Annotated in this window: 200 protein-coding genes, 4 tRNA genes, 1 rRNA gene, 1 other RNA gene and 2 pseudogenes (1 of these 208 cut by a window edge); 136 read left to right on the forward strand and 72 right to left on the reverse strand. The window is 71.6% G+C overall.

The window, feature by feature from the left end; all coding sequences use genetic code 11:
• The 10 genes from rrf to DEJ12_RS03895 all read left to right on the forward strand — a co-directional run.
• Positions 1-103, forward strand: a 5S ribosomal RNA gene (rrf, locus tag DEJ12_RS03850); the annotation flags it as partial.
• A 116-nt stretch (positions 104-219) separates the two neighbouring features.
• A complete protein-coding gene (gene gltX / locus DEJ12_RS03855; RefSeq protein WP_111029114.1) occupies positions 220-1,707 on the forward strand; it encodes a glutamate--tRNA ligase in 1,488 nt (495 codons plus the stop codon).
• A gap of 6 nt (positions 1,708-1,713) precedes the next feature.
• Positions 1,714-2,745, forward strand: coding sequence for an NAD(P)/FAD-dependent oxidoreductase (locus DEJ12_RS03860; RefSeq protein ID WP_111029115.1), 1,032 nt, complete (start codon positions 1,714-1,716; stop codon positions 2,743-2,745).
• 45 nt (positions 2,746-2,790) lie between these two features.
• Positions 2,791-2,862: transfer RNA gene (locus tag DEJ12_RS03865), tRNA-Gln, on the forward strand.
• Between the two features lie 363 nt (positions 2,863-3,225).
• Entirely contained in the window at positions 3,226-5,991 is a 2,766-nt protein-coding gene (locus DEJ12_RS03870; protein WP_181433021.1) for an alpha/beta fold hydrolase, read from the forward strand.
• A 427-nt stretch (positions 5,992-6,418) separates the two neighbouring features.
• A complete protein-coding gene (locus tag DEJ12_RS03875; protein WP_111029117.1) occupies positions 6,419-7,378 on the forward strand; it encodes a glycosyltransferase family 2 protein in 960 nt (319 codons plus the stop codon).
• Positions 7,375-8,337 (forward strand): glycosyltransferase family 2 protein, encoded by a 963-nt coding sequence (locus tag DEJ12_RS03880; RefSeq protein WP_111029118.1) that lies wholly within the window; start codon positions 7,375-7,377, stop codon positions 8,335-8,337. Before DEJ12_RS03875 ends, DEJ12_RS03880 begins: the two co-directional genes overlap by 4 nt.
• Positions 8,334-11,885: a glycosyltransferase gene (locus DEJ12_RS03885; RefSeq protein WP_111029119.1), complete on the forward strand. Its 3,552-nt coding sequence runs from the start codon at positions 8,334-8,336 to the stop codon at positions 11,883-11,885. Before DEJ12_RS03880 ends, DEJ12_RS03885 begins: the two co-directional genes overlap by 4 nt.
• On the forward strand, positions 11,872-13,866 hold the full coding sequence (locus tag DEJ12_RS03890; RefSeq protein ID WP_111029120.1) for a PIG-L family deacetylase: 1,995 nt from the start codon (positions 11,872-11,874) through the stop codon (positions 13,864-13,866). Before DEJ12_RS03885 ends, DEJ12_RS03890 begins: the two co-directional genes overlap by 14 nt.
• Positions 13,863-14,870 (forward strand): glycoside hydrolase family 16 protein, encoded by a 1,008-nt coding sequence (locus tag DEJ12_RS03895; protein ID WP_146245050.1) that lies wholly within the window; start codon positions 13,863-13,865, stop codon positions 14,868-14,870. The genes DEJ12_RS03890 and DEJ12_RS03895 overlap by 4 nt, the downstream gene beginning before the upstream one ends.
• A 45-nt stretch (positions 14,871-14,915) precedes the next feature.
• Here the strand turns inward: DEJ12_RS03895 and DEJ12_RS03900 are convergent, their stop codons facing one another.
• From DEJ12_RS03900 to DEJ12_RS03915, 4 genes are all read right to left on the reverse strand, one after another.
• On the reverse strand, positions 14,916-16,097 hold the full coding sequence (locus DEJ12_RS03900; protein WP_111029122.1) for a glycosyltransferase family 4 protein: 1,182 nt from the start codon (positions 16,095-16,097) through the stop codon (positions 14,916-14,918).
• A complete protein-coding gene (locus tag DEJ12_RS03905; RefSeq protein WP_111029123.1) occupies positions 16,094-17,638 on the reverse strand; it encodes a lipopolysaccharide biosynthesis protein in 1,545 nt (514 codons plus the stop codon). The genes DEJ12_RS03900 and DEJ12_RS03905 overlap by 4 nt, the downstream gene beginning before the upstream one ends.
• A complete protein-coding gene (locus tag DEJ12_RS03910; protein ID WP_111029124.1) occupies positions 17,635-18,549 on the reverse strand; it encodes a beta-1,6-N-acetylglucosaminyltransferase in 915 nt (304 codons plus the stop codon). Before DEJ12_RS03910 ends, DEJ12_RS03905 begins: the two co-directional genes overlap by 4 nt.
• Before the next feature lie 129 nt (positions 18,550-18,678).
• Positions 18,679-18,903, reverse strand: a complete 225-nt coding sequence (locus DEJ12_RS03915) for a hypothetical protein (protein WP_111029125.1) — start codon at positions 18,901-18,903, stop codon at positions 18,679-18,681.
• Between the two features lie 182 nt (positions 18,904-19,085).
• Between DEJ12_RS03915 and DEJ12_RS03920 the strand changes: the two genes are divergently transcribed.
• Positions 19,086-20,378, forward strand: coding sequence for a glycosyltransferase family 2 protein (locus DEJ12_RS03920; protein WP_111029126.1), 1,293 nt, complete (start codon positions 19,086-19,088; stop codon positions 20,376-20,378).
• A 146-nt stretch (positions 20,379-20,524) separates the two neighbouring features.
• Here DEJ12_RS03920 and DEJ12_RS03925 read toward each other — a convergent pair whose 3' ends face one another.
• Entirely contained in the window at positions 20,525-21,841 is a 1,317-nt protein-coding gene (locus tag DEJ12_RS03925; protein WP_111029127.1) for a glycosyltransferase family 2 protein, read from the reverse strand.
• Positions 21,842-22,135: 294 nt separating this feature from the next.
• On the opposite strand from DEJ12_RS03925, the gene DEJ12_RS03930 reads away from it, so the two are divergent.
• From DEJ12_RS03930 to DEJ12_RS03955, 6 genes are all read left to right on the forward strand, one after another.
• The gene (locus tag DEJ12_RS03930) at positions 22,136-23,419 is read left to right on the forward strand and encodes an ABC transporter substrate-binding protein (RefSeq protein ID WP_111029128.1); all 1,284 of its coding nucleotides are present in this window, start codon (positions 22,136-22,138) and stop codon (positions 23,417-23,419) included.
• A 152-nt stretch (positions 23,420-23,571) separates the two neighbouring features.
• On the forward strand, positions 23,572-24,549 hold the full coding sequence (locus DEJ12_RS03935; RefSeq protein WP_027465915.1) for a carbohydrate ABC transporter permease: 978 nt from the start codon (positions 23,572-23,574) through the stop codon (positions 24,547-24,549).
• A 65-nt stretch (positions 24,550-24,614) separates the two neighbouring features.
• Positions 24,615-25,457 (forward strand): carbohydrate ABC transporter permease, encoded by an 843-nt coding sequence (locus tag DEJ12_RS03940; RefSeq protein WP_241660376.1) that lies wholly within the window; start codon positions 24,615-24,617, stop codon positions 25,455-25,457.
• Positions 25,458-25,462: 5 nt separating this feature from the next.
• On the forward strand, positions 25,463-25,960 hold the full coding sequence (locus DEJ12_RS03945; protein ID WP_111029130.1) for a hypothetical protein: 498 nt from the start codon (positions 25,463-25,465) through the stop codon (positions 25,958-25,960).
• A gap of 21 nt (positions 25,961-25,981) precedes the next feature.
• Positions 25,982-26,998, forward strand: a complete 1,017-nt coding sequence (locus DEJ12_RS03950) for a LacI family DNA-binding transcriptional regulator (RefSeq protein WP_111029131.1) — start codon at positions 25,982-25,984, stop codon at positions 26,996-26,998.
• 10 nt (positions 26,999-27,008) lie between these two features.
• Positions 27,009-27,644 carry an MBL fold metallo-hydrolase gene (locus tag DEJ12_RS03955; protein WP_111029132.1) on the forward strand — a complete coding sequence of 212 codons (636 nt, stop codon included), beginning with the start codon at positions 27,009-27,011 and terminating at the stop codon, positions 27,642-27,644.
• A gap of 130 nt (positions 27,645-27,774) precedes the next feature.
• Here DEJ12_RS03955 and DEJ12_RS03960 read toward each other — a convergent pair whose 3' ends face one another.
• On the reverse strand, positions 27,775-28,680 hold the full coding sequence (locus DEJ12_RS03960) for a DUF72 domain-containing protein (protein ID WP_111029133.1): 906 nt from the start codon (positions 28,678-28,680) through the stop codon (positions 27,775-27,777).
• Between the two features lie 103 nt (positions 28,681-28,783).
• Here DEJ12_RS03960 and DEJ12_RS03965 point away from each other — a divergent pair.
• The 5 genes from DEJ12_RS03965 to DEJ12_RS03985 all read left to right on the forward strand — a co-directional run bounded on the left by DEJ12_RS03965 (position 28,784) and on the right by DEJ12_RS03985 (position 30,509).
• A tRNA-Glu gene (locus tag DEJ12_RS03965) sits at positions 28,784-28,859 on the forward strand.
• 33 nt (positions 28,860-28,892) lie between these two features.
• Positions 28,893-28,968: transfer RNA gene (locus DEJ12_RS03970), tRNA-Glu, on the forward strand.
• Positions 28,969-29,074: 106 nt separating this feature from the next.
• Positions 29,075-29,521, forward strand: coding sequence for a CrcB family protein (locus tag DEJ12_RS03975; RefSeq protein ID WP_111029134.1), 447 nt, complete (start codon positions 29,075-29,077; stop codon positions 29,519-29,521).
• Positions 29,518-29,907, forward strand: a complete 390-nt coding sequence (crcB, locus tag DEJ12_RS03980; protein WP_111029135.1) for a fluoride efflux transporter CrcB — start codon at positions 29,518-29,520, stop codon at positions 29,905-29,907. The genes DEJ12_RS03975 and crcB overlap by 4 nt, the downstream gene beginning before the upstream one ends.
• Positions 29,904-30,509, forward strand: a complete 606-nt coding sequence (locus DEJ12_RS03985) for a histidine phosphatase family protein (protein ID WP_027465908.1) — start codon at positions 29,904-29,906, stop codon at positions 30,507-30,509. The genes crcB and DEJ12_RS03985 overlap by 4 nt, the downstream gene beginning before the upstream one ends.
• Before the next feature lie 344 nt (positions 30,510-30,853).
• On the opposite strand, the gene DEJ12_RS03990 is transcribed toward DEJ12_RS03985, so the two are convergent.
• On the reverse strand, positions 30,854-31,921 hold the full coding sequence (locus tag DEJ12_RS03990; protein WP_111029136.1) for an FUSC family protein: 1,068 nt from the start codon (positions 31,919-31,921) through the stop codon (positions 30,854-30,856).
• Between the two features lie 202 nt (positions 31,922-32,123).
• Here DEJ12_RS03990 and leuC point away from each other — a divergent pair, with 202 nt between their 5' ends.
• The 6 genes from leuC to DEJ12_RS04020 all read left to right on the forward strand — a co-directional run bounded on the left by leuC (position 32,124) and on the right by DEJ12_RS04020 (position 38,609).
• Complete coding sequence (leuC, locus tag DEJ12_RS03995) at positions 32,124-33,581, forward strand: 3-isopropylmalate dehydratase large subunit (RefSeq protein ID WP_111029137.1); 1,458 nt, start codon at positions 32,124-32,126, stop codon at positions 33,579-33,581.
• The gene (gene leuD, locus DEJ12_RS04000) at positions 33,581-34,177 is read left to right on the forward strand and encodes a 3-isopropylmalate dehydratase small subunit (RefSeq protein ID WP_111029138.1); all 597 of its coding nucleotides are present in this window, start codon (positions 33,581-33,583) and stop codon (positions 34,175-34,177) included. Before leuC ends, leuD begins: the two co-directional genes overlap by 1 nt.
• Positions 34,177-35,544, forward strand: a complete 1,368-nt coding sequence (murA, locus tag DEJ12_RS04005; RefSeq protein ID WP_111023958.1) for a UDP-N-acetylglucosamine 1-carboxyvinyltransferase — start codon at positions 34,177-34,179, stop codon at positions 35,542-35,544. Before leuD ends, murA begins: the two co-directional genes overlap by 1 nt.
• Positions 35,545-35,549: 5 nt before the next feature.
• Positions 35,550-36,374, forward strand: coding sequence for a 1-acyl-sn-glycerol-3-phosphate acyltransferase (locus DEJ12_RS04010; RefSeq protein WP_084741194.1), 825 nt, complete (start codon positions 35,550-35,552; stop codon positions 36,372-36,374).
• A 79-nt stretch (positions 36,375-36,453) separates the two neighbouring features.
• Positions 36,454-37,467: an NAD(P)H-dependent glycerol-3-phosphate dehydrogenase gene (locus DEJ12_RS04015; RefSeq protein ID WP_111029289.1), complete on the forward strand. Its 1,014-nt coding sequence runs from the start codon at positions 36,454-36,456 to the stop codon at positions 37,465-37,467.
• Positions 37,468-37,526: 59 nt separating this feature from the next.
• Positions 37,527-38,609, forward strand: coding sequence for a D-alanine--D-alanine ligase family protein (locus tag DEJ12_RS04020; protein WP_111029139.1), 1,083 nt, complete (start codon positions 37,527-37,529; stop codon positions 38,607-38,609).
• Positions 38,610-38,618: 9 nt separating this feature from the next.
• Here the strand turns inward: DEJ12_RS04020 and DEJ12_RS04025 are convergent, their stop codons facing one another.
• Positions 38,619-39,104: a DUF3515 family protein gene (locus DEJ12_RS04025; protein WP_111029140.1), complete on the reverse strand. Its 486-nt coding sequence runs from the start codon at positions 39,102-39,104 to the stop codon at positions 38,619-38,621.
• Positions 39,105-39,128: 24 nt separating this feature from the next.
• On the opposite strand from DEJ12_RS04025, the gene thiL reads away from it, so the two are divergent.
• Complete coding sequence (thiL, locus tag DEJ12_RS04030) at positions 39,129-40,124, forward strand: thiamine-phosphate kinase (protein WP_111029141.1); 996 nt, start codon at positions 39,129-39,131, stop codon at positions 40,122-40,124.
• Between the two features lie 93 nt (positions 40,125-40,217).
• On the opposite strand, the gene DEJ12_RS04035 is transcribed toward thiL, so the two are convergent.
• Complete coding sequence (locus DEJ12_RS04035) at positions 40,218-40,778, reverse strand: RsmD family RNA methyltransferase (protein WP_027465899.1); 561 nt, start codon at positions 40,776-40,778, stop codon at positions 40,218-40,220.
• A gap of 97 nt (positions 40,779-40,875) precedes the next feature.
• On the opposite strand from DEJ12_RS04035, the gene DEJ12_RS04040 reads away from it, so the two are divergent.
• The 7 genes from DEJ12_RS04040 to DEJ12_RS04070 all read left to right on the forward strand — a co-directional run bounded on the left by DEJ12_RS04040 (position 40,876) and on the right by DEJ12_RS04070 (position 50,036).
• Positions 40,876-43,104, forward strand: coding sequence for an ATP-dependent DNA helicase RecG (locus DEJ12_RS04040; protein ID WP_258370484.1), 2,229 nt, complete (start codon positions 40,876-40,878; stop codon positions 43,102-43,104).
• Between the two features lie 37 nt (positions 43,105-43,141).
• Positions 43,142-43,627, forward strand: coding sequence for a pantetheine-phosphate adenylyltransferase (gene coaD, locus DEJ12_RS04045; RefSeq protein ID WP_111029143.1), 486 nt, complete (start codon positions 43,142-43,144; stop codon positions 43,625-43,627).
• A 93-nt stretch (positions 43,628-43,720) separates the two neighbouring features.
• Entirely contained in the window at positions 43,721-44,293 is a 573-nt protein-coding gene (locus DEJ12_RS04050; RefSeq protein WP_071405664.1) for a DUF177 domain-containing protein, read from the forward strand.
• 55 nt (positions 44,294-44,348) lie between these two features.
• Positions 44,349-44,552 carry a 50S ribosomal protein L32 gene (gene rpmF / locus DEJ12_RS04055; RefSeq protein WP_017888273.1) on the forward strand — a complete coding sequence of 68 codons (204 nt, stop codon included), beginning with the start codon at positions 44,349-44,351 and terminating at the stop codon, positions 44,550-44,552.
• A gap of 13 nt (positions 44,553-44,565) precedes the next feature.
• Positions 44,566-45,291 carry a ribonuclease III gene (gene rnc, locus DEJ12_RS04060; RefSeq protein WP_173034235.1) on the forward strand — a complete coding sequence of 242 codons (726 nt, stop codon included), beginning with the start codon at positions 44,566-44,568 and terminating at the stop codon, positions 45,289-45,291.
• A gap of 4 nt (positions 45,292-45,295) precedes the next feature.
• On the forward strand, positions 45,296-46,267 hold the full coding sequence (gene mutM, locus DEJ12_RS04065; protein WP_111029144.1) for a bifunctional DNA-formamidopyrimidine glycosylase/DNA-(apurinic or apyrimidinic site) lyase: 972 nt from the start codon (positions 45,296-45,298) through the stop codon (positions 46,265-46,267).
• A gap of 31 nt (positions 46,268-46,298) precedes the next feature.
• Positions 46,299-50,036 carry an AAA family ATPase gene (locus tag DEJ12_RS04070; protein ID WP_111029145.1) on the forward strand — a complete coding sequence of 1,246 codons (3,738 nt, stop codon included), beginning with the start codon at positions 46,299-46,301 and terminating at the stop codon, positions 50,034-50,036.
• A gap of 214 nt (positions 50,037-50,250) precedes the next feature.
• On the opposite strand, the gene DEJ12_RS17940 is transcribed toward DEJ12_RS04070, so the two are convergent.
• On the reverse strand, positions 50,251-50,409 hold the full coding sequence (locus tag DEJ12_RS17940) for a hypothetical protein (RefSeq protein ID WP_171907827.1): 159 nt from the start codon (positions 50,407-50,409) through the stop codon (positions 50,251-50,253).
• Positions 50,410-50,515: 106 nt separating this feature from the next.
• Positions 50,516-51,385, reverse strand: a complete 870-nt coding sequence (gene ftsY, locus DEJ12_RS04075; protein WP_017888268.1) for a signal recognition particle-docking protein FtsY — start codon at positions 51,383-51,385, stop codon at positions 50,516-50,518.
• A gap of 217 nt (positions 51,386-51,602) precedes the next feature.
• On the opposite strand from ftsY, the gene DEJ12_RS04080 reads away from it, so the two are divergent.
• Positions 51,603-52,628, forward strand: a complete 1,026-nt coding sequence (locus tag DEJ12_RS04080) for a TerC family protein (RefSeq protein ID WP_110859106.1) — start codon at positions 51,603-51,605, stop codon at positions 52,626-52,628.
• 78 nt (positions 52,629-52,706) lie between these two features.
• Here DEJ12_RS04080 and lipA read toward each other — a convergent pair whose 3' ends face one another.
• Positions 52,707-53,690, reverse strand: a complete 984-nt coding sequence (lipA, locus tag DEJ12_RS04085) for a lipoyl synthase (protein ID WP_111029146.1) — start codon at positions 53,688-53,690, stop codon at positions 52,707-52,709.
• Complete coding sequence (gene lipB / locus DEJ12_RS04090) at positions 53,687-54,406, reverse strand: lipoyl(octanoyl) transferase LipB (protein WP_111029290.1); 720 nt, start codon at positions 54,404-54,406, stop codon at positions 53,687-53,689. The genes lipA and lipB overlap by 4 nt, the downstream gene beginning before the upstream one ends.
• 84 nt (positions 54,407-54,490) lie before the next feature.
• On the opposite strand from lipB, the gene DEJ12_RS04095 reads away from it, so the two are divergent.
• Together DEJ12_RS04095 and ffh are read left to right on the forward strand one after the other, a co-directional pair.
• Complete coding sequence (locus DEJ12_RS04095; RefSeq protein ID WP_111029147.1) at positions 54,491-55,180, forward strand: VOC family protein; 690 nt, start codon at positions 54,491-54,493, stop codon at positions 55,178-55,180.
• Between the two features lie 44 nt (positions 55,181-55,224).
• Positions 55,225-56,778, forward strand: coding sequence for a signal recognition particle protein (gene ffh / locus DEJ12_RS04100; protein WP_111029148.1), 1,554 nt, complete (start codon positions 55,225-55,227; stop codon positions 56,776-56,778).
• Positions 56,779-56,853: 75 nt separating this feature from the next.
• On the opposite strand, the gene DEJ12_RS04105 is transcribed toward ffh, so the two are convergent.
• The 3 genes from DEJ12_RS04105 to DEJ12_RS04115 all read right to left on the reverse strand — a co-directional run bounded on the left by DEJ12_RS04105 (position 56,854) and on the right by DEJ12_RS04115 (position 60,645).
• Positions 56,854-58,101 carry a 26S protease regulatory subunit gene (locus DEJ12_RS04105; RefSeq protein ID WP_111029149.1) on the reverse strand — a complete coding sequence of 416 codons (1,248 nt, stop codon included), beginning with the start codon at positions 58,099-58,101 and terminating at the stop codon, positions 56,854-56,856.
• A gap of 86 nt (positions 58,102-58,187) precedes the next feature.
• On the reverse strand, positions 58,188-59,291 hold the full coding sequence (locus DEJ12_RS04110) for a tetratricopeptide repeat protein (RefSeq protein ID WP_146245537.1): 1,104 nt from the start codon (positions 59,289-59,291) through the stop codon (positions 58,188-58,190).
• Between the two features lie 214 nt (positions 59,292-59,505).
• Positions 59,506-60,645 (reverse strand): glutamate--cysteine ligase, encoded by a 1,140-nt coding sequence (locus DEJ12_RS04115; RefSeq protein ID WP_181433023.1) that lies wholly within the window; start codon positions 60,643-60,645, stop codon positions 59,506-59,508.
• A 119-nt stretch (positions 60,646-60,764) separates the two neighbouring features.
• Here DEJ12_RS04115 and aroA (DEJ12_RS04120) point away from each other — a divergent pair, with 119 nt between their 5' ends.
• From aroA (DEJ12_RS04120) to trmD, 8 genes are all read left to right on the forward strand, one after another.
• Positions 60,765-64,037, forward strand: a complete 3,273-nt coding sequence (gene aroA, locus DEJ12_RS04120) for a 3-phosphoshikimate 1-carboxyvinyltransferase (protein ID WP_111029151.1) — start codon at positions 60,765-60,767, stop codon at positions 64,035-64,037.
• Positions 64,034-65,212, forward strand: a complete 1,179-nt coding sequence (locus DEJ12_RS04125; protein WP_111029152.1) for an acyl-CoA dehydrogenase family protein — start codon at positions 64,034-64,036, stop codon at positions 65,210-65,212. The genes aroA (DEJ12_RS04120) and DEJ12_RS04125 overlap by 4 nt, the downstream gene beginning before the upstream one ends.
• Positions 65,213-65,296: 84 nt before the next feature.
• Positions 65,297-66,160, forward strand: coding sequence for an SDR family oxidoreductase (locus tag DEJ12_RS04130; protein ID WP_111029153.1), 864 nt, complete (start codon positions 65,297-65,299; stop codon positions 66,158-66,160).
• Between the two features lie 4 nt (positions 66,161-66,164).
• Entirely contained in the window at positions 66,165-68,300 is a 2,136-nt protein-coding gene (locus DEJ12_RS04135) for an FAD-dependent oxidoreductase (RefSeq protein ID WP_111029154.1), read from the forward strand.
• 164 nt (positions 68,301-68,464) lie between these two features.
• A complete protein-coding gene (gene rpsP, locus DEJ12_RS04140) occupies positions 68,465-68,878 on the forward strand; it encodes a 30S ribosomal protein S16 (RefSeq protein WP_027465884.1) in 414 nt (137 codons plus the stop codon).
• A 3-nt stretch (positions 68,879-68,881) separates the two neighbouring features.
• Positions 68,882-69,118, forward strand: a complete 237-nt coding sequence (locus tag DEJ12_RS04145; protein WP_017888258.1) for an RNA-binding protein — start codon at positions 68,882-68,884, stop codon at positions 69,116-69,118.
• Positions 69,119-69,137: 19 nt separating this feature from the next.
• Positions 69,138-69,683, forward strand: coding sequence for a ribosome maturation factor RimM (gene rimM / locus DEJ12_RS04150; RefSeq protein WP_171907871.1), 546 nt, complete (start codon positions 69,138-69,140; stop codon positions 69,681-69,683).
• Positions 69,684-69,688: 5 nt separating this feature from the next.
• Positions 69,689-70,381, forward strand: a complete 693-nt coding sequence (trmD, locus tag DEJ12_RS04155) for a tRNA (guanosine(37)-N1)-methyltransferase TrmD (RefSeq protein WP_111029155.1) — start codon at positions 69,689-69,691, stop codon at positions 70,379-70,381.
• 170 nt (positions 70,382-70,551) lie between these two features.
• Here trmD and map (DEJ12_RS04160) read toward each other — a convergent pair whose 3' ends face one another.
• Complete coding sequence (gene map, locus DEJ12_RS04160) at positions 70,552-71,334, reverse strand: type I methionyl aminopeptidase (protein ID WP_111029156.1); 783 nt, start codon at positions 71,332-71,334, stop codon at positions 70,552-70,554.
• A 168-nt stretch (positions 71,335-71,502) separates the two neighbouring features.
• On the opposite strand from map (DEJ12_RS04160), the gene rplS reads away from it, so the two are divergent.
• The 9 genes from rplS (at position 71,503) to DEJ12_RS04205 (ending at position 78,521) form a co-directional block, all read left to right on the forward strand.
• Positions 71,503-71,859, forward strand: a complete 357-nt coding sequence (gene rplS, locus DEJ12_RS04165) for a 50S ribosomal protein L19 (RefSeq protein ID WP_017888254.1) — start codon at positions 71,503-71,505, stop codon at positions 71,857-71,859.
• Positions 71,860-71,982: 123 nt separating this feature from the next.
• A complete protein-coding gene (lepB, locus tag DEJ12_RS04170; protein ID WP_027465880.1) occupies positions 71,983-72,726 on the forward strand; it encodes a signal peptidase I in 744 nt (247 codons plus the stop codon).
• A complete protein-coding gene (locus tag DEJ12_RS04175) occupies positions 72,723-73,430 on the forward strand; it encodes a ribonuclease HII (RefSeq protein ID WP_111029157.1) in 708 nt (235 codons plus the stop codon). The genes lepB and DEJ12_RS04175 overlap by 4 nt, the downstream gene beginning before the upstream one ends.
• A 45-nt stretch (positions 73,431-73,475) precedes the next feature.
• Entirely contained in the window at positions 73,476-73,799 is a 324-nt protein-coding gene (locus DEJ12_RS04180; protein ID WP_017888251.1) for a DUF2469 family protein, read from the forward strand.
• A 117-nt stretch (positions 73,800-73,916) separates the two neighbouring features.
• Positions 73,917-74,267 carry an Lsr2 family protein gene (locus DEJ12_RS04185; RefSeq protein ID WP_017888250.1) on the forward strand — a complete coding sequence of 117 codons (351 nt, stop codon included), beginning with the start codon at positions 73,917-73,919 and terminating at the stop codon, positions 74,265-74,267.
• Positions 74,268-74,418: 151 nt separating this feature from the next.
• Positions 74,419-74,808 carry a YraN family protein gene (locus DEJ12_RS04190; RefSeq protein ID WP_111029158.1) on the forward strand — a complete coding sequence of 130 codons (390 nt, stop codon included), beginning with the start codon at positions 74,419-74,421 and terminating at the stop codon, positions 74,806-74,808.
• Positions 74,805-76,328 (forward strand): YifB family Mg chelatase-like AAA ATPase, encoded by a 1,524-nt coding sequence (locus DEJ12_RS04195; RefSeq protein WP_111029159.1) that lies wholly within the window; start codon positions 74,805-74,807, stop codon positions 76,326-76,328. Before DEJ12_RS04190 ends, DEJ12_RS04195 begins: the two co-directional genes overlap by 4 nt.
• Positions 76,328-77,563, forward strand: a complete 1,236-nt coding sequence (dprA, locus tag DEJ12_RS04200; RefSeq protein WP_111029160.1) for a DNA-processing protein DprA — start codon at positions 76,328-76,330, stop codon at positions 77,561-77,563. The genes DEJ12_RS04195 and dprA overlap by 1 nt, the downstream gene beginning before the upstream one ends.
• Positions 77,564-77,588: 25 nt before the next feature.
• Entirely contained in the window at positions 77,589-78,521 is a 933-nt protein-coding gene (locus tag DEJ12_RS04205) for a tyrosine recombinase XerC (protein ID WP_111029161.1), read from the forward strand.
• A gap of 77 nt (positions 78,522-78,598) precedes the next feature.
• On the opposite strand, the gene DEJ12_RS04210 is transcribed toward DEJ12_RS04205, so the two are convergent.
• Positions 78,599-79,174 (reverse strand): murein hydrolase activator EnvC, encoded by a 576-nt coding sequence (locus DEJ12_RS04210; protein WP_111029162.1) that lies wholly within the window; start codon positions 79,172-79,174, stop codon positions 78,599-78,601.
• Between the two features lie 332 nt (positions 79,175-79,506).
• Between DEJ12_RS04210 and DEJ12_RS04215 the strand changes: the two genes are divergently transcribed.
• From DEJ12_RS04215 to DEJ12_RS04260, 10 genes are all read left to right on the forward strand, one after another.
• Positions 79,507-80,949 carry a sugar porter family MFS transporter gene (locus DEJ12_RS04215; protein ID WP_258370481.1) on the forward strand — a complete coding sequence of 481 codons (1,443 nt, stop codon included), beginning with the start codon at positions 79,507-79,509 and terminating at the stop codon, positions 80,947-80,949.
• Between the two features lie 322 nt (positions 80,950-81,271).
• Positions 81,272-82,189: a 30S ribosomal protein S2 gene (gene rpsB, locus DEJ12_RS04220; protein WP_027465874.1), complete on the forward strand. Its 918-nt coding sequence runs from the start codon at positions 81,272-81,274 to the stop codon at positions 82,187-82,189.
• A gap of 88 nt (positions 82,190-82,277) precedes the next feature.
• Entirely contained in the window at positions 82,278-83,105 is an 828-nt protein-coding gene (gene tsf / locus DEJ12_RS04225; protein ID WP_027465873.1) for a translation elongation factor Ts, read from the forward strand.
• Positions 83,106-83,232: 127 nt separating this feature from the next.
• Complete coding sequence (gene pyrH / locus DEJ12_RS04230; protein ID WP_071406376.1) at positions 83,233-83,952, forward strand: UMP kinase; 720 nt, start codon at positions 83,233-83,235, stop codon at positions 83,950-83,952.
• A gap of 47 nt (positions 83,953-83,999) precedes the next feature.
• On the forward strand, positions 84,000-84,554 hold the full coding sequence (frr, locus tag DEJ12_RS04235; protein ID WP_027465871.1) for a ribosome recycling factor: 555 nt from the start codon (positions 84,000-84,002) through the stop codon (positions 84,552-84,554).
• 65 nt (positions 84,555-84,619) lie between these two features.
• Positions 84,620-85,564 carry a phosphatidate cytidylyltransferase gene (locus DEJ12_RS04240; RefSeq protein WP_111029291.1) on the forward strand — a complete coding sequence of 315 codons (945 nt, stop codon included), beginning with the start codon at positions 84,620-84,622 and terminating at the stop codon, positions 85,562-85,564.
• Positions 85,565-85,648: 84 nt separating this feature from the next.
• Positions 85,649-86,197: a DivIVA domain-containing protein gene (locus DEJ12_RS04245; protein WP_071406375.1), complete on the forward strand. Its 549-nt coding sequence runs from the start codon at positions 85,649-85,651 to the stop codon at positions 86,195-86,197.
• 147 nt (positions 86,198-86,344) lie between these two features.
• The gene (locus DEJ12_RS18205; protein WP_258370479.1) at positions 86,345-87,259 is read left to right on the forward strand and encodes a lytic transglycosylase domain-containing protein; all 915 of its coding nucleotides are present in this window, start codon (positions 86,345-86,347) and stop codon (positions 87,257-87,259) included.
• A gap of 12 nt (positions 87,260-87,271) precedes the next feature.
• Positions 87,272-87,574 carry a hypothetical protein gene (locus tag DEJ12_RS04255; protein WP_110863985.1) on the forward strand — a complete coding sequence of 101 codons (303 nt, stop codon included), beginning with the start codon at positions 87,272-87,274 and terminating at the stop codon, positions 87,572-87,574.
• Positions 87,571-88,320 carry an alpha/beta hydrolase gene (locus DEJ12_RS04260; protein WP_111029164.1) on the forward strand — a complete coding sequence of 250 codons (750 nt, stop codon included), beginning with the start codon at positions 87,571-87,573 and terminating at the stop codon, positions 88,318-88,320. The genes DEJ12_RS04255 and DEJ12_RS04260 overlap by 4 nt, the downstream gene beginning before the upstream one ends.
• Positions 88,321-88,407: 87 nt before the next feature.
• Here DEJ12_RS04260 and DEJ12_RS04265 read toward each other — a convergent pair whose 3' ends face one another.
• Positions 88,408-90,249 carry a hypothetical protein gene (locus tag DEJ12_RS04265; protein WP_111029165.1) on the reverse strand — a complete coding sequence of 614 codons (1,842 nt, stop codon included), beginning with the start codon at positions 90,247-90,249 and terminating at the stop codon, positions 88,408-88,410.
• Between the two features lie 184 nt (positions 90,250-90,433).
• Between DEJ12_RS04265 and DEJ12_RS04270 the strand changes: the two genes are divergently transcribed.
• Together DEJ12_RS04270 and DEJ12_RS04275 are read left to right on the forward strand one after the other, a co-directional pair.
• Positions 90,434-92,176, forward strand: coding sequence for a hypothetical protein (locus DEJ12_RS04270; RefSeq protein ID WP_111029166.1), 1,743 nt, complete (start codon positions 90,434-90,436; stop codon positions 92,174-92,176).
• The gene (locus DEJ12_RS04275; RefSeq protein WP_111029167.1) at positions 92,173-93,183 is read left to right on the forward strand and encodes a tetratricopeptide repeat protein; all 1,011 of its coding nucleotides are present in this window, start codon (positions 92,173-92,175) and stop codon (positions 93,181-93,183) included. The genes DEJ12_RS04270 and DEJ12_RS04275 overlap by 4 nt, the downstream gene beginning before the upstream one ends.
• A 211-nt stretch (positions 93,184-93,394) precedes the next feature.
• Here DEJ12_RS04275 and glgB read toward each other — a convergent pair whose 3' ends face one another.
• The 3 genes from glgB to DEJ12_RS04290 form a co-directional block, all read right to left on the reverse strand.
• Positions 93,395-95,947, reverse strand: a complete 2,553-nt coding sequence (gene glgB / locus DEJ12_RS04280) for a 1,4-alpha-glucan branching protein GlgB (protein WP_111029168.1) — start codon at positions 95,945-95,947, stop codon at positions 93,395-93,397.
• Entirely contained in the window at positions 95,944-97,944 is a 2,001-nt protein-coding gene (locus tag DEJ12_RS04285; protein ID WP_181433020.1) for an alpha-1,4-glucan--maltose-1-phosphate maltosyltransferase, read from the reverse strand. The genes glgB and DEJ12_RS04285 overlap by 4 nt, the downstream gene beginning before the upstream one ends.
• Positions 97,945-98,118: 174 nt before the next feature.
• Positions 98,119-100,227 (reverse strand): glycogen-debranching protein, encoded by a 2,109-nt coding sequence (locus DEJ12_RS04290; RefSeq protein ID WP_111029169.1) that lies wholly within the window; start codon positions 100,225-100,227, stop codon positions 98,119-98,121.
• Between the two features lie 59 nt (positions 100,228-100,286).
• On the opposite strand from DEJ12_RS04290, the gene DEJ12_RS04295 reads away from it, so the two are divergent.
• The 3 genes from DEJ12_RS04295 to DEJ12_RS04300 all read left to right on the forward strand — a co-directional run bounded on the left by DEJ12_RS04295 (position 100,287) and on the right by DEJ12_RS04300 (position 102,235).
• Positions 100,287-101,468, forward strand: a complete 1,182-nt coding sequence (locus DEJ12_RS04295; RefSeq protein WP_111029170.1) for a cysteine desulfurase family protein — start codon at positions 100,287-100,289, stop codon at positions 101,466-101,468.
• Between the two features lie 69 nt (positions 101,469-101,537).
• Complete coding sequence (locus DEJ12_RS17790; RefSeq protein ID WP_128780060.1) at positions 101,538-101,735, forward strand: hypothetical protein; 198 nt, start codon at positions 101,538-101,540, stop codon at positions 101,733-101,735.
• A gap of 119 nt (positions 101,736-101,854) precedes the next feature.
• Complete coding sequence (locus DEJ12_RS04300) at positions 101,855-102,235, forward strand: hypothetical protein (RefSeq protein ID WP_146245048.1); 381 nt, start codon at positions 101,855-101,857, stop codon at positions 102,233-102,235.
• Here the strand turns inward: DEJ12_RS04300 and DEJ12_RS04305 are convergent.
• The gene (locus DEJ12_RS04305) at positions 102,228-102,863 is read right to left on the reverse strand and encodes a hypothetical protein (RefSeq protein ID WP_111029172.1); all 636 of its coding nucleotides are present in this window, start codon (positions 102,861-102,863) and stop codon (positions 102,228-102,230) included. The genes DEJ12_RS04300 and DEJ12_RS04305 overlap by 8 nt on opposite strands.
• A 151-nt stretch (positions 102,864-103,014) precedes the next feature.
• Between DEJ12_RS04305 and DEJ12_RS04310 the strand changes: the two genes are divergently transcribed.
• Positions 103,015-103,509 carry a GNAT family N-acetyltransferase gene (locus DEJ12_RS04310; RefSeq protein ID WP_220034773.1) on the forward strand — a complete coding sequence of 165 codons (495 nt, stop codon included), beginning with the start codon at positions 103,015-103,017 and terminating at the stop codon, positions 103,507-103,509.
• Between the two features lie 143 nt (positions 103,510-103,652).
• Here the strand turns inward: DEJ12_RS04310 and DEJ12_RS04315 are convergent, their stop codons facing one another.
• Entirely contained in the window at positions 103,653-104,675 is a 1,023-nt protein-coding gene (locus tag DEJ12_RS04315) for a LacI family DNA-binding transcriptional regulator (protein WP_111029174.1), read from the reverse strand.
• Between the two features lie 68 nt (positions 104,676-104,743).
• Between DEJ12_RS04315 and DEJ12_RS04320 the strand changes: the two genes are divergently transcribed.
• From DEJ12_RS04320 to DEJ12_RS04355, 8 genes are all read left to right on the forward strand, one after another.
• Entirely contained in the window at positions 104,744-105,631 is an 888-nt protein-coding gene (locus DEJ12_RS04320) for a sugar phosphate isomerase/epimerase (RefSeq protein WP_071406362.1), read from the forward strand.
• A gap of 2 nt (positions 105,632-105,633) precedes the next feature.
• Positions 105,634-106,629, forward strand: coding sequence for a Gfo/Idh/MocA family oxidoreductase (locus tag DEJ12_RS04325; RefSeq protein WP_111029175.1), 996 nt, complete (start codon positions 105,634-105,636; stop codon positions 106,627-106,629).
• Between the two features lie 45 nt (positions 106,630-106,674).
• Complete coding sequence (prfB, locus tag DEJ12_RS04330) at positions 106,675-107,784, forward strand: peptide chain release factor 2 (protein WP_111029293.1); 1,110 nt, start codon at positions 106,675-106,677, stop codon at positions 107,782-107,784.
• 61 nt (positions 107,785-107,845) lie between these two features.
• On the forward strand, positions 107,846-108,601 hold the full coding sequence (gene ftsE, locus DEJ12_RS04335; protein WP_017888215.1) for a cell division ATP-binding protein FtsE: 756 nt from the start codon (positions 107,846-107,848) through the stop codon (positions 108,599-108,601).
• Positions 108,598-109,512 (forward strand): permease-like cell division protein FtsX, encoded by a 915-nt coding sequence (gene ftsX / locus DEJ12_RS04340; RefSeq protein ID WP_027465852.1) that lies wholly within the window; start codon positions 108,598-108,600, stop codon positions 109,510-109,512. Before ftsE ends, ftsX begins: the two co-directional genes overlap by 4 nt.
• 131 nt (positions 109,513-109,643) lie before the next feature.
• A complete protein-coding gene (gene smpB, locus DEJ12_RS04345; protein WP_027465851.1) occupies positions 109,644-110,120 on the forward strand; it encodes an SsrA-binding protein SmpB in 477 nt (158 codons plus the stop codon).
• Positions 110,121-110,216: 96 nt separating this feature from the next.
• Positions 110,217-110,593, forward strand: a transfer-messenger RNA (tmRNA) gene (gene ssrA / locus DEJ12_RS04350).
• Between the two features lie 162 nt (positions 110,594-110,755).
• Positions 110,756-111,661: a hypothetical protein gene (locus tag DEJ12_RS04355; protein ID WP_111029176.1), complete on the forward strand. Its 906-nt coding sequence runs from the start codon at positions 110,756-110,758 to the stop codon at positions 111,659-111,661.
• 16 nt (positions 111,662-111,677) lie between these two features.
• On the opposite strand, the gene DEJ12_RS04360 is transcribed toward DEJ12_RS04355, so the two are convergent.
• From DEJ12_RS04360 to DEJ12_RS04380, 5 genes are all read right to left on the reverse strand, one after another.
• Complete coding sequence (locus tag DEJ12_RS04360; protein ID WP_111029177.1) at positions 111,678-112,994, reverse strand: LLM class flavin-dependent oxidoreductase; 1,317 nt, start codon at positions 112,992-112,994, stop codon at positions 111,678-111,680.
• Complete coding sequence (locus DEJ12_RS04365; protein WP_111029178.1) at positions 112,995-114,380, reverse strand: O-acetylhomoserine aminocarboxypropyltransferase/cysteine synthase family protein; 1,386 nt, start codon at positions 114,378-114,380, stop codon at positions 112,995-112,997. It abuts the gene before it with no gap.
• An 88-nt stretch (positions 114,381-114,468) separates the two neighbouring features.
• The gene (locus tag DEJ12_RS04370) at positions 114,469-115,182 is read right to left on the reverse strand and encodes a M50 family metallopeptidase (protein WP_181433019.1); all 714 of its coding nucleotides are present in this window, start codon (positions 115,180-115,182) and stop codon (positions 114,469-114,471) included.
• Positions 115,183-115,345: 163 nt separating this feature from the next.
• Positions 115,346-117,160, reverse strand: a complete 1,815-nt coding sequence (glmS, locus tag DEJ12_RS04375) for a glutamine--fructose-6-phosphate transaminase (isomerizing) (protein ID WP_111029180.1) — start codon at positions 117,158-117,160, stop codon at positions 115,346-115,348.
• Positions 117,161-117,581: 421 nt separating this feature from the next.
• Positions 117,582-120,281 carry a LuxR family transcriptional regulator gene (locus DEJ12_RS04380; RefSeq protein ID WP_111029181.1) on the reverse strand — a complete coding sequence of 900 codons (2,700 nt, stop codon included), beginning with the start codon at positions 120,279-120,281 and terminating at the stop codon, positions 117,582-117,584.
• A 525-nt stretch (positions 120,282-120,806) separates the two neighbouring features.
• Here DEJ12_RS04380 and DEJ12_RS04385 point away from each other — a divergent pair.
• Positions 120,807-122,366, forward strand: coding sequence for an MFS transporter (locus DEJ12_RS04385; RefSeq protein ID WP_258370477.1), 1,560 nt, complete (start codon positions 120,807-120,809; stop codon positions 122,364-122,366).
• Between the two features lie 18 nt (positions 122,367-122,384).
• On the opposite strand, the gene DEJ12_RS04390 is transcribed toward DEJ12_RS04385, so the two are convergent.
• The 4 genes from DEJ12_RS04390 to aroA (DEJ12_RS04405) all read right to left on the reverse strand — a co-directional run bounded on the left by DEJ12_RS04390 (position 122,385) and on the right by aroA (DEJ12_RS04405) (position 127,167).
• A complete protein-coding gene (locus DEJ12_RS04390) occupies positions 122,385-123,173 on the reverse strand; it encodes an inositol monophosphatase family protein (RefSeq protein WP_111029182.1) in 789 nt (262 codons plus the stop codon).
• A gap of 19 nt (positions 123,174-123,192) precedes the next feature.
• Positions 123,193-124,365: a hypothetical protein gene (locus DEJ12_RS04395; RefSeq protein ID WP_146243490.1), complete on the reverse strand. Its 1,173-nt coding sequence runs from the start codon at positions 124,363-124,365 to the stop codon at positions 123,193-123,195.
• A 366-nt stretch (positions 124,366-124,731) separates the two neighbouring features.
• Positions 124,732-125,778, reverse strand: a complete 1,047-nt coding sequence (gene rsgA / locus DEJ12_RS04400; RefSeq protein WP_111029184.1) for a ribosome small subunit-dependent GTPase A — start codon at positions 125,776-125,778, stop codon at positions 124,732-124,734.
• A 3-nt stretch (positions 125,779-125,781) separates the two neighbouring features.
• A complete protein-coding gene (aroA, locus tag DEJ12_RS04405; RefSeq protein ID WP_111029185.1) occupies positions 125,782-127,167 on the reverse strand; it encodes a 3-phosphoshikimate 1-carboxyvinyltransferase in 1,386 nt (461 codons plus the stop codon).
• An 81-nt stretch (positions 127,168-127,248) separates the two neighbouring features.
• Here aroA (DEJ12_RS04405) and DEJ12_RS04410 point away from each other — a divergent pair, with 81 nt between their 5' ends.
• Both DEJ12_RS04410 and DEJ12_RS04415 read left to right on the forward strand, forming a co-directional pair.
• Positions 127,249-128,100 carry a sigma-70 family RNA polymerase sigma factor gene (locus DEJ12_RS04410; protein WP_111024012.1) on the forward strand — a complete coding sequence of 284 codons (852 nt, stop codon included), beginning with the start codon at positions 127,249-127,251 and terminating at the stop codon, positions 128,098-128,100.
• Positions 128,097-128,339 carry a zf-HC2 domain-containing protein gene (locus tag DEJ12_RS04415; protein ID WP_027465838.1) on the forward strand — a complete coding sequence of 81 codons (243 nt, stop codon included), beginning with the start codon at positions 128,097-128,099 and terminating at the stop codon, positions 128,337-128,339. The genes DEJ12_RS04410 and DEJ12_RS04415 overlap by 4 nt, the downstream gene beginning before the upstream one ends.
• Before the next feature lie 65 nt (positions 128,340-128,404).
• On the opposite strand, the gene DEJ12_RS04420 is transcribed toward DEJ12_RS04415, so the two are convergent.
• Together DEJ12_RS04420 and DEJ12_RS04425 are read right to left on the reverse strand one after the other, a co-directional pair.
• Positions 128,405-129,853: a LamG-like jellyroll fold domain-containing protein gene (locus DEJ12_RS04420; RefSeq protein WP_111029186.1), complete on the reverse strand. Its 1,449-nt coding sequence runs from the start codon at positions 129,851-129,853 to the stop codon at positions 128,405-128,407.
• A gap of 68 nt (positions 129,854-129,921) precedes the next feature.
• Positions 129,922-130,500: a hypothetical protein gene (locus DEJ12_RS04425; RefSeq protein WP_111029187.1), complete on the reverse strand. Its 579-nt coding sequence runs from the start codon at positions 130,498-130,500 to the stop codon at positions 129,922-129,924.
• A 114-nt stretch (positions 130,501-130,614) separates the two neighbouring features.
• Between DEJ12_RS04425 and DEJ12_RS04430 the strand changes: the two genes are divergently transcribed.
• Positions 130,615-131,055: a GNAT family N-acetyltransferase gene (locus tag DEJ12_RS04430; RefSeq protein WP_027465835.1), complete on the forward strand. Its 441-nt coding sequence runs from the start codon at positions 130,615-130,617 to the stop codon at positions 131,053-131,055.
• A 75-nt stretch (positions 131,056-131,130) separates the two neighbouring features.
• Here the strand turns inward: DEJ12_RS04430 and DEJ12_RS04435 are convergent, their stop codons facing one another.
• A complete protein-coding gene (locus DEJ12_RS04435; RefSeq protein ID WP_181433018.1) occupies positions 131,131-134,916 on the reverse strand; it encodes a multifunctional oxoglutarate decarboxylase/oxoglutarate dehydrogenase thiamine pyrophosphate-binding subunit/dihydrolipoyllysine-residue succinyltransferase subunit in 3,786 nt (1,261 codons plus the stop codon).
• Positions 134,917-135,094: 178 nt separating this feature from the next.
• Between DEJ12_RS04435 and DEJ12_RS04440 the strand changes: the two genes are divergently transcribed.
• On the forward strand, positions 135,095-136,534 hold the full coding sequence (locus DEJ12_RS04440; RefSeq protein WP_111029188.1) for a GuaB1 family IMP dehydrogenase-related protein: 1,440 nt from the start codon (positions 135,095-135,097) through the stop codon (positions 136,532-136,534).
• A gap of 97 nt (positions 136,535-136,631) precedes the next feature.
• On the opposite strand, the gene DEJ12_RS04445 is transcribed toward DEJ12_RS04440, so the two are convergent.
• The 4 genes from DEJ12_RS04445 to DEJ12_RS04460 all read right to left on the reverse strand — a co-directional run bounded on the left by DEJ12_RS04445 (position 136,632) and on the right by DEJ12_RS04460 (position 140,948).
• Positions 136,632-137,669 (reverse strand): hemolysin family protein, encoded by a 1,038-nt coding sequence (locus DEJ12_RS04445; RefSeq protein ID WP_027465832.1) that lies wholly within the window; start codon positions 137,667-137,669, stop codon positions 136,632-136,634.
• The gene (locus tag DEJ12_RS04450; protein ID WP_071404734.1) at positions 137,666-139,066 is read right to left on the reverse strand and encodes a hemolysin family protein; all 1,401 of its coding nucleotides are present in this window, start codon (positions 139,064-139,066) and stop codon (positions 137,666-137,668) included. The genes DEJ12_RS04445 and DEJ12_RS04450 overlap by 4 nt, the downstream gene beginning before the upstream one ends.
• A 157-nt stretch (positions 139,067-139,223) precedes the next feature.
• Entirely contained in the window at positions 139,224-140,306 is a 1,083-nt protein-coding gene (locus tag DEJ12_RS04455) for an NADH:flavin oxidoreductase/NADH oxidase (protein WP_027465830.1), read from the reverse strand.
• 9 nt (positions 140,307-140,315) lie between these two features.
• Positions 140,316-140,948 (reverse strand): HAD family phosphatase, encoded by a 633-nt coding sequence (locus tag DEJ12_RS04460; protein WP_111089869.1) that lies wholly within the window; start codon positions 140,946-140,948, stop codon positions 140,316-140,318.
• Between the two features lie 24 nt (positions 140,949-140,972).
• Here DEJ12_RS04460 and DEJ12_RS04465 point away from each other — a divergent pair, with 24 nt between their 5' ends.
• Positions 140,973-141,833 carry an ADP/ATP-dependent (S)-NAD(P)H-hydrate dehydratase gene (locus DEJ12_RS04465; protein WP_111029190.1) on the forward strand — a complete coding sequence of 287 codons (861 nt, stop codon included), beginning with the start codon at positions 140,973-140,975 and terminating at the stop codon, positions 141,831-141,833.
• A gap of 264 nt (positions 141,834-142,097) precedes the next feature.
• Here the strand turns inward: DEJ12_RS04465 and DEJ12_RS04470 are convergent, their stop codons facing one another.
• Positions 142,098-142,808 (reverse strand): YceI family protein, encoded by a 711-nt coding sequence (locus tag DEJ12_RS04470; RefSeq protein ID WP_111029191.1) that lies wholly within the window; start codon positions 142,806-142,808, stop codon positions 142,098-142,100.
• A gap of 83 nt (positions 142,809-142,891) precedes the next feature.
• Here DEJ12_RS04470 and DEJ12_RS04475 point away from each other — a divergent pair, with 83 nt between their 5' ends.
• Positions 142,892-144,205 carry a glycosyltransferase 87 family protein gene (locus tag DEJ12_RS04475; protein ID WP_111029192.1) on the forward strand — a complete coding sequence of 438 codons (1,314 nt, stop codon included), beginning with the start codon at positions 142,892-142,894 and terminating at the stop codon, positions 144,203-144,205.
• Positions 144,202-144,510 (forward strand): thiamine-binding protein, encoded by a 309-nt coding sequence (locus DEJ12_RS04480; protein WP_111029193.1) that lies wholly within the window; start codon positions 144,202-144,204, stop codon positions 144,508-144,510. Before DEJ12_RS04475 ends, DEJ12_RS04480 begins: the two co-directional genes overlap by 4 nt.
• Positions 144,511-144,513: 3 nt before the next feature.
• Here DEJ12_RS04480 and DEJ12_RS04485 read toward each other — a convergent pair whose 3' ends face one another.
• Positions 144,514-144,702: a hypothetical protein gene (locus DEJ12_RS04485; RefSeq protein WP_146245116.1), complete on the reverse strand. Its 189-nt coding sequence runs from the start codon at positions 144,700-144,702 to the stop codon at positions 144,514-144,516.
• 127 nt (positions 144,703-144,829) lie between these two features.
• On the opposite strand from DEJ12_RS04485, the gene DEJ12_RS04490 reads away from it, so the two are divergent.
• Positions 144,830-145,009 (forward strand): hypothetical protein, encoded by a 180-nt coding sequence (locus DEJ12_RS04490; RefSeq protein WP_071404570.1) that lies wholly within the window; start codon positions 144,830-144,832, stop codon positions 145,007-145,009.
• 124 nt (positions 145,010-145,133) lie between these two features.
• Positions 145,134-146,399 (forward strand): MFS transporter, encoded by a 1,266-nt coding sequence (locus tag DEJ12_RS04495; RefSeq protein WP_111029195.1) that lies wholly within the window; start codon positions 145,134-145,136, stop codon positions 146,397-146,399.
• Positions 146,400-146,568: 169 nt separating this feature from the next.
• Here the strand turns inward: DEJ12_RS04495 and DEJ12_RS04500 are convergent, their stop codons facing one another.
• The 6 genes from DEJ12_RS04500 to DEJ12_RS04525 all read right to left on the reverse strand — a co-directional run bounded on the left by DEJ12_RS04500 (position 146,569) and on the right by DEJ12_RS04525 (position 154,254).
• Positions 146,569-147,240, reverse strand: coding sequence for a response regulator transcription factor (locus DEJ12_RS04500; RefSeq protein WP_017888182.1), 672 nt, complete (start codon positions 147,238-147,240; stop codon positions 146,569-146,571).
• Positions 147,241-147,327: 87 nt separating this feature from the next.
• Positions 147,328-148,650: a hypothetical protein gene (locus tag DEJ12_RS04505; RefSeq protein ID WP_111029196.1), complete on the reverse strand. Its 1,323-nt coding sequence runs from the start codon at positions 148,648-148,650 to the stop codon at positions 147,328-147,330.
• Positions 148,647-149,804, reverse strand: a complete 1,158-nt coding sequence (locus DEJ12_RS04510) for an ATP-binding protein (protein ID WP_111029197.1) — start codon at positions 149,802-149,804, stop codon at positions 148,647-148,649. Before DEJ12_RS04510 ends, DEJ12_RS04505 begins: the two co-directional genes overlap by 4 nt.
• A 133-nt stretch (positions 149,805-149,937) precedes the next feature.
• Entirely contained in the window at positions 149,938-151,140 is a 1,203-nt protein-coding gene (locus tag DEJ12_RS04515) for a homoserine O-acetyltransferase (RefSeq protein ID WP_111029198.1), read from the reverse strand.
• 286 nt (positions 151,141-151,426) lie between these two features.
• Positions 151,427-152,758 carry a bifunctional o-acetylhomoserine/o-acetylserine sulfhydrylase gene (locus DEJ12_RS04520; RefSeq protein WP_111029199.1) on the reverse strand — a complete coding sequence of 444 codons (1,332 nt, stop codon included), beginning with the start codon at positions 152,756-152,758 and terminating at the stop codon, positions 151,427-151,429.
• A 404-nt stretch (positions 152,759-153,162) separates the two neighbouring features.
• Positions 153,163-154,254, reverse strand: a complete 1,092-nt coding sequence (locus DEJ12_RS04525) for an acyltransferase family protein (RefSeq protein WP_111029200.1) — start codon at positions 154,252-154,254, stop codon at positions 153,163-153,165.
• A gap of 122 nt (positions 154,255-154,376) precedes the next feature.
• On the opposite strand from DEJ12_RS04525, the gene DEJ12_RS04530 reads away from it, so the two are divergent.
• The 5 genes from DEJ12_RS04530 to DEJ12_RS04550 all read left to right on the forward strand — a co-directional run bounded on the left by DEJ12_RS04530 (position 154,377) and on the right by DEJ12_RS04550 (position 157,780).
• Positions 154,377-155,150, forward strand: coding sequence for an SDR family oxidoreductase (locus tag DEJ12_RS04530; protein ID WP_111024829.1), 774 nt, complete (start codon positions 154,377-154,379; stop codon positions 155,148-155,150).
• 82 nt (positions 155,151-155,232) lie between these two features.
• The gene (locus tag DEJ12_RS04535; protein ID WP_051596753.1) at positions 155,233-155,760 is read left to right on the forward strand and encodes a phosphoribosyltransferase; all 528 of its coding nucleotides are present in this window, start codon (positions 155,233-155,235) and stop codon (positions 155,758-155,760) included.
• Positions 155,757-156,476, forward strand: a complete 720-nt coding sequence (locus DEJ12_RS04540; protein WP_111024830.1) for a Type 1 glutamine amidotransferase-like domain-containing protein — start codon at positions 155,757-155,759, stop codon at positions 156,474-156,476. The genes DEJ12_RS04535 and DEJ12_RS04540 overlap by 4 nt, the downstream gene beginning before the upstream one ends.
• A 5-nt stretch (positions 156,477-156,481) precedes the next feature.
• Entirely contained in the window at positions 156,482-157,165 is a 684-nt protein-coding gene (locus DEJ12_RS04545) for a uracil-DNA glycosylase (protein ID WP_111029201.1), read from the forward strand.
• 9 nt (positions 157,166-157,174) lie between these two features.
• On the forward strand, positions 157,175-157,780 hold the full coding sequence (locus DEJ12_RS04550) for a GNAT family N-acetyltransferase (protein ID WP_027465815.1): 606 nt from the start codon (positions 157,175-157,177) through the stop codon (positions 157,778-157,780).
• Between the two features lie 106 nt (positions 157,781-157,886).
• On the opposite strand, the gene DEJ12_RS04555 is transcribed toward DEJ12_RS04550, so the two are convergent.
• On the reverse strand, positions 157,887-158,585 hold the full coding sequence (locus DEJ12_RS04555; protein WP_181433017.1) for a FadR/GntR family transcriptional regulator: 699 nt from the start codon (positions 158,583-158,585) through the stop codon (positions 157,887-157,889).
• Positions 158,586-158,792: 207 nt separating this feature from the next.
• Between DEJ12_RS04555 and DEJ12_RS04560 the strand changes: the two genes are divergently transcribed.
• Both DEJ12_RS04560 and DEJ12_RS04565 read left to right on the forward strand, forming a co-directional pair.
• Positions 158,793-160,349 carry a GntP family permease gene (locus tag DEJ12_RS04560; protein ID WP_220034772.1) on the forward strand — a complete coding sequence of 519 codons (1,557 nt, stop codon included), beginning with the start codon at positions 158,793-158,795 and terminating at the stop codon, positions 160,347-160,349.
• Entirely contained in the window at positions 160,346-160,915 is a 570-nt protein-coding gene (locus tag DEJ12_RS04565; RefSeq protein ID WP_111029203.1) for a gluconokinase, read from the forward strand. Before DEJ12_RS04560 ends, DEJ12_RS04565 begins: the two co-directional genes overlap by 4 nt.
• A 166-nt stretch (positions 160,916-161,081) precedes the next feature.
• On the opposite strand, the gene DEJ12_RS04570 is transcribed toward DEJ12_RS04565, so the two are convergent.
• A complete protein-coding gene (locus DEJ12_RS04570) occupies positions 161,082-162,008 on the reverse strand; it encodes a zinc-binding dehydrogenase (protein ID WP_258370476.1) in 927 nt (308 codons plus the stop codon).
• 61 nt (positions 162,009-162,069) lie between these two features.
• The gene (locus DEJ12_RS04575; RefSeq protein WP_220034771.1) at positions 162,070-162,618 is read right to left on the reverse strand and encodes a TetR/AcrR family transcriptional regulator; all 549 of its coding nucleotides are present in this window, start codon (positions 162,616-162,618) and stop codon (positions 162,070-162,072) included.
• A 197-nt stretch (positions 162,619-162,815) separates the two neighbouring features.
• Between DEJ12_RS04575 and DEJ12_RS04580 the strand changes: the two genes are divergently transcribed.
• The 3 genes from DEJ12_RS04580 to DEJ12_RS04590 are packed head-to-tail and all read left to right on the forward strand — an operon-like array spanning position 162,816 to position 165,948.
• Positions 162,816-163,175 carry an MmcQ/YjbR family DNA-binding protein gene (locus DEJ12_RS04580; RefSeq protein ID WP_111029206.1) on the forward strand — a complete coding sequence of 120 codons (360 nt, stop codon included), beginning with the start codon at positions 162,816-162,818 and terminating at the stop codon, positions 163,173-163,175.
• Positions 163,172-164,518, forward strand: coding sequence for a replication-associated recombination protein A (locus tag DEJ12_RS04585; RefSeq protein WP_111029207.1), 1,347 nt, complete (start codon positions 163,172-163,174; stop codon positions 164,516-164,518). Before DEJ12_RS04580 ends, DEJ12_RS04585 begins: the two co-directional genes overlap by 4 nt.
• Positions 164,515-165,948 (forward strand): carboxylesterase family protein, encoded by a 1,434-nt coding sequence (locus DEJ12_RS04590; protein ID WP_111029208.1) that lies wholly within the window; start codon positions 164,515-164,517, stop codon positions 165,946-165,948. Before DEJ12_RS04585 ends, DEJ12_RS04590 begins: the two co-directional genes overlap by 4 nt.
• Positions 165,949-166,011: 63 nt before the next feature.
• On the opposite strand, the gene DEJ12_RS04595 is transcribed toward DEJ12_RS04590, so the two are convergent.
• Both DEJ12_RS04595 and DEJ12_RS04600 read right to left on the reverse strand, forming a co-directional pair.
• Positions 166,012-166,929 (reverse strand): L,D-transpeptidase, encoded by a 918-nt coding sequence (locus DEJ12_RS04595; RefSeq protein ID WP_111029209.1) that lies wholly within the window; start codon positions 166,927-166,929, stop codon positions 166,012-166,014.
• A gap of 24 nt (positions 166,930-166,953) precedes the next feature.
• Positions 166,954-168,627 carry an ABC-F family ATP-binding cassette domain-containing protein gene (locus tag DEJ12_RS04600; RefSeq protein ID WP_071404584.1) on the reverse strand — a complete coding sequence of 558 codons (1,674 nt, stop codon included), beginning with the start codon at positions 168,625-168,627 and terminating at the stop codon, positions 166,954-166,956.
• Between the two features lie 52 nt (positions 168,628-168,679).
• Here DEJ12_RS04600 and DEJ12_RS04605 point away from each other — a divergent pair, with 52 nt between their 5' ends.
• Positions 168,680-169,096: an HIT family protein gene (locus DEJ12_RS04605; RefSeq protein WP_111029210.1), complete on the forward strand. Its 417-nt coding sequence runs from the start codon at positions 168,680-168,682 to the stop codon at positions 169,094-169,096.
• Between the two features lie 36 nt (positions 169,097-169,132).
• On the opposite strand, the gene DEJ12_RS04610 is transcribed toward DEJ12_RS04605, so the two are convergent.
• Positions 169,133-169,432, reverse strand: a complete 300-nt coding sequence (locus tag DEJ12_RS04610; protein WP_111029211.1) for a hypothetical protein — start codon at positions 169,430-169,432, stop codon at positions 169,133-169,135.
• A gap of 40 nt (positions 169,433-169,472) precedes the next feature.
• Here DEJ12_RS04610 and DEJ12_RS04615 point away from each other — a divergent pair, with 40 nt between their 5' ends.
• Positions 169,473-170,918, forward strand: a complete 1,446-nt coding sequence (locus DEJ12_RS04615) for an amidase (protein WP_111029212.1) — start codon at positions 169,473-169,475, stop codon at positions 170,916-170,918.
• Between the two features lie 349 nt (positions 170,919-171,267).
• Here the strand turns inward: DEJ12_RS04615 and DEJ12_RS04620 are convergent, their stop codons facing one another.
• From DEJ12_RS04620 to DEJ12_RS04645, 6 genes are read right to left on the reverse strand one after another with little or no spacing between them, the layout of a single operon-like run.
• Entirely contained in the window at positions 171,268-172,053 is a 786-nt protein-coding gene (locus DEJ12_RS04620) for an ABC transporter ATP-binding protein (RefSeq protein ID WP_111029213.1), read from the reverse strand.
• Complete coding sequence (locus DEJ12_RS04625) at positions 172,050-172,862, reverse strand: ABC transporter ATP-binding protein (RefSeq protein ID WP_111029214.1); 813 nt, start codon at positions 172,860-172,862, stop codon at positions 172,050-172,052. Before DEJ12_RS04625 ends, DEJ12_RS04620 begins: the two co-directional genes overlap by 4 nt.
• Positions 172,859-173,728, reverse strand: a complete 870-nt coding sequence (locus tag DEJ12_RS04630; protein WP_111029215.1) for an ABC transporter permease — start codon at positions 173,726-173,728, stop codon at positions 172,859-172,861. Before DEJ12_RS04630 ends, DEJ12_RS04625 begins: the two co-directional genes overlap by 4 nt.
• On the reverse strand, positions 173,725-174,678 hold the full coding sequence (locus DEJ12_RS04635) for an ABC transporter permease (protein ID WP_111029216.1): 954 nt from the start codon (positions 174,676-174,678) through the stop codon (positions 173,725-173,727). Before DEJ12_RS04635 ends, DEJ12_RS04630 begins: the two co-directional genes overlap by 4 nt.
• Before the next feature lie 46 nt (positions 174,679-174,724).
• A complete protein-coding gene (locus DEJ12_RS04640) occupies positions 174,725-176,269 on the reverse strand; it encodes an ABC transporter substrate-binding protein (RefSeq protein ID WP_111029217.1) in 1,545 nt (514 codons plus the stop codon).
• Positions 176,266-177,276, reverse strand: a complete 1,011-nt coding sequence (locus tag DEJ12_RS04645; protein ID WP_181433016.1) for an alpha/beta fold hydrolase — start codon at positions 177,274-177,276, stop codon at positions 176,266-176,268. The genes DEJ12_RS04640 and DEJ12_RS04645 overlap by 4 nt, the downstream gene beginning before the upstream one ends.
• 66 nt (positions 177,277-177,342) lie before the next feature.
• Between DEJ12_RS04645 and DEJ12_RS04650 the strand changes: the two genes are divergently transcribed.
• Entirely contained in the window at positions 177,343-178,245 is a 903-nt protein-coding gene (locus DEJ12_RS04650) for a siderophore-interacting protein (protein ID WP_258370475.1), read from the forward strand.
• On the forward strand, positions 178,245-179,063 hold the full coding sequence (locus DEJ12_RS04655; RefSeq protein WP_111029220.1) for an ABC transporter ATP-binding protein: 819 nt from the start codon (positions 178,245-178,247) through the stop codon (positions 179,061-179,063). The genes DEJ12_RS04650 and DEJ12_RS04655 overlap by 1 nt, the downstream gene beginning before the upstream one ends.
• Positions 179,064-179,681: 618 nt before the next feature.
• Here the strand turns inward: DEJ12_RS04655 and DEJ12_RS04660 are convergent.
• The 5 genes and pseudogenes from DEJ12_RS04660 to DEJ12_RS04680 form a co-directional block, all read right to left on the reverse strand.
• Positions 179,682-180,038 carry a Fe-S oxidoreductase gene (locus DEJ12_RS04660; protein ID WP_175330772.1) on the reverse strand — a complete coding sequence of 119 codons (357 nt, stop codon included), beginning with the start codon at positions 180,036-180,038 and terminating at the stop codon, positions 179,682-179,684.
• A 2-nt stretch (positions 180,039-180,040) separates the two neighbouring features.
• A pseudogene (locus DEJ12_RS04665) lies at positions 180,041-181,443 on the reverse strand (dihydrolipoyl dehydrogenase family protein).
• A gap of 55 nt (positions 181,444-181,498) precedes the next feature.
• Positions 181,499-182,320: an arginase family protein gene (locus DEJ12_RS04670; protein ID WP_027465799.1), complete on the reverse strand. Its 822-nt coding sequence runs from the start codon at positions 182,318-182,320 to the stop codon at positions 181,499-181,501.
• A gap of 44 nt (positions 182,321-182,364) precedes the next feature.
• On the reverse strand, positions 182,365-183,090 hold the full coding sequence (locus DEJ12_RS04675; protein WP_017885772.1) for a PspA/IM30 family protein: 726 nt from the start codon (positions 183,088-183,090) through the stop codon (positions 182,365-182,367).
• Positions 183,091-183,170: 80 nt separating this feature from the next.
• On the reverse strand, positions 183,171-185,027 hold the full coding sequence (locus DEJ12_RS04680) for a TPM domain-containing protein (RefSeq protein WP_181441393.1): 1,857 nt from the start codon (positions 185,025-185,027) through the stop codon (positions 183,171-183,173).
• A gap of 284 nt (positions 185,028-185,311) precedes the next feature.
• Here DEJ12_RS04680 and DEJ12_RS04685 point away from each other — a divergent pair, with 284 nt between their 5' ends.
• Both DEJ12_RS04685 and DEJ12_RS04690 read left to right on the forward strand, forming a co-directional pair.
• Positions 185,312-185,515, forward strand: coding sequence for a hypothetical protein (locus tag DEJ12_RS04685; RefSeq protein ID WP_017885770.1), 204 nt, complete (start codon positions 185,312-185,314; stop codon positions 185,513-185,515).
• A gap of 72 nt (positions 185,516-185,587) precedes the next feature.
• Positions 185,588-186,142: a 4'-phosphopantetheinyl transferase superfamily protein gene (locus DEJ12_RS04690; protein ID WP_181433014.1), complete on the forward strand. Its 555-nt coding sequence runs from the start codon at positions 185,588-185,590 to the stop codon at positions 186,140-186,142.
• Here DEJ12_RS04690 and map (DEJ12_RS04695) read toward each other — a convergent pair.
• On the reverse strand, positions 186,126-186,893 hold the full coding sequence (map, locus tag DEJ12_RS04695; protein ID WP_111029296.1) for a type I methionyl aminopeptidase: 768 nt from the start codon (positions 186,891-186,893) through the stop codon (positions 186,126-186,128). The two genes, DEJ12_RS04690 and map (DEJ12_RS04695), sit on opposite strands and share 17 nt — an antisense overlap.
• 32 nt (positions 186,894-186,925) lie before the next feature.
• Between map (DEJ12_RS04695) and DEJ12_RS04700 the strand changes: the two genes are divergently transcribed.
• Positions 186,926-187,195 carry a helix-turn-helix domain-containing protein gene (locus DEJ12_RS04700; protein WP_027465796.1) on the forward strand — a complete coding sequence of 90 codons (270 nt, stop codon included), beginning with the start codon at positions 186,926-186,928 and terminating at the stop codon, positions 187,193-187,195.
• A 71-nt stretch (positions 187,196-187,266) separates the two neighbouring features.
• Here the strand turns inward: DEJ12_RS04700 and DEJ12_RS04705 are convergent, their stop codons facing one another.
• Genes DEJ12_RS04705 through DEJ12_RS04715 form a run of 3 tightly spaced genes read right to left on the reverse strand, consistent with a single transcriptional unit; the run spans position 187,267 to position 193,624 of the window.
• Positions 187,267-188,586 (reverse strand): M1 family metallopeptidase, encoded by a 1,320-nt coding sequence (locus DEJ12_RS04705; protein ID WP_258370474.1) that lies wholly within the window; start codon positions 188,584-188,586, stop codon positions 187,267-187,269.
• Between the two features lie 14 nt (positions 188,587-188,600).
• Positions 188,601-192,497 (reverse strand): Pls/PosA family non-ribosomal peptide synthetase, encoded by a 3,897-nt coding sequence (locus DEJ12_RS04710; RefSeq protein WP_111029224.1) that lies wholly within the window; start codon positions 192,495-192,497, stop codon positions 188,601-188,603.
• A gap of 44 nt (positions 192,498-192,541) precedes the next feature.
• The gene (locus DEJ12_RS04715) at positions 192,542-193,624 is read right to left on the reverse strand and encodes a Gfo/Idh/MocA family protein (protein WP_258370473.1); all 1,083 of its coding nucleotides are present in this window, start codon (positions 193,622-193,624) and stop codon (positions 192,542-192,544) included.
• A gap of 168 nt (positions 193,625-193,792) precedes the next feature.
• On the opposite strand from DEJ12_RS04715, the gene DEJ12_RS04720 reads away from it, so the two are divergent.
• Complete coding sequence (locus DEJ12_RS04720) at positions 193,793-194,617, forward strand: alpha/beta hydrolase (protein ID WP_181433013.1); 825 nt, start codon at positions 193,793-193,795, stop codon at positions 194,615-194,617.
• A gap of 26 nt (positions 194,618-194,643) precedes the next feature.
• A pseudogene (locus tag DEJ12_RS18320) lies at positions 194,644-194,988 on the forward strand (VOC family protein); the annotation flags it as partial.
• 26 nt (positions 194,989-195,014) lie between these two features.
• Here DEJ12_RS18320 and DEJ12_RS04725 read toward each other — a convergent pair.
• Together DEJ12_RS04725 and DEJ12_RS04730 are read right to left on the reverse strand one after the other, a co-directional pair.
• A tRNA-Arg gene (locus DEJ12_RS04725) sits at positions 195,015-195,086 on the reverse strand.
• Between the two features lie 829 nt (positions 195,087-195,915).
• Entirely contained in the window at positions 195,916-196,497 is a 582-nt protein-coding gene (locus tag DEJ12_RS04730) for a hypothetical protein (RefSeq protein WP_111029226.1), read from the reverse strand.
• Between the two features lie 59 nt (positions 196,498-196,556).
• Here DEJ12_RS04730 and argS point away from each other — a divergent pair, with 59 nt between their 5' ends.
• From argS to prmC, 9 genes are all read left to right on the forward strand, one after another.
• A complete protein-coding gene (gene argS / locus DEJ12_RS04735) occupies positions 196,557-198,227 on the forward strand; it encodes an arginine--tRNA ligase (protein ID WP_056068838.1) in 1,671 nt (556 codons plus the stop codon).
• A gap of 159 nt (positions 198,228-198,386) precedes the next feature.
• Positions 198,387-199,142 (forward strand): LmeA family phospholipid-binding protein, encoded by a 756-nt coding sequence (locus DEJ12_RS04740; RefSeq protein WP_071404604.1) that lies wholly within the window; start codon positions 198,387-198,389, stop codon positions 199,140-199,142.
• A 58-nt stretch (positions 199,143-199,200) separates the two neighbouring features.
• A complete protein-coding gene (lysA, locus tag DEJ12_RS04745) occupies positions 199,201-200,622 on the forward strand; it encodes a diaminopimelate decarboxylase (protein WP_111029227.1) in 1,422 nt (473 codons plus the stop codon).
• Positions 200,623-200,687: 65 nt separating this feature from the next.
• Entirely contained in the window at positions 200,688-201,995 is a 1,308-nt protein-coding gene (locus tag DEJ12_RS04750; RefSeq protein ID WP_027465790.1) for a homoserine dehydrogenase, read from the forward strand.
• Between the two features lie 87 nt (positions 201,996-202,082).
• Positions 202,083-203,162, forward strand: a complete 1,080-nt coding sequence (thrC, locus tag DEJ12_RS04755) for a threonine synthase (RefSeq protein WP_071404606.1) — start codon at positions 202,083-202,085, stop codon at positions 203,160-203,162.
• Positions 203,163-203,194: 32 nt separating this feature from the next.
• Positions 203,195-204,178 (forward strand): homoserine kinase, encoded by a 984-nt coding sequence (gene thrB / locus DEJ12_RS04760; protein WP_111029298.1) that lies wholly within the window; start codon positions 203,195-203,197, stop codon positions 204,176-204,178.
• 180 nt (positions 204,179-204,358) lie between these two features.
• The gene (gene rho, locus DEJ12_RS04765) at positions 204,359-206,713 is read left to right on the forward strand and encodes a transcription termination factor Rho (RefSeq protein WP_111029228.1); all 2,355 of its coding nucleotides are present in this window, start codon (positions 204,359-204,361) and stop codon (positions 206,711-206,713) included.
• Between the two features lie 3 nt (positions 206,714-206,716).
• A complete protein-coding gene (gene prfA, locus DEJ12_RS04770; protein WP_017885756.1) occupies positions 206,717-207,799 on the forward strand; it encodes a peptide chain release factor 1 in 1,083 nt (360 codons plus the stop codon).
• 83 nt (positions 207,800-207,882) lie between these two features.
• Positions 207,883-208,758 carry a peptide chain release factor N(5)-glutamine methyltransferase gene (gene prmC, locus DEJ12_RS04775; RefSeq protein ID WP_110864066.1) on the forward strand — a complete coding sequence of 292 codons (876 nt, stop codon included), beginning with the start codon at positions 207,883-207,885 and terminating at the stop codon, positions 208,756-208,758.
• Positions 208,759-209,078: 320 nt separating this feature from the next.
• On the opposite strand, the gene DEJ12_RS04780 is transcribed toward prmC, so the two are convergent.
• Positions 209,079-209,732, reverse strand: a complete 654-nt coding sequence (locus DEJ12_RS04780) for an HAD family phosphatase (RefSeq protein ID WP_139196861.1) — start codon at positions 209,730-209,732, stop codon at positions 209,079-209,081.
• 37 nt (positions 209,733-209,769) lie between these two features.
• On the opposite strand from DEJ12_RS04780, the gene DEJ12_RS04785 reads away from it, so the two are divergent.
• The 18 genes from DEJ12_RS04785 to DEJ12_RS04870 all read left to right on the forward strand — a co-directional run.
• On the forward strand, positions 209,770-210,444 hold the full coding sequence (locus DEJ12_RS04785) for an L-threonylcarbamoyladenylate synthase (RefSeq protein ID WP_027465784.1): 675 nt from the start codon (positions 209,770-209,772) through the stop codon (positions 210,442-210,444).
• The gene (locus DEJ12_RS04790; protein ID WP_027465783.1) at positions 210,441-211,667 is read left to right on the forward strand and encodes an MraY family glycosyltransferase; all 1,227 of its coding nucleotides are present in this window, start codon (positions 210,441-210,443) and stop codon (positions 211,665-211,667) included. The genes DEJ12_RS04785 and DEJ12_RS04790 overlap by 4 nt, the downstream gene beginning before the upstream one ends.
• The gene (locus DEJ12_RS04795) at positions 211,664-212,155 is read left to right on the forward strand and encodes a hypothetical protein (protein ID WP_217499674.1); all 492 of its coding nucleotides are present in this window, start codon (positions 211,664-211,666) and stop codon (positions 212,153-212,155) included. Before DEJ12_RS04790 ends, DEJ12_RS04795 begins: the two co-directional genes overlap by 4 nt.
• A gap of 107 nt (positions 212,156-212,262) precedes the next feature.
• Positions 212,263-213,123 carry a F0F1 ATP synthase subunit A gene (atpB, locus tag DEJ12_RS04800; protein ID WP_241660362.1) on the forward strand — a complete coding sequence of 287 codons (861 nt, stop codon included), beginning with the start codon at positions 212,263-212,265 and terminating at the stop codon, positions 213,121-213,123.
• 61 nt (positions 213,124-213,184) lie between these two features.
• Positions 213,185-213,427 carry an ATP synthase F0 subunit C gene (atpE, locus tag DEJ12_RS04805; RefSeq protein WP_017885749.1) on the forward strand — a complete coding sequence of 81 codons (243 nt, stop codon included), beginning with the start codon at positions 213,185-213,187 and terminating at the stop codon, positions 213,425-213,427.
• 9 nt (positions 213,428-213,436) lie between these two features.
• Positions 213,437-213,991, forward strand: coding sequence for a F0F1 ATP synthase subunit B (locus DEJ12_RS04810; RefSeq protein WP_071404610.1), 555 nt, complete (start codon positions 213,437-213,439; stop codon positions 213,989-213,991).
• Between the two features lie 2 nt (positions 213,992-213,993).
• Positions 213,994-214,788 carry a F0F1 ATP synthase subunit delta gene (locus tag DEJ12_RS04815; RefSeq protein WP_111029229.1) on the forward strand — a complete coding sequence of 265 codons (795 nt, stop codon included), beginning with the start codon at positions 213,994-213,996 and terminating at the stop codon, positions 214,786-214,788.
• Positions 214,789-214,896: 108 nt separating this feature from the next.
• The gene (gene atpA / locus DEJ12_RS04820) at positions 214,897-216,525 is read left to right on the forward strand and encodes a F0F1 ATP synthase subunit alpha (RefSeq protein WP_027465778.1); all 1,629 of its coding nucleotides are present in this window, start codon (positions 214,897-214,899) and stop codon (positions 216,523-216,525) included.
• Positions 216,526-217,428 (forward strand): F0F1 ATP synthase subunit gamma, encoded by a 903-nt coding sequence (locus tag DEJ12_RS04825; protein WP_027465777.1) that lies wholly within the window; start codon positions 216,526-216,528, stop codon positions 217,426-217,428. It abuts the gene before it with no gap.
• 47 nt (positions 217,429-217,475) lie between these two features.
• Positions 217,476-218,930 (forward strand): F0F1 ATP synthase subunit beta, encoded by a 1,455-nt coding sequence (gene atpD / locus DEJ12_RS04830; RefSeq protein ID WP_017885744.1) that lies wholly within the window; start codon positions 217,476-217,478, stop codon positions 218,928-218,930.
• A 1-nt stretch (position 218,931) separates the two neighbouring features.
• Positions 218,932-219,195, forward strand: a complete 264-nt coding sequence (locus DEJ12_RS04835; RefSeq protein ID WP_027465776.1) for a F0F1 ATP synthase subunit epsilon — start codon at positions 218,932-218,934, stop codon at positions 219,193-219,195.
• A 14-nt stretch (positions 219,196-219,209) separates the two neighbouring features.
• Entirely contained in the window at positions 219,210-219,962 is a 753-nt protein-coding gene (locus DEJ12_RS04840; protein WP_258375598.1) for a YaaA family protein, read from the forward strand.
• 109 nt (positions 219,963-220,071) lie between these two features.
• Entirely contained in the window at positions 220,072-220,629 is a 558-nt protein-coding gene (locus tag DEJ12_RS04845) for a hypothetical protein (RefSeq protein WP_111029231.1), read from the forward strand.
• Positions 220,630-220,654: 25 nt separating this feature from the next.
• A complete protein-coding gene (locus tag DEJ12_RS04850; RefSeq protein ID WP_146245536.1) occupies positions 220,655-221,467 on the forward strand; it encodes an FHA domain-containing protein in 813 nt (270 codons plus the stop codon).
• A gap of 3 nt (positions 221,468-221,470) precedes the next feature.
• Complete coding sequence (locus DEJ12_RS04855; protein ID WP_111029233.1) at positions 221,471-222,292, forward strand: PP2C family serine/threonine-protein phosphatase; 822 nt, start codon at positions 221,471-221,473, stop codon at positions 222,290-222,292.
• Between the two features lie 130 nt (positions 222,293-222,422).
• Entirely contained in the window at positions 222,423-223,835 is a 1,413-nt protein-coding gene (locus tag DEJ12_RS04860; RefSeq protein WP_111029234.1) for a serine/threonine-protein kinase, read from the forward strand.
• Positions 223,832-229,705 (forward strand): Ig-like domain-containing protein, encoded by a 5,874-nt coding sequence (locus DEJ12_RS04865; RefSeq protein ID WP_111029235.1) that lies wholly within the window; start codon positions 223,832-223,834, stop codon positions 229,703-229,705. Before DEJ12_RS04860 ends, DEJ12_RS04865 begins: the two co-directional genes overlap by 4 nt.
• A 69-nt stretch (positions 229,706-229,774) precedes the next feature.
• Positions 229,775-230,686 carry the 5' portion of a MoxR family ATPase gene (locus DEJ12_RS04870; protein WP_027465773.1) on the forward strand. It continues 60 nt past the right edge of the window, so 912 of the gene's 972 nt are visible here — the first part of the coding sequence; it begins with the start codon at positions 229,775-229,777; its stop codon lies beyond the right edge, outside the window.

Genomic DNA, 230,686 nt, shown 5'->3' on the forward strand with positions numbered 1-230,686 from the left:
CGAGAGGGAAACGCCCGGTCACATTCCGAACCCGGAAGCTAAGCCTCTCAGCGCCGATGGTACTGCAAGGGGGACCTTGTGGGAGAGTAGGACGCCGCCGGACTTAACGTAGTAAGAACCAGGGAACCCCTGACCATTCGTGGTCAGGGGTTTTCTGCGTTCACGGCCCCTCCACAGGGCAGGTGGGAGGGACTGACGCCGCGGTAGGGTTGTCGGGTCATGACTGCGCCATTCACCACTGCCTCCGGCTCCGACATCCGCGTCCGCTTCTGCCCGAGCCCGACGGGGACCCCGCACGTGGGGCTCATCCGCACCGCGCTCTTCAACTGGGCCTACGCTCGCCACACCGGCGGCAAGCTCGTGTTCCGCATCGAGGACACCGATGCCGCCCGCGACAGCGAGGAGTCGTACGGGCAGATCCTCGACGCGCTCCGCTGGCTGCGGCTCGACTGGGACGAGGGCGTGGACGCCGGCGGCGAGCACGGACCGTACCGGCAGTCCGAGCGCACCGCGATCTACGACGACGTGATCGCGAAGCTCAAGGAGTCGGGTCACATCTACGAGTCCTTCGTCACGCCGGACGAGATGGAAGCCCGGAACAAGGCGGCCGGTCGTGACCCCAAGCAGGGCTACGACAACCACGAGCGCGACCTGACCGATGCCGAGCGCCAGGCGTTCCGCGACGAGGGCCGCGAGCCGGCGCTCCGCCTGCGGGTCCCCGACCGTGACCTGAGCTTCGACGACCTGGTGCGCGGGGAGATCACCTTCAAGCAGGGCACGTTCCCCGACTTCGTGGTGGTCCGCCCGAACGGCAAGCCGCTGTACACGTTCACGAACCCGGTCGACGACGCCCTGATGGGCATCACGCACGTGCTCCGGGGCGAGGACCTGCTGTCGTCGACCCCGCGCCAGATCGCTCTGTACGAGGCGCTGTACGAGATCGGCCTCGCGCCCTCCATCCCCGTGTTCGGACACCTGCCGTACGTGATGGGGGAGGGCAACAAGAAGCTCTCGAAGCGTGACCCCGAGTCGAACCTGTTCCACCACCGCGCCGCCGGCATGATCCCCGAGGGGCTCGTCAACTACCTGGCGCTGCTCGGCTGGTCGATCGGGCCCGACCGCGACGTGTTCTCGATCGACGAGATGGTCGCGGCGTTCGACGTCACCGACGTGAACCCGAACCCGGCCCGCTTCGACCACAAGAAGGCCGAGGCGATCAACGGGGACCACATCCGTCTGCTGGCGCCCGAGGACTTCCGGTCGCGTCTGCTGCCGTACCTGTCGGAGTTCATCAGTGACCCGGCGACCCCGGAGCAGCTCGAGGTCCTGACCAAGGCGGCTCCGCTCGTGCAGGAGCGCATGCAGCTGCTCGGCGAGGCGCCGGCGATGCTCGGCTTCCTGTTCACCTCCGACGCCGACCTGGTGGTCGAGGACGACGCACTGGCCTCGCTCAAGGGCGACACGGCGACGGTCCTGACCGCGAGCACCGCCGCGCTCGAGGTCGTCCAGGACTGGACCACCGAGGCCATCGAGGGTGCGCTCCGTGCGGCCCTCATCGACGAGCTCGGCCTGAAGCCCCGCGTCGCCTTCGGCCCGCTGCGCGTGGCGGTGTCCGGACGCCGGATCAGCCCGCCGCTGTTCGAGTCGATGGAGATCCTGGGCAAGGAGTCCACCCGGACCCGGCTCCGCGCCCTCGCGGCGCGCTGACCGACCGTGAGCAGTACGGAGCACGCCGACCAGGTCCTGTACGACGTCGCGGTCATCGGCGCCGGGCCGGCCGGGCTGAGCGCTGCGCTCAACCTGGTCCGGGCGAAGCGCACCGTGCTGCTCGTCGACGCCAACCGCCCCCGGAACGCCGCGACGCTGCGGTCGCACGGGTTCCTGACGCGGGACGGCATCTCGCCGCTCGAACTCCGCAAGCTCGGGCGGACCGAGGTCGAGGGGTACCCGGAAGCGACGGTCGTCCAGTCCGTCGTCGACCTGGTGGCCCCGGACCCCGACACGGACACCTGGCAGGTGCACGGCTCGTGGCGCGGCACCGAGCTCGAGGCCCGCGCCCGGACGGTCGTCGTGGCGACGGGGTTGCGTGAGGAGTTCCCGGCGCTGCCGATGCTCCGCGCGTTCTACGGCACCGCGGTGCACAGCTGTGTCGAGTGTGATGCGTACGACAAGGCCGGGCAGCCGCTCGCCTTCATCTGCGAGACCGACGACGTGGTCGACCGGGCGCTGCTCATCGCCGCATGGACCGACGACCTGATCGTCTACACGAACGGGGTGGCACCGCTCGACGACGCCGGCCGCGCTCGACTGTCGGCCGCGGGGGTCGTCGTGGACGAGCGGGTCGTCGAGGACCTCGAGGGCGATCGCACCGGGATGACCGGCGTCCGGCTCGCCGACGGCCACGTCGAGCCTCGGACCGGTGGGTTCGTCCGACCGGTGTGGCACGCCGACCTCGACTGGCTGCGCACCAGCGCCACCACGAGTCCGAGCGCAACGAGCGGGAACACGGCCGCGAACGGCGACACGCCCGGAGCGCTCGAGGGGCTCCAGCGCGACACGCAGGGACTCCTCGTGGTCGACCGGGTGGGCCGGACGTCCGTCCCGGGGCTCTACGCCGTGGGAGACGTCACGCCTCCCGGGCCGGAGCAGCTCATCGTCGCCGCCGGACACGGAGCCGCGACCGCCGCCGCCGTGCACCGAGACCTGGTGGGTGGTCTTGCGGACCTCCGGGATGCTGTACAGTAGTTGATCGTGCCCCGGGTGACCGGGCCAGAAGGCCGACAGGCCTTTTGGGGTATGGTGTAATTGGCAACACAGCGGTTTCTGGTACCGTCGTTCTTGGTTCGAGTCCAGGTACCCCAGCACTCGATGAACAGCCCCCGGGACTTCCCGGGGGCTGTTCTCGTTTCCGGGACCTTCTCGTTCCGAGCGTCCTCATCGGCGATGCACGGCGCATCCACGGTCGCGCCACGGCTGATCCGGAGGTTGCGCGGAACCGCACGATCCCCGAGCCGGGCGAGCCGCCGTGCGGACGGCGCCCACGGCAGTGGACCGGTCGTTCCGGAGTCGTACCGTCCGTGGCGGGCGCAGGCCGCGCCTCCAGGCCGGTTGCGGTTCCCCGCACCGGGCCGGAGCCTGCTCGCGGGCCGGGGGAACGCGGACCTACGGTCGGAGGACCGTCGCGGGAGTCGTGGCGGTCCGCTGCTGAGCACCCGAGGTGTCATCGTGACCTCCGTCGACCCGCTGACGACCGTCGATCCCTGGAACCACCCCGCAGCCGTGCCCGCGGCGGCCGACCACTCCGTGCTGGACCGCTGGGACCGCGTGGTGGCACTCCGGGGCGACGCCGCCGCGCTCGCGGGGGACGGCCGTCCGTACACCTACGGCGAAGCGGACCGGGCCTCGCGCGCGCTGGCCGCAGCCCTGGCCGTGACGCTCCGACCCGACGACCACAGCGGCGCCGGCGTCGGCGACACCCCGGGCGGGGCATCGAAGCCGGTCGGGCTGATGGCGGGGCAGTCGACCGAGGCCGTGATCGGCATCCTCGCGCTGGTGCGTGCCGGACGGACCGTGGTGGTGCTCGACGACCACCTGCCCGCAGCACGGCTGGCACACGTGGCCCGGCTCGCCGGCGTCGACGAGATCGTCGCCGACACCGAGCGTGCAGCGCTGGCCGCCGACGTGGTCGCGGAACGGGACGGCCGGGTGCACGCACTCGGCGAACTGCTGGACGCGGGCGAACCGGGCGCGGCCCCGTCGGCGGACACCGTCGGCGTGCGCCCCGGCGGGCGGGACCCCTTCGCCATCGTCTTCACCTCCGGCTCGACCGGCATGCCGAAGGGCGTCGTCCTGACGCACCGGCAGCAGATCGCCGACGCCGAGCAGGACGCGGTCGCGCTCGGCCTCGGCCCGGGCGACCGGCTCGGTGTCGTCCTGCCGCTGTCGTTCGCGGCCGGGCTCCTGTTCTCGTTCGACACGTTGCTCTGCGGCGGCACCATCGTGCTGCTCGAGCCGCGTGAGCTCGGTGTCGAGCGGCTGCTCGGGCGGTTCCGGGAGGACGACGTGAACGTGCTCGTCTGCACCCCGCACCTGCTGCGCTCGATCATCGGGTCGCAGAACGCCCCCGGGTCGCACGGGACCGCAGCCGGGGCCGCACCGGTGCTCGGCGGGCTGCGCTTCCTGATGACCACGGGCGAGTCCGTCACCGGGGCCGACCTCGCCGCGGCCCGACCCCACCTGGACCCGGACACGCTGCTCCTGAACGCCTTCGGCTCGAGCGAGACCGCGTGCGTCGCGTACTGCCCGGTGGCGCCGGGGGAGCCGGTGCCCGAGGGCGTCGTGCCCGCCGGGTGGCCGTTGCCCGGCAAGACGGTCCTCGTGCTCCGTGAGGACGGCAGCCCTGCCGACCCGGGGGAGACCGGCGAGCTCGTCGTGGTCTCCGACGCCCTGACCGCGGGCTACTGGGGTGCGCCGGAGAAGACCGCCGAACGGGCCGGACGCACCGGCGAGGCCGAGGCCGCCGCCGGCATCCCCGTCGGGACCCCGAGCTGGCGGCAGGGCGACCTGGCACGCGTCGACCCCGACGGCCGGCTCGTGCTGCTCGGCCGGTCCGACGACGCCGTGAAGGTCCGCGGCTACCTGGTCGAACCGAGTGAGGTCGAGGCGGCGCTCCGCGCGGTCCCCGAGGTGCACGATGCGGTCGTGACGGCACAGGTCGACCCCGGTTCCGTCACCCGGCTCGTCGCCTACGTGGTCGGTCGCCCGGGGCACCGCACCCCGGCACCGGGTGCCCTCCGACGGGCGCTCCGTGAGCGGCTGCCCGAGTACATGGTGCCGGCGTCGATCGTGCCGATGACCGAACTGCCGCGGAACGAGCGCGGCAAGGTCGACCGGGCCGAACTCCCCGGGGCACCGAGCGTCGAGACCGAGATGGTCGAGGGTGAGTACGACCAGTGGGAGCTCGTCGTCGGGCAGATCTGGGCCGAGGTGCTCGGCCTGCGGGGCGTGCACCTGGACGAGGACTTCTCGGCCCTCGGCGGCGACTCGTTGTCGGCGGAGGAGATGCTCGCGCTCGTGCAGACCCGTCTCGGCATCGACCTGCGCTCGTCGGACGTCCTGCAGCACCCCACGCTCCGGGCGTTCGCCCGTCGGGTGCGGAGCGGCACGACGGCGCTGCCGAGCCACCCCGACGTCGTCAAGGTGTCCGGCGCGCGCGAGTCCGGCCGTCCGCCGGTGTTCTGCTTCGCCGGCGGTGGTGCGCTCGCCCTGACGTTCCTGCCGTTGTCCCGCTACCTGCCCGAGCACGACGTGTACGCGTTCCAGCAGCACGGCCTCGAGCGTCGGGGCATGCCGGACTGGAGCATCCAGGCCAGCGCCCGCCGGTACGTCGCCCTGATGCGCATCGTGCAGCCGCGCGGACCGTACCTGCTGGTCGGCCACTCGCTCGGCGGGCTGATCGCGCTCGAGATCGCCCGGCTGCTCACCGAGAGCGGCGAGCAGGTCGAGCACATCGCGCTGCTGGACACCTACCTGCCGCGGACCGGGGCCGAGGGGGTCCGGCAGCACTTCGGACGGCTCGAGCCCCGCGAACACCGCAATCCCGCAGTCCGGGCCGTCAACCAGCGCCTCGCCGGGGTCGTCCGGCGGGTCATGCCGTCCGGCATGTCGTGGGGCGAGCACGTCGCGAAGCGCGCGCGGGCCTACAGCGCTGGTGTGCTGCGGCACGGCGGGCAGAAGGACTTCGATGCCTTCTTCGACCAGGCCGAGCTCGTCACCCGGCGGCACCACCCGACGCCGTTCCACGGACGGGCGACGTACGTGCTCGCCGATGCGAACCCGGACGCGACCGGCTGGTCCGCGCTGCTGCGCGGGCGGACCGAGACCGTGCGGATCGCGGCCGAGCACAGCTCGCTGCTGCGGGAACCGCACGTGTCCGACCTCGCGACGGCGTTGCGTGCGGCGTTCGCGACGGAGGGCGCGGGCCGGAACTGAGCTGCTGCGCACATCGAGTGAGCAGAAGACGTCGCCTCCGCAGTCCGGAGGCGACGTCTTCTGTTCACCGGGTGCGGTGGTCGCGACCAGGAAGCGGACGGGAGGCGCGGGGCGGGCTGGCACCGCGCCTCCAGTCCGCCTGTCGGTGCGTCCACGGCACGTGGCCGGCACGCGGTGTTGCGGGTTTCCGTATCCGCACCCGGGTGTCCGCAAGGGACCGCACCGCGCATTGACCGCCTGCCAGCCCGCGACGATGGTTGGACACGCGGGGGAGAGTACCCACTCACCTGCGAAGCCGGCGGCGTCGTACCCGCGTCCCGCTGCTCGACCGACGACGGTCACCGTCGTCGATGCGTCATCCGAGGACGCTCCGCTCGTCACACGAGCCACAACCCGACAGCAACCCTGACCCGACAGGACCGCGCCCATGCCCGCACGTACCGTTCGCCCCGCAGACCCGAGGGTCTCCGTCGTCATCCCGGCGCGGAACGAGGCCCGAAACCTCGAGATCATCCTGCCGAAGCTCCCGCCGGTGTACGAGGTGATCCTGGTCGACGGCAACTCCGTCGACGACACCATCGCCACCGCGCAGCGCGTGATGCCCGACATCCGCGTCGTGCACCAGACCCGCAAGGGCAAGGGCAACGCCCTCGCCTGCGGGTTCGAGGCCGTCACCGGCGACGTCGTCGTCATGTTCGACGCCGACTGCTCCGCCGACCCGGACGAGATCCCGCGCTTCGTGCAGGCACTCGTCGAGGGCGCCGACGTCGCGAAGGGCACCCGCTACTCGCTCGGCGGCGGCAGCGACGACATCACGATCGTCCGCAACCTGGGCAACCGTGGCCTGAACATGCTCTGCAACATCATCCTCGGCACCCGCTACAGCGACCTCTGCTACGGCTACAACGCCTTCTGGGCGGACGTCCTGCCGGAGATCGGCCTGCTGTCCTCCGAGCTGCCGAAGCCGTCCGACGGCTCGATGCTCTGGGGCGACGGGTTCGAGATCGAGACTGTGCTCACCTGCCGCTGGTCGGCCGCCGAGCTCGCGATCACCGAGGTCCCCAGCCACGAGAAGCTCCGCGTGCACGGCTCGAGCAACCTGAACGCCGTGACCGACGGCATCCGGGTGCTGAAGTCGATCATGCACGAGCGTCGTCGCGCCGCGATCGGTCGCTCCGAGGTCCGTCGTGCCGCGATGAGCGTCGTGCCGCCGGCCGAGCAGCTGGCCGCGCCGGCTGCTGCGCCGGTTGCCGCTGCGCCCGTCGCTGCGACGCCGGTCGCTGCGTCCGTCGCGACCCCCGTCGCTGCGTCCGCCGTCGCCGGGGCGTCCGTCGCCGGGGCAGCCGTCGTCGCGTCCGTCGTCGCCCTCGAGGAGGAAGTCGCGTGACGACCGTCGCGGTCGTCATCTGCGCCTACACCCAGCAGCGCTGGGGCGACCTGCAGGACAGCGTCGAGTCCGCCAAGCGCCAGCCAGAGGCCCCCGAGGTCGTCGTCGTGATCGACCACGAACCCGAGCTCCTCGCCCGCGCCGCGGCGCGCTGGCCCGAGCTCCGCGTCGTCCCGAACACCGAGGACCGCGGCCTGTCCGGCGCCCGCAACACGGGCGTCGCCCTCACCGACGCCGACGTCGTCGCGTTCCTGGACGACGACGCAACGGCCGACCCGGACTGGCTCGGCCACATGCTCACCGCCCTCGAGGACCCGGACGTCGTCGGCGTCGGCGGCCGGGCCACACCGTCCTGGCCCACCGCCACCGGTGCCGGCCCGTACGCCGACGAACTCCTCTGGATCGTCGGCTGCTCCTACCGCGGGCTACCCGAGACCCCCGGCGACGTGCGCAACGTCATTGGATCGAGCATGGCGTTCCGCCGCGACGCGATCCTGCTCGCCGGCGGGTTCCGCTCCGGCATCGGCCGCGTCGGCAACCAGCCGCTCGGCTGCGAGGAGACCGAACTCTGCATCCGCATCGCCCAGGCCCGTCCCGGTGCGCGGATCCGGCACGAACCGGGCTCGAACGTCTCGCACCGGGTCTCCCCGGACCGCGTGACGATGCGCTACCTGCGCCGTCGCAGCTACTACGAGGGCATCTCGAAGGCCGTCCTGAGCCGTCGCGTCGGCACGGGTGACTCGCTCGCCAGCGAGTCGACGTACCTGACGAAGGTCATCCCCGGAGCGGTGCTGCGCGAACTGCGCCACATCGGTCGTGGCGGTGCCCTGCGTGCCTTCGCGATCGTGCTCTCCGTCGCGTCGACCGTCACCGGCTACGCCGTCGGGCGTGTCCTCGGTGGCGTCGTCGTCCGCACCCCGGCGGCCGCCCCCGCCCCCCAGCCGGTGGGGACGCGGTGACCCGCGCGACCCTGGCGATGGTCCTCTCGCCGGTCGTGACCGGGCCGCTCGTCCCCACCTGGGACGGCGCGCTCTGGGTCGGCGAGGTCGACCGTGCCGACGTGCACGCGTCCAGCCACCGTGACGTGGTCGCACTCGAGGGCGCCGCGGGCTACCGGCGCGCTCGACTGCTCGTCCGCGACCACGGCGAGCCCCTCGGCTTCGTCGAGGCCGAGATCACCGAACGCCGCCGCATCGGCGGCACCATCGACGTCCGTGCGCTGCAGCGCGCGATCCGGCCCATGCCGGCACCCGAGCGTCGGCCGGCAGCAGGTCTGGTGCTGCCGTCCGTCACCGTGGTGCTCTGCACGGACGGCGCCGCCGGCACGACCATGCGGTCGGTGCTCGCGAACGGGCACCCCGACTTCGACGTCGTGGTCGTCTCGCACGGCGCCGACGACGGCGGTGTGGCGACCGTCGACATCAGCGGACGCCGCGTCACCACCATCCCGGCACCCGAGGGTGGCCTCGCCGCCGCGCGGAACGCCGGTCTGCTCGTCGCGACCGGCGACGTCGTCGCCTTCGTGGACGAGGGCGCCGTCGTGGACGGTGACTGGATCGCCGCGATCGCCCGCGCCTTCGCGGCCGACCCCGACGTGGCCTGCGTCACCGGGCTCGTGCCGAGTGCCGAGCTCCGGACGCCGGCGCAGCGCTGGCACGACGACCGCACCCCCGGTGGTCGGACCGTCCGCCGGCGGGTCTTCCGGCTCGACGAACCGGTCGACGGCCTCCCGCTGCACCCCTTCGCCGCCTCGGCCTACGGCACCGGCGCGAACCTCGCCGTGCACCGCGCGACCGCGCTCCGGATCGGCGGGTTCGACACCGCCTTCGGTCCCGGCACCCGCGTCGGCGGCGGCGACGACCTCGACCTCTTCACACGACTGCTGTTCGCCGGATCCGCGATCGCCGTCGAACCGGCCGCGATCGCGTGGCAGCGATCGGCGGACGACGTCGCGTCGCTCCGCGCCGCCGCTGCCGCGCACGGCCACGGACTCGGAGCCTGGATGACCAAGAACGCCATCGACCGCGACACGCTGACCGCATCGGTGGACGCAGCGCCCGAGGCGCTCAGCGCCTTCGCACGACTCGGCCTCGAACAGGGCGACCGTGCGACGGACATCGCCGGCGACCAGCCCGGTGACGCGGACCGCGTACCCGACGCGGTCGACGCCGAGTTCGCCGCCACCCAGCGGCGGCTGCGCGGGGTCGAGCAGCGCTCGGTCCTGACGGCGCCGTTCCTGGCGCTCGTCGAACGCCTGCGTGGCGGCGGCACGATCGACCGCAACGCCGGTGGTCGCCACGAGCTCCGGCACGGTCTGGCCTCGGCCGGTCCCGCCCGCCCGCTCGCGGTGGACGCGATGAGCCCGATCGCACGACTCACCGCAGCGGCGATCGTCGTCCTGACGCTCCTCGTCGCCGGGGTCGCCGCGATCGCCGGACTCCCGGTGCTGCGGGGGAGCGCGATCGGCGTGTACCTGTTCGCGCTGCTCGGCGTCGCACCCCTCCTGCTCGTCCGCCCGATGCCGCTGGCACGCTTCAGCGTCTTCGCGGTCACGGCGTCGCTCGTCGGCACGATCGGCATCGGCTACACGATGGCGACGTTCCAGCTCTGGAACCCGACGGTGCCGTTCGTCGGGGTCGTCGTACTCACCGCCGTCGCCCTCGCGATCGCGGTGCCGCGTGACGTCGCCGAACTGCAGCGCGCCCGCCTCGAGCCGGCCGCCGAGGGCGCCACGGCCCGTCGCTGGATCACCACCGACACCGTCACCGCCGGCTCGGTCGTCGGCCTGCTCGTCATCGTCGTCGCCGCGCTCACGCACATCGGCGACCCGGTGCCGGACGGACTGTTCGGCTCGCTCGGCCCGGGCCTGGTCATCGGACTGGCGATCGTCGTCGCCGCTGCCGTCGTCGCCCTGGTGCGCGGTCGCGGACTCGCGATCCCGGTCGTCGTGCTCGGCGGGTCGATCCAGCTCGCACAGGCCATCACGTACGGCATGCCCACCGTGATGGCGGCCGCCCGCCACATCGGTGTGCTCGAGTACATCCGCCGCTGGGGCTCGACCAACCCGGCCGCCGACATCTTCCAGACGTGGTCCGGCCTGTTCGCCGGTGGCGCCTGGGTCGCGGACGTCGGCGGGATCGGCAACGCGATGACCATCGCCGCGTGGGTCCCCGTCCTGCTGGCCTTCAGCACGACGATCGCCGTCGGTGTCCTGGCCGCCAACTGGCTGCCGGGGAACCGTCGCCCCTGGATCGCCGCGTTCCTGACCGCGATGACCGGCTCGCTCAACACGACGTACTTCTCGCCGCAGTCGGTGGGTATCCTGATGTCCCTGGTGATCCTCGTGCTGGCCGTCGGCCCGCTGCGACGCACCGCGGTGACCGCCGCCGACGGCGTCCGCTCGACGATCCTGCGCGCCCGCCGCGTCGGCCTGTCCCGGATCATCGCCATCACGCTGATCGCCATCGTGCTGGTCGTCACCCACCAGATCTCGCCGTACCTGACGGTCGCCGCACTCGTGACGCTCATCGTGTTCCGACTGCTCCGCCCCTGGTGGCTACCCGTCGTGGTGCTCGTCCCCGCCGTCGGCTTCGCCCTGCTGAACGACGACATCCTCGGCAAGTTCCTGTCCCTGGGAGCCGTCGGCAAGGTGCTCGACAACGTGCAGCCGCCGTCGCACGACATGACGGTCCTGCCGAAGCCGCTCGTCACACGGCTCGCGTTCGACATCCCCGCGGCGGCCCTCGTGGTCCTCGGTCTCGTCGCCGTGATCACCGTGCTGATGCGCCGCGACCGCGTGCACTGGGGACTGCTGGCCACGGCGGCGAGCCCGATCTCGCTGCTCGTCGCGACGAACTACGGCCAGGAGGGCATCTTCCGCGTCGTGCTGTTCGCGACACCGTGGATCGCGATCCTGGCGGCGGGGCTCCCGATGCCCAGCGGCCGGCTGGCTCCCGTCGGTCGACTCGTCACCCGTACGGTGCGGCCCACGGCGGTCAAGGTCGTCGTCGCTGCGGCCGCGGTCGCCGCGATGGTCGGGATCGGCGCGTTCGGTCAGACCGCCCTCGACTGGAACCGCGTCCCGACGCGCAGCCAGTCGGCGGCGACGCAGTTCTACGACGCGACCGCGCCGAAGGGCTCCCTGATGCTGCTGACCGGTTCGGCGAACGCCGTCCCGAGCAACACCGGCGCACGCTACTTCGACGTCGGAGCGCTGTCCCGCGAGGTCCTCGGGGCGTACCCGGAGCCGGAGGGCTACGACGCCGAGGCCGACGTGTCCACGATGACCCGCCAGCTCGTCCTGGACTGGCCGGCGACGAAGTACTACGCACTGGTCGCCGAACCCTTCGGCGCCTACGACGAGCGGTACGGGTACCAGACCGACGCCGACTACCAGGAGCTCGCGGCCGCGATGGCCGACTCGCCCTACTGGAAGCGCGTCTTCGGTTCCGGCACCACCGCCGTCTACGAACTGACCCAGGCAGGACTCGCACATGCCACGAACTGAACACCGCACGACCCGGGCCGCCCGGCGGACGTGGCGCACGCGCGCCACGTCCGCCGCGGCGGTCCTGGGGGTCCTGGCGGTCGTCGCCGTCATCGCCGGACCCGGCGGTGCGATGTCCGCCGACGCACGAGGTCGGAAGACACCGCCGCCGAGCACGCCGACCAGCACGCAGACGCCCACGCCGACGCCCAGCAGCACCCCGACGGGTGGCACGGCCGCCGCGAACGCCGACTGCAGCGCCGGTCGGGTCCTCACGATGGTGGCGCACGCCGACGACGACCTGCTGTTCTCAGGCACCGAGCTCCGTGCGGACATCGACGCCGGCAAGTGTGTCCGTTCGGTCATCGTGACCGCGGGTGACGCCGGCAAGCCCGCCTGGTACTGGCAGTCCCGCGAGAACGGGTTGATGGCGTCGTACGCGTCGATCGCCGGCGTCTCGTCGAACTGGACCGCCGGACAGCTCTCGGTCGCCAGCCACACGCTCCGTACGGCGACCCTGACGACGGCCCCGCGGCTCAGCCTGGTGTTCCTCGAGCTGCCGGACGGCAACATCGACGGCTCCGGCTTCGCGGCCACGGGCAGCGAGAGCCTGGAGAAGCTCTCCGAGGGCCAGATCTCCACGATCCACACCGTCGCCGGGGCTGCCCAACCGACGTCCTTCTCGCTGACCGACCTGCGCGCGACGTTCTCCGGGCTCGTCACGGGGTACGCGCCGACCGAGATCCACACGCTCGACCACGGCGGCACGTACGGCGACGGCGACCACAGCGACCACCACACCGTCGCGTACCTCGCCGACCAGGCGCAGTCCGCGTACACGGCGGCGCACACGTTCACGGGCTACCTCGGGTACCCGATCGCGGACCGCCCGTCGAACCTGAGCTCCGCGCAGACGGCCGCGAAGGCCGCCGCCTTCTTCGCGTACGCCGCGTACGACGGTGAGACCTGCGGGTCCACCTCCGCCTGCGCATCGCGCCCGGAGGGCTCCTGGTTGAGCCGCCAGTACGCCGTCGGCTCGTCGGCCCAGCCCCCGACGGACCCGCCGACCTCGCAGGGCACCGACGTCACCGCCGGCGCGACCGTCACCGCGAGCGCCGAGAACCCGGCCGACGGTCAGACCGCCGTGAAGGCCGTCGACGGCGTCGTGAGCGGCTACCCGGACGCCCCGACGGCCGAGTGGGCGGCGCCCGGTGGCCGGGCGGGCACGTGGATCCAGCTGAACTGGTCCGCCGGCACGACCCTGCACGAGATCGACCTGGCGGACCGACCGAACAGCGACGACCAGGTGACCGGTGGCACGCTGACGTTCTCCGACGGCACCAGCGTCGCCGTCCCGTCGCTCGACAACGGGGGCGCCGTGCAGCGTGTCGCGTTCAGCGCCCGCCAGGTCACCTGGGTGCGGTTCACGGTCGGTTCCGTGAGCAGCACGACCCGGAACGTCGGCCTCGCCGAGATCCGGGCGTTCCGGCCGGCGGACACGACGACGCCGACGCCCACCCCGACCCCGACCCCGACGCCCACGCCGACGCCGACCCCGACGCCCACGCCGACGCCGACGCCGGCGGACGTCACCGGTTCGGCCACCCCGACCGCCGCGTGGGACGACCAGTCCACCGGGCAGACCGTCGCGAAGGCCGTCGACGGCGTCGTGTCGGGCTACCCCGACAACCTGACGGCCGAGTGGGTCGCCCCGTGGGGCCGGACCGGGGTGTGGATCCAGCTGGACTGGGCCGCCTCGCAGCGCCTCGGTCGGATCGTCCTGCACGACCGTCCGAACAGCTCGGACCAGGTCACCAGCGGCACCCTGACGTTCTCGGACGGCAGCCAGGTCGCGGTCGGCACCCTGCCGAACGGCGGCGACGCCCTGACGGTCGACTTCACCCCGCGTGACGTCACCTGGGTGCGGTTCACGGTGACGGGCGTCTCGAACAGCACGGGCAACGTCGGACTCTCCGAGATCCGCGCGTGGACGACCGGGTGACCGACGACCAGGGTGACGGCCGGGAGGCCCGCCCCACCTGGTCGGAGCACGTCGCCGACGACGCAGCGTCGGCCCACGGCGCCCCACCGGCACACGGTCGCGGCCTGTCCCGGCACCGGCCCCCGCGGCGCCCCGGCACCCGCCGGACCGCGCTCGCGGCCGGCGCCCTGCTCGTGGCTGCCGGCATCGTCGCCGGCACCACGACCGCGACCACCACGGCGAACGGTGACGACGTGACCCTCGACGACCCGAGCGGCGTCTCGATGCCGAGTTCCGAGCCCGAGGGGTGGACTCGGGTGTTCGGCGAGGACTTCGCCGACGCCGCCACGAACCGGACCTTCGAGTCCCGGTACTCAGACCGGTTCGTCGCCTACCACGGGTTCGCCGACACCGCGGGGACGGGGCGCTACCAGGCGTCGACCCTGTCGACGCACGACGGCGTGCTCGACGTGCGCCTGCGGACCACGCGCGCCGGGGTGCCGCTGGCGGGCGGTGTCGTGCCGCTCGTCGACGGCGAGTGGGGCGGGCAGACCGCCGGCCGGTACAGCATCCGGATGCGCAGCGACGAGGTCGACGGCTACGGCGTCGCCGTGCTGCTGTGGAGCGACGAGAACCTGTGGTCGGACGGTGAGATCGACTTCCCCGAGGGAGCGCTCGGCGCGCCCGCCTGGCTGAACGTGCACTGCCTGGCCGACCCCGCCGAGAAGTGCGTCCACCAGCAGACCGAGGCGTCGCTCAAGGACTGGCACACCTACACGATCCAGTGGACCGCCGACCGGATGTCGTTCCTGGTCGACGACGAGGTCGTCGGCACCACGACGGAGAACATCCCGACCGCTCGGATGCACCTGGTGGTGCAGGCCGGGTCGAACGACGGGAACCCACCGGCGGACGCCGCCGGGTCGGTCCTCATCGACTGGATGACGATCGACGTGCCGGCGGACGGTGCCGTGCCGAGCGCGTCGCTGCCGGACGACACCGCGACGACGGTCCCGAACGACTGAACGGTGCCGACGTCGTCGTCGGCACCGTTCAGTCGTCGTAGGTCGTCAGTGCTTCGCGTGTGCCTCGAGCGCCCGGAGCAGCGCCGCGACGTGCCGCTCCCGGCCGTAGCGGTCCCGCACCCAGGCGCGGCACCGGTCCGCCAGACCGGGTTCGGTGCCGGCCGCGTGCAGCGCCTCGAGGACCTTGTCGGCCAGCGCGGCGGTCTCGGTGGGGTCGACGGTGAACCGCGTCCACTCGCCACTGAGGATCTCGGCGGTGCCGCCCGACGCCGCCGCGACGACGGGGCGTCCGGTGGACATCGCCTCGACGACCACACGGCCGAAGCCCTCGGGCTCGATGGAGGGTGCCACCACGACGTCGGCGGCGTGCAGCAGGGGGACGACGTCGTCGCGCTCGGGCACCACGACCACGGAGCCCTCGGGCAACGCGGCGATCGCGCGGTGCACGGCGGGGGCGTCCTGCGGGTACAGCGCACCGGCCAGGACGAGCACCGGAGCCGGGGCGGGCGGTGTGCCGGGCCCGACGAGGATGCGGGCCGACGCGTGGACGCGCCCCCACGCCTCCAGGAGGGCCAGCACGCCCTTCGAGCGCGTGAGCCGACCGTAGTAGAGCACCACGGGGCGGTCCTGGTCGAGGCCGAGCGCGGCACGCGCGCGACGGGTGCTCGCCCCGGTGGCGGCGGGGAACGCCGCGGTGTCGACGCCGTTCGGGACCACGTCGACCCGGTCCGGCGGGGCGCCGACGGCGGTCCAGGCACGAGCCATCGCCGCCGAGACCGCGAGGTACCGGGTCCGGCCCCCCGCGAACGGGCCGAGACGGCGGTAGTTCGGGGCGTGGTGCAGGTGCACGGCCAGGGGGACGCCGGACACGAAGGACACGACGCGGCCCCACGGCAGGAACTCCGGACGGTTCAGCCACAGGACGTCCGGGCGCGACCGGCGGAGGCGCAGGCCCTCACGGACGAAGCGGAACATGTCCGTCGGGGCGGTCCGGATGCCGAAGCGGTAGTCGCGGGCGTGCCGCAGTCGGACACCGGTCCGGTCGAACACCGCGCGGCCCTCATCCGGGTCGCCGTCCGGACCGGCGCGGTGCCACACCTCGACGTCGTGGCCGGCCGCGACGAGCTCGCCGACGTCCTCGACGACGCAGCGTTCGACACCGCCGGTGATGGCGAGTCCGTTGGTGGCGACGACGACACGCAGCGGACGGGGGGTGGGACGGGTCATGCGGATCCTCCGCGAGCGAGTTTCAGGCGGCGGAAGAACCAGGGCAGGCACGCGGCCACGCCGACGACGCGCACGATGTTCCAGGCGAGGTCCTGCGGCGGGAGGAGCGAGGCGGCAGCGACGAGGATCGCGATCGCGATGGCGAGCAGCACTCGGCGTCGGGGGCCGCGCCACTCACGGCGATCCGGCAGGGAGGCCTGCTGCAGTGCGGCGAGGACGGCGTAGGCGATGACCGTGGCGATGCCCGCGCCGACGATGCCGGTCAGGGGCACCAGCACCAGGTTCGCCGTGATGTTGACGACGCCGGCGACGGCGCCGATGACGCCCACCGTCACCCCGCGGCGCTCGACCAGCAGGAGCCGGCCGGTCGCACCGCTCGCGACGACCGGGAACGCGGTCAGGGCGACCACGAAGACGACGATGGTGAGGGACTCGACCCGGTACGACGCCGGGGCCAGGATCGGCAGCGCCACCGGCGACACGAGCGTCACGGCGACGAGCACGGGGGCGAGCAGCATGTAGAGCTCGTCGCGGGCGTGCATGGCGAGCCGGCGGCGGGCCACGGCGTCGCGGAGGGCGGCGAAGTGCGGCGCCCAGGCCTGGTTCGTGAAGGTCAGCAGCAGGATGACCGCGGAGCCGACGACGTAGGCGATCTGGTAGCGGGCGACCTCGTCGGCACCGAGCAGGCGCTGCACGACGAGCCGGTCACCGGCGTTCAGGACGAAGTACGACAGGCTGCCGAGTGCGATCGGGACACCGAGCTTGAACGCCCGGTTCGTGGTGCGGTGGTCGAACAGACCGCGGACGCGCGGCTTCGTGGCGATGATGCCGATGACCATCGCGGCACCCTGCGCCACGACCCCGCCCCACGCGTACGTGGTCGCGTCGGCGTGCACGGCGGCGAGGAGCCCGAGGCCGATGATCGACCCGCCGACGGACGACAGCAGGCTCGTCACGGCGAACACGCGGATGCGGTCCTGGGCGACGAGCAGCGCGAGGGACAGCTGCACGATCGCGGCGGGCCCGGTCCAGAGGACGGCGACCAGCAGCAGGGGGTGCTGGTCGACGAAGCCCGCGGCGTCGCCCCAGAGCGGGATCGAGACCAGGGCGAACACGGTGACGGTGACCGCGGTGACCATGCCGACGAACATCAAGCCGCGGGCACGCCGGTCGTCGCCGTCCTCGGCGCGTTGCAGCACCGATGCCTGGTCGATGCCGCAGACGGCCACGACCACCAGGGCCTGGTACAGCGCGATCGCCGAGGCCAGCACGCCGAACTCGGCCGGTGGCATCAGGTGCGCGAGCACGGGGGAGATCAGCGAGCTCACGACGAGCTGCATCGACCAGACGACCACGTAGAGCAGACCGCGGCCGAACAGGACTGACGAGCCGCGTGCGACGGCGATCGAGTCCGTGTCGGTGGACAGCGCGCCGGGGGCTGCGGGCTGCACGGACGCCTCGAGCTCGTCGTCGTCGGGCTGTGCCGCCACCGCAGCCGCCTCGGCCGCACGCGCCTCGCGTCGCGTCTGGGGGACGGTCACTGCGCCACCACCACCGGCTGGTCATCGGCGGACGTGCGGAGCCCGAAGGTCGCGTCGACCACGTCGAGCAGGTCAGCGCTCCGCGACGTCGAGAACTTCCGGGCGAACACGTACGGGGTCGACTGGTCAGCCGCCGTGCGACGCTCCAGCACCCGGCCGGCGTCCTCGATCCCGAGCCACGGCGGGCTCTTCTGCTTCGTGCCGTCCCACCCGATCCACCAGAGCGGCTGCGCCGCGTGGGCGTCCGCGAAGTCCGGGGTGAACGCCGGGGTCAGCAGGACCGACGGCACGAAGGTCTCGTCGCCGATCCACACCCGCTCCCAGAACGCCACCAGGTCGGGGCGCCCGTCGAACACGTCGACGACCCCCTGCGCGTGGTGCCGGGCCAAGACCTTGAGCTGCGAGCCGCCGCCGAACACGACGTCGCGCGGGACCCGACGGGGGACCGGCAGGCGCAGCATGTGCTTCCGCCACGCCCAGTGCCGGAACCGCACGCGCGACCGACCGCCGTCGCGACCCCACGCGGGGTGCGGGAGCGGCTTCGCCTCGACGAACGATCGCCCGGGGTTCGCCGTCAGGAGCGCCGAGATCTCGTCGGCGTCGGCCAACGGGTAGTCGCTGCCGGTCAGCAACGCCACGTGGGTGGCGTCGGTCTGCGCCAGGGCAGCACGGTAGCCGGCGACCTCGGCCGCGACGTTCTCCCACTTCGCCCATCCGGTGCGCATCCGCGGCAGCACGTGCACCCGTTCGGGCAGGCCGGCGGTCATCGCCTCGAAGACGTCGTCGTCGGTGCTCGCGTCGCAGTGCAGGAACACCGGGAACGGGTCGAGCGCCGCCACGAGCCGACGGACGTGCGTCGGGTCCTCGTGGGCGAGGACGATGCACGCGAGTGGCGTGGGAGTGATGGCCATGTCCGCGACGCTAAGCGGGCCCGGCAGCACCGACAAGGGAGGTCGGGACCACCTGCGGGGGAACGGCGGTTTCCCGCAGGTGCCCCCCGATCGAGGGGTGCGCGAGGGGGATCGCGCGAGGGGATCGCGTCAGCGGGCGCGGCGGAACTTCGGGCAGTCGCAGAGCGCGCAGTCCGTGCCCGGACGGTAGTGCTCGTGTGCCGCCTGGGCGTGCCCGCACGTGCCGCACGCGGCGTCGTCGGCATCGAGGTGCACCACGACGAGATCGGACGCGTGGGGGTCCGGAACCAGGTGCAACGTCGGGCGCGGACGCCTGGTCAGGCCGAGCCGGTCCATCGTTCGGGCCAGCGGCATGCGTCCTCCTCGTGTCCGGCGGGGACCGGGGTCGCACCGGCGGGTCGACCGGCGTCTCCCGCGAGTCTAGTGGCGGCAAACCGCAGCCTCCCCGCATCCTCCGAGCATCGCGGTTGACCCCCTGTCGAAGCACGCTGAGCATTGCCACGTCCACCCGACCAGACCGGCCCGACGGGACGACCATGACCGACCACACCACCACCGCGGAACGAGCCCTCACGCTCGACCCCGCGATGCCCTCGCCCGACGCCCCCACCTGGGTCGGAGCTGCCTGGGTCGGCGCCGTCGACCGGTCCGCGGCGCTCGCCGCCGACACCGTGCACCTCGCCGGCGCCGGTGGCTTCCGCCGCGCCCGCCTCATGGTGCGCGACGGCCGCGACGTCGCCGGGTTCGTCGACGTGCGCGTCGACGACCGCGGGGCGGTGGACCCGGCCGAGCTGGGACCGGCCCTGCGTCGGCTGCCGGCCCCGGGCCTCCCGGTCGACGCCCCTGCGGACGGCGCACGCGTCTCCGTCGTCATCGGCACCCGCGAGCGCCCCGTGGCGCTCGCGCGCGCCATGCGCTCCGTCCTCGACTCCGCCTACGACGACTTCGAGCTGTTCGTCGTCGACAACGCCCCCGTCACCAGCGGCACCCGCGACGTCGTGGCCGCCGTCGACGACCCGCGCGTGCACTACGTCCTCGAGGCACGTGCCGGCGTCTCCCGGGCCCGCAACGCCGGACTGGCCCGCGCCACCGGCGGGATCGTCGCGTTCATCGACGACGACGTCGTGGTCGACCGCCACTGGATGGCGGCCATCGCCGCCGCCTACGAGCGCGACGCCGACGTCTGGTGCGTCACCGGACTCGTCCCCAGCGGCGAGCTCCGCACCCCCACGCAGCGCTTCTTCGACGAGCGGGTGACCTGGGCGCGGAACCTCGAGCGCCGGGTGTACCGCACGTCCGCCCCGCCCGTCGACGAGCCCCTGTTCCCCTTCACCGTCGGCGCGTTCGGCACCGGCGCGAACATGTCCGTGCGCCGCGACGCCGTCCGGCAGCTCGGGGGCTTCGACGTCGCTCTCGGCCCCGGCACCCGCGCCCGAGCGGGTGAGGACCCCGACCTGTTCACCCGCGTCCTGCTCGCCGGTGGCGCGCTCGCCGTGGAACCCTCGGCCGTCGTCTGGCACGAGCACCGCAAGGACCGTGCCGCGTTGCGCTCGCAGGCGATCGGCTACGGCACCGGGCTCGGCGCCTGGGTGACGAAACTCGTGCTGCGGCCCTCGACGGCGTTCGCGGTGCTGCGGCGTGCGGCCGGCGCGCTCCGGCGGCTCGGTGCCCTCGGGCAGAATGCCGACGAGCGCCCCGTCGACGCGAGCGGCGGCTGGCCCGTCGACGCCGAGTTCACCGAGGCGACGCGTGGGCTCAAGCGCGCCGAGCTGACGGCCGCGCTGGGCGGGCCGTGGCGGTACGTGGCCGGGCGGCTGACCGCGCGCTGAGGGGCGGCACCGGCACGCCGGCACCGGCTTTGCGACAGAGCACGCGCCGATCGACGCGTGCTCTTTCGCGTTCCACGTGCGCGGCAGAACGGACGGGAGGCCCGTGGCGACACTGCCACGGGCCTCCCGTCCGTCATGCCGCGCGACTACGGCCGGAAGCGGCCGGCCTCGACGTCGCGCCAGCGGCGTCGGCTGCGGAACCAGGCGGCCGGGCCGGCGGGGAACCCGCGCAGCTCGTGGTACGCCAGGGTCTTCGGGATGCGCGTGGTCGAGGCGTCGTTGGTGACCTCGGTCGCGGCGTCCCGGCGTCCGGCCAGGCGGGAGAGCATCTGCTTCGACTTGACCTTCGCGGCGAGCGGCATCAGGCGGGCGAGGACGGCGACGTGCCGCTTGTCCTTCGCGGCGAGCGCGAACATCAGGGCGGTGAAGCCGACGCCGTTGCCGTGCAGCTGCTTGTGCAGGTCCTCGATGGTCTGGCGGTGCCGGTGGTGCACGACCGCGCGGGGCTCGAAGCCGATCTTCCCACCGCGCCACAGCGTCTCGATGAACATCGCCAGGTCCTCGCCACCACGGGCGGGGGAGCCGGCGCCGAGGGTGTGGTCGAAGCCGCCGACGGCCTCGATCAGGGTGCGACGGTAGGCCATGTTCGCGCCGGCGCCGTACGCGCCGATGCCGTAGACGGCGAAGTGCTTGAGGACCTCCCCGGACGGGGCGACCGCCGAGACTCGGGCGTGCCGCATGGTGCCCTGCACGTCGTCCGGGACGATCGTCACGGGCGAGAAGGTGCGCTCGGCGCTGAACCCGCCGTAGTACGCCTCGTACCAGATCTGGGCGGGGGTGGTGAGCTCGCTCGGCAGGATCACGCCGGTGACGGCGTCCAGGCCGGGCTCGCTGACGAACCGGGACCCGATGGCGCGGAGCCACTGCGGGTCGACGCGGACGTCGTCGTCGGTGAAGGCGATGACGTCGCCGGTCGCGGCGGCGACACCGGCGTTCCGTCCGGCGGACAGACCGGGGCGGCGTTCCTCGACGAGGCGGACGTTCCGCCCGGCGAGCATCGCGGGCAGCGCGTCGCCGGCGGGGACGCGGACGCGGTTGTCGACGAGGATGACCTCGTGCCGCGGATAGTCGAGGTGCTCGAGGACGTCGAGCAGCTTGCCGAGGTCCTCGACGCGGTCGACGACCGTGGACACGACGACCGAGATGGTCGGCAGGTCGTCGTCGGACACCGCGGGGACGTCGGCCAGGACGGTCTCCTGCAGCGCCTCGAGGGCGCGGGCCGCGTCGGCAGGGTCGTCGGTGAGCAGCACGTCGAGGGTGCCGGTGGGGTGGCCGCCGCGGTAGCCGATCACCATGGCGGACTCGCCGGTCTCGTCGGCGACGAGGCGCGGCAGCGGAGCGTCGAGGTCGACGCTGACGACCCGACGGGGGCCGGGCACGGTGACGGAGGAGTGCAGGGTCATGCTCGGGACGCTACGACCGCCCGCGGCGTCCGGACAACGGACCGGACCAGCAGTGGCGGGGTTCGTGCGGGGTTCCGCAGCGCGGTGCGTGTGCCCCCGACGGGGGTGAGCGCTCACCCAGGAAGCCACGGGAACCTCATGGGTCACGCTCAGGTCACGGAACCGATGCAACCGGTTGCGCTCCCGCTGGACCGGGCGTAGCTTCCTCCACCAGCAGGCAGCGGCGCCTGCTCCAGGGCAGTGTCGTCGAACCCGGTCGATGCCCCCTGGTGATCTCAATGAGGAGACAACGCTGTGAAGACAACACGCTCCAGGGTGCGGTTCGCATCCGTTGCCGGGGTCGCCGTCATCGGCCTCGTGCTCACCGGCTGCTCGAGCGGGAGTTCCGGCACCGGCTCGGACGACGCCAAGAGCGGCCAGGACAGCCGCGGCCCCATCACCTACGTGCAGGGCAAGGACAACTCGAACGTCGTCCGCCCGCTCATCGCGAAGTGGAACAAGGCCCACCCGGACGAGAAGGTCACCTTCAAGGAACAGTCCGACCAGGCCGACCAGCAGCACGACGACCTCGTGCAGCACTTCCAGGCGAAGGACGAGAACTACGACGTCGTCGACGTGGACGTCGTCTGGACCGCCGAGTTCGCCGCGAAGAGCTGGCTGACGCCGCTGACCGGCGACATGGAGATCGACACCTCGAAGCTCCTGCCGTCGACGGTGAAGACCGCCACGTACAACGACACCCTCTACGCCGCCCCGCAGACCTCGGACGGCGCGCTGCTCTACTACCGCAAGGACCTCGTCAAGACGCCCCCGACGACGTGGGACGAGATGATGGACGACTGCAAGATCGCGAAGGACGCCGGCATCGGTTGCTACGCGGGGCAGTTCGCGAAGTACGAGGGCCTGACGGTGAACGCCTCCGAGGCGATCAACGGCTCCGGCGGTTCGGTGCTCGGCAGCGACGGTGCGCCCGACGTCGACACCGACAAGGCGAAGGCCGGCCTGCAGAACCTGGTGGACGCGTTCGAGGACGGGAACATCCCGGCCGAGGCGATCACCTACCAGGAGGAGCAGGGCCGCACCGCGTTCGAAGCCGGCAAGCTCCTGTTCCTGCGCAACTGGCCGTACGTCTACAGCCTCGCCAAGACCGACGGCTCGTCGAAGGTCAAGGACACCTTCGGCATCGCGCCGATCCCCGGTGCCGACGGCGTCGGTGCCTCCACGCTCGGCGGACACAACGCCGCGATCAGCGTGTACTCGAAGCACAAGGCCACGGCGCACGACTTCCTCGAGTTCCTGACCTCGGACGAGACGCAGAAGTTCTTCGCGACCCAGGGCTCGCTCGCCCCGGTCGTCGGTGACCTGTACACCGACCCCGAGCTGACGAAGCAGCTGCCCTACCTGCCGACGCTGCTCAAGTCGATCGAGTCGGCGGAGCCGCGCCCGGTCACGCCGTTCTACCCGGCCGTCACGAAGGCGATCCAGGACAACACCTACGCGGCGCTCAAGGGATCGAAGTCGGTCGACGAAGCCATGAAGGACATGCAGGACGCCCTCAAGTCGGCGACCAGCAGCTAGCGGCGCACGCCGCTTGATGGACGGGAGGCCCGTGGCGGGTCCGCCACGGGCCTCCCGTCCGCCCCCTACTTGCGTTCCGACACCCCCGGCAAGGAGGCCGACACGTGTCAGCAGCAACCGAGATCCCCGCAGCCATCCCCAACCCGACGGGCATGGAACCGAAGCGCCGACGGCGCAAGGGCGGACTCAACGCCGAGCACGGCCGCTGGGCCGTGTACCTCATCGGCCCGACGATCCTGCTCCTCGCGATCGTCATCGGCTACCCGGTCGTCAGTGCGATCATCCAGTCGTTCCAGCTCGACCAGGGCCTCGACAAGGCCACCGGCCTGTTCGTGCAGGGCGGGTTCGCCGGCATCACGAACTACGCGCACTGGCTCGGCCAGCAGTGCGGCAACGTCACGTGCCCGCCCGGCAGCCTCGGTTCCCAGTTCTGGGTGTCGATGGGCAACACGTTCTTCTTCACCGTCGTCACCGTGCTCGCCGAGACGGTGATCGGCGTGTGGATGGCCATCATCATGAACCGCAACTTCAAGGGCCGCGCCCTCGTCCGTGCCGCGATCCTGGTGCCGTGGGCGATCCCGACGGCCGTCACCGCGAAGCTCTGGTACTTCATCTTCGACGCGAACGGCGTGCTGAACCACGTCCTCGGGCAGCAGATCCTGTGGACGAGCGGCGAGTGGGCGTCCCGGTGGGCGGTCATCATCGCCGACACCTGGAAGACCACGCCGTTCATGGCGCTCCTCATCCTGGCGGGCCTGCAGCTCATCCCGGAGGAGGTCTACGAGGCCGGCAAGATGGACGGCGCCTCGACCTTCCAGCGCTTCGTGCTCATCACCCTGCCGCTGATCAAGCCCGCGCTGATGGTCGCGATCCTGTTCCGCGTGCTCGACGCGCTGCGCATGTACGACCTGCCCGCGATCCTCACCGGCGGTGGCGGTGGTTCCGGCAACGCCACCACGACCCTGTCGATCCTGGTCGTGGAACAGATCCGGCAGGGCTTCAACTCCGCGTCGGCCCTGTCGACCATCACCTTCCTGGTGATCTTCATCGTGGCGTTCGTCTTCGTCCGGTTCCTCGGCGCCAACGTCGTGCAGACGCAGGCCGCCCAGCAGAAGGGTGAACTCAAGTGACCCTCGCAGCAGACCGCCCCCGGTCCTCGGCCGCAGCACGCGACCGCGCCGTCGACCGCACCGAGGTGCGCGTGCGCCGCGACACCGGGCCGCGCATCCGCACGGCCGTGCAGGCGATCGTCATCGCCGTGTGGTGCCTCCTGCCGTTCTACTGGATGGTGGTGACGAGCTTCCGCGACGTCGGGTTCACGTTCGACGCCACCCCGTGGCCGACGCACGTCACGCTCGACAACTACGCGACGGCGTTCTCCACGTCGCTCGGCAACCACCTCGGTCGGGCGCTCGCGAACAGCCTGCTCATCGGTGGGGTCGTGACGATCATCGCCCTGCTCGTCGGCACCACGGCGGCGTACGCCCTCGCCCGGCTCGAGTTCCGCGGCAAGTCGCTCATCGCCGGCGCGATCCTGGCCGCGTCGATGTTCCCCGGCGTCGCCCTCATCTCGCCGCTGTTCCAGCTGTTCACCGACATCGGGTGGATGGGGTCGTACCAGGCGCTCATCCTGCCGAGCATCTCGTTCGTGCTGCCGCTGACCGTGTACACGCTCGCGTCGTTCTTCCGCGAGATGCCGTGGGACCTCGAAGAGGCAGCCCGCATCGACGGGTGCACCCGGGTGCAGGCGTTCCGGCGGATCATCCTGCCGCTCGCGGCGCCCGCGGTGTTCACCACGGCGATCCTGGCGTTCATCTCGAGCTGGAACGAGTACCTCATCTCGTCGCAGCTGTCGAGCGACGCGACCCAGCCGGTGACCGTGGCGATCGCCTCGTTCGCCGGGTCGCAGCCGCACCAGGAGCCCTACACGGCGGTGATGGCCGCCGGCACGATCGTCACGATCCCGTTGGTCATCCTCGTGCTGATCTTCCAGCGGCGCATCGTGGCGGGGCTCACCGCCGGCGGCGTGAAGGGCTGACGACCATGGCCCAGCGCGGACCCACCCGTCCCACCGCCCACATCGAGGAGTCGATCGGCTTCGTCGGGATGTTCGGCGTCCTGTTCCTCGGCGTCACGGTGTTCTGCGAGCTCACCGGGCGACCGGCGCTCGGCTGGGCGCTCACCCTGCTCGTGTGCGTGCTCGGCGTCGTCGCCCTGGACCGGTGGCGGGTCGCCGTCCTCCGCCGGACCGCACCGCAGGACGGCACGGGTGCGTCCGTGCCCCGGGGCGTCGGTGCTGCTCCCGCGGTCGCCCCGGTGCACACGTCGGTCACCGACCCCACCGGTCGCCGACCCCGACCCGGCGCGGACGGACGGGTGCACCAGCACGCGGGCTGGGACGAGGTCGCACCGGCTGCACGACGGCCGGCGCGCCCCGCACGGGTGCCGCAACGCCGGGCGGACCGCGTCGTACCCGCGGTGGCGGCCCGACGGGGTGGACTCGACGCACCGGCGGACGTGACGCACGGCACGGACGGCTGACGGGCCTCCCGGGTCGCACCGATGGGGATCCAGGAGATCGCGACCGTCACGGGGCTGTCGAAGTCCACCGTCTCGCGGGCGCTCCGCGGCATGTCGAACGTGGCCGACACCACGATCGAGCAGGTGCAGCGGGTCGCCGACGAACTCGGGTACGTCCCGAGCTCGGCGGCGGCCGGCCTCGCCACCGGGCGTCAGCGCGCCGTCGGGGTGGTCGTGCCCGTCATCGACCGCTGGTTCTACGTCAAGGCGCTCGGCGGTGTCGACGCGGAGCTCCGCCAGGCCGGGTACGACCTGGTCCTCTACAACCTCGGCGGCCCGGGCGGCGACCGTGACCGGGCGTTCCGGCGCTCGATGCTGCGCCACCGCGTCGACGGCCTCGTCCTGCTCTCCCTGGTGCTCGACGCCACCGAACGGGCCGAGCTCGAACTCAGCCGGCACCCCATGGTCGTCATCGGCGGCCCGGCACCGGGCCTGCGGAACGTGGGCGTCGACGACCGCGAGGTCACCCGGATCGCGGTCGAGCATCTGCACGGCCTCGGCCACCGGCGCATCGCCTACGTCGGCGGGCAGGACGAGGCCGGCATGAACGTCGCCGTGCCGCACCTGCGACGGGACGGGTTCCTCGACGCCGTGCGGTCGTCGGGAGAGGCCGTGCCGGAACGGTGGTCCCTCGACGGCCGGTTCTCGTTCGCCGGCGGGACCGCCGCCGGGGCCGTGCTGTTCGCTGAGCCGGCGTCGGAGCGACCGACGGCGGTGCTCTGCGCCTCGGACGAGATGGCCCTCGGTGTCCTGCTCGCCGCACGCCGAGCCGGACTCGCGGTCCCGGAGGACGTGTCCGTGATGGGGATCGACGGCCACGAGTACGGCTCGACCGTCGGACTCACCACCGTCGCGCAGGACCCGGTGGCCCAGGGACGCACCGCTGCACGGGCGGTGCTCGCCGAGGTCGACGGCGGTGTCGCCGGCCCGATCGCGGCGGCACCAGCGCACCTGGTCGTCCGCGCGACCACGGGACCCCGCCCGCACCGTCCCGCGTAGGGTCGCCCGCATGGAGGTCACCAAACTCGAACACGCCTGCCAGGTCATCACCGAGGGGGACGCCCGCCTGGTCCTCGACCCGGGGAACTTCACCCGACCGGTCGACGCGTCCGGGGTCGTCGCCGTCGTCGTCACGCACGAGCACCCGGACCACGTCACCCCCGAGCAGGTCCGGCGCATCCTCGACGCCAACCCCCGTGCGGTCGTCATCGGACCGGAGGGGGTCCGCGCGGCGCTCGCCGAGGCGGGCGTCACGGTGGACGTCGTCACGGACGGCGACCACCGGACGGTCGGCCCGTTCACGCTCACCTTCCACGGCACGCGGCACCAGCTGATCCACGCCTCGGTGCCGATCGTCGACAACACCGGCGTGCTCGTGAACGGCCGGCTGTTCCACCCGGGCGACTCCTACACGGACCCGGGCGTCCCGGTCGAGGTCCTCGCGGCACCCGTCGGGGCGCCGTGGCTCAAGGTCGCCGAGATGATGGACTACGTTGCCGCGATCGCGCCGTCCCGGGCGTACCCGATCCACGAGGCCACCCTGTCCGAGGTCGGCCTCGGCATGCACACGGGGCGGCTCCGCGAGGCCGTCGAGCCCGCCGGGTCGCTCGTCGTGCTGCGTCCGGGGGAGTCGCTCACGCTCTAGGGCTGCGCTGCGCTGCGCTGCGCTGCGCTGCGCGGCCTGGAGGCCCGTGGCGGCGCCGCCACGCGCCTCCTGTCCGTCACCGAGTGAGCAGAACGCGACGGGTCGCGTCCACGCACCCGGCTTCTGCTGCTCACCGGTCGGGCGCCCGCCGACGCAGTCGCGCCGCGACCAGGCGGTCGAGCGCCAGGGCGTCCCACGGAGCGTGCCGCTCGGCGTCGTTGTCGAAGTACACGTAGACGTCCCGGCCGGCCTCGGCGTGCTCGAGGACCGTCGTCACCCACCCGCCGAGCGCCTGGGGCGAGTACCCGTCGTGGTAGGTCCGGGGCGCGCCGTGCAACCGGAGGTACGCGAGTGGTGCCCCGGTGTCCGCCCGGAAGCGGGGGAAGTCGCCGGCGTGCGAGTCGACCAGGGCGACGCGGTGCCGGCGGAGCACGTCGAGGTGCTCGTCGTCGAAGCCGGCGGCCCGGAACTCGAGCGCGTGGTCGATCGACCACGCCGGTTCCTCGGGCACCACGAGACCGTCCGGTTCGCCGGGGACCTTGTCGTCGTGGTGGCGTGCGAGCTCAGCGGCGGCACCGTGCGTCCGGGGGAGCAGCCCGAGGAACGCGTCGAGCACCTCCGGCGTCGGCAGCAGGCGCTCGGGCAGCTGCCAGAGCACCGGCCCGAGGGTGTCCCCGAGCTCCAGCGGACCCGAGGCGAAGAAGTTCGCCAGGGCGGTGTCGACGTTCCGCAGCCGCAGCATGTGCGTGACGTACCGGCCGCCCTTGACCGCGAACCGGAACGGCTGCCCGCCCGAGGCCGCACGCCACGCCCGGTAGCGCGCCGGACGCTGCAGCGAGTAGAAGGATCCGTTCAGCTCCACCGTCGGGAACCGCGACGCCACGTGCTCGAGCCACCGCCGCTTCGCGAGGCCGTCGGGGTAGAAGTCCCCACGCCAGCCGTCGTACTGCCACCCGGACAGGCCGATCCGGACCGTGGCCGACGGGCAGCCGCTCACGTGTCTGGCCCGGGCGATCGCGTCGTGGTCGGCCGTCATCGATCCACCGTATGCCTGCTCCGACATGGCGGCACACCCGGGCGACACGCCCCGTTTTGGTGCGGATGCGAGCCTTGTGCAATACTTGTCGAGTTGTCGGAACGGCCCCATCGTATAGCGGCCTAGTACGCTGCCCTCTCACGGCGGTAACGCGGGTTCGAATCCCGCTGGGGTCACCACAGGTGACATGCTCCGAGTCCGACAACAGCCGCGGCCCCATCGTATAGCGGCCTAGTACGCTGCCCTCTCACGGCGGTAACGCGGGTTCGAATCCCGCTGGGGTCACCAGCACGCAAACCCCCGTCCAGCTCCGGCTCGGCGGGGGTTTCGTCGTCTCGGCTAGCCTGGATCGTCCCCGTCACCCGGGGAACGATCGCCTCGCGACGGGAGCACGATGCACGCCGAACGCCCACCGCACCTGCGCTGGAGGCTCGTCGCCCTGGTCGCTCTCGGCGGCGCGATCGGGACGGCCGTCCGAGCACTCCTCGCCGCGGCGTTCCCCGCGCACGACGGGATCAGCTGGACCATCCTCGGGATCAACGTCGTCGGGGCGTTCTGCCTCGGGTTCCTGCTCGACGCGCTCGCACGCCGCGGCCCCGACATCGGTCGTCGTCGCGCGGTCCGGCTGTTCGTCGGCACCGGCGTCCTCGGCGGATTCACGACCTACAGCACGCTGGCGGACGACACCGCGCAGTTGCTCGACCTCGGCCGCTGGACGGCGGGCAGCGGGTACGCCCTGCTGTCGGTCGTGCTCGGACTCGTCGCGGTCGTCCTCGGTCTGTGGGTCGCCGCGGCCACCCGGCCCCGCACGCGCCCCGAACCCCGAGAGGACGCCCGATGAGCCCGGTCGAACTGGTCCTGGTCGCCGTCGGCGGGGGAGCCGGCGCCGCGCTCCGCTTCGTGCTCGACGGGCTCGTCAAGGGCCGCGTCGCCGGTTCCTGGTTCGCCGGGTTCCCGGTCGGGACCCTGCTCATCAACGTGTCCGGATCGCTCGTGCTCGGGGTCCTGACGGGCCTCGGGCAGGCCGGCACCATCCCCGCCTCGACGGTCGCTGTGCTCGGGACGGGCATGATGGGTGGGTACACGACGTTCTCGACGGCGAGCGTCGAGACCGTACAGCTCCTCCGATCCGGCAAGACCCGGCTCGCCGTCCTGAACGGCCTCGGGATGCTCGTCGTCTCGGTCGGCGCAGCTGCGCTCGGCCTCTGGATCGGAAGGAACTCATGACCTCGGAACGCCCCGGCGAACTCGTCCTCGTCCGTCACGGAGAGACGGAGTGGTCGAAGAGCGGGCAGCACACCGGCCGCACCGACATCCCGCTCACCGACAACGGTGTCGAGCAGGCGAAGCGCGCAGGCCGGTACCTCGGGGACCGGTCGTTCGCGCTGGCGCTGTCGAGCCCGCTGCAGCGCGCCCGCGACACCGCGCACCTGATCGGCGTCGAGCCGGAGCTCGACGAGGACCTGTACGAGTGGGACTACGGCGCGTACGAGGGCCTCACCACCCCGCAGATCAAGGTGCTGCGCCACGGTCCGTGGGACCTCTGGACAGACGGCGTCCCCGCCGGCGACACCCCCGGGGAGAACGCCGCCGAGGTCCGGGTCCGCGTCGAGCGCATCCTGAACCGTGCCCGTCCGGTGCTCGCCGAGGGCCACGACGCGGTGTTCATCGCCCACGGCCACGTGCTGCGCGCGCTCGGTGCCGCGTGGATCCGGCTCGCGCCGCAGGACGGCGCCGTGCTGAAGCTCGGCACCGCCTCGGTCAGCATCCTCGGCTACGAACACGGCCGCCCCGTCATCGACGCCTGGAACATCCAGCCGCGCGACTGACGCGGCGGTGGGGCCGACGGGCTCGCGAAAGCGACAGACCCGCGGCACGCGGTGCCGTCCCGTCCGCGAAAGCGACAGATCCCCGCGGTTGTTCCGCAGCGATCTGTCGCTTTCGCAGGACGCAGTGGTCGCGACCATCGGCGGACGGGAGGCCCGTGGCGGCGCCGCCACGGGCCTCCCGTCCGCCGTCCGCGCACGTTCCTTCCCCTGTCACGCGCGATGGCAGGCGGAATCGGGCACACCTGGTCGAAAGGAACGACCAGGTACGCCCGGTTCGACCAGGTGCGCCCGGTTCGACCAGGTACGCCCGGTTCGACCAGGTACGCCCGGTTCGACCAGGCGCGTCAGACGGTCCGGATCGCGCTCGTCGCACCCAGGGCACGGCCGCGCCGACGCTCGATCGCACGCCCGACGAGCAGCAGCCCCACGCTGACCACGGCACCGAGCACGGTCTGCGCGATACGGTCGAGCGCCAGCAGCTGGGGTGCCTCGGGCAGGCTCAGCCACGACACCGCCAGGGCGAGCGGGGTGAGGAAGAGCAGGCACACGGCGTAGTTCCGGGCGACGAAGATCTCGGCGAAGAACTGCCCGACGACGGCCAGCACGACGATCCACCACGCCGACGGCTCGAGCAGCAGGATGCCGACCGCGATGACGGTGCCGCCGATCGTGCCGACCACACGCTGCCCGGCGCGGACGACGGTGTGCCGCTGCCGGATCGCCGGCAGGGTCGAGACCACCGCGATGACCGCCCAGTAGGGGTGCCCGAGTCCGGGGATCGACTCCGCGACCGCACCGGCGACGAGCGACCCGACGACGTTGAGCGCGACGGTCTCCCACAGCGCCGGTGTCCGCAGGACCGCGAGCGAGCGGTGCTTGCGGTCGGCCAGCGGGCGGAACCGGTGCGGGGCGTGCGGGTGGAACACCCGGCGGAGCACCGCACCGGACATCGCGACGAGCCAGGCCCAGACCACCGAGCAGACGATGATCGTCGTGACGAGTGGGACGTCCGCCGGGCGCATCGGCACGAGTGCGGACACGACGAACGCGAACACCGGGAAGATCGGCTGCGCGGGGATCGCCCGGAGCGTGGAGAGGGTGCAGACCGCGACCACCAGGACGACGACGAGACCCACGGCCTGCAGCCAGAGCGGCGACCCGACGAGCCCGACCCCGATGCCGGCGAACATGCAGAGCGCCTGCAGCGCACCCGCGACGCCGGTGGTGACGGCACGCTGCCGGTAGGGCTCGGTCGCGCCGAAGATGGCGGTGAACCCGGCGAACATGGCGAAGGCGGCGTACCCCGGCATGCCGAGGGCGATGAGCAGCGCGAGCGGTGCGCCACCGGCGATCGCGGCACGTGCCGCGCCCTCGAGGTTGATGGTCCGGGTCGAGTGCGCAGGTGTCGTCATGTCGTCACCATCTTCCCACCGCGACGGGTGTCCGGGAGTCGCCACGGGCCTCCAGGCCGTGCCGCCACGGGGTGACGGGCGTGCGACGGCGGGGTGACGCACCCGCGGCGGCCGGGGTGCCGCGCGTTGGTATACCAATGGTAGAGTCGCCTGATCGCGCCGCGGTCGCGGCGCAACGACGAGGACGAGGAGGGCTGAGCTCATGGGAAAGACGCTCGCCGAGAAGGTGTGGGACGACCACGTCGTGGTCAAGGGCGAGGACGGCAACCCCGACCTCCTCTACATCGACCTCCACCTCGTGCACGAGGTGACGAGTCCGCAGGCGTTCGACGGCCTGCGGCAGGCCGGGCGACCGGTGCGTCGCCTCGACCTGACGATCGCGACCGAGGACCACAACACCCCGACGCTCGCCATCGACCGCCCGATCGCGGACCCGACGAGCCGGATCCAGATCGAGACCCTCCGTCGCAACTGCGAGGAGTTCGGCGTCCGCCTGCACTCCCTGGGCGACAAGGAGCAGGGCATCGTCCACGTGGTCGGTCCGCAGCTCGGCCTGACCATGCCCGGCATCACCGTGGTCTGCGGCGACTCGCACACCAGCACCCACGGGGCCTTCGGCGCGATGGCGTTCGGCATCGGCACGTCCGAGGTCGAGCACGTCCTCGCCACGCAGACCCTGCCGCTCAAGCCGTTCAAGACGATGGCGATCACGGTCGAGGGCACGCTGCGTCCGGGGGTGACGGCGAAGGACATCATCCTGGCCGTCATCGCGAAGATCGGCACCGGCGGCGGCCAGGGCTACGTGCTCGAGTACCGCGGCTCCGCGATCCGCGCCCTCTCGATGGAGGGCCGCATGACGATCTGCAACATGTCGATCGAGGCCGGCGCCCGCGCCGGCATGGTCGCCCCCGACCAGACCACCTACGACTACGTGCAGGGCCGCGACCACGCGCCCACCGGCCAGGACTGGGACGACGCCGTCGCGTACTGGGAGACCCTCGCCACCGACGACGACGCCGTGTTCGACGCCGAGGTGTTCATCGACGCGGACGAGCTCGAGCCCTTCGTCACCTGGGGCACGAACCCCGGCCAGGGCGTCTCGCTGTCCGAGAGCGTGCCGGACCCGGCCGCCTACAGCGACCCCAACGACCAGGCCGCCGCCCGCCGTGCCCTGGAGTACATGGACATCACCGCCGGCACCCCGATGAAGGACATCGCCGTCGACGCGGTGTTCATGGGGTCCTGCACGAACTCGCGCATCGAGGACCTGCGGGCCTTCGCGTCGATCATCAAGGGCCGGCAGAAGGCGCCGGGTGTTCGGGTCATGGTGGTTCCGGGCTCCGCGCGCGTCCGGCTCGAGGCTGAGGCTGAGGGGCTCGACGTCGTCATGAAGGAGTTCGGCGCCGAGTGGCGGTTCGCCGGCTGCTCGATGTGCCTCGGCATGAACCCGGACCAGCTGGCTCCGGGGGAGCGCTGCGCGAGCACCTCGAACCGCAACTTCGAGGGCCGCCAAGGCAAGGGCGGCCGCACACACCTGGTGTCGCCGCTCGTCGCCGCGGCCACCGCGGTGCGCGGCACGCTGTCCAGCCCGTGGGACCTGGAGACCGACGACGAGATCGCGGCGGCGACGTCCGCCACCGCCACCGAGGGGACCTTCTGATGGACAAGATCACCACCGTCACCGGCATCGCCGCGCCGCTCAAGCGGTCCAACGTCGACACCGACCAGATCATCCCCGCGGTCTACCTGAAGCGCGTGACGAAGACCGGCTTCGAGGACGCCCTGTTCTCCGGATGGCGTCAGGACCCCGACTTCGTCCTGAACCAGGAGCGCTACCAGGGCGCCCGCGTCCTGATCGCCGGCCTCGACTTCGGCACCGGGTCGTCCCGCGAGCACGCCGTCTGGGCGCTCCGTGACTTCGGCTTCTCGGTCGTGATCTCGCCCCGGTTCGCGGACATCTTCCGGGGCAACGCCGGCAAGCAGGGCCTGGTCACCGCGATCGTGACCGAACCGGAGGTCGAGCGGCTGTGGGCCGCCATCGAGGCGAACCCGGGCATCGAAGCGACGGTCGACCTCGAGACGCAGCGCGTGTCGCTGGGGGATGTGGACGTCCCCTTCGAGATCGACGCTTACACTCGTTGGCGGTTGATGGAAGGGCTCGACGACATCGGGCTCACCCTCCGTGACGAGACCTCGATCACGGAGTTCGAATCCCGCCGCTCCAGTTGGCGGCCGAAGACATTGCCGGTGAAGTAGTGAACTCTCTCGTACAGGACGCAGCGGCCGCAGGGGCGCGCGTGGGCCTCAAGTCGGACGAGATCGTCATCCGCGGGGGCAAGCCGCTCGTGGGGCGCATCGAGGTCCGTGGGGCGAAGAACCTCGCGACCAAGGCCATGGTGGCGTCGCTGCTCGGTGACACCCCGTCGATCCTCCGTGACGTGCCGGACATCTCCGACGTCAAGGTGGTCCGCGGGCTGCTCGAGGTGCACGGGGTGCGCATCACCGATCCTGCACGAGGCGAACTCATCCTCGACCCGTCGCGGGTCGAGTCGGCGCACTTCGCCGAGATCGACGCGCACGCCGGGTCGAGCCGCATCCCGATCCTGTTCTGCGGTCCGCTGCTGCACAAGCTCGGCGAGGCGTTCATCCCCGACCTCGGCGGCTGCCGCATCGGCGACCGCCCGATCGACTTCCACCTCGACGCCCTCCGCGCCATGGGTGCGGTCGTCGACAAGCAGGTCAACGGCATCCACCTGACTGCCCCGGACGGCTTGAAGGGCGCCTCGATCGAGCTGCCGTACCCGAGCGTCGGCGCCACCGAGCAGGTCCTGCTCTCGGCGACCCTCGCCAAGGGCGTCACGGAGCTGCGGAACGCCGCGATCGAGCCCGAGATCATGGACCTCATCGCGATCCTGCAGAAGATGGGCGCCATCGTCTCGGTCGAGCCGAACCGCGTCATCTTCATCGAGGGCGTCGAGTCGCTCCGCGGCTACACGCACCGCGCGATCAACGACCGCAACGAGGCCGCGAGCTGGGCCTCCGCCGCGCTCGCCACCAACGGCGACATCTTCGTCGAGGGCGCGAACCAGCAGGAGCTCATGACGTTCCTCAACGTCTTCCGCAAGGTCGGCGGCGGGTTCGACATCCAGGAGGACGGCATCCGGTTCTACCGCGAGCTGGACACCCTGAAGCCCGTCGTCATCGAGACCGACGTGCACCCCGGCTTCATGACGGACTGGCAGCAGCCGCTCATCGTCGCGCTGACCCAGGCCGACGGCCAGAGCATCGTGCACGAGACCGTCTACGAGAACCGCTTCGGCTTCACCGACGCACTGAACGAGATGGGTGCCGACATCGTCGTGCACAAGGAGGGGCTGCCCGGCCACGACCGCCGTGTCGCCCGCCGCCCGTTCGAGCAGGCCGCCGTCATCACCGGTCCGACGAAGCTGCACGCCGCCAACGTCCGCGTCCCCGACCTGCGCGGCGGGTTCAGCCACCTCATCGCGGCGCTGACCGCCGACGGCGAGTCGCACATCACCAACGTCGGCATCATCAGCCGCGGCTACGAGCACTTCATCCCGAAGCTGCGCAAGCTCGGCGCCGACTTCGACTTCGCTGGGTAGGCACAGTGCCGGCAGAAGGAAAAGGCGACGGTCTGGAGGCCCGTGGCGGCTCCGACGCGCAGGTCGCGACCGGCCTCCCCGTGCGTGGGCGCCGGTGGCGCCGCGGCGAGCTGAACACCGCGTTCCGCATCGTCGCCTCGATCGTCATCCCGACGTTCCGGTTCTCGGCGCGCTACCACTGGCACGGCCCGAACCGCCTGCCGGCCGAGGGCGCGTTCGTGCTCGCACCGAACCACTTCACGAACATCGACCCCCTGGTCGTGGGCACCGCCGTGTACATCTCGAAGCGGGCGCCGCGGTTCCTCGCGAAGGCGTCGCTGTTCAAGGTCCCCGTGGTCGGCAAGCTCATGTCCGGCATGGGGCAGATCCCGGTCGAACGCTCCGGCCGGACGCGCCTGAGCGACCCGCTCGGTGGCGGCCGGTCCCTGGTCGAGCAGGGCGGGGCGATCATCGTCTACCCCGAGGGCACGCTCACCCGCGACCCCGACCTGTGGCCGATGCGCGGCAAGACGGGTGCGGTGCGGATCGCGCTCGAGAACGACGTGCCGCTCATCCCGATGGCCCACTGGGGCACGCAGAACATCATGGCCAGGTACGGCAAGAAGCTCCGGCTGTTCCCGCCGTCCCGCGTCGACGTCATCATCGGTGACCCGGTCGACCTGTCGGCGTACCGCGGTCGGCAGATCGACCAGCAGATGCTCGGCGAGGCCACCGAACTCGTCATGCGCGAGATCACCGCGCTGCTCGAGGTGCTCCGTGGCGAACGGGCACCCGCGACCCGCTGGGACCCGGCGGCGAACAACCAGAAGGAGACCGGCCGGTTTGAGTGACCTCCGACCCCACGACGACCGACCCGACCCTGCCGCCGCGGCTCCGGGGGCCTTCGACACCGCCGCGATCCGGGTGGTCATGCAGTCGACCGACAAGCCCCGAGTGGCCGTGATCGGTGCCGGCAGCTGGGGCACCACGTTCGCGAAGGTGCTGGCCGAGGGCGGTGCCTCCACCGTGGTGTGGGCCCGACGCCCCGAGGTCGCCCGCGAGATCACCGAGACCAAGCGCAACTCGGACTACCTGCCCGGCATCAACCTGCCCCGCACCCTGACCGCGTCGACGTCCCTCGGGCGCGTGCTCGACGGCGCCTCGCAGGTGTACGTCTCGGTGCCCTCGCAGACCCTGCGCTCGAACCTCGCCGCGATCCGCGAGCTGCTGCCCGCGGACGTGCCGGTCGTCAGTCTGATGAAGGGCGTCGAGAAGAGCACGGGCCTGCGGATGAGCGAGGTCCTGCTGCAGGGTCTCGGCATCGACCAGGACCGCATCGCGGTGGCCAGCGGCCCGAACCTGGCGCTCGAGATCGCCCGTCGGCAGCCGACCGCCGCCGTGGTGTCGTCGTCGTCGCTGGAGACCGCCACCGACGTCGCCGCCGTCGCGACGAATCCGTACTTCCGGTCGTTCATCAACACCGACGTCATCGGCACCGAGTTCGGCGGCGTGCTGAAGAACCTCATCGCCGTCGCGATCGGCATCGTCGACGGGGTCGGCTACGGCGAGAACACCAAGGCGTCGATCATCACGCGCGGCCTCGCCGAGATGACCGACTTCGCGGTGTCGCTCGGCGCGCAGTCGTCCACGCTGTCCGGGCTCGCGGGCCTCGGCGACCTCATCGCCACGTGCCAGTCGCCGCTGTCGCGGAACAACACCGCCGGGCGGTTGCTCGGCCAGGGCTACCGGTTCGACGAGGTCGTCCGCCAGATGAACCAGACGGCGGAGGGGCTGGCCTCGGTCGCCCCGATCCTCGAGCTGGCCGCGGCGAACGGCGTCGACATGCCCATCGTCAGCCAGGTCGGCGAGGTCCTCGCCGGTAGGCTCGATCCGCGCAACATCGCGCCGCACCTCACCGAGACCGACGAGCCGCAGGGCGAGTGACCGGTCCCGCACCGAGTCACGAAGGGACTCCCGTGCCCACGATCCCCGAGGGAACCCCCATGCCCAGGACCACCGTCGCCGTGCTCTTCGGCGGTCGCTCGAGCGAGCACGAGATCAGCTGCGTGACCGCCGGCGGCATCATGGACGTCGTCGACCGGGCCGAGTACGACCTCGTGCCGATCGGGATCACCCAGGACGGTGCCTTCACGCTGCAGTCGGACGACCCGGCGCAGTGGACCATCCGCGACGGCGCGCTGCCGACCGTTCCCGACAACGGCACGCGGATCGCGTTCCCGACCTCGCCGGCCACCAACGAACTCGTCGTGTCCCACCCCGACGGCACCGTCACCGCGATCCCGGTCGATGTGGTGTTCCCGATCCTGCACGGTCCCTTCGGCGAGGACGGCACGATCCAGGGCCTGCTCGAGATCGCCGGGCTGCCGTACGTCGGCGACGGCGTGCTTGCGAGCGCCCTGGCGATGGACAAGCACGTCGCGAAGGCCGTGCTCGAGCACGCCGGGCTGCGGGTCGCGCCGTGGACCACCGTGCTCCGCCGGCAGTGGGCGGCCGACCCGGTGGACGTCGCCGAGACGATCGCCGCGCACGGCTGGCCGCTGTTCGTCAAGCCGGCCCGCGCCGGGTCGAGCATGGGCGTCTCGCGCGTCGACGAGCCCTCGCAGCTGGGTGCCGCGATGGACCTGGCGTTCGAGCACGACTCCAAGGTGATCGTCGAGCCCCGTGTGATCGGCCGCGAGGTCGAGGTCGCCGTGCTCGAGGGTCGTGACGGTGTGCCGCGCACGAGCCTGCCGGGCGAGATCGTCGTGGCCGAGGACGGCTTCTACGACTTCGCCTCGAAGTACCTGGGCGGCGACGAGTCGCTGCTCTGCCCGGCACCGCTGACCGACGACCAGACCGACGAGATCCGCTCCATCGGTGCCCGCGCGTTCGAAGCCATCGGTGGTTCGGGGCTCGCCCGTGTCGACTGCTTCCTGACCGACGACGGCTTCGTCGTGAACGAGGTCAACACGATGCCGGGCTTCACGCCGCTGTCGATGTACCCGCGCTGCTGGGCGGCGTCGGGCGTGTCCTACGGCGAGCTGATCACGGAGCTCATCGAGCTGGGTCGAGCCGCCGTCCGCTGACCAGTTCGGTCAGCCCTGCACGTCGGCGGGGTCGAGGCACTTGTGCCCGTCCTTCGGCAGTGACGACACGGCGTCGGACAGCTCCTGCACGACCGATGACGTGGTCTTCGTCGAGTCGACCACGACCTGGGCTGCCGGTGACCGACCGAACGTCGTGTAGACGACCTGGTCGCCGCGGTCGTCGCGGATCCAGTCGACGCCGCCCTGCGAGAAGCACGGCAGGTCGGACACGGTGGGGACGGCGACACCGCAGTGGTAGATCGCCACCTCGGGGTCGCCCCAGGCAGCGGTCGCCTGCGCGTTCGTGTTCCGCAGGTCGAACTTCGAGTCCACGGTCGCGGGCAGTCGGACCTGCACGGCCGCGCACGCCGCTGCGTTCGCCGACGGGGCGGCGGACATCGACACGGCGTTCGTGCACCCGGTCAGCCCGGCGGCGAGGGTGATCACGGCCCCCACGATCGCGAGGGTTCGAGGGGTGCGGCGCGCGGTGTCCATCGCCGTCCAGGCTACCGTTCTCGTGTGGATGCGACGGACGACGCCTGGGCCGGACCGACGGTGGGGGAGCTCGGCGAACTCGTCGTCCTCGACCGGATCACGAGCCGTCTGCCCGCGGGCACGCCGATCCTCGGCCCCGGTGACGACTGCGCCGTCGTCGCCGCTCCGGACGGCCGCTTCGTCGTCACGACGGACATGATGGTCCACGGTCCGGACTTCCGGTGGGCGTGGTCGTCACCGACGGACATCGGCTGGAAGGCGGCCGCCACGAACCTCTCCGACGTCGCCGCGATGGGTGCCGTACCGAGCGGCCTCGTGATCGCCCTCGCCGCACCGCAGGACACCCCCGTGGCCGTCCTCGAGGGCATCGCCGACGGCTTCCGGCTCGCCGTCGATGCACTCGCGCCGGGGTGCGGGGTCGTCGGGGGAGACCTGTCCACCTCGGCGACGTTCACGGTGGCCGTCACCGCCTTCGGTGACCTGCTGGGCCGCGCGCCCGTGCTCCGGTCGGGCGCGAGCGTCGGTGACGTGCTCGCGGTGTCCGGCGAGCTCGGACGTGCCGCCCGTGGGCTGTCCCGGCTGTTCCGCGACGGCGTCGACGACCGGGGCGAGCCGGACCGCGCCGCGACGGTCGCGAGCGACGCGGACGTCGACCCCGACGTCGGACGCCAGCGCCGCCCGGTGCCCCCGATCGCCGACGGGCCGCTCGCGGCCGGGGCCGGAGCCACCGCGATGCTCGACCTGTCCGACGGCCTGGCGATCGACGCCGGTCGGCTCGCCCGTGCCAGCCGGGTGACGCTCGAACTCGATGCCGCCGCCGACCTCGACGAGGTTGCGCTGCACGGTGGCGAGGACCACGGACTGCTCGCCACGTTCCCGGCAGGCACGGCTCTGCCCGGGGGCTTCCGGCGCATCGGTGTCGTGCGGGAGCGCGGTGACGCGGACGTGCTGCGCGCCGGTGCCGCGGTGCCGACGACCGGCTGGGACCCCTACGCGGACTGGGACGGCGCCGCCGGCTGACTGGGCCCGGTCGGTGCTCCACCGTGTGGCGACAGAACACGCGTCGTTCGACAGGTGCACCGTCGCAGAGCGCGTGCACACGCGCAGAGCGCCTCAGCCGGCGGCGACGGCCTCCCAGGCGACGGTCTCGCCGTAGCTGCGCTTGCTGAACGGCGCGAGCCCCGCCGGCCAGGTGGGCTCGGGGGAGCGCTTGCTCCGCTCGACCACGACCACGGCATCCGGCGTCAGCTTCGGTGCCAGGGCCTCGAGCACCTCGGCGAGCTCGTGCTCGGTGACGTCGTAGGGCGGGTCGATGAACACCAGGTCGAAGGTGCGGACGGTCCCGCGCAGGTACCCGAGCACCGGTTGCGGCTGCACGTCGATCCGGACGCCCGGCACCCGCTGCTGCACGGCCTTCGCGTTCGCCCGGCAGGCCTGCGCGGCGGCGGACGCCCGGTCGACCAGGACGACCTCGGCCGCACCGCGGGACGCCGCCTCGAGCCCGAGCGCGCCCGTCCCCGCGTACAGGTCGGCCACCGACGTGGCCTCGACGAGCCCCCGTGCCTCGAGCGACGAGAACAGCGCCTCGCGCACGCGGTCGCTCGTCGGGCGGGTGCCGGACTTCGGCACCCGGAGCGTCAGGGAGCCGGCGGCGCCGGCGATGATGCGGGTCATGCAGCCACCGTATCGGCCCGACGGGTCCGGTCCGGTGTTCTCCACAGGCCGCTCGGGAGGCGCGGGTGGGGTCGGTCGTGCCCGGTACCGTGGGAGCGTGGTCACCTCCGGAACCCCCGCTGCGCCGGCCGCGCCCGACCTCGGTCCGGCGCCGCTCGACGCGCGGCTCGCGAACGTGCTCGGCGGTCGGACGGCGACGGCGATCGAGAAGGCCTTCGGCTACCGCACGGTGGGTGAGTTCCTCGAGCACGCGCCCCGCCGCTACGCCGAGCGTGGTGCACTGACGGCCCTCGACTCGCTCGCGATCGGCGAACCCGTCACCATCGTGGCCGAGGTGGTCGACGTCCGTGAACGCACCATGCGCGCGCGCCGCGGCTCGATCCTCGAAGCGAAGATCGGCGACGGCAAGGGCCTGCTCACCCTCACGTTCTTCAACCAGGGGTGGCGCACGAAGGACCTCGTCCCCGGTGCCCGGGGCATCTTCTCCGGCAAGGTCAGCGACTACCGGGGTGCCCGGCAGCTCGCCCACCCGGACTACGAGCTGTTCGACCCCGACGACCCCCGCGCCACGGCGGAGCCCGGCTCCGACGAAGCGATCCGGTGGTCGCGCCAGCCGATCCCGATCTACCCGGCGACGGCGTCGCTCACCTCGTGGCAGATCGCGAAGTCCATCGGGATCGTCCTCGACACCCTGCCGGACCTGCCCGACCCGGTGCCGGCGTCCGCGCGGTCCCGGCTCGACCTCGTGCCGTTCCGCCGTGCCCTCGAGCTGCTGCACCGCCCCGAGAAGGTCGCGGACTTCAAGCGCGCGCAGGACGCCCTGCGCTACCGCGAGGCGTTCGTGCTGCAGACCGCCCTGGTGCAGCGCCGGATCGCGGCCCGTCGCACCGCGGCGACCCCGCGCGTGGCCACCCCCGGTGGCATCCTCGAGCGCTTCGACGCCACCCTGCCCTTCACGTTGACGGACGACCAGCGGGCCGTCGGTGCCGACATCGACCAGGACCTCGCCCGCACCTGGCCAATGCACCGGCTGATCCAGGGCGAGGTCGGTTCGGGCAAGACCCTCGTGGCGATCCGGGCGATGCTCACGGTGGCCGAGTCCGGCGGCCAGTCCGCGCTCATCGCCCCGACCGAGGTGCTGGCGGCCCAGCACCTGCGCTCCATCGTGAAGTTCCTCGGGCCGGACCTGGCCGCCGAGCTCCGACCGGTGATCCTGACCGGGTCGCAGTCCACCGACGAACGTCGCCGGGCCCTGCTCGCCGCCGCGTCGGGCAGCTCACGGCTGGTCGTCGGCACCCACGCGCTCCTGGGCGACCGGGTGGACTTCGCCGAGCTGGGGCTCGTGGTGGTCGACGAGCAGCACCGCTTCGGCGTCGAGCAGCGCGAGGCACTCCGCACCAAGGGCACGACCCCGCCGCACGTGCTCGTGCTCACGGCCACGCCGATCCCGCGCACCGTCGCGATGACGGTGTTCGGCGACCTCGACGTCTCGACCATCACGGGCATGCCGTCCGGGCGCGCCGGCGTCGAGACCTTCACGGTCCCGCTGGCGGAGCACCCCGGATGGGAACCCCGGATCTGGTCCCGCATGGCCGAGGAACTCGCCAAGGGCCGCCAGGCGTTCGTCGTCTGCCCGGCCATCGACGACGCCCACACCGAGGACGACGGCGAGCCGGAGCCGGCCGAGGGCGAGGACGACGCCCCGAAGCGTGCGCCGGCGACCGTGCTCGCCACCGCCGAGCGGATGCGCACCATGCCCGTGCTCGAAGGGCGCTCGATCGCGGTCCTGCACGGCCGGATGACCGCCGACGAGAAGGACCGCGTGATGACGTCCTTCGCCGCCGGCGACCTCGACGTGGTCGTGGCGACCACCGTGATCGAGGTCGGCGTCGACGTCCCGAACGCGGCGATGATGGCCGTCCTCGACGCCGACCGGTTCGGTGTCTCGCAGCTCCACCAGCTCCGCGGCCGCATCGGCCGTGGGCAGTGGGCCGGTGTCTGCCTGCTGGTCACCTCCGCCGAGCTCGAGACGACCTCGCGCGAGCGCGTCGACGCCGTGGCCGCCTCGGACGACGGGTTCGAGCTCGCCCGGGTCGACCTCGAGCTCCGGCGTGAAGGCGACGTCCTGGGCGAACGGCAGTCCGGTGGACGGTCCTCCCTCAACCTGCTCCGGGTGGTCGAGCACGCCGACCTCATCGTCGACGCGCGCGGAGAAGCGGAGCGCGTGCTCGAACCCGATCCCGAGCTCGAGGGGTCCCCGGCTCTCCGTGACGCCCTCGCCCGGCGCCTCGACGAGTCCGACGCGGCGTTCCTCGGAAAGAACTGACCCGGAGCCCGACGGCCCGCGCGGTATCGTCGCTGCCATGGCGCAGATCGCGGTGGTCCCCGGTTCCTTCGACCCCGTCACCCTCGGGCACCTCGACGTCATCGGCCGCGCGGCCGGGCTCTTCGACGAGGTGCACGTCCTCGTGGTGCACAACCCCGACAAGAAGCCGGCCATGTTCGAGGCGGTCGACCGGGTTCGGCTCATCAAGGACTCGCTGGTCGAGGTCGGCGCGCCGGCGACGGTCACGGTCGGCGAGTGGACGTCCGGGCTGCTGGTCGACTACTGCCGGCAGGTCGGGGCGAAGGTCCTGGTGAAGGGCGTGCGGTCCGGCGAGGACGTCGCGTACGAGACCCCGATGGCCATCATGAACCGCCACCTGGCCGACGTCGAGACGGTGTTCCTGCTGCCCGAGGCGTCGCGGGCGCACGTGTCGAGCTCGCTGATCCGCCAGGTGTCGTCCCTCGGCGGTGACGTCACGCCCTACGTGCCGAAGACGGTCGCCGACGCGCTCGCGGCTCGCTGAGCGTCCCCGGGGCGGCACCGCGTCCGGACACGCCTGTCGCCACCTCGACTCTCGGCCCCGATCGCGCTAGGCTTGTCGATCGTGTCTTCCCCCGTGAACAGCCCCTACGCCCTGCGCGTGCGCGACCTCGCGCACCGGCCGGGTGAGATGCGCGAGCACTCGCTCGACATCGAGGTGCCCGACGCGATGGGGGCCGGTCTGATCGGCGTCCGACAGGGTGCAGAACTGCACATCGACGTCAAACTCGAAGGCCTGCACGAGGGCGTCCTCGTGTCCGGACACGCTTCGGCCGACGCCACGGGGGAGTGCTCGCGCTGCCTCATCGACATCAGCGAACCGATCGAGGTCGATTTCGCCGAGCTATTCGCGTATGATGCCTCGGAGGATTTCGACTTCTTCGTTCGCGATGACCACGTGGACACCGAACAGGTCGTTCGAGATGCGGTGGTGCTGTCGCTGCCGTTCCAGCCGGTCTGCCGACCGGACTGCCCAGGACTCGACCCGGTGACGGGCGAGCGTCTGGCCGACCTCGGCGAGCAGCCCGCTCGTCAGGTGCTGGATCCCCGCTGGGCAGCGCTCAGCGCGATCGAGCTCGACGACAGCACCGACGGTGACACCACCGCACCGAAGACCACCGAGGGCGAGGAGCGGGCCGAGACCGAGTAGGTCCCGACACCGCCAGCCCCCGTACCGACCACCGACCAACCGAAAGAGATTCACCATGGCCGTTCCCAAGCGCAAGCAGTCCCGTGCGAACACGCACGCCCGTCGTTCGCAGTGGAAGGCCACGCCGATCCAGCTCGTGAAGACGATCGAGAACGGTCAGGTCACCTACAGCCTCCCGCACCGCGCGAAGGTCGTCGAGGACTCGGCCGGCACGCCCCTGTACATGGAGTACAAGGGCCGCAAGGTCGCCGACGTCTGATCGGACCGAACGCATGACGACAACGTCCGGCGCTGCGGGGTCTCGCCCCGCGGGGCCGGACGTCGTTCGTCTGCAGGGCATCCTCGGGGCCGACATCGACCTCGAGCTGCTCCAGCTCGCCCTGACGCACCGCTCCTACGCCTACGAGCACGGGGGCATCAAGCACAACGAGCGCCTCGAGTTCCTCGGGGACTCGATCCTCGGCCAGGCCGTGACCGTGAAGCTCTACCGGTCGTTCCCCGACCTCGACGAGGGTGACCTCGCCAAGCGTCGAGCGAGCCTGGTGTCGACCGTGGCGCTGGCCGAGATCGCCCGGATGATCGGGCTCGGCCGCTACCTGCGCCTCGGCAAGGGCGAGGAACAGACCGGCGGGCGCGACAAGTCGTCGATCCTGGCCGACACCGTCGAAGCCGTCATCGGCGCGACGTACCTGTCGGCCGGTCCCGACCCGGCCACCGAGCTCGTGCTCCGCCTGGTCGAACCGCTCATGATCGACCCGGACCGCTTCGGCGCCGCGATGGACCCGAAGACCAGCCTGCAGGAGCTCGCCTCGAGCCGCTCGCTCGGCAACCCGGCGTACCGCGTCACCGAGACCGGCCCGGACCACGACAAGACCTTCATGGCGACGGTCGTCCTGCAGGGCGAGGACATCGCCACCGGCACCGGGTCGAGCAAGAAGGCCGCCGAGATGGCCGCTGCGCTCGACGCCTGGACCCGGTTGTCCGGCCGAGCGGCCTGACCGCGTGCCCGAACTCCCCGAGGTCGAGGTCGTCCGCGCCGGCCTCGAACCCGCCGTCAGCGGCGCGCGGGTCCTGCACGTCGACGTGGTCGACGACCGTGCCCTCACCCGGCACGACGGCCCCGCCGAGGACTTCGCCGACCGACTGACCGGTCGCACGATCGCCGCTGCCGTCCGCCGGGGCAAGTTCCTCTGGATGCCGCTGCAGCCCGAGCGCGACGGGGACCGCCCCGAGGCACTCGTCGCCCACCTCGGCATGAGCGGGCAGATCCTGCTCGGCCGTGGTCGACCGGCGGCCAAGCACCGGCGCATCCTCATCGACGTGCAGCCCGCGGGCACCGACCGCTCGGGTGCGGCGGAGCCCCCGGTGGAACTCGAGTTCGTCGACCAGCGCACGTTCGGCTCGATGGCGATCGACGCGATGGTGCCGACGATCGACGGTGCTCCCGCCGGGTTCGGCGGGCAGGTCGACGCGATCGACCCCGATGCCGTGTGGCGTCGGTGGGTGCCCGGGCAGGTGTCGCACATCGCCCGTGACCCGCTCGACCCCGCCTTCGACGACGACCGGTTCGCCGCGATGGCCCGGAAGCGTTCGAGCGGCATCAAGCGGGTGCTGCTCGACCAGGGCGTCGTGAGCGGCATCGGCAACATCTACGCCGACGAGTCGCTCTGGGCCGCGAAGCTGCACTACGACCGCGCCGCCGACCGCCTCACCCGTGCCGACCTGCGTCGGCTGCTCGACGAGGTCCGCGCGATCCTGCGCCGGGCGCTCGAAGACGGCGGCACGAGCTTCGACGCCCAGTACGTCAACGTCAACGGGCAGTCCGGGTACTTCTCGCAGCGCCTGAACGTCTACGGGCAGCAGGGGAAGCCGTGCCCACGCTGCGGCACGACGATCGTGCGCGAGGCCTTCATGAACCGGTCGAGCCACATCTGCCCCGTGTGCCAACCCCGTCCCCGCGCCCGCACGCGTTAGCCTGACGCCAACCTGAGCATCCGGAGACCGCATGTACTTGAAGAGCCTGACCATCAAGGGGTTCAAGTCCTTCGCGCAGCCGACGACGTTCGCGTTCGAGCCGGGCGTGACGTGCATCGTCGGCCCGAACGGCTCCGGCAAGTCGAACGTGGTGGACGCCCTGGCCTGGGTGATGGGGGAGCAGGGTGCGAAGACCCTGCGCGGCGGCAAGATGGAGGACGTCATCTTCGCCGGCACCTCGACCCGCGGTCCGCTCGGTCGCGCCCAGGTGCTGCTGACCATCGACAACAGCGACGGTCTGCTGCCGATCGAGTACTCCGAGGTGACGATCGCGCGCACGCTGTTCCGCAACGGTGGCAGCGAGTACGCCATCAACGGCGAGAACTGCCGGCTGCTCGACGTGCAGGAACTGCTGAGCGACACCGGCCTCGGCCGTGAGATGCACGTCATCGTCGGGCAGGGGCAGCTCGACAAGGTGCTGCACGCCACCCCCGAGGACCGCCGCGGCTTCATCGAGGAGGCCGCGGGGATCCTGAAGCACCGTCGCCGCAAGGAGAAAACGCTCCGCAAGCTCGACGCGATGCAGACGAACCTGACCCGCCTGTCCGACCTGGCCGGTGAGATCCGGCGGCAGCTGAAGCCCCTCGGGCGGCAGGCCGAAGTCGCGCGCAAGGCCCAGTCGGTCGCCGCGGTCTTCCGCGACGCGAAGGCCCGCATCCTGGCCGACGACGTGGTGCGCCTGCGCCGCGAGCTGCACGACCACCAGGAGGTCGAGGCGGGCCGAAAGTCCGAGCGCATCGTCCTGACCGAGCGGCTCGACCAGACCCGGGTGCGCCAGCAGCACGTCGAGCAGAGCATGGTCGGCGACGACGTCGACCGTGCCCGCACCGTCGTGCACCGGCTCGAGAGCGTGCAGGAGCGCCTCCGCGGCCTGTCGAGCCTGGCGAACCAGCGCCTGATGTTCCTCGCGCAGCAGGCGGACGCCCCGCAGCAGGGCCCGACCGTCACCCAGGAGCAGGTCGCCGGGGTCCGTGCCGAGGCCGACCGCCTCGCCGGCCGCGCCGACGAGATGCAGGGCGGTTCGGCGACGACCGCCCGCGCGGTGCAGGACGCCCGCGCCGCGCTGGACGCCCTCGACGAACGCATCGCCGCCCAGGCAGCCCGGGTCTCGCAGCACGACCTCGAGGCACAGCGGCTCGCCAGCGCCGTCGACGTCGCCCGGTCGAAGCGCGGTTCCGCCGTCGCCGACCGCGAGCGGCGGGAGCGGGCACTGGCCGAGGCCGGGGAACGTGCCGAGCGTGCCGCGGCGGCCCTCGCCGAACTCGGTGTCGACCCGTCCGAGGGTGTCGACGAGACCGCGCTCGCGCAGACACTGGAGCAGGCGCGCGTCGAGCTCGAACGGGCCCAGACCACGCGCGACGAGCAGCGCGACCGCCTCCACGCCCTCGAACGCGAGCGGGACGCCCTCGACGCCCGGGTCACCGCGCTCGGCATGTCGATCGAGGTCCGCGACGGTTCGCAGGCCCTGATCGACGCCGGTCGCGCGGGCATCGTCGGTCGCCTGGCCGACAGCCTGACGGTCTCGCCCGGGTTCGAGGCCGCGATCGCCACCGCGCTCGAGGGACTCGCCGACGCCGTCCTCGCGGACGACCGCGGTGCAGCGCTCGACGCCGTCGACCACGCCCGCGCTGCTGACCTCGGCCGGATCGACGTCGTCGTCGCGGACGCCGCAGCCGTCACCACCGCCCTGCCCGAGACCCTGCCGGCCGGCGTCCGCCGTGCCACGGACCTGGTGCAGGGACCGCCGGCGTTCGCGTCGATCCTGCGGGACACGCTGGTCGCGGAAACCGACGACCTCGACCTGGAGGCGGTGCTCACGGCCGCCCCGCACGCCACCTTGGTCATGCGGTCCGGCGACCTCGTCCGTGCGGTCCGCGTGACCGGCGGCGGGGAGCGCGTGACCTCGCGCATCGAGCTCGTCGCGGAGCGCGACGACGCCGTGACGCGCCGCGACGCGATCGCGACCGACGCCGAGGACGCGGCCACGGGCCTCCAGGCCGCACGCAGTGCCGTCGAGGACGCACGCCGCCGTGCGGACGAGGCCGACGCAGCATCCCGCGCGTACACGCGGGCGAAGGCCGAGTACGACCGCACGAGTGCGTCGACGCGGGCGAAGGCGGAGAACGCCGCGGCCGAGGTCGAACGGCTGCGTGCCGCGCTGGCCGAGACCGACGGCGCCGTCGAGACCGCCGAGGCGGTGCTGGCCGAGGCCGAGTCGGCGCACCGGGCCTTCACCGAGCAGGAGCGTCCCGTGGTCGACGCGTCTGAGCGTCCCGCGCTGCAGGACGCGCTCGAAGCCGCACGTGCGGCCGAGGTCGAGCAGCGGATCCAAGTCGAGACCGTGCGCGAGCGGGTGCGCGCCGAACGGAACCGCGCCGACCAGCTCGAACGCCAGCTCGAGGCCGAGCGCGCCGCCGCCGAGGAGGCCGCCCGGCTCGCCGTCATCCGACGCGGCCAGATCCGGACCGCGGAAGCCGTGCTCGCCGACCTGCCCGGGGTGCTCGGTGCGGTCGACCGTTCGCTGGCCGAGGCCCGGGTGCAGCTGGCGACGGAGGAAGCCGAGCGGTCGAAGCGCAACACCGAGCTGCAGACGATCCGCAACGAGGAGCGCGAGCTCCGCGACCGCCTGCAGACCATCACCGACGGCGTGCACTCGCTCGAGATGGAGATCTACGAGAAGAAACTGCACGTGTCCGGTGTCCTCGACCGGGCGCAGAGCGAGCTCGGGCTGACCGAGGCCGTGCTGGTGGCCGAGTACGGGCCGCACGTACCGGTGCCCGTCGACGTGCTCGTGGACCCGCGGGTGCGCGCGCGGAAGCACCGCGAGGCGGAGCGCGCAGCGGCGGCCGCCGCGGCCGAAGCCGCGGGTGTGACCGAGCCGGAGGTACCGGAAGAAGCAACTGCAGAAGCGGGTCCCGACGCCGACGACCTGGCCCTCGTCGACGCCGAGTCCACGCTGCCCGGCGGCCCGGCCCTGCCCGAGTTCGACACGTCCGACGAGGTCGACCCGGCCGACGTCGAGACCGTGCCCTACGTCCGTGCCGAGCAGGAGAGCCGGCTCAAGGCCGCCGAGCGCGACCTCGGACAGCTCGGCAAGGTGAACCCGCTCGCGCTCGAGGAGTTCCAGGCGCTCGAGCAGCGGCACGCGTTCCTCGCCGAGCAGCTCGAGGACCTGCAGAAGACCCGGACGGACCTGCTGACGATCATCGACGAGCTCGACACGAAGATGCAGACGATCTTCGAGTCCGCGTTCAACGACACGAAGGAAGCGTTCGACGTCATCTTCCCGATCCTGTTCCCGGGCGGCTCGGGGTCCATCAACCTGACCGACCCGACCGACCTGCTCGGCACCGGGATCGACGTGCAGGTGAAGCCCGCCGGCAAGAAGATCGACCGCCTGACCCTGCTGTCCGGCGGCGAGCGGTCCCTGGCCGCGGTGGCGCTCCTGGTCGCGATCTTCACCGCGCGGCCGTCGCCGTTCTACATCATGGACGAGGTCGAGGCGGCACTCGACGACGCCAACCTCGGCCGCCTGCTGACCGTGTTCGAGCGGCTCCGCGAGTCGTCCCAGCTCATCGTCATCACGCACCAGAAGCGCACGATGGAGATCGCCGACGCCCTGTACGGGGTGTCGATGCGGCAGGACGGCGTCTCGGCCGTCGTCGGGCAGCGGGTGCAGAAGCGCGAGCCGGCGGACGCGGTCGCCTAGGCGCCCGAGCTTCGCACCCCGTTCCGCGAAAGCGACAGATCTCCGCCGACAGTTCGCGGCGATCTGTCGCTTTCGCGGGGATCACCTTGGGCCGGTACCGAGATCTGTCGCTTTCGGAGAGCCGTGCACGTCACCACGACAGACGGGAGGCGCGGTGCCAGCTGGCACCGCGCCTCCCGTTCTGTCAGGTGCGTCCGGACAGGACGCCGGGTCGCTACGCGCGACCGCGGATCGTCCGGAGCAGCCAGCCGATGACCGCCAGCAGGATGAGCACGATGCCCACCCAGAGCAGGAACTTCAGCGCACCGACGAAGATGCCGCTGAAGAGCAGGACGAGGCCGACGATGATCGCGATGATCAGCAGTGCGGGCATGAGGGTCTCCTATCCCTGGAACGAGACCGAGCAGATGCCCGGACCGTCAGGGACGCTACTCCTCGGCGTGCCGACGCGTTCGCTCAGCCGACGGGGCCGCCTTCGCTCAGCCGACGAGGTTCTGCACGAACACGTGCGGCGTGAAGCCCGTCAGGTCGTTGATGCCCTCGCCCTGCCCGATGAGCTTGATCGGGATGCCGGTCTTCTCCTGCACACTCAGCACGAACCCGGCCTTGGCCGAGCCGTCGAGCTTCGTGATGACGAGGCCGGTCACACCGGCGCCCTCGATGAAGGCCTGGGCCTGGGCGAGTCCGTTCTGGCCGGTCGTCGCGTCGAGGACGAGCAGGACCTCGCTGATCTCGGTCTGCTTCTCGACCACGCGCTTGATCTTCGTGAGCTCGTCCATCAGGCCGGCCTTGGTGTGCAGACGCCCGGCGGTGTCGATGACGACGATCTCGGTCTGGTCGCGGATCGCCTTCTCGACGGTCTGGTACGCCACCGACGCCGGGTCCTGCCCGGGCTGCGACGGACGGACGACGTCGACCCCGGCGCGCTGGGCCCAGGTGGCGACCTGCTCGACCGCCGCGGCGCGGAACGTGTCCGCCGCGCCGACGAGGACCGTGCGGTCGTAGGTCTTCAGGAACTTGGCGAACTTGCCGATCGTCGTGGTCTTGCCGACGCCGTTCACCCCGACGACGAGCACCACGGCGGGCCGCGCGCTGAGCTTCAGGGTGGTGTCGAGCTTCGAGAGCCGTTCCTCCAGGACCTCGCGGAGCATGCGCTGCAGGTCGGCGGGGTCGGTCGTGCCGTACCGGTCGACGCGGGCGTGCAGGTCCTCGATGATCTCCTCGGAGATGTCGGGCCCGAAGTCGGCGCCGATGAGGGCGGTCTCGAGGTCCTCCCACGTGGTCTCGTCGATCGTCTTGCGCTGGAAGAGGCCGCGCAGCCGTGTGGACAGTGACCAAGAACTCGCCATGCTCCCAGCTTAGAGCGCGGCACATGTCCGCTGTGCCCGGTATGCTCGGGATCACGAAGGGGAGTATTCCCTCTCGGTGACCCCGTCAGTACGGTCCGGAACGATCCGGCCCCGGGGCGCCGGTCGTGCGGCACCGGTTCCGGTGCGGGACGACGGAAGAGACCTTCAGGCCTCGGCGTACCCACACATCAGCGGCGCGCCCTACCTGAAGGAAACCGTGGACGTCCCACTCTTCGTCTGGCTCATCACGATCGCCGGCATCCTCGCGCTGCTGGTGTTCGACTTCTACTCGCACGTCCGCACGCCGCACGTGCCCCACATCCGCGAATCCGCGTTCTGGTCGGCCTTCTACATCGGGCTGGCGATCCTGTTCGGCATCGGCATCCTGGTGTTCGGCGGCGGGCAGGCCGGTGGCGAGTACTTCGCCGGCTGGCTGACCGAGAAGGCGTTGTCGGTCGACAACCTCTTCGTCTTCCTCATCATCATGTCGAGCTTCGCCGTGCCGAAGGAGTTCCAGCAGAAGGTCCTGCTGGTCGGCGTCGCGATCGCGCTCGTCGCCCGCGGTGTGTTCATCGCCCTCGGCGTCACGATCATCGAGAACTTCTCGTGGGTCTTCTACCTGTTCGGTGCGCTGCTGTTCTGGCTCGCCTGGTCGCAGGCCCGCAGCGGCAACGACCACGGCAGCGAGGGTGAATCCCGGCTCATCCGGATCCTCAAGCGCATCATCCCGACCTCGGACCACTACGACGGCGACCGTCTGACCACCCGCGTCGACGGCAAGCGGCTGTTCACCCCGATGCTGCTCGTCATGGTCGCCATCGGCCTGACCGACGTGCTCTTCGCGCTCGACTCGATCCCCGCGATCTTCGGGCTGACGCAGGACGCCTTCATCGTGTTCACGGCGAACGCGTTCTCGCTGCTCGGCCTCCGGCAGCTGTACTTCCTGATCGCCGGGCTGCTCGAGCGCCTCATCTACCTGGGTCAGGGCCTGGCCGTCATCCTGGCGTTCATCGGTGTGAAGCTCGTCTTCCACGCCATGCACGTCAACGAGCTCCCCTTCATCAACGGGGGCGAGCACATCGAGTGGGCGCCGGAGATCCCGATCTGGTTCTCGCTGGGCTTCATCGCGCTGACGATCGCCGTCGCCACGACCGCGTCGCTGGTGGTCTCGAAGCGCCGCCAGGAGCGCGGGCTCACCCCGACCGGCCAGCCGAAGGAGTCGGTCGAGGCCGACGCGAAGTAGTCGTCACCACCTGACGGACAGGAGGCGCGGTGCCAGCTGGCACCGCGCCTCCCGTCTGTCCGGGTGTCGTCCGGAGCGTCAGACGGCCTGGCGACCAGGGGTCGCGTCGAGCAGGTGGGCCAGGTGCTCGGGAACCGAGCCGCCGCGGGCCACCGTCGCCCGTGCCCAGAGCCGGCCCGCCCGGTACGACGACCGGACCAGCGGTCCGGCCAGCACTCCGGCGAAGCCCATCTGCTCGGCGACCTGGCGGAGCTCGACGAACTCCTCGGGCTTGACCCAGCGCGCGACCGGCAGGTGCCGGGGCGACGGGCGGAGGTACTGCGTCAGCGTGATGATGTCCGTGCCCGCGTCGAACAGGCGCTGCAGGGCGTCCTCGATCTCGATGCGCTCCTCGCCCATGCCGAGGATCAGGTTCGACTTCGTGACCAGTCCGGCGTCGCGGCCCTGGGTGATGACGTCGAGGGACCGTTCGAACGTGAAGGCCGGCCGGATCCGCTTGAAGATCCGCGGGACGGTCTCGACGTTGTGGGCGAAGACCTCGGGGCGGGCGTCGAACACCGGGCCCAGCTGGTCCGGACGCCCGTTGAAGTCCGGCACCAGGATCTCGACGCCGGTGCCGGGGGAGTGCTCGTGGATCGCCCGGATGGTCTCGGCGTAGAGCCAGGAGCCGCCGTCGGGCAGGTCGTCGCGGGCGACGCCGGTCACGGTCGCGTACCGCAGCCCCATCTCCGCCACGGAGTCCGCGACCCGCCGGGGCTCGTCGCGGTCGAGCGGTTCCGGCTTGCCGGTGTCGATCTGGCAGAAGTCGCAGCGACGGGTGCACTGCGAGCCGCCGATCAGGAAGGTGGCCTCGCGGTCTTCCCAGCACTCGAAGATGTTCGGGCAGCCAGCCTCCTGGCAGACGGTGTGCAGCTGCTTGTCGCGCACCAGGCTCGACAGCTCGCGGAACTCCGGGCCCTGCGTGGCACGGGTCTTGATCCACGCGGGCTTCGTCTCGATCGGGGTCTCGGCGTTCCGGGCCTCGACCCGGAGCATGCGGCGGCCTTCGGGGGCGAGGGTCATACGAGGGTCTCCTGTCGGGCGGGCGCGGTGCTGGTGCTGGGGGTCGTCGTGCTGATCCGGTGGCCGCTGTGCATGCCGTCGACGGCCTGTTGGACGCCGTGCGCTACCAGGGGTGCGAGGTCGTCGACGGTCACGGGAGCGAGCCCCACGTGCGCCGCGGCGGCGCTCAGCGTCGTGACCCCGGCGTCCGCGATGCCGCACGGGACGATCGCGGCGTAGGCGTCGAGGGCGTTGTCGCAGTTGATCGCGATGCCGTGGCTCGTCACGCCCTCGGCGACGTGCAGGCCGATCGCGCCGACCTTGGCGGCGGGGGAGCCGTCCGTGCCTGGCACCCAGGCGCCGCTGCGACCCGCGACCCGTTCGGCGTGCACCCCGACTGCGGCCGCGGCGTCGATGACGACCTGCTCCAGGTCGCGCACCCAGGCGACGACGTCGAGGGGTTCGGCGAGCCGGACGATCGGGTAGGCGACCAGTTGCCCCGGCCCGTGCCAGGTGATGCGTCCGCCACGGTCGGTGTCGATGACCGGGGCGCCGTTCGTCGGCAGGTCGGACGGTTCGGTGCGGCGTCCGGCGGTGTACACGGACGGGTGCTCGCAGAGGACGAGGGCCCCGGGGGAGCGGCCGGCGACGACGTCGGCGTGCAGGTCCCGCTGCAGGGCGAGGCCGTCCGCGTAGTCGAGCAGGCCGTGGTGGCGGACGATCTCGAGTTCCGGCATGCGGCGAGCGTACGACAGTTTCTGGACGGCGTCCAACAACCGGGTGCTTGACCTCAACAATGGTTGAGATGGTCCGATGAGGACATGGACATCCGACAGGTACAGCTCGCCACCCGATCGCTCGCCGACACCGCCCGGTTCTACGAACGACTGGGGTGTCCGGTCGAGATCGTCGACGCCACGGTGCGCATCATGGTGGGGTCGACGCTCCTCGTGTTCCGCGAACTGCCCGAGATGGCCGGAGCCCTGCACCTGGCGATCACGATCCCCACGGGGGCCTTCGACGGGGCCAAGGCCTGGATCGCCGGGCTGACGACGGTGCTCGGTACGGACGACCAGGACGAGTTCGAGGGGCCGCCGAACTGGAACTCGCGGTCGGTCTACTTCGAGGGGCCCGACCAGCAGCTCCTCGAGCTCATCGAGCGGCGGGGCCTGGAGTCGGGCGCCCGGCGCGCCGGCGACGGTTCCGGCACCGGCACCGGCACAGGCACCGGCGCCGTCGTCCCGCTCGTCTCCGTCAGCGAGGTCGGCGTCCCCGTCCCCGACGTCCTCGGCGCCGTCGAGGCCCTGCGACGCGCCGGTCTCGAGCCGTACGCCAACCCGCCGGGGGAGTCGTTCGCGGCGGTGGGCGACGTGGACGGTCTCGTGATCCTGGTGTCGCCCGACCGACGCTGGTTCCCGACCGGTGACCGGAGCCCGTCGAGCGCGCCGGTGGTCATCGACGTGGGGCTCGGGGTGCCGCTCGAACTGACCGAGGGTGTCCTCCTGCGGTGAACGGGCCGGTGTCGTCGGCGGGAGCCTTGTAGAATCGACGGATCATGGCGCAATTCGGTTCACTCTCCGATCGGCTGACCGAGACCTTCCGCAATCTGCGGAGCAAGGGTCGGCTGACTCCGTCCGACGTCGACGGCACCGTCCGCGAGATCCGGCGGGCGCTCCTCGACGCCGACGTCGCGCTCGAGGTCGTCAAGGCGTTCACCGCATCGGTGCGCGAGCGTGCCCTCTCCGACGAGGTCAACCGCGCGCTCAACCCGGCGCAGCAGGTCGTCCAGATCGTCAACGAGGAACTCGTCGGCATCCTGGGCGGGCAGCAGCGACGGCTCGAGTTCGCGAAGAAGCCGCCGACGGTCATCATGCTCGCGGGTCTGCAGGGTGCCGGTAAGACCACACTCGCGGGCAAGCTCGGCAAGTGGCTCAAGAAGGACGGCCACACCCCGATGCTCGTCGCGGCGGACCTCCAGCGTCCGAACGCCGTGCAGCAGCTGCAGGTCGTCGGCGAGCAGGCCGGCGTGCACGTGTTCGCGCCCGAGCCCGGCAACGGTGTCGGCGACCCGGTCAAGGTCGCCAAGAACGCCATCAAGGCCGCGATCGACCAGCAGTACGACACCGTCATCGTCGACACCGCCGGTCGACTCGGTGTCGACGCCGAGCTGATGAAGCAGGCCGCGAACATCCGCAAGGCCGTCGACCCGGACGAGGTCCTGTTCGTCATCGACGCGATGATCGGTCAGGACGCCGTCAACACGGCCCGTGCCTTCCAGGAAGGCGTCGACTTCACCGGTGTCGTGCTCTCCAAGCTCGACGGTGACGCACGCGGTGGTGCCGCCCTGTCGGTGGCCAGTGTGACCGGCCGCCCGATCATGTTCGCGTCGACGGGCGAGTCGCTCGACGACTTCGAGCCGTTCCACCCGGACCGCATGGCGAGCCGCATCCTCGACCTCGGCGACATCCTGTCCCTCATCGAGCAGGCGCAGGGCGCCTTCGACGAGGAAGAGGCGCGCAAGGTCGCGGACAAGATCGCAACCGACAACTTCACGCTGAACGACTTCCTGCAGCAGATGCAGCAGCTCCGCAAGGCCGGCTCCATCAAGGGCATGCTCGGCATGCTCCCGGGAGCCAAGGGCATGCGCGAGGCGCTCGACAACTTCGACGAGCGCGAGATCGTCCGCACCGAGGCGATCATCCAGTCGATGACGCCCCAGGAGCGCGAGCTCCCGAAGCTCCTGAACGGTTCGCGCCGTCTGCGCATCGCGCGCGGTGCCGGATCGACGGTCACCGAGGTCAACGCGCTGGTCAACCGCTTCGAGCAGGCCGCCAAGATGATGAAGACCGTCGCCCGCGGTGGCGTGCCGCAGATGCCGGGCATGGGTCCGATCCCGGGCATGCACGGCGGCAAGAAGCAGCAGCAGCAGGGCGGCAAGAAGAAGTCGAAGGTGGGCAACCCCGCCAAGCGCGCGGCCTTGGCTGCCGGCGCGGCGGCCGCGCCGCAGCAGGCTCAGCAGGGGTCCGGCCTCGGCCTCGGCGGCGCCAAGGGCGGCAAGGCACCGACCGAGGAAGAGCTCGCGTCGCTGCAGAAGTTCCTGGGTCGCTAGTCGCGACTCGCGATCCCGACCACCTAACGGACAGGAGGCCCGGTGCCAGCTGGCACCGGGCCTCCCGTCCGTCACTCAGCGCTTGGACTTCTTGAGGTACGCCCGCAGGTCGGCGTACGTCCCGTCGTCCTCGCCGAACAGGACGACGCTCCGCGCCGTCTCGAGCCAGGCGCTCGTGGAGGGCCGGACCTCACCCAGGGCGGCGAGCAGATCCGGCATCCCGATGAGCCGTGCAGTGCCCGTCGTGATGCTGTCCATGAGCGCGTGCTCGGCGGCGACCTCGCACACGTAGGCGATGTCCGCACCGGAGAAGCCCTCGGTCCGCTTGGCGAGCGCTGCGGCGTCGATGCCCTCGACCGGTCGGTCGCGGAGGTGCCCGCGGAAGATCGCTTCGCGTGCCGGGACGTCCGGCGGCAGGACGAGCACCGTCCGGTCCAGCCGACCCGGACGACGGAGCGCGGGGTCGACGTCCCACGGCTGGTTCGTCGCAGCCAGCACGAACACGCCCTCGTTCCCGCCGTCGACGCCGTCGAGTTCGGTGAGCAGCTGGTTCACCATCCCGCGCACGTGCGAGCTGCGGGTCTGGCTCCGTCGCTGGCCGAGCGCGTCGACCTCGTCGAAGAACACCACGCATGGAGCCGCGGCGCGTGCGGCCTCGAAGACCGCCCTGATGTTCTGCTCGCTCGCGCCGAGGTAGGGGTCGAGGACGTCGGTGATGGAGACGCTCATGAAGCGTGCGCCGAGCTCGCCGGCGACAGCCCGGGCGATGAACGTCTTCCCGCACCCCGGAGGGCCGTACAACAGCAGACCGCCGCGGAGGCTCTTGCCGTACAACGCCCGGAGCTCGGGGTTCGCGAGCGGGGCGAGGAACGCGACGGTGAGCCGCTGCTTGACGGCCTCCATCCCGCCCACGTCCGCAAACCGGACCTCCGACGGCTCGACCGAGAACGCCGACGGCAGGTCCGGGTCGGGAGCCGAGTCCTCGACGAAGGACGGTTCGACGATGTGTTCGACCTGCTGTTCCGCGGCGTGCCAGTCGAAGTCGGACGGCGCACCAGCGGCGGGAGCGTCGGTCGGCGCGTCCGCGGGGAGTGCCGTGGCGGCACCCGGGCGCAGCACCGCCAGCATGAGCGCGCCCGCCGCGGCGTCGGTCGGCGCGATGGCGAGTGCGGCTGCCGCTTCGGCGGTCGCCTCAGCCGGACGTCCGGCTTCGAGGAGCAGACGACCGAGGTGGACACGCAGTGCGACGTCGTGGGGTGCGCTGTCGACCGCGCGTCGGAGCGCGCCGATCACCGGGTCGTCGTGGACCGGGTCGTCGTTCATCGGGAGTCCTCTCGGAGCGGTCGGTTCGGTGGTGTCGCGCGACGCGGCGTCAGGCCAGGCGCAGTTCGGTCGCGAGGGCGAGCTCGTCACCCGTCGTCATCGTCGTCCTCGTGCACCGCTGGGCGGGTCCTCGGGAAGGCGCGCAGGATGCGCTTCATCAGGACGGACGCGATGACGACCCCGACGAACACGAGACCCTGCGCGACGAGCGCGGCGACCGGTGGGAGGAACAGCCCGGTCGCCGAGATCGCGGTTGCTCCACCGAGGACCAGCGTCACGAGTCCCCAACTCGGTACCGCTCGTCGAGCGACCGAGACGAGGAAGGCGAGGCGAGGCCGTGCCTCGGAGGCGAACCGGAGGGCGATGAAGGCGATCACGGCGAGGGCGGTCACCGGCGGGAAGGTGGTCGCCCAGCGCTCCATCCCCGGATCCCCGCTGTCGATCGTCGCCAGGAAGCCGAGGGCGGTGATCACTGCCGCGCCGCCGAGGGCCACCCTGATGCGGGCGAGTGGGTTGACGACGCCGATCATGAGGTTCCGCAGTGCTGTGGCGTCCGTCGGGTTCGTCGACAGGATGCCCGCGAAGGCCAGCGCGGACTCGCTCTCGTGGCCGTGCCGCAGCCGTGCCACCGCCAGGTTGTGCCGTGCCCCTCGGTCCTCCGGAGCGAGCGCGAGCCCCCGGCGGTACGCGTCCTGCGCTTCCCGTTGCCGTCCGACGGCGAGCAGGAGGTCGCCGTGCTGGCGGTGCACGAACGGTTCGGTGGGAGCCAGGCGCACGGCTTCGAAGCTCGCCCGCATCGCCTCCAAGCGGTTCTGCTCGCCGAGCCAGAGGGCATCGACTCGCGCAGCGTGCGCCTGCCACGATCCCGGGTCCGCGGCGACCGAACGACGGGCGGCCTCGACGGCTCCGATCCGGTCCCCAGAGCGGAGCAGGGCGGTCGACAGCACGCGGAGGGAGGTACTGTCACCCGGCGCGAGAGCGACCGCTCGTCGAGCAGCTTCGCACGCCGCGTCCGGCTGGTCGAGCGCGAGCAGCGCCAGGGCACGCACGCGCTGTCCGGCGATCGATTCGCCTTCGTCGTGCTCGACCGCCCTGACCTCGGCGAGTGCCTGTTCCGGTCGACCGGCGTCGACGAGCGCGCCGGCACGGATCACCGTCGCCGGTCCGCGCTGTGCTGCCTCCCCCGCCACAGGGGAACTGTAGCGTTCGCCGTGGACTGCCGATGCCCCCAGGACGGGAGGCCCGGTGCCAGCTGGCACCGGGCCTCCCGTCCGTTCGTGGTCGCGCCGCGACGTTCCTTCCCATCGCACGCGCGATGGAAAGTGGAATCGGGCGTACCTGGTCGAAAGGAACGACCAGGTAGGCCCGATTCGACCAGGTACGCCCGATCCGGGCCGGTCGCGGCTAGAGCGCTTCGCGGAACTCCGTCACGAGGTGGCGGACGACCTCGCGCAGGTCGCCGCCGTTCTCCTGCGCGACCTGCAGCTGCCGCTGGTACGAGGCGCCGCGCTCGATCATCGTGTCGAGGTGGTGCAGTTCGTCCTGGCAGCCGAGCCGCTCGGCGATCGGGTCGAGCCGCTGCACCAGGTCGTGCACCTCGTCGGTCACGAGCCGCTCGTCGCCGGCGACGTTCGTGATGATCTCGGCCTCCATGCCGTAGCGGGCCGCACGCCACTTGTTCTCGCGGATGAACCACGGCTGCATGGTGGGCAGGGTCTCGCCGGCGTCGAGCCGGTCCGAGCAGGCGGTGACCAGGCACTGCACGAGCGCGGTGACGGCGCCGACCTCGTGCAGGGTCGAGATGCCGTCGGAGACCCGGTTCTCCAGGGTGCCCCAGCCCGGCGACGGTCGGATGTCCCAGCGCAGGTCCTTCACGCCGTCGATGACGCCGGTGTGCGTGAGGTCGCCGACGACCTCTTCGAAGTTCGCCCAGGCGCCGAGCTGCGGCGGGAGCCCGCCGGTCGGGAGCTGCTGGAACATGAGGGCGCGGTTCGAGGCGTACCCGGTGTCGGTGCCGCCCCAGAACGGGCTCGACGCGGTGAACGCCTGCAGGTGCGGGACGTAGGCGAGCATCGCGTTCATGATCGGGACGGCCTTGTCGCGGTCGTCGATGCCGACGTGCACGTGCACGCCCCAGATGAGCATCTGGCGTCCCCACCAGCGAGTGCGGTCGATGAGGGTCGTGTAGTGCTCGCTGTCCGGGGTGATCTCCTGCTGGTCCCACACCGCGAACGGGTGCGTGCCCGAGCACATCACCTGGGCGTCGAGCGGCTCGGCGGCGTCGATGACCTCGCCGATGATGCCGGACAGCTCGCTCGTCGCAGCCCCCACGCGGTCGTGGACGCTCGAGACGACCTCGACCGTGTTGGTCAGCAGCTCCTCGGTGACGCGGTCGTGGTCACCGAGCCGCTCGTGCACGGCGGCGATGACGGCGGGGGCGCGGGGAGCGAGGTCGCCGGTCGACCGGTCGACCAGGGGGAGTTCCCACTCGACGCCGATGGTCGACGGGCGGGACTCGGTGAAGCGGATGTCCATGCCGTCCATCCTGCCCGGGTCCTTGTCGGACACGCACAACGAAGCGTTGTCCCGATCGTGCGGATCGTCCTGCAACTAGTTCCACTGTGGGCGTACCGTTGAAATGTTCCTACAGGGAAGAGGTACGCATGCAGTTGGTGGTGCGCGGGACGAACGCCCCGCTCGTCGGAGAACTCGACATCCCGGTCTCGAAGTACCACGCGCACCGCGCGCTGGTGCTCGCGTCGCTCGCGAAGGGGACGAGTGTCGTCTCCGGGGTGAGCGCGACGCGACAGGTGGAGTGGACCGTTGGCACGCTCCGCGCGCTCGGCGTCGACGTCAAGCGTCGTGGGAACGCGTACCACGTGACCGGACTGGGCGGCCGGTACCAGGCCACCGACGTCGTGGACCACGGCTCGCGCGGTGCCGACGGACTGCTCAACATGGGGTCCTCGGGCACCACGCTCTACTTCATGACCGGGCTCGCCTCGCTGGCCGACCGCCCGATGACCCTGTCGGGCATGAAGTACTTCCAGCGCCGCCCGATCAAGGCGCTCCTCACCTCGCTGACGCAGATGGGGGTGGAGCTCGAGGCGACGAACGACTGCCCGCCCGTCACCGTGCAGCCGAAGCGTCCGCGCGGCGGTGACGTGACGATCGCCGGCACCCTGTCGCAGTGGGTGTCCGGGCTGCTGCTGGTGGCACCGTTCGCCGAGCACGAGACGCGGATCCACATCACCGGCGGGCGGCTCAACGAGCAGCCCTACGTCGAGCTCACCGTGCGGATGATGCGGCAGTTCGGCCTGACGGTCGAGGTCTCCGAGGACTGGCTCGAGTACCGGATCCCGGCGGGCCAGCAGGCCACCCCGCACGACTACGTCATCCCGCCCGACATCGGCTCCGCAGCGTTCGGCATCGCGGCGGCCGGCACCCGTGAGTCGAACGTGCTGCTGCGCGGCATGACGGCCACGACGACGGCCGAGACCGACCACCCGGAGAGCGAGTTCCTGGACCTCGCGACCGCGATGGGTGTCCCGATGCGGATCGACGAGGAGACCGGCTTCGTCCGGATCGAGCACGACGGGTCGCCGCTCCGGCCGCTCGACGTCGACTGCCGTCCGATCCCGGACCTGCTGCCGGTGCTGTCGACGATGGCGACCTTCGCCGAGGGCACGAGCCGACTGTGGAACGTGGCGCACATCCGGCTGAAGGAGTCCGACCGGGTCGCGGCGATGCTCCAGCTGAACCGGATGGGCGGCCGTGCCGAGCAGGGTGCGGACGAGCTGCGGGTCACCGGTGTCGGTGCGGCCGGGTTGCACGGTGCGCCGATGTCCTCGTTCAACGACCACCGCGTGCTGATGTCCCTCGCGGTCGCGGCGTCGAGTGCCGACGGGGTGTCCGGCCTGACCTACCCGCGTGCCTACCGGATCTCCTACCCGACGTTCCTCGAGGCGATGAACTCCGTCGGGCTCGACATGTCCGTCGGTGACCGGCTCGCAGCCCAGGCGGCGCGGGACGACCGGATCGACGCCGCCGAGGCCGACGGGGTCCGCACGCACCTGGGCACGCCCCTCGAGACGTCTGCGGCGCCCGAGCCAACAGAGCAGCCGCTCGCACAGCCCACCGCGCAGCCCACCGCCCCGCAGCCCGCCGGCCCGCAGCCCGCCGGCCCGCAGCCCACCGCCCCGCAGCCCGCCGTCGCCGTGCCCGAGCTCGCCGGCGTCGACGCCGACCCCCTCGTCCTGAGCGAGCGGGTCCGTGCCCTGGCCCAGACCGACCCCGACGGCCTCGCCGTGATCGAGGTCGGCGGTGCGACGCCCGTGAACACCACGTGGAAGGAGCTGCAGGACGAGGCCGACCGGGTCTCCGCCCTGCTGCTCGAACTCGGCGTGCGCACGGGTGAATCCGTCGCGATGCAGCTGCCGAACTGGCGCGAGTTCGTGTCGATCACCCTCGGTGCGATCCAGATCGGCGCCGTCGCGACCCCGATCATGCCGGTGTTCGGTCCCCGCGAGACCACGATGACGCTGGCGCGTTCGAAGGCCCGCGTGGTCTTCCTGCCGAACGTGTTCCGGAAGCGCCGTCCCGCGCTCGAACTCCTCGACGTCATCGACGAGGCCGCCGCGCAGGACCGCCGCCTGTCGCTCGAGCACGTCATCGTGCTCCGCGCCGAGGCCCGCGGGCAGGGGGACACCCCGACGAACCAGCCGCCGCTGCCCGCCGACGCCCTGGAACGGGTCGTGGCGAGCGACTGGCACTGGCGCTACTTTGAGAACGCCCTCGCCGCCGTGCACGTCGACGTCGACGAGATCGCGTCGCACGCTCCCGGGCCGGACGACGTCTGCCAGCTGCTCTTCACCTCCGGCACCACGGGGGAGCCGAAGGGCGTGCAGCACCCGCACCGCACGCTCGGGCTCGCGACCGCCATGCACGTGGCGCAGTCCGGGCTGACCAGCGCCGACCGCATCTACATCCCGTCGCCGCTCGCCCACCAGACCGGGTTCCTGTACGGCATGCTGCTGGCGTTCCGCCTCGGTGCCCCGCAGGTCATCCAGCCGGTGTGGGACGGCCGCGTCGCACTCGAGCAGGCGTTCGGCGTCGCACGGGCGTCCTTCGTGCAGTGCGCGACGCCGTTCCTGACCGACCTCGTCGACCTGGTCGAGGCCGGTGCTCCGCAGCCCGAGTCGCTCCGGATCTTCGTGCCGACGGGCGCCGCGGTGCCCCGCGCACTGGCCCAGCGAGCGAGCACGGTGCTCGGCAGCGCCATCCTCGGCGCCTTCGGGACGAGCGAGACGTGTCTCGGAGCCCTGTCCAGCCCGAGCGACGACCCCGCCGACGCGTACGGTCACGACGGCCGGGCACTGCCGGGCATCGCGATCCGCATCGTCGACGACGCGGGGATCGAGCTGCCCGCCGGGACCGAGGGCAACTTCGAGCTGCACTCGCCGACGATGTTCGCGGGCTACCTCGACCGTCCGGACCTGACCGACGACGTGTTCACCGCGGACGGCTGGTACCGGACCGGCGACCTGGCGAAGGTCGACGAGAAGGGCTTCCTGTCGATCACCGGACGGGTGAAGGACGTCATCAACCGCGGCGGCGAGAAGATCCCCGTCGTCGAGATCGAGAACCTGCTGTACCAGCACCCGCTGGTCACGGACGTCGCGATCGTGGCGATGCCGGACGAGCGGCTCGGTGAGCGTGCCTGCGCGTGGGTCGTGAACGCCCGCGCGGACGAGCCGCTCGACTTCGCCGGGATGCAGCAGTACCTCGACACGGCCGGCGTGAGCAAGTACTACTGGCCGGAACGACTCGAGTACATCACCGAGCTGCCGCGCAACGCGGTCGGCAAGGTCCAGAAGAACATCCTGCGCGAGCAGGCGGCCGCGCTCGTCGCGACGAAGGAGAACGAGACACGATGACGATCGTCGAGCAGACGAGCACGGGCTTCGACGAAGCCGCCTTCCAGCAGCTCAAGGCCGAGGTCACCGAGTGGGTCCGCGGCCCCGGCGAGGAGTGGGCGGACGAGATCGAGCGCACCGGCCGGGTCGCCCCGGAGCTGTTCCAGGAACTCAAGGAGAACGGGTGGCTCAGCCTCGCCGCCCCGACGGAGCTCGGCGGACGGGCGATCCCGTTCTCGCGCTACCTCGAGATCATGGAGGTCGTCTCCCGCTCGCACGCCTCCATCCGCATGCTGGTGCACGTCATCAACGGCACCTGGCGCGCGATGGCTCCCTACGCGACGCCGGAGCAGATCGAGCAGGTCGTCAAGCCGTCCGTCGCGGGGGACACGCTCGTCGCGTTCACCCTGACCGAGGCCACCGCGGGCACCGGAGCGGACATCCGCACGACCGTCCGGCGCGAGGGCGACACCTACGTGATGAACGGCGAGAAGCACCTCATCACCTTCGGCGTCAAGGCCGACTACTGGCTCATCGCCGCCCGCCTCGAGGGGACGAGCGGCCAGGACGGCACGGTCGCGTTCCTCATGCCGAACAACGGGCTGCCGGGTGCCGAGGTGATCGACGACTCCGACACCATGGGCATCCGTGGCACCGACCACGCGATCCTGCGCTTCACCAACGTGCCCGTGCCGGCGAGTGCACTGCTCGGCGCCGAGGGCCAGGGTCTCGAGGTCGCGCTCGGCGGCTTCCTGCTGCCGAGCCGGGTGTCCGTCGCGATGAGCGCCGTCGGGCTCGCGGAGCGGGCGAACGAGCTCGCCGTCGAGTATGCGAACAAGCGCGAGACCTTCGGCAAGCGGCTCTCCAGCCGGCAGGCGATCCAGTTCTACCTGGCCGAGAACTACGCCGACATCGCCGCAGCACGCGCCCTGGTGCTCGAGGCCGCTCGCGCCTACGAGGACGACCGCCCCGACGCCGGCACCCTGTCCAGTGCCTCGAAGATGGTCGCCGTCGACATGCTCGCGCGCGTCACCGACAAGGCCCTGCAGGTGCACGGCGGGCAGGGCTACTGGAAGCGCAACGCCATCGAGCGCGTCTACCGCGACGCACGCGCGCAGCGCTTCGAAGAGGGCACCAACGAGATCCAGAAGCTGGTCGTCGGCCGCGCCGTCGTGACCGGCAAGGCCGGGTTCTAGACCGCACCCAACCACCGGACAGGAGGCCCGTGGCGGGCCCGCCCCGTGCCTCCCGTCCGTCTCCCACTCACCTGAAGGACCGCAGTGACCGACAGCACCAACGCACCCATCGCACTCAGCTCGCCCATCGCACTGATCACCGGCGCTTCGCGCGGCATCGGCCGCCTGCTCGCGCAGAAGCTCGGCCAGCGCGGCGTCACCGTCGTGGTGACGTACAAGGGCAACGCCGACCTGGCCGAGGAGTCCCTCGCCGACGTCAGGGCGGCCGGCGGCGACGGCATCACGGCGCAGGTCGACATCGAGCAGCCGGAGTCGATCGACGCCCTGTTCGACCTGGTGCGCGACACCTACGGACGCCTCGACATGTTCGTGGCGAACGCCGCCGCCAGCGCGTTCAAGCCCGTCGCCGACCTCAAGCTGCACCACCTCGACCGCAGCTACGCCACGAACGCCCGCTCGTTCGTGCTCGGCGCCCAGCGCGCCGCGGAACTCATGGACCGGGGCGGCCGCATCGTCGTCGTGACCTCGTACGGATCACTCCGGGCATTCCCGACCTACGCCGCACTCGGTGCCGCCAAGGCCATGAGCGAGGCGTACATGAAGTACATGGCGGTGGAGTTCGGTCCGCGTCAGATCACGGTCAACGCGGTGAACGGCGGCCTCATCGACACCGACTCGCTCGAGTACTTCTACACGAAGGTCCCCGGCCAGGCGCCGATGGACACCGTGCTCGAGAAGCTCCCGCTGCAGCGCCCCGGGACGGCCGATGACATGGCCGACGCCGTCGACTTCCTGCTGTCGGACAAGGCCGGGTACATCACCGGGCAGGTGCTCTCGGTCGACGGCGGGCTGACGGTCATCGCACCGCCGTACTGGTCGGACACGACGTCGCCCCTCCGCGACGCGGTGCTGCCGGCCGACGCTCCGGCCGCGGACACCGCAGAATAGGCGCATGAGCAGCGTCGCTTCCGCCCCCGTCGTGCCGGAGTCCCTCCGGACCGTCGCGACACCCTGGACCCTCGGCCCCCTGCACCTGGCGAACCGGGTGGTGATGGGGTCGATGCACACCGGGCTCGAGGTACACGACGACGGTGGAGCCGGCATGGCCGCCTTCTACCGCGAACGGGCGGCCGGCGGGGCGGCGTGCATCATCACCGGCGGGATCGCGGTGAACGACGAGGCCCGCGGCGGTCCGGACTTCGCGGTGTTCGGCGTCGGGGGAGCCGACGAGCGGTTCCGGGTGGCGGTCGACGCCGTGCACGACGAGGGCGGGACGATCCTCGCGCAGCTGTTCCACGCCGGGCGGTACGCGCTCGCGTCGGGCATGGTCGACCGGCACGGCGACCCGCAGCGCGTCGTGGCGCCCTCGGCCCTGCCGTGGGGGGCCGCCCGCGGTGTGGTGCCGACCGAGCTGACGTCGGCCGAGGTCGAGCGGACCATCGAGGACTTCGCCGCCGCGGCCCGCACCGCCCGCGCGATCGGGTTCGACGGCGTCGAGATCATGGCGTCCGAGGGGTACCTGATCAACCAGTTCCAGTCACCGCTGACGAACCTGCGCGACGACGAGTGGGGCGGTGACGCGGAACGGCGTCGGCGCTTCGCGATCGAGGTCGTCCGGGCCGTGCGCGCCGCGGTGCCCGAGCTCGCCGTGACGATCCGGCTGTCCGGCGCCGACCTGATGCCCGGCTCGTCGACCGAGGACGAGGTCGACGCGCTCGTGCACGATCTGCTGCCGCTCGGACTCGACGGCATCTCGGTGGGCATCGGCTGGCACGAGTCCCGCACCCCGACCGTGCAGGCCTCGGTGCCGCACGGGGCCTGGCTGGCGTACGCGACACGGATCGCCGCGGTGGTGCGCGCGTCCCCGTACCCGGACGTCCGCGTGATCGCGTCGAACCGGATGACGGACCTGCGCGACGGCGAGGCCGTGCTCAGCGACGGACTGATCGACGCCGTCGCCCTCGCCCGGCCGTTCCTCGCCGACCCCGCCATCGTGTCGCGCTCGCTCGCGGGCGGGTTCGCCCTGGTGAACACCTGCATCGGCTGCAACCAGGCGTGCCTCGACCGTTCGATCATCGGCGCACCGGTGTCCTGCCTGGTGAACCCCCGTGCCGCCCGCGAGGTCGCGTTCCCCGCTCGCCCGACCACCGACCCGAAGCGCGTCGACGTCGTCGGTGGCGGACCGGCCGGGCTCGCCGCCGCGGTGGACGCCGCACGTCGGGGCCACGACGTCACCGTCTGGGAGGCGTCCGACCGCCTCGGCGGCCAGTTCGGCCTCGCCGCACTCGTCCCGGGGAAGGAGGACTACGCCGCCACGGTGCGGTCCGCCCGCGCCGAGCTCGCGGAGCGGGGCGCCATGATCCACCTCGGACGCCCGGCGACGGCTCGGGACCTCGTCGACAGCGACGCCGTCGTGCTCGCGGCCGGGGTCGTCCCGCGGAGCATCGACGTCCCCGGCAGCGACCTGCCGCACGTGCTGTCCTACGAGCAGGCCCTGCGGAACGGCGTACCCGAGGGCACCGTCGCGATCATCGGCGGCGGCGGCATCGGCGTGGACACCGCGGCGTTCCTGACCGAGTCACCCGACGAGGTCGTCCGGGCCGCCGAGTTCGCGGCCCGCTGGGACCTCGACGTGTCCGAGGAGCTCGTCGGCGACGTGCCGCAGCGCCTCCCCGCGGCACGGCGCACCACCCGACCGGGGTCGCAGGTGACGGTGCTCCGGCGTTCGGGCAAGTTCGGCCAGGGGATCGGCATCACCTCGCGCTGGGTCGCGATCGGTCGGCTGCGGGACGCCGGGGTGCGGATGGTCGGCGGCGTGCAGGAGTACCTGCGCATCGAACCCGGGGTGCTCTGGATCCGCGACGAGCACGGGGACGAGGTCGGCGTCCCGGCGGACACCGTCGTGGTCTGCGCCGGGCAGGAGCGCGCGACCGACGCCGAGGGCGACGCGCCTGACGGACTCGTGACGGGCCTCCAGGCCGCCGGCGTGCCGTACGCCGTCGTCGGCGGCGCGCGTGACGCACGGAGCGTGGACGCGGTCCGGGCGACGTCCGAGGCCCTCGAAGCGGTGCGGCGGCTCGCGCCGTAGCGAGTCGGCTCGCATCACGGCCGGGAATCTGCAAGAATGAACGGTCGAATCGCCGCAGCTCGACCCTCTATCCAGCTGTGAGCGATCTCTCTCGAGCTTTCGCCGTGTGTGCCCCCACGCCCGCGGTTCCAGTTCAACCACAACGAAAGCAAACAGGAGCAATTGTGGCTGTCAAGATCCGTCTGAAGCGTCTCGGTAAGATCCGTGCGCCCTACTACCGCATCGTCGTCGCCGACTCGCGCACCAAGCGCGATGGTCGTGTCCTCGAGGAGATCGGTCAGTACCACCCGACCGAGGAGCCCTCGGTCATCAAGATCGAGTCCGAGCGTGCGCTCTACTGGCTCGGCGTCGGCGCGCAGCCGACCGAGCAGGTCGCGGCCCTCCTCAAGCTGACCGGCGACTGGGCCAAGTTCAAGGGCGAGAAGGACACCGAGTCCAAGGTCAAGGTCGCCGAGCCGAAGCCGGCCTTCCAGGTCGACTCCTCGAAGAAGGCCGTGCTCAAGCCGAAGTCGGAGAAGACGGCACCCGCCGCCAAGGCCGACGACGCCGAGACCGCCGACGAGACGACCGAGGCGTAGTCCTTGCTCGAATCCGCGCTGACGCACCTCGTCAAGGGGATCGTCGATCACCCTGACGACGTGCGCGTCGCCAGCTCCACCTCCCCACGCGGCGAGGTCCTCGAGGTGCGCGTGCACCCCGAGGACCTCGGCCGCGTGATCGGTCGCGCCGGGCGCACCGCCAAGGCGCTCCGCACGCTCGTCACGGCCCTGGCCGACGGCAAGCGCGTGCGGGTCGACGTGGTGGACACCGATTCCTAGGGAGACGACCCAGCTCCGGGTGGGTCGAATCACGAAGGCGCACGGGCTCAAGGGCGGCATCAAGCTCGAGCTCTACACCGACGACCCGGATCGTCGGTTCACCCCGGGCGCCACCTTCACGCTCCAGGTCCCCGACGACTCACCGTGGTCGGGCAAGACCCTCGAGCTGGACGAACTCCGCTGGTACAACGGTCACCCCGTCGCGTTCTTCGCCGGGATCGACGACCGCACCGCGGCCGAGTCCCTGGCGCGCATCATCCTCTGGGTCGAGCAGGACGCCGATGCCGAGACCGGTGAGGACGACGCCTGGTACGACCACCAGCTCGTCGGGCTGAAGGTCCTGCGTGACGGCGTCGAGGTCGGCACGGTCGCCCGTGTGGACCACATGCCCGCACAGGACCTGCTCGCGATCGACACGCCGTCCCGCGGCGAGGTCCTCGTGCCGTTCGTCTCGGCCATCGTGCCGGCGGTCGACATCGCGGCCGGCACCGTCACGGTCACGCCCCCGCAGGGTCTGTTCGAGGACCCCGAGGACACCTCGCGCCCCGAGACGGTCACGGACTAGTCCCCGTGCGGATCGACATCGTCACGATCTTCCCGGAGTTCTTCTCCGTGCTCGACGTGTCCCTGCTGGGCAAGGCCCGCTCCGGCGGTCTCCTCGACCTGCACGTGCACGACCTGCGATCGTGGACCAACGACCGGCACCGCACCGTCGACGACACCCCGTACGGCGGTGGCGCCGGCATGGTGATGAAGCCGGAGCCGTGGGCACAGGCGCTCGAAGCGCTCTTCCGGCCCGACGGCTCGTCGACCCTGGTGGTGCCGACGCCGGCCGGCACGCCCTTCACGCAGTCCATCGCGCGGTCCCTCGCGTCGACGTCGGAGCACCTCGTGTTCGCCTGCGGGCGGTACGAGGGCATCGACGCACGCGTCTTCGAGTGGGCGTCGTCACGCGCCACCGTCGTCGAGCTCTCGCTCGGCGACTACGTGCTGAACGGCGGCGAGGTCGCTGCGATGGCGATGATCGAGGCCGTCGGACGACTCGTCCCCGGCGTCGTCGGCAACCCCGAGTCGCTGGTCGAGGAGTCCCACGAGGACGGCCTGCTCGAGTACCCCTCGTACACCAAGCCCGCGTCGTGGCGCGGCCTCGACGTCCCTGACGTCCTGCTCAGCGGGCACCACGCCCGCGTCGGTGCCTGGCGGCACGAGCAGCAGCTGGAGCGGACGCGGCGCGTCCGTCCGGACCTGCTGCCCGACGCGTAGCGTCACCCGTCTCGCGAAAGCGACAGATCTCCGCGGAACATCCGCGGAGATCTGTCGCTTTCGCTGTTGTGACGGTCCGCGGGCCGCGAGATCTGTCGCTTCCGTGGGGTGGGGACGACGCGTGACGGACTGGAGGCGCGGTGCCAGCTGGTGCCGCGCCTCCAGGCTCGCTACTGGTCGCGCTGGGCGCGACGCAGGGTCAGGACCTCGGGGCCGGCCTCGGTGACCGCCACCGTGTGCTCGACGTGCGCGGCACGCGAGCCGTCGACGCTGCGCAGCGTCCAGCCGTCGTCGTCCTGGTAGAGCTCGTCGGTCGTCTGCATGAGCCACGGCTCGATCGCGACGACCAGACCCGGTCGGAGCTTCAGGCCGCGACCCGGACGGCCGTCGTTCGGCACGTGCGGGTCCCCGTGCATCGTGCGACCGACGCCGTGCCCACCGAACTGCAGGTTCACGTCGTGACCGGCCTGGTGCGCCACGTGACCGATGGCGTGCGAGACGTCGCCGAGCTTGTTGCCGGGAGCCGCCTGGGCGATGCCGGCGGCCAGTGCCCGTTCGACCGTGGCGATCAGTGCCTGGTCCTCGTCGCGCGGTGTGCCGACCTGGACGCTGACGGCGGAGTCCGCGACCCAGCCGTCCACGCTCGCGGCGAAGTCCAGGCTCACCAGGTCGCCGTCCTGCAGGGTGTGGTCGTGCGGCAGGCCGTGCAGGGCGGCGTCGTTCACCGAGGTGCAGAGGTTCTTGCCGAACGGCGACATGCCGAACGACGGGTGGTAGTCGACGTAGCAGCTCTCCGCCCCGCGTTCGGCGATCATCCGGGCTGCGACGCGGTCGAGGTCGAGCAGGTTGACGCCGACGTCGACGGTCTCGAGCAGCTCGTCGAGGACGTCGGCCACGAACCGGCCGGCGACGCGCAGTCCGTCCAGCTCGGCGGGGGTGCGGAGTTCGATCATGGGTCCATCCTCGTCGTTTTGTCTCCCGCGCTCTCTGTGGCAGTATTGAACGCTGTGCCCTGGCTGGACTCTGCCACGGGGGAGTCGCCGACACCGGGCACGCACCACCACTTTCCGAACCTTCGATCCGCGGCGACCCGTGCGCGTCCGCAGAGAGTGAAACCCACCATGAGCCAGCTCCTCGACAACGTCGACGCAGCATCGCTGCGTACCGACGTCCCGGACTTCCGTCCCGGCGACACCATCAAGGTGCACGTCAACATCATCGAAGGCACGCGCTCGCGTATCCAGGTCTTCCAGGGAGTCGTCATCGGCCGTCAGGGCCACGGCATCGGCGAGACCTTCAAGGTCCGCAAGGTGAGCTTCCAGGTCGGCGTCGAGCGCTGGTTCCCGGTGCACTCGCCGATCATCGACCACATCGAGATCGTCACCAAGGGTGACGTCCGTCGTGCGAAGCTCTACTACCTGCGCGAGCTCCGCGGCAAGGCGGCCCGCCGCAAGATCAAGGAGAAGCGCGACGCCTGATCGCCTTCACAGTGAACGTCCGCGAGCCGGACGCCGCTGCGAGCCCCTCGTCCATGTACGGTTGTGCATCGACGGGGGGCTCTTCCCATTTGCGGGGAGTCAGTGGTTCGAACGAGAGCGGAAATGACGGACACGACAGAGGATTCCGGGCGCAGGCCACGTGCCGAGAAGCAACGGAACGGTGTCCTCACATTCCTCCGCGACCTCGTCATCATCTTCATCGCGGCACTGCTCGTGTCGTTCCTGGTGAAGACGTTCCTGATCCGGTCGTTCTACATCCCGTCGGCGTCGATGGAGAACACGCTCCAGATCAACGACCGCGTCATCGTGAACGAGCTCGTCCCCGGCGCCGTGGCACTGAAGCGGGGAGACGTCGTCGTCTTCAAGGACCCGGGCGGTTGGCTCACCGGGTCCGAGGTGCCGAGCGTCACGCCGGACACCCAGCCCGCGAAGGCCATCGACTGGGCACTGACCCAGGTCGGTCTCGGCACCGGTGACAGCGACGACCACCTGATCAAGCGCGTCATCGGTCTGCCCGGTGACAAGGTGTCCTGCTGCAACGACCTCGGGCAGATGTCGGTGAACGGTGTGCCGATCAAGGAGCCGTACCTGAAGCTCCCCGCCGGCGCCCCGGCCTCGGCGACCGACTTCTCGGTCACCGTGCCGAAGGGCACCATCTGGGTGATGGGCGACAACCGGAACGACTCGAAGGACTCCCGGTACAACGGCGACACCCCGTCGAAGGGCTTCGTCCCGATGTCCGACGTCACGGGTCGCGCGTTCGTCATCTCGTGGCCGGCGAGCCGCTGGACGTGGCTCGACGACCACCCCGAGGTGTTCGCCGGCGTGGAGGAGCGCGACGAGTGACCGCCGTCCGTCCGTCGCTCCGGCTCGAGAAACGTCTGCTCGCCGAGGGCCGCGTGACGGTCATCGGCATGGACGAGGTCGGCCGTGGCGCCATCGCCGGTCCGGTCGGCGTCGGTGTGGCCGCGGTGACGCTCGACATCGGTCGTGTGCCCCAGGGGCTCGCGGACTCGAAGCTGCTGTCGGAGGCGCGCCGGACCGACCTCGTGCCCGTCGTGCAGCGCTGGGCGCGCACGACGGTCGGCATGGCCTCGGCGGACTTCGTCGACCAGCAGGGCATCGTGCCCGCTCTCGGTGCAGCCGGTGCGCAGGCGCTCGGTTCCCTGGTCGCCGACGGGGTGTCCCTCGACGGCGCGGTGGTGGTGCTCGACGGCTCGTTCGACTGGTTGAGCCGTGCGCTGCCCGCGTCGCTCCGTCCGGCCGCCGACCCGCTCGAGGTCGTCGTCCGGGTCAAGGCCGACCGCGACTGCGCCTCGGTGGCCGCGGCGTCCGTGGTGGCCAAGGTCGCTCGTGACGCGCTCATGATCTCCGCGCACGACGAGGCTCCGCACTACGGGTGGGTGTCGAACAAGGGCTACGGGTCGACGGCGCACTACGACGCGATCCGGGCGATCGGGGCGCACGCGCTGCACCGGAAGTCGTGGTTGCACCAGGCCTCGAGCGTCGCACTGGACGGGTTCGACGAACTCGACGCCCTCGCCGGTTGAGCCCGTCGTCCGCACGGGCCTCCGTCGCCGTAGACTGTGGGCGCAATGGATGAGGACGAATTCGACGACTACGACCGCGAGGTCGAGCTGGCCCTGTACCGCGAGTACCGCGACGTGGTGTCGCAGTTCCGTTACGTGGTCGAGACGGAGCGCCGTTTCTACCTGGCGAACGAGGTCGAACTCGTGCGCCGTGACACGGAGCACGACTTCTACTTCGAACTGACGATGAACGACGTCTGGGTCTGGGACGTCTACCGTTCCGACCGGTTCGTGAAGGGTGTCCGGGTACTCACGTTCAAGGACGTGAATGTCGAGGAACTCACGACGCGCGAACTCGAACTGCCGAAGGAACTCGCACTCGACGAGTGATCGTCAATTTCCTTTCTCCTGCTTCTTTCTCGGTGAATCGCCGCTGATCCGGACCGCCGGGGAATTGTGCGCGCTATTCTGATGGGGAAATAACCGCCCCACGAACAGGAGCACCCCATGGCACAGAAGGTCACCGTCCAGCTCGTCGACGACCTCGACGATTCCCCCATCACCACCGGTGAAGGCCGGACGGTCGAATTCGCGTTCGACGGCTCGTCGTACGAGATCGACCTGTCGAACGACAACGTCGACAAGTTCCGCGAGGCGATCTCCGACTACATCGCCGCAGCGCGCAAGGTCTCCGGTCGTCGCACCGGCGGCGGTTCCGCGCCGAAGTCCGCTCCGAAGCGCGGCAACTCCGAAGAACTCGGCAAGATCCGCGAGTGGGCCAAGGAGAACGGGTACGAAGTCTCCTCCCGCGGGCGCATCTCGACGCAGGTGCAGGAAGCCTACGCAGCAGCGCACTGACGCTCGTCGCAGCAGGACCCGGGTGATCTCGATCGCCCGGGTCCTTCTTCTTTCCTCCACAGGGGCAATTCGCCCGCACTGATTCCACAGACTCTCCGACTCCGCCGATCGGTGTGTGCGTTCCGGAGATCGTTGTCGTGGAGGCAACGACATGGAACAAGACGTGCAACGAGCACCGGGGCGGTCGCTCCGGAACGGCCGACTCGGACGATTCGGTGAAGAACGAGCGGTGGCATGGCTCGAAGCCCGGGGATTCCGCGTGCTCGAGCGGAACTGGCGATGTGCCCGCGGTGAGATCGACATCGTCGCGTGGGATTCCTGCACGCTCGCCTTCATCGAGGTGAAGACCCGTTCCGGTGCCGCCACCGGTCACCCGTTCGAGGCGATCACGGCGGCGAAGCTCACCCGGATGCGACGACTCGTGCCCGAGTGGTTCGACGCGCATCCCGAGGTCTCGGCGCGCGCAGTCCGGGTGGACGCCGTCGCGGTCCACGTCGACGGTCCCCGCACCGTCGTCGAGCACCTGGCTGGTGTCCTGTGACGGGCATCGGTCGCGCTGCCGCGGTCGCGCTGCTCGGGGTCACCGGTCGGCGGATCGAGGTCGAAGCGCACCTGACCAGTCAGCTGCCGGCGTTCAGCATCATCGGTCTGCCCGACACCTCGTTGGGTGAGGCACGGGAACGTGTGCGATCCGCGGCGGCGAACGCGGGGTGCCCGCTGCCTGCCCGCCGGATCACCGTGAACCTGACCCCGGCGGCGATCCCGAAACGCGGTTCGGGGTTCGACCTCGCCATCGCGATGGCCGTGCTCGCCGGTGCCGGTCTCGCGCCGGACGTCTCGGATCGCATCGTCTACATCGGCGAGCTCGGCCTCGACGGGCGGGTGCGTCCGGTCCCCGGCGTGATCCCGATGTTGCTCGCCGCGCGCGACGCCGGTGTGGACCGCGTCGTGCTGCCCGTCGGCAACCTGACCGAGGCCCGTGTGGTCGGCGGGGTCCGGATCCGGGGCGTGGACTCGTTGCGGGCGGCGGCGATCGACGCCGGGGCGCTCCTACCGACGGTCGAGGTCGACCCGGTGCTGCCGGTCCCGGTCACGGCCGTGCCGCGTCCCGTAGCCGAGCTGTCGGACGTCGTGGGGAACCCGGTCGGCGTCCGAGCACTCATCGCCGCGGCGGCCGGTGGACACCATGCCCTGCTGCTCGGGCCGCCGGGCGCCGGCAAGACCATGCTCGCCGAACGGCTGCCCGGGTTGCTGCCCGACCTCGACGACGAGACCGCGCTCGAGGTCGCCGCCGTCCGGTCCGTCGCCGGGCTGGGCCCCGCGTCGTGGAGCACGAAGCCACCGTGGGAAGCCCCGCACCACTCCGCGTCGGCGGTCTCGCTCATCGGCGGCGGATCCGGGGTCCTGCGCCCCGGAGCCGTGTCGCGCGCCACCGGGGGCATCCTGTTCCTCGACGAGGCGCCGGAGTTCCCGCGGGCCGTGCTCGACGCGCTCCGGCAACCGCTCGAGTCCGGGCGGATCACGATCCACCGTGCGGCGGGAGCGGCCGAGTTCCCCGCACGATGCCAGGTCGTCCTGGCGGCGAACCCCTGTCCGTGCGGCAACGCCGGTGGCGCGCACGGGCAGCCGTGCGAGTGTTCGCCGAGTACCGTCCGCCGGTACCTCGGCCGCATGTCCGGGCCGCTGCTCGACCGGATGGACATCCGGGTGCTGGTGCCCCGGGTGACGACGGGTCGGATGCGGGACGCGGACGGCAGCACCCCGACGACGGCGGTCGCGCGTGCGGCGGTCGCAGCAGCACGAGCCCGGATGGCGGAGCGACTGCACGGCACAGGGTGGACGCGCAATGCCGAGGTCACCGGGACGTGGCTCCGAGCCGAGGGGCGCATCGAACCCGGGTCGACGGCTGACCTCGACCGAGCACTCGACCTCGGGACCCTGACGATGCGCGGGTGGGACCGTGTGATGCGACTGGCGTGGACGCTCGCCGACCTCGACGCGGTGGAGCGGCCCACGGGTGCCCACGTCCGCGGCGCCTTGGCCCTGCGGAGCGCGCTGTGATGCCGGCGGGCACGGAGCTCCTCGACACGGTGGCGCGCCTGCTCGGGCCGAGCGGTGCCGCGGTGGACCCGGTGCAGGCCGCGGCGCGGGTCGCGTGGTCGGCCATCGTCGAACCGGGGGACTCAGTCGCCGGAGAGCTCCTCAACGGCCTCGGCCCCGAGCGCGCGCTCGGTGCGGTGCTGCTCGCCGCCGACGGAGACTTCGATTCGTTGCTGGGATGCTGCGTCGACGCCGAGGTGCCGGGTGCCGAGGACCCAGCGGTGCTGCTCGGCGTGCTGCAGACCGCGGTGGAACGGTGGCGGCCCCGATTGGCCGCTGTCGAGGTGGGCGACGTGCTCGCGGCGGCTGGCGCGGTCGGTGCCGGACTGCTGGTCCCCGAGAGCGACGGGTGGCCGCCCGCGATGGACGACCTCGGGCCACACGCCCCGGTGGTCCTCTGGACGCGCAGCACGGGTGCACGCCTCGGCGACGGGATGCCGGCGCTCGGGGTCGTGGGGTCCCGGGCGAACACGGTGGCCGGTGCCGAGGCCGCGGCGGAGATCACCTCGACGGCGGCGGACGCGGGATTCCTCATCGTGAGCGGGGGCGCCTACGGGATCGACGCGGTGGCGCACCGTGTCGCCGTCGCCGCCGGGACGCCCACGGTCGCCGTCCTGGCCGGTGGCATCGACCAGCTCTACCCGGTGGGGAATGCGCAGCTGCTCCACAACGTGGCGCGGCAGGGAGCGTTGCTCGCCGAGTCGGCTCCGGGGACGCGACCGACGCGGTGGCGTTTCCTCGCGCGGAACCGGCTGATCGCCGCGCTGGCCGACGTCACGGTCGTGGTCGAAGCGGGCGCCCGGTCCGGGGCGCTCAACACCGCCCACCACGCAGCGCAGCTCGGCCGGCCGGTGTTCGCGGTCCCGGGAGCGTTCGCGTCCTCGGCATCGGTCGGGTGCCACCGGCTCATCGCACAGGGACGGGCGCAGATCGTCGTGCACCCCGGGGATCCGGTCGCGGCGGCGAGACCGGCGACCGGGACGAGCGGGGGAGCGGTGCCGAACGAACCGCTCCTGTCCGGTCGGCAGGACCCCGAGGTGCTCCGGGTGCTCGACGCGCTCGGTCGTCGCGCTCTGCCCGAGGCCGAGATCGCCCGTCGGGCGGGCATGTCGACTGCCGACGTCGCCGACGCGCTCGCCCTGGCGCAGCTGCAGGGACTCGTCGTCGCGAGCGGCGGCGGGTGGGGCCGGGCATGACGGTCGTCAGCCGTACGCTGACGTCGTGGTTGCGCGGACGGACGGTCGACTGGTGGTGGCGGTGGACGCCTTCCTCGGGCACGCCCGGCACGCGCGGGGCCTCAGCGAGCAGACCCTGCGCGCGTACGCCAACGACCTCGAGCAGCTCGTGGCCTTCGCGGAGGGTCGCGGCGTTGACCGCATCGCCGACGTCGAGCTCGAGCTCCTGCGTGACTGGCTGTGGGACGCCGACCACCGGGGGCTCGCCCGGTCGACGATCGCTCGGCGGTCTTCGTCCGTGCGGGCGTTCACGCGCTGGGCGAGCGAGACCGGGGTGACCACGACCGACGCCGCAGTCCGGCTCCGTGCACCGAAGGGCGGGGCGCACCTTCCCCGCGTCGTGTCAGCCGACCAGGTGCGCGTCCTGCTCGACGGGCTCGGTGCACGAGCGGCGACGGACGACCCGACGGCGCTGCGGGACCTGGCCCTGGTCGAGCTCCTGTACGCGGCGGCGATCCGGGTCAGCGAACTCGTCGGGATCGACGTGACCGACATCGATCGCGGACGCCTGACCGTGCGGGTGCTCGGCAAGGGCGGCAAGGAACGCGTGGTGCCGTTCGGGGTTCCGGCGCGGGACGCACTCGAGGCGTGGCTCGAGCGCGGACGGCCCGCCCTCGCAGCACGGGCGGAGGGACCGGTAGGCGCGGCGCTGTTCCTCGGCGACCGTGGCGCCCGACTCGGCGTCCGCAGTGCCTACCGCGTGGTGGCGCGCTTGCTCGGTGATCTGCCGGGCGAGGGCCCGAGCGGGCCGCACACCTTCCGGCACACCGCGGCGACGCACCTGCTCGACGGGGGAGCGGACCTGCGCGCGGTGCAGGAGCTCCTCGGTCACGCCAGCCTCGGCACGACGCAGATCTACACGCACGTGTCGTCGGCCCGGCTGCGCGAGGTCTACCGGACGGCGCACCCGCGCGCCTGACGGCTGGCCGACGTGCGTCCCGGTCGGTGCCCGGTCAGTTTCCGGTCAGTTTCGGTCGGCCTCCAGGGGGGCTTCGCTCATCCGGGCCAGGCCGACTCGGGCAGGAGGACCGGCCACTCGGCTGGTGGCAGGTACGCCATCGGGTCGACGTAGCGACCGTCGACGCGAGCACCGAGGTGCAGGCACGGTGCCGACGCCGGACAGTGCCCGACCGAGACGCGCCCGACCGGCGCGCCCTGAACGACCTCGTCCCCGGCGGCGACCAGGGGTGTCACCGAGTCGAGCGTGCTGACCAGCCCGTCGCCGTGGTCGATCGTCACGACGGTGCGGCCGCCGACCGGGCCGGCGAACAGCACGGTGCCGTCGTCCACCGCCGAGGCAGTGCTGCCGAGGGCTGCCGAGACGTCGAGGCCCCGGTGGCCGGCGGTGTAGTCCGAGGACGGTGCTTCCCAGGCGCGCTCGACCACCCGCGATCTGGTGGGCCAGACCCAGCGAGCCTCGACCCGGCCCGAATCGGTCACAGTGCCCACCGACGCCCCGGCGCCCACCGACACCCCGGCTCCCGTCGACGGCGCGGCACCGAACACCGCCGTCCCGCCCAGCACCGCCGCGCACACCACGGACAGCAGGACGGGACGCGCACTCGATCGCATGTCCCCAGCCTGGGCAGTGGAACCCGGCCCCGGTGCGGACGGGGGCGATCCGTGGAGGGGAAGCCGCGCCTCCAGGCCTGGGGAGGAACGTGCCGAGGACGGAAACGACAGAACCGACGTCGTACGACGGCGACAGTGTCGTTCCGCGTCGGCACCCAAGCGAGCCCGCCCGACCCCGCGCCGTCCCGATCACGCCCCGGTTATGACCAGATCCCGAGCGAGGAGTACAGTCGGGGCCGCTCCGGAACACGCAACGCCGCTCGGACGGCGAACCAGCCGACCGCCGGGGCACCGTGCTGCACAACTGCACGGCGGCAGAACCCAGGAGCATCGTGTCCACCACGACCACCGGGCACGGCGAAGACCGTGCGTTCAAGGGGAAGGTCACCCTGTTCGCCATCGCGGCGGCGGTCGGTGGCTTCCTGTTCGGCTTCGACTCGTCCGTCATCAACGGCGCCGTCGACGCGATCAAGGGTGAGTTCAACCTCTCCGACGCGGCCAGCGGTTTCGCGGTCGCATCGGCCCTGATCGGCTGCGCGTTCGGCGCCTACTTCGCCGGCCGCCTCGCCGACCGCTACGGCCGCACCCGGATCATGTTCTGGGCCGCCGTGCTGTTCTTCGTCTCGTCGATCGGTTCGGCGTTCGCGTTCGCGACGTGGGACCTCGTGATCTGGCGTCTCGTCGGCGGTCTCGGCATCGGTACCGCTTCGGTCATCGCACCGGCGTACATCTCCGAGGTCTCCCCGAAGGCGATCCGCGGGCGGCTGGCCTCGTTCCAGCAGCTGGCGATCACGCTCGGTATCTTCGCCGCGCTCCTGTCCGACCAGCTCTTCGCCGTCACCGCGGGCAGCGCCTCGGCCGAGGTCTGGGGTCTCGCGGCCTGGCGCTGGATGTTCCTGGTCGGGGTGATCCCCTCGGTCGTCTACGGCGTCCTGGCGATCACGCTGCCGGAGTCCCCGCGCTACCTGCTCACCAAGGGCCGTGCTGACGATGCGCGCGTCGTGATGGGCAAGATCGTCCCGCGCGACACCGTGAACACGAGCCTGGAGGAGATCCAGGACGGCATCAAGAAGGAAGCCAACGAGAAGAAGGGCTCCATCCGGGGCAACCGCTTCGGGCTCCAGCCGATCGTCTGGGTGGGCATCATCCTGGCCGTGCTGCAGCAGTTCGTCGGCATCAACGTGATCTTCTACTACTCGACGACGCTCTGGCAGGCCGTCGGCTTCAAGGAGGAGGACTCGTTCCTCATCTCCACGATCACCTCGGTGGTCAACGTCGCCGTCACCTTCGTGGCGATCTTCCTGGTCGACAAGGTCGGCCGCAAGCCGCTGCTCGTCGCCGGTTCCGCGGGCATGTTCGTCTCGCTCACCATGGTCGCCATCGCGTTCTCGCAGGCGACGATCGTCGACGGCAGCCCGAGCCTCCCCGGCTCGTGGGGCGTCATCGCGCTGATCTTCGCGAACCTCTTCGTGGTGTCCTTCGGCGCAACGTGGGGTCCGCTCATGTGGGTCCTGCTCGGCGAGATGTTCCCGAACCGCATCCGCGCCACGGCGCTGGGCATCGGCTCGGCCGCTAACTGGATCGCGAACTTCATCGTGACGATCTCGTTCCCGGTGCTCTCGGGCTTCAACCTGACGGTCACCTACGGCATCTACGCGCTGTTCGCGCTGCTGTCGCTGTTCTTCGTCATCGCCAAGATCCCGGAGACCAAGGGCCGCTCGCTCGAGGAGATGGGCATCTCCGCCGACGGCGACATGGTGGACGCCAAGGCCTGATCGGCCGGTCACGCACCGCGTCCGTTCCGCACGGATCGCCGGACAGGAGGCCCGGATCACGTCAGCCGCGAGGCGCGCGTGATCCGGGCCTCCCTTCTGTTAGCATCTATCCAGCAGCGTGCTGATGCGCGCTGACTTCGCGTGTCCACCAGGCCCTCACGGGCTCGGTACCCGACCACCGGTCCCGCTCTCACGAGCGGGCGGTCGCGTGCCAGGACACCAGGGACCACGACCGACGGTCGTGATCGACACAACCGCAACAGGTCCGCAGCGACGTGCGAGAGCACGGCTGCGCGCCGAGAACACAGAAGGAGGACGGCACATGGCCGTCGTCACCATCCGCCAGCTGCTCGACAGCGGCGTCCACTTCGGACACCAGACCCGTCGGTGGAACCCGAAGGTGAAGCGCTTCATCCTCGCCGAGCGCTCGGGCATCCACATCATCGACCTGCAGCAGTCGCTGGCCTTCATCGACCGCGCGTACGACTTCGTCAAGGAGACGGTCGCGCACGGTGGCACGATCCTCTTCGTGGGCACCAAGAAGCAGGCGCAGGGCTCCATCGCCGAGCAGGCGACCCGCGTCGGCCAGCCGTACGTCAACCAGCGTTGGCTCGGCGGTCTGCTCACGAACTTCCAGACGGTCTCCAAGCGCCTCGCGCGCATGAAGGAGCTCGAGGAGATCGACTTCGACGACACGACGAAGGGCTTCACCAAGAAGGAGCTCCTCATCAAGAAGCGCGAGCTGGACAAGCTCCACAAGACCCTCGGTGGTATCCGCAACCTCACGCGGACCCCGAGCGCGCTCTGGATCGTCGACACCAAGAAGGAGCACCTCGCCGTCGACGAGGCGCAGAAGCTCGGTATCCCGATCATCGGCATCCTCGACACCAACTGCGACCCCGACGAGATCACGTACCCGATCCCGGGCAACGACGACGCGATCCGCTCCGTCGGTCTGCTGACCCGCATCGTCGCCGACGCCGCGGCCGAGGGCCTGAAGACCCGCCACAACGGTGGCGACGAGGACGAGGCCAGCGAGCCCCTCGCCGAGTGGGAGCAGGAGCTCCTCGGTGGCGAGACCGCCGCCACGACCGAGGCGCCCGCCGCCCCCGTCGAGGAGAACGACGCTGACGCGCAGGTCGCCGCGAAGGAGATCGGCGAGCCGATCGCCGACGAGGCGAAGAACGCGGAGCCGACGGCCGAGGCCGAGGCAGCCGCGGAGACCACCCCCGCCGAGTGAGTCGCCGGGGCGCCGGACCCCACCGGGTCCGGCGCCCCGACTGCACTCCACTCTCCACACACGTACAGTCCAGAAAGGACTCCAGTCAATGGCAAACTTCACCGCTGCTGACGTGAAGAAGCTCCGCGAGGACCTCGGCGCCGGCATGATGGACGCGAAGAACGCGCTCGTCGAGGCCGACGGCGACTACGACAAGGCCGTCGAGCTGCTCCGCATCAAGGGTGCCAAGGCCGTCGCCAAGCGCGACGACCGTGCCACCTCCGAGGGTGTCGTCGTCGCGACCTCCGAGAACGGCGCCGCCACGGTCGTCGAGCTCGCGAGCGAGACCGACTTCGTCGCGAAGAACGAGAAGTTCACGACCCTCGCCGACAAGGTGCTGGGCGCGGTCGCCGCTGCCGGTGCCGCCGACGTCGCTGCCGCCAACGCCGCACCGCTGGACGGCAAGACCGTCCTCGAGGTCGTCAACGAGTCGGCCGCCGCGCTGGGCGAGAAGCTCGAGGTCCGCACGGTCCGCCGTGTCGAGGGCTCGGCCTTCGAGATCTACCTGCACAAGACCAGCCAGGACCTGCCGCCGCAGATCGCCGTCGTCATCGCGTACGAGGGTGACAACGCCGCCGAGGCACGTTCGATCGCCCAGCACGTCGCGTTCGCGAACCCGACGTACCTGACCCGCGACGAGGTCCCGGCCGAGGCCATCGAGAAGGAGCGTGCGACCGTCGAGGCGATCACGCGCGAAGAGGGCAAGCCCGAGGCTGCGCTCCCGAAGATCGTCGAGGGCCGGGTGAACGCCTACATCAAGCAGGTGTCGCTCCTCGACCAGGACTACGCGAAGGACAACAAGATCTCCGTCGCGAAGGCCGCCGAGAACGCCGGCATCACGATCCAGGGCTTCGCCCGCGTCAAGGTCGGCGCGTAACGAACCCGTGACGGGGTCAGGAACCAACCAGGTTCCTGGCCCCGTTTTTCGCGCGCGCCGGCACGACACGCGCGCGACACATCCGCGAGTACATTTCCACGAGACCACGACGAAGGGTGCGGACCAGATGACCGACGAGAAGACCGGACGACGCCGCGTTCTGCTGAAGCTGTCGGGAGAGGCGTTCGGCGCTGGCTCCCTCGGGGTGAACCCCGACGTGATCGGCACCATCGCCAAGGAGATCGCCGTCGCCGCGCGCGAGGTCGAGATCGCGATCGTCGTCGGCGGGGGCAACTTCTTCCGCGGAGCCGAGCTCTCGCAGCGCGGCATGGACCGCGGGCGCGCCGACTACATGGGCATGCTCGGCACGGTGATGAACGCACTCGCGCTGCAGGACTTCCTCGAGCAGGCGGGGGCTGCGACCCGCGTGCAGTCCGCCATCGCGATGACCCAGGTCGCCGAGCCGTACATCCCGCGGCGCGCCGAGCGGCACCTCGAGAAGGGCCGGGTCGTCATCTTCGGCGCCGGTGCCGGACTGCCGTACTTCTCCACCGACACGGTGGCGGCGCAGCGTGCGCTCGAGATCAAGGCGGACGAGGTCCTCGTCGCCAAGAACGGCGTCGACGGCGTTTACACCGCCGACCCGAAGAAGGACGCCACCGCCGAGAAGCTGCACCACGTGACCTACCAGGACGCGCTGCTCAAGGGCCTCAAGGTCGTCGACGCCACCGCGTTCTCGCTCTGCATGGACAACGGCATGCCGATGCACGTCTTCGGCATGGAGGGCGACGGCAACGTCCAGGCCGCGATCCGTGGCGAGCGGATCGGCACCGTCGTCAGCAACTGACCCCCGGCGCTGACTAGACTCGACGCCAGTACCGAAGGAGTAACACCGTGATCAGTGATGTCCTGACCGAAGCCACCGAGAAGATGGCGAAGGCTGTCGAGGTCGCCAAGGACGACTTCTCGACCGTCCGCACCGGCCGCATCAACGCGGCACTCTTCCAGAAGATCCCGGTCGAGTACTACGGCACGCCGACGCCGCTCGCGCAGCTCGCGTCGCTGCAGACGCCCGAGGCCCGCACGCTCATCGTGACGCCGTACGACAAGACGGCGCTCAAGGAGATCGAGCGCGCGATCGCGACCTTCCCGAACCTCGGTGCCAGCCCGACGAACGACGGCGACATCGTGCGCGTGACGATCCCGGAGCTCACCAAGGACCGCCGCAAGGAGTTCGTCAAGCTCGTGCGGACGAAGGGCGAAGACCACAAGGTCGTTGTCCGGAACATCCGCCGCAAGGCCAAGGACGACCTCGACGCACTCAAGGGTGAGATCTCCGACGACGAGATCTCGCGCGGCGACAAGGACCTCGAGGCCCTGACGAAGAAGCACGTCGACCAGATCGACGAGTCGCTGAAGAAGAAGGAAGCCGAACTCCTCGAGGTCTGATGCGTCGCTCCGACCAGGGCGATGACCGCCCCACAGCAGAGCACGGGCCCGCGTCGAGCGGGCCCGTGAAGAAGGGGCTCCGTCAGGACTTCGATGCGCGCGCACGAGCGGCGCGCACCGACTTCGAGGCGCAGCTCCGCCAGCGCAAGGCCGACTTCGGCGCGCGCAACGAAGCGCTGACCGCGCGGACCGGGCGCAACCTGCCGGCGGCGATCGGCATCGCGCTCGCGTTCGCGGTCGTGATGCTCGGCACGCTGCTCCTCTGGCCGCCGTCCTTCATGGTCGTCGCGGCGTTCCTGCTGGGCGTCGGCGTCTACGAACTCACGAGCGCGATGCGGTTCGCCGGCCGCGACGTCCCGCGGATCCCGAGCGTCGCCGTCGCGATCGCGATCGTGCCGGCGGCGTTCCTGCTCGGCCAGGTCGCGGCGCTGTTCACCCTGCTCGGCGGCATCGTCCTGATCATCGTCTGGCGACTGCTCGAGGTCGCCGTCGCGCGGCAGAAGCCCCCGGCCGGCAACGTCGCCCGAGACCTCACGAACGGGCTGTTCGTGCAGGCCTACATCTCGTTGCTCGGCGCGTGCGTCGTGCTGCTCTCCGCCCAGCCGGACGGCAACCTCTGGGTGATCGGGTTCATCCTCGTCGTCGTCGCGGTCGACACCGGCGCGTACGCCACCGGGCTGAACCTCGGCAAGCACCCGATGGCTCCCCGCATCAGCCCCAAGAAGACGTGGGAGGGCTTCGCCGGGTCCGTGGCAGCGAGCATCATCGTCGGCATCCTGGTGGCCGTGTTCATGCTCGGGCTGCCCTGGTGGACCGGTGTCCTGCTCGGTGTGCTCATCTCCGGTTCGGCCACGCTCGGCGACCTGACCGAGTCGATGATCAAGCGCGACCTCGGCATCAAGGACATCTCGTCGTTCCTGCCCGGACACGGCGGCCTGCTCGACCGCATCGACAGCATCCTGCCGTCCGCCGCCGTCGCCTACGTGCTGTACCTCGTCGTCAACCACTGACCACTGACCGCTGTCGGGCCGGGCTGAACGCCGCACTCAGCGCGTCCAGGTTGTGCCACGGTCGGGGACTGGCAGAATGACGCCGTGGCCACCACCTTCCCGACCGCAGCCCGTTCCGCCCTCGGTTACGACGTCGACGAAGTCGAGCGTTTCCTCGAGGACGCCCGGCGCGCGTACTCCGCCGACGACAGCGCCCCCGGCATCGAGGCCGCGAAGATCCGCGCCACGGCGTTCTCGATGCGCAAGGGCGGCTACTCCACGTCGCACGTCGACGCCGCACTCGAGCGACTCGAGGACGCCTTCGCGGCCCGCGAGCGTGAGCGGGAGATGAGCGAGGTCGGCAAGAAGGCCTGGTACGCCGAGGCACGGACGAAGGCCTCCGACGTCGTGGCGCGGCTCGAGCGGCCCGACGGACAGCGGTTCAGCCGGGTCAGCGTGCTCGGCACCGGCTACCACCCGAAGGACGTCGACGCGTTCGCCGCCCGGCTCGCCGGGTACTTCCGCGAAGGCAAGCCGCTCAGCCTCACCGAGGTCCGCTCGATCGTCTTCCGCCCGAAGCACGGCGGGTACCGCGAGGCGCAGGTCGACGCGCTGCTCGACGCCGTCGTCGAAGTGATGCTCGCTGTCCGGTGACGACGCGCTGTCCCCAGGTGCTTCGCTTTCCGTGATCGTTCCGTTACCCTGGTCCTACTCATGGGCAGGCACACGGCAGACTCAAGCTCCGACCGCGATACCCGCGAGCACCTCAGCCTCCAGGCTTCCGGTGAGCGCCGCGCGGCAATGCAGCGAACCCGCACGACGGAGACGTCGGCGTTCGGGGTGACCCCGCAGGCAGCGCCCGCGACGACGGGTCCGGTCGCCACGCCGAAGTCGGTGGCGGCGAACCGCGTCTCCGACGAGCGTGTGGCGTCCTTCGCCCACGATGCCCTGGTCGAGGCCGACCAGCGTCCCGCGAAGCAGCGCACCGCGACGGTGCAGCGCCGTGCGACGCCGAAGCTCGTGAAGCCCACTGCGTCGTCGGTGAACGCCGTCGCCCGCAAGCGCGCGATCGCCCCGATGATGTCCTTCGTCGGCGTGTTCCTGTTCGTCGGTGGCTCGCTGTTCAACCCGCTGCAGGCCGACGTGGCACAGGCCGCCGTCGACACTCCGGTGCTCGTGAAGACGCCGCCGGCGCCGCAGCAGTACACCGCGCACGGCACCTACGCCGTGGCCGCCGCCGACCGTGACGGCTACGACGTCACCGTCCCGGCCCCGAAGGTCGTCAAGCCCGTCGTCGAAGAGGACGAAGCCGACGCCGACGCCGAGACCACCGACGACAGCGTGGACGCCGCGGCCACCGAGAACCAGCCGGTCTCGGCCGCCAACACGCTCGCCGCGACCGCTGCGACGCCCGACCCGGGCAGTGCGCAGGCGATCGCCCTGCAGCAGGTCACAGCTCGCGGCTGGGGCACCGACCAGTACAACTGCCTGGTCTCGCTGTGGAACAAGGAGTCCGGCTGGCGGGTGAACGCCTACAACCCCAGCGGTGCGTACGGCATCCCGCAGGCCCTCCCCGGCAGCAAGATGGCCACGGCCGGCGCCGACTGGCAGACCAACCCGGCGACGCAGATCACCTGGGGTCTCAACTACATCGCCGGCGTCTACGGCACCCCCTGCGGTGCCTGGGGACACAGCCAGGCCAACAACTGGTACTGATCGGCTGCTCGGGTGCCGCGCAGCAACCGACCGCGGCGTCCCCGTGGTCGCGACGTCGAGCCTGACGAGGAGACCACCCTCGACCGGCTGATGAGCTCGTGGAAGCGCACCGAGGTCCGCCACGGTCGCGAGTACCAGGTGCAGCCGATCTCGGCCGCGTCGGCGCAGAAGGAGTACATCTGCCCAGGGTGCGGCGGAAGCGTCCTGCCCGGCACCGCCCACGTGGTGGTCTGGCGTGCGGACGGCGTGCTCGGGGACGCCGCCGACCTGGCGTCGCGCCGGCACTGGCACAACCACTGCTGGAGCATCGCATGACCGAGCACGACGTGCCGCACGACACCGAGATCCGGTCCGCCACCGTGCTGCCGGCCCGTCGTACCGAGATCGAGCTCGTCACGGACGACCACCTGACGCTCGTCGGTGAGCTCGCCGAGCCGGCCGACGCCCCGGCCCGCGGGACCATCGTCACGCTCCACCCCCTGCCGACCGCGCACGGGTTCATGGACTCGCACGTCCTCAAGAAGGCCGCGGCACGGTTGCCCGCCCTCGCCGACATCGCGGTGCTGCGGTTCAACTTCCGGTCCGTCACGTCGCCGCGCGGCACGTCCGAGGGCGTCTTCGGCGAGGGTGTGTCCGAGGGCTTCGACCTGCGCGCCGCCGTTGCCGAGGTCGTCGACCGCGGCCTGCCGACCCCGTGGCTGGTGGGGTGGTCCTTCGGCACCGAGGTGATCCTCAAGCACGCGCTCGAACACGTCGAGGCCGGCACGGTCGCCGGTGTCGTCCTGCTGTCACCGCCGCTGCACCGCACCTCGGACGAGGAACTCGCCCGTTGGGCTGCCGTCGGGGTCCCGGTCGTGGCGCTCGTCCCCGAGCACGACGACTTCCTGCAGCCCGAGGCCGCGGCGGCACGGTTCGCGCTCGCCCCGAACGTCCGGGTCGTGCCCGTCGACGGTGCGAAGCACCTGTGGGTGGGGGAGCGGTACGTGCGGTTCGTCCTCGACGCGATCGCCGACCTCGTCGTGCCGGGCAGCGCCCCGCTGCCGACCCACTGGCCCGTCTGAGCACGTCCGTACGACGCCCTGCGGACCGCCACCTGCACCAGGTGGGACGGCCTGGAGGCGCGGGTCGCGCCTCCAGGCCGTGGACCGTCAGCGGCCGGTCGCGTCCGCGTCGTCGGCAGCGTCCGCAGCGGACGCTGCAGCGGGTGCCGTGCCGAGCAGGCCCGTGGCGTTCGTGAGGACCCCGCGGAGGTTCTCGAGGTAGCCCGCGACGGCTTCGCGTTCGGTGCGGATCGCCGCCAGGCGGTCCTCGGCCTCGGCGATGACGCCGGCGGTGCGCTCCTCGGCGTCGGCGACCATCCGGTGCACCCGGTCCTGCGCGTCGGCGACGATGGTGCGGGCGTGCTCCTGGGCCTCGGCCGTGCTGGTGCGCTCGAGGTCGTCGGCCTCCTGCTGCAGGCGTTCGGCGCGTTCGCGGGCCTCGGTCGCGCGGCGCGTGGCCTCGGCGAGCTGCAGGTTGGCCTCGTCCAGGTACTTCTGCGTCTCGGTCACCGTCTCGTGGTGCTTCCGCAGGTAGTCCTGCTCGGCGTCGTCGCGGCGGGAGGCGAGTTCCGACTCGAGCGTCGTGCGGGCCTCGTCGCGCTCCCGGGCGATCTCGGCACGGACCTCGTCGCGCTCCTTGACCAGGGCGGCGCGTGCGGTGTCGATCTCCTGCCGCAGGGCGGTGCGCTCGGCCTCGAGCACCCCGAGCTCGGCGGTGCGACGGTCGGCGATCTCGGTGTCGACCTCGGCGTGCTCGCGCTCGCGTCGGGCGGCGATGGCGTTCTCGTGCTCCCGGACGGCGCGCTCGGCTGCCGCGTCGGCCTCGGCGCGCTCCTGCGCGATCCGGGCGTCGTGCTCCTCGAGCTCCCGGGCGATCCGGTCGGCGGTCTCCTGCACCAGGCGCGCGTTCTCGACGCGAGTCTGCTCCTCGTCGACGCGGAGCTGCGCCTGGGCCGCCTCGATCTCCTGCTCCAGCGCGGTGCGGGCTGCGGCGAGTTCGCGGTCCCACTGGGCGCGGGCGGCGGCGAGTTCCTCGTCGAGCTCGCGGCGGCGGTCGGCGACCTCGGTGTCGAGCTCGGCGCGGCGGCGGGTGACCTCGGACTCGAGTTCGGCGCGACCGGTCTCGAGTGCCAGCGCGTGTGCCTGCTGCTCCTCGTCACGCTCACGGTGCCAGGCGGCACGGCCCTCGGTGACCTCGCGCTCCAGGGCCTCTCGCCGGGTCGTCTCCTCGCGGTCGAGGTCCTCGGTGCGGCGGGCGTGGTCGGCCTCGAAGACCGAACGGCGGTGCTCGGTCTCGCGGTCGAGCTCGGCGGCAGCGGTGCGGGCGTCGGCGGACTCGCGCTGGGCGATCTCGCGCAGCTCGGCGACCTCGTGCTCGACCTGGGCGCGCAGTGCGTTCGTCTCGCGGATGGCGACGGAACGGACCTCGGCGGCCTCGGTCACTGCTGCCCCGCGGATCGCGGCGGCTTCGTTGCGGGCGTCCTGCGTGAGCAGACCGGCCTCGGCGCGGGCACGTTCGACGGTGTCGGCTGCCTCGGCGCGGGCGCGGGTCAGTTCGTTGGTGGCGCGGGTGCGGGCGTCCTCGAGGGTGTCGCGCGCTTCCTCCTGGGCCTCGCGGACGGTGCGCTCGGCTTCGGAACGGCTCGAGGCCCGGAGGCGCTGGGCGTCGATGTCCGCCTGGCTGATGAGACGGGTCGACTGCTCCTCGGCCACGCGCAGGGTGGACTCGAGGCGGGTGCCCAGTCCGCTGTACGTGGGGGTGCCGGCTTCGTCGAGCTCGCCCTGCAGTTCGGAGACCCGGGCCTGCAGGAGACGGATCTCCTTCGCGGCGTCGGCGCGGTCGTTGTTCGACTTGATGAGCTCGCGGCGCAGGTCGTTCAGTGAACGCTCCACCTCGTCGCGGCGGTACCCCCGCAGCTCGGTCCCGAACTCGGCCTCGTCGTTCGCCACGTGTCGCTCCTGGGTGCTCGGCGGAGGGCCTGGATCGGCCCGCGGTCGATTGTAGTGGCGGCCGGAGCGGGTCGTCTGAGTCCGGCGACAGCGCGGATTGATGCGCTGTCCAGCGTTGCTCGCTATCCTGAGTCGCTGATTCGCGCGCCGACATCCCCACCCCGGCGCGGTAGGGAGAGAGTTCGTGCGATTCGTCCTGGCGATCGTCAGTTTCGTCATCGGTCTGCTGCTCGTGGCGCTGGCGGTGGGACAGCGGACCGTGTTCGCGCCGCCGTCCTCGCTCGTGGCCGAGAGCTCGACGACCAGTTCCGCCCCGGTGACCGTGATCCCGGGGACGACGCTCAACGCCAACCCCGGCTACCAGCGCATCAACGTGTCCGGCTCCGGCAAGGTCTTCGCGGCCTACGGCAAGACCGCCGACGTCGACGCCTGGATCGGCGACGCCGAGCACACCACGCTCCGCTTCGACGCCGAGAAGGGCTCGCTGGTCGGGTCGACCTCGGGCAGCGAGACCAGCGTCCCCTCGCCGAAGGGCAGTGACCTCTGGTACCAGGAGTACGACGGTGCCGGACAGTTCACCGTCCGCCTGCCGCAGGACGTCTCGGTCCTCGTCGTGAGCGACGGCAAGGCCGCAGCGCCGAGCGACGTGTCCGTCACCTGGCCGCAGGACACCGCGACGCCGGCGGTCGGTCCGCTGCTCGTGGCCGGCGGCGTGTTCGTCCTCGGAGGCCTCGTGTTGCTCGTCCTCGCCTTCCTGCACCAGCGCCGTGGCCGCGGTCCCCGCCGTCGCAGTGGTGGCAGCCGCCCGCCGCGGGTGCGTGCGTCCCGTCGAGCCGCCGCCGCCGGAGCCCAGGTGCCGCGTCGCGGTCGTCGCGGCGCGCGCGCGCTCATCGGCGTCCCGGTGCTGCTCGTCGGCGCCCTGACCCTGGCCGGTTGTTCCTCGGACTACTGGCCGCAGGGCGGCGACCCGTCGCTCGCCACACCGACCCCGACGGCCACCGCCACGGGGGCTGCTGAGACCACCGAGCCGACGGCTGCGACCAAGCAGCAGATCACCCGCATCGTGCAGCGGACCGCCGCCGTCGCCAAGCAGGCCGACGGGGCGCGCGACCGTGACCTGGTCCGGACCCGGTTCTCCGGCGCGGCGCTCGACCTCCGTCTGGCGAACTACTCGATCCGCGGCAAGGACTCGGACGTCAAGGCACCGCCGGCGATCTCGGCCGCGCAGGTGTGCGTCGCGCTGCCGCAGCAGACCGACACCTGGCCCCGAACGGTCTTCACGATCGTCGCCGAGGACTGTGACGCCAAGTCGGCACCGCAGGCCCTGACCCTGGTGCAGGACACCGCCCGCGATCCCTACAAGGTGGCGTACGACGTCTCGCTCGAGGCCGACGCGAAGATCCCGAGCCTCGCCCCGACGACGATCGGTGCCGCACTGCTCGCGCCGGAGTCGAAGCTCCTGACGATCCAGCCCGACCAGGTCGCGACCGCCTACGGCGACATCCTGTCGAAGGACACCGCCAGCGAGTACGCCGACCTGTTCGCGACCGAGGGCGATGCGCTCCGCACCACCATCGGCAAGGCGTACAAGGACAAGAAGGCCAAGGCCCTGCCGGACACGGCGAAGATCGAGTACTCGTCCGAGGTGCCCGCCGACTCCGCCGTCGCGATCGCGACCGACGACGCCGGCGCCCTGGTCTCCGCGGACCTGGACGAGATCGAGAAGGTGACCCCGACCGCGTCGGGCGCCGAGGTGAACACCGAGGGTGCCGTCAAGGCACTGTCCGGCGTGGACACGAGCAAGAAGGGCATCAGCGCGACCTACAGCGTCCAGCTGCTCTTCTACGTGCCGCCGGTCGCCTCGGATGGCAAAGTGGTCCTGCTCGGGTTCACACAGGGCCTGACCGCAGCGAGTGAGGTGCAATGAGCAACATCCCCCCGACCCCGTCCGGGCTCCGCGGAGCCGTGGACCTGTCGTCCCTCGTCGACCGTGCACAGCGGCCGTCCCAGCCGTCCGGTGCTCCGGCACCGGCGGGTTCCGCCGGCGGAGCCGTTCCCGGCACCGAGGCTGGCACCGCGAACGGTGCCGACCTGACCGTCCCGTCGCTCGTGATCGACGTCACCGACGCGACCTTCCAGGACGTCCTGGAGCTGTCGAACGTCGTCCCGGTCATCGTGGACATCTGGGCCGAGTGGTGCGGGCCGTGCAAGCAGCTCTCGCCGATCCTCGAGCAGCTCACCGCGGAGTACGACGGCCGCGTGGTGCTCGCCAAGGTGGACGCCGACACGAACCCCCAGCTCGTGCAGGCGTTCCAGGCGCAGTCGATCCCGACCGTCGCAGCCGTCATCGGTGGACGCCCGCTCGGGCTCTTCGTCGGGGCACTGCCCGAGGCGCAGGTCCGCGACGTCTACGAGCAGGTGCTCCAGGCCGCCGAGCAGAACGGCGTGGCCGGTCGCGTGAGCGTCGACGGCGCTGCGACCGAGGTCGACGCTGAGCAGGGCGAGCCGGAGCCGGAGCCACTCCCGCCGCACCACCAGGCCGCGTACGACGCGATCGAGCAGGGCGACTACGCCACCGCGATCGAGGAGTACAAGACCGCCATCCTGCAGGACCCGCACGACCAGATGGCCGTGGCCGGGCTCGCACAGGTGTCGCTGCTCGACCGGCTGAACGGCCGGACGGCCGACGAGATCCGTGCGGCCGCTGCCGCCGGCCCGCAGGACGTCCAGGCACAGCTCGCGGTCGCCGACCTCGACATCTCGGGCGGGCACGTCGACGACGCGTTCGGCCGTCTCCTCGACCTGGTGCCGACGGTGTTCGGCGACGACCGTGAGGCCCTGCGCGTCCGGCTCGTCGAGTACTTCGAGCTCATCGGCAGCGAGGACCCGCGCGTCGTCGCGGCGCGTCGCCGCCTGGCGAACGCCCTCTACTAGGCCTGCGGGGTCCGTACGGCGAAGAAGACGCCGTCGTCACACCGAGACGCCGCCGAATCCGGCGGCGTCTCGGCGTCTCGGGGGCGTCTCAAGGACACGACGGCGTCCCGAGCACAACCGCTCGCCCGGGACGAGACAGACGGGAGGCCCGGTGCCAGCTGGCACCGGGCCTCCCGTCTGTCCGTCGGCCGCGTCGCGGACGCTGGCCGGGCTACTGGGCCAGCTTCAGCCAGACGGCACCGAGCGGCGGCACCACGAGGTGCGCCGAGGCGGGGCGGCCCGCCCACGGGGTGTCCTCGGCGGTGACGACGCCGAGGTTGCCGACTCCGGAGCCGCCGTACTCGGCAGCATCGGTGTTGAGGACCTCGTGCCACTCGCCGGCGGTCGGCAGCCCGAAGCGGCGCTCCACCGGCACGCCGGAGAAGTTCACGAACACCGCGACCCGGTCGTCGCCGTCCTTCCGCAGGAACCCGAGGGTCGAGTGCGGTGCGTCGCCGCCCTCGAGCCACTCGAAGCCGTCGGCCGTCGAGTCGTGCGTCCAGAGCGCAGGGGAGTCCTTGTACACGCGGTTGAGCTCCGCGACGAGGTCCTGCACACCGCGGTGGCCGGGCTGGTCGAGGAGCCACCAGTCGAGGCCCTTCGCCTCGGACCACTCGGCGGGCTGCGCGAACTCCTGGCCCATGAAGAGCAGCTGCTTGCCGGGGTGCGCCCACATGAACGCCAGGTACGCACGCACGTTGGCGAGCTTCTGCCACTCGTCGCCGGGCATCTTGCCGTACAGGGAGCCCTTGCCGTGCACGACCTCGTCGTGGCTGATCGGCAGGGTGAACTGCTCGCTGAACGCGTAGACGAACGAGAAGGTGATCTCGTCGTGGTGGTAGCTGCGGTACGCGGGGTCGCGCTGCACGTACTCGAGCGAGTCGTGCATCCAGCCCATGTTCCACTTCTGCCCGAAGCCGAGTCCGCCGGCGCTCGTCGGCTGGGTTACACCCGGCCACGAGGTGCTCTCCTCGGCGATCATCACGATGCCGGGGTAGCGCTTGTACGCCGTCGCGTTCGTCTCCTGCAGGAACGAGATCGCGTCGAGGTTCTCGCGGCCGCCGTGGATGTTCGGCAGCCAGTCGGTGCGGGAGTAGTCGAGGTACAGCATCGAGGCCACCGCGTCGACCCGCAGGCCGTCGATGTGGAACTCCTCGAACCAGTACAGCGCGTTCGCGACCAGGAAGTTGCGCACCTGCGGCTGCCCGAAGTCGAACACGTAGGTGCCCCAGTCGAGCTGCTCGCCGCGGCGCGGGTCCGGGTGCTCGAACAGCGCGTAGCCGTCGAAGCGACCGAGGGCCCATTCGTCCTTCGGGAAGTGCCCGGGGACCCAGTCCATGATCACGCCGATGCCGGCGGAGTGCAGGCGGTCGATCAGGTAGCGCAGGTCGTCCGGCGAACCGAAGCGTGCGGTCGGTGCGTAGTACCCGGTGACCTGGTAGCCCCACGAGCCGCCGAACGGGTGCTCGGCGAGCGGCAGGAACTCCACGTGGGTGAAGCCGGTGTACTCCATGTGCCCGATGAGCTGGTCGGCGACCTCGCGGTACGACAGGCCGGGGCGCCACGAGCCGAGGTGCACCTCGTAGACGCTCATCGGGGCGTCGTGCGTGGTGGTCTGTGCGCGGCGCTCCATCCATGCGGCGTCGCCCTCGGACCACGTGTACGTGGACTCGGTGACGACGGAGGCCGTGGCGGGCGCGATCTCGGCCTCGCGGGCGAACGGGTCGGCCCGCTCCACCCAGCCGGAGTCGGTGAGGATCTGGAACTTGTAGCGCTGCCCGACGACGGCGCCGGGCCAGAACAGCTCCCAGACGCCGAGGTCGCTCAGACGGCGCATCGCGGTGGTGCGGCCTTCCCAGCCCTCGAAGTCACCGATCACCCGGACGGCGGTGGCCCGGGGTGCCCAGACGGCGAACGCGACACCGTCGACACCGTCGACCGTGCGGGCGTGTGCGCCGAGGTGGTGCCAGAGCTGCTCGTCACGGCCCTCGCCGAACAGGTGCAGGTCGAGCTCGCCGAGCGTCGGGGCGAACCGGTACGCGTCGTCGGTGGTCCAGGTGGCGTCGTCCTCGTCCGTGGACTCGTCGTAGTCGTACTCCGACTCGACGCGGTAGCGACCGAGGGTCTCGGCAGTGGCGCCGGCCCAGAGCCCGTCGCCCTCGTGCGTGAGTTCGATGTCGTCGCCGTCGGGGCGCACGAGGCGCACCGCGCGGGCCAGGTGCCGGACGACGCGGACGCTGGTGCCACCGTCGACCGGGTGCGGGCCGAGCACGTCGTGCGGCTGGGACCAGCGGCCCTCGGCCACCTGCAGACGCAGCCAGTCCTCGATCGGAGCCGGACGCGGATCCGCGGCCGTACCGGTGGCGGCCGGAGCCGAGGCAGCAGCCGACGCCGGAGCAGCGGCGCTGGGGGCGACCGGCGCGTCGACGGAGGCCGGGCGGACCACGGGTGCAGCGCCGCCGGTCGGGGCCGTCGGGGAGTCGGAAGTCGAGGCGGCTGCGACGGGCGGCTGCCGCGGGTGCGTCGGGTCGGCGGGGTGCCCGGCGAGCGTGGCGGACTCCGCCACGCCGCGGTCGGGCGCCTCGCGCTGCGCCGGCGGAGCGCCGGGCAGGTCCTCGTCGGGCGCGGACACCTTCGGCTCGTACCGCGGCACGGCCGGCGGCGGAGGCGGCACCGGCGGGACGGCCGGTCCGCGCTTCGTGGGGTCGGTCGGTTCGGGGGTCATCGGTGGGGTCCTTCCACGACGAGCAGGTGCACGGGCTCCTGGAACGCGTCCAGGCGGACGTAGTTCGACGCGCCCCAGGTCCAGCGCTGACCGGTCACGACGTCACGGACGTCGAACAGGCCCTCGGTCGGCAGACCGAGTGCGGCGAGGTCCAGGTGCACGGTGGTCTCACGGGCGGAGTGCGGGTCGACGTTGGCGACCACGATCACGGTGTCGGGGCGTCCTGACCGGATGTACTCGCCCGACAGGTGCTTCGAGTAGACGACGATCGCCGGGTCGTCGGCGGCGTGCACGTGCAGGTTCCGCAGCTGTCGCAGCGCGGGGTGCGCCGCACGGAGGCGGTTGAGCATCGTCACGTACGGCGCCAGGGACGCGCCCTCGGCCTCAGCCAGGGCGAAGTCGCGCGGCTTGTACTCGTACTTCTCGTTGTCGATGTTCTCTTCCGAGCCCGGTCGGGCGACGTCCTCGAACAGCTCGTACCCGGCGTACATGCCCCAGGTCGGCGCGCCGGTGGCGGCGAGTGCCGCGCGCACCTTGTAGCCGGCACGGCCGCCGAACTGCAGGTACTCGGTGAGGATGTCGGGCGTGTTCACGAAGAGGTTCGGGCGCAGGTAGTCGCTCGTCTCGTGCGAGAGCTCCGTGAAGTAGTCCTCGATCTCGTCCTTCGTGTTGCGCCAGGTGAAGTACGAGTACGACTGCTGGAACCCGGCCTCGGCGAGCGCGCGCATCATCGCCGGGCGGGTGAACGCCTCGGCGAGGAACACGGTGTCGGGGTGCTCGTCGCGGATCTCACGGATGACCCGTTCCCAGAACCAGAGCGGCTTGGTGTGCGGGTTGTCGACGCGGAAGATGCGGATGCCGAAGGCGATCCAGTGGCGCAGGACACGCTCGACCTCGGTGACCAGGCCCTCGGGGTCGGTGTCGAACTGGATCGGGTAGATGTCCTGGTAGCGCTTCGGCGGGTTCTCGGCGGTCGCGATGGACCCGTCGGCGCGCTGCGTGAACCACTCCGGGTGCTGCGTGACCCAGGGGTGGTCGGGGGAGCACTGCAGCGCGAAGTCGAGCGCGACCTCCATGCCGGTGTTCTTCGCCGTCTCGACGAAGTCGCGGAAGTCGTCCTCGGTGCCGAGGTCGGGGTGGATCGCGTCGTGCCCGCCCTCGGGGGAGCCGATCGCCCAGGGGCTGCCGGGGTCGTTCGGCCCGGGCGTGAGCGTGTTGTTCGGCCCCTTGCGGGCGGTGGTGCCGATGGGGTGGATCGGCGGCAGGTAGATGACGTCGAAGCCCATCCGGGCGACGGCGGGCAGCCGTCGGGCCGCGGTGCGGAAGTCGCCGCTCTTCCAGGAGCCGTCGGGGTTCTTCTTCGCGCCTTCGGAGCGGGGGAAGAACTCGTACCAGGCACCGACGCCGGCGCGGGTGCGTTCGACGTCGAGCAGCTGGGTGGCGGAGTGGGTCCGGAGCGAGGTGAGCGGGGCTTCCTCGACCTCGGCGACGATCCGCGGGTCGTCGACGGCGGCCAGGCGCTCGGCCGGGTCGAGGTCGGTGTCGCGGACGCGTGCGGCGGTCCGGGTGGCGGCGGGGGAGTCGGTCTCCTCGGCCAGCCGGTCGAGCAGCACGGCACCGTCGAGCAGGGTCGCCTCGGTGTCGACGCCGGCCGCGATCTTCAGGCGTGCGCCGTGCAGCCAGCTCGCCCAGTCGTCGGAGTACGACTCGACGTGCCACGTCCAGACGCCGACGTGGTCGACCTGCACCGTGGCTTCGTAGCGGTCGGTGCCGGGGGCACCGAGGGTCATGGGGACGGTGCGGGTTCCACCGTCTGGGCGTTCGAGGACGAGGTCGGCGCCGATGATGCCGTGTCCTTCTCGGAAGACGGTCGCACCGAACGTGATCACCTCGCCGTCGAATGCCTTGCCGGGGAAGCCGTTCGGCGTCCTCGGGGCGAGCTCGGTGATCGGGATGCGCCCGATCTTCGGGCGGCGGGGTCGGTCTGCGGTGGCCACGGAAGCGACGCTACCCGGCGAGCGGCTCCGCGTTCCCCGGAATCGGCCCGCTGTGGAGGGCCGGGCGCGCCGTGGAGCCTGTTGAGGACCGGACGGGAGGCCCGTGGCGGGGCCGCCACGGGCCTCCCGTCCGCCACCCGGTCACGACGCCGGGCCGCACCCGCCTGCTCGGCGCTACGCCACCTCGAACAGGTGGATGCCGGGGCCGTAGGCGGTGAAGACCTGCCCGGCGGGACGCAGGCGCTCGTGGTCGCGGTGCTTCTCGCTCGACCAGGCCAGGCGGTACCCGAGGACGTCCTCGCGCACCGGCAGGGTCAGGTCGCGGGTGCGGCCGCTGCCGTGCACGACCACCAGGACGCGGTCGAAGGGCTCGTGCTCCGGCGTCGACTCGACGAAGTACTGCAGGGCGCGATGCACCGGCTGGTCCCAGCCCTCGATCGTCATCGGGTGCCCGTCCGGCCCGTACCAGGACATCCGCGAGGCCCCGGGGGTCTCCTGCCCCTCGACGCCGAAGCGTGTGGGGCGGAGCGACGGGTGCGCCTGCCGGAACCGGGCCAGCGCGGCGACGGCCTCGGTCATCGTCTCGGCGTCCTCGTCGTCGGACCAGTCCACCGGGGTCAGGTCGTCGGACACAACGTAGGCGTTGTTGTTGCCGTGCTGCGTGCGGCTCCGCTCGTCGCCGGCGGTGAGCATCGGCACCCCGGCGGAGAGCATCAGGGTCGCCACCAGGTTGCGCATCGACCGGCCGCGCGCGGCGCGGACCCCTCGGTCGGCGGTGTCACCCTCGATGCCGTGGTTGAACGAGCGGTTGTCGTTCGAGCCGTCGCGGTTGTCCTCGCCGTTGGCCTCGTTGTGCTTGCCGTCGTACGACACCAGGTCGAGCAGGGTGAAGCCGTCGTGCGCGGTGACGAAGTTGACGCTCGCCAGCGGGCCGCGGTCGGCGCCGAAGACGTGACGCGACCCGGTCAGGGCTCCGGCGAGCGCACCGATCCCGGTCTGCGGCAGGCCGGTGCGGCGCTCCTCAGCGATGTCGGTGAGCCAGAACTGGCGGACCGTGTTGCGGAACCCGTCGTTCCACTCGCTCGTGCGGTGCCCGGCCGCGCCGAACTCCCCGGTCTTCCAGCCGTCCGGGCCGACGTCCCACGGCTCGGCGATCACCAGGGTGTCCTGCAGGTCCGGGTGGTTCCGGATGCGCTCGAGCAGCGGGTGCGACGGGTCGAACCGGTGCTCGCCGTCGCGGGCCAGGGCGGCCATCAGGTCGAAGCGGAACCCGTCGACCTGCACCTCGCGCGCCCAGTACGCCAGGCTGTCGAGGATGAAGTCCGCCGTCGCCTCGACCGAGGTGTCGAGCGTGTTCCCGCACCCGGTGGTGTCGTAGTAGGTGTCCCGACGCGGTGGGTCGGTCTGCGCCCAGCGGTAGCGGTTCGCACCGTCGATGCCACGCAGGCTCGTCGTCGGACCACCCAGGCCCTCTTCCGCGGTGTGGTTGTAGACGACGTCGAGGACGACCTGGATGCCGGCCTCGTGCAGCAGCCGGACCATGCCCTTGAACTCGCGCAGGACGGCGTCGGCGCCCTCCTGCTGCGCCGGTGCCGAGGCGTGCGCGGCGTGCGGGGCGAAGAACCCGAGCGTGTTGTAGCCCCAGGCGTTCTGCCGGCCGGCCTCGCGGAGCCACCGCTCGGTGTCGAACGCCTGCACGGGCAGCAGCTCGAGCGTCGTGACGCCGATGCGGTGCAGGTGCGCGATCGTGCTCTCGTGGGCGACCCCGGCGTACGTGCCGCGCAGGTGCTCCGGCAGGTGCGGGTTCGCGGCCGTCAGGGTGCGGACGTTCGCCTCGTAGACGACGGCACGGTCGAGCGGGACCTGCGGCTTCACGACGCCGCCCCAGTCGAACGCGTCGTCGACGACCACGCTGGTCCAGCGGGGGCCGGACGCTTCGTCGTCGCCGGTCGGCAGGATGCCCCGCGCGTACGGGTCGAGCAACGGACGCGTCGGGTCGAACTCGTGCCGCGGCCCCACCGGCCCGTCCACGAGCAGGTGGTAGCGGTCGCCGGGCACGACCCCGGGGACCTCGCCGGTCCACACGTCGGTGTCCGGCACCCGCTCGAGCGCGTACCGTGTCGGCCGCACGTCGGAGGGGTCGGCTCCGTCGGCGCTCCCCGCGCTCCCCGCGCTCGCCACGACCAGGACGACGTCCGTCGCCGTCGCGGACCGCAGGGTGAACCGGGGGACGGTCCCGCCCAGGGAGAACCCCGGCGTCAGGTCGATCGCTGTCTCGTGCACGCGACAAGGGTACGAGGACCGGCGCGTATCCTGGACACTGCTCGATCCAGGGGGTGCATTTGTCGGTCTACCTCGACCACGCCGCGACGACGCCGATCCTGCCGGAGGCGCTCGCCGCCTTCACCGATGCCCTGGGCACCGTCGGCAACCCGTCGTCCATCCACAGCGCCGGTCAGCGCGCCAAGATGCTGCTCGAGGACGGCCGCGCCGCCGTCGCCCGCTCGCTCGACGCCGACCCCGTGGAGGTCGTGTTCACCTCCGGCGGCACCGAGAGCATCAACCTCGCCGTGAAGGGCCTGTTCTGGGCTCGCCAGCGCGACCGCCAGCGGCCCCGCATCGTCGTCCCGGGCGGCGAGCACCACGCCACCGTCGACACCCTGACCTGGCTGGAGACGCACGAGGGCGCCGTCATCGACGTGGTCCCGTTGGACGCGCAGGGTCGCGTCGACCTCGCCGGACTGGAGGCGCGGCTCGCCGACGCCTCGGACGTCGCCCTGGTCACGTTCCTGTGGGCGAACAACGAGGTGGGCACCATCCAGCCCGTGTCACGGATCGTCGAGCTCGCGCACGCCGCAGGCGTGCCCGTGCACAGCGACGCGGTCGCCGCCTACGGGCAGGTGCCGGTGTCGTTCGCCGGGTCCGGCCTCGACGCCCTCAGCGTCTCCGCGCACAAGATCGGCGGGCCCGTCGGCATCGGTGCACTCGTGCTCGGGCGGAAGGCCACCGTCGAACCCCTCATCCACGGCGGTGGGCAGCAGCGGCAGGTGCGGAGCGGCACACAGGACGCTCCGGCGGCTGCGGCCTTCGGTGTCGCGGCCAGCGCGGTCGTCGCCGAGCCGATGCCGCACCCGTCGCTCGTCGCCCTGCGGGACCGCCTGGTCGCCGGGGTCCGTGCGGCCGTGCCGTCCGCGGTGCTGATGGGGGACCCGGTCGACCGGCTGCCGGGCAACGCGCACTTCACGTTCCCCGGGTGCGAGGGCGATTCGCTCCTGTTCCTGCTCGACGCCGCCGGGGTCGCGGTGTCGACCGGGTCGGCGTGCCAGGCCGGGGTGCCCGAGGCGTCGCACGTGCTGCTCGCGATGGGACTGTCGGAGCAGGATGCCCGTGGTGCGCTCCGGATCACGCTCGGCCACACGACGACCGATGCCGACGTCGACGCGTTCCTGACGGCGCTGCCCGATGCGGTCGCTCGGGCCGGTGCCGCTGGGATGGCGTCGCGGGAGCCGCTGCTCGGGCGGTAGTGGGAGCCCTCCGGGCATGCGTTGTTCGCCCGGCCGCGATCCCGACTTTCAGGCCGGTAGCCTGAGCCCGTGACCACTCCGAAACCACAGGGCAGTGCCGACCTGGTGGGTCTGCTCGTCGGTGCTCCGCTCGCGCTCATCGGGATCGTGCTGCTCGTGTCCGCAGGAAGTACGCCGACGGCCGTCCTCGGGGCCGCGGTGCTGGTCTCCGGCACCATGCTGGTGTGCACCGCCCTGCTCATCCGAGGGCTGCGCCGGGAGCGCTGACCGTGGTCACGAGTGGCGGCGAGCACCACCCGCGGAACGGCACTCGGCGGGACAGCCGCTGGGCCGTCCCGATCCGTCGGGTCTTCCCCTGGTGGTACCTCGGCGGTGCGGTTGCGACGATGGCGATCCTGATCCTGGTCGATCCCGACGGCAGCCAGGCCACGGTGGCCTTCTGGGGGCCGACGATCGGGATCGCGATACAGGACCGCGAGCGAGCCGCGCGTGCTCGACTGGACCGCGGCCTCCCGGTCGACCGACGGTCGCTCCTGTCGCCTCCGTGGCTCGAACCGACCTGCGCGGTGTTGCTCACCGGCGTGGCCGTCGGACTCGGCATGCTCATCAACGCGCTCTTCGGGCACGGCACGTCAGTCACGACGTGGGTCGGAGCGGGGGTGTTCCTCGGGAGCGCCGCGTCCTTGGTCGGTCTCCTGCTGGTCCTGAGGAGCCGACGCCGCCGACGGTCGAGCGGTGCGGACGGCCAGCCCGACGACGTCAGCTGACGGGGCGCTCCGAGAGGAACCGCCCGGCTCGTCGGTACTGCACGGCCAGTTGCACGAGCCCGAGCACCACCGCGAACGACGCGACGAGCTCGATCAGCTTGATGGGCAGACTGTCCGTGCTCACCGCCGTCGAGGCGGCGAACAGCATCACGGCGCCGAAGATCGGCAGGATCCCGAGCGTGGCTCGACGGTTCTGCACGGCCACCGCGACGACGATGTCCGCGTGCTCGTCGTCGATCGGCTCCTTGCCGGCGATCTGACGCCGCACCGACCGCTGCTCCGCGCGGGAGAGCGGGCTGCTCACCGATCGCCAGCGAGTGACGTAGTGACCGGAGCGGAAGGCCCACACGAAACCGACGATGCCGACGACCAGCCCGAGCAGCAACAGCAGGAGCTGGACGAGCAGCTGCACGCCATCGCGGCCACTCGCGTGGCTGCTCCCGGTGGCCGGCACCAGCACCAGTGCCAGGACCACCCCGACCGCCCACGACACCAGGACGAGTGCCCCCGCCCACACGAACACGCGCGTCCGGCGACGGCGGAGCCCGTCGTCACTCTGGCCGTCGGCGAGCCGGGCGGCGGCTGCCCACCGCTCGGCTCCGGCTGGGTCGGTTGCGGGGCTGGTCATCGTTCGGGTCCTGACGTCGAGAGTCTCTCGACTCTACGGGTCACGGTCGGTGCGGGTCGCGCGTGCGACCCCGGAAGCGACTGCGGTCGAATCCGCACGAGGGGATCGCCACCGACCCGCTTCGTTGTGATACTTGGACATGCTCGAGTTGGTGAGGCCGCAGACGGCGTTGTACGAGGCGTGGGCCGAAGCGCATGCCGAGTGGGGGCCGGGTGTGCACGAGGACGGATTCGGGATCACCGCCCAGGACGACGTCGGCGACGAGGACGGGTTCCGCACCTGGGTCGGCCGACTGCACGCCAGACCCGGGGCCCTCTGGTGGATCGTCGAGGACGGCCGCGTCCTGGGCGGGATCGCACTCCGGGCGCCGGGAGACGCCGCCGGCGTGCAGCGGTTCGGCCACGTCGGGTACGGGATCCGTCCCTCGGCGAGGGGCCGAGGCGTGGCGACCTGGGCGCTGGGCCAGGTGCTCGCGCACGCATCGCGCGTCGGGATCGACCCGGTGATCGCCGTCTGCTGTGATGACAACGACGGCTCCATCGGGGTGCTGGAGCACTACGACGCCGTCCTGCTGTCGACCGAGCGCCGCGGTGGCGTGCGGCTGCGACGGTACGCGATCGCCAGGTCGCACCGGAGACCCGGATGACGGGGCCGCGGCGGGTGTGCGAGGCGTGCGGAGGAAGACCGCGACAAGCGGGACGGACCTGCGCCGGGCCTCCCGGTCGGCCTTCCGGGTGCGCGCCGGACAGGCGGGCGCGCTGGGACCCCGGACCGTCGGCGACGTCGTCGTCAGCGGTCGCCGTCCGTCGGTCTCGGACCGCTCGTGGTGCGCCGCACCACGAGTGACACCGGTACTCGGTGCACGCGCGGCTCCGGATCTCGCCCCTGCACGCGTTCACCGAGCCACCGTGCCGCCTGGGCCCCGATGGCGAACGTCCCGTTGTCGACCGTGGTGAGCGAGATGTGCCGGATGCTGCCGAGGTAGGTGTCGTCGTACCCGACGAGGGACACGTCGTCCGGGACGACGAGGCCGAGGTCGTCGGCCGCGGACAACGCGCCGATGGCGACGAGGTCGTTGTAGGCCACGAGCGCGGTCGGACGGTCGGCCGTGCCCAGGACTCGTCGGGCCGCCGCGTACCCGCTCTCCTCGCTCATGCCGGCCGGCACCACGACGGCGTCGGCACCGTGGCGGGTCATGGTCGCGCGGAAACCCTGCTCGCGGAGCTCTCCGACGCGCCCCGGGCCGACGAGGTGACCGATCCGGGTGTGTCCGAGCGCGAGGAGGTGCTCTGTCGCGATCGACGCGCCGGCATGGTCGTCGTTCACGACCACGTCGGCGTGCAGGTCGTCAGGCTCGTACGTCCCGGCGAGGACCACCGGGACCTCCTGGACCGCCCGACGGAGCGCGGCGTCGTCCTCTGTGGTGCCGACCACGACGATGCCGTCCACCTGTTGTCGCAGGAGCATGTCCACGGGCGAACCGCCCACGCGCCGTGTGGTCGCCGAGTCGACCAGGATGGGTGCCAGTCCGACGGTGTCGAGCGTCGCGGTGAGTCCGGCGAGCAGGTCGACGAACCAGGGGTTCCGCAGGTCGTTCAGGAGCACTCCGACCGTGCCCGTCCGCTGCTCGCCGAGGCTCCTCGCTGCGCGGTTCGGTCGGTAGCCGAGTTCGTCGACTGCTCGTTCGACGGCCGCCCGACGGGCGTCGCTGACTCCTGGGTCGCCGCGGAGCGCGAGTGAGACCAGCGACTTCGAGACCCCGGCGCGCTCGGCGACGTCCCGGATGGTCGGAGCGTGGTGCGGTCTCGACATGAGAGCAGGCTAGTCCTATTCTGGACCGGTCCAGTTTGTTCCAGTGCTGTCCAACGAAGCGAGCGCAGATGCCCCCGAAGATCTCCATGAACGTCACGACGACGTTCCACGGCAACGTCGTCCAGGACGTCCGCCTCGCGAAGGAAGCCGGCTACGGCGGCATCGAGCTGCAGAGCCCGAAGCTCTACCGGTACCTCGATGCCGGCTACGACGTGCAGACACTGCCGCCACTGCTCGAGGGCCTCGAAGTGACGGGGCTCGGTGCCGTGCTCGACATCGAGCGTCAAGGTGCCGGTCGCGACGACTTCGTCGCAGAGGTCGAGCGCATGTGCGGTGTGGCGACCGCCGTCGGTGCGCCCATCGTGCAGCTGTGCACCGGGCCGGTCGATTCCGCCGTCGTCCGTGACCACCGCGCTGGCCGGCTGGCCGACGACGACACCCGGTACCGGGCGACGCTCGGACTCGACGAGGACGCAGCGGTCCGCATCACCGGTGCGAACGTCCGTCTGGCGGCGGACATCGCCGCGGACCACGGGCTCGAGGTCTACCTGGAGCCCCTCGCCTGGGCGCACCTCAACCGATGCCGGCACGCGCTGGACATCATCGAGGAGGCCGGGCGCGACAACGTGGGGATCGCACTCGACACCTGGCACTTCTGGACGACCGGGGACACGCTGGCCGAGGTCCGAGCGCTGCCCGCGTCCATCATCAAGGCCGTCCACCTGTCGGACGGGTTCGACCTGGACCGCGACCGGACGGTTCCCGACCAAGCCGTCCACCGGAACGTCGTCATCGGTGGCGGTGCGATCCCGCTGCAGCAGTGGGTCGACGCGATCAAGGCCACCGGGTACGACGGATGGTGGGTCACCGAGATGTTCTCCGACCGGGCGAACGAACAGGATCCCGCCGTCGTCGCACGCACCATGCACGACCTGACCGCGATCCTGGTGGGCTGATCATGACGCAACGCTTCGCACTCGTCGGTGCCGGCTTCATCGGCGCCGTGCACGCCGCGTCCCTCGCAGCGCACCCCGACGTCGAGTTCGTGGGGATCCACGACGTCGACCGTGACCGCGCTGCATCGCTGGCGGCACGGCACGGCACGCGGGCGCTCACCCAGGACGAGGCGTTCGACGCGGCGCAGGTCGACGCGGTCTTCGTCGCTTCCTCCACCGACACCCACGCGCAGCACCTGCACGCTGCCGCCGACGCCGGGATCGCCGTGCTCTGCGAGAAACCCATCGCTGCCGGGTACGCCGACGCGGTCGCGGTGGTGGAGCACGTGCGTGCCAGCGGCGTGCCGGCGATGCTCGACTTCAACCGGCGATGGGACCGTGACCACGCCGAGTTGCAACGCATCGTCGCCGCGGGGGAGATCGGTGCGGTCGAACTCCTCCAGCTCAGCTCCCGTGGCCCGTCCCTGCCGCCGCTCGACTACCTGCGGGTCTCCGGCGGCCAGCTCCGCGACCAGACCGTGCACTTCTTCGACCTCGTGCGGTGGATCACCGGCGAGGATCCGGTGACGGTCGCGGTGGCGGGTTCGGCGCTCGTCGACCCGGCCATCCGCGAGTTCGGCGACGTGGACACATCGGTCACGACCCTCACGATGCCCTCCGGCGCGCTCGTGCAGATCGACAGCGTGCGGCGCACCGGCTACGGCTACGACGAGCGCATCGAGGTCATGGGATCGTCCGGACTCGTCGAGTCGCGGCGGAACCACCGCGGGAACGTCGCTCGTTACACCGATGGGCAGATCGTCGCGGACGGACTCCACGACGGCTGGTTCGAGCGTGTGCAGCCCACCTACGCCGCGACGCTCGCCGCCTTCGTCGCGTCGCTCGAGTCCGGATCCGAGCCGCCGGTCTCCCTGGAGGACGGGCTCAGGGCCCAGGCCATCGCCGAGGCGGCCACTCGTGCCCTGTCGTCGGGGCGGACGGAGCACATCGACTACTGACCCCCGGTCGGCCGAGTCGGACTCGCGCCGGTAGGATCGATGACCATGGTCGAACTGGACTTCACCGAGCAGCTCTCCGCCCTTCGCGAGACCTTCGGCAACATCCGCTCGGTGGTCGACGTCGACCGCCTGCAGCGTGAGATCGCCGACCTCAGCGAGCAGGCCGGGGCCCAGGACCTCTGGGACGACGTCGACCACGCGCAGCAGGTGACGAGCGCGCTCTCGCACCGCCAGTCGGAGCTGAAGAAGATCACCGACACCGAGCAGCGCATCGACGACCTCGAGGTGCTGGTCGAGATGGCGAACGAGGGCGACGACCAGGAGTCCGCCGACGAAGCGCTCGCCGAGCTCAAGGCGATCCAGAAGATGATCGGCGACTTCGAGGTGCAGACGCTCCTCGACGGCGAGTACGACGACCGTCCGGCGGTCATCACGATCCGCGCCGGTGCAGGTGGCGTCGACGCGGCGGACTTCGCCGAGATGCTCCTCCGCATGTACCTCCGGTACGCCGAGCAGCACAGCTACAAGACCACCGTGATGGACACCTCGTACGCCGAAGAGGCGGGCATCAAGTCCGCGACGTTCGAGATCGACGCCCCGCACGCGTTCGGCACGCTGTCGGTCGAGGCCGGCACCCACCGCCTGGTCCGGATGTCGCCGTTCGGTGCCGCCGGCAAGCGCCAGACGTCCTTCGCCGCGGTCGAGGTCATCCCGCTCATGCCGGAGACCGCCGTCATCGACATCCCCGAGAACGACATCCGCGTCGACGTGTTCCGCTCGTCGGGCCCCGGCGGCCAGTCCGTCAACACGACCGACTCCGCGGTGCGCCTGACGCACATCCCGACCGGCACCGTCGTCTCGATGCAGAACGAGAAGTCGCAGATCCAGAACCGTGCGGCCGCCATGCGCGTGCTGCAGTCGCGCCTGCTCCTCCTGAAGAAGGAAGAGGAGAACGCGAAGAAGAAGGAACTCGCCGGCAACATCACGGCGAGCTGGGGCGACCAGATCCGCTCCTACGTCCTTGCGCCGTACCAGATGGTCAAGGACCTCCGGACGGAGCACGAGGTGAACAACCCCTCAGCCGTGTTCGACGGCGATCTGGACGGCTTCATCAACGCGGGCATCCGCTGGCGCAAGCAATCCGCCGCCGAGTAGGGGTTCGTGAGCCGCGCGCCTCGCTTGCTTTCCAAGCGCGGCGACCTACCCTGATCCGGTCATGATCAAATTCGACCAGGTCACCAAGGTCTACTCGGGCAACCCGAGTCCGGCGCTCGACAACCTCACCCTCGAGATCCTCAAGGGCGAGTTCGTGTTCCTCGTGGGCGCGTCCGGTTCCGGCAAGTCCAGCTTCCTGCGCCTCGTGCTCAAGGAGGAGAAGCCCACCAGCGGGCAGATCCACGTGCTCGGGCAGCGCCTCGGGTCCCTGGCATCGCGGAAGGTCCCGTACTTCCGCCGCAACCTCGGCGTGGTCTTCCAGGACTTCCGTCTGCTGCCGAACAAGAACGTGTTCGACAACGTGGCGTTCTCGCTGCAGGTCATCGGCAAGAGCAAGGGCTTCATCAGTGAGGCCGTGACCGACGTGCTGAAGCTCGTCGGGCTCGCCGGCAAGGCCACCCGCATGCCGCACGAACTCTCCGGTGGTGAGCAGCAGCGCGTGGCCATCGCCCGCGCCGTCGTGAACAAGCCGGCGATCCTGCTGGCCGACGAGCCCACCGGAAACCTGGACCCCACCACGTCCGCCGGCATCATGGCGCTCCTCGAACGCATCAACCAGGGAGGCACCACCGTGCTGATGGCGACGCACGACGCCAGCATCGTCAACCAGATGCAGCGGCGGGTCATCGAGCTCTCGAACGGCACCGTCCTGCGCGACGAGCAGTCCGGCGGCTACCAGACCCAGGCCGTCCCGATCCAGCGAGGCACCGTGTCCAACACCACCGGCATCCAGACGATCCCGGGGCTCATCCGATGAGGCTCGGGCTCGTCATGTCCGAGGTCGGCTCGGGCCTGCGGCGCAATGCGTCGATGGTCGTCTCCGTCGTCCTCGTGACCTTCATCTCCCTGACCTTCGTCGGCACGGCGATCCTGCTCCAGATGCAGATCAACCAGATGAAGGGGTACTGGTACGACCGGGCGCAGGTCGCCGTCTACCTGTGCACCGACACCGACACCACGGGCAACTGCACCGGCGCGAAGGCCACCGCGGACCAGCGCGAGCAGGTCCAGGCGCAGCTCGACTCGTCAACGCTCAAGCCGTACATCGAGAAGACCTACTACGAGAACCAGGACCAGGCCTTCACCCGGTTCAAGGAGCAGTTCAAGGACTCGGCCGCGACGGAGTTCGTCAAGCCGGAGTACCTGAACGAGACCTTCTGGGTGAACCTGAAGAACCCGTCGCAGGCAGACGTCCTGGTCGAGAGCCTGTCGAAGGTCGCCGGCGTGCAGAGCGTCGTCGATCAACGCGGGTACCTGCAGCCGATCTTCAACCTGCTCAACGCCTCGTCGTACACGGCGATCGGCATCGCGGCCCTCATGCTCGTGGCGGCGGTCCTGCTCATCGCGACGACGATCCGCCTGTCGGCGTTCAGTCGACGGCGAGAGCTCGGCATCATGCGGCTCGTCGGTGCGTCGAACCGGTTCATCCAGACACCGTTCGTGCTCGAGGGGGTGATCGCCGCCGCCATCGGAGCCGTCCTGGCCGGTGGCGCGATCACCGCCGTGGTCTGGTTCTTCGTCCGGAACTTCCTGGCGGAGCGCTTCACCGGCACGGCGTTCATCGGCATGGGCGACGCGGCCATCGTGGTCCCCGCGGTGATCGTGATCGGGGTGCTCCTCGCCGCGGCGTCGGCGTCGATCGCCATCCGCCGGTACCTGAAGGTCTGACGCAGCACAGCATCCGCGAGCGGGCGGCGCGCCGGGAAGGTGCGCCGCCCGCTTCGTGTTGAGTAGTCTGTAGGGCTGCGCGGAACCACCCACGCAGCGCACTGCACCGGTCACCATCGAGAGGAGTCGTCATGGCGAAGGAACGCGGGGAGAAGATCGTCGCGACGAACCGTCGCGCACGGCACGACTACCTCATCGAGGACACGTACGAAGCGGGCATGGTCCTGTCCGGCACCGAGGTGAAGTCCCTGCGGATGGGGCGCGCGTCCCTGGTCGACGGGTACGCCTACATCGACGGTGGCGAAGCGTGGATCGACGCCGTGCACATCCCGGAGTACACCGAGGGCACCTGGAACAACCACTCGCCGCGGCGGAAGCGCAAGCTGCTCCTGCACAAGCAGCAGATCGTGAAGATCTCGCACAAGACGGCCCAGGGCGGCTACACCCTCGTGCCGCTGCAGATCTACTTCCACGACGGTCGGGCCAAGATCGAGATCGCCGTCGCGAAGGGCAAGCGCGAGTTCGACAAGCGCCAGGCCCTGCGCGAGAAGACCGACAAGCGTGAGGCCGAGCGGGCCATGCGCACCCGGAACCGCGTCGGAGAGTAGCGCCGACGCACCTCCTCGGCTAGACTGAGGGACTGCTCCGACAGTGGGCATTGGCAACTCAACAGCGTGACAGCGGCTCGCACGTCCGGCCCGCATGGGGATGATCGGTTTCGACATTGCCTGTGTGCCGACGGGAAGCGGGCCGAGGACCCACGGTTATCTCGTAAACGATCCGTGGAAAACAACAAGTGCCAATTCCAAGCGCACTGACTTCGCTCTCGCTGCGTAAGCAGCCCAGCACATGAAGTCCGTCGGCCAGGTGACCGTCTTCTAACCTGATCCCGACGTCATCCAGAGGACTTGCTGCACGGTTGCGCCTCAGGGCCGTGCGGGACTTGCACTGAGACTGGGCCCGTCGTCCTAGAAGCCGGTAGCAAAGGACGGGGCCGAGCAGAACGAACTATCCGGATACGCCCGTAGAAGACGTCGAATTGCAGCGATGGACGGGGGTTCGATTCCCCCCATCTCCACCATTCGCCGAACGACGAACCGCTGTCACGCTGCGCCACCTGAACGCCCCGGCACCGTCCCCTGGACAGTGCCGGGGCGTTCGCTGTTCCGCCACGTCCGAGGACTACGCTCCGGAGCAGGCGCGCAGAACACGCTCGCGTCGAACCCGAAGGAGAGGTCAGCACGTGGTGCAGGAGATCGCGATCCGTGTCCGTCTGCGGGAGCAGGAACGAGTGGTGCTCAGCGAGTACGAGCGGATCGTGGGCTCCGTCGCCACGGTCGCCGCTCTCGCCGCATGGCTGCCGAACCCCGACACCCGTCTGGTCGTTCGCGGCCGCGGCGCGGAGCCGGTTCGCCTCGAGACCGTCACCTACGGCTCGGTGGTCGAGATGCTCGTCGTGCTCGACCAGCGCTCCGCCGGGGTCGAACGTGCCGCCGCAGCCATCGCCGCGCTCATCGAGTCGGTCCGCCACGAGCACGTCGCCGACGACGTCTCCGGGGTCGCCGGGGAACTCGATCGGCTCGATCGCGCTGCCCCGCGCGGACGCTCCGCCGCGGAACGCGCGCTGCGCACGTTCCTCGAGGGGGCACGGTCGGACGTCCTCGCGCGCAGGACGACCACCCGGGTGCGGACCGCGCAGGCCCTGCTCCGGCTCGCCGAGGCGGACGCGGTGCTGACGGTCGAGCGGGTTGCCGACGCCCTGGCACCGGTGCTCGAGGAGCACGCGGTCGACGTCGAGCTGGACACCGGGTCGGCCGTGGTCGTCGAGCCGATCGACGGGGTGGAGTCGCCGGAGACGGAGACGGAGACGGAGACGGAGACGGAGACCGAGGCCGCGTCCGACGACGCCGACGCCGACGTCTCGCAGGCGGGTCCGGAGGCCGTGTCGACCGTCCTGCCGCTGCCGACGGGTGCGAGCAAGGCCAAGTCGAAGAAGGACGACGACAAGAAGAAGTCCAAGAAGGACGACGGGAAGAAGAAGTCGAAGAAGGACGACGACGGCAAGAAGAAGTCCAAGAAGGACGACGGGAAGAAGAAGTCGAAGAAGGACGACGACGACGCGAAGAAGAAGTCCAAGAAGAAGAAGTAGCTCGCAGCCGCTCCCGCTAGAAGTCGAACAGGTTCGCCCGGATCCCTCCGGCGCCGTACTCCCGTCGCAGGAGCCCACGGCGCCGGAGCACCGGCACCAGATCGCCGAACATCCGGTGGATCTGCGCCGGGTGCAGGTCGCCCGAGAAGATGATCCCGTCGTTGTCGGCGTCGCTGCCGAGCTCCTCGATGAAGTCCGCGAACTCGTCCGCCGTCCCGACGAACCCGGACCGCGATCCGGACCCCGGCGCGATCCGCCCCTGCCGCGCCTTGCGGGTGAGCAGCTCCCGCAGCGGCGCGTCCGGGGTGTCTCCGAGCAGCCCGCGGATCGTGCCGGCCGAGACGTGCTCCCCGAAGGTCCCGGCGGGCACCGGGGCGTCCAGGTCGAGCGCGAGCAGGTCGGTCTCGGAGTCGCTCGACCACGCGATCGCCGCCGCACGCAGCGCGTCGTCGGTGGGATGTTCGGACGCCGCGACGATGCGGTCGGCCTCTTCCGGTGAGGACACGATCACGGGCTTGAGCACGAACAGGATCCGCAGGTCCGCGGTGGACCGCCCTGCGGCCTCGGCTGCCGCGATCACTCGGGCGCGGTAGTCCGTCACCGCGGCGGCGGACAGCGGCGCGAGCGCGAGCTGCACGTCCGAGTGGGTGCCGGCGAACGCGAGCCCTCGGCCCGAGCCACCGGGGGAGACGACCACGGGGTCCGACGCCAGCGGCAAGGCGTTGAGCGGACCGTCGGCGGTGAAGTGGGCGCCCTCGTGGTGGAACGCGTCGAGCGCGTCGCCGTCCGCGAAGTGCCACGAGTCCGGTGCGCCGACGTACGCGTCGCCCCACGAGTGCCAGAGCCGGCGGAGCAGCGTGATCCACTCCTCAGCGCGGTCGTACGCCTGGTCGTGCGGCAGCGGCGGCAGGCCGGCGTGGCGTGCGCTGCCGACGTCGGTGACGACGTTGATGCCCAGCCGGTCCGAGGACAGGTGCGCCAGGGTCGCGAACTGCCGTGCCGCCAGGTACGGCGGGGTGATGCCGGCGTTGACGGTCGGCGCGATGCCGATGTGCGAGGTGGCGGCGAACAGGTACGGGGCGAGCAGCAGCGGGTCGTGCTTCGGGCCGCCGTACGCCTGCCGGATGCGCAGGTCGAGGGTCGCGGGGGAGCCGAGCGAGACGGCGTCCTCGGCGATGACCAGGTCCATGCCGGCCTGCTCGAGCGTCCGGACGGACTGCTGGTACAGGTCCGGCTTCGTCCAGTCGTGGCCCCAGTCCCAGTCGGACCGGCCCCAGGCCTGCGGGCCGAAGCCGCGCGAGAAGAAGTACCCGAAGTGCTGCAGCTCGGCCATTCAGCGCCCCTGCCGGTCGAGGGCCGGCCCACCGACTGCCGTGCGCTGCGCGTCGGACGCTCCACGTGCCTCCAGGCCGGCGGCGGCGTCTGCGGACCGCACCGCGACGAGCCCGCGTTCCAGGTCGCGGAGCAGGTCCGCGACGTCCTCGATGCCGACCGACAGCCGGATCAGGCCGTCGTCGATGCCCTGCTCGGCTCGCTCTTCCGGCGTGCGGCCGGCATGCGTGGTGGTGGCCGGGTGCAGGATCAGCGAGCGGACGTCGCCCAGGTGGGTCATCCGGCTGAACAGCTGCACGGCGTCGATGAACGCCCGCGCGGCGGCTTCGCCACCGGCGAGCGTGAAGGCGAAGACGGACCCGGCCCCGCGGGGCAGGTAGCGCTGGGCGAGGTCGTGGAACGGACTGGAGGCCAGGCCCGCGTGGTCGACGCTCGTCACCTCCGGCTGCTGGTCCAGCCAGGACGCGACGGCCAGCGCGTTCGCGCAGTGGCGTTCCACCCGCAGTGACAGCGTCTCGATGCCCTGGCGGAGCAGGAACGCGTTGAACGGCGACGGCGCCGGGCCGATGCGTGCGGCGACGACGTCGCGGGCGAACACGGCGAAGGCCCGGTTGCTGTACCGCTCGACGTAGCTCTCGCCGCCGAGGGAGCGTTCGGGGCTGGTCAGGTGGGTCCAGCGCTCGGGGGCGGCGGACCAGTCGAAGCGGCCGCCGTCGACGACCACGCCGCCGAGTCCGGCGCCGTGCCCGGAGAGGAACTTCGACGCCGAGTGCACGACGATGTCCGCACCGTGCTCGACCGGGCGCACCAGGTACGGCGTTGCGAGGGTGTTGTCGACGATCAGCGGGACGCCGGCGCGGTGTGCGGTCTCGGCGACGCCGGTGATGTCGAGGACGTCGTTCTTCGGGTTCGGGATCGTCTCGGCGAAGAACGCCTTCGTGTTCGGTCGGACCGCGGCGGCCCAGGCGTCGAGGTCGCGGGCATCGGTGACGAAGTCGACCTCGATGCCGAGCCGGCCGAGGTTCTGCAGCAGCAGCCCGCGCGTGCCCTCGTAGATGCTCCGGGCGCTGACGACGTGGTCGCCGGCCTGCAGCAGGCCGAGGAACGCCACGGTCGCCGCCGCCTGACCGCTGCCGACCAGGATCGCCTGGACACCGCGTTCGAGCAGCGCCACGCGACGCTCGACGTCGGCGTTCGTGGGGTTGCCGAGACGCGTGTAGGTGTAGCCGTCGTCGGTGTCGGCGAAGCGGTCGCGGGCCTGGTCGAAGTCGTCGAACAGGAACCCGGAGGACATGTGGATCGCGGGGACCCGGGCGCCGTGCCCGGTGTCGGGCACGAAGCCGCCGTGTACCTGCTCGGTCGCGAAGCCGTGGTCGTCGGTCGCCATGGGACACCTCCGGGGGTCGTCTGGCGGTAGCCTCGCAGCCGCTCGGCGCGGACAGGCGATTGCGGCCCCCGGTTACGCGCGCGCAGCCTCAGACGAGCGCGCGGACCCCGGTGACGACGGTGTCCCAGACCTGGAGCAGCGGCTCGCGCGCCAGCCACACCGCGACGGCGTTCACGGCGACGAACAGCACGAACCACAGGGACGCCGGCACCCGCATCTCGGCCGCGGCGATGTGGAAGTCGGTCTGCACCCGGGCGCCGGTGACCAGCCAGCGGCCGACCTGCACCACCGAGCGCAGGCCGTCGACGACGAAGAACGCCCCGACGGCGGCGACCACCAGGACGGTGGCCTCGGACGGGCGGACAGCCACCCACAGGGCGAGCGCGTCGAAGCCGAGCACGACGAGCAGGCCGAACCAGTTCCGGACGAACGCCAGCGCGACGAGCCCGATGACCGCGAGCACCACCACGGGCAGCCAGCGGGAGCCGTGCAGCACCCCCGTCACCAGGAGCACGCCCGCCCACAGGGGTGCGCTGTACCCGGCGTACAGGTTCAGGATCCGGACGAGCCACCGGATGCCGCCGGGCACCCGGCCGAGCTGGACCCAGGCCTCGCCGGACCCGTCCGGGTGCAGCTCGATCCGCTGGATCCGCCCGCCGAACGGCACGACGACGATCGCGTGCCCGACCTCGTGCGCGATGGTCGCGGCGATGCGGGCCACGCGGCCGACGAACGGCCCGAACGGCAGGACGGCGCCGACGAGGAGCGCGACGAAGACGAGGGGCGGGGCTGCGGTGGTCAAGTGACCAGCATCGCAGCCCCGCCCAGGAAGACCCTGCGGGATCGGCGTCAGGAGAGCCCGGGCGTCGTCAGCACCACCGTGACCAGGACCACGGTGCCGGCGATCGCCAGGGCGGTGAGGACGGCGAGGAAGACCGTCAGGCGGTTCACGCGTCGGCGCCCGGCTATTCGACCGTCACCGACTTCGCGAGGTTCCGGGGTTTGTCGACGTCGCACCCGAGCTGCAGGGCCAGTTCCCGCGCGAGCATCTGCAGTGGCACGACGGCCTCGAGCGGACCCCACGGCGCGGTCATCGCACCCCAGGCCAGGTCGCCGGTGCCACGGCGGCCGAGCGCGGGGATGTCCGCCGACTCGCCGCCGATCGTGATGACGAAGCCACCGCGTGCCCGGACCTCGGCGATCGCCGACTGGATCTTCGGCTCACCGTGGTCGATGACGACCACCGGGGTGCCGTCGTCCACCAGCGCGAGCGGCCCGTGCTTGAGTTCGCCGGCGGGGTAGGCCTCGGCCCAGCGGTAGCTGAGCTCCTTGAGCTTCAGGGCGCCCTCGGCGGCGTACGGCAGTCCGGCACCGCGGCCGAGGAACAGGAAGCCGGTCGCCTCCTTGACGCTCGACACCAGCAGCGGCATCCGCTCGGCGGACACCCGCGCGGCGTGCTCGATCCGGGCCGGCAGGTCGAGCAGCTCGTCGACGAGCACCTGCGCGCGCGACGGTTCGATGCGGCCGGAGGCGACCATCGCGGAGATCATCGCCGCGACCCCGACGACGACCTGCGCCGTGAACGTCTTCGTGGCGGCGACCCCGATCTCCGGGCCAGCGTGGCAGTCGAGCACGGCGTCGGCCCGTCGAGCGAGCGAGGAGTGCATGTTGTTCGTCAGCGCGAGCACCGGGTGGCGGTCCTCGAACCGGTCCAGGGCGCGGAGCACGTCCGCGGTCTCACCGGACTGGCTGATCGCGACGACCAGGGTTCCCGGACCGAGCACGGCCTGGTCGGCCTCGCTCGCGACGACGATGTCGGTCGGCACCCCACCGATCCCGCGCAGTGCGGTCGCGATCACCTGGCCCGCGTTCAGCGACGTGCCGCAGGCGACGATCGCCAGCCGGTGGAAGCCGGCCAGGCCGAGGCCCACCCACATGCTGCCGTCGGCGGTGCGGCGGGTCACCCGGTCCAGGATCGTCGCGACGACGTCGGCCTGCTCGTCGATCTCCTTCGCCATGTGGTCGGTGTGGTCGCCGAGGTCGAGTGCTGCGGCGGCGAACGGGGACGGCGTGGGGAACGGCACGGGCACCGTGATGCCGTCGGACGACCACGTCCATGCCTCACCGAGCTCGACGACGTCGCCGTCGCGCAGCGCCACGAACGTCTCGCACCACTCGGCGATCGCGCCGATGTCGCTTGCCACGAAGTCACCACGGCCGGAGCGTGCGACGACGAGGGGCGAACGGTCCGCCGCCACGACCATGCGGCCGTCCCGGGCGTCCAGGACCACGATCGCCCACGAGCCCTCGAGCTGCGCCGTCGCGATCTGCACCGCGAGCATCAGGTCCGGGTCGACCGCCAGCGCCCGCTCGACCAGGTGCGTGATGACCTCGGAGTCGACGTCGGACCGGAAGCGGTGGCCCTGCGCCTCGAGCGTCTGGCGCAGCCGGTCCGCGTTCTCGACGATGCCGTTGTGCACGATCGAGATCCGGCCGGTGCAGTCGGCGTGCGGGTGCGCGTTCGCCTCGCGCACGGCACCGTGCGTCGCCCAGCGGGTGTGGCCGATGCCGACGCCGGTGAGCGCGTCACCGGAGCGTGCCGCGACGAGGGTGCGCAGGTCGCCGACGCGGGAGACTGAGCGGATCGTCTCGGTGCGTCCGACGGCCGTCCGGACGGCGATGCCGGCGGAGTCGTACCCGCGGTACTCGAGTCGTTCGAGTCCGTCGAGCAGGTAGGGGGTCGCGTCGTCAGACACGCGGGCCGCGATGATGCCGCACATCGGCTGTCCCTTCGGGGGAACGAGGGTGGGTGGAACGGGGAGGTGGAAGTGGTGCGGCACCGACCGCCGTCGGGTCTGCCGCGCGTCCGGGGCCTCCCGGCCCGGGAACCGACGCCCGTCCTCGGATCAGGCGAGGACGGACGTCGGTGTCGTTGGGCCGAGGGGTTCGGGTACCGGACGGGGTACCGCGGGCTGGCCCCCGGGGGAGGGGCACGGCGGTCGGTGCAGGAGAAGCCTCACCCGCCGCCGACCACACGGCAACACCCGTCGGACGCTCTTGCGGTTCCCCGCGTGCGGGGGCACACCGCGCTGCGGTCGCGTGCGGACTCCCGCAATCGCCGTCGCACCAAGCGAGGGACGACGGACGGGAGGCCCGGTACCAGCTGGTACCGGGCCTCCCCTCCGTCCTGTGGTGCGTCTCCTACGTGAGGAGCGCGACCAGGTGCGATCGCGACCGCGCGCCGACCTTGCGGTAGATCTGCGTGAGCCGCAGCTCCACCGTGCGCTGCGACATGAACAGCGATGACGCGATCTCGCGGTTGCGGTAGCCCTCGGTGACCTTCTGCACCACCGCGCGCTCCTCGGCGGTCAGCGACGTGAGCACCGCCGATGCGTCGGGGGCGCTGCGCGGCGTCCCGGGGAACGCCGGCGAGAGCACCGGTGCGGACCGGATCGACGACGAGCCCGTGCCGAACTGCGGCATCGCCGCAGCCGGCGCCGGCGTCACGAGCGGTCGACGCAGGCCGGCCGCCTCGTACGCCGCCGCGGCCGCCGCGCCGAGACGCGGCCGTTCCGCCGGGTTGCCGACGGCGGCCAGCGCCGCGAACGTGCGAGCCCGCTCGTACTGCGAGTCGTGCGGCTGGAACAGCTCCAGCGCACGGCGACGGGCCGGCTCGCGGGTGGTGTCGTCGGCGACGAGCGCGAGGCTCCGCGCCAGCACCAGGGCGCCCCAGCGCCCGGGCCGGGCGTGGTGGTCCGCCGCCAGGCGGGCCGTGATCGTCCGGGCATCGTCAATCCGTCCGAGCCGCACGTACGCCTCGACCAGGTCGCCGAGGTGCCGGAGCACCGCGGGGTTCCGGAGCGACCGACCGATGGCGTCGGCGGCCTCGAGCGCGGTGGCGGCCTCGTCGAGGCGGCCGTCGAGCAGCAGGACCTTGCCGCGGAGTGCGTGCAGCTTCGCCGTCGCACCCCAGAGCCGACTCGTCGAACGGTGCTCGAGGCACCGGTCCACGACGTCGAGCGCCTCGGCGGAACGGCCCTCGGCGAAGTGCCGCCACGCGACGGCGATCGCCCGGGAGGGCTCACGCAACCGCTCGGCGACGGACGAACCGGACTCCCACACGTCGATCGCGCGGAGCGCCTGCCGGAAGTTGCCGGAGCGCACCTCGTTCTCGGACGTCAGGTAGCGCGCCGCCTCGGTCCACACCGCCGCGGTCTCCGGCCCCCGGGCGAGCACGAGTGCGAACACCCGTCGCGCGCTCCGGTAGCGCTCGCTGATGCTGAGCGCGTGGGCGAGGAGCAGCAGGGCCGGGTCGGACATCGCCACGAGCTCCGACGTCGCGAGCCCGTCGTGCAGCTCGGTGTCGGGCGGCAGCACGCCGTCCACGGCGGCGATGAGCTCCCGCGCGGTCGTCGTGATCTCGAGGGTGTGCGCGGACGCCGACCCCTCGAGCGGTTCGATCCGGTGCAGCAGGTCCTTCGCCTGGTCGAGCTCCCACGCCTCGGCACGGAAGCACGCCACCATGGCCATCAGCCCGGCGACGGCGTCCACCTCGGCCGGGTCGGTCGCGTCGACGGGGACGAGCAGCTCGTCCGCGTGCACGGCGTCACCGCTGAGGTACTCGGCCGAGTACTGCAGGCGGAGCCGGCGGACCTCGTTCGGCGTCGTCCGGAACGGACGGAGCGCCGCGAGGTACCGCGCGGCGAAGCCGAGCAGGCGCTTGCCGAGCATGGCCTCCGCGACCCCGAGGAGCGCGACGTGCTCGTCCTCGGTCCCGCCACCGATGTGCAGGGCACGCTCGGTCAGCGCGATCGCGGCGTGCACGTTGCCGTCCACGACGTACGACCGTGCGGCCTGGAGCAGCGCGACCACGTCGGGGACGTCGTCGACGAAGCTCCGGTGCCACGCGGCCGACCGCGGGTCGCTCTCCGCGCTCGCCGTGGCCAGCTCGGCGTGTGCCGCACGACGGTCACGGGCGGGCACCCGCCAGTAGAGCGCGGAACGCACGAGCGGGTGCCGGACGGTGACGCTCTGCCCACGGACGGTCGCGAGGCCGGCCCCGACCAGGTCGTCCAGCTCGTCCCGGTCCCACGCCGTGGTCTTCGCGACGGGCACCAGGGCGAGCTTCGCGAGGACGTCCAGATCGCGTCCCGCGGCGGGCCCGAGTGCGAGTGCCGCGATGGCCTCGGTCGTCGGAGTGGGTCGGAGCGGGAGCACGATCGGCTCCGCGCCGGTGAGCTGCTCCCGGGTGAGCACCGCGAGCTGTTCGCGGAGCGCGCCGGGGTTGCCACCGGTCTCCTCGGCGAGGACGGCGAGGACGCCGTCGTTCGCCTCGGCCGGTGCCATGGCCCGGGCGAGGACCAGGGCCTCGTCCGAGGGCAGTGGTTCGATGCGCAGGGTCGGCAGGGCCGCGAGCGGCCCGTCCGACGGCACCGAGCGGACCGTCGCCACGACACGCAGGGCGGTGCCCGCGAGTCGTCCGGCGAGGAACGCGATGAGTTCCTGGCTCTCCGAGTCCATCCGGTCGAGGTCGTCGATGAGGACGAGCGTCGGCGGAAGGGTCAGGGCGTGCACGGCGTCGAGGAAGTCGTGCGCCGCCGCCAGCCCGGCCGTCACGGCGGCCGCGGTCCCGCCGGCCTGCAGCAGGTGGGCGATGTGTGCGGTCGCTCGAGGGTCGTCGAGCGCGGTGAACAGGGAGGTCACCCCGGCCAGTGGCCAGCGGGATTCACTCCCGTTGACACCGACCCGGACGACGGGGAGGGAAACGCGGTTCGAGACCGCGTCGAGGACGCTGCTGCGTCCGGAACCAGGGTCGCCGACCACGACCATCGCGGACTCCCGTGGGAGCACTGCGAGGGTCGCGATCCGGTCGACCTCGAGACGTCGACCGGTGAGTGCCATGACTCACCGGCCTCCGGGTCCGGAGGCGGATGCTGCGAGGAGGGCGTCGGCGAACACAGGGGTCGCTGCGACGGGGCGCACGGAGGCGGACCGAACTGCTGCACGGCGGGTGACCGTGGCGGAGTGCGGACGAGCGGCGGCGACTGAGCGCGCGCCGGAACTGTCGTGGATTGGATGCGGTCGACGAGTGTGGGTGCACTCGGTTCCGCTCGGGAACGATGATGTCATCGTCTGTATCACCCCTCGGGTTAGGGTCTTCGGACGAACACGACCGGTCTGTTCCGCCGTCCGGATCTAGGGAATCCGAGAGCGTCACGTGACCTGCCGTCTGGAGCACGATAACTCAGGTACCGGCCCGCCGAGCGGACTCCGGCTCGCAGATGTCCAGAACGGTGCCCCCAGTACGGGGGGCCACGAGGGGGGTGTGGCACCCGCCCTCTGCACCCCGGTCCGGGTCCGCCTGACGGAACCGGGGTACAGCTCTGTCCGGACCTCGTTCGTCCTCGCAGGTGTAGCCAGGACGGGATGTCCAACGCTGAACCGACCGACGCCCGCCTCGATGACCGCACCCGGTGGCGCGCCTTCGCCGTGTGCGTGGCGGTCGCAGCCCTGACGATCCTCGACCTGTCCAAGGTGAACGTCGGGCTGCCCTCGATCGAGCAGTCCCTCGGGGCCACCAGCTCGTCGCTCCAGCTCATCGTGGCGGGGTACGCGCTGGCGTTCGGCCTCGCCCTGGTGCCCGCGGGTCGGCTCGGGGACCTGAAGAGCCGGCGCGTCATGTTCATCGTGGGGCTCAGTGCGTTCACCGGATCGAGCCTGCTGTGCGCCGTGGCACCGAACATCGAGGTCCTGATCGTCACCCGGATCCTGCAGGGATTCGCCGCCGGGATCCAGATGCCCCAGGTCATCGGACTGGTGCAGCAGCTGTTCCGCGGACCGGAGCGGGGCCGCGCGTTCGGGCTGTTCGGGGCGATGATCGGCATCTCCACCGCCCTCGGGCCGACCATCGGCGGTGGCCTCATCGCGATCGGCGGCGAGGAGTCCGGCTGGCGGCTGCTGTTCTGGATGAACGTGCCCCTCGGGACCGCCGCACTGCTCTTCGCCGTCCGCCTGCTGCCGAAGGGTGCCCAGGGGAAGGCGCAGGACCGTGAACTGGACGTCGTCGGCATCCTGCTGCTCGGCGCGGCGATCATCACCCTGATGCTGCCGTTCGTGCTCACCAGCGGAGGGGGTGGTTCCGCGACCCGCTGGTTCTGGCTGGTCGGCTTCGCGGTGTTCCTCGTGCTGTTCGTGCTCTGGGAGCAGCGGTTCAAGCGGCAGGGCAAGTCGCCCGTGGTGCACTTCGAACTGTTCCGGCTGTCGTCGTACCGCAACGGGCTGTCGATCGTGGCCGTCTACTTCGCGGCGCTGCCGGCGTCGTTCCTCATGGTCACGCTGTACCTGCAGGAGGGCCTCGGGCTCTCGCCCCTGTTCGCCGGCATGGTGAGCATCCCCTTCGCCGCGACGAGTGCCGTCGGCTCGTACATCGGCGGACGGATCGTCGACCGGGTCGGGCGGGCGCTGGTCGTCGCCGGGCTCGGGATGGTCGTCGTCGGCTTCCTGCTGCTCATGGTCGCCGCCGTCGCCACCCCGCCGGAGGTCACCCCGTGGGCGATGGCGGGCGCGTTCCTGGTGGGCGGACTCGGTGGCGGGTTCGTGGTGTCGCCGAACCAGACCCTGACCCTGGCCGAGATCCCCGTCGAGCAGTCCGGGGTGGCGGGGTCGATGCAGCAGCTCGGGCAGCGTGTCGGCACCGCGATCGGCACCGCCGTCGCCACGAGCATCTTCTACGGGATCGTGCGGAGCGAGGCGGCGGGCTCGGGTTCCGGTGGCTCCGGCGCTCGTCTCGACGCGTACCACGACGCGTTCCGCAGCGGCACGACGTTCACGGTGTCGCTGATGGCGCTCGCACTGGTGCTGGCCGGCGCGGACCTGGTGGCGCGTCGGCGGGCGGCGCGGCGGTCGGACGGTGACGCCGAGCACCCTGGCACGGCTGCGGGGTCCGCGGAGCGCACCGAGGCGTCCGGATCCGCCGAGCGGGGCTGACCTGCCCGCCGACCGTGCCTAGGAGTCGCGGCGGATGACCTCGACGACGGCGTCGTGCACCAGGCCGTTCGATGCGAGCGCGCTGCCGTGCCACGGCCCGGGATCGCCGTCGAGCGAGGTGAAGCGGCCACCGGCCTCTTCGACGATGGGGACGAGGGCTGCGATGTCCCACGGCTTCAGGTCCGGTTCGCCGGCGACGTCGAGGACGCCCTCGGCCACCATCATGTACGACCACATGTCGCCGTAGGCCCGGGTGCGCCAGACCCGGCGCGACAGGTCGACGAGCGACTCGAGGCGGTCGTCGTCGTCCCACTGCTGGATGCTGTTGTAGCTCAGGCTCACGTCGGCGAGCTCGGACACCCCGGAGACCCGGAGCGGCCCGTCCAGCGAGAACGCGCCGGAACCCTCGGCCGCCCACCAGCGCTTGCCGAGGGCGGGAGCGCTGACGACGCCGAGCACCGGACGGCCGTCGACCGCGAGCGCGATGAGGGTCGCCCACACCGGCACGCCGCGCAGGTAGTTGGCGGTGCCGTCGATCGGGTCGACCACCCACTGGCGGTGTCCTTCGCTGACGGCCTCGGCCCCGGTGTCCGCCGTCGTCTCCTCGCCGAGGAACGCGTCGTCCGGTCGCTCGGCGGCGAGCCGCTCGCGCAGGGCCCGTTCGACGGCCTGGTCGGCGTCGGTGACGTGCGTGCTGTCGGCCTTCTTCGTCACGTGCAGGTCGGCGGCACGGAAGCGCTCGAGGCTGATCGCGTCGGCGGTGTCGGCGAGGGAGCGGGCGAAGTCCAGGTCGGCGCTGAGGTCCACGTCGCCCAACCTACCGTCGCTACGCGGCGACGACCTCTTCTTCCTCGAGCCGGGTGACCTCGCGCTCCCGGGCGATGCGGGTCCGGCGGGCGACGAGCCCGTGCACGACGACGCAGAGCAGGAGCGCGGCGGCCAGCCAGAGGGCGAGCACGAGCGACGACCGGCCGAGCGACGCGTCCGGGAAGTACTGCAGGTCCTGAGCGGCCTGCAGCCACGCGGCACCGCTCCAGAAGGTGTGCAAGGCGGCGAAGAACCCGGGCTGGAACGCCGGCTGGAAGATCCCGCCGGACGACGTGAAGTTCAGCATCACGAAGAGCATCGTGAGGATCGGGGTGGTCCACCGTCCGAGCACGGGGTGCAGCCCGACGCCGAGTGCGACGATGATCGAGTCGTAGAGCCAGGCGAACAGGAACACCTGCCAGTGGTGGGTGGTGATGACGCCGTAGATCGGTCCGGCGACGATCACGCCGATGCCGGCGACGACCCCCGCTGTGGCGAGCCCGATGACCGCGGTCCACACCGCACGGAGCTTCGTCGCAACCGAGGCCACGGCGATCGCGGACGCGTACCCGCCGACGCTCAGGGCCACGAGCAGGAAGAACAGCCCTTGGCCAGTGGTGTCCTGGTCGCCCGTGGGCACGACGTCGACGACCCGGAACGGCACGTGCTGGTCGTAGGCGATCGGCAGGAACACCTTCTGTGCGGCGCTCGCGGTGGTCTCCGACGCGGCGGTCGAGACGTAGAGCGTGGCACCCGTCGCCGTCGGCGCGTACACCGCGGCGAGGTCGCGATCGCGCACCTGCTGCTCGGCAGCCTTCGTCGAGGCGACGACGTGGGCGACGAGGGCGCCGTCGGACTGGTCGGTCACGGTCTGAGCGAACACCTGGGTGGCCGCGCCCTGGCCGACGATGCCGACCGGCAGTTCCTGCGGGGCCGGGGCGTGGAAGGCACCGAGGTAGGCCAGGCCCATGCCGGCGGCCAGGAACAGCGGCACGAGGATGTGCGAGGCGAACGTCCGCAGCACACGACCGAGGCCGGCGGGTCGCAAGACGCTGTCGGACCGCTGCGGCTTCGGGGCTCGTGGGGACTTGTGGGTGGGGGAGTGGTGCGCGTGCGACGTCGTCGTCGTGCTCGGGGACGGGGCGTCGACAGCGGGGGTCGGCGCAAAGTTGTACTTTGCAACTTCAGACACGACCGCAACTGTACAACCCCGCTGCGTGCTTGTCGACGCCGGCCCGGTGCCGAGGCACTGTCCGGTGCGAGGTTGCCCACTCCGTGCGAGGCGCGCGAGCCCGCACGGAGTGCACGACCTCGCACCGTTCAGGCGCCCCTCGCACGGTGCGAGGTCTGCACCGTGCGAGGGGCGCGGGAACCGGAGTGGTCACGACTCACCGCGCGCCGGCGCTCGAGCGGTCACGAACTGTCGGGTGCCGCCGCTCCAGCCGACAGTTCGTGGCCACTCGACGCACACACCGCGGGGTGTCGTGACCAGCCGCCGACCAGCCGCCGACAACCGCCGACGAGCGCCGACAACCACCCGGCCAGCACCGCCGGCGCGCTACTCGGAACCGGGGTCGGACGCGCCCATGCCGGTCAGCAGCGCCCGGAACGAGTCGAGCCGCTCGACGCCGGTCGGCCCGAGCTCCCCGTCCTGCACCCGGTCGACGATCTCCCAGTCGTGCGCCTGCGCCAACGGGATGCCGTCCCGCGCGGGCCGCACCGGCACGGCGTGCGACGCGAACGCCCGGAAGACGTTCGCGGGGTCGACGTGCCCCAGGCCGAACGACCGCACACCAGGCGTGTCGATGATCCACCCGCCGTCACGGACCTGCAGCGCGATCGACGACGACGACGTGTGCCGCCCCCGCCCGGTCACGGAGTTCACGACCCCGATCGCCCGCGTCGAGCCGGTCAGGGCGTTCACCAGCGTCGACTTGCCCACGCCGGAGTGCCCGACGGTCACGGTCACCTTGTCGTCCAGGAGCTCGTGCAGCGCCTCGAACGGGACGTCGTCCGATCGGCTCGTCACGATCCGCAGATCCAGGCACGCGAAGTGCGCCAGGAACGCAGCCGGGTCGGCGAGGTCGGTCTTCGTGATGCAGAGGATCGGGTCGAGGCCGGCGTCGAACGCGGCCACCAGGTACCGGTCGATCAGGCGGGTGCGCGGCTCGGGGTCGGCGGCGGCCACCACGATGAGCATCTGGTCGGCGTTCGCCACGATGACGCGCTCGACCTCGTCGGAGTCGTCGGCACTCCGTCGCAGCAGTGTGGTGCGCTCGGCGACCTTCACGATGCGCGCGAGCGAGCCCGGGTCGCCCGAGACGTCCCCGACGAGCGACACGTGGTCGCCCGTGACGACGGACTTCTTGCCGAGCTCGCGGGCCTTCGTCGCGGTGATGACGTGGTCGTCGATCAGCACGCCGAACCGCCCGCGGTCGACGTTCGTCACCCACCCGACCGGGGCGTCGTCGTACGTCGGACGGGTCTTCGTGCGCGGTCGGTTGCCCTTCGGGTTCGGACGCACCCGCACGCTCGACTCGTCGTACTGCCCGTACGGCTCGTCGGCGTCGGCGTCGTCACCGTCGACGTCGTCCCACCAGCTCATGCGTCAGTCCCCACTCACCGGTGCAGCGGTCACCGAGGACGCCACGAGCGCGGCCCACAGCTCCGGGAACTGCGGCAGCGTCTTCGCGGTCGACCCGATGTCGTCGACGGCGACGCCGTCGACGACGAGGCCCACGATCGCCCCCGCGGTCGCCATCCGGTGGTCGTCGTACGCGCCCCAGGCGCTGCCGTGGAGCGGCGCCGGCTCTATGCGCAGGCCGTCGTCGAGTTCGTGCACCGCGCCTCCAGACCGGTTGAGGTCCGCCGCCAGCGCGGCCAGGCGGTCCGTCTCGTGCCCCCGCAGGTGACCGATCCCGGTGATCTCGCTCGGGCCGTCCGCCAGCGCGGCCAGCGCGACGAGCGCCGGGGCGAGTTCGCCGCCGCGGCTCAGGTCGAGTTCGAGACCCGGCAAGGAGGCCCCACCCCGGATCCCGACGCCGCCGTCGACGACCAGGTCGTCACCGTCACGGGCCACGCTCGCCCCCCACAGGGGCAGGAGCGTCTCGAGGTCGGCGCCGACCTGCGTCGTCTCGGTCGGCCAGGTGCGGATGCGGACCGTGCCGCCGGCGACGAGCGCGGCGACCGCGAACGGCGCCGCATTGGACAGGTCGGGCTCGATCGTGACGTCACGCGCGCCGATCGGGCCGGGGTGCACGACCCACTCGCCGACCGACGGCTCGTCGACGCGGACGCCGCGGGCACGGAGCGCCGCGACGGTCATCTCGATGTGCGGCATGCTCGGCAGGCGCTCGCCGACGTGGGTGAGGTGCAGGCCCTCGTCGAAGCGGGGGGCCGACAGCAGCAGGCCGGAGACGAACTGCGAGGACGCCGAGGCGTCGATGGTCAGGGCGCCACCGCGGACCGAGCCGGTGCCGGTGAACGAGAACGGCATCGAACCGCCGCCGTCGTCCGTGACGTCGACACCGAGGTCCACGAGTCCCTGCACGATGGCGTGCATCGGCCGCTTGCGGGCGTAGGGGTCGCCGTCGACCGTGACGGGACCGACGGCCAGGGCGGCGAGCGGCGGCAGGAAGCGCATCACGGTGCCGGCCAGCCCACAGTCCAGGCGGACGTCGCCGTGCATCGGGGCGGGCGTGATCCGGAGGTCCGGGCCGTAGGGGTTCGGGGCGGTGCCGGCCGCCGGCTCGAGCTCCTCGATGCCGACGCCGAGCGCACGGAGGCCCGCGATCATCAGCGCCGAGTCACGGGAGTGCAGCGGGAGCCGGATCGTCGAGGGGCCGTCCGCGAGGGCCGCGAGCACGAGCTCCCGGTTCGTCAGCGACTTCGACCCGGGCAGCGCGACGTCACCGCGCAGCGGACCCCCTGCGACCGGGGCGATCCAGGGGTCGGCGGGCTGGGCCCCGCTGTGGGAATGCGTCGTGTCTGCCATCGGTTCACCAGGGTACTGAACGCACCGGGAGGATCAGTGGCGACAGCAACACTCGCACGAGAGCGGACCGGCACGGCGACCGTGCTGACCGCGGTGCCGACGACGCTCGGCACGCTCGGCCTAGACTTGGCGGCGATGACGACCGACGAACCGCAGGCAGCTCCGCACCACCTGGTCGACGAGACCGAGGTGCAGCTCGACGCCGTCGAAGAGGAGCACGAAGCCCTCGACGACGCCGCAGACGAGCCGGTGGACGCGAAGACCGTCTCCGAGGCGGAGCTGCGGTCCCTGTTCGAGGACCAGGCGCTGCCCTTCATGGACCAGCTCTACGGTGCGGCCATGCGGATGACCCGCAACCCGGCCGACGCGTCGGACCTGGTGCAGGAGACGTTCGTCAAGGCCTTCGCCGCGTTCCGCCAGTTCAAGCAGGGCACGAACCTGAAGGCCTGGCTGTACCGGATCCTCACGAACACGTTCATCAACACGTACCGCAAGAACCAGCGGAACCCGTACCAGGGCACCATCGACGAGCTCGAGGACTGGCAGCTCGGCGGCGCGGAGAGCGTCACCCAGTCGATCTCCGCCCGGTCCGCCGAGGCCGACGCGATCGACCACCTGCCGTCCTCCGCCGTGAAGGACGCCCTGCAGGCCATCCCGGAGGACTTCCGGATGGCCGTGTACTTCGCCGATGTCGAAGGCTTCTCGTACCAGGAGATCGCCGACATCATGAAGACCCCCGTGGGGACGGTCATGAGCCGCCTCCACCGTGGCCGCCGGCTCCTCCGTGGGCTCCTGGCGGACCACGCCCGTGAGACCGGCATCGTCCCGGACGCAGCGTCGACGGCGACGATGCGTGGACGGGGACGAGGCGCGGCACAGACGACGAAGGCAACCGCGGCCACGGGTCGCACCGGACGGAAGGACGCACGATGAGCGGCTGCGACTGCTCGAAGGCGAAGGCCGAGCTCGAGGAGTTCCTGCACGACGAGCTCCGCCACGAGGACGCCGCGGACATCCGCGAGCACATGGACGGCTGCGAGGACTGCCAGACCGAGCACCGCGTCGGCGTCGTGCTCATGGAGACCGTCCGTCGCGCCTGCAAGGAGACCGCTCCCGACCAGCTGCGCAGCGAGATCCTCGCGCGCATCCGGGTGGAGCAGGCGACGCACTGACGCCGCGCCGGGCTGGGCTTCGCTGGGCTGGGCTTCGCTGGGCTGCGACCTGGCACGGTCTGGTGTCAGCGCCCGGCCTGGAACGCCTGCGCGACCTCAGCTGCGTCGAGGACGCTGTCGTGCACCCGGACGGTGTCCACGTCACCGGTGAAGGCGTAACCCGCTGCACCGGGCCAACCGGACAGCGTCTGCCGCCCGGCCCGCCAGTGTCCGGGGTACTGCCGCAGCGTGACGGCGTCGGATCGACTGCCCTGCAGTGAACCGTCGACCCAGAGCGTCATCGACCGTGCCTCGAAGGTGGCCACCACGTGGTGCCAGGCGCCGTCGTTCACGGGCGCGGCGGACCCGATGGTGAACTTGAACTGCGAACCGGAGCCCTCGACCCCGAAGCGCAGGACTCCGTCGGCGCCGATGTACAGGTGCCGGTCGCGGTAGGTCGATGCCGCTGATCGGTCCGAGCCGAAGCCGAAGACCCGACCACCGTCGGTGTCGTCGGTCCGGAACCAGGTCTCGATCGTGAAGGTGTTCGGCGCGTCGACCGCGGTGTCCGTGACCGCCCACCCTTCGGCGCCGTCCTCGGTCCAGAACGTCGCGTAGGGGTTCGTCGCGCAGTCCGCGTCGACCCGGGCGGCAGCGGCGGGCGTGAAGGCGCCGTCGGCCCCGGACCCGCTCGAGTCGACGACCTGCGGACCGTTCTTCTCGGCGAAGTCCCACGCCAGTGACGTGCCGGGTGCCGGCTGGTGGAAGCACCCGAAGCCGCCGGTGCCGAGGGCCGAGGCGGTCCCGGTCGAGCCGCTGAACCCGGCGCCCGCGCCCGCGCCAGCGCCGGCTCCAGCGAGCAGGGTGAGGGTGATGGCCGCTGCCGTGAACACCGCGACCGGCGCGGTGGTCGACGTCGGGGTGGTGACGGTCGCGGTCCGGGGCTCCGCGACCACGGGCGAGTGGAGATCGCGTCGAGGCGTGCCGCAGGTGCGGCAGGGGCGACCGGCGACGACGTCCCGATCAGCACGCCCGGCGACGACGAGCACGGCCGTGACGACGCCGGCCAGCAGCAGGGCGGTCCAGTCGCCCCCGCGGATCCAGACGCCCGGCAGCCCGATCCACGGGAACCGCAGCACCCCGACTCCGAGGACCGCCGCGGGTTCGACGGCCGTGCGGTCGGCCGTCGGGTTCGCGTCCCCGCGCAGACGCAGGCCCCCGTCCGGTTCGATGCGCTCGAGCCGGTGCAGACGGAGTCGATCCCGGTGGTCGGGGTCCTCGACGAGCAGCACCCGTCCGGCCTCGAGGTCGTCCGGGTCGACGGGCATCGCGGCGACGACGTCCCCGGTGCGGATCCCGGGGGCCATCGAGTCGGAGACGACCGTCGTGACGTGCCACCCGAACGCCGCGGGGAGCGACGCCCACAGTGCGAGCAGCAGCACCGACCAGAGGACCGTCCGTGCCGAGACCGCGAGGAGCAGCCGGGGCAGGTCGCCGACGCAGCGGACGTGACGGCGGGTGGCGACGTTCGGCATCGGCTGCTCCTCGGGTCGGGCGGGACGGGCGGGTCGGACGGTTCTGGTGGGACGGATCGGGACGGGGATCAGTCGGTCTGCGCTTCCCACACGAACGTGGTGCCGGCCTCGGACGACTGCACGGTGTTCGGCGCGCCCTCGCTCAGGTCGTAGCTGAACCGGTAGGTCGTGCTCGCCGTGCCCGTCGTGGGCTTCCATGCGTCGACGCCGGTGCCGAAGGACTCGGACGCCATGAGGTCGGCGAGCGTCCCGTCGTGCACGGTCGTCCCCGTGAAGGTGCTGCAGTCGCCCGCGGTGCCGAGGCTGCCGCGCTCGACCGTCAGCCCGAGGTGCTCGGCGAGGGAGTCGGCGTCGGTCGCGTCTGCGGCGTAGAGCTTCACGGTCGAGGCGTTGGTGGTGTTCGCCGTCACCGTGATGCAGTTCGAGCCGGCGGACCCCGGAACCAGGTCGTCGACGTCGAACATCGCGACGCCCTGGTCGTCGTCGGTGAGGGAGACGGCACCGGTGCGCCAGCTGTTCGCGGCGTTGTCGGTGCTGCTCGAGAAGGCGGCGTACGAGGCGGTTGCGATGAGGGCACCGCTCGCGACGACGGCGAGCGGGAAGGCGATCCAGGCGGCCGTGCGGCCGTGGCGGGAGGTGATGTGCATGGCTGTCCTGTCGGTCGGTTCACCCGGCGGGTGATATGACAGCAGAGTATATGAATATCAGTTGTTATGGAACCCCGTCGCAACACGACCGACGGCCCGGGTAGGTTGGCCGACATGACCCTCTCCGTCGAGTCGACCACCACCTGGTCCGACACGGACGTCGCCGACGTCGCCGCCCTCGTCCGCCTGCTCGGTCACGACGTCGACGATGCGTCGATGCGCGCCCGCCTCGACCGGCTCACCCCCGAAGCCGGGCACCGCACGTGGGTGGTCCGCGGTGACGACGGCCGGGTCGTCGCCGTCGCCGGCGCCCAGGTCACGTGGGCGTACGCCAGCGACGAGCCGACGGCGCAGCTGCTGCTGCTGGTCGTCGACGACACGGCCAGGAGGCTCGGCACCGGTTCGGCGCTCATCGGCACGTTCGAAGCATGGGCGGTCGAGCAGGGCGCCCGTCGCCTCAGCGCCGTCAGTGCGGCCGCGACGGACAGCGCGCACCGGTTCTACCAGAAGCGCGGCTACCACGACGCCGGGGTGCGGTACACGAAGATCGCGTAGCGCCACCTTCCTGGCGAACGTCGAAGCGCCCCGTGCAGGAGTCCCTCGGACTCCCGCACGGGGCGCTTCCCGTGACTAGGCCGACGCGCTCAGCGCCGTGTCGATGACGTCGGCGGCCTCCTGCGCGGAGCGCTTCGAGGACCCCGTGGCCGGTGCGGCACTCGCCGAGCGGGCCGCGACGGACAACGGGCGACCGCCCAGGTGCGGCGACAGGTTCATGCAGACGAACGGCCAGGCGCCCTGGTTCTCCGGCTCCTCCTGTGCCCACACGACGTCGGCGTCCGGGTAGCCCGCCAGGACCTCGAGGATGCGGTCGAGGGGGAGCGGGGCGAGCTGCTCGAGGCGGACGAGTGCGACGTCGGTGACGCCGCGCTTGTCGACCTCGGCACGCAGGTCGTGGTGCACCTTGCCGGAGTGCAGCACCACGCGACGCACGGCGCTCTTGTCGGTGATCCGCGCGTCGTCCAGCACGGGCTCGAACGTTCCGGTCGTGAAGTCCTCGACCGCGCTCGTCGCCTGGCGGAGCCGGAGCATCGCCTTCGGGGAGAACACGACGAGCGGCTTCTGCGGACGGGCCCAGGCCTGCCGGCGGAGCAGATGGAAGTACGACGCCGGGGTCGACGGGCGCGCGACGATCATGTTGTCCTCGGCGCACAGCTGCAGGTAGCGCTCGATGCGTGCCGACGAGTGGTCCGGCCCCTGACCCTCGTACCCGTGCGGCAGCAGCAGGACGAGGCCGGAGCGCTGCCCCCACTTCTGCTCAGCGGACGAGATGAACTCGTCGATGACGATCTGGGCGCCGTTCGCGAAGTCGCCGAACTGCGCCTCCCAGAGCACGAGGGACTCGGGACGCTCCACCGAGTAGCCGTACTCGAAGGCCATCGCCGCGTACTCGCTCAGCAACGAGTCGTACACGTAGAACCGGGCCTGGTCCTCGGTGAGGTTCGACAGCGGCAGCCATTCCTGGCCGTTCACCCGGTCGTGGAACACCGACTGGCGCTGGACGAACGTGCCGCGTCGGGCGTCCTGTCCGGCGAGGCGGACGGGCTTGCCCTCGACCAGGATCGAGCCGATCGCCATGAGCTCGGCCATCGCCCAGTCGATGCCGCCGTTGCGCGTCATCTCGGTGCGCTTGGTCAGCAGCTGCTGCAGCTTCGGGTGGATGGAGAACCCGGCGGGCGGGTTGCTGTGCGCGTCGCCGATCGCCCGGACGAGTTCTTCGGAGACGGCGGTCTCGTGCACCTCGACCTCGGAGTCGTCGCGCTGTGCGGCCGGGCGTTCGAGCCCCTGCACCGCACCGTCGTCGTCGACCTCGATGACCGGGATGGTGCCGGTCTGTGCCTCGTGCGTCTCGGCGAAGGCGCGTTCCAGGCGGTCCTGGAAGTCGCGGTGCGCCTCGTCGTACTCCTCTTGCGTGATGTCACCACGGCCGACGAGGGCCTCGGTGTACAGCGTGCGGACGGAGCGCTTCGCCTCGATGAGGTTGTACATCAGCGGCTGCGTCATCGAGGGGTCGTCGCCCTCGTTGTGCCCACGGCGGCGGTAGCAGATCAGGTCGATCACGACGTCGCGGTGGAACTCCTCGCGGTACGCGAAGGCGAGTTCGGCGACGCGGGCGACGGCCTCGGGGTCGTCGCCGTTCACGTGGAAGATCGGTGCCTGGATCGTCTTCGCGACGTCGGTGGAGTACACGGAGCTGCGGGCCGACTCGGGAGGGGTGGTGAACCCGACCTGGTTGTTGATGACGAGGTGGACCGTGCCGCCGGTGCGGTACCCGCGGAGCTGCGACATCTGCAGCGTCTCGACGACCACGCCCTGGCCGGCCATCGCCGCGTCGCCGTGCACGAGCACGGGGAGCACGCCGAAGCTACCGGGTGCCTCGCGGTCCTGCTTGGCGCGGACGATGCCCTCGAGCACGCCGTCGACGGCTTCGAGGTGGGACGGGTTCGCGGCGATCGTCACCGGGATGCTCGAGCCGTCGGACGTGCGGAACACGCCCTCGGTGCCGACGTGGTACTTCACGTCGCCGGAGCCCTGACCGGACACCGTGCCCGGCAGCGAGGACCCCTCGAACTCACGGAAGATCTGCCCGTAGGTCTTGCCGGCGATGTTCGTCAGCACGTTCAGGCGGCCACGGTGGGCCATGCCGATCGCGACCTCGGCCAGTCCGGCTCCGGCGGCGTGCTGGATCAGGGTGTCGAGGAAGGCGATGGTGGACTCGCCGCCCTCGAGCGAGAAGCGCTTCTGGCCGACGTACTTGGTCTGCAGGAAGGTCTCGAACGCCTCGGCTTCGTTGAGCTTGCCGAGGACGCGGAGCTGCTCGTCCTTCGAGGGCTTCGAGTACGGCACCTCGATGCGCTCCTGCACCCAGCGACGCTGTTCCGGGTCCTGGATGTGCATGTACTCGATGCCGACCGTGCGGCAGTAGGCGTCGCGCAGGATCCCGAGGACGTCGCGGAGCGGAGCCGAGGTGGTGCCGGCGAGCCCACCGGTGACGAACTCGCGGTCGAGGTCCCAGAAGGTCAGCCCGTGGCTCTCGATCTCGAGGTCGGGGTGCGTGCGCTGGCGGTACTCGAGCGGGTCGATGTCGGCCATCAGGTGCCCACGGACGCGGAAGCTGTTGATGAGCTCCTGCACGCGCGCGGTCTTGTTCACCCGGTGCGCCAGGTCGACGTTGATGTCGTTCGCCCACTGGATCGGCTTGTAGGGGATCCGGAGCGCGGCGAAGATGCCGTCGTAGAAGCCGTGCTCGCCGATCAGGCGCTCGTGCACGTGCTTGAGGTACTCACCCGAACCGGCGCCCTGGATGACTCGGTGGTCGTAGGTGCTCGTCAGGGTGATGGTCTTGCCGATGCCGAGCTCGACCAGGGTCTTCGACGCCGAGCCCTGGAACTGCGCCGGGTACTCGAGGGCGCCGGCGCCGATGATCGAGCCCTGCCCCTTCGTCAGACGCGGGACCGAGTGCACGGTGCCGATGCCGCCCGGGTTGGTGAGCGAGATCGTCGTGCCCTGGAAGTCCGCCGGGGTGAGCTTGTTGTCACGGGCACGCTTGACGAGGTCTTCGTAAGCGGAGAGGAACTGCCCGAACGTCAGGGTCTCCGCGCGCTTGATGCTCGGCACCAGGAGCGAGCGGGTGCCGTCCTTCTTCGGGACGTCGATCGCGATGCCGAGGTTCACGTGCGCCGGGGCGACGACGAACGGCTTGCCGTCGCGCTCCTCGTAGTAGACGTTCTGGCTCGGGAAGTCCTTGAGCGCCTGCACCATCGCCCACCCGATCAGGTGCGTGAAGGAGATCTTGCCGCCGCGGGCGCGTCGCAGGTGGTTGTTGATGACGATCCGGTTGTCGATCATCAGCTTCGCCGGGATCGTCCGGACGCTCGTGGCGGTCGGGACGGCCAGCGAGGCGTCCATGTTCGACGCCAGCGTCTTCGCCATGCCCCGGAGCGGGGTCGCCACGTCCTCGTGGGTCTCCTCGTGGTCATCGGCGGCGTCGTTCGCCTCGGCCGGGATCGGCTGCGGCGCCGGCTGACGCGAGGTGGTCTTCGCCTGGATCGGGCCCGACTTCGCCTCGCCCGGGGTGTCCCCGGTGGCCGGCTGCTGCGGCGACGACTGCTGCTGCTGCGTCGGCGCCTGCTGCGCAGTCGCTGCCTGCTGCCCAGCCGCCGTCTGCTGCGCGGGGGACCCCGTCGGAGCCGGAGCGTCACCGACCTGCGTGCGGTGGTAGCTCTCGAGGACCGGCCACCAGGACTTGTCGACCGACTCCTTGTCCGCGACGAACTGCTCGTAGAGCTCGTCGACGAGCCACTCGTTCGCCCCGAATTCGCCCGCGGTCTCGTCCGTTCCGGTCAGATGGCTCGACACAGCCGATCGCCCACTCTCCGTCGATAGATGCTCGTGTGTGTCGTGCGGAGCAACCCTGCGCCGCACAGGTGCCAAGCCTAGCCGCTCCGACATGTCCGTTCCGTGTCAGCCGCGGCGCGAGTCGGCAGCCCCCGGAGCACCCGGTCGGGGCCGTGACGGGAGCCGTACAGTGGAGCGCATGAGGTTCTACGAGACGCGGCCGACGCACGACCTGACCTACTCCGACGTCTTCCTCGTCCCGAGCCGTTCCGGCATGACGAGCCGCTTCGACGTCGACCTCGCGGCGAACGACGGCAGCGGTGCCACGATCCCGATCGTCAGCGCCAACATGAACTCCGTCACCGGCCCCCGGCTCGCCGCCACCCTGGCCCGCCGCGGTGGTCTGGGCGTGCTGCCGCAGGACATGCACCTGCAGGACCTCGACGCCGCGATCCGCTGGGTGAAGGACCAGCCGGTCGACTTCGACACCGCCTACGACATGGGTGCGCAGACCACCGTCGCCGAGGCCCTCGAGCAGCTCCTGCCGGTGGCCGGCCGTGGTGTGGTCGTCCGCGACGCCGACGGCGAGTACCTCGGCTGCGTGCCCGCGACCCGCCTCGGCACCGCCGGCCCCGACGCCGTCCTCGGTGACCTGCTGCACGGCGCCTCGACCGCGATCGACGCCGAGGACGCCGGCACACCCCGCCACGTGTACGACGTGCTCTCGGCCGCCGAGGTCGACTTCGCGCCGGTCATGCGGCACGGCCGGGTCGTCGGGACCACGAGCCAGACGAGCGCGATCCGCTCCGACATCTACACGCCCGCCGTCGACGCTTCCGGCCGGCTCCGGGTCGCTGCCGCGCTCGGCATCAACGGCGACGTCGCGGCCAAGGCGAAGGCGCTGGCCGCCGCGGGCGTGGACGTCCTGGTCCTCGACACCGCGCACGGTCACCAGGACAGCATGCTCCGCGCACTCCGCACGGTCGCGTCGCTGCAGCTCGGCATCCCGCTCGTCGCCGGCAACGTCGTCACCGCCGACGCCGTCACGCACCTGGTCGGGGCCGGAGCGGACATCATCAAGGTCGGCGTCGGACCGGGCGCCATGTGCACCACCCGCATGATGACGGCCGTCGGTCGCCCGCAGTTCTCCGCCGTGCTCGAGACCGCCGCGGCTGCCCGCTCGCTCGGTGCGCACGTCTGGGCGGACGGCGGGGTGCGCTACCCGCGCGACGTCGCCCTCGCGCTGGCAGCCGGGGCGTCCGCCGTCATGATCGGCTCGTGGTTCGCCGGCACGCTCGAGGCCCCCGGTGTCCTGCGCCGCGACGCCGCCGGCAAGGCGTACAAGGAGAGCTGGGGCATGGCCTCGGCGAAGGCCGTCCGCGAGCGCTTCGAGCGGCTCGACCCGTACGAGCGGGCCCGCAAGGCGCTCTTCGCCGAGGGGATCTCGTCGTCGACGATCTACCTCGACCCGGAGCGCCCGAGCGTCGAGGACCTGCTCGACATGATCACCACCGGCGTCCGCAGCTCCGCCACCTACGCGGGCGCGTCGTCCCTCGCCGAGTTCTCCGAGCGCGCGCTGGTCGGCATCCAGTCCGCCGCCGGGTACGAGGAGGGCAAGCCCCTGCCCGTCAGCTGGTAGCGCGGACGGGGCGTGCGTCGCCCTGGTCGCGACCACGGACGGACGGGAGGCGCGGTGCCAGCTGGCACCGCGCCTCCCGTCCGTCCTTCCGCTGCGTCTACCGGCGTCGGGTCGCGTCCTCGACCTCGCCCACCAGCTCCTCGAGGATGTCCTCGAGGAACAGCACGCCGATCGTGCGGCCGTCCGCGTCGAAGGCGCGGGCCACGTGGCGCCCGGCGGCCCGCATGGTCGCGAGCGCGTCCTCGAGGTCCATCTCGGTGTAGAGCGAGATGAGCTGACGGATGCGCTTCGGCGGCACCGGGTCGTCGAACTCGTCCGGACGCAGGTCGATGACGTCCTTCACGTGCACGTAGCCCGTGGGCGAGCCGTCCTCGCCGACGAGCACGTAGCGGGAGAACCCGCGCTGTGCCACGGCGTGCTCGACGTCGGCCGGGGTGGCGTCGTCGGGCAGGGTGACGAGTTCGGCCATCGGCACGGCGACGTCACGGACCTTCTTCTCGGTGAACTCGAACGCCAGGGCGAGCTTGCCGTCGTCGGTCAGGGTGCCCTCGCGGCGTGACTGCTCCACGATGGTCTGCACCTCCTCCACCGTGAAGGCGCTCACCGCTTCGTCCTTGGGCTCGACGCGGAACAGCCGCAGCACGGCGTTCGCGACCTCGTTCAGGCCGACGATGACCCAGTGCAGGCCGTGACCGATGTACCAGAGCGTCGGGACGAGCAGCAGTGCGGCGCGGTCCGGCATCGAGAACGAGATGTTCTTCGGCACCATCTCGCCGAACACCACGTGCAGGAACGACACGAGCAGCAGCGTGAACACGAAGGCCACGGTGCCGATCACCTCGGCGCTCCAGCCGGTCAGGTGCAGCGGGACCTCGAGCAGGTGGTGGATCGCCGGCTCGGACACGTTCAGGATGAGCAGCGAGCAGACCGTGATGCCGAGCTGGGTCGTCGCGAGCATGCGGGTGGCGTGCTCCATCGCCCACAGCGTCATCTGCGCGGCCTTCGAGCCCTCTTCGGCGCGGGGCTCGATCTGCGAACGGCGTGCGGAGATGACCGCGAACTCCGCTGCGACGAAGTACGCGTTGCCCATCAACAGGACGACGAGCCAGAAGATGCCCCACCAGTCAGAGCTCATCGGGTGCTGCCCTTCGTCGTGGTGGCCGAGGCCTTCGTGGTGGTCGGGGTGCTCTTGGTGGACGGGATGATGATCGCGGTCGCCGCCGTGTCGGTCGACGGGCGCGTCGGGGTCCAGCGGATGCGGTCGATCCGACGGCCGTCCAGCCGCTCGACGCGGAACACACCGCCGTCCAGTGGCACCTCGTCGCCGACGACGGGCAGGCGGCCCAGCGTCGACATGACGAACCCGCCGACGGTCTCGTACGGGCCCTCCTCGGGCACCTTCACGCCGGCGCGGTCCTCGAGCTCGTCGGGACGCAGCAGACCGGGGAAGGTCAGCCAGTCGCGGGAGCGGACCACGTCGATGCGGGCGCGGTCGTGCTCGTCGGAGACCTCGCCGACGATCTCCTCGATCAGGTCCTCGAGCGTGACGACCCCGGCGGTGCCGCCGTACTCGTCGACGACGATGACCATCTGGTAGCCGCGGCCGCGGACCTCGGCGAGCAGGGTGTCGCCGGGCATGGTCTCCGGCACGCGTTCGGCGTCGGTCATGAGCGCCCCGACGGGGACCTCCGGACGCTTCTCGCGCGGCACGGCGACGGCCTGCTTGACGTGCACGATGCCGACGACGTCGTCCGCGTCCTCCTCGATGACGGGGAAGCGGCTGAAGCCGGTCTTGCGGGCGAGGGCGATGACGTCCTCGGCAGACTCCGACACGCGGATGGTGGAGAGCCGCGGGCGCGGGGTCATCACGTCGCTGGCGCTCAGCTCGGAGAACGAGATGGTGCGCTCGAGGAGCGTCGCGGTGTCCTGTTCGAGCGAGCCCTCGGAGGCCGAGCGACGCAGCAGCGAGGTGAGTTCCTCGGCGCTGCGGGCACCGGAGAGTTCCTCCTGCGGCTCGATGCCCAGCGACCGGAGCACGGCGTTCGCGGTGCCGTTCAGCAGCGCGACGGCGGGCTTGAAGACCGTCGTGAACGCGATCTGCAGCGGGACCACGAGCCTGGCGGTCTGCAGGGGCAGCGCGAGCGCGAAGTTCTTCGGCACGAGCTCGCCGAGGATCATCGACAGCAGGGTCGCGATGACGAGCGCCACGATCGAGCCGACGGTCTCGACGATGCCCTCCGGCAGGTTCATCGCCAGGAACGGTGCCTCGAGCAGCTTCGCGATCGAGGGTTCGAGCAGGTAGCCGGTCAGCAGCGTGGTCAGCGTGATGCCGAGCTGTGCGCTGGACAGGTGCGTCGAGGTGACCTTCAGCGCGCCGATGACCGGCGCGAGGCCGGCTTCACCGCGGTCGCGCCGCGCTTCGACGTCGGCGCGGTCGAGGTTGACCAGCGCGAACTCGGACGCGACGAAGACACCCGTGCCGAGGGTCAGCAGGATGCCGCCGATCAGCATGACGATGTCGATCGGACTCATGATTCACCCCCGTTCGCGCACAGGGATGACGTGCAGCTCACCGAGTGAGCGGCGGATGAGTGAGGCGAAGAACTATTCGGGGGATCGTCCACAGTGCTGCCAATCGTACTGCCTGCGCGGTCGCCGGACCGTGAATCCGTACAGAACGGACCCGCGCCTAGGCCGTGATCCGCGCGCGGTGGTACTGCTGCGGCTCGTAGTCGACCGGCACGCGGAGTTCGACGGCGGCACGGAGCGCGAACGACGGGTCGCGGAGCATCTCGCGACCGATCATCACGACGTCGGCCAGGCCGGTCGCGACGATCTGCTCGGCCTGGAACGCCTCGGAGATCATGCCCACGGCGATCGTCGGGATGCCGGCGTCGCGCTTGATCGCCGCGGCGTGCGGCACCTGGTAGCCGGGGCCGACCGGGATCGGCGCGCTCGCGACGTTGCCGCCGGTCGACACGTCGGCCAGGTCGGCACCGTGCTCCGCGGCCCAGCGGGCGACGACGGTGGTCTCGTCGAGCGTGAGCCCGCCGTCGACCCAGTCGGTGGCCGAGAAGCGGACGACGATCGGGAAGCCCTCGCCGACCTCGGCGCGCACGGCGTCGACGACCTCGAGCAGCGCGCGGGCACGGTTCTCGAGCGAGCCGCCGTACTGGTCGGTGCGCTGGTTGCTGAGCGGCGAGAGAAACTGGTGCAGCAGGTAGCCGTGAGCCGCGTGGATCTCGACCAGGTCGAACCCGGCCTCGACCGCGCGGCGGGCGGACTGCGCGAAGGCGAGGGCGACGACGCGGATGTCCTCCACCGCGAGCTCGCGCGGGACGTCGTAGCCGTCGAAGGCCACGGCCGACGGCGCGACCGTGGTCCAGCCGCCCTGGTCGGCGGGGACGGTGCCGTGCGTGGTGTCCCAGGGGCGGTAGGTCGACGCCTTGCGCCCGGCGTGCGCGAGCTGGATGCCCGCCGCGGCCCCCTGCTCGTGCAGGAAGTCGACGATCGGCTTGAACGCGTCGCGCTGCTGGTCGTTCCACAGCCCGAGGTCCTGCGGGGTGATCCGTCCCTCGGGCACGACGCCCGTCGCCTCGACGACGACCGCGCCGGCGCCGCCCTTGGCGAACCCGCCCAGGTGCACGAGGTGCCACGGCGTCGGGACGCCGTCCTGCTGGTCCACCGAGTACTGGCACATCGGGGAGACCCAGATGCGGTTGCGGACGGTCAGGTCACGGACGGTGATCGGGTCGAACAGGGCGTGCGTCACGCGGGCTCCTCAGAGGACGGGTGCCGGCGCCTCGGCCAGTTCCGTCAGGAACGACCGCAGCGACGCCGGCGACGTGTAGTGGTGGCCGACCGCCCCGATCGCTTCCGCACCGGTGGCGTTCTCGGCCCTGTTGTCCACGAACACCATCTGACCCGGGTCGATTCCCAAGCGTGCACAGGTGTCGCGGTAGATGGATGCCGCGGGCTTCAGGACGTGCTCCTCGGCGCTCACCACGACGGTCTCGAACAGCGAGCCCATCGGGGAGCGGCGGTACGGGTCGCCGAAGTCGAAGCCCGCGTTCGAGAGCAGGGCGACACGGGTGCCGGCGTCGTGCAGCTCCTCGACGATCTCGAGGGTCTCCGGCTCGACCTCGAACCACCCGGTGAAGTCGATCGCCCAGAACCGGTGGATCTCGGAGATGCTCCAGCTCCGTCCGGTCCGTTCCGCGATGGCACGCCAGTACGCCACGACGGACAGGTCGCCGCGGTCCAGGTCGTGCCGGAGCTCCTGGTACACCGGGAACAGCTCGTCCGCCGGGACCCCGGTGGCGGCCACGAGTGCGTCCCGCGAGGCGTGCGGCGTCCGGCTGATCACCTCGCCGTAGTCGAAGACCACCACGCGACCAGGCAGGAACAGGCTCATGTGCTCCACCGTAACGTGGGGCCGGTGAACGACTTCGTGCCCGTCCGACCGTCCGATGCCGCCGTGTGGGTCACCGCGCCGACGGGGGAGTCCACCAAGTACCGCCGCGGGGTGCTCGGCGTCGCGACCGGGTCCGACCAGTACCCCGGCGCCGCGGTGCTCGGGGTCGACGCCGCCGTGCACACCGGCGTCGGCATGGTCCGGTACGTCGGACCGTCACGCGCCACCGACCACGTGCTCACCCGCCGCCCCGAGGTCGTGTCCGGCGTCGGACGCGTGCAGGCCTGGCTCGTCGGCTCCGGGATCTCGGCGCCGACGCTCGGTGAGCTGGACGCGACGACGGCGGCGGGCTTCTCGCACGCCTCCGACGACGGCGTCCCGGTCGTCGTCGACGCCGGGGCGATCCCGCTCGTCGACCTCGGGCCGCTCGCCGTGCTCACCCCGCACGCCGGTGAGCTCGCTTCGTTCCTCGGGGTCGATCGTGCCGAGATCGAGCAGGACCCGGCCGCCGCAGCGCTCCGGGCGGCGGAGCAGACCGGCAGCGTCGTGCTGCTCAAGGGCGAGCGGACCCACGTGGTCACCCCGGACGGGTCGGTGCGGCTCGTGGCGTCCTCGGCGACGCCGTGGCTCGCGGCGGCCGGTGCCGGGGACGTGCTGGGCGGGGTGCTCGGGGCGCTCGTCGCCGCGCGGCAGGGCTCCGTCGAGGCGACCGGTTCGTCGCTCACCCCGTCGGACCTCGCGCACCTGGCCGCGTCGGCCGCGGTGGTGCACGGGCTCGCGGCGCGGCGGGCCTCCGGCGGCGGGCCGTTCCCGATGACGACGCTCATCGCCGAGCTGCCGGGGGTCGTGCGGGACCTGGTCGTCGACGGGGACGCGCGCGGCTAGCGGTCGGTGCGCGTGCACCTTCCGACGATCCACGAGGGGATCGACGCGTGTTCTGTCGAAGGATGCGCACGCGATGGATTCGTGCGCATGTTCCGACGGGACACCACGGGTTCGACAGGTGCAAGGTCGCAACATGCGCACGCATCAGCCAGCGGGTGCGGCTCCAGGACGCGACGACCGACGGACGGGAGGCGCGGTGCCAGCTGGCACCGCGCCTCCAGGCCGTCGGCGGGCACGTCACGGGCGTGACGCGCGTCGTGGACGTCAGCTCGCGGGGGTCGCGTGCACCAGGAACTCGACGGAACCCGCGTCGTCGACCTTGACGAACCCCAGGCTCGGGGCCTGCACGCCGTAGTCCGAGAAGGTGATCGGGACCGAACCGGAGATGTCGACGCCGTCGCCGTTCAGGCCGACCTGCAGCTTCGCGGTGACGTCCTTCGTGACGCCGTGCAGGGTGAGCTTCCCCGGAGCCGTCACGGTCGTCGTGTCGGAGCCGCTCGGGACCGCGTCGGCGATCGGTCCGGTGAGTTCGAAGGTGGCCTCGGGGAAGGCCGCGGCGTCCATCGCGGAGTCGCGGAAGTAGGCGTCGCGCTGGTCGGAGTCGGTGGTGATGTCGGCGACCTGCACCGTGATCTTCGCGGCGGTGATGCTCGTGCCGTCGACGGTCGCGGTGCCGGAGACGCTGTCGGTGCGGCCGGTGACGGTGACGTCGGAGCCGTTCAGGACCTCGTGGACGCGGTACCCGGCTTCCGAGTCGCCGCCGACCGTCCACTCGCCGGACAGGTCCGTATCGTCGAGGGTGGAGGCCTCGCGGGTGGCGGCGACGGACGGCGCGGCCGAGGCCTTCGCGTTCTCGTTGCTCGTGTAGACGTTCGTGAAGACCACCGCGCCCACGACGCCGAGGACGACGACGGCGGCGATGACGGAGATCCAGATGACGGCCTTGCGGCGCTTGCGCGGGGTGTCGGAGGTCACGAGCAGAACGGTGACACGTCATGCTCGGGAGACCCTGAGTCCGTGGCAGCGATCGCCCCCGCTCCGGCCGCTACGCTCGTCCGGTGCAGAGGACCTCGACCCGGTGGCTCGAACTCGCCGGCTTCGTCCTGGCGTTCGTCGCCGTGCACGGGTTCCTGTGGTGGCTGACCCTCGTGTCGGCGAACCTGCCGCTCGGTGACGTGACCATCACCTACAGCCGCTGGATCGAGACCGGGCGGACCGCGGACTTCTGGGTCGGCGTCGACGGCGCGTGGGTGTACCCGATCCTGGCGATCGTGCCGATGGCGGCCGCGGCCCTCGGGGGAGTCGCATCGATCGGCACCGGCTGGCTGCTGCTGATGGTGCTGCTCGACGCCGTGGCGTGCGCGTTCCTGTGGCGGTTCCGGGCGCGCGTGGGGTCGTCGGACCGCTTCGGCGTGCACGGCGTGCGGGTCGTCTGGTGGTGGCTGCTGTTCCTGCTCGCGCTCGGGCCGATCGCGCTCGGTCGGATCGACACCGTCGCGACGGTGTTCGCGCTGGTGGGCGTGGCGTTCGTGGCCTCGAGGCCGGCCGTCGCGTCCGCGCTCTTCACCGCCGGTGCCTGGACGAAGGTGTGGCCCGCGGCGCTCGTCGCGGTGCTGCTGCTCCTGCGTCGCGGACACCGCCGGGGTGTGCTCGCCGGGGCCCTGGTGCTGAGCGCCCTGATCGTGCTCGTCGACGTGCTGTGGGGCGGTGCGCCGTACCTGCTGTCCTTCGTCGGTGAGCAGACCGGCCGTGGGCTGCAGATCGAGTCACCGCTCGCGACGCCCTTCATGTGGGCCGCAGCGTTCGGCGTCCCGGGTGCAGCGGTGTTCTACGACCAGGAGATCCTGACCTTCGAGGTGTCCGGTGCCGGCACGTCCGCCGCCGCCGCGGTGTCGACGCCGCTGATGGCCGTCGTCGTGGTGGCCGGGGTCGTGCTCGCGCTCTGGGCCGCGCGCCGCGGTGCCCGTCGGGCCGAGCTCGCGCCGGTCCTGGCGCTGCTGTTCGTCGCGGCGCTCATCGCGACGAACAAGGTGGGGTCGCCGCAGTACATCGGCTGGTTCGTGGTGCCGATCGTGTGGGGGCTCGCCGCCGGCACCCCCAGTGCGCGCCGGTTCGTGCCGATCGCCGTGACCGCGCTGCCGATGGCCCTGCTCACGCAGGTCATCTACCCGGGCTACTACGACCAGTTGCTCGGGGTGCAGCCGTGGATCCTCGTGGTGCTCACGGTCCGGAACGTGCTCGAGGTGGCGATCCTGGTGTGGAGCGTCGTCGTGCTGGTGCGGATGGGGCGGGCTGCGGGGTCCGGACGGGTGTCGGCGCGCTCGTCGCCGTCCGTGCGCGACCAGCCCGAGCCGGGCAGGATGGACGCATGATCGTCGCCTTCTCCGTCGCTCCGTCCGGTGGTCCCGCTGCAACGTCCGACGGGTCCGTGCACGACGCCGTCGCGGCCGCTGTCCGCGTGGTGCGCCAGAGCGGGCTGCCGAACCGCACCTCGTCGATGTTCACCGAGATCGAGGGGGAGTGGGACGAGGTCATGGACGTCGTCAAGCGCGCCACCGAGGCCGTCGGTGCGTACGGCACGCGGGTGTCACTCGTGCTCAAGGCCGACATCCGACCCGGGCACACCGGCGAGATCGACGGCAAGCTCGAACGGCTCGAGGCCGCGCTCGGCGAGTAGCGGTCAGCGGCGCCGACGCGGACGCCTGCGGCGACGGGGGTCGGTGCCGAGGACCGCGGCGACCGTCAGCATGACGAGGCCGGCGACCGCGAACACCACGACGATGACGATCCCGATCGGGTCGGTCGCGTCCTCGCAGTTCGCGGGCGCGCCGGCGGCGCAGGAGGCCAGGACGGTCGTGACGGTGGGCACGTCGTCATCCTGCACCGCAGCGTCGCCCGACACGCCGGAGCGGTCCCTCGGATGTCGGTGGCCGGGTGTCTCATGGTCTGCATTGAGCCACTTCCGGTGGCCCCGAGACGACGATGAGGAGCGCGTGATGATGCACGACGGCTGGTGCCCCGACTGCGACCTGCGAACGGTCGTCATCGACACGGACGAACAGGGCGAGAACGCCTGGGCGACCTGCGCGGAGTGCGGCACCGGATGGGTGCACCGCGACGAGCTGCCCGAGCAGGCCCCCGCACGGACCCGCACCCCGGAGCGCCAGGCGGCCTGAGCTCCCGCGGGCTTTCGCTGGTCCGTTGGAGCGGTCTACACTCGATGGACCAGGACATCACGGCCGCCCCGTCCGGTGGGGTGCTGCACCGTCGTCCCGCTCCGCCCGCACGAGAACAGGCCCCATGTCACCGCTCACGCCTGCGCGTCGCACCCTCGCGCTCATCTCGCTCGCCCTCGGCGGGTTCGCCATCGGCTCGACCGAGTTCGTCGCGATGGGGCTGCTGCCGAACATCGCGCAGGCCCTGCTCCCCGAGCAGTACGGCATCGACCCCGACGCCGGGATCGCCCACGCCGGCTGGCTCGTCAGTGCCTACGCCCTCGGGGTCGTCGTCGGTGCGCCGACCATCGCGGCGATGTCCGCCCGGTTCCCGCGCAAGGGCCTGATCCTCGTGCTGCTCGTCGGGTTCGTCGTCGCGACGATCGCGAGCGCGCTGCTGCCCTCGTTCGGTCTGGTGCTCGTCGCCCGCTTCGTCGCGGGTCTGCCGCACGGCGCCTACTTCGGCATCGCGTCGATCGTCGCCGGCGACATGATGGGCCCGGGCAAGCGCGGCAAGGGCATCGCCATGGTGCTGCTCGGCCTGTCGGTCGCGAACGTCGTCGGCGTCCCGGCGATCACGTGGGTCGGACAGGTGGCCGGGTGGCGGGTGGCGTACGGCGTCGTCGCCGCGCTGTTCGCCCTGACGTTCCTGGCCGTCGCGGCCTTCGTGCCGAAGAGCGCCCGCGACGAGCACGCCACGATCGGCCGTGAGCTCCGGGCGTTCCGCGTGCCGCAGGTGTGGATCGTGATGGGCCTCGGCGCCGTCGGGTTCGGCGGGTTCTTCGCGGTCTACTCGTACATCTCGCCGCTCGTGCAGAACGTCACCGGCATGCCCGAGTCGTTCGTGCCGATCGTGCTCGTCGTCGTGGGCATCGGCATGGTCGTCGGCGGGGTGCTCGGCGGACACCTGGCCGACCACAGCGTGAAGCGCACGATCTACGTCGGCATGTTCTCGCTCATCGGAGCCCTGCTCGTCACCGTCCTGACCGCACAGTGGCTCTGGGGCATGCTGCTCGGCGCGTTCCTGCTCGGTGCAACCTCGTCGGCGATCCCGCCGGCGGTGCAGTCGCGCCTGATGGACGTCGCCGGGGATGCCCGCACGATCGCGGCGGCGCTGAACCACTCGGCGTTCAACATCGGCAACTCGATCGGTGCGGCCCTTGGTGGCGCCGTCATCGCCGCCGGCTTCGGGTTCCTCGCACCGGGCTGGCTCGGCATCGGCCTGGCGCTGCTCGGCGTCCTGGTGACGATGGTCAGCTACGCGGTCGAGCGGCGGAGTACCCGTCGCGCCGCGGTCCGCTCCTCGTCACCGTCCACCGGCCCGATCACCGCACCGGTCCCGACGGCCTGACACGCGGGGTGCGCGCACGCACCCACCGGACGGGAGGTCCGTGGCGACGCCGCCCCGGGCCTCCCGTCCGTCACGTGGCGCGGAAGACCGCCCCGAGTGAGCAGAAGACGTCGGGTTCCGTGACGGGACCCGACGTCTTCTGCTCACTCGATGCGCGACGCAGCGCGCGCTACAGCCCCAGGGGGCTGCCGTCCTGCACGATGATGCCGTCGGTGATCGCACGCTTCCGCAGCGCGACCTTCGTGCCCACGTCGAAGCCGGCGACGCGGTACTTCTCGCGGATGCGCTTGAGGTAGCTCTTCGCGGTCTCCTCGGAGATGCCGAGCTGGTAGGCGACGCTCTTGACGGGCTCGCCACCGCCGTACAGGGCCATCACGCGACGCTCCTGGGCGCTGAGCTTCGGGACACCGCCGACGTCACCGCTGTTGATGGCGAGGTCGAGCTCGGCCGAGACGTACTGCTCGCCGCGCTGGGCGGAGCGGATCGCCTCGACGATCATGTCGGCGTCCTCGCTCTTGACGAGGTACCCGAGGGCACCGGCGCCGAGGGCCTCGCGCACGACGTTCGGCTCCGAGTACGTGCTCATCACGACGGTCTTAACGCCCGCGGTCTTGAGCGTCGAGATCTTCAGCGACACCGGGATGGAGTCCTTGAGGTCCAGGTCCAGCAGCACCACGTCGACCGGGAACGCCGGGCTCGTCAGGAGCTCGGGCCAGGTCGTGACGGCGGCCACCAGGGTGATGTCGTCGGCCGCGTTCCGGATCCACTCCGTGAGCGCGCCGAGGAGCATCCTGTGGTCGTCGACCAGTGCGAGTCGGATCGGTTCCTCTGGAGTCGCCATGCTGGCGTCCTTTCTCGGTGCGGATTGCTCGGCCGATCCTAGGAGGATGCGGGCCGGAAGTCGGTCAGGCGTGCGGGTGTCCGGCAGCTACATCGACGGATGTCGGTTCACGACGCAGTGCGCGACGATGTGCAGCGCGCCGTCGCGGACGGTCTCGGTGTACGGGCCGATGCGCTGCAGGGCGCTCCAGGCCGTCGGGCCGAGGCTGCGGCGGGGCACCCCGCGGGACTCGATGACGACGGGCACGTCCATGGTGTCGTCGCTGACCGGGTGACCGTCGGAACCGATGGGGCCGAGGGTGACGGAGACGACGGGCATGCCGGGCTGCGCGGTGCGGCCGTCGCCGACCATCTGCCAGATCGCCTGCAGCAGCCCGTCGCGCTGGGTGGGGGAGAGGTGCCCTGCCAGGGCGGTCGGGTCGGCGACGCTCACCGAGCGACCGAGGTGGTCGGACTCGGTGATCGCGTGGTACAGCCAGGTCTCGCGGCGGCCCTCGATCAGGTGCAGGCGGAGCTCGGTGGCGAGCGACGCGGCGACGGAGCTCGAGGCGTCGGACAGCGGCAGCGGGTCGGAGCCGTTGGCGACGGCGTCGAGCAGCTTCTCGGCGGCCAGGTCGAGCCGGGCGAGCTCGTCCGAGGCGAGCATGCCGACGGCGAACTGCGGCGCCTGCACGTTGCTCTGCACGAGCACCCGGTCGAGTTCGCGCTGCACGAGCTGGCGGAACCGCTGCACGACGTACAGCGCGAGCGACGGCGGCACGACGACGAGCGACAGCAGGGACACGATGCCGGGCATGGTGTCGTGCGTGATCGGCGTCGACGCGACGGCCATCACGATGAACGCGATGCCGAGCGCACCGATGGCGACGGCGACCTCGCGGGCGGGGCGGAGCGTGGCGATCGGCAGCAGGGCGAACCCGGCGGCCATCGACGCGGTCGCGGTGTGGGCGATGTCGTGCTCGGGCCAGATGCCGATGAAGTCGAGGGTGACCACGCAGGCCAGCACGACGCAGATCAACGCGAAGGCCGGACCCGTCAGCCGTTCGCCGTAGGTGAGGACGCTGAGTCCGACCCCGACGGCGGCGACGACGTAGAGCCCCCAGGCGACCGCGGGCAACCACGGGTCGGAGTACTCGTTCCAGCGCACCAGGAAGAACGCGATGCCGGCGACGGCCTCGATCGCGGTGAGGACCGCGGCGCCGAGGCCGAGGTAGCCGGCACCGAGCGAGGCGCCGGGCTTGGCGGCCTGCCGCAGGGACCGGGCACCGGTGGACGTCGACGGGAGCCCTCTGGCCTGCCGGCGCTCGCTCGTCCGGTACCGCTCGCGCGCCTCGCGGCGGGTGCGAGGTGCAGGCGGAGCGGTCTCGCCGGGCAGGCTGCGGCCGATGGTGTCCTCGGGGACCCGGGTCATCGCGGTGCCTCCAGGACGACGGTGGTGCCGGAGCCCGGCGCGGAGAAGAGCTTGGCGTCGCCGCCGACCTCGCGCAGGCGGTTCACGACGCTCTCCTTGAAGCCGAGTCGTTCGGCGCTGACGGTGGTGAGGTCGAAGCCGACGCCGGAGTCGGTGACCATCGCACGGACGACCTCGTTGTCGTGGACGATCGTGACGTGGGCCTCGCCGACGCCGGCGTGCCGACGGACGTTCTCGAGGCACTCGCCGAGCGCGAGCAGGAACGCGTCGAGCACGTTCGACGGCAGCAGGACCTGCCCGGTGCCGTGCCAGCTGACCTCGAGCCCCATCCGGCCGAAGCGCTGCTTGACCGACTCGAGGGTCTGCCCGAGGGGCGATTCCTCTTCGCGGGTGAGCGAGTAGTCACCGGACTGCGAGGGCTGGGGGGTCGCACCGAGGCGCAGGTGCCGCAGCAGTCGGGCGTCCTCGGCGGCCTGCTCGCGCATCGCCTGCTCGGAGACGCCGACGCCGGAGTGCGCCAGCAGCGTCAGGGTCGCGAGCACGGTGTCGTGCAGCAGCCGGGCACCCTGGCGGCGCTGCGCCTCGGTCTCGCTGGCCTGCCGTTCGGCGCGGTGGGCGGTGCCGATGCTGTAGATGCGGCGGGCGACGCGGGGGATGCTGCGCGAGATCCAGATCGCCACGACGGCCATCAGGATCCACCCGAGCAGTGCGCCGCTGACCGGGGTCGACAGGAGCGAGCCCGATCCCCAGACCATGAGCACCACCACGGCGCCGCCGCCGGCGATGGTGATGCCGAGACCGACCGGGTGCCCGCGCTGGGCCATCAGCGGTGCCGAGAGCCCGCCGGCGGCCAGGGGCATGACGGCGCTGGCGACGAGGGGCCGCGCCGAGTCGGGGACTCCGGTGAAGAGCAGCACCATCGTGGCGAGCCCGGCGACGACGATGGCGGCGGTCCACCACACTTCGCCGCCGCGAGCGAAGCACACGAGCGCGGTGATCATCGCGGCGATGCAGAGGAGTGCGCCGATGAGGGGCGGCGTGGGCACGGCGGCGGCGGAGAGGATGCCCACGACGCTGACCAGCGCGCAGACGATGCCCACGACACGGGTCGCCGACCGCAGCAAGCGGTCGCGTTCCTGTGCGATGAAGTCCATCGATGTCCTGGTTGGTGACGATCTGGGTGGTGCGGGAAACCGAGCGTCGGTCAGTGCCGAGCTCCACGCCATCATTCCACGCGCGCCACCCGTTGGGGGGTCTTCGGCGCGCCGTGGTGGCAGGCGGGCCCGTTCAGGAGTCGAGCAACCGCCGCAGGTGCGCCCCGACCTGCTCGTGCTCGATGAGGAACCCGTCGTGTCCGAACTCGCTCTCGATCACCGCCGCGGTGTTCCCGTCGAGTGCATCGGGCACGCCCGCGGCGATCCGGTGCTGGTCCTCGACGGGGAACAGCCGGTCGCTCGAGATCCCCACGACCAGGGTCCGCGCGGTCACGAGCCCGAGTGCCGCCGGCACCCCGCCGCGCCCGGCGCCGACGTCGTGCGAGTCCATCGCGTACGTCAGCGTGACGTAGCTCGAGGCGTCGAACCGCCGGGTGAACTTGTTGCCGTGGAAGTCGAGGTAGCTCTCCACCGAGAACCGGCCGTCGTCGCCGAGCGGGGAGACGTCGCTCTGCCAGGACCGCGCAAAGCGGCTGTTCAGCTCGTCCGACGCCCGGTAGGTCATGAGCGCCATCCGCCGGGCCAGCGAGAGTCCGCGGTGCGGGCCCTCGCCGACGTCGGCCTCGTAGTAGTCGCCGCCCGCGAACGCCGGGTCCATCTGGATCGCCGCTCGCTGCAGGGAGTTCGCCGCGATCTGGTCGGCGGTGGTCTGTGCCGTCGACGCGAGGACCGCCAGCCGCTGCACACGCGCCGGGTGCGAGACCGCGAACTCGAGGGCGTGCATGCCGCCCATCGACCCGCCGACGACGGCCGCGAAGGTCTCGATGCCGAGTCGGTCGGCGAGCTGCGCCTGCACCTCGACCTGGTCGCGCACCGTCACGAACGGGAACCGCGAGCCCCACTCCGCGCCCGACGGCGACACCGACGACGGCCCGGTGGTGCCCTGGCAGCCGCCGAGCATGTTCGGCGCGATGACGAACCACCGGTCGGTGTCGATCGCCCGGCCGGGGCCGACGACGTCACCCCACCAGCCGGCGGTGCGGTGGCCCGGGCCGGCGGCACCCGTGACGTGCGAGTCCCCGGTCAGTGCGTGCAGGACGAGCACCGCGTTGTCGCGGGCGGGGTTGAGCGTGCCCCACGTCTCGTACGCCACGCGCACGGACGGCAGGCGGCCGCCGCGCACCCACTGCTCGCCGAGGGACTCGAAGTGGCGTGCACCCGGGTGGTCACCGGGACGCCAGGCACCGGTCACGGGCGGCTTGCCGAGGGTGCCGAGTTCGGTGCCGGGCACCAGGGTGGACGGCACGGAGTCCTCGGGGGTCGTCTGCCAGTCCATCGTGCGTCCAGTCTGCCGGGAGGCGCGGGTCGCCGCCGCCGTGTTACGTCACGCCCGGCGCGTGGCCGGCCTTCGGGCCGTGCTCGCCGTTCCGTGCGCGCGCATGTTCCCACATCGTGCGCGTCGTTCGACTCGTGGATCGTCGCACCACGCGCACGTACCGGATGCGTGTGCAACGAGCGACGTCCCACGCGTCGATCGACACGTGGGACGTCGCAACATGCACGCGCATCGGCAGCCAGCCAGCCAGCCAGCCAGCCAGGCAGGCAGGCAGGCCGCGCGGGACCTACGCGCGCTGGCTCTCCTGCGCGATCGCCCGGGCCGCGGCGAGCCCGGCCTCGAGGTCGGCCTTCAGGTCGGCGATGTTCTCGATGCCGACCGACAGCCGCACCAGGCCGGGCGTGACCCCGGTCGTCAGCTGCTGCTCGGGGGTCAGCTGCGAGTGCGTGGTCGACGCCGGGTGGATGACGAGCGAGCGGACGTCGCCGATGTTGGCCAGGTGCGAGAACAGCTGCAGGTTGTCGACGAACGCCTTGCCCGCGGTCACCCCGCCCTTGAGCTCGAACGACAGCACGGCACCGACGCCCTTCGGCGCGTACCGGTTCGCGGCCGCGTACCAGGGCGACGTCGGCAGCCCGGCGTAGGCGACGGTGGCGACGTCGGGGTGCTGGTCGAGCCACTCCGCGATCTCCTGCGCGTTCGACACGTGCCGCTCGATGCGGAGCGACAGGGTCTCGATGCCCTGCAGCAGCGCGAACGCCGTGTCCGCCGAGTTCGACGCACCGAGGTCACGCAGCAGCTGCACCCGGGCCTTCACGATGTAGGCGAGCTCGTTGCCGACCGCCTCGGCGAAGACCGCACCGTGGTACGACGGGTCGGGCGTGTTGAACTCCGGGAACCGGTCGGCGTGCTCCGACCAGGCGAACTTCCCGCCGTCGACGATGATCCCGCCGATGACCGTGCCGTGGCCACCGAGGAACTTCGTGGCCGAGTGCACCACGATGTCGGCACCGTGCTCGAACGGACGGATCAGGTACGGCGTCGCGATCGTGTTGTCGACGATCAGCGGGACGCCGGACTCGTGGGCGACGTCGCTGACGCCCGTGATGTCGAGGACGTTGATCTTCGGGTTGCCGATGGTCTCGGCGAAGAACAGCTTCGTGTTCGGTCGGACCGCGCGGCGCCACTCCTCGAGGTCGTCCTGGTCCTCGACGAACGTCGTCTCGATGCCGAGCTTCGCCAGCGTGTACTTGAACAGGTTGTACGTGCCGCCGTAGATCGACGACGACGACACGATGTGGTCACCCGCCCCGGCGATGTTCAGCACCGCGTAGGTCTCGGCAGCCTGGCCGGACGCGACGAGCAGGGCCCCGGACCCGCCCTCGAGCGCGGCGATCCGCTGCTCGACGACGTCGTTCGTCGGGTTCATGATCCGGGAGTAGATGTTGCCCGGCTTGGCGAGCGCGAACAGGTCGCGCGCTTCGTCCGAGTTCGCGAAGACGTACGAGGTCGTCTTGTAGATCGGCGTCGCTCGAGCCCCGGTGGTCGGGTCCGGCTGTGCGCCGGCGTGGACCTGGGTGGTCTCGAACTGCCACTGCGCGGCGTCGTGCTCGGTCATCTTGGTGCTCCTGTCCGGTGCGGCTGGTCGTCGGGTCGCCCTGCGCTCGGCCTGGAGGCGCGGCGCGGCTGTGCGTCGGTGTCACGGTACGCAGGTGGCCGGGCCCGCACCACCGCACCCGCCTCGGGACGTAACGCGCGCGCCGGTCCCGCCCCGCGCCTCCCGCCCGGCCGTCCGTCCGTCCGCACCGTGCTGTCACCGTCGGACGGTGCGAGGTCGGTGGTTCGGTGCGGCACTGCCGCGCCGCACCGAACGGGCAAGCCCGCACCGGCCGGAGGAACGCGCACGGTGCGAGGTTCCGTCGGACGGTGCGAGGTCGGTGGTTCGGTGCGGCGCTGCCGCGCCGCACGGAACGGGCAAGCTCGCACCGGCCGGAGGAACGCGCACGGTGCGAGGTGGCACCGCTACGCCGCGTCGCGGCGGAACAGCCAGTCGACCTTCGGCTCGAGCAGCCACCGCATCCCGCGCCGCACGAAGGGCTGCGCCAGGAAGAGGCTGACGGCGCACGCGATGACGACCATGAGGAGCACGAACGGCCATGCCGAGTGCTCGCCGGCCAGGACGCCGGACTCCCGGATCGGGTAGAGCACGAACGTGTGGAGCAGGTAGACGTACATCGTCGCCGCGCCGAACCGGGTGATCCAGATGTTCCGACGGGGGATGAGCACCAGGAACGACGCCGTCAGCAGGGTCGCGAGCAGCATCAGGCCGAAGCGCACCGCACCCGCCCACCAGGCGTCCTCGCCGAGCCCCGAGTAGGAGTCGTCGTAGAAGAACCAGTGGTGCAGGTCGAACTCCTTGAACTGCGGGATCCAGACCGCGCACGACACCGCCCACGCCGCGAACACCACGACGGCGGCGATCCGCACCCGGATGACCGCGCGACGGGACGCCTCGTACCAGCGGTCGAAGACGCCCCACTGCTTGACCTGCCACCCGAGCAGGAAGAACGGCAGCAGGCTGATCGCGCGGGACAGCGAGAGCGTCGAGTCGACGTTGTCGAAGTAGCCGACGCCGATGCTGAACACGACCGCCCAGAACAGCGGCCACCGCAGCTGCGCCAGGTACGGCAGGATCAGCTTGAAGATGCCCAGGGCCAGCAGGAACCACAGGGTCCACGTCGGCTTCGTCGGGTTGAAGTCCTTGCCGCCCTCGACGATGCCCTGCACCACGGTCCAGATCGTCTGCATGATGATGTACGGCACGACGATGTCCGTGATCGTCCGGCGCATCCGCCTCGCCGTCGGGGTGTCGGCCGACGAGAAGTAGCCGCTGATCACACCGAACGCCGGCATGTGGAACGCGTAGATGAACGTGTAGAGCGCCAGGGCGTGCTCGCTCGCCGGCGTCTGCCGCTGGATCGCGTGGCCGATGACCACGAGCGTGACCGCGACGAACCGCGCGGTGTCCCACATCGGGATCCGGCGCGGGGCTCGACCGGGCTCGAGCTGCGTCGCCGGGGCCGAGGGGGCGGGAGGGGCGGCATCCGTCGTCATCGCCGGTCACGTTACCGGATCGTGACCTGGACGGCCCGGTGCGGTGCCGGAAGCGTCCCGCTCGGTACGGTGGACGGACCGGGCCACCACACGCCCGGTCACCGACGCAGGAGGCAGATCACATGGCAGCACGGCGCGCAGTCGTCACCGGAGCGAGCTCGGGCATCGGGGCGGCCACCGTCCGGCTGTTCCGGTCGCGGGGCTGGGACGTGCTCGCCGTGGCCCGCCGCGCCGCGAAGCTCGAGGCGCTCGCCGCGGAGACCGGGGCCGACACCCTGGTCGCCGACATCACGGACGCCGACGACGTCGCGGCGCTCGCCGCGCGGGTCGCGGACCTCGGCGGTGCCGACGTACTCGTGAACAACGCGGGTGGGGCGTTCGGTTCGGCGAGCGTCGAGGAGTCCGACGTCGACGACTGGCGCGCCATGTTCGAGGTCAACGTGATCGGCACGAAGCGGGTCGTCTCCGCGCTGCTGCCGCACCTGCGGGACCGGGCTCGGGAGTCCGGGGGCGCGGACATCGTCACGGTGACCAGCACCGCCGGGTTCGTCGCGTACGAGAACGGTGGCGGCTACAACGCCGCGAAGTTCGCCGAGCACGCCCTGGTCGGCGCGCTCCGGCTCGAGCTGAACGGCGAGCCGATCCGGGTCGTCGAGATCGCGCCGGGCATGGTGAAGACCGACGAGTTCGCGCTCACCCGGTTCCGCGGGGACGAGCAGAAGGCCGCCGCGGTGTACGACGACGTGCCGGAGCCGCTCGTGGCCGACGACGTCGCCGAGGCGATCGTGCACGCGGTGGAGCTGCCGGCACACGTGAACCTCGACCTCGTGACGATCCGGCCGGTGGCGCAGTCGGCGCAGCACAAGCTGGCGCGTGGCCCGCTGACGCCCCGCTGAGCCGACCCGCGCCGGACTCGCGCAGCGCCCGGGCGGCGGGCGCGGGTCGCGGGCGCGGGCTCCCTGCCGGTACCGTGGTCGGATGCCGATCAGCAGCGAACCCGAGCCCGCGGCTCCGTCCACCGTGACCGTGACGAGCGGGCCCGAGGTACTCGGCTGGCTCGAGTTCGGTGACGCCGCACGCCTGCTCGCCAAGGACGTCCTGTCCAGCGGCTTCGAGCCCGAGGTCGTCGTCGCCGTCGCCCGCGGCGGACTGATCATCGCCGGCGCCGTGGCGTACGCCCTCGGCACCAAGGAGTGCGGCTCGATCAACGTCGAGTTCTACACCGACGTCGAGCAGCGGCTGGAGGAGCCGGTCGTGCTCGCCCCCGCCCTCGACGCCCCGAGCCTGGCCGGCAAGCGGGTCCTCGTCGTCGACGACGTGTCGGACTCCGGCCGCACCCTGCGCCTGGTGGTCGACATCATCCGGAACGCGGGTGCCGACGTCCGGAGCGCCTGCCTGTACTCGAAGCCCGGCACCGTCCTCGAGCCCGACCACGTGTGGCGCCGGGTCGACGGCTGGATCACGTTCCCGTGGAGCGCCCTCGCCCCCGTGACGGCCGAGTCGTGAGCATCCACCTGGTCGGCGGCGGTCTCTTCGCCGCCTCGGACGCCGCAGCGCCGTTCCTCGCCGAGGCGACCGCCCGTTCGGCAGCGGTCGGCCGGAGCGTCCCGCGCATCGCCCTGCTCTCCGTGGCGGGCCCGGACGGTGGCAGCCCGTCGTCGACTGCCGACATCGCCGAGGTCCTCGGCGGCCCGCGCACGGCCGAGGTGCTCGTCACCGAGGTCGCGGCCGGTCAGGTCTTCGACACCACCGTCCTGAGCGACGTCGACGCCCTGGTGATCGGTGGCGGCGTCACCCCCGACTACCTGGCGGCGATCGCCCCGCTCGTCGACCAGCTCCGGCTGCTCGTCTCCGACGGGCTGCCCTACCTCGGCTACTCGGCCGGTGCGATGATCGCTGCCGACCGTGCCCTGGTGGGCGGCTGGCGCATCGGCGGCGTCGAGATCTGCCCCGAGGCGGCGTCCGAGGGGCTGGACGAGGTCGAGCTCCGCGAGGGCCTCGGCCTGGTCGACCTGACCATCGACGTGCACGCGGTGCAGGCCGGCACGCTCGCGCGGCTCATCGCCAGCGCCGAGGCCGAGTTCGTCACCGCCGGACTCGCGATCGACGAGGACACCACGCTCGTCGTCGGCGAGGGCGCGCTCGAGGTCCGCGGGACCGGCAGCGTCTGGCGTGTGATGGCCGGCGAGGAGTCGGTGGCCGTCGCCACCATGGGCGCGTAGCCGACGTGGAACCACGGCCACTGGCCGACCTGGTCGACCCCGGCTGGGCCGATGCCCTCGCACCCGTCGAACCCGACGTACACAGGATCGGCGAGTGGCTCCGCGACGAGACCGCAGCCGGTCGCCACTACCTGCCCGCCGGCGGCGACGTACTCCGCGCGTTCACGAGCCCGTTCGACGCCGTCAAGGTGCTGGTCGTCGGGCAGGACCCGTACCCGACGCCGGGCCACCCGATCGGGCTGTCCTTCGCCGTCGACCCGGCCGTCCGTCCGGTGCCGCGGAGCCTGGCGAACATCTACCGCGAGCTCGTCGACGACCTCGGGGTGACGCCCCCGCAACACGGTGACCTGCGGGCGTGGTCCGACCAGGGCGTCCTGCTGCTCAACCGGGTGCTCACCGTGCAGGCGGGCGAGGCCGGCAGCCACCGCGGCAAGGGTTGGGAGGCTGTGACCGACCAGGCCGTCCGCGCCCTGGTCGCCCGGGGCACCCCGCTCGTGGCAGTGCTCTGGGGCGCCCAGGCCGGTTCGGTGCGACCGCTCCTCGGCGACACCCCGGTCGTCGCGTCGGCCCACCCGAGCCCGCTCAGCGCGTCGCGCGGGTTCTTCGGCAGCCGCCCGTTCTCGCAGGTGAACGCGCTGCTCGAGTCGCAGGGCGCACCGCCCGTCGACTGGACGCTGCCCGCTCAGTAGGCTCGGCACGTGCTCGAGGAGGAATACCAGCGACGGCGGGTCCTGCCGCGACACCTGCGTGCCCCGGCGGCGACCGAGACGGCCTTCGAGTACCGCATCCGTGCGGCCGAGGTGGGGGACCTGCCCCACGTGCGCGAGATCCACACGCACTACGTCCGCAACTCGTCGGTGACCTTCGACCCGGCGGCGTTCACGTACGCCGCGTGGAAGAAGCGCTACGACGACATCCGGAAGCGCCGCCTGCCGTTCCTGGTGGCGGAGAACCCCGCCGGGCAGATCCTCGGGTACGCCCTGGTCGACGCGTGGAACCCGCGGGACCGCTCGAACCACGTCGTCGAGGACTCGATCTACCTCGGCGCCGCGTCCGGTGGCAAGGGGCTCGGCCGCGCGCTGATGGAGGCGCTGCTCGACGAGTGCCGGTCGGCCGGCGTGCGCGAGGTCGTCGCCGTCATCGCGGACCGCCAGGCCGAGGCGTCGATCCGGCTGCACGAGCGGCTCGGCTTCGAGGAAGTGGGCCGGATGGGCAAGGTCGGCTACAAGTACGACCGCTGGCTCGGCACGGTCACGATGCGGCTCCGCCTGCGCGGCCCGCGGCTGTTCGCGCGACGACGCTGACGGAGCTGACGCGGTCGACACGCGTCACGCTCGAGACGCGGCCGCGGGGCGGACGGGAGGCCCGTGGCGGCCCCGGCACGCGCCTCCAGGCCGTCGCCCGGTCGCGTCAGCCCGCCGGCGCCTCGGTGATGAACTCGTCGCGCGTCACGCGGAGCAGCGCGGTGGCCGCCGCCGCCGCGGCGTCCGCGTCACCCTCGACCGCTGCGCGCCCGACCGCCTGGTGCCGGAGCGCCGCCTCGCGCGTCCAGCGCGTGATGGGGTCGCGCGACTCCGACGTGCGGGTGCGGAGCAGCGCCTCGACCGTGCCGGCGAAGTGCGCGAACACGGCGTTCCCCGACCCGGTGAGCAGGGCGCGGTGGAAGCGGACGTCGGCCTCCAGGTAGGCGCGGCTGTCCTCGCGTCCGCAGGCCTCGAGCATGTCCTCGGCGGCGGCGAGCACGGCGTCCGCGCCCTCGGAGCCGGCGGCCAGGGACGCCGCGACCGGTTCGACGCCGAGCCGGAGCTCCACGAGCTCCCGCTGCTGCACGAAGTACGCCGGTGAAGTACCGCGCCACCGGATCACGGTGGGGGCGAGCAGCTCCCACGCGGTGATGTCGCGGACGAGCGTGCCGACCCGCTGCCGGGGCTCGACCAGGCCGAGGGACTGCAGGACGCGCAGGGCCTCGCGGACGACGGAGCGGGACACCCCGAACTCGTCGGCGACCAGCTCGGGTCGCACGACGGAACCCGTGGGCAGGTCGCCGTCGACGATCCGCTGGCCCAGGGTGTCGAGCACGTGGGCGTGCAGTCCGCGTGCGGTGGGCATCGTTTCCTCCGTGCAGTACGGGTCACGCGGTCGTCGTGACGCCGGTCCCATCGAAGCGGCAGACTCCGGGGACGGGCGGTTGGCGCGCGGGACGACGTCGTATAGTCTGATTAATCAGATTATTGAGGGTCGGCGTTCGTCGCGCCAGTCCACCCTCGACACGAAGGCGACGGAGCCGCGCAGCAGCGACTCCAGGAAGGGGCGCTGATGCCTCACGCTCTCCCGGACCACCTGCTCGCCACAGGTGGCGCCACCGAGACGGTCGACCCGTCCGGTTCGATCCCGCAGCTGATCATCGCGGCGCTCGCCGGCATCGTGGTGATCATCGCGCTCATCACCTGGCTGAAGGTGCACCCGTTCATCGCGCTCACGATCGGCGCGCTCGGCGTCGGCATCGGCGCGGGGCTCGCTCCCGACAAGGCAGTCACCAGCTTCGGTGACGGCTTCGGCGCGACCATGACGAGCGTCGGCATCCTGGTCGGGCTCGGGGCGATGTTCGGCAAGATGCTCGTCGACTCCGGCGCAGCGGACCGCGTCGTGGACACCCTGGTGCGGAAGTCGTCGAAGGCGGCGCTGCCGTGGACGATGGCCCTGATCGGCGCGCTCATCGGACTGCCGATGTTCTTCGAGGTCGGCCTCGTCCTGCTCATCCCGATCATCGTGCTCGTCGCCAAGCGGAGCGAGGTGCCGATCATGAAGATCGCCGTCCCCGCCCTGGTCGGCCTGTCGACGATGCACGCGTTCGTCCCGCCGCACCCCGGCCCGCTCGTCGCGATCTCCACCGTCGGCGCGAACCTCGGCACCACGCTCGCCTTCGGCATCGTGCTGGCGATCCCGGTGATCATCCTGGCCGGGCCGCTCTTCGCCCGCTTCGCGGCCCGCTGGGTCGACATCCCCGTCCCCGACATGTTCGGGTCGCGTGGGGCGGTCGCCACCGCCGGCCCGGGTTCGGGGTCGGGTTCCGGGTCCGCCGCCTTCGCCGACGACCCGGCACACCCCGGACGGGAGGCCCGGCGCGGCCCCGCCACGCAGGACACCGCGTCCCTGCCCAACGGCAAGAGCGACTTCACGCGCGTCATCAGCGAGCCGCGCAGCCCGTCGTTCACCGTCGCCCTGATCGGCATCCTGCTGCCGGTCGTGCTCATGCTCGCCCAGGCGATCCGTGAGGCCACCGCTCCCGACGCTGCCGGGTCGTGGGTGAGCCTGCTCGACTTCCTCGGTTCGCCGATGATCGCCATCGGCATCGCGGCCGTCTACGCGATGGTCTTCTTCGCGATCGGCGGTGGCATGGACCGATCGGCGGTGTCGAAGTCGCTCGAGAGCGCGCTGCCCCCGATCGCCGGGGTGCTGCTCATCGTCGGCGCCGGCGGTGGCTTCAAGCAGGTGCTCATCGACACGGGGATCGGCGGCGTGATCGCCGACGCCGTCAAGGACTCTGGCGTCTCGGTGCTGCTCGTCGCCTGGGTCGTCTCGGCCCTGGTGCGCGTGGCGACCGGGTCGGCCACGGTCGCCACCGTGACCGCCGCCGGCATCATGGCGCCGATCGCCGCCGACCTGTCAACGCCGATGACCTCGCTGCTCGTGCTCGCGATCGGTGCCGGCTCGGTGTTCCTGTCGCACGTGAACGACGCCGGGTTCTGGCTGGTGAAGGGGTACCTCGGCACCACGGTGGGGCAGACGTTCAAGACGTGGACGGTGCTCGAGTGCCTCATCTCGGTGTTCGGTCTCCTCGGGGTCCTGCTGGCCGGGGTGTTCATCCGATGAGCGGCGCAGACCTCGGTGCGGCCGCTGCTGCCGGTGCGTCCGACGCCGGGCTGGATGCACGTGTCCTGGTCGTGATGGGGGTCTCCGGGTCCGGCAAGTCGACCGTCGCCGCCATGGTGGCGGAGCAGGTCGGGTGGGAGTTCGCCGAGGGCGACGCGATGCACCCGCCAGCGAACGTCGACAAGATGCACGCCGGCACCCCGCTCACCGACGAGGACCGCTGGCCGTGGCTCGACGTCGTCGCCGGCTGGATCCGCGGACACCTGGACGCCGGGACGAACGGCGTCGTGACCTGCTCGGCCCTGAAGCGCTCGTACCGCGACGTGCTGCGGGCCCCCGGGGTGGTGTTCGTGCACGTGGCCGGTGACGGCGCGCTCATCGAGGAGCGGATGTCGCAGCGTTCCGGGCACTTCATGCCGACGTCGCTGCTGCAGTCGCAGCTCGCCACGCTCGAGCCGCCGCAGTCCGACGAGGCCCACCTGACGATCGCCGCCGACCGCACCCCGGAAGAGGAGAGCGCCGAGGTCGTGGCGCGGCTCGGACTGGTCCGGATCCCGAGAGCCTGATCGGGCGGCGCTCGGCAGCATGGCCGCATGGCGATCGACGACTCCCTCTCGCTCCTGACCCGCGGCTACGGGTTCGGTGCCCACCTGTGGCGCCGGACCCGTCCGGCGGTGCCCATGGCGCGACGAGTGATAGTCGGAAGGAGCGGCTCCTGACTGCCTCTGGTGTTCAGTCTGCCGGGATCACGACGACTCGTTTGCCGATGCGGCGGCTCGATCCGAAGTCCTCGTGGGCTGCAGCGACCTGGTCGAGTCCGGTGTACGTGCTGGAGATGACGACGCGCATGGTTCCTGCTTCGATCGCGCGGAGGTACCCGCCAAGAGCGTCAGCGGAGAGATCGGAGGCTTGTCCTGCGTAGCTCGTGAGGCGGACGCCGTTGGGGATCGTGAACGGCGAGAAGTCCGGGATGGTCCATTCGTCGCTGAGCGCGCCGACGAAGCAGACGGTGCCACCGGGCCGGGTCAGCGTCAGCACGTCCGACAGCGCTGTCGCGCTGACGAACTCAAGGGCAGCGTCGAGTCCTTTCGTCGCGATCGAGCGGACGGCGGCCGGCAGCGTCGCATCGTCGATGAGGACGTGGTCGGCGCCGACCTGGTGCAGCACGTCCGCTCGCCCCGGGTTGCGGGTGGTGGCGAAGACGGTGGCACCGAGCTGGTGGGCGATCGCGATGGCGGTGAGGCCGACGGTCGAGGTCCCACCATGGATGAGCACCTGCTGGCCGGCCTGAAGGTGGACGCCGGTCGTCAGCGCTCCGTGGGCGGTTTGCAGCATCTCCGGGAGCGCGCCGACGATGTCCCACCCGAGGTCGGTCTCGAAGGGGATCGTGTCGGCTGCGTCGACGACGGCGTACTCGGCGTAGCTGCCGTCGATGGTGCGTCCGAGGCCGCCCATCATCGTGGCGACCTTCTGCCCTGGAACGAGGTCCACGCCGTCGCCGACGGCATCGACGACGCCAGTGGCTTCGATACCGAGGATGCGGGGGAAGGAGAAGTCGGGGCCGGATCCACCCTTCCGGCTGGTGACTTCGGACTCGTTGACGCCGAACGCTCGCACTCGGATCCGGACGTGGCCCGCGGTGACCGCTGGGAGTGGCACCTCGCCCACGGTGAGTTCCTCGGGTGCGACAGGACCGGTCAGGCGGACGGCCTGCATCGTTTCAGGCGTCGTCGTGCTCCTCCGTGTGGAGTGGGTACCCGGCCGGGACCAGCCCGATGATCACTTCGTAGGGGCGGCGGACGGTGGTCTCGTCGAGAGGTGCGTTGGGGTGTGCCAACCGGTGGCTCCACCACCCCCACAGCATCGCGTTGATGGCGAGAGCGATGTTCGTGGGCGCGACGGGCCGGAGCATCACGAGGGAATCGTCCTCGACTGCCTGGAGCACCGCCGCCACCTTCGGGTCGCGCGCGCCGTGGTGGCGTATCTCCTCGTACAGCCGGATGTCGGCAAGGGTCGGACTGGTGGCCCCGATCGTCGCGTCGACGAGCGCATCCACCACGTCGCCAGCGCTTCGGGCATCGCGAACCGGGGCGGCGTACCGCGGCTCGAGCGCGCTGCGGGTCGAATCCAGGGCAGCCAGGATGAGGCCGTCGAGGGTCGGGAAGTAGTACGTCATCGACCCCAGGGGCACCTCGGCTCGCGCAGCAACGCCACGGTAGGACACCGCGCTGATCCCGTCGGCCTTGATCACGTCGAGGGCGGCCTCCACGATTCGCGATCGACGGCCAGGGTCATTGGGTTTCCCTCGACGCATGCTCTCTCCGATGTCGGCATCAGTGCGTACAGTGGTACGTACTTCTTCCAGATTAGACCAGAGCAAGGGAGTCTCGTGAAGGACAACACGCTGCTGACCGGGGTCGCCGGGGAACCGATCGTCGTCCTCAAGGCCGCGCCGAGGCGTGAGCAGTGACCCTCTCCGGCGAGCAACTGCAGCGCACCGCCAGGAACACCGCCACTGCGCTCGAGCACGTCAGCACCGGTCGGCCGTTCACGCCACACCTCGAGGTGTGGAAGGTTCGGGACAAGGTGTTCCTGATCGTCACCGAGGACGACCCGGACCTGCAGATCATCACCGTGAAGGCCGATCCGCATCACGCTGATGCGCTCCGCCGAGACCACGGGTCGATCGGGGCCGGGCAGTACCTCAACAAGCACCACTGGACATCCGTCGGCCCCGGCCCGGGCATCACGAAGCGCCTGATCGAGGATCTCGTGCTCGGCTCGTACGACCTCGCGGACGGACACCGCCAGGAGGAGGATTCGTGAACGAGCCGCCGTCCCTGTTCGACGTCGATGACGCTTCCCGGCCGCTCGCGGACCGGTTGCGTCCGCGCGTCCTGGCCGATGTGGTCGGGCAGGACCACCTGCTCGCTGAAGACGCTCCGATCGGGCGGATGGTGGCGTCGAAACGGCTTGTCTCGATGGTTCTCTGGGGGCCTCCCGGCTGCGGGAAGACCACGATCGCCAGGCTCCTCGCTGAGCAGACCGACCTCGCCTTCGAACCCCTGTCGGCAACGTTCTCCGGTGTCGCAGACCTCCGGAAGGTGTTCCAGACCGCTCGGCGACGGCGCGAGGTCGGGCAGGGCACGCTGCTGTTCGTCGACGAGATCCACCGCTTCAACCGGGCGCAGCAGGATGCGTTCTTGCCGTACGTCGAGGACGGCACCATCGTCCTGGTCGGAGCGACAACCGAGAACCCTAGCTTCGAACTCAACGGCGCGCTGCTCTCCCGCGGTCAGGTGTTCGTCCTGAAACGCCTGGACGATGCTGCGCTCGCCACGCTCATCAGCCGCGCGGAAGACCTGCTCGGAGCGCCGCTCGCGCTCGACGCGGACGCCCGGCAGGCGCTGATCGCCATGGCTGACGGGGACGGCCGGTACCTGCTGAACATGATCGAACAGGTCCAGACGCTGCCCGCACCCGTCGATGCGGCTGCTCTCGCCGCAGCGGTGCAGAAACGGGCGCCGCTGTACGACAAGGCGCAGGAGGGCCACTACAACCTCATCTCCGCCCTCCACAAGTCGATGCGCGGCTCCGACCCGGACGCTGCTCTGTACTGGTTGGCGAGGATGCTCGACGGTGGAGAAGACCCGCTGTTCATCGCCCGACGGATCACCCGGTTCGCCACCGAAGACGTCGGCATGGCAGACCCAGGGGCAGTGCAGCAGGCCCTCGCCGCGTGGGACGTGTACGAGCGGCTCGGCTCACCCGAAGGCGAACTCGCGATCGCGCAGGCCGTCCTCTACCTCGCAACCGCACCGAAATCGATCGGCGTGTACCGCGGCTTCAACAGGGCACGCGCCGCAGCCAAGCGCACCGGATCGCTGGCGCCACCGGCACACATCCTCAACGCCCCGACCCGGCTGATGAAGGACCTCGGTTACGGCCGTGGCTACCAGTACGACCCCGACACCGACACCGGTTTCTCCGGCGCCGACTACTTCCCCGACGGCATGCCCCGAGAGACGTTCTACGAACCCACTGCCGGCGGCTACGAACGCGCCATCACTGAACGCCTCCGACACTGGGCTCAGCTCCGCGCCGCCGCCGCCGGCGGCGACTCGACGGAGCGCGATGACACCACCTCACCGAAAGGACCATCCGCATGACCACGTCCGAAACCGCAGACCAGGCTGCCGTCCGATCCTGGCTCGGCGTTCCTTACGCGACCGCGGACCGGTTCCGCAGCCCGATGGTCGCGCCCTTCGACCCCGATCTGCCCTACGACCAGAAGGGCCCCGCGCCTCTGCAAGCCGGTGACACCAGCTGGCTCGAAGCCGACAACGGGTTCAGTGAAGACTGCCTCAACCTCAACATCTGGGCACCGGGAGACGCTGGCGACGAACCGCTTCCGGTCATCGTGTACATCTTCGGCGGCGGATGGATGCTCGGTGCGAACACGCAGACCACCTCCGACGCGTCCGGACTCGCCGCGACCGGACGCGCCGTCGCCGTCTCCATCAACTACCGACTCGGTGCTTTCGGGGCGCTCACCCTGTCGCAGTACGGGGGCGCACTTGCAGAAGCGTCGAACCTCTGCCTCCAGGACGTCATCGCCGCGCTGCAGTGGGTCCAGCACAACATCAGCCGGTTCGGTGGTGATCCGAACAACGTCACCATCACTGGGCACAGCGCCGGCGCGTACTCGACCCTGAACCTGCTCGGCGCACCGTCTGCTGACGGCCTCTACCACCACCTGGCTGCGTTCTCCGGGATGCCCGCCCGTCAGGTGCCGGCCTGGGGCGCAGAGGAGCGTGCCCATGCGGTCGTCACGGCGCTCGGGCTGCAGGACGACCCCGAACAGCTCCTCCACGTCGACGCGTACGAGCTCGCCGAAGCGATGGCGGGGACACAATCGGCTGACCCCGGTGCCGCGCACGGAGTCGACAACGACCTCGTCGGGATCGTCGACGACCGTGGGGGACCTCACGGTGTCCTCGCGGACCTGGCCCTGCAGGCCCTCGAGTCCGGTCGGCACAAGGACGTCGACATCCTCTTCAGCAGCACCACTCACGAAACCGACTGGTGGGTCCTGCACCGCACCGACGACTTCGACCCGGGCAGCATCGACGACCTCGTTGCCGAGTTCGCCCATCGGAACCGCATCCCGCGCAGCCGAGCCCGTCAGATCGTCGCTGCGTACGACGTGGACGGACGCACTCCGGTCGAAGTCCGCGGGGCACTCCTCACCGACTTCTCCTTCACGTTGCCGCAGACGCGTGGTGCACTCGCGCACGCAGCCGCGGGCGGAAACGCCCACCTGCTCTCGGTCGGGCCCGTCGAGGGAGCGCACGCGGTGCACGGAACCGAGATGTACGGCATCGTCGGCCGGACAAAGCCCGGCGCGAGTGGCGCACAGGTCCTCCGAGACACCTTCGTCCGTGACACGCTGCTCGCGCTCGCATCCGGCGACGCCGGTGCGCTGTGGGAACCTGTCGGCGCGGTGCCGATCGTCATGGGGGTCGGCGACATGCCCTACGACGCCACCGCCCACGCAGAAGCAGTCCTTGAGACCTTCTCAGGGGTGGAGCGGCCGTAGCAGATCCACCGGGGCGGGGCTGCCTCCACATCCGGGGCCGCTGCCCCTTCCACTGACCCGGGCTCAGTCGAACCGGATCGGGGTGCCGACGGGCAGCGCCGCGAGCGTCTTCGTCATCTCCGCCGAGATCCGGACGCAGCCGTGCGAGCTGCCCGTCGGGTCCGGGTAGTAGTGCAACGCGGTCAGCGCAGCGTTGCCGCCGTACGACGGGATCCGCGACGAGTGCGCCCCGGTCAGGATGATCGGGTTGCCCTGCGTGTACGCGACGCGGGTGTCGACGTACGCCGCCTCGACGTAGGTGGCGGTGTCGGTCGGTGTCGGGTCCTCCGGCGTCCCGAGCCGCGCGGCCTCGGTGGCGGTGACCTTCCCCTTCCGGGTGACGACGGACACCGTGCTGGCGGCGACGTCGACCGTGATCATCCGGTCGGTGCGCGTCACGGTGAAGTCGGCGGCCCGGGCCCAGGCGAACGTCGCGCTCGGGGCGTCCGGGTCGCCGCCGTCACCGGGGGTGCGGTTGCGGGACGGCGTCGACACCAGGAGCATCCCGCCGTCCTTGCCGGGGGAGCGACCCCACACCGCGGTCGCCGCGGGTCGGTTGATCGTCGACACCAGGTGGGACAGGGTCGCCACCGGCCGGGCGCGGCTCGACGGGCTCGCGTACAGGGCGACGAGCTGCGTGCGCGGGGTCGCGATCTGCCACGTGTCCTCGGGCTCCACGTCCCCGCCGTCGAGCAACTGCGGCACGACGGCGTCGTGGAACGCCAACGGCAGCGCGGCCAGGGTCGCGTCGGACGGTGCAGCGGGGACGGCCGCGAGCGTCGGCCTCGGTTTCGGCGTGGCGCTCGGGGTCGGTGTCGTCGTGCCCCGGGCAGCGCGGGTCGGCTCCGGTGCCGGCGACCCGACGGTCACCCCCACCACGACGGCAGCGACGGCGAGCACCACCACCCCGGCAGTCGTCGCGATCCAGGTGTTGCGTCGCATGGTGCTTCCCCCTCGGTCGATCCGTCAGCGTTCGGTGACGGTGCCGCCCTCGACCCGCCACTGCCGGTCGAGTCGGACTGTCTCCAGCATGCGCCGGTCGTGTGTGACGAGCAGCAGGGTTCCGTCGTAGGACTCCAGTGCCTGCTCGAGCTGCTCGATCGCGGTGAGGTCGAGGTGGTTGGTCGGTTCGTCGAGGACGAGCACGTTCACCCCGCGGGCCTGCAGCAGCGCGAGTCCGGCCCGGGTGCGCTCGCCGGGGGAGAGCGCCGAGGCCGGTCGGCCGACGTGGTCCGCCTTCAGCCCGAACTTCGCGAGCAGCGTCCGGACGTCGGCGGTCGTGTACTCGGGGACGATCGCCTCGAACGCCGCTGCCAGGGGCTGGTCACCGGTGAACGCCGCACGCGCCTGGTCGACCTCGCCGACCGCGACGCTGGACCCGAGCGAGGCCGTGCCCGTCGTCGGCGCCTGCTTGCCGAGCAGCGCCCGCAGGAGGGTGGACTTGCCGGCGCCGTTCGGGCCGGTGATGCCGATCCGGTCACCGCCGTCGACCTGCAGCGAGACCGGGCCGAGGGTGAAGTCGCCCTGGGTGAACGTGGCGTTCGACAACGTCGCGACGACGGCCGACGACCGGGGTGCGCTGCCGATGGTGAACTCGAGCTGCCACTCCTTGCGCGGCTCCTCGACCTCGTCGAGCCGGGCGATGCGGGACTCCATCTGCCGGACCTTCTGCGCCTGCTTCTCGCTCGACTCCGAGGCGGCACGGCGGCGGATCTTGTCGTTGTCCGGGCTCTTCTTCATGGCGTTCCGCACACCCTGGCTCGACCACTCGCGCTGCGTCCGTGCCCGCGAGACCAGGTCGGCCTTCGTCGACGCGAACTCGTCGTACGCGTCACGCTTGTGCTGCCGGGCGATCTCGCGCTCCTCGAGGAACGAGTCGTACCCGCCGCCGAACAACCGGTTCGACGACTGCGCCAGGTCGAGCTCGAGCACCGAGGTCACCGAACGCGCCAGGAACTCACGGTCGTGGCTGACGAGCACCACCCCGCCGCGCAGCCCGCGCACGAACGCCTCGAGCCGGTCGAGGCCGTCCAGGTCGAGGTCGTTGGTCGGCTCGTCGAGCAGGACGATGTCGAACCGCGAGAGCAGCAGCGCGGCGAGCCCGACACGAGCGACCTGCCCACCGGACAGCGCGGTCATCAGGGAGTCCGGGCCGACGCCGTCCGCACCGGAGTCGCCGGTGCCGGGTTCGAGGCCGAGGTCGGCGAGCACCGCCGGGATCCGGTCCTCCAGGTCGGCGGCCCCCGCGGCGAGCCAGCGGTCGAGCGCCGCCGAGTACCGGTCGGCCGCTGCGTCGCCGGCGTCGGGGTCCCCGAGCGCCGCGGCCGCTGCGTCCATCGTCGCCGTCGCCTCGGTGCAGCCGGTCCGCCGCCCGAGGTACGCCGCGACGGTCTCGCCAGCGATGCGCTCGTGCTCCTGGGGGAGCCACCCCACGAACGCGTCCGTCGGTGCCAGGGACACCGTGCCGGCCAGCGGCTCGTCGACACCGGCCAGCAGTCGGAGCAGGGTGGACTTGCCGGCACCGTTCACGCCGACGACCCCGATCACGTCGCCCGGCGCCACCGTCAGGTCGAGGGAGTCGAACAGCGTGCGAGCGGCGTACCCGCCGGACAGGCCCTTGGCGACGAGCGTGGCGGTCATGCGCCCATCGTCCCACGCGGAGCGGGCACCCCACGTGCAGCAGACTGGGCCGATGGACTCCTGCGTCTTCTGTGCCGTGATCGCCGGTGACCAACGCGCCGTGTGGGTCGAGCGCGAGGAGTACGCCGTCGCCTTCGCACCCCTGCCCGACTCGGCGCTGGCTCCCGGCCACACCCTGGTCGTGCCGGTCGAGCACACCGCCGACCTGCTCAGTGCCGGGCCCACGGCACTCGCCGCCACCACGGCCCTGGCGCAGCGTGTCGCCCGTGCGATGAAGGGTGCCCTCGGCGCGACCGGGACCGTCGTGCTGCAGGCATCGGGTGCAGACGCCGGCCAGAGCGTGCCGCACCTGCACCTCCACGTCGTGCCGTGCTGGCCGGACGACGCCACGACGCACTGGCCGGAGCGACGATCCGCGCACGTGGTCGACGGGGACCCGCACGCGCTCCTCGCCGAGATGTTCGAGTAGCCGCCCGGGCAGACCCTTCCCGGCCCGCCGCGACCCTCAGCCCCTGGGTACCAACCGACCCGCACCCACCGGCAGCAGTCCGCCCCGGTACTCCAGCGCCGTCGCGCCGCCGACCGACACCGAGGCCGCTCCGAACCGCCACGCGCGGTTGAACAGGTACACGCCGATCACCGTGTCGCCGTCGTCCGGCACCGCCCACGTGCCGGTGCCCCACTGGGCCGGGTGCCCCACCCCGTCGACGGTGACGGTCGGCCGGGCGAACCAGGCGAACAGGGGCCGGACGAGCAGGAGTTCGATCCGGCGCTTCGTCGTGCCGGAGGGGAGAGTGGTGTCCACCGTCGAAGGATACGGGCCACCGCCGCCTAGGCTCGGAGCCGTGTTCGAACTCCACCACCTCTCCGCACAGGAACTCTGGGACTGGATCCGCCGGGGCGAGGCGACCGCCCTCGAGGTCACCGAGCACTACCTGTCCCGCGTGGAACGCCTGGACGCCGGACTCGGCGCCTTCGTGACGGTCACCGCGGACGCGGCCCGGGCCCGAGCCGATCGCCTCGGCCACCTGGTGCCGACGTCGAGACCGTTGTGGGGCCTCCCGACCGCCGACAAGGACCTGTACGACCGCGCCGGCGTCCCCACGCGGAACGGCACCACGAGCCTGCCGGAGCGTCTCGCGTCGGCCGACCACCCGCTCGTCGCCGCGCTCGACGCGGCCGGCACCGTCAGCCTCGGCAAGACCGCGTCACCGGAGTTCGGCATGTCCTCGTCGTCCGAGACCCGGCTCGGCGTGACGCGGAACCCCTACGACACCATGCGCGCGCCGGGCGGGTCGTCGAGCGGAGCGGCCGTCGCCGTCGCCGCCGGACTCGTGCCCGCCGCGGTCGGGTCGGACGGCGGCGGATCGGTGCGGATCCCCGCCGCGGCGACCGGACTCGTCGGCCTGAAGCCGAGCCGCGGCCGCGTGCCGTCGATGCCCGGCCGCTCCGGCGTCGGTGGCCTGTCCGTGGCCGGGCCGCTCACCCGGTCCGTCGCCGACGCGGGCATGCTCCTCGACGCGCTGGTCGCGCCGACCGGGCTGCCGGAGCCGTCGCCCTACGCGCTCGTCACCCCCGACGTCGGCGAGGGGCCGTTCACCGCGGCGGCCGTCCGCGGCGAGGGCCGGTTCGTCGTCGGGGTGCTCGACGGCTCGCCGTGGGACGACACCGTCGACGTGGTCGTCGACCCCGCGGCCCGGGCTGCCGTGGAGACCGCCGTGCGGGTGCTCGGCGAGGTCGGGCACGGCGTCGAGGACGTCCGGATGCCCCGTGTGCCCTACGCCGACGCGTTCCGGGTGGCGTGGGAGAGCTCGGCCGCCCGCCTGCCGCAGGTGCCCGGCATCGACCTGTCGTCGCTGACCCCGCTCGTGGCGTGGCTCGTGGCGCGCGGACGGGCGCTGTCCGGCACGCAGGTCCTCGAGGCGATGTCGACGCTCGACACCTTCTCGACGACGCTCATCGGCGCGTTCGACCGGTTCGACGCGGTGCTCACGCCGACCCTCGCGATGACGCCGCGGCCCCTCGGCTGGTACGGCGACGACCCCGACGAGGACTTCCGCCGCCAGTGCGCGTACTCGCCGTGGACGTCGATGGCGAACGTGTCCGGGCTCCCCGCGATCACCCTGCCGGTCGGCATGACCGACGACGACCACCCCGACGGTGGCGGGCTGCCGATGGGCGTGCAACTGATCGGGCGCCCCGGCGGCGAGCGCGTCCTGCTCGCGATCGGCGCGCAGCTCGAGCGCCGGTTGCGCTGGCAGCGGCGCCACCCGGCCGCCTGGACCGCCTGACGGGAGGCCCGGGGCCGCTCCGGTGCGCGTGCGCGCGGCGCACCGTGCGGCGTTGTCAGGCTGGTGCGGCGTTGCTTGCTCGATGCGGCCTTGTAGGCCGGCTCTGTGCGGGCAAGCCCGCACGAGATCGTGGGGCGCGCACAGTGCGGTGGACTCGTGTGCGTCTGGTCTGGAGGCGCGGGGCGAGCTGGTGCCGTGCCTCCTGTCTGGCGCACGGTGCGGTTTCGTGCGTGTGGTGCGGGGTTGCTTGTTCGGTGTGGCCTTGTAGGCCGGCTCTGTGCGGGCAAGCCCGCACGGAGTGGCGGGGCGCGCACGGTGCGCCGCGCCGCCCGCCGCCCCGCCCGCCGCCCTACGGCAGCGTCGGCGCCGCCGCCACCAACGCCCGCGTCACCGGGTGCTGCGGCGCGTCGAGGAGCGACACCGGCCCGTGCTCGACGATGCGGCCGTCGGACATCACCGCGACCGTGTCGCACAGCCGCTGCACGACGCCGATGTCGTGCGACACCAGCACGAGCGTCAGCCCGAGGTCGTCGGCGAGCGACCGGAACAGCTCGATCACCCGGGCGCGGACCACCACGTCGAGGGCGCTCATCGGCTCGTCGCCGAACAGGATCCGCGGCGAGTGCACCACGGCCCGGGCGATCGCGATCCGCTGCCGTTGCCCGCCGGAGAACTCGTGCGGGTACCGGTCGACCGTGTCGGCGGGCAGGTCGACGCGCTCCAGCACGGCACGGACCAGGTCGTCGTGCGACCCCGGGACCTGCAGGGCCCGCAGCGGCTCGGCGACGATCGCGCCGACGCGCATCCGCGGGTCGAGGGACGCGTACGGGTCCTGGAACACCACCCCGGTCTCGCGACGGAACCAGCGCAACGCACGCGCGGACCGGGACGCGACCACCGGACGGCCGGAGGCGGCGACGGTGCCGGCGGAAGGGGCCTCCAGGCCGGCGAGCAGCCGGACCACCGTGGACTTGCCGGATCCTGATTCGCCGACGATGCCGAGCCGTGCGCCGGGGGCGACCGTCAGGTCGACACCGTCGACGGCGGTGCGGACCGGACCGGGCTCGAACGGGCCGCGGCGGGGGAGGCGGTAGGTGCGGTGGAGACCGGTGGCCTCGAGGACGGGGAGGGTCACGGGGCGGTCCTCCTGGCGGTGGCCCGAGCGGCGTCGACGAGCGCAGCGGTGGCGGGGTGCTGCGGTGCGGCGAGCAGGTCCGCGACGCGACCCTGCTCGACCACCCGGCCGGCGTCGAGCACCACGGCGGTGTCGGCGATGCGCGCGAGCACGGCGAGGTCGTGGGTGACGAACACCATGCCCGCCGGCAGGTGCTCGAACAGGTCGAGGATGCGGGCCTCGGTGGTGACGTCGAGCGCCGTGGTCGGCTCGTCGGCGACCAGGTACGACGGCTCGCCCGCCATCGCCATCGCGATGCAGATCCGCTGTCGCTGTCCGCCGGACAGCTGGTGCGGGTACTGCCGCAGCAGCGACTCCGGGTCGGGCAGGCCCACGGACGCCGCCAGGTCGACGGCTGCCGCGCGTGCCGCGCGTCGGTCGAGCCCGCGGTGCAGCCGGAGCGGCTCCGCGATCTGCGCGCCGACCCGCCGCAGCGGGTCGAGCGCGGTGCCCGGCTCCTGGAACACCATCGCGATGCCCGATCCACGGTGTCGCGCGCGCTCGCGGTCGGGCAGGCCGACGAGTTCGGTGCCGTCCAGGCGGACGCTGCCGGTCACGACGGCGCCGGTGGGCTCCAGGCCCATCAGGGCGAGCGAGGTCATCGACTTGCCGGATCCGCTCGCGCCGATCACGCCGACGCGCTGGCCGGGAGGCACGGTGAAGCTGACGTCGTCGAGGATCGTCCGCCCCGTGATGCGGACCGACAACCCGCGCACCTCGAGCCCGGAGGCTGCGGTGGCGTGGGCGGGGCCGGCCGCGTGGTCGGTCATGCGGTCACCCCCGGCGTGGTCGTCGCCGGGTCGGCGCTCCGGTCGCTCGTCGTCAGCCGCGGGTCCGAGGCGTCCCGCACCGCGTCGCCGAGCAACGACAGTGCCGCGACGACGAGGGCGATGGCGGCTCCCGGCCAGGTCGCACTCCACGGGTGGACCCCGATGTAGGTCTGCAGGTCGGACAGCAGGCTGCCCCACGACGCGGTGTCCGATCCGGCGCCGTAGCCCAGGTAGGACAGCCCGGCCTCGGCGAGGACGGCCGTGGCCATCGCGAGCGACAGCTGCACGGTGAACAGCGGCGCCGCGTTCGGCACCAGGTGGCGGAAGAGCACCCCGGCACCGCCGACGCCGGACGCCCGGGCCGCGGTCACGTAGTCGCTCCGGGCGATCCGCCGGATCTCGCCGCGGGCCACGCGGGCGATCGTCACGCCGAAGGACAGCCCGACGCTGACGATCACCACGCCGAGCGACCCGCCGAACACCGCGGTCAGGAGCATCGCGGTGAGCAGGGTCGGGAACGCCACCAGGATGTCGAGCAGGACCGCGGTGCCCTCGCGCACCCAGCGGGCGGTGAGCGAACCGATCGCGGTGAGGACGATCCCGACGACGCTCGCGATCACCCCGGAGCCCACGGCGACGAGCACGGTGGTGCGGGTGCCGGCGAGCAGGTAGCTCGCGATGTCGCGGCCGGCGGCGTCGGTGCCGAACCAGTGCGCGGCGCTCGGCCCCTCCCACTGGTGGAACGGGTCGGCGCGGAACGGGTTCTGCGGTGTCCAGACGAGCGACACGGCGGCGAGCACGAGCAGCAGGCCGAGCACGACGACGGCGAAGACCCCGGTCGGTCGGGACACCAGACGGCGGATCATCCCTGCACCTCGCGCTGTCGGGGGTCGAGGGTGCGGTGCACGACGTCGACGGCGAACCCGACGAGCAGCACGATTCCGGTGAGCACGAGCAGTTCCGACTGCACCTTCGTGATGTCGCGGCGGCCGACGTCGGTCACGAGCATCCGACCGACCCCGGGCAGGGAGAACAGCTGCTCGACGACGACGGCACCGACGAGCAGTCCGGCGATCTGGACGCCGAGCACGGCGAGCACCGTGAGGGCGACGCTCGGCAGGCCGTGGCGGAGCAGCGCCTGCGTGCGGGTCAGCCCGACGGCGGCGGCGGTGCGCAGGTGGTCGGCATCGAGGACGGACAACGTGGCGGACCGGGTGAACCGGAGGATCACGGCGCCCTCGACGGCACCGATCGTCACCGCGGGCAGCACGAGCGACGCGAACGCCCGCCCGGGTTCGGACCAGCCGTCGAGCGGGAAGCCCTGCGTCGGCAGCCAGTGCAGCGTCACCGCGAAGAGGGCGACGAGGAGCATGCCGGCCCAGACGACGGGCACGGCGGCGACCGCCTGCGCCGCGAACCCGATCACCGCACCGCCCGGACGACGACGGAGCACCGCGGCGACCACCCCGAGCGGGACGCCGATCACCAGGGCGGTCACCAGCGACATCGCGGCGAGCGGCAGGGTGATCGCGAGCTTCTGCGCGATCTCCGGAGCGACGGCACCGTTCGTCACCAGGGAACGGCCGAGGTCACCGCGGAACACCCCGCCGATCCAGTCGAGGTACTGCACCACGACGGGCCGGTCGAGTCCGAGCTGCTGGCGGAGCTGCTCCACCTGCGCCGGGGTCGACTGCGTGCCGGCGACGACCTGGGCGACGTCACCGGGCAGCACGCGGAGCGTGGCGAAGATGATGACGCTCGCCACGAGCAGGCCGACGACGAGCAGGAGCACCCGCCCGATGAGGAACCGGGTCACGACACCGATGCTACGGGGACGGACACCCCGCCGCGGTCGCTCCGGGTCACTTGACCGCGAGCTTCGCCAGGTCGAGGCGCGAGTTGCCGCCGTCGACCGGGAAGCCCGTCACGCCGGAGCGCACCGCGGTGATCTCGGTCGCCGTGTAGAGCCACTCGCCAGCCGCGTCCTCGCTGACGATGCGTGCCGCCTTGCGGAGTGCCTCGGTCTTCGTGGCCTCGTCGGTCGCCGCGATCGACTGGGCGTAGAGCGCCTGCACCTTCGGGTTGTCGTACCCGAAGTAGTAGTCCGGGTTCGCCCAGTTGCCGAAGTCACGGGCCTCGACGTGGTCGACCATCGACAGGTCGAAGTCCCGCTCGCCGGACTTCGGTGCCTGGAACACCGAGGACAGCCAGGTGGCGAAGTCGACGCGCTTGACGGTCAGGGTGATCCCGACGTCGGCGAGCTGCGACTTCAGCACGTCGCCGATCGTGGTCGGGTAGATGTTCGCGTAGGTGAGCGTCAGCTTCAGGTCCTGCTGCCCGGCGTCGGCCAGGAGCTTCTTCGCGTTCGCGGGGTCGTAGGCGTCGATGTCGGTGAGGTCCTCGTAGCCGGGGTCGAGCTCCGGGATGGGGCCGCCCTGCTCCACGCCGGTGCCGCCGATCGCCTTGATGAGCGCCTTTGCGTCGATCGCCTGCCGGATCGCCCGGCGCACGCGCTCGTCGGTGAAGGGTTCCTTGCGGTCGTTGAACGCGAGCGTGTACTTGTCGGTCGTCTTGCCGCTGTGCAGCGCGATGTCGGCGTTGCCCTGCAGCTGGCTCTTGAGCGTGCCGTCAACGGGGTTCAGGACGTCGAGGTCACCGTTCGCCATCGCGTTGACGGCGGTCGACGGGTCCGTGATGTACCGGAAGACGATCTTCGCGACCTTCGCCTTCGTGCCCCAGTAGTCCTCGTTGCGGTCGAAGGTGAGCGAGTCGCCCTGCTTCCAGCTCGCGACCTCGAACGGACCGGTGCCGTTCGCGCTGTCGGACAGGTCGTTGTCCGCGGCCTTCTCGAGCACCAGGCCCGAGCGGCCGGTCAGGTTCCAGAGCAGGTCGGAGTCCGGCTTCGCCAGCTGCAGCACGACGGAGTCGTCCGACGGCGAGGTGATCGACGTGACGCCCGCGAGCTTGGCCGAGTCGACGTACGAGTCGTTCGACTTGACCTGCTCGAGCGACCACACGACGTCGGCCGCGGTGACCGGCTTGCCGTCCTGGAACGTCGTGCCGTCCCGCAGCGTGAACGTGTAGGTCAGGCCGTCCTTCGAGACCTCGTGCGACGAGGCCAGCACGTCACGGATCTCGCCGTCGGCGGTCCGGCCGACGAGCCCCTGGTACACGTTGTCGATGAGCACCTGGTCGAGCGCCGCCCCGGACTGGGTGCGGATGTCGAGACTCGTCGGCTCGAGCACCAGCCCGACGCGCACCGTGGCGTCCTTGCCGCCGGTGGTGTCGGACGAGCCGGAGCAGCCGGCCAGCGCCAGGGCGGAGACGACGGCGACGGCCGTGGCGGCGAGGGCAGCGCGCCCGATGCGCGAGGTGCGCGCGGTGCGACGGGGCAGGAGCGGACTCATGGGGTGGTGGGTTCCTTCCGGGCACGAGGGCTGGGATCGGGCCTCGCGCTCGCACGAGGGTACCGGCGGCTGGTGCCGTCCGGCGACGGTTCTTCGATCGGGTGCAACAATCCGTGCCGCTCCGCCCATGCCCGGATCGCCGAAGCCAGTTCGAGGGGTGCCTGGTTCTGCACCGCGTGCCGCGAGGTCACCGTCACGATCTCGGCGTCCGGCAGGCGTTCGGCGAACCCGGCGTGCAGCTTCGGGGAGACGTACCCGCGGTCACCCCGGACGAGCAGGATCGGCACGCGCAGGGCCTCGAGGTCCGGCCACGCATCGGCGAAGCGCCCCACCGACGACGTCCGCCCGGCGGGCAGGTGCGGGAAGTGGTGGCGGCGCACCAGTCGCCCGTCCGCACCGAGGGCCGTCGTGTGCCGGGCCTCACGGAGCAGCACCTGCCGGTCGTCGCCGACCCGCGCCTCGATCGCCCGGTCGACGACCTGCTCGAGCGACTCGAACGGCTCTTCGGCCTCGAGCGCGCGGGCGATCCGGTCGACCGCGCGCTGCGCGAAGTCCGGCGACATGTCGACGAGCACGAGCCCGGTGACCCGCTCCGGCGCGGTGGCCGCGAGTCGGGCGGACAGGATCGCACCGAGCGAGTGGCCGACGACGATGCCCGGCGGCACCGCGAGCGCGTCGAGCGCGGCGAGCACGCTCGGCGCCGTCGCGGCCGCCGCGTAGTCCGCGTCCTCCCGCCACGACGACCGGCCGTGGCCGGGCAGGTCGAGGGCGACCGCCGGCTCGCCCACGGCCAGTGCCGTGGTGTCGAAGCTGTGGGCGTCGATGCCGAGCCCGTGCAGGTAGGTGATCCGGGCCTCCTGGCCGTCGTCGCCCCACCGGATCGCGGAGGTATCCTGCCCGTCCGCGGTGCGGACCACCTGCCTGGAGGCGCGGAGCGGCGCGGTCACGCCGCTCGCGCTGGCGAGGGCGGGCAGGTCGGCGAATTCGTCGTCGGGGGCTTCGGACACGGGGACGATCCTCGCACCGTTCCGCGGGCCTGGAGACGTTAGGTAAGGCATGCCATACTCGATTCCGTGGCAACCCGGTATCGCGTCTTCTCCGTCCGTGTGGCCGCCGTCACGTCGCTCACCCCGAACTTCGTCCGGGTCACGCTGACGGGCGACGCGCTCGCCGACTTCTCCTCGGTCGGTCTCGACCAGCGGATCAAGATCGTGCTGCCCCTGCCCGGCATCGGCTTCTCCGAACTGCCGGAGGACGAGGACTGGTACACCGCCTGGCGCGCGCTGCCGGACGACGCCCGCAACCCGCTCCGCACGTACACGGTCCGCTCGTTCCGGCCGGACGCCCGCGAACTCGACATCGACTTCGTCGCGCACGGCGACACCGGTCCGGCGTCGCGCTGGGTGTCGGCCTGCCGCGTGGGTGACGAGCTGCGCATCGTCGGGCCGCGGGTTCCCGAGTCGCCGGAGGACCTGCCGACCGGTGCCGCCGAGTTCGCTCCCGGGCACGCGAACCGGATCCTGCTCGCCGGGGACGAGACCGCCGCACCCGCCATCTGCGCCATCCTCGAAGCCCTCGACGTCTCGACTGTCGGCCACGTCTTCATCGAGGTGCCCACCGACGCCGACCGGCTGCCGGTCACCGCGCCCGCCGGGGTCGAGGTCCGCTGGATCGCCCGCAACGGCGCCACCCACGGGGTCCGGATGACCGACCAGGTGCACGCCTGGGCCTCCACCGTCGCGCCGTCGTCCGTCGCCGCGTGCGAGCCGGCCGCCGAGCTCACCGACGTCGACGTCGACGAGCAGGTGCTGTGGGACGTCCCCGCGCCCGTCGACGAGCGCCCCGTCTACGCGTGGATCGCGGGCGAGGCCGGCTGCGTCAAGGAACTCCGGCGCCACCTGGTGCGCGGCGTCGGCATCGACCGCAAGCAGGTCGCGTTCATGGGCTACTGGCGGCACGGCAAGGCCGAGCACTGATGCCGACGGCGGGCACCGCGCTCGGTCCGGTCCCGACCACCGCACTGGGGGCCCGTGGGCTGACCCTGGCGTACGACGACCGGGTCGTGGTGGACACGCTCGACGTCGACATCCCGGACGGCGAACTGACGGTCATCGTCGGGCCCAACGCCTGCGGCAAGTCGACGCTGCTGAAGTCCTTCGCCCGCACCCTGAAGCCGCGCGCCGGCACGGTGTTCCTCGACGGGGCGCCGATCGACTCGTACCGCCCGAAGGCCGTCGCCCGGCGGGTCGGCATGCTCCCGCAGACCCCGATCGCCCCCGACGGCATCACCGTGCGTGACCTCGTGTCCCGGGGCCGGTTCCCGCACCAGGACCTGCTGCACCCGTCGTCCGGGTCCGACCGGCAGGCCGTGCAGGCCGCACTCGAGCAGACGTCGACGGTCGAACTGGCCGACCGGAGCGTCGACGAGCTCTCCGGCGGGCAGCGGCAGCGGGTGTGGATCGCGATGGTGCTCGCGCAGCAGACCGACATCGTGCTGCTCGACGAGCCGACGACGTTCCTCGACATCGCGCACCAGTACGACGTGCTCGAACTCGCCTCCACGCTGCACGCCGCCGGTCGCACGGTCGTCGCGGTGCTGCACGACCTGAACCAGGCCGCGCGCTACGCCACCCACGTCATCGCGATGCGCGAGGGGGCGATCGTCTCGGCGGGGGAGCCGTCGTCGGTGCTCACCGCGGACCTCGTCGAGGACGTCTTCGGCCTGCCGTGCGTCGTCGTCCCCGATCCCGAGACCGGCACGCCGCTCGTGGTGCCGCGGCGGCGCGCGGCCTGACGCGCGGGCCGGCTGGGGCCGGGCCGGGCCGAGGTCGCACGATCTGCCGCCTGCCCGGCGTCGGGACGACGGTTCGCGCGATCGCGGCGACGCGGACGCGGCGTGTCGCGCGACTTCGGTCACGTGCCGCCGCCGAGTGGTCACGAAGCGTCGTCGCCCGGGCGCCGAGCGGTCACGAACTGTCGGCTGGCGGCGCCGCAGGCGACGGTCTGCGACCGCTCGCCGCTTGCCCGGCGGGGTGTTGCGACCGGTGGGCGGGCGCGGTGGGCGTGGGGCGCAGCGGCCTGGAGGCCCGGGGCGGCGCCGCCACGCGCCTCCAGGCCGTCGACCGGTCGCGCCCCGTCGCCTGACCGGCCTGCCGCCGAGTGGTCACGGCTCGTCGTGGGCCGGGCGCCGAGCGGTCACGAACTGTCGGCTGGCGGCGCCGCAGGCGACGGTCTGCGACCGCTCGCCGCGGGGTAGGCGGGGTGTTGCGACCGGCGGGCGGGCGCGCCGAGGTCGCACGAACCGCCGCCTGCCCGGCGTCGGGGCGACAGTTCGCGCGACCACGGCGATGCGCACGCGGCGTGTCGTGCGACCGCAGCACACCCGAGCCGCCCCGCCCCGCACCCGCACCCGTCAGCGGTAGCCGCCGTCCTCCAGGCCGGCCTCGACCTCGAACCGGTTCCGCAGCGGATCCCGCCCGGCGACGGCGTAGAGCAACGGCATGAGCATCCCGTACCGGCGCCACTGCTCGACGTGCACCCGCTCGTGCCGGAGCACCCGCGGGCCGTCGTTGTCGCGGGTCAGGTACACCGAACCGACGCAGGTGCCGCCGCGCCGGAACACCCAGCGCGGCAGCCCCGTGCAGACGACGAGCCCGTCCTCCACCCGGATCCGCCCGGTCGACAGGGGGACGCCCACGGCGAGCCCGACGGCGGTCGCGAAGACCCACCCCGCACGGGACACGGGGGAGTCGAGCAGCGGGTTGCGCACGCTCAGGCCGGGCGGCCGTACGTCTCGAGCAGGCGGAGCCAGATCTCGTTCATCGTCGGGTAGGCCGGGACCGCGTGCCACAGACGGTCGATCGGGACCTCGCTACGACGGCGACGGTGGCGCCGTGCAGCATCTCGGCGACGTCCTGGCCGACGAACGTGACGCCCACGACGACCCCGCGGTCCTCGTCGACGACCATCTTCGCGCGGCCCGTGTAGCCGTCCGCCTGCAGGGAGGACCCGGCGATCGCACCGAGGTCGTACTCGACCGCGCGGACGTTCAGCCCCTGCTCGCGGGCCTTCGCCTCGGTCAGTCCGACGCTCGCGACCTCGGGGTCGGTGAAGGTGACCTGCGGCGAGGCGGCGTGGTCGGCGGTTGCGACGTGGGCACCCCACGGCTCGGTGTGCAGCGGCGTGCCCTGGTACCGGGCTGCGATCGCCTCGCCGGCGGCACGCGCCTGGTACTTGCCCTGGTGCGTGAGCAGGACGCGGTGGTTGACGTCACCCACGGCGTACAGCCAGTCGGTGCCGTGCACGAGCATGGTGTCGTCGACGTCGAGCCAGTCGCCCGCGGTCAGGCCGACGGTCTCGAGCCCGAGGTCACGCGTGTGTGCGGCGCGGCCGGTGGCGGCGAGCACCTCGCTCGTGATGACCGTGGTGCCGTCGTCGAGCTCCGTGGTGACGAGACCGTGCTCGTCGCGGTCGACCCGGACCGGGTTGACGCCGGTGCGGACGTCGACACCGAGTTCGCGCAGGGAGTCGGCGACGAGTTCCCCGGCGAAGGGCTCCATGCCGCCGAGCAGACCGTGCCGGGCGACGAGGGTGACCTTCGCGCCGAGGGAGGCCCACGCGGTCGCGAGCTCCGAGCCGGAGACGCCGCCGCCGATGACGAGCAGGCTCTCGGGGACCTGCTGGGCGCTGGTGCCCGCGCGAGTGCCCCACGGCTTCGCCTCGGCGAGACCGGGCACCGGGGGCAGCGTGTGCAGGGAACCGGTGACGACCGCGACGGCGGCGCGCGCCGTGTGCGTCTCGCCGTCGACGTCGATGGTCTTCGGGCCGGTGATGCGGGCGTGCCCGCGGATCAGGTCGATGCCGGCGGACTCGAGCCACGAGACCTGGCTGTCGTCCTTCCAGTCGGAGGTGAACGAGTTGCGGCGGGCGAGCACGTGGGCGGCGTCGAGCGTGCCGGTCACGGCCTGCTTCGCACCGTCGAGCCGCTTGGCGGCGGCGAGGGCGTGTCCGCTGCGCAGGAGGGCCTTCGAGGGCATGCACGCCCAGTAGGAGCACTCGCCGCCGACGAGCTCGGCCTCCACGATCGCGACCGACAGGTCGCGCTTCCTGGCGTAGTCCGCCACGTTCTCGCCGACAGCGCCGGCTCCGATCACGATGAGGTCGTAGTCCGTCATGCTGCCGAGCGTACGCGGACCGGCAGGGGGTCCGCCGGTCGCGTCGTGCCCGTGGTCAGCCCACCCGGGAGGCGCTGGTCACCGCTCCGACGACGCGCAGGATCACGCCGAGGTCGTCCACCGCCCGGTCCGGGTCGACGGGGGCGAATCCGGTGAGCGCGGCGCCGACGAGGCGCCGGCCGCGGGTCGCGGCCTGGATGCGCTCGACGAGCGCTGCGCCGTCGAGGCCGAACGGGACGGGTTCGAGCAGCCCGTCGACCTCGGACGGGTCGAGGACGTCGAGGTCGACGTGCACGAAGACCGATGCGGCACCGGTCCGCTCGACCGCTGCGGCGAGGGCGTCCGGGGTTGCGGCGTCGACGTCGAGGTGCACGATCCCGGCCTTGTCGAGAGCGGCACGTTCGGCGTCCTCGACCCCGCGGACCCCGGCGACGACGACCGACGAAGCGGGGACGACCGGCAGGCCGGGGAACAGGTCGTCAGGGCGGTCGACCAGCAGGCGCAGGGCGGCGGTCTCGGCGGCGACGGGCTGTGCCCGGTTGAGCGCGCGGTACCCGCTGGACCCGGAGATGCGGACGAACGCGGTGTCCGGTGCGAGGGCAGCGGTCGCGCCGAGGACACTGGCGCCGTCACCGCCGACGACGAGCACCGGTTCGGTGGCGACGGCGGTTTCCTCGGCGACGCGTTCGGCGACGGCGAGCACCGAGGTGTAGCGGGCGACGGCGGTCTCGAGGCGGTCACCCGCTCCGGCCGGGACGTCGACCACGGTGGTGGACGCCCGGGGGAGGTCGGCCGCGATCGCCGACGCACCGTCCCCGAGGCGCATCGCGCGCGACGACGCCGAACCCTGCCACTGACCGACCACGAGGAAGTGCATCGTCTCAGTCTGTCAGCTGGGGTCCGGCGTCGTCAGGGCGTTCGTCAGATGCTCGAGGATCCGCCGGACTTCAGCGCGGCGAGCCGTGCCTCGACCTCGGCGTCCTTGCCGACGTCCTCGAGGCTCTCGAACTGTGCGTCGAGGCTCGACGACTGCAGCTCCTGCTGGCCGAGCACCTTCGCCTCTTCGCGGCGGACCTTCTCCTCGAAGCGGCCGAGGTCGCTCGTCGGGTCGAGCACGTCGATGTTGCCGAGGGCGTCGTTGACGCGGGACTGCGCCTCGGCGGTCTTCGAGCGGGCGACGAGGTTGTCCCGCTTCGCGCGGAGCTGCTCGAGCTTCTGCTCCATGCCGGCGAGACCGGTCTTGAGCTTCTCGACGGCCTCGTTCTGCGACGCCAGGTTCGGCTCGGCGTCCTTGACCTCCTGCTCGGCGGCGATCTGCTTGCCGATCGCGATCTTGGCGAGGTTGTCGAACTTGTCCGCCTCGGCCGACTTGCCCTCGGAGCGGTACTTGTCGGCTGCGGTGGAGGCGTTGGCGGCCTTCTGGCCCCACTCGACCGCGGCCTTCTTGTCCTCTTCGTGGTCCTGCTCGAGCAGGCGCACGTTGCCGATGGTCTGCGCGATCGCGGTCTTCGCGTCGGCGATGTTGTTCGTGTAGTCGCGGACGAGCTGGTCCAGCATCTTCTGCGGGTCCTCGGCGTCGTCGATGATCTGGTTGATGTTCGCGCGCACGAGGGTGGAGATGCGTCCGAAGATGGTCTGCTTGGCCATTGCTGTTCCCTTTCGTGGAAGTCCTGTGGACGGTGTTGTCGGGTCGTGTCTGGTTCTGGGTGCCGGGGGAGTGCGTCGGGTCAGAAGCGGCCGCCGCCGCCGAAGCCGCCGCCCCCGAAGGAACCGCCGCCGTAGCTGCCGCCGCGTCCGCCGAGCAGGCCGCCGAGGACGAGTCCGGTGACGAGGCCGCCGAGCTGGGCGCCGCCTCCGCCACCGCCCTGGCCGCCGCCCCAGCCGCCGAGGTCGTCGTTGGCGGCGTCCATCGCGGCGGCCGCGTACTGCTCGGCCGCGCGGGCGGCGTTGAGTGCCTGGCCCGGGTTGCTCGGGGCGAGTTCGACGGCGTCGTCGTAGGCGCGCTGGGCCTCGGACAGCCGGGTCCGGGCGGTCGGGCCGATGCCGCCGCGGTGCAGTGAGACGTAGTCGCGGGCCTGGCTGATCCGGTTCCGGGCGTCGCGCAGGGCCGCGTCGAGCGCCTGGGTGGCGCGCTGGCGCTGTTCCTCGGCACCCCGTGCCGCGGCGATGGCCTGGTCGATCTCGGTGTTCGCCCGGGTCAGCGCGTCGACGGCCGCCACGGGGTCCTTCGGGTCGAGCCCCTGGCGGAGCACGGCCTCGGCGCGGGTGACCGCGGCGGCGAGGTCCGGCCCGCCCGAGCGCAGGCTGCGGGCGGCGGCGACGTCGCCCTGGATGTCGATGCGCATCGCCTCGGCGCGGGCGGTGGCCTCGTCGAAGGACTGCTCGGCGGCGAGTGCGCCGTCGGTGAGCTGCTGCACCTGAGCGAGCGCGTGCTGGGCGTCGCGCACGGCCACGACCGCCTCGCCCTTGTCGCCCCCGGCGATGGAGGCGCTGGCGGCGTTCGAGCGTTCGGTGGCGAAGGCGAGCACCTGGTGGGCCTGGTCGACGTTGTTCGCCACGGCGGCGAGGGTGCGGCCGGTGTAGCGGGCGCGGACGCGGTCGAGTGCCGCGGCGGCGGCCCCGACCGATGCCGGCGCGGCGGCCACGGCCTGGGCGAGCGATGCGGCCGCGTCCTCGATGCCGTCCTCGAGCGACCGGAGCTGGTCGAACGCCTCGGTCTGCTCCTCGATCGCGGCGTGCGCCCGTTCGCAGATCACGATGATCTGGTTCGCCCACTCGGCGCGCTGCTGGGGGGTGTCGGGGATCTCGTCGTCGAGCTGCTGCCGGATCGTGAAGGCCTTGCGGACCTCGCGCTGGGCGGCCTGCACGGCGTCGGCGAAGGGCTTGGCGGCGTCCGGGCCGAACTGCGCGCTCGCGAACCCGACCTCTTGCTCGGCGGTTCGGAGTTCGTCGTCGATGGTGACCAGGGCGCCGCCGGCGGTGCGTTCGAGGTCGGCGAGCGAGGCTTCCTGCGCCTCGGTCGCTGCGGCGGTGCGGCGCTTGTTGCGGGTCCGGATGACCAGGACCACGACGACGAGCCCGACGACCACGACGAGCAGCAGGATCCACAGCCAGGTGAGGTCCACCGGGGCCTGCGACTGGGTCAGCCCGTCGGCGAAGGCCACGGCGGCGCCGGACCAGTCGCCCTGCTTGAGCTCGGGGAGCAGCGAGTCGTTGACGGCGTTCTCCACGTCGGACGAGGAGATCGCGGTCTCGTTCGTCTGCTGCACGTCGTAGTTCCGCTCGTCGACCGCGACCGAGAGCAGGATGCCGTCGCTGTCGATCTGGTTCTGCTCGCGCACCGCCCGACCCCACTCGGTGTGGTCGGTGGGGTCGGTGAAGGACGGCACGAACACGACGTACAGCTGCGTCTGGGTCTCGGAGTACAGGTCCTGCACGGCCTGCTCGACCTTCGACTGCTGGGATGCGGTCAGCGCGTCGGCCTCGTCGAGGACGTACGCGCTGCCCAGGTCGACGGGTGCCGTGGCGTGGGCGGTCGCTGCCGGAGCCAGGACGATCAGCATCGCGACGAGGGCGGCCGTCACACGGCTCCACAGCCGCGTTGTCCCCCTGTGCCCGCTCGATCCGTCCGTGCCCGATCCGTGCTGGACCGCTCGCATCCGTCCTCCGTCCGTCGCCGGTCGGTACCCCGTGGCACCGCACCGGACCGCGCCACGAGTGCGCTGTCGCCCGGAGTCTATCCAGGCCACGCAGGGGCACCGCCAGACTCTGGGTGAACGCTCCGGACCGTGCTTCCTGTGGACGTCTTGTCCCCCGTACCGGGGTATGCTGGCGCCACTGTTCGAGGATGAACGGAAGGGGAAGAACGATGGAACGCACCACGAGCACCGAGGTCGTCCCGCTCGAGGACGGCTACCACCGGGTGTCGACTCCGGCGACGGGTGTGATCGGTTTCGTGCGCGAGCACGACGGCCGTTACGAGGTCCTGCGCGGACGAGTTCGCCAGGCGACCCGCTCCGAGGGGCAGTACAGCACCATGAACGTCGCGCTCATCGCGCTGACGCACGCCTGATCCGCTCTGGGCGCGACCACACGACCGACGGGCGCTGCCCCGGTCGGTGGGTCGCGCCTCCAGACCGTCACGGTGACGCTCCGGACGCCGGCTGCTGACCGCGCGGACGACCGGGAGGCCCTGGTCGCCGCCGTCGCGTCGGCGACCGGCGCCGGGCCGGTCGCGGTGCGCGCGGGGCGCGTCTGTCCGCACTGCGCGGGGACCGACCACGGTCGTCCGTGGGCGACCGTCGCGGGCACCACGATCGGCGTGAGCCTGTCGCGCGCACCGGGCGTCGTCGCCCTCGCGGTCGGACCGTCTGCACTCGGTGTCGACGTCGAACGGGTGTCGCGGGTCGCTGCCGCGCCGCTCGATGCATTCATTCCGGTCGAACTCCGTCGAGCCGACGGGGACCCGGCGCTCCTCGCGGCAGCGTGGGCGGCGAAGGAGGCCGTGCTGAAACGCGACGGACGCGGGCTGCGCGTCGACCCGCTCGCGGTGGAGGTCGACGTCGCCGCCGGCACCGCCCGGTTCGAGGGTGCCGAACAACCGCTCACCGTGCTGTACCCCGCACCGGACGTCGTGCTCGTCGTCGCCGCGGGTGGCCTGCCCGTCGAGGTCGTCGGGGCGGTCAGCGGGGGAGCGTGAGCACCTCGGCGCCGTCCTCGGTGATCGCGATGGTGTGCTCGGTGTGGGCGGTCCGCGCTCCCGTGGCACTCCGCAGGGTCCACCCGTCGGCGTCGGTGACCAGGACGTCGGTGTCCGCCATCACCCACGGTTCGAGCGCGAGCAGGAGCCCGGGCCGGAGGGTGTAGCCGCGACCGGCGCGCCCGGTGTTCGACACGTGCGGGTCCTGGTGCATGGTCGAGCCGATGCCGTGCCCGCCGAACTCGACGTTCACCGGGTAACCCGCCGCTTCGAGCACGGTGCCGATCGCGTGGGACAGGTCACCGATGCGGGCGCCCGGTCCGGCGGCGGCGATGCCCGCGGCCAGCGCGCGTTCGGTGGCGTCGATGAGTGCGAGGTCCTCGGGGCGTGCGGTACCGACGACGAAGCTGATCGCGGCGTCGGCGGCGATGCCGTCCAGGGACACCGCGAGGTCGAGGGTCAGCAGGTCGCCGTCCTGCAGCACCCGGTCGTGCGGCAGCCCGTGCAGGACGGCGTCGTTCACGGCCGTGCAGATGTGGTGGCCGAACGGGCCGCGGCCGAACGAGGGTGCGTAGTCGACGTAGCAGGAGTCGGCACCGGCGGCCTCGATCATCTGCTTCGCCCACCGGTCGATCTCGAGCAGGTTCGTGCCCACGCGGGTGCGTTCGCGCAGGGTCTGCAGGATCGTGCCGACGAGGGCTCCGGTGGCGCGGCCCTTGTCGACCTCGGCGGGGGTCAGGATCTCGATCACGCCGATGATCATACCGGTATTACTATGTGGTCATGGTCCGTCTCCCACTCCGTCCCGACGAGGTCGCACGCGGTCGTCGCCTCGGTGCGCTGCTGCGTCGTGCCCGTGGTCCGCGGTCGATCGTGGACACCGCCCTGGCCGCGGGGATCTCGCCGGAGACGCTCCGGAAGATCGAGACCGGCCGCATCGCGACGCCGGCGTTCTCGACCATCGCGTCGGTCGCGGGCGTGGTCGGGCTCTCGCTCGACGCGGTGTGGTCCGAGGTCAGCTGCGACCCGGCCGACGGCGAGCTGGCGGGCTAGCCGGCGCGGCGGCGGAGCCTGCTGGCCGGCGCGGCGGCGGAGCCTGCTGATCGACGCGCCGGCGGCGCCTGCTAGCCAGCGGGCAGCGCCGGCACCGACGCCTCGTCGATCCAGGGTCCGGTCACCGCACCGACTTCCGCGACCGAGCGGCCGGCGGCGTCCGCGAACGCACGGAGCACGTCGGGCACGGTGACGGATCCGTGCCGGTGCCGCTCGGTGATGCTCCGCAGCCCGGTGAAGAAGGCGTCGTCGCCGACCGTGCGGCGGACGGCGTGCAGGGCGAGGGCGCCGCGTTTGTAGACGCGGTCGTCGAACATGTCCTTCGCACCCGGGTCACCGACGACCAGGTCCTCCGGCTGTTCGAGCAGTCCCTGCCGGTACCGCTCGGCCAGCTGGTCGGCGGTGTCGTCGCCGCGGTCCTCGGACCACAGCCACTCGGCGTAGCAGGCGAACCCCTCGTGCAGCCAGATGTCCTGCCAGCGGGTGACCGTGACGGAGTTGCCGAACCACTGGTGGGCGAGCTCGTGGGCGATGAGGCGGTCGGTGCCGTGCTCGCCGTCGACGTGGTTCCGGCCGAACACCGCCAGGCCGTGGGCCTCGAGCGGGATCTCGAGGTCGTCGTCGGTCACCACGACGCCGTACGCCGCGAACGGGTACGGACCGAAGCGGTCACCGAACAGCGCGAGCATCTCCGGTACCTGGCCGAAGTCGGTCTTCGCGGCGGCCGCGAGGTCGGCGGGGTGGTGCAGCGTGACGGGGACCCCGCTCGTGCGCAGCTTCGTGGTGCGGTACCGGCCGATCTGGACGGTCGCCAGGTAGGTCGCCATCGGCTCGGTGGTGGCGTAGGTCCAGCGGGTGCCGACGCGGTCGCGCTCCTTGGCGAGCAGCTCCCCGTTCGCCAGGACGTCGTACGCCGCCTCGGCCGCGATCTCGATCCGGTACGTGGCCTTGTCGTCGGGGCGGTCGTTGCACGGGAACCACGACGGCGCTCCCGTGGGCTGCGCGGCGACGATGACGCCGTCGGACAGTTCTTCCCAGCCGAGCTGCCCCCACGCACTCCGGACGGGGTGCGGGGTGCCGCGGTACCGCAGGTGCACGGAGAACACGGTGTCGGCGGCGATGGGGTCGGCCGGGGTGACCGTCACCTTATGCGTCGCGGTCGAGACCTTCTTGGCCCGGCGTCCGTCGACGTCGACCCGGTCGACCGTGAGCCCGTGCAGGTCGATCACGACCTTCTCGAGCGGCTCGAGGGCGCGCGCGGTGATCGTGGCGGTGCCGTCCAGGCGGTTCGTGGCGACGCGGTAGTCGAGACGGAGCTCGTAGTGCTCGGCACTCCACCGTCGGTCGCCGCTGTGCGGGGTGTACGGGTCTGCGGCGGGATCGGAGGGCACGGGGACAGTCAACCTCATGGCGCCGGTGGGGCGGTCACCGACGGTGCTGCCGATGTCCACGGAGCGATCGGGTTGCCGGACCAGCGGGAGCCGGTCGGCACCTGCTCGCCCCGCATCACGAGCGAGGACGGCCCGACGGTCGCCCCGGCACCGATGCCGGCCGCCGGCAGGACCACGCTGTGCGGCCCGAGCGTCGCACCCGCGTCGATCCGGACGGTGTCGAGCTGCATCACGCGGTCGTGGAACAGGTGCGTCTGCACGACCGTGCCCCGCGCGACCGACGCCCCGGAGCCGATCGTGACCAGGTCGGCCTCGGGCAGCCAGTACGTCTCGAGCCAGGTGCCGCGGCCGATCGTCGCACCGAGGCTCCGCAGCCAGACGGCCAGCGCGGGGGTGCCGGTGGCCTGCTCGGCGAACCAGGGCCGCGCGACGGTCTCGACGAAGGTGTCCTGCACCTCGTTGCGCCACACGAACGACGACCACAGCGGGTGTTCCCGGGCGGTGATCCGACCGACGAACGCCCACTTCGCGATCGTCGAGACCACGGCGGCGACGGCACCAGCGGCGATGAGCACCGGTCCGGCGAGCAGCACCGTCCACCCGATCCCGACGGCCGACCAGAGCGCCAGCAGTGCTCCGGCCACGCCGAGCGCGATGGCGGCGGAGACCATCGGGGCCACCAGGCGCAGCAGCTCCCAGCAGCCGCGGGCGACCTTGAGCCGCCTGGACGGGCGGAACGTGCGCGCCTCGTCGAACTCCGTCGCCGCGCGCCGCAGCCGCACCGGGGGCGACCCGAGCCACGACGACCCGCGCTTGGCCTTCTTCGGCACCGCGGACAGCACCGCCACCAGGGCCTCGCGCGGCACCGAGCGTCCGGCACCCGTCATGCCGCTGTTGCCGAGGAACGCCCGACGGCCGACCTTCGAGCGACCGATCCGCACCCGACCGCCGCCGAGCTCGTACGTCGCCACCATCGTGTCGTCGGCCAGGAACGCCCCCGACGCGATCTGCGTCAGCGCCGGGATGAGCAGCACCGTCGAGATCTCGGTGTCCCGACCGACCCGGGCGCCGAGCAGCCGCAGCCACACCGGCGTCACGAGCGAGGCGTACAGCGGGAACAGCAGGGTGCGCGCCGCGTCGAGCACCCGCTCGGTCGACCACACCTGCCAGCCGATCCGGGAGCGCACCGGGTGCCGTCCCTCGTACAGGCCGATGCCGAGCAGCCGCACCGCGACCACCACCAGCAGCGCGTACACCGCACCGGCGACGACCGTCGCCAGGGGGACCGTCACCAGCGCACGGAGCACCGCGTCGCCCAGGGTCGACGCCCGCCCGACCAGGGCGAGGGCGACCAGCAGTCCGACCGCGACACCGACCACCGGCAACCCGGCCACGGCCAGGGACCCGGCCCCGTACGCGAGCAGCCAGCGTCGTCGGGTCGCTGGACGGGCCTCCCGGTCGTCACGAGCCGACCCGGTGCGCTCCGCAGGTGCCCCTGCCCAGCGTTCGCCCGCGGGCACCGGGCCGCCGACGGCGGAACCCGCCGTGATCTCGGCACCCGCACCGACGTGCGCCCCGGGCAGCAGCGTCGTCCGGCTGCGCACCACGGCGTCCTCGTCGATGCGGACGTGCCCCAGGTGGAACACGTCGCCGTCGAGCCAGTGCCCGGCCAGGTCGACCTCGGGCTCGATCGAGGCACGCTTGCCGATCGTGAGCATCCCGGTCACCGGCGGCAGCGTGTGCAGGTCGACGTCCCTGCCGATCCGCGCGCCGAGGGCCCGGGCGTAGTAGCTGATCCACGGGGCGCCCGCCGTCGAGGGGCCGTCGACCGCCTCGGCGATGCGCTCGGCCAGCCAGACCCGCAGGTGCACCGAACCGCCACGGGGGTACGACCCGGGCCGGACCCCGGCGAGCAGCAGCCGCGCGAGCACCACCGTCAGCGCCATCTTGCCGATCGGCGTCACGAACACCAGGAGCGCCAGCACCAGCACCGGCCAGGGCAGCACCGGCAGGAACGGCAGCGTCGTCGCGTGCAGCACCGCGGCCACCAGGGCCGTCCACGTCAGCACCCGCAGCCCCCGGAGCACCTGCACCGGCAGCCCGAGCAGCGTCATCAGCAGCCCCGTCGCCGGAGGGACCGGGGTGACGTCGCGCGACGACGCCTCGACCGGGCCGGACTCGTCCAGCGCCGCCGCCAACGCCCCGATCCGCGGGTGGTCGTACACGTCCGCCACCGTCGTCGTCGGGAACCGCTCCCGGATGGCCGACACCAGCTGCGCCGCCGTCAACGACCCACCGCCGTGCGCGAAGAAGTCGTCGTCGACGCTCGCCACCGGCACCCCCAGGATCGCCGACCACCGCTCGGCGATCCACGCCACCGTGTCCGGCAGCATCGCCGCGTCCGAGGCACCGGGCAACGGCCACGGCAGCGCCGCGCGGTCGACCTTGCCCGACGTCCGCGTCGGCAGCGACTCCACCACGGCCACCAACGGCACCAACGCCGCCGGCAGCTCCTGCCGCAACCGGGCGTTCGCCGCAGCCACGTCCACCGTCGCCCCGGCCACCGGAGCCACGTACCCGACCAGCACCTGGTTGCCCGCCGGGGTCCGCTGCACCACCGCGGCCCCACCCGCCACGTCGTCCAGGGCCTGCAGCGCCGCGTCGATCTCCCCGAGTTCGATCCGCCGGCCACCGAGCTTCACCTGGTCGTCCGCACGCCCCTGGAAGACCAGCCCCTCGGGCTCGTACCGCACCAGGTCACCGCTCCGGTACGCCCGCTCCCACCCGAGCTCCGGGAACGGCGCGTACTTCTCCGCGTCCTTCGCCGGGTCCAGGTACCGCCCCAGCCCGACGCCACCGATCACGAGCTCACCGACGCCGCCCGGCTCCACCCGTTGTCCGGCACCGTCCACCACGGCCAGGTCCCACCCGTCCAGCGGCAGCCCGATCCGGATCGGCTGGCTCCCGTCGAGCAGGGACCCGCACGCCACCACCGTCGCCTCGGTCGGCCCGTACGTGTTCCACACCTCACGGTCACGACTCGCGATGCGCGCCGCCAGCTCCGGCGGGCACGCCTCACCACCGAAGATCACCAGCCGCACCTGCTCCAGCGCATCGTCCGGCCACAACGCCGCCAGCGTCGGCACCGTCGACACCACCGTGATCGTGTGCGCGATGAGCCACGGCCCCAGGTCCACCCCCGTCCGCACCAACGACCGGGGTGCCGGCACCAGCGCGGCGCCGTGCCCCCACGCCAACCACATCTCCTCGCACGACGCGTCGAACGCCACGCTCAGCCCCGCCAGCACCCGGTCACCCGGACCGATCCGCGCCGCCTGCAGGAACATCCGCGCCTCGGCGTCCACGAACGCCGCTGCACTGCGGTGGGTGACCGCCACACCCTTCGGGACCCCGGTCGACCCGGACGTGAAGATGATCCACGCGTCGTCGGTCTCACGGGGGAGTTCGGCGCTCGCCGTAGGGTCCGTCACCGGCAGCTCCGTGCCGTCGCGGTCGCGCAGGACACCGCCCGCGCCGATCACCCCGACGACACCGGCCTCGCCGAACACCAGGGTGGCGCGCTCCTCGGGGTCGTCCGCGTCGACCGGCACGTACGCGGCTCCGGCGGCGAGCACGGCGAGGATCGACAGGTACAGGTCACGCCCGCCGGAGGGGATCCGCACCCCGACCCGGTCGCCCCGTCGGACACCGCGGCGGGCCAGATCGTCGGCCTGCGCGCGCACGAGGTCGAGCAGGGCGGCGTAGTCGACGCTGCCGGCGGGGTCCTCGAGCGCCGTCGCGTCCGGGTGGGTCGCCGCGGTCGCCGCCAGGACGTCGAACAGGGTCCGTGGGGCGGGTGCGTCGCCCCCGCGGGCGAGTTCGAGCTGCGCGTTCCCGGTGCCGATGGTCATCGAGGCCTCTTCCCGGTCGCGTGCGGGACGACCGGCCCGTGATCCTAGAGGGTCGAGGTGTCCTGCTCGGGAACGGACGGTGCCGTACCGGTCGGTCCGAGTGCCGCAGCGGACGGTTCGAGTGCCGCACGGGCCGCGTCGAGCGCCGTCGCGATCCCGACCGAGTCGTCCAGCGAGTGCACCGGGGACTCCGTGCGACCGTCCGCCACGTACTGCGCGAGCGCCGCCGCCTGCCACACGAGTCCCTGACGGCCCCGCAGCCCCGTCGGCTCCGCCCAGTGGTCCTCCCCACCCGGGTGGTGCACCGCGAACGACGCCGGGAACACGAAGTGGTCGGTGTACCGGACCGTGGCCCGGCTCCCGGCGATCACCGCCAGCCCCGGCGTCCACGCCGTCATCGACGTGGTCACCACCGCCTGCGCGCCACCCTCCGCCGTCGACACCGTGACGGACTGGAGGTCCACCCCGCGATCCGAGACCGCCCCCGTCGTGCTGCTCGTCACCGGGGCGCCGGTGGCGAACCGTGCGAACCAGTGCCCGTAGACACCGGCGTCGAGGAGGGCACCCCCACCTGCGGCGGGATCGAACATCCGGTCCGCCGGGTCCGGGTCGTGCGGCCACCCGACGTCGACCGTCGCGAGCCGGACGTCGCCGAGGACCCCGTCCGCGAGCAGACGGGCGACGACGGTCGTGCCCGGCAGGTACCGGGTCCACATCGCCTCCATCGCGAGGACGCCCGCGGCCCGTGCGGCGTCGGCGAGGGTGCGGGTGTCCGCCGCCGAGGTCGTCATCGGCTTCTCGACGAGCACGTGCTTGCCGGCGGCGATCGCGAGCAGCGCGTGCCCGAGGTGCTGCGGGTGCGGCGAGGCGACGTAGACCACGTCGACGGACGGGTCCGCCACGAGGGCCTCGTACGACCAGTGCACACCGGGCACGCCGTGGCGGGCGGCGAAGGCCGCGGCACGCTCGGGGGAGCGGGACCCGACGGCGACGACGCGCTGGTCGGAGTTCGCGTGCAGCGTCGCCGTGAAGTCGTTCGCGATCTCCCCGGGGCCGATCACACCCCACCGGAGCTCGGGGCCGCCCCGCAGCGCGTGGACTCCGGGCACCGGGAACGTCATCGTCATGCCGGAACGCTACCGGGATGCTCCGGACCCGGTTGTGCGGCTCCTCGCCCCGGAATCGACCCGCATCGAGTCATCCGACCCAATCGCCCCGTGACACGGTCGATGAGAATCGGATTCCACGAACCGCCGCCGGTCGCGGCGTCGGGAACCCGAGGAAGGTCGTCACCGATGCCCACCCAGCCACCTCCCCACATCGACCGCGACGTGCGGTACTCGGACCGGCACGACGCCCTGGTCCTCGACGTCCACAGCCCGGGCACCGGATCGCCCCCGAGCACCGGCGCCGTCGTGCTCGTGCACGGTGGCGGATGGTTCCGCGGGGACAAGTCCAAGGAGGACGGCCTGTCCGCCCGACTCGTCGACGCCGGGTACACGGTCTTCGTCCCGAACTACCGGCTGGCACCGACGGACGTGTTCCCCGCGAGCAGGGACGACGTGCTCACCGCGTACGAGTGGGCGCTGCAGTCCGACGTCCCCTTCGACCGGAGCAAGGTCGCCTTCTTCGGCGGGTCGGCCGGCGGGAACCTCGCCGTCGAGGGCGGCATCGCGACCGGCCGTCCCTCCGTGAGCTGGTCCGGGATCTTCGGCCTCGCCGAGATCATCCGGGCGACGGACGGCACGGTCTCCGCGGCGCCGACGACGCAGGACCTCGACGCGATGCGGAGCGCCGACATCGACCGGACCGGGCGGGACGACCCGTTCCTCCGCTGGGTGATCCTGCAGGAGGTCGGCGGCGACCGGTCGGCGCTCGCCGCGGCGTCCACGATCGAGCACGTGACGGCGTCGACGGGCCCCGTCTACCTCGCCAACTCGCTGGAGGAGTGGGTCCCGCGGTCGGACCCGATCGCCCTGCAGGCGGCGCTCGCCGCGGTCGGCGTCCCGAACACGCTGCAGCTGATCCCCGGTCTCCGGCACGCCGAGGGCTACACCGAACACGCGCTGCCCGGATCGCTCACGTTCCTCGCGCAGACGCTCGGGGTCGAGCACCGCTGAGCGGCGCGCGACGAAGGAGGACCCCCGTGCCCGACGACTCCACAGCTCCGCTCCCGATCGGCCCGGTCGGCAACGTCTTCCTGTTCGTCGACGACCTCGACGCCGCGGTCGTCTGGTACGCGGCCAGGCTCCGCCGCGAACCGGTCGTGCGTGGTGGCGCGCTCGTCGCGTTCGACATCGAGGGCGTCCGCCTCACGCTGCACCGCACCGACGAACTGAACACGCCGGGGCCGTCCGGAACGGTGCCGTACTGGACCGTGCCCGACGTCGATGCCGTCGTCGAGGACTGGGTCACCAACGGTGCCGTCGCGCACCGGGGGCCGAAGACGGTGTTCACGGGAGAGCGGCTCTGCCAGCTGCTCGATCCCTTCGGGAACCTCTTCGGCGTACTTTCCAGTGCCCCCAGGAGGATTCGAACCTCCGCCCCTGCCTCCGGAGGGCAGTGCTCTATCCCCTGAGCTATGGGGGCCAAGGGGTGTCAACAACCGTAGCAGGTCCGGCGGGTGGTCCTGGACAGCGCGTGTCGCCCTGTGGACGTGCCGTCCAGGACGGCCGGGAGGCGCGGTGCGGGCCCGCCACGGGCCTCCCGTCCGCACCGTGCGTCCGTCGCGTTCCCGTGCGAGGTTCCGTGTCCCGTGCGGTGCGGCAGGCGCGCACCACGCACGGAACCTCGCACCGGACGACGGACGCGGCACCGTGCGAGCGTCGCGAGCCGGCGCGAGGTCCCGTGTTCCGTGCGGCGCTGCAAGCGCGCACCACGTGCGCAACCTCGCACCAGACGGCGGACACGGCACGGTGCGTGGTCGCCGCCGGCCGGGAGGCGCGGTGCGGGCCCGCCACGGGCCTCCCGTCCGCACCGTGCGTCCGTCGCGATCCCGTGCGAGGTTCCGCGTTCCGTGCGGCGCAGCAAGCGCGCACCGCGCTCGGAACCTCGCACCGGATGGCGGACGCGGCACCGTGCGTGGTCGCCGCCGGCCGGGAGGCGCGGCGCGGGCCCGCCACGGGCCTCCCGTCCGCACCGTGCGAGCGTCGCGATCCCGTGCCAGGTTCCGTGTTCCGTGCGGCGCTGCAAGCGCGCACCACGCGCGCAACCTCGCACCAGACGACGGACGCGGCACCGTGCGTGGCCGCCGCCGGCCTGGAGGCGCGGTGCGGGCCCGCCGCGGGCCTCCCGTCCGCACGGTGCGTCCGTCGCGATCCCGCGCGAGGTTCCGTGTTCCGTGCGGCGCTGCACGCGCGCACCACGTGCGCAACCTCGCACCGGACGGCGGACCTCGCACCGTGCCGGCGCGGCCGCGTCAGCCCGCGGGCGTCGCCGTCGCCGTCGCCGACCCGGACGGCTGGAGCGCGGCGCGCACCGCGTCCACGACGGGCTGCGCCCCACCCGGCTCGGTGAACAGCGTCGACTGCGCGGTGACCCAGTACGGGTCGGCGAAGGCGTCCGCGCGGCCGACGTCGCCGCTCAGGGCGAAGTAGCCCTCCACGCGGTAGGTGGGGACGGACCCGCCCCGCTCGTACAGGGCGTCCTTCAGGTTGGTGAGCGACTTCTCAGGCAGGTCGGCGACCGCGACCGTGATCGCCGTGGCGTCCGCGTCGGTGCTGACGAACCGGCAGACGCGGCCCTGCTGCTTCGCGATGGTCGCGGCGGGGGAGCCCTTCGCCGGGGTGAAGGAGTCGTCGAGCTCGAAGGTCTGCCCGTAGACCGACAGTGCGCTGGTCGGCAGGAGCTCCGCGCAGGTCTGCGACACCGGCTTGCCCGCCGGGGTCGCGGTGGCCGACGGGGTGCTGTCCCCGCCGCCCGAGCACCCGGCGAGCACGACGGCTGCTGCGGTGGTGAGGGTGGCGACGGTGAGCGCCCGGGCACGGCTGCGGGGGGTCATCCCGACATGATGCTGCATCGACCGGTGCGGACCTGGGCGTCCCGGTAGGATCGGTCCTCGTGACTCCTGCCGAACTCTCCGCCGCGTACCTGTCGATCCTGACCGGGATCGTCGAGCGCCGAGGCGCGTCCGAGACCGTGACGATCGAGGAGTCCCACGTGGTGCTCGAGCGTCCGAAGAACCGCGCCCACGGCGACTGGGCCTCGAACGCCGCCATGCAGCTCGCGAAGCGGCTCGGCACGAACCCGCGCGAGCTCGCGACCGAGATCGCCGGCGAGCTGACCGAGCTCGACGGCGTGGACTCCGTCGACGTCGCCGGCCCCGGCTTCATCAACATCACGCTCGAGGCGGCCGCCGCTGGCGAGATCGCGCGCACCATCGTGGACGGCGGCGAGTCCTTCGGCACCGGCGACCTGTACGACGGCGTCCGGATCAACCTGGAGTTCGTCTCCGCCAACCCCACCGGCCCGATCCACATGGGCGGCGTCCGCTGGGCCGCGGTCGGCGACAGCCTGGCCCGCGTGTTCCAGGCGCAGGGTGGGCTCGTCACCCGCGAGTACTACTTCAACGACCACGGCGCGCAGATCGACCGGTTCGCCCGCTCCCTCGTCGCCAGCGCACTCGGTGAGCCCACGCCCGAGGACGGCTACGGCGGCGCCTACATCGCCGAGATCGCCGCACGGGTCATCGCGACCCTCGAGCCGGGCATCGACGTCCGCGACCTGCCGCGCGACGAGGCTCAGGAGCTCTTCCGTCGCGAGGGCGTCGACTTCATGTTCGCGGACATCAAGTCGTCGCTGCACGACTTCGGCGTCGACTTCGACGTCTACTTCCACGAGAACGCCTTGCACGAGTCGAAGGCCGTCGAGCGTGCGATCGCCCGGCTGCGGTCGGCCGGCGTGATGTACGAGGCCGAGGGTGCCGAGTGGCTCCGCACGACCGACTTCGGCGACGACCGCGACCGCGTCGTCATCAAGTCGGACGGCGAGCCCGCGTACATCGCCGGCGACCTGGCGTACTACCTCGACAAGCGCGAGCGCGGGTTCGAGCGGAACCTGATCATGCTCGGCGCCGACCACCACGGCTACGTCGGCCGGATGATGGCGATGTGCGCCGCGTTCGGGGACGAGCCGGGCAAGAACCTCGAGATCCTGATCGGGCAGATGGTCAACCTGCTCAAGGACGGCGAACCGATGCGCATGTCGAAGCGCAACGGCACCATCGTCACGATGGAGGACCTCGTCGACGCCGTCGGTGTCGACGCCGGCCGGTACGCCCTGGTCCGGTTCGCCAGCGACACCGCGATCGACATCGACCTCGACCTGCTCACGAAGCGCACGAACGACAACCCCGTCTTCTACGTGCAGTACGCCCACGCCCGCACGCAGTCGGTGGCCCGGAACGCCGCGGCGGCCGGGGTCGACCGGTCGGTGTTCGACGCCTCGCTGCTGACCCACGAGTCGGAGAGCGCGCTCCTCGGAGCCCTCGCCGAGTACCCGCGGGTGGTCCGGCACGCCGCCGAGCTGCGCGAGCCGCACCGCATCGCGCGGTACATCGAGCAGCTCGCCGGCCTCTACCACCGCTGGTACGACTCCTGCCGTGTCACGCCCCTCGGCGACGAACCCGTGACCGACCTGCACCGCACGCGCCTGTGGCTGAACGACGCCACCGGCCAGGTCGTCCGGAACGGCCTCGGCCTGCTCGGCGTGTCGGCTCCGTCCCGCATGTAGCGGCACTCCTTCCGCAAGACACCGGTGTTCGCGCACCGAACACCCGCATTCCGCGGTGTCGAGCGCGAACACCGGTGTCTTGCATCCCGGCAGCCGCCGCGCCGGACGCGCACCGGGCCTCCAGGCGGGCTGCCGGGACCGGCTGGCAGGGTAGGACGCATGCCCGCAGCCACCGAACGCCCCACCACGCGCCGCCGCTGGCCCGTCGTCCTGCTCGTGGTCGTCGTCGTGCTCGCCGCCCTCGTCGTGATCGCCGAGTTCGTGCTGCGCGGCGTCGTCGACCGGATCATCGCCCAGCAGGTCGAGCAGTCGCTACCGGACGGCACGACCGGCGAGGTCGACGCCCACGCCGAGGGCATCGTCATCCCGCAGCTCATCAGCGGCACGCTCGACCGCGTCGAGATCTCCTCGGCGAAGCTCACGGTGGACGGCATCCCGCTCGCCGCCGACGTCACCGCGCAGGACGTCCCGGTGGACGGCAAGGGCGACGTCCGCGACGTCGACGGCACGGTCACCCTGGCGTCGTCGAGCGTCAAGGACCTGGCGAAGTACAGCCCGCTGTTCGACCGGTTGAACCTGGTCGACGGCGGCGTGGAACTGACGGGGTCGTCGTCGGTGCTCGGCTACGACATCACCTACGCCGCCAAGGGTGCCGTCGTCGCCCAGGACGACGGCCGCGGCATCTCGATCACCCCGGAGAGCGTCCGGATCACGAACTCCGATCTCGGCCTGAAGGTCGACTCGATCCCGGGCGTCACCGGTGTCCCGGTGCAGGTCTGCACCGCACAGTTCCTGCCCGAGGCGCTGCGGGTGCGCTCGCTCGACGTGTCGAAGTCGGACGCGACGGTCCGCATCACCGCGGACGCGCTGCCGCTCAACGAGGACGGCCTACGGACGGTCGGCAGCTGCGGCTGAGCGGACGGGTGCGTAACGCGGCCTGGAGGAACGGCTCGCGTCGGTAGGATCGGGTCCCGTGAGCGAGAACCCCCTTGCACCGCCGCGGCTGCGGTTCCCGACGGACGCCTCCGGACTGGTGGACCGCATCTGGCCCGCGTCCGCGACGCGGACCGACGACGGCACCCTGGCGATCGGCGGCATCAGCGCGACGGACCTGGTCGCGCAGTTCGGCACGCCCCTGTACGTCGTCGACGAGCGTGACGTCCAGTCCCGAGCCGTCCGTGTGCGGAACGCGTTCGCCGAGGCGTTCGAGCGGATCGGCAGCCACGCGCACGTCTACTACGCCGGCAAGGCCTTCCTGACGACGCAGGTCGTCGCGTGGATGGCCGAGGCCGACCTGCGCGTGGACGTCTGCACCGCCGGTGAGCTCGCAGTCGCCCTGGCCGGCGGCATCGACCCCGGCCGGCTCGGCTTCCACGGCAACGACAAGTCCGACGCCGAGATCGCCCGCGCGGTCGAGGTCGGCATCGGCACGATCGTGCTCGACAGCCACGAAGAGGTGCAGCGCGTCGCCCGTGCCGCCGCCGACGCCGGGGTCGTGCAGCGGGTGCGCATCCGGATCAACACCGGTGTGCACGCGTCCACCCACGAGTACCTGGCGACCGCCCGCGAGGACCAGAAGTTCGGCATCCCGCTGTCCGAGGCCGTCGAGGCCGCAGCAGCCGTCCGCGCCGAGCCCTCGCTCGCCTTCGTCGGGCTGCACTCGCACATCGGCTCGCAGATCTTCGACGACGCCGGCTTCCGCGAGGCCGCACGTCGACTCATGGACGTGCACGCGACGCTCGTGGCCTCCGGTCCGGTACCCGAGCTGAACCTCGGCGGCGGCTGGGGCATCGACTACACGGAGGCCGACTCGGCCTTCGCTCCCGAGGACGTCGCCGAGGCACTGGCCACGATCATCGGCGAGGCCTGCGCCGAGCGCGGCATCCCGGTGCCGGACATCGCCGTCGAGCCGGGCCGCTACATCATCGGCCCGCCCGGGGTGACGCTCTACCGCGTCGGCACGATCAAGCCCGTCACGCTCGAGACCGAGGACGGCGGCAGCGCGACCCGCACGTACGTCTCGGTCGACGGCGGGATGAGCGACAACATCCGTCCCGCCCTGTACGGCGCCGACTACACGGCCCGGCTCGCCCGCACCTCCGACGCCCCGGCGGTGCTGAGCCGCGTCGTCGGCAAGCACTGCGAGAGCGGTGACGTCGTGGTGAACGACGAGTACCTGCCCGGCGACGTGCAGCGCGGTGACCTGCTCGCCGTCGCGGCCACCGGTGCCTACTGCTGGGCGCTGTCGAGCAACTACAACCACGTGGGCCGCCCGCCGGTCGTCGCCGTCGCGGACGGCACAGCCCGTATCCTCGTGCGGGGCGAGACGATCGACGACCTCCTCGCCCGTGACACCGGGGTCGCCGCCGTGCCCGCCGACGGCACCGGCCGCTGACCCCCGACCCGACCGGGTCCGCCCACCCCGCAGGGCGCACCCCCACCGACAGGAACCGCTACCAGATGATCGAATACCGCAACGTCCGTGTCGCGCTGCTCGGGGCCGGCTCGGTCGGTTCCCAGGTCGCGCGACTGCTCCTCGAGCACGGCGACGAGCTGGCCTCGCGCGCCGGTGCCGGGCTGGAGCTGGTCGGGATCGCCGTGCGCGACGTGGACGCGCAGCGCGACGTCGACCTGCCGGCGGAGCTCTTCACCACGGACGCGGCATCGCTCATCCTCGGCGCGGACATCGTCGTCGAGCTCATCGGCGGCATCGAGCCGGCACGCACCCTCGTGCTCCAGGCCCTGCAGTCGGGCGCGGACGTCGTCACCGGCAACAAGGCGCTGCTCGCGACCCACGGCCCGGAGCTCTTCGCCGCGGCCGAGCAGGTCGGCGCGCAGCTCTACTACGAGGCCGCCGTGGCCGGGGCGATCCCGATCATCCGTCCGCTGCACGACTCGCTCGCCGGTGACCGCATCGTCCGGATCATGGGCATCGTCAACGGCACCACGAACTTCATCCTCGACCTGATGGACCGCAAGGGCTCCACGTTCGAGGACGCCCTGGCCACCGCGACGGAGCTGGGCTACGCCGAGGCCGACCCGACCGCCGACGTCGAGGGCTACGACGCCGCGCAGAAGGCAGCGATCCTGGCCTCGCTGGCGTTCCACACCTCGGTGCCGCTCGCCGCCGTGCACCGCGAGGGCATCACCCACGTCACGATCGACCAGGTCCGCGCCGCCCGCAAGGCCGGCTACGTCGTGAAGATCCTGGCGACCGCCGAGCGACTCACCGACGAGGACGGCCGCGAGGGCGTCAGCGCCCGCGTCTACCCGGCCCTCGTGCCCGAGTCGCACCCGCTCGCGAGCGTCCACGGTGCGAAGAACGCCGTGTTCGTCGAGGCCGAGGCCGCCGGCGACCTGATGTTCTACGGCGCGGGCGCCGGTGGGGTCGAGACGGCCTCGGCGGTCCTCGGCGACCTGGTCTCCGCGGCCCGTCGGCACGTCATCGGCGGCCCGGGTGTCGCCGAGTCGACGCAGTCCGAGCTGCCGGTGTTCCCGATCGGCACCGTCCGCACGAGCTACCAGATCACCCTGCACGTCACGGACGCCCCCGGCGTGCTGTCGACGGTCGCCGGCGTGCTCGCGAAGCACGGCGTCAGCGTCGAGACGGTCGAACAGACCACCACCGGCGCAGCCGAGGGGACCGCGACGCTCGTCATCGGCACTCACCTGGCGCGCGAGGCCGACCTGGCCGACACCGTCGTCGCCCTCCGCGGCGAGGACGTCGTCCTGGACGTCACCAGCGTCCTGCGCGTCGTCGGTCGCTGACGCGACCACGGGCCTCCAGGCCGACCAGCCGGCCCACCCAGCCGCACCACCACCAGATCCACCCCACCGGACAGAGAGAGAAGCCTGATGGCCCACCAGTGGCAGGGAGTCCTGCGCGAGTACGCCGACCGACTCGACGTGACCGAGGCGACGCCCATCGTCACGCTCGGTGAGGGCGGCACGCCGCTCATCCCGGCTCGTCGGCTCTCCGAGCGCACCGGCGCCGAGGTCTACGTGAAGTTCGAGGGCATGAACCCGACGGGTTCGTTCAAGGACCGCGGCATGACGATGGCGATCTCGAAGGCCGTCGAGCACGGCGCGAAGGCCGTCATCTGCGCCTCGACCGGCAACACCAGCGCCTCGGCCGCCGCGTACGCCACGCACGCCGGCATCACCGCCGCGGTGCTCGTACCCGAGGGCAAGATCGCCATGGGCAAGCTCAGCCAGGCCGTCGCCCACGACGCCCAGCTGCTGCAGGTGCAGGGCAACTTCGACGACTGCCTCGACATCGCCCGCGACCTGGCGGCGAACTACCCCGTGCACCTCGTCAACTCCGTCAACAACGACCGCATCGAGGGGCAGAAGACCGCCGCGTTCGAGGTCGTCGACGTCCTCGGTGACGCACCGGACTTCCACTTCCTGCCCGTCGGCAACGCGGGCAACTACACCGCGTACTCGCGCGGCTACCGCGAGGACGTCGCCGCCGGCCGCAGCACCAAGCTGCCCCGCATGTTCGGGTTCCAGGCCGCCGGTTCCGCCCCGATCGTGCACGGCGAGGTCGTCCGGCACCCCGACACCATCGCGTCGGCGATCCGCATCGGCAACCCGGCCTCGTGGCAGTTCGCGCTCGAGGCGCGGGAAGAGACCGACGGCTACTTCGGTGCCATCACCGACGAGGCCATCCTCGCGGCACACCGCATCCTGTCGGCCGAGGTCGGCGTCTTCGTCGAACCCGCGTCCGCCATCGGTGTCGCCGGGCTCCTCGAGCGTGCCGACGCCGGTGTCGTGCCGAAGGGCGCGAAGGTCGTCATCACGGTCACGGGCCACGGCCTGAAGGACCCGCAGTGGGCCCTCCGCACGCCGGACGGCGGCGAGGTCACCCCGACGAGCGTGCCGGTCGACACGAAGTCGATCGCCGACGTGCTCGGTCTGGTCAGCGAGCAGTGATCTCCGACCGCTCGTCCGGACCGGGTGAGGGCATGACCGCCCGCAGTGCTGTACCGGCCGGACGGGCGGTCCGAGCGCTGCCGACCGGATCGGCGGTCCGCGTCCGGGTGCCGGCAACGTCGGCGAACCTCGGCCCCGGCTTCGACTCGCTCGGCCTCGCGCTCTCGCTCTACGACGAGGTCGTGGTGCGTGTCCGCTCCGAACCCGGCGCGACCGTCACGGTCGAGGGCGTCGGTGCCGGTGAGGTCGCCACGGACGACACGAACCTCGTCGTCCGTGCGGTCCGCCGTGGCCTGGAGCGCGCCGGTGTCGACCAGCCCGGTCTCGAGCTGCACGCCACGAACGCGATCCCGCACGGCCGTGGTCTCGGTTCCTCCGCCGCGGCGATCGTCGCCGGGCTGATGGCTGCCCGTGGTCTGCTCGAGGGCATCGTCGACCTGGACGCCTCGACGCTCCTGACCCTGGCCACCGAGATGGAGGGCCACCCGGACAACGTCGCGCCGGCGCTCTTCGGCGGCCTGACGATCGCGTGGATGACCGCCGAGGGCCCAGCGTACAAGCGGCTCCTGGTGCACCGCGGTGTCGCCCCGGTGGTGTTCGTGCCGACCTCGACGCTCTCGACCAAGCTCGCGCGCTCCCTGCAGCCCGAGCAGGTCCCGCACGCCGACGCCGCGTTCAACGTCTCCCGTTCGGCGCTGCTCGTGGCGGCACTCATCCAGAGCCCCGAGCTGCTGCTCGCCGCCACCGAGGACCGGCTGCACCAGGCGTACCGTGCCAGCGCCATGCCCGAGACCGACGCCCTGATCCGGTTGCTCCGGCAGCACGGCCTCGCCGCGGTGGTCTCCGGTGCCGGGCCGAGCCTGCTCGTCCTCGGCAGCGACCCGGCACAGCGCCTGACCGCCGCCGAACTGGTGCAGCGACACGCCGAATCCGACTGGCGGCCGCTCATGCTGGCCGTCGATCTCGGTGGTGCTACAGTGGCAGCGCACTCGGCGCTCGAAGCCGAACCCGCGTAACCGTACGGATCGCTCGTCCTCAGGACAGCTCCTACGACGTAGCAGGGTCCGGTGCGCGAGTGTGCATCTCTTTCTGATCACCGAATCCCGATCCGTCGTCTGAACGGCGGTCGATGCTCACCCTGCATCCGGGACGGTGGAAACTCTCCGCGTTCTGCGGTTCGAAAGGAAACACCGACCTTGACCGACAACAACTCCGCCCAGGTGGAGATCCCCAGCGACCTGCGTGCCCTCCGTCTCCCGGAGCTCCAGCGCATCGCCTCCTCGCTCGGCATCACCGGGCTCTCCAAGCTCCGCAAGGGCGACCTGATCGCCTCCATCGAGGACAAGCGTCCCGTCGACGAGACGCCGGCGGCCCCTGCAGCCGCCGTCGTCGCCGAGACCCCCGCCGAGCCGGCCGCCACCGAGCAGCCGACCCTGCCGGAGCCCGCCGAGACCCCCGCGCAGCCTGCTGCCGAGGCACCCGTCGCCGACCCCGAGGCACCCGCCGAGTCGGCCGCCCCGAGCCGTGCCCGTCGTTCGCGCCGCGCATCGTCCGGCGGCACCGTGAACGCCGCGCCGACCTCGGCCGCCGAGCACACCAACCACGGCCAGACCGGCACCGAGGACCTCCTCGCCGGGCTCGACCAGGTCCGCGCCGAGAAGGACGCCCAGGAAGCCGCGCAGTCCGGCTCCCAGCGCCGTGGCCGTGGCCAGCGGAACCCCGAGCAGCGTGGCACCGAGCAGCGTGGCGCCGACCAGCGCGCCGCCGACCAGGGCCAGCAGGCGTCGGCACCCGCCGAGGCCGAGCAGCCGAGCCAGGCGGCCCAGCAGGGCCAGCAGGCCCCGACGTCCGCCGTACAGGCCGACCAGGACCAGAACGAGTCCGGCGACCAGAACGACCAGGGCGACCAGAACTCCGAGCAGGGCGAGGGCGGCTCGCGTCGCGGTCGTCGCAGCCGTGGTCGCGGTCGTGGCCGTGGCCAGAACGCCGAGAACGGCGAGCAGCAGAACGGCACCGACCAGCAGAACGGCGGCCAGAACGGCGGCCAGAACGCCGGCCAGCAGAAGCAGAACGGCGCCGAGCAGCAGAACGGCGGCCAGAACGCCGGCCAGCAGAAGCAGAACGGCGGCGAGCAGCAGAACGGCCAGCAGAACGGCGGCCAGAAGCAGAACGACCAGCCGAAGCAGGCCGAGGCCAAGCAGGACGACAAGGCCGACCAGAAGCAGCAGCAGAACAACGGTCAGCAGAAGCAGCAGACGAGCGGCCAGCAGAAGCAGCAGCAGCAACAGCACGCCGACGAGGCCGAGAGCGGCCGCAGCCGTCGCCAGCGCGACCGCAAGCGCGGCCGTGGCGGCCAGAACGACGACTTCGAGCCCGAGGTCACCGAGGACGACGTCCTGATCCCGATCGCGGGCATCCTCGACGTCCTCGACAACTACGCCTTCGTCCGCACCACCGGGTACCTGCCGGGCCCGAGCGACGTCTACGTCTCCCTCGGCCAGGTGAAGAAGTACCACCTGCGCAAGGGTGACGCCGTCGTCGGTTCGATCAAGCAGCCGCGTGACGGCGAGCAGCAGAGCCGCCAGAAGTACAACGCGCTCGTCGCCGTCGAGTCGATCAACGGCCAGTCCGCCGACGAGGCCGCGGCCCGTGTCGACTTCAACGACCTCACCCCGCTGTACCCGAACGAGCGCCTGCGCCTCGAGACGGAGCCGGGCAAGCTGTCGACCCGCATCATCGACCTCGTGTCGCCGATCGGCAAGGGCCAGCGCGGTCTCATCGTTTCGCCGCCGAAGGCCGGCAAGACCGTCGTGCTGCAGGCCATCGCCAACGCCGTCGCCAAGAACAACCCCGAGGCGCACCTGATGGTCGTCCTCGTCGACGAGCGGCCCGAAGAGGTCACCGACATGCAGCGCACGGTGAAGGGCGAGGTCATCGCCTCGACCTTCGACCGTCCCGCCGAGGACCACACCACCGTCGCCGAGCTCGCCATCGAGCGTGCGAAGCGCCTGGTGGAGCTGGGCCACGACGTCGTGCTGCTGCTCGACTCGATCACCCGCCTGGGTCGTGCGTACAACCTGTCGACCCCGCCGTCGGGCCGCGTGCTCTCCGGTGGCGTCGACTCGGCGGCGCTCTACCCGCCGAAGCGCTTCTTCGGTGCCGCGCGCAACATCGAGGACGGTGGCTCGCTGACCATCCTCGCGACCGCGCTCGTCGAGACCGGCTCCAAGATGGACGAGGTCATCTTCGAGGAGTTCAAGGGCACCGGCAACATGGAGCTCCGCCTGAACCGTCACCTCGCCGACAAGCGGATCTTCCCCGCCGTCGACGTGAACGCCTCGGGTACCCGTCGCGAGGAGCAGCTGCTCTCCGCCGACGAGGTCAAGATCACCTGGCGTCTGCGCCGGGCCCTCGCCGGGCTCGACCCGCAGCAGGCCCTCGAGATCGTGCTGCGGAACCTCAAGGAGACGCAGTCGAACGTCGAGTTCCTGGTGCAGGTGCAGAAGTCGGTCCCCTCGACCGGCGCCCACCACAACGGCCACCAGGAGTAACGCGTGTTCGAGTCGGTAGCGGGGCTGCTGGCGGAACACGAGGACCTGACACAGCAGCTGTCGGACCCCGCGCTCCACGCCGATGCGGCCCGGGCGAAGAAGGTGAACCGGCGGTACGCCGAGCTCAACCAGATCAAGTCCGCGTACGAGGCCTGGCAGGCGGCGGGGGACGACCTCGCCGCCGCCCAGGAACTCGCGCGTGAAGACGCGGCGTTCGCGGACGAGGTCCCCGGGCTCGAGGAGCAGCTGTCGGAGCGCCAGGAGCGTCTCCGCCGGCTGCTCATCCCGCGCGACCCCGACGACGGCCGTGACGTCATCATGGAGATCAAGGGCGGCGAGGGCGGCGAGGAATCGGCGCTGTTCGCGGCCGACCTCCTGCGCATGTACTCGCACTACGCCGAGACCAAGGGCTGGAAGGTCGAGCTCCTCGAGCGCACCGAGTCCGACCTGGGTGGCTACAAGGACGTCCAGGTCGCGATCAAGTCGAACACGACCGATCCGTCCCAGGGCGTCTGGGCGCACCTGAAGTACGAGGGCGGTGTGCACCGCGTCCAGCGTGTGCCGCAGACCGAGTCGCAGGGGCGCATCCACACCTCGACCACCGGCGTGCTGGTGTTCCCCGAGGTGGACGAGCCCGAAGAGGTCCAGATCAACCAGAACGACCTCAAGATCGACGTCTACCGGTCCTCCGGCCCGGGCGGGCAATCCGTCAACACGACGGACTCCGCGGTCCGCATCACCCACCTGCCCACGGGCATCACGGTGGCGATGCAGAACGAGAAGTCGCAGCTGCAGAACCGCGAGGCCGGCATGCGCGTGCTCCGCGCACGCATCCTCGCGCGTCAGCAGGAGGAGCTCGACGCGATCGCCTCGGACGCGCGTAAGTCGCAGATCCGCGGGATGGACCGTTCGGAGCGCATCCGCACGTACAACTTCCCGGAGAACCGGATCGCGGACCACCGCACGGGCTACAAGGCGTACGACCTCGACCGTGTGATGAACGGTGCCCTCGAGCCCGTCATCCAGTCCGCCATCCAGGCGGACGAAGAGGCACGTCTGGCCGCCATCGGCGACCAGGACGCGTGACCTCGGAGGCTGGGCCCACGCCGGCCGGTACCGGGGCGTCGCGGAGCCTGCGGAGCGACGGCCCGGCCGAGCCGGTGGGGAGGATCACCGCCGACACGCCCCTCACGTACGCCGCGGATCGCCTGCTCGAGCAGGCGACCGCGGCGCTCGTCGCCGTCGGCGTGCCGACGCCCCGGGTCGACGCGGAGCTGCTGCTCGCGTGGGCGACCGACACCTCGCGCGGTGCCGTACAGGCCCGTGCGCTCATCGGTGGTGGCATCGCGCCGGAGCACGTCGAGCGCTTCCGGCACGCCGTCGCCCGTCGGGCCACCCGTGAGCCGCTGCAGCACATCACCGGGCAGGCGTACTTCCGTGCGCTCACCCTGGCCGTCGGACCTGGCGTGTTCGTGCCCCGTCCGGAGACCGAGGGCGTCGTGCAGTTCGGCATCGACGCGCTGCGGGCGACCGCGGTCCCCGAGCCGATCGCCGTGGACCTGGGCTCCGGCAGCGGTGCGATCGCGATCGCGATGGACACCGAGGTGCCGAACGCCGTGGTCTACGCCGTCGAGCGGTCCGCCGAGGCCCTGCCCTGGACCCGGCGCAACGTCGACGCCCACGGCGGGACGGTCCGGCTCGTCGAGGGCGACCTCGCCGACGCGCTGCCGGAACTCGACGGCACCGTGTCCGTCGTCGTGTCGAACCCGCCGTACGTGCCGGACGACGCGATCCCGATCGACCCCGAGGTCCGCGACCACGACCCGGCGATGGCCCTGTACGGCGGGCCGGACGGCCTCGACGCCGTCCGGGCACTCGCCGAGACGGCCTGGCGGTTGCTCGTGCCCGGGGGAGTCCTGGTCGTCGAGCACGCCGAGCCGCAGGGCGCCGGAGTCCGGGAGGTCCTGGCGCGCCGGGGGTTCCGCACCCCGGAGACGCACGTCGACCTGACGGGGCGCGACCGCACGACCACCGCGACGCGCTAGCCGGAGCCGAGCCGGGCCCCCCGTCGCTCGGCCGCGCGTGCGTGTGCCGGGAGAATTCGGGCGTCCCTGGTGGGATCGGGCGTACCGAGTCGTCCGGGATGACCAGGTATGCCCGTTCTTGCTTTCCAGCGCGACCGCGATGGGAAGGAACGGGCGTGGCGGGCGTGGGGCGGGCCTCCCGTCGCTCGGCCGTGCTGCGTGTGCCGCGTGGATCCGGGCGTACCTGGTGGGATCGGGCGTACCGGGTCGTTCGGGACGACCAGGTGTGCCCGTTCTTGCTTCCCAGCGCAACCGCGACGGGAAGGAACGGGCGTGGCGGGCTACGCGACGGGGGAGGCCTCGCGCTGCTGCGCCGCGACGAAGGCGCGGACGTGCTCCCGCAGGTCGGTGTCGTGCTCGACCAGGACCGCGTGGATGCCGACGCTCCGCGCACCCGCGATGTTCTCGGGCATGTCGTCGGCGAAGAAGGTGCGTTCCGCGGGGACGCCGTGGTGGGCGATCGCGCGCTGGAAGACCTCGGGCTCGGGCTTCCGGGCGCCGAAGTTGCTCGAGGTGTCCAGGTGCTCGCCGAAGACCTCGGGCAGGGACGGCGCCCACTCGTGGATCCAGCGGCCGGCGAGCGGACCGTTGTTGGTGAGCAGCCCGACACGCCCGTGCTCGCTCGCGATCCGGACCGCCTCGATGCGTTCCGGCAGCTCGGTCATGGCGGATCCGCGTATCCGGGCCCAGTCGGCCTCGGGGACGTCGCACTCCATCGCGCGCTCGAACGCGGCGAGGTACTCGTCGCCGTCGGCGAACCCACCGGCCTCGGCACGCATCTCGTGACCGCAGTCCCACCATCGGCGACGGAGCTCCTGGAACTCGTGTCCGGTGAACTCGGAGAGTGCGGCCATGCGCACCTGCCAGTCGTACCGGACCAGGACGTCGTCCATGTCGAAGAGGAACAGGAGCGGGGGTGCGGGCGTCTCGTTCACGATGTCCACCATTGTGTCGCACTATCATCGTCGAGTCATGGCATCCCGATACGACTGCACCGACTCCGACGGGCTCCTGACCGGGATGCGGCTCGCACGTGCCGCCCTCGGACGCGGAGAGCTCGTCGTGGTCCCCACCGACACCGTCTACGGCCTCGCCGCGGACGCCTTCAGCGCGACGGCCGTGCAGCGGCTGCTCGACGCGAAGGGCCGCACGCGGCAGTCGCCGCCGCCCGTGCTCATCCCCGGTCCGCCCACGCTCGACGCCCTCGCCAGCGAGGTCCCGCAGCCGGTGCGCGACCTGGTGGCCGAGTTCTGGCCGGGCGGGCTGACCGTCATCCTGCACGCACAGCCGTCGCTCGACTGGGACCTCGGCGAGACGCGCGGCACGGTCGCGCTGCGGATGCCGGACTCGCGGATCGCCCTCGAGCTCCTGCAGGAGGTCGGGCCCCTCGCGGTCTCGTCCGCGAACTCCACGGGCGACCCGGCCGCGATGGACGTCGACGCCGCCGAGCGCATGCTCGGTGACAGCGTCGCGATCTACCTGGACGGCGGACCCGTCGAGGTGCACGACGGCTTCGAGGCCAGCACCGGCTCGACGATCGTCGACGCCACCGGGCTGTCGGACGGCGGGAAGCTCCGCATCGTCCGGCACGGGGTGATCCCCGACGAGGAGATCATCCGGGTCGTCGGAGCCGACCTCGTCACATGAAGTACTACCTGCTCGCGGGGGCCATCGCCGCGGTCGTGAGCTTCGTGATGAGCCTGATCGTCTGGAAGCTCGGGCTGAAGTACAAGTGGTACCCGCAGGTCCGCGAGCGGGACGTGCACCGCACCCCGACGCCGCGGCTCGGTGGCATCGCGATGTACATCGGCGTCATCGTCTCGCTGCTCGCGGCCTGGTTCCTGTTCCCGTCGATCGCGGGGACCGACTACTTCCGGCTTGTGTTCTCCGAACCGGGTCGCGTGCTCGCGGTGCTCGGGGGAGCGACCATCATCGTGGTCCTCGGTGTCGCGGACGACATCTGGGACCTCGACTGGATGACCAAGCTCGCCGGGCAGATCATCGCGGCGGGCATCCTCGCCTGGCAGGGCGTCGCGATCGTCTCGCTGCCCATCGGCAACACGCTGGGCGTCGGCTCGTCGTACATGAGCCTGATCTTCACCGTGCTGGCGGTGGTGCTCGTGATGAACGCGGTGAACTTCATCGACGGGCTCGACGGACTGGTGGCCGGCGTCGCGATCATCGCCGGCGGGGTCTTCTTCCTCTACACGTTCTTCATCAACCGCGTGGTCGTGCAGACCGAGTTCTTCTTCAACCTGCCGTCGCTGCTCACCGCGGTGCTCGTCGGGGCCTGCTTCGGCTTCCTCATCCTGAACTGGCACCCCGCCAAGCTCTTCATGGGCGACGCCGGCGCGCTGCTCGTCGGGTTCCTGATGGCCACGAGCGCAGTGTCGGTCACGGGCAACATCGACCCGGCGGCGGTGCAGACACGCCAGGCGCTGCTGCCGGCGTTCATCCCGATCCTGCTGCCGTTCGCGATCCTGATCGTGCCGATCCTGGACTTCGGGCTCGCGGTCACCCGACGGCTCAGCGCGGGCAAGTCGCCGTTCTCGGCCGACCGGAAGCACCTGCACCACCGCCTGCTCGACATGGGGCACTCGCACTTCCACGCGGTGCTGATCTTCTACGCGTGGACCGCGACCGTCGCCTTCGGGTGCCTGCTGTTCCTCTTCGTGGACTGGTACTGGGTCGTCGTCTTCGTGTCCGTCGGCTTCACCGTCTGCGCCGTCGCGACCTTCGCGCCGCTCGGCCGGAAACGCACCGAGATCGCCGCCCAGACCGCCAACCGCTCCGCCGCCGTGGTGGACGCCAGCCTCGACCCGCTCGACCGGGCCGCCAACGACCGCACGATCCCTGGAGACATCACGTGACCGCACCGAACGCGCTCGACCACGTCCGGCCGGTGTTCCGCCGCATCATCACCTGGGGAGCGGTCCTCGCCGTCGCCCTCGCGGTGGTCGGCGGACTCATCGGGTTCCTCGTCGCGGACGGCCCGGGGTTGGTCGGGGGACTGCTCGGCGCCGTGCTGAGCGTCGTGTTCCTCGGGCTCACCGCGGTCAGTGTCCTCGTCGCGCTGCGCGTCTCGAAGGGCCAGATGATCTCCGGCGCCTTCTTCGGCATCGTGATGGGCACCTGGCTGCTCAAGTTCATCGTCTTCATCGTGCTGCTGGTCCTGCTCAAGGACCGTGACTGGGTCGACTTCCCGGTGCTGGCGATCGTGATCATCGCGGGGGTCGTCGGCTCCCTGGTGATCGACGTCGTCGCCGTCGCGAAGGCCCGCACCCCGATCGGCGTCCGGCTGCCGGGCGACGGCCTCGACGACTCCGCGGACGCTGGGAACCCGACCCCCCGCGTCTGAGAAGCCGGGAAGCCTCTCGCACCTGATAGGCTTCTTCAAGTCCGCTACCGGAGCCTTTCGCTCGGGGCGGACGAGCCTCCACAACGTCCACCATCGCGTGCCATGATGTGCGCGCGCCGACACAGGAGACAGCGCTGCTATCCCACGCTCTTCCCCTGTCCCTCTCCGCTGCGGTTGACACCGTCGCGGCGGGGAGCAGCAAGGCCGCCGAGTTCCATGGTCCGTCGATCAACGAGTTCTTCCCGGATGCGATCTTCTTCGCCGGGACGCCGTTCGAGATCGATCGGCTCGTCCTCATCCGTTTCTTCGCCGTCGCCGTGCTCCTGGTGTTCGCGTTCGTGGGCACCCGTGCACTGAAGCTCGTGCCGAACCGCGGTCAGGCGTTCATCGAGTACGCGTTCGACGTCGTCCGTCGCAACACCTTCGACAACCTCGGAGAGAAGGACGGCAAGCGCTTCCTGCCGCTCCTGGCGACGATCTTCTTCGGCGTGCTCTTCATGAACCTGACCGGTCTGGTCCCGTTCATGAACCTCGCCGGCACCAGCCGCATCGCGATGCCGATGATCCTGGCGATCGTCGCGTACCTCGCCTTCATCTACGCCGGCCTCCGCAAGCACCCGGGCACGTTCCTCAAGAACTCGCTCTTCCCGCCCGGGGTGCCGTGGCCGCTGTACATCATCGTGACGCCGATCGAGCTCGTCTCCACCTTCGTGCTCCGTCCCGTCACCCTGACGCTGCGACTCCTGATGAACATGGTCGTGGGGCACCTGCTCCTCGTGCTGTTCTTCTCGGCCACGCAGTTCTTCTTCTTCGACGCTTCGCTCGGCTTCAAGGCCTTCGGCGTCGGGACGATCGCGTTCGGCATCGCGTTCAGCTTCTTCGAGGTCCTCGTCGCGCTGCTGCAGGCCTACGTCTTCATGCTCCTCACCGCCGTCTACATCCAGCTGGCGCTGGCTGACGAGCACTGATTCCTCACTGACCCCCTACGGGACCGGCGACCGTCGGACCCGCACCTCGAAAGGAAAACACGTGGACGCAACGACCGTTCTCGCGGAGATCAACGGCAACATCGCGACGGTTGGCTACGGCCTCGCAGCGATCGGCCCGGCCATCGGTGTCGGCATCGTCGTCGGTAAGACGATCGAGTCCGTCGCTCGCCAGCCCGAGCTCCAGGGCCGCCTGACGACCCTCATGTACATCGGTATCGCCTTCACCGAGGCCCTGGCCTTCATCGGTATCGCCACGTACTTCATCTTCACCGGCACCAACTAAGGCTCCTCGATGCACAACGCACTCATCATCGCGGCGGAGGAGACGCACAACCCGCTGATCCCGCCGTTGTACGACGTCGTCTGGTCGGCGCTTGCCTTCGTCATCATCTTCCTGGTGATGTGGCGTGTCGTCACGCCGCGCATCACGAAGATGCTCGATGAGCGCACCGAGGCCATCGAGGGCGGCATCAAGAAGGCCGAGGCCGCTCAGGAGCAGGCCGCTGCTGCGCTCGACGAGTACAACAAGCAGCTCGCTGACGCACGTGCCGAGGCTTCGCGCATCCGTGAGCAGGCCCGCGCCGACGCCACGGCGATCGGCAACGAGGTCCGCGAGCAGGCGGCCGCCGATGCAGCACGCATCACGGCCAACGCCCAGGCGCAGATCGAGGCCGAGCGCCAGAGCGCCGTCCAGGCACTCCGGTCCGAAGTGGGCACCCTCGCGCTGGACCTCGCGTCCGGTGTGATCGGTGAGTCCCTCAAGGACGACGCCAAGTCGACCGCAGTGGTCGACCGCTTCCTCGCCGACCTCGAGGCCTCGCAGGCCACGAAGACGGGGGAGCACTGAGCATGCGAAGCGCTACCAGAGAAGCACTCGCGTCCACCAGGGCGGTGCTGTCGGACCTCGGTCCGAGCGCCGGCCTGGCGGCGGGTGCCGAGATCCTCGCCTCCGGGCGTGCGATCGCCGGTGCGCCGCAGCTGCTCGGGCTGCTGTCCGACCCCACGGCCGACGCGGCCGGCAAGAAGGTCCTCATCGACCGTGTCTTCGCCGGACAGTCGGACGCGACGCGTGCGGTCCTGACCGCGGTGGCCGGCTCGCGCTGGTCCTCGCAGCAGGACCTGCTCGCGGGCATCGAGGACGCGGGCATCCGCGCCGTCGCCGCCACCGCGGGTCCGGACTCGTCGATCGAGTCGGAGCTGTTCGCCTTCGAGACCGCCGTCCGCTCGGACGCCGGCCTCGAGCTGGCGCTCGGCACCAAGCTCGGCAGCCCCGAGCAGAAGGGCGCGCTCGTCGAGCGGCTCCTCGGTGCCAAGGCCTCGGAGCAGACGATCACGATCGTGTCGGCCCTGGTGCAGCAGCCCCGCGGCCGCCGCATCGGTGAGATCGTCCGCGACGCCTCGCGCATCGTGGCCGAGCAGGCCGGCAAGCTCGTCGCGACCGTCGTCACGGCGACGCCACTGACCCCCGCCCAGTCGGCCCGCGTCACGCGCGGTCTGTCCGATCGGTACGGCAAGGACATCAGCATCAACCAGGTCGTCGACCCCACGGTCGTCGGCGGGGTCCGGGTGCAGATCGGCGGCGACGTCATCGACGGCACCGTGTCCACGCGACTCTCGGAGCTCAGGCTCCAGCTCGCCGGCTAGGCGTACGGTCGAAGCCGCTCCTCCCCAAGTCCACAACGGGAACTGCCGAGTCCGGCAGCGTCACCCTCTCGGAGCCGAAGGGCCCCGGAAAACCACAAGGAAAATCCCATGGCAGACATCACCATCAGCCCCGATGAGATCCGTGATGCCCTGAAGGACTTCGTCTCGAACTACGAGCCGACGAAGGCCTCCACGGCCGAGGTCGGGCACGTCACCGACGCCGGTGACGGCATCGCCCACGTCGAGGGTCTCCCCGGCGTCATGGCGAACGAGCTCATCCGCTTCGCGGACGGCACGCTCGGCCTGGCGCAGAACCTCGACGAAGACGAGATCGGCGCCATCGTGCTCGGCGAGTTCGGCGGCATCGAGGAGGGCATGGAGGTCACCCGCACGGGTGAGGTCCTCTCCGCCCCCGTCGGCGACGCCTTCCTCGGTCGCGTCGTCGACCCGCTCGGCGCCCCGATCGACGGTCTCGGCGAGATCGCCGCAGAGGGCCGTCGTGCCCTCGAGCTCCAGGCTCCCGGCGTCATGGCCCGCAAGTCGGTCCACCAGCCGCTGCAGACCGGCATCAAGGCCATCGACGCGATGATCCCCGTCGGCCGTGGTCAGCGTCAGCTGATCATCGGCGACCGCCAGACCGGCAAGACGGCCATCGCGATCGACACGATCATCAACCAGAAGGCCAACTGGGAGTCCGGCGACGAGGAGAAGCAGGTTCGCTGCATCTACGTCGCCATCGGTCAGAAGGGCTCCACGATCGCCTCCGTCAAGGGTGCGCTCGAGGACGCCGGTGCGATGGAGTACACCACCATCGTCGCCGCTCCGGCCTCCGACCCGGCCGGCTTCAAGTACCTCGCCCCGTACACCGGTTCGGCCATCGGCCAGCACTGGATGTACCAGGGCAAGCACGTCCTCATCATCTTCGATGACCTGTCGAAGCAGGCCGAGGCCTACCGTGCGGTGTCGCTCCTCCTGCGTCGTCCGCCGGGCCGCGAGGCCTACCCGGGTGACGTCTTCTACCTGCACTCCCGTCTGCTGGAGCGTTGCGCGAAGCTGTCCGACGAGCTCGGCGCCGGTTCGATGACGGGGCTCCCGATCATCGAGACCAAGGCGAACGACGTCTCGGCGTACATCCCGACCAACGTCATCTCCATCACCGACGGCCAGATCTTCCTGCAGTCGGACCTCTTCAACGCGAACCAGCGTCCGGCCGTCGACGTGGGCATCTCGGTGTCCCGCGTCGGTGGTGACGCCCAGGTGAAGTCGATCAAGAAGGTCTCCGGCACGCTGAAGCTCGAGCTGGCGCAGTACCGCTCGCTCGAGGCGTTCGCGATGTTCGCGTCCGACCTCGACCAGGCGTCGCGTCGTCAGCTGGAGCGCGGTGCGCGTCTGACCGAGCTCCTCAAGCAGCCGCAGTACTCGCCCTACCCGGTCGAGGAGCAGGTCGTCTCGATCTGGGCCGGCACGAACGGCAAGCTCGACACCGTTCCGGTGCCGGACGTGCTCCGCTTCGAGTCCGAACTGCTCGACCACCTGCGTCGCAACTCCGACGTCCTCACGACGCTGCGCGAGACGAACCAGCTCAGCGACGAGACCGTCGCCGAGATGGACAAGCAGATCGACGAGTTCACGAAGAGCTTCCAGACGAGCGACGGCAAGACCCTCGGCTCCGAGCAGTTCGACGCGGCTGACGCCGAGGACGTCGACCAGGAGCAGATCGTCAAGGGTCGTCGCTAGATGGCAGCGCAGGTCCGGGTCTACCGCCAGCGGATCAAGTCGGCGAAGACCACGAAGAAGGTCACCCGCGCCATGGAGCTGATCTCGGCGTCGCGGATCCAGAAGGCGCAGGCCCGCATGGCTGCGTCCGGTCCGTACTCGCGGGCCGTCACGCGTGCGGTGTCGGCCGTAGCAACGTTCTCGAACGTCGACCACGTGCTGACCACCGAGCCGGAGTCGTCGACCCGTGCAGCCGTCGTGCTCTTCACCTCGGACCGCGGCCTGAACGGCGCGTTCAGCACGAACGTCCTCAAGCAGGGCGAGGAGCTCGCCTCCCTGCTCCGCAGCGAGGGCAAGGACGTCGTCTACTACCTGGTCGGCCGCAAGTCCGTCGGGTACTTCGCGTTCCGTGAGCGTCCGTCCGAGCAGCAGTGGGTCGGCAACACCGACCAGCCGGAGTTCTCGACGGCCAAGGAGATCGGCGACGCCGTCGTGGCGAAGTTCCTCCAGGACACCGCTGACGGCGGCGTGGACGAGATCCACATCGTGTTCAACCGGTTCATCAGCCTGGCGACCCAGGAGCCGCAGGTCGTTCGCCTGCTGCCCCTCGAGGTCGTCGAGGGCATCGACGAGCCCGAGGGCAACGAGCCCCTGCCGCTCTACGAGTTCGAGCCGGACGCCGATGCGGTGCTCGACTCGCTGCTCCCGGTCTACATCGAGAGCCGCATCTTCAACGCCATGCTGCAGTCGGCTGCTTCCGAGCACGCCGCGCGTCAGAAGGCGATGAAGGCGGCCAGCGACAACGCCGACTCGCTGATCCGTGACTTCACCCGACTCGCGAACAACGCGCGTCAGGCGGAGATCACCCAGCAGATCTCCGAGATCGTCGGCGGCGCCGACGCCCTCTCGTCGAAGAAGAAGTAGTCCGCGTCGTTCGCGGACAGATACCCACCCTCAGGAAGGCACCAGCCATGACCGACACCGCAACCACCGCGGTCGAGACGTCGTCGGCGCCCGGTGTCGGCCGGATCGCCCGTGTCACGGGCCCCGTCGTCGACATCGAGTTCCCCCACGACGCAATCCCGGAGATGTACAACCTCCTGTTCACGACCATCACCATCGGTGACTCGTCGCAGGAGATCGGCCTCGAGGTCGCGCAGCACCTCGGCGACGACCTCGTCCGTGCCATCTCCCTGAAGCCGACCGACGGCCTGGTCCGTGGCCAGGAGGTCCGTGACTCGGGCGCTCCGATCTCGGTCCCCGTCGGCGACGTCACCAAGGGCAAGGTCTTCGACGTCCTCGGGAACGTGCTCAACACGGACGAGAAGCTCGAGATCACCGAGCGCTGGCCGATCCACCGCAAGGCCCCGGCCTTCGACCAGCTCGAGTCCAAGACCTCGATGTTCGAGACCGGCATCAAGTCCATCGACCTCCTCACCCCGTACGTGCAGGGTGGCAAGATCGGCCTCTTCGGTGGTGCGGGCGTCGGCAAGACCGTCCTCATCCAGGAGATGATCCAGCGCGTCGCGCAGGACCACGGCGGTGTGTCGGTGTTCGCCGGTGTCGGTGAGCGCACCCGTGAGGGCAACGACCTCATCGGTGAGATGGAAGAGGCGGGTGTCTTCGACAAGACGGCCCTCGTGTTCGGCCAGATGGACGAGCCGCCGGGAACGCGTCTCCGCGTGGCCCTGTCGGCGCTGACGATGGCGGAGTACTTCCGCGATGTCCAGAAGCAGGACGTGCTCCTCTTCATCGACAACATCTTCCGCTTCACGCAGGCCGGCTCCGAGGTCTCGACGCTGCTCGGCCGCATGCCGTCCGCCGTGGGCTACCAGCCCAACCTCGCCGACGAGATGGGTGTGCTCCAGGAGCGCATCACCTCGACGCGTGGTCACTCGATCACCTCGCTGCAGGCGATCTACGTGCCGGCTGACGACTACACCGACCCGGCTCCGGCCACCACGTTCGCGCACCTCGACGCGACGACCGAGCTCTCCCGTGAGATCGCATCGCAGGGTCTGTACCCCGCGATCGACCCGCTGGCCTCGACGTCGCGCATCATGGACCCGCGTTACCTGGGTGCCGACCACTACGAGACGGCCACGCGCGTCAAGCAGATCCTCCAGAAGAACAAGGAACTGCAGGAGATCATCGCCATCCTCGGTGTCGACGAGCTCTCCGAAGAGGACAAGATCACGGTCGAGCGCGCTCGTCGTATCCAGCAGTTCCTCTCGCAGAACACCTACATGGCGAAGAAGTTCACGGGTGTCGAGGGCTCCACGGTGCCGCTCAAGGACACCATCGAGTCCTTCCGCGCCATCGCCGACGGCGAGTTCGACCACGTTGCGACCCAGGCGTTCTTCAACGTCGGTGGCATCAACGACGTGGAAGAGAAGTGGGCTCAGATCCAGAAGGAGAACCGCTGACATGGCGGGTCTCAGCGTGAGCGTCGTCTCGGCGGACCGTGAGGTCTGGTCGGGCGACACCACCATGGTCGTCGCACGGACGACAGAGGGCCAGATCGGCATCCTCGCCGGACACGAGCCGATGCTCGCGATCCTGGCGCAGGGTCAGGTCCGCATCACGCGGGCCGATGGGTCGACCGTCGCGGTCGACGCCGAGGACGGCTTCCTGTCGGTCGAGCACGACACGGTGACGATCGTCGCGCGGCAGGCCGCGCTGGCGTCCTGACCGGACTGACCGTCCTGCTCCCGCCTTCGGAGACGAAGCGGGAGGGCGGGGACACGAGGCGCACGCTCGATCTGCGTGCACTCTCGTTCCCGGAACTGGCCGATGAGCGGGCCGCGGTGATCACCGCGGCCCGCTTCGTCAGTTCCGAGGAGTCCTCGGCCAGGACGGCGCTCAAGCTCGGTCCGAAGTCGATCGCCGAGCGGCTCAGGAACCTCGAGCTCGACACCTCGGGCACCATGCCCGCGATCGAGCGGTACACCGGGGTCCTCTACGACCCGTTGGGCGCGCAGGACGCGGATGCTGCGACCCGCGCGTGGTGGGCGGAACACGTGGTCGTGCAGTCCGCGATGTTCGGCCCCATCGGTGCCGGTGACCCGATCCCGGCGTACCGGCTCTCACACGACTCGCGGCTCGGCTCGATCCGGTTGGCCGCGCACTGGCCCGCGGTGTCGACCCGTTCCCTGCTGACCCGTGCGGACGGCCTGGTGCTCGACCTGAGGTCCGAGGGGTACCGGCAGCTCGGTCCCGTGCCCGGAGCGGTGGCACCACGGGTGGTGAGTGTCGACGGCTCCGGTCGTCGTCGTGCGCTGAACCACTGGAACAAGACCGCGAAGGGTCGCCTGGTGGCGCTGCTCGCCCGCACCGGCGCGAGCATCGGCAGCATGGACGACCTGGTCGGTTGGGCGGCCGCGAACAACGTGGTCGTCGAGCGCAACGAGGGCGGCTGGGACCTGGTCGCCGAGAGCCTGGAGCCCGTCGCCGCCTGAGCGGGTGCCGGGTCGGCTCGTCCTCCACAGGCGTGAGCGAGGTCGCTCCGGTCCACAGATGGTCGGGGCGACCCTGCCTGGAGGCTCCCAGCACGTTTCGATGGCGTGCATGATCCCTCTCACGGCACAGTCCAGCCCCGGCTCCGCAGTCCGTTTCCCTCGCGAGATCGCCGCGGCGGTCACCCTCCCCGCTGCGGCGGCCGCGCTGGTCGCGCCCGGTCGCGCCGACCTGTCGACGGCCGCTGCGACGGCCGTGGTGACCGCGTGCGGCGCACTCGCGCCCCGGATGGCCCTGGTGCCGTTCATCGCGGCGCAGGGCACACCGGACCCCCGGTCGATCCGGGTGTTCGACCCCTTCGCGGACCCGACACCGCCGGCGCTCCACGGTTTCGGCCCGGCTCCCGATCGTGCCCGCGTGCGGGTCGCCGGTGACCGGTGCGCCGACGCGTGGCGGGTGTGGCGGGCGCAGGACGGCCCGTTCGACGGATCGTCGGGCGCTGCCGGCGCCCTGTCGCTCGGCGCCTGGTGTGCGTGGGCGCTCGGGTCGTGGGCCCGGGCGGAGACGCGTGCCCGGTACGCCCTCGAGACCCGCGCGGACGACCCGCTCGCGGGGCTCGTCCTGCGCTCGGTCGTCGCGGGCAGCGGGCCGTCGTGGGAGCGTCGATGACGTGGGGTCGACCGGATCGTCTACGGTGGGGGAGACCACACTGGGAGGGCTCCGGTTGTACGACGACGACATCGAGGACACCGTCATCCGGCGACCCCGACGATCGGTGGCCGACCGGACGGCGGACGCCGTCGACGACACCGTCATCCGGGGCGCAGGTCCCGTCGTCCCGGGAGCCGGCCCCGACTCCGACCCCGGTTCCGACGACGGGGTCCTCGGTGACACGGTCATCCGGCCCGCGCCCAGGGCAAGCGACCAGCCACCCGCAGCGGTGGACGACGTCGATCCGGAGGACACCGTCGTCCGGGTGCCGGCGCGACCCGGCGCCGGAGCGAGCCCGTTCGTGGGTGCCGCCCCGGGCCTCCCGGCCGTCCCGGCGGTGCCCGCCGCGCCCACTGCACGGGTGCCCTCGATCCGCATCGGCGACCGCACCTTCCGGCTCGACCACCCGGTGGTCATCGGCCGACGGCCGTCGCTGCCGCGGGTCACCCGTGGCCCGCAGCCCGAACTCGTGACCGTGCGGTCGGCGTACGGGCAGGTGTCGTCGTCGCACGTCCGGATGCACGCCGAGGGCGAAGCCGTCGTCGTGCAGGACCTCCGGTCCACCAACGGGACCGTCGTCCGCCCGGCCGGTGCACCCGCCTACCGCATGGCATCGGGTGCGTCGATCGTCGCGCTGACGGGTACGGTAGTCGAGATCGGTGACGGCAACGCCATCGAGGTCCTCTCGCCGTACCTCCGGGTCGCACCGACGGCAGAGGGGCTGCCTCCGGTTCCCCCGTGGCCCTCCGATCAGACAGCACACGGCACGCCCCGACCCACCAGAGAGCGATCCTGACACGTGACCGAACTCGGCCGAGCAGCCACTGCGCACGCCATCGACGTCCCCGGTGCCGACGGCGCCACCCTGACACTCTCGTGGGGAGCCGCGACCGACGTCGGTCGGCGGCGTGACCACAACGAGGACAGCTACATCGTGGGCGCGCCGTTCTTCGTCGTCGCCGACGGCATGGGCGGGCACCTCGCGGGCGACCGTGCCAGTGACGCGGTCGTGCGTCGGCTCGAGCAGGTGACGGCCGAACCGTTCACCACGCGTCAGGGCATCCAGCGTGCGCTGCTCCTCGCAACAGCCGACATCGAGCGTGCAGCCGGCGGCAACGCCATCGGCGCGGGCACCACCGTCACCGGGATCGCGCTCGTGGCGTCGCTCGGGCAGCCCGCTGCCCTCGTGTTCAACGTCGGCGACTCCCGCACCTACCGCATCGAGGACGGCGTGCTCCGCCGCGTCACCGTCGACCACTCGGTGGTGCAGGAGATGGTGGACGCCGGCCTGCTGCGTGCCGAGGACGCCGAGCAGCACCCGGACAGCAACGTCATCACGCGTGCGGTCGGCTTCGGCGAACCGCCGGCACCGGACTGGTGGACCCTGCCCCTGCGGGCCGGTGACCGCTACATCGTCTGCTCCGACGGGCTGACCAAGGAGCTCGGCGACGCCGGCATCGCGCGCATCGCGGCACGTGAGCCCGGCGCGCAGGACCTGGCGGAGCGCCTCGTCGGCGACGCCGTCGTGGCCGGCGGTCGTGACAACGTCACCGTCGTGGTGCTGCAGGTCGATTCCGCACCGGACGACGGCGACCTCGAGGACACGCTGCCGCGTCACTAGCTGGCCCCCGAACTGGGGGAACACGTCGAGCTGTGGGGGATCGGCGTGCGGAATGTCGGTCACCCACGCTTCGTACAATGACATGGCCACGTCGAGAGAGCTGGCCGCTCGGCCGGGGGAGGAGAGGACCATGGCGAGACGCCTGCCGTCCAACCCGCCCGTGATCGGCGGTTTCAGTCCCGTGCACGTCCTCGGGTCCGGTGGCTTCGCCGACGTCTTCCTCTACGAGCAGGACATGCCCCGACGACAGGTCGCGGTGAAGGTGCTGCTGGACGAGGTCGTCGACGACCGCGTCCGGCAGATGTTCCAGGCCGAGGCCAACCTGATGGCGCGGCTCAGCACGCACCCGTCGATCCTCACCGTCCTCCAGGCCAGCGTCGCCGCCGACGGCCGGCCCTACCTGGTCATGGAGCTCTGCTCCTCGTCCCTCAGTGAGCGCTACCGCCGCGAACCGATCCCGGTGTCCGAGGTGCTGTCGATCGGCATCCGCATCGGGTCGGCGCTCGAGACCGCACACCGCGAGGGCGTGCTGCACCGCGACATCAAGCCGTCGAACATCCTGCTGACGGCCTACGGCAACCCCGTGCTCTCCGACTTCGGCATCGCCGCGACGATCGGGGGTACCGACCCCGACGAGCCGATCGGCATGTCGATCCCGTGGTCCGCGCCCGAGGTCCTGATCGACGAGTCGCGCGGCACGATCCAGTCAGAGGTGTACTCCCTCGCGGCGACCGTGTACTCGCTCCTCGCCGGGCGCAGCCCGTTCGAGATCCGCGGCGGCAAGAACGGTGCGAACGACCTGATGCACCGGATCGACAAGGGCGGCGTGAAGCCCACCGGTCGCACCGACGTGCCGCCCTCGCTGGAGCGCCTGCTCGCCTCGGCGCTGTCCCGCAAGCCGCAGGGCCGCCCCGCGACGGTGATCGAACTCGTCCGCGGCTTCCAGCAGGTCGAGGCCGAGCTCGGCATCCCGCAGACGTCCGCCGACGTCGCGGTCGAGGCCTGGGCGATCTCGACGCCGACCCCGCACGGTGAGCGCACCGTGATCCGTGAGCTGCAGCCGCCCACCCGGGTCGGCGGACGTCGTCGCACCCGCCGTGCGGTGCAGGGTGGGGTCGTGGCCGGGGGTTCGCACAGCGTCGGCACCGTGCACCGCACCGGGTCCGTGACGCGTGCCCGGCGCCGGACCCGTTCGACCCTGGTCTGGGCGACGTCCCTGGCCGTCGTCGTGGTCGCCGCACTGGCGATCGCCACGGTCGTCGTCGTCGGTCGGCTCGGCGCCGGGGCGATCCCGGTCGTGGCCGAGGTCCGTGCCGAGCCGTCGCCGCAGTCCGTGTCCTTCAGCTGGACCGACCCGGGGCTGCGCAGCGGCGACACGTACGTCATCTCGTCCAACGGGTCTTCGAGCCAGCAGACCGGCACGACGTTCGTCGTCTCCGGTGAACGCGGCGACGAGGAGTGCATCGCCGTCGCCGTGAACCGCGACGGCAAGACGGGTGCCGCGAGCGCGCAGAAGTGCGCGACGATCGGGAGCGCCGGGTGATCCGCGCCCTCCTCGCGAAGCACCGCTCCGCCGCCGTGACGACCGGTGCCTCGGTGCTCGTCGCCGCCGTCGTCGCGACCACCGCCATCGTCTCCACCGGGTACCACACGCAACGCGTCGACCTCGGCGACGGCACGGTCTGGGTGCCCTCGGCCGAGTACGGCGCGGTCGGCCGGGCGAACACCGGCATCCTGCAGCTCAACACCGCCGTCGAGACGGCCAGCGACGACCTGTCCGTGCTGCAGCGCGGCTCCACCGTCTACAGCGTGGACGAGACGAAGGGCACGGTCGCCCGGGTCGACGTCGCCGACGCCACCGTGGGTGATGCGATCACGCTGCCGGCGGGGACGCCGCAGGTCTTCTTCGCGGGCGACACCGCGGTCATCGGCAACGCCGACACGGGCGAGCTCTGGGCGACCCCCGCGAACGACCTCGCCGAGTTCGACGCGTCGGCCAAGGCAGACCTGACCCTGGGCGCCGACACCGTCTTCGACGCCTCCGACGGCCACGTCGCAGTCTACTCCGCGAAGACCGGGACGGCGTCGCTGGTCGACGTCGGCACGACACTCACCGTCGCCGAACGGTGGAAGGTCGACATGGACCGCGGCGACGACTTCCAGGTCGCCACGTTCGACGGGCACCTCGCCGTGCTCGACCGGACGAGCGGTGCCCTGTCGGTCGACGGCCGCACCGTCGAACTCGGCGACCGGGTGGGGTCGTCGCCGGCCCTCCAGCGGTCCTCCGACAGCACGGCCCAGGTGACGGTCGCGGGCACGGCGGGCCTGGTCCGCGTCAGCGCCTCCGGCACCGTGGACGCCACCGCGCTCCAGGTGGCCGGACGAGCCGCGCGGCCCTACGTCGACGGCTCCTGCACGTACGCGGCGTGGGCGGGCGGACAGGCGATCGACACGTGTGACGGCAACGCGCTGCAGCGGCTGGCGAGCACCGGCGGCACGAGCGAACTGCAGATCCTGCACAACGGCGACACCGTCGTCGCCAACGACCCGACGAGCGGCCGTTCCTGGGCGATCGACCGGAGCGGGCAGCTCATCGACAACTGGGCCGACCTGATCAAGCAGGACGACGAGCAGCAGCAGGAGCAGGTCTCCGACGACGACCCCGAGGTCGACAAGGACCAGAAGCCGCCGGTGGCGGTGGACGACGAACTGGGCGCTCGTCCGGGACGCACCACGAGCCTCCCGGTCCTGCTGAACGACTACGACCCGAACGGTGACCCGATCATCGTGAGCGAGGTCGGCGCCATCTCGAAGTCCGCCGGCCGCGTCGCGATCGTCGGCGACGGCCAACGCCTGCAGGTCACGCTGTCGTCGCGCGCCACCGGGACCGTGACGTTCCCGTACACGATCACCGACGGCAACGGCGGATCGGACACCGCGACCGTCCGGATCAGTGTGCGCCCCGACAGTCAGAACGAGGCGCCGCGGCAGGTCCGTGACACCTCGGCCGACGTCGTCCAGAACGGGCACGTCGTCTCGAACGTCCTCGGCGACTGGGTCGACCCGGACGGCGACCCGGTGTACCTGGAGTCGGCGACCGCGTCGAACGGTGACCGGGTGTCCACCACACCGGACGGCCTGCTCGACTTCCGGAACGACAGCGGCCGGACCGGTGAGCGCTCCGTGCAGCTGGTCGTGAGCGACGGTCGCGCCGACGGTCGGGGTGCCGTGACGGTCCGGGTCGCCAAGCAGGGCACCGTCCCGCTGCGCGCCGATCCGTTCCCGGTGTCCGGGTACGCCGGCAAGGCCTTCACGGTCGAGCCGCTCGACCACGTGCGCGGTGGCAACGGCACCGTGACGCTGACGAGCGTGTCGTCGGCGTCCGGGCTCACCGTCACCCCGAGCTACGACGCCGGGACCTTCCGGGTGCAGGGGGAGCGGGCGGGCGACCACCAGCTCGAATACACGGTGACCGACGGCGTGAAGACCTCGAGCGGCATCGTCCGGGTGACCGTCCTCGCGCCACCGGACGCCTCGACGGCGCCGATCACCACGCCGAAGACGGTGTTCGTGAACACCCTGTCCACCAAGGACACGGACGTCACCGCGACCGACATCGACCCGGCGGGCGGGGTGCTGCTCGTGACGGCGCTCGACGGACCCCCACGGGGCAGCGGTGTGCAGGCGAGCATCCTCGACCAGCACACGGTCCGTGTCACGCTCACGGCACCCCTCGACGGGCCGGTCTCGTTCGGGTACACGGAGACGAACGGCCTGGCGTCGTCACCCGGCACGATCACGGTCGTCGAGATCCCGAGGCCCGACCGCATCCAGCCCCCGGTCGCCCAGCCGGACAGCGCCACCGTCCGTGTCGGCGACGTCGCGAACATCGACGTGCTCGACAACGACACCCAGCCCGAGGGCGAGCCGTTGACGCTGCAGCCCGAACTGGTGCAGAACGTCCCCGGTGACGGCGGCCTGCTGTTCGTCTCCGGCGACCACCTGCGGTACCTCGCCCCGAAGACGCCGGGCAACTACACCGCCGTCTACCGGGTCGCCGGCCCGGACGGCCAGTACGCCGACGCCGCGGTGTCGATCTCGGTGCGCGAACGCGACGCCGCCACGAACAACCCGCCCGTCCCGCAGACCGTCACCGCGCGCGTCGTCGCCGGGTCGTCGGTGCGTGTCAGCGTGCCGTTGAACGGGATCGACCCGGACGGCGACTCCGTCCAGCTGGTCGGCGTGGGCTCCAACCCCGACAAGGGGTCGGTCTCGGACGTCGCCTCGGACGCCCTGACCTACGAGGCGGGCGACTACTCGGCCGGCACCGACGAGTTCACCTACACCGTCGTCGACGCCCTCGGGGCCCGCGCCACCGGCACCGTACGGGTCGGCATCGCACCCCGCGCCGAGCAGGCCTCGAACCCCGTGGCCGAGGCCGACCACGTCACGATCCGCCCCGGTGGGTCGGTGACGGTGCGCGTCCTGCAGAACGACTCCGACCCGGAAGGCGGGCAGCTGACCGTCGCGCAGGCCGAGCCGACGGCCGAGGACGTCACCGCCAAGGTCCTCCGGAAGCAGCAGATCCGCGTCACGCCTCCGGAGTCGGCGAAGAGCGGTGACTTCGCAGTGCTCTACACCGTCGCGAACAGCAGCGGGGGGTCGAGCACGGCCTTCCTCACGGTGACCGTCGACCCCGACGCCCAGCCGCTCCGGCCCGAGGTCGACGACACGACCCTCGACCTGCAGGACATCCTGCACCGGCAGAGCGTGACCGTCGACGTGCTCGACAACGTCTTCTTCGCCGAGGGCACCGCGGCCGACCTCCGGGTCGGGGTCGTCCCCGGCTACGGCGACACCGCGACGCCCACCGACGACGGCCGCATCACCGTCCGGTTGACCGAGGACTCGCAGGTGATCCCGTTCTCGGTCGCCCGGGCCGACCACCCGGACATCGTCTCCTACGGCTTCATCAACGTGCCGGGCTTCGACGATGCCCTGCCCCAGATCAACCGCAGCGCCGGTGCGGTCACGGTGAAGAGCGAGGCCACCGTCCGCATCCCGCTGCAGGACTTCGTCGTGACGGCGAACGGCGAGACCGCGAAGATCACCGACCGCGGCACGGTCAAGGCCACCCACGCCAACGGGCAGAGTCTGGTGGTGGACTCGTCGACGCTGCAGTTCACGTCGTCGAAGCTCTACTACGGCAAGGCGTCGATCTCGTTCGAGGTGACCGACGGCTCGTCGGCGAACGGCGGCAAGGGGCGCGTCGCCACCCTCGTGCTCCCGATCACGGTCACGCCCCGGTCGAACCAGCCGCCGGCGTTCACGGGTTCCTCGGTCGAGATGCAGCCGGGCGAGACGCGCAAGATCGACCTGACGAAGCTGACCGACTACCCGTACCCCAGGGACCTGCCCGAGCTCCGGTACTCGATCGTCGGCCGGCCCGCCGCGGGGACGACCGCGTCGATCGCGAAGCAGCAGCTCACGATCTCGGTCGCCGACACCGCGAAGAAGAACACCACCGCGTCGATCGGGATCGGTGTCGCGGACGACGCCAACACCGGTCGCGCCGGCACCGTCACCGTCGGCGTCGTCGCCTCCACCCGTCCGGTGGTCCAGCCCGGTGCCGACCGGTCGGTGACGAAGCGGGGGGCGACCACCACCATCGACGTGCTCACGAACGACCAGCCGACCAACCCGTTCCCGGGTGAGCGGTTGCGCGTCGTGAACATCCGGGGTCTGTCCGGCGGGCTGCCGAGCGGCGTCACCGTGACCCCGAGCGGTGACCGCACGCGCCTGCAGGTCTCGGTCGCCGACACCGCGAAGCCCGGCGACGCCCACCTGCAGTACCAGGTGGCGGACGCGACGAACGACCCCGACCGGTACGTCTGGGGCGACGTCACGATCTCGGTGCAGGACGTCCCGGACGCTCCGGGTGCGCCCACCCGCACCGGCTCGTACGACGGCGGTCAGGTCACGCTCACGTGGTCGACTCCGCAGGGCAACAACTCGCCCATCACGGGCTACCGGGTCGTCGGGACCAACGGCGTCTCGAAGAACTGCGGAACCGCGACGGTGTGCACGCTGACCGGACTCGACCCGAAGGCGTCGTACCGGTTCCAGGTCGTGGCGACCAACGCGATCGGTGACTCGAAGCCCTCGTCCCGTTCGGGTCCGATGAGTGCGGACTTCGTGCCGGCGCCCCCGAAGGGCATCACGGTCACGCCGAGCAAGGCGACGCCGAACCAGCTCGACGTCAAGTGGGGCAAGGTGTCCGCGCCGAACAACGGCAGCGCGGTCGACGACTACATCGTCACGATCGAGGGCCCGGGCCTGTCGACCACGCGGCACACCGGTACCGCCACGAACACCTCGTTCACCGGCGCCCAGAGCGCTGCCCAGTACAAGGTCACCGTGTCCGCTCGCAACGACGCCGACCGCAACGGCACCGTCGTGCAGTGGAACTCCGCGTCCGCCACCGGCAGTGCCGTCGGGACACCGGGCGTCCCGACGCTGAACGCGTCGCGCGACGTGTCGCCCGGGCGGACCAACGTGTCGCTCAGTGCGGCCGAGAACGACTGGGCCGGGGGCGGTCGAACGCTCACGATCGTGCGGTACCCGCCCGGGGTGAACATTCCGAGCGGTTGCTCGACCACCGGCTCGGACAAGCGCTGGGACGGCGGGAGCGCCAACGACACGCTGAACTCGAACGGCAACTTCCAGTACGTCGCGCTTGCCGACAACGGTCTGTTCTGCACGCCGAGCCGTGCGGCGTCCGTGCAGGGGTACTCCGCTCCGGGGGCCGCGTCGGCCGACATCGGCGTCGAGCGGTTCAGCGAGGACGACGGCACGTACGCGATCCGCATCCGGAACCCGCGCGCCCAGCCGAGCCCCAACGGATCGATCGACCACTACGCCTACTCGGTCAACGGCGGCGGCCTCGTGTCCTTCGGCGGGAACGGCTCCTGGGTCACCGGTGCCGCGTTCGGCTCGACGGTGAGCGTGACCGTGGTGGCCTGCGCGGACGGCACGTCCAACTTCTGCGGGGACGGCGCCACGGTGGGCGGGCTGCGCCCGGTGCAGACCCGTGCCACGCTGCCGGACTCCGTGACGGCCGGGACACAACTGACGGTGACTGCGCCGCCGCAGAACGCCGGGCTCCAGCCGACCGGATACCGGGTCGTCTTCTGCGCCTCGCGGTACTACCAGCTCTGCGGAGAGGGCACGGTCTACGCGCCGGACGCCCTGCCGACGGTCGAGGACGCACCGCTCTCGCGGTACGTGTACGTCGCGGCGATCGTCGACGGCCACGAGGACCCGAACCCGCCGAGCGCGTCGATCGATGCGGCGCCCGAACCCGAGCAGCCCGCTCCCGAGCAGCCCGCCCCGGAACCCGCTCCCGGCGGCTGACGCCCGCCCGACCTGCCCCGACCCTCCCGCCGCCGCACACCTCCCGCCACGACCGAAGGACCACCCCGCATGAGCATGACCCCGGAGCAGGCCACCTGGTTCGCCGACGTCGCAGGCCGCATCGTGACCAACGTCGAGCAGGTGCTCCTCGGGAAGACGTTCGTGATCCGCCTCGCGGTCACGGCGATGCTCAGCGAGGGGCACCTGCTCCTCGAGGACGTCCCCGGAACGGGCAAGACGAGCCTCGCCCGGGCGATGGCGCAGAGCGTGCAGGGCACCACGAACCGCATCCAGTTCACCCCCGACCTGCTGCCGGGCGACATCACCGGCATCAGCGTCTACGACCAGCGGACGCAGGAGTTCGACTTCCACCGCGGGCCGGTCTTCGCGAACATCGTGCTCGCCGACGAGATCAACCGTGCGAGCCCGAAGACGCAGTCCGCGCTGCTCGAGGCGATGGAGGAGTCCGCGATCACGGTCGACGGCGTCAACCACCGTCTCGCCGCGCCCTTCATGGTCATCGCGACCCAGAACCCGATCGAGCAGGCCGGTACCTACCGTCTGCCCGAGGCGCAGCTGGACCGCTTCCTCATGAAGACGTCCATCGGCTACCCCGACCACGCTGCGACGGTGAAGATCCTCGAGACCTCGTCGGCTCCGTCGGCGTCGGTCCCGCTGGCGAGCGTCGTGCCCGCCGCGACCATCACCGAGATGGCCGCCCTGGCGCGCACCGTGCACGTCGACGCGGTGATCGCCGACTACGTCGCGCGCTTGGTGGACGCGACCCGCTCGGCGAGCGAGGTCCGGCTCGGCGTCAGCGTCCGTGGGGCGATGGGCCTGATCCGTGCCTCCCGTGTCCTCGCGGCGCTGAGCGGTCGCCACTACGTCACGCCGGACGACGTGAAGGCACTGGCCGTCCCGGTCCTCGCGCACCGCCTGGTGCTCGACGCCGAGGCCGAGTTCGACGGCGTCAGCGCGCCG

Source organism: Curtobacterium sp. MCLR17_059 (assembly GCF_003234665.1).
Lineage (GTDB): Bacteria > Actinomycetota > Actinomycetes > Actinomycetales > Microbacteriaceae > Curtobacterium > Curtobacterium flaccumfaciens.

What these genes read in the sequence shown, in the direction of transcription:
- DEJ12_RS04810 (WP_071404610.1), top strand. Translation starts at nt 213,437, where the DNA reads ATGCACAACGCACTCATCATCGCGGCGGAGGAGACGCACAACCCGCTG.
- DEJ12_RS04560 (WP_220034772.1), top strand. Translation starts at nt 158,793, where the DNA reads ATGCCTCACGCTCTCCCGGACCACCTGCTCGCCACAGGTGGCGCCACC.
- DEJ12_RS04700 (WP_027465796.1), top strand. Translation starts at nt 186,926, where the DNA reads ATGGTCCGTCTCCCACTCCGTCCCGACGAGGTCGCACGCGGTCGTCGC.
- glgB (WP_111029168.1), bottom strand. Translation starts at nt 95,947, where the DNA reads ATGACCCCCGAACCGACCGACCCCACGAAGCGCGGACCGGCCGTCCCG.
- DEJ12_RS04420 (WP_111029186.1), bottom strand. Translation starts at nt 129,853, where the DNA reads ATGCCGAACGTCGCCACCCGCCGTCACGTCCGCTGCGTCGGCGACCTG.
- DEJ12_RS04495 (WP_111029195.1), top strand. Translation starts at nt 145,134, where the DNA reads ATGTCACCGCTCACGCCTGCGCGTCGCACCCTCGCGCTCATCTCGCTC.
- atpA (WP_027465778.1), top strand. Translation starts at nt 214,897, where the DNA reads ATGGCAGACATCACCATCAGCCCCGATGAGATCCGTGATGCCCTGAAG.
- DEJ12_RS04415 (WP_027465838.1), top strand. Translation starts at nt 128,097, where the DNA reads ATGAGCGGCTGCGACTGCTCGAAGGCGAAGGCCGAGCTCGAGGAGTTC.
- aroA (WP_111029185.1), bottom strand. Translation starts at nt 127,167, where the DNA reads ATGGCAGACACGACGCATTCCCACAGCGGGGCCCAGCCCGCCGACCCC.
- DEJ12_RS04490 (WP_071404570.1), top strand. Translation starts at nt 144,830, where the DNA reads ATGATGCACGACGGCTGGTGCCCCGACTGCGACCTGCGAACGGTCGTC.
- DEJ12_RS04315 (WP_111029174.1), bottom strand. Translation starts at nt 104,675, where the DNA reads ATGTCGAGACCGCACCACGCTCCGACCATCCGGGACGTCGCCGAGCGC.
- DEJ12_RS04600 (WP_071404584.1), bottom strand. Translation starts at nt 168,627, where the DNA reads ATGACCGCCACGCTCGTCGCCAAGGGCCTGTCCGGCGGGTACGCCGCT.
- DEJ12_RS03910 (WP_111029124.1), bottom strand. Translation starts at nt 18,549, where the DNA reads ATGGCCATCACTCCCACGCCACTCGCGTGCATCGTCCTCGCCCACGAG.
- lepB (WP_027465880.1), top strand. Translation starts at nt 71,983, where the DNA reads ATGACGGACACGACAGAGGATTCCGGGCGCAGGCCACGTGCCGAGAAG.
- DEJ12_RS04595 (WP_111029209.1), bottom strand. Translation starts at nt 166,929, where the DNA reads ATGCGACGCAACACCTGGATCGCGACGACTGCCGGGGTGGTGGTGCTC.
- DEJ12_RS04035 (WP_027465899.1), bottom strand. Translation starts at nt 40,778, where the DNA reads ATGACCCGCATCATCGCCGGCGCCGCCGGCTCCCTGACGCTCCGGGTG.
- DEJ12_RS04815 (WP_111029229.1), top strand. Translation starts at nt 213,994, where the DNA reads ATGCGAAGCGCTACCAGAGAAGCACTCGCGTCCACCAGGGCGGTGCTG.
- DEJ12_RS04210 (WP_111029162.1), bottom strand. Translation starts at nt 79,174, where the DNA reads ATGCGATCGAGTGCGCGTCCCGTCCTGCTGTCCGTGGTGTGCGCGGCG.
- DEJ12_RS04710 (WP_111029224.1), bottom strand. Translation starts at nt 192,497, where the DNA reads ATGACCATCGGCACCGGGAACGCGCAGCTCGAACTCGCCCGCGGGGGC.
- smpB (WP_027465851.1), top strand. Translation starts at nt 109,644, where the DNA reads ATGGCGAAGGAACGCGGGGAGAAGATCGTCGCGACGAACCGTCGCGCA.
- DEJ12_RS04125 (WP_111029152.1), top strand. Translation starts at nt 64,034, where the DNA reads ATGACGATCGTCGAGCAGACGAGCACGGGCTTCGACGAAGCCGCCTTC.
- DEJ12_RS04845 (WP_111029231.1), top strand. Translation starts at nt 220,072, where the DNA reads ATGATCCCTCTCACGGCACAGTCCAGCCCCGGCTCCGCAGTCCGTTTC.
- DEJ12_RS04590 (WP_111029208.1), top strand. Translation starts at nt 164,515, where the DNA reads ATGACCACGTCCGAAACCGCAGACCAGGCTGCCGTCCGATCCTGGCTC.
- DEJ12_RS04505 (WP_111029196.1), bottom strand. Translation starts at nt 148,650, where the DNA reads ATGACCCGGGTCCCCGAGGACACCATCGGCCGCAGCCTGCCCGGCGAG.
- DEJ12_RS03985 (WP_027465908.1), top strand. Translation starts at nt 29,904, where the DNA reads ATGACCTCGGAACGCCCCGGCGAACTCGTCCTCGTCCGTCACGGAGAG.
- rnc (WP_173034235.1), top strand. Translation starts at nt 44,566, where the DNA reads ATGACGACAACGTCCGGCGCTGCGGGGTCTCGCCCCGCGGGGCCGGAC.
- DEJ12_RS04670 (WP_027465799.1), bottom strand. Translation starts at nt 182,320, where the DNA reads ATGCACTTCCTCGTGGTCGGTCAGTGGCAGGGTTCGGCGTCGTCGCGC.
- DEJ12_RS04715 (WP_258370473.1), bottom strand. Translation starts at nt 193,624, where the DNA reads ATGACGATGACGTTCCCGGTGCCCGGAGTCCACGCGCTGCGGGGCGGC.
- map (WP_111029156.1), bottom strand. Translation starts at nt 71,334, where the DNA reads ATGATCGAACTCCGCACCCCCGCCGAGCTGGACGGACTGCGCGTCGCC.
- DEJ12_RS04640 (WP_111029217.1), bottom strand. Translation starts at nt 176,269, where the DNA reads ATGAGTCCGCTCCTGCCCCGTCGCACCGCGCGCACCTCGCGCATCGGG.
- pyrH (WP_071406376.1), top strand. Translation starts at nt 83,233, where the DNA reads ATGACCGACGAGAAGACCGGACGACGCCGCGTTCTGCTGAAGCTGTCG.
- DEJ12_RS04480 (WP_111029193.1), top strand. Translation starts at nt 144,202, where the DNA reads ATGATCGTCGCCTTCTCCGTCGCTCCGTCCGGTGGTCCCGCTGCAACG.
- ffh (WP_111029148.1), top strand. Translation starts at nt 55,225, where the DNA reads ATGGCGCAATTCGGTTCACTCTCCGATCGGCTGACCGAGACCTTCCGC.
- DEJ12_RS04555 (WP_181433017.1), bottom strand. Translation starts at nt 158,585, where the DNA reads ATGCCCACCGCACGCGGACTGCACGCCCACGTGCTCGACACCCTGGGC.
- DEJ12_RS04275 (WP_111029167.1), top strand. Translation starts at nt 92,173, where the DNA reads ATGAGCAACATCCCCCCGACCCCGTCCGGGCTCCGCGGAGCCGTGGAC.
- DEJ12_RS04510 (WP_111029197.1), bottom strand. Translation starts at nt 149,804, where the DNA reads ATGGACTTCATCGCACAGGAACGCGACCGCTTGCTGCGGTCGGCGACC.
- DEJ12_RS04605 (WP_111029210.1), top strand. Translation starts at nt 168,680, where the DNA reads ATGGACTCCTGCGTCTTCTGTGCCGTGATCGCCGGTGACCAACGCGCC.
- DEJ12_RS18205 (WP_258370479.1), top strand. Translation starts at nt 86,345, where the DNA reads ATGCAGCGAACCCGCACGACGGAGACGTCGGCGTTCGGGGTGACCCCG.
- DEJ12_RS04525 (WP_111029200.1), bottom strand. Translation starts at nt 154,254, where the DNA reads ATGACGACGGATGCCGCCCCTCCCGCCCCCTCGGCCCCGGCGACGCAG.
- DEJ12_RS04520 (WP_111029199.1), bottom strand. Translation starts at nt 152,758, where the DNA reads ATGACCGAGCACGACGCCGCGCAGTGGCAGTTCGAGACCACCCAGGTC.
- DEJ12_RS04020 (WP_111029139.1), top strand. Translation starts at nt 37,527, where the DNA reads ATGCCCAGGACCACCGTCGCCGTGCTCTTCGGCGGTCGCTCGAGCGAG.
- DEJ12_RS04515 (WP_111029198.1), bottom strand. Translation starts at nt 151,140, where the DNA reads ATGGACTGGCAGACGACCCCCGAGGACTCCGTGCCGTCCACCCTGGTG.
- DEJ12_RS03955 (WP_111029132.1), top strand. Translation starts at nt 27,009, where the DNA reads ATGGAGGTCACCAAACTCGAACACGCCTGCCAGGTCATCACCGAGGGG.
- DEJ12_RS04305 (WP_111029172.1), bottom strand. Translation starts at nt 102,863, where the DNA reads ATGACCAGCCCCGCAACCGACCCAGCCGGAGCCGAGCGGTGGGCAGCC.
- DEJ12_RS04740 (WP_071404604.1), top strand. Translation starts at nt 198,387, where the DNA reads ATGCCCGCAGCCACCGAACGCCCCACCACGCGCCGCCGCTGGCCCGTC.
- DEJ12_RS03935 (WP_027465915.1), top strand. Translation starts at nt 23,572, where the DNA reads ATGGAACCGAAGCGCCGACGGCGCAAGGGCGGACTCAACGCCGAGCAC.
- DEJ12_RS04825 (WP_027465777.1), top strand. Translation starts at nt 216,526, where the DNA reads ATGGCAGCGCAGGTCCGGGTCTACCGCCAGCGGATCAAGTCGGCGAAG.
- atpD (WP_017885744.1), top strand. Translation starts at nt 217,476, where the DNA reads ATGACCGACACCGCAACCACCGCGGTCGAGACGTCGTCGGCGCCCGGT.
- DEJ12_RS03875 (WP_111029117.1), top strand. Translation starts at nt 6,419, where the DNA reads ATGCCCGCACGTACCGTTCGCCCCGCAGACCCGAGGGTCTCCGTCGTC.
- DEJ12_RS04535 (WP_051596753.1), top strand. Translation starts at nt 155,233, where the DNA reads ATGCCGATCAGCAGCGAACCCGAGCCCGCGGCTCCGTCCACCGTGACC.
- rpmF (WP_017888273.1), top strand. Translation starts at nt 44,349, where the DNA reads ATGGCCGTTCCCAAGCGCAAGCAGTCCCGTGCGAACACGCACGCCCGT.
- ftsX (WP_027465852.1), top strand. Translation starts at nt 108,598, where the DNA reads ATGAGGCTCGGGCTCGTCATGTCCGAGGTCGGCTCGGGCCTGCGGCGC.
- DEJ12_RS03925 (WP_111029127.1), bottom strand. Translation starts at nt 21,841, where the DNA reads ATGACCCTGCACTCCTCCGTCACCGTGCCCGGCCCCCGTCGGGTCGTC.
- coaD (WP_111029143.1), top strand. Translation starts at nt 43,142, where the DNA reads ATGGCGCAGATCGCGGTGGTCCCCGGTTCCTTCGACCCCGTCACCCTC.
- thrC (WP_071404606.1), top strand. Translation starts at nt 202,083, where the DNA reads ATGGCCCACCAGTGGCAGGGAGTCCTGCGCGAGTACGCCGACCGACTC.
- DEJ12_RS04785 (WP_027465784.1), top strand. Translation starts at nt 209,770, where the DNA reads ATGGCATCCCGATACGACTGCACCGACTCCGACGGGCTCCTGACCGGG.
- DEJ12_RS04015 (WP_111029289.1), top strand. Translation starts at nt 36,454, where the DNA reads ATGCAGTCGACCGACAAGCCCCGAGTGGCCGTGATCGGTGCCGGCAGC.
- DEJ12_RS03960 (WP_111029133.1), bottom strand. Translation starts at nt 28,680, where the DNA reads ATGACGGCCGACCACGACGCGATCGCCCGGGCCAGACACGTGAGCGGC.
- DEJ12_RS04625 (WP_111029214.1), bottom strand. Translation starts at nt 172,862, where the DNA reads ATGACCGACCACGCGGCCGGCCCCGCCCACGCCACCGCAGCCTCCGGG.
- DEJ12_RS04440 (WP_111029188.1), top strand. Translation starts at nt 135,095, where the DNA reads ATGAGGTTCTACGAGACGCGGCCGACGCACGACCTGACCTACTCCGAC.
- DEJ12_RS04730 (WP_111029226.1), bottom strand. Translation starts at nt 196,497, where the DNA reads ATGACCCCCCGCAGCCGTGCCCGGGCGCTCACCGTCGCCACCCTCACC.
- DEJ12_RS04185 (WP_017888250.1), top strand. Translation starts at nt 73,917, where the DNA reads ATGGCACAGAAGGTCACCGTCCAGCTCGTCGACGACCTCGACGATTCC.
- ftsE (WP_017888215.1), top strand. Translation starts at nt 107,846, where the DNA reads ATGATCAAATTCGACCAGGTCACCAAGGTCTACTCGGGCAACCCGAGT.
- DEJ12_RS04675 (WP_017885772.1), bottom strand. Translation starts at nt 183,090, where the DNA reads ATGGCCAAGCAGACCATCTTCGGACGCATCTCCACCCTCGTGCGCGCG.
- DEJ12_RS04750 (WP_027465790.1), top strand. Translation starts at nt 200,688, where the DNA reads ATGATCGAATACCGCAACGTCCGTGTCGCGCTGCTCGGGGCCGGCTCG.
- prfB (WP_111029293.1), top strand. Translation starts at nt 106,675, where the DNA reads ATGGTCGAACTGGACTTCACCGAGCAGCTCTCCGCCCTTCGCGAGACC.
- rplS (WP_017888254.1), top strand. Translation starts at nt 71,503, where the DNA reads ATGAGCCAGCTCCTCGACAACGTCGACGCAGCATCGCTGCGTACCGAC.
- DEJ12_RS03915 (WP_111029125.1), bottom strand. Translation starts at nt 18,903, where the DNA reads ATGCCGCTGGCCCGAACGATGGACCGGCTCGGCCTGACCAGGCGTCCG.
- DEJ12_RS04385 (WP_258370477.1), top strand. Translation starts at nt 120,807, where the DNA reads ATGTCCAACGCTGAACCGACCGACGCCCGCCTCGATGACCGCACCCGG.
- DEJ12_RS04070 (WP_111029145.1), top strand. Translation starts at nt 46,299, where the DNA reads ATGTACTTGAAGAGCCTGACCATCAAGGGGTTCAAGTCCTTCGCGCAG.
- gltX (WP_111029114.1), top strand. Translation starts at nt 220, where the DNA reads ATGACTGCGCCATTCACCACTGCCTCCGGCTCCGACATCCGCGTCCGC.
- DEJ12_RS04380 (WP_111029181.1), bottom strand. Translation starts at nt 120,281, where the DNA reads ATGGCACTCACCGGTCGACGTCTCGAGGTCGACCGGATCGCGACCCTC.
- DEJ12_RS04260 (WP_111029164.1), top strand. Translation starts at nt 87,571, where the DNA reads ATGACCGAGCACGACGTGCCGCACGACACCGAGATCCGGTCCGCCACC.
- DEJ12_RS04115 (WP_181433023.1), bottom strand. Translation starts at nt 60,645, where the DNA reads ATGGACGGCATGGACATCCGCTTCACCGAGTCCCGCCCGTCGACCATC.
- DEJ12_RS03945 (WP_111029130.1), top strand. Translation starts at nt 25,463, where the DNA reads ATGGCCCAGCGCGGACCCACCCGTCCCACCGCCCACATCGAGGAGTCG.
- DEJ12_RS04630 (WP_111029215.1), bottom strand. Translation starts at nt 173,728, where the DNA reads ATGATCCGCCGTCTGGTGTCCCGACCGACCGGGGTCTTCGCCGTCGTC.
- DEJ12_RS04430 (WP_027465835.1), top strand. Translation starts at nt 130,615, where the DNA reads ATGACCCTCTCCGTCGAGTCGACCACCACCTGGTCCGACACGGACGTC.
- DEJ12_RS04425 (WP_111029187.1), bottom strand. Translation starts at nt 130,500, where the DNA reads ATGCACATCACCTCCCGCCACGGCCGCACGGCCGCCTGGATCGCCTTC.
- DEJ12_RS04180 (WP_017888251.1), top strand. Translation starts at nt 73,476, where the DNA reads ATGGATGAGGACGAATTCGACGACTACGACCGCGAGGTCGAGCTGGCC.
- aroA (WP_111029151.1), top strand. Translation starts at nt 60,765, where the DNA reads ATGCAGTTGGTGGTGCGCGGGACGAACGCCCCGCTCGTCGGAGAACTC.
- leuD (WP_111029138.1), top strand. Translation starts at nt 33,581, where the DNA reads ATGGACAAGATCACCACCGTCACCGGCATCGCCGCGCCGCTCAAGCGG.
- DEJ12_RS04095 (WP_111029147.1), top strand. Translation starts at nt 54,491, where the DNA reads ATGGACATCCGACAGGTACAGCTCGCCACCCGATCGCTCGCCGACACC.
- DEJ12_RS04190 (WP_111029158.1), top strand. Translation starts at nt 74,419, where the DNA reads ATGGAACAAGACGTGCAACGAGCACCGGGGCGGTCGCTCCGGAACGGC.
- DEJ12_RS04325 (WP_111029175.1), top strand. Translation starts at nt 105,634, where the DNA reads ATGACGCAACGCTTCGCACTCGTCGGTGCCGGCTTCATCGGCGCCGTG.
- DEJ12_RS04365 (WP_111029178.1), bottom strand. Translation starts at nt 114,380, where the DNA reads ATGGCGACCGACGACCACGGCTTCGCGACCGAGCAGGTACACGGCGGC.
- DEJ12_RS04565 (WP_111029203.1), top strand. Translation starts at nt 160,346, where the DNA reads ATGAGCGGCGCAGACCTCGGTGCGGCCGCTGCTGCCGGTGCGTCCGAC.
- DEJ12_RS03900 (WP_111029122.1), bottom strand. Translation starts at nt 16,097, where the DNA reads ATGACCCGTCCCACCCCCCGTCCGCTGCGTGTCGTCGTCGCCACCAAC.
- DEJ12_RS04320 (WP_071406362.1), top strand. Translation starts at nt 104,744, where the DNA reads ATGCCCCCGAAGATCTCCATGAACGTCACGACGACGTTCCACGGCAAC.
- DEJ12_RS04835 (WP_027465776.1), top strand. Translation starts at nt 218,932, where the DNA reads ATGGCGGGTCTCAGCGTGAGCGTCGTCTCGGCGGACCGTGAGGTCTGG.
- DEJ12_RS03990 (WP_111029136.1), bottom strand. Translation starts at nt 31,921, where the DNA reads ATGACGACACCTGCGCACTCGACCCGGACCATCAACCTCGAGGGCGCG.
- DEJ12_RS17940 (WP_171907827.1), bottom strand. Translation starts at nt 50,409, where the DNA reads ATGCCCGCACTGCTGATCATCGCGATCATCGTCGGCCTCGTCCTGCTC.
- lipB (WP_111029290.1), bottom strand. Translation starts at nt 54,406, where the DNA reads ATGCCGGAACTCGAGATCGTCCGCCACCACGGCCTGCTCGACTACGCG.
- tsf (WP_027465873.1), top strand. Translation starts at nt 82,278, where the DNA reads ATGGCAAACTTCACCGCTGCTGACGTGAAGAAGCTCCGCGAGGACCTC.
- rsgA (WP_111029184.1), bottom strand. Translation starts at nt 125,778, where the DNA reads ATGAGCTGGTGGGACGACGTCGACGGTGACGACGCCGACGCCGACGAG.
- DEJ12_RS04360 (WP_111029177.1), bottom strand. Translation starts at nt 112,994, where the DNA reads ATGGCCGAGCTGCAGCACTTCGGGTACTTCTTCTCGCGCGGCTTCGGC.
- glmS (WP_111029180.1), bottom strand. Translation starts at nt 117,160, where the DNA reads ATGTGCGGCATCATCGCGGCCCGCGTGTCTGACGACGCGACCCCCTAC.
- DEJ12_RS04500 (WP_017888182.1), bottom strand. Translation starts at nt 147,240, where the DNA reads ATGGCGACTCCAGAGGAACCGATCCGACTCGCACTGGTCGACGACCAC.
- thrB (WP_111029298.1), top strand. Translation starts at nt 203,195, where the DNA reads ATGACCGCCCGCAGTGCTGTACCGGCCGGACGGGCGGTCCGAGCGCTG.
- DEJ12_RS04860 (WP_111029234.1), top strand. Translation starts at nt 222,423, where the DNA reads ATGGCGAGACGCCTGCCGTCCAACCCGCCCGTGATCGGCGGTTTCAGT.
- DEJ12_RS03920 (WP_111029126.1), top strand. Translation starts at nt 19,086, where the DNA reads ATGACCGACCACACCACCACCGCGGAACGAGCCCTCACGCTCGACCCC.
- crcB (WP_111029135.1), top strand. Translation starts at nt 29,518, where the DNA reads ATGAGCCCGGTCGAACTGGTCCTGGTCGCCGTCGGCGGGGGAGCCGGC.
- DEJ12_RS04025 (WP_111029140.1), bottom strand. Translation starts at nt 39,104, where the DNA reads ATGGACACCGCGCGCCGCACCCCTCGAACCCTCGCGATCGTGGGGGCC.
- dprA (WP_111029160.1), top strand. Translation starts at nt 76,328, where the DNA reads ATGCCGGCGGGCACGGAGCTCCTCGACACGGTGGCGCGCCTGCTCGGG.
- DEJ12_RS04135 (WP_111029154.1), top strand. Translation starts at nt 66,165, where the DNA reads ATGAGCAGCGTCGCTTCCGCCCCCGTCGTGCCGGAGTCCCTCCGGACC.
- DEJ12_RS04790 (WP_027465783.1), top strand. Translation starts at nt 210,441, where the DNA reads ATGAAGTACTACCTGCTCGCGGGGGCCATCGCCGCGGTCGTGAGCTTC.
- DEJ12_RS04530 (WP_111024829.1), top strand. Translation starts at nt 154,377, where the DNA reads ATGGCAGCACGGCGCGCAGTCGTCACCGGAGCGAGCTCGGGCATCGGG.
- DEJ12_RS03890 (WP_111029120.1), top strand. Translation starts at nt 11,872, where the DNA reads ATGCCACGAACTGAACACCGCACGACCCGGGCCGCCCGGCGGACGTGG.
- DEJ12_RS04300 (WP_146245048.1), top strand. Translation starts at nt 101,855, where the DNA reads ATGGCGATCCTGATCCTGGTCGATCCCGACGGCAGCCAGGCCACGGTG.
- DEJ12_RS04720 (WP_181433013.1), top strand. Translation starts at nt 193,793, where the DNA reads ATGCCCACCCAGCCACCTCCCCACATCGACCGCGACGTGCGGTACTCG.
- leuC (WP_111029137.1), top strand. Translation starts at nt 32,124, where the DNA reads ATGGGAAAGACGCTCGCCGAGAAGGTGTGGGACGACCACGTCGTGGTC.
- ftsY (WP_017888268.1), bottom strand. Translation starts at nt 51,385, where the DNA reads ATGGCGAGTTCTTGGTCACTGTCCACACGGCTGCGCGGCCTCTTCCAG.
- DEJ12_RS03950 (WP_111029131.1), top strand. Translation starts at nt 25,982, where the DNA reads ATGGGGATCCAGGAGATCGCGACCGTCACGGGGCTGTCGAAGTCCACC.
- rpsB (WP_027465874.1), top strand. Translation starts at nt 81,272, where the DNA reads ATGGCCGTCGTCACCATCCGCCAGCTGCTCGACAGCGGCGTCCACTTC.
- DEJ12_RS04450 (WP_071404734.1), bottom strand. Translation starts at nt 139,066, where the DNA reads ATGAGTCCGATCGACATCGTCATGCTGATCGGCGGCATCCTGCTGACC.
- lipA (WP_111029146.1), bottom strand. Translation starts at nt 53,690, where the DNA reads ATGACCCTCGCCCCCGAAGGCCGCCGCATGCTCCGGGTCGAGGCCCGG.
- DEJ12_RS04445 (WP_027465832.1), bottom strand. Translation starts at nt 137,669, where the DNA reads ATGAGCTCTGACTGGTGGGGCATCTTCTGGCTCGTCGTCCTGTTGATG.
- DEJ12_RS04685 (WP_017885770.1), top strand. Translation starts at nt 185,312, where the DNA reads ATGGAACGCACCACGAGCACCGAGGTCGTCCCGCTCGAGGACGGCTAC.
- DEJ12_RS04460 (WP_111089869.1), bottom strand. Translation starts at nt 140,948, where the DNA reads ATGAGCCTGTTCCTGCCTGGTCGCGTGGTGGTCTTCGACTACGGCGAG.
- DEJ12_RS03975 (WP_111029134.1), top strand. Translation starts at nt 29,075, where the DNA reads ATGCACGCCGAACGCCCACCGCACCTGCGCTGGAGGCTCGTCGCCCTG.
- DEJ12_RS04105 (WP_111029149.1), bottom strand. Translation starts at nt 58,101, where the DNA reads ATGAACGACGACCCGGTCCACGACGACCCGGTGATCGGCGCGCTCCGA.
- DEJ12_RS04655 (WP_111029220.1), top strand. Translation starts at nt 178,245, where the DNA reads ATGCCGACGGCGGGCACCGCGCTCGGTCCGGTCCCGACCACCGCACTG.